Source organism: Pseudomonas fluorescens (genome assembly GCF_902497875.1).
GTDB classification, from domain to species: domain Bacteria; phylum Pseudomonadota; class Gammaproteobacteria; order Pseudomonadales; family Pseudomonadaceae; genus Aquipseudomonas; species Aquipseudomonas fluorescens_BR.
In genome coordinates this window covers 1-223,791 of record NZ_CABVHY010000008.1, presented here as the reverse complement: position 1 = coordinate 223,791, position 223,791 = coordinate 1, and the positions used below count along the sequence as shown (strand labels likewise).

Here is a 223,791-nt window from a genome sequence, read left to right as displayed (position 1 = left end):
GGGGGCAAGCCCCCTCACCACAAGCAAACCCTCACCAACGCATCCGCACACCCAGACTGCCAATCAAACCATTAAGGTCGTTGTCGTCGACATCGCTGCTGTAGTCGGCGCTGATGTACAGGCTCACGGTGGGCGAGACTTTGGCCACCAGGCCAAGGCCCAGATCGACGGTGGAGGATTTGCGACTGCTGCTGATCTTGTCGACACGGTCGAGGCTCAGCGTGTCGCCGCTATACACCGTATGCCACAAGTTGGTCCGCACATAGGGTTCGACCGGCAGCCCGCGAATTTCGTAGCTACCTTTCAAGCGGGCTCCGACCCGGCCACTCCAGGACGTCAAATCGCTGGACGAGGCGGTGCCGTTGCCGCCATTCATGGGGTCCAGGCTGATCCGTTGATTGATCAACTGCGCCTGGGGTTCAACGACCCAGTTTTCGCTGATGCCGATGGGGAAGCCACCTTCGACCGACAGCGTCACCGCACTACCTTCGGCGGCCTGCCGGGCGCCCTGTTCGCTGCGGCTGAAGCCATTGACCCGGCCGCCGCTCGCGGTCAAATCCACATGCCAGCCTTGCGGGCCGGTCAGGCTCCAGTAGGCACCCATGCTCGGGCCTTCGAGGTTCAGGCTGTCATGTCGCGGGTCGGCGACGGTGCGCGAGGTCAACATGCCATTGCTGTTGCCCTGGAACTGGCTCTGACCTGCGACCAGGCCGACACGCTGGGTGTGCCCGCTGTCATTTTTCAAGGTGTAGAGCGCCGGTCCCCTGGACAGGTGGTCGGCGTACTGCGAGGTGAGGAAGTCGCTTTCAGCCTGCCTGGAGGCCTGGCCATATACCCGCTCCCAGGCGGCAGGGGCAGCTTCATTGATGGTCAGTGGCTGAGTGTCGAGGCGCGGGTTGGAGCTGTAAGGTCCGGTGAAGGTCGAATCCGGTGTCGGCAAGGTAAACACTGGAATGTCCTGGCGATACCAGGGCGTCGACTCCTCTTCGGCATTACCTGCCTGAACCTCCATGGAGGAACAGAGCAACAACGTAGTCGAAACGGCACAAATGGTGATTTTGATCTCTTGTGGGGTGATTGAAGTTTTCATGGAGGTCTACCTTGCAATGGCATGCCTTATCCCGCTATGGCGTCTCTCCTACCCCGAATGAGGGGCGACCGAATTCAATGAGGCAAAGCCCACCCGCCCGCTTGCGCAGGAGTTTCGAGGCTTGCCCCGGATGGTATTTCCGGGGGTAGTAAAGTGAAGCTAAGAAGACCGCAGACCCCGCGTCAAGAAGTTGAATGATGGGCGGTAGCGTTATTTTAAGAGCGTCAAATATTTGATATTTAAGCTTTCTCTAAGTTCTTGTTTGCACGCGCAATCATCTTGAAAGCCCCGGTTTAGAGGCTTTCGTTAGCTGGCTACGCGATTACCAACTCCCCCGAATTCCCACGTTACCGCTGACCCCCTCCAGCGGGTTGCCATCCAGATTGGTGTTGTAGTCCGCAGCCAGGTAGACGCTGATGGCGGATGACAGCTTGGCGACAATGCCCACGCCAAGGTCTGCGGTGGACGCTGTGTGTTCACTTTTGATCCGGTCAATACCGTCATAGGTCACCGTGTCGGAACCACCAAAGGTCCGCCAGGCATTGGCTCGCAGATAGGGTTCGATGGGCATGTTCCGCACCTGGTAACGACCCTTGAGCCGGGCTCCCAGCCGACCCGTCCAGTAATCCTGGGAGTCGAACGACACATCGGAAATACCGTCGTGCTGATCGTCCAGATCAATATGCTGGTTGATCACCTGAACTTGCGGCTCGAGCACCCAGTTGGCGGAAACGGCAATCGGATATCCAGCTTCGAGCGAGAGCGTCAAGGCATGGCCTTCAGTGTCCATTTTTACGCCGCGATTCGAGCGGTTATGGCCTTCCAGGCGGGTGCCCATGGCGACCGCGTCCACGTACCAGCCGGCTCGGTCGGTCAGGGTCCAGTAGGCGCCAAAGTGGTCGCCGTCGAGCTTTACCCTGCCAGCACGTCGGTCTTGGAAGCCTTCTGCAAAACCATCGACATCACCCTGAAGTCGGCTCTGACCAACGAAGAAGCCTGCACGCTGGATTTGCCCACCGCTGGTTTGCGATGCATAGAGATCATGGCCGATCTGGAAACCCTTGAGCGAGCCGTCGAAACGCGGCGTCACTGTTCCTGACCAGCTCTTCTGGAAGTCGCTGCCATAGACCCGAGCCCAACCCGCGGGAACCGCTCCGGTTTCAGTCAGCAGGCTTTGTTCGCCCTGGCGATCATGGAAGGTGCCGAGGGCTTGTAAGGTCATCACTTGGGCGGCGGGTATCACCACTGAATACACCGGTACTTCCAAACGATACAGTGGGATCGGATCGGCACCGGCTGCCGCAGTGGGCAATGGCGGTGTCGTCATGGCCGGCACCGGCGAGGTCCGGGCAGCTACCTGCGCAGGTGCCGGGGCCGGCGGTGCAACAGGCGCCACTGCCGGGGCTGTGGGGGGCTCGACTGGCGGCTCATCCGGATCGACGGTGGGCGAAACGGGTGGTACGACTGGAGGTGCAGGTGGCACCGCAGGTGGCGGCGGAGCTACAGGCGCGATGGCCGGCGGTGTTACGGCTACGACCGATGAACGCAGGTACCAGTTGTTCTCCGAGCCGGCCGTGACGCCGCCCTTGAACAGATAATACTGGTAGGCGCCGGCGGAAACCGAGCGGTTCAATGCAAAGGCATCGCTGCTGCTGGTGGCACCATTTTGAGCCTGTATGACCTCGATGCCGTTCTGCCGGGTCAGCCCGCCCAGCCCGCCGAGGTTACTGATGCCAAGCTGTGTATGGCCGCTGATGGTGCCTTGAGACACCCGCAGTTTATCGCTGGCTGAGCTGTCTTCGCCGAGTACGGTTTGCAATAGCAATTGACCGTTACTGCCGACATAGTTGCCGTGTATGGTCAGTGAGTCTGTCGCGCTGCTGCTGCCAGTTGTCATATCGATGACACCGGCGTTGCTGAGGGTGGCCAACTGGCCGGAGGTATAGGGCCGGATGCTGCCTTGGGTCACCGCCAGGGCACTGCCGCCGTCGATGGCGAAGACACCTGTTCCGGTTGCGCTGTCGCCCAGGAAAAAATCACCCGCCAGACCCAGGCGTGAGTTGTTGGTCAGCTCGACAGACTCCCAGCCGACATAACGCGCCGCGCCAGTAGAGCTGCTGTTATCGAAGGTAAGACGGTCATTGCCCAAGCCACCATCCAGAGACGGGGTCGAGGACAGGACGCTTTCATTCAGGTTGCCGAGTCGCGCGCTATCGTCGCCATCGCCCATCAGGATGGCGGACTGGATCTGGCCGCCATCCTTCCAGGTGAAACTATCATTGCCGCCGCTGGCGCGTATTTGCCCTGCAATGACTCCGCCACTGACCGTGATGCTGTCGTCGCCACCGCTGACACTGACATTGCCGCCAATCCTGCCGCCGGAGACGATGATGGTGTCGGTGCCGAACCCGGTGACCAGATTGCCAAGTATCTCTCCCCCCGACAGGTCGAAGGTATTGTCGTCGAGTTTCATGTTAACCCGGCCGATGATACCGGCGGTCATCTTCGCGAAGTCGCCGTCCTCGAAGGCGTCGACGATGGTGCCGCCAGTCATCAGGAACGTATCCAGGCCATCGCCCTGGGCCAGGGACTGGATGCGTCCGCCGCTCATGATGAAATCATCGATGCCACTGCCCTGGCTGACCGCACCGGTGATTTGCCCGGCGCTGATCTGCAAGGTATCGCGGCCATCACCCTGGTTGAGAGCGCCAGTGATCGTGCCCGAATCCATCAGCACCCGATCGTTGCCTGCGCCGAAGTTGACAATGCCGTTGATGCTGCCCGTGCCGTTGGCGGGAAAGGTCAGGCTGTTGTTGCCCGCCAGATCGGTGAGTGGGCCGTTGCTGCCACTGTCACAGGTAAGGTTGTCATTGCCGACTCCGGGCGTGAGTGTGCACGCCGCTTGGGCCGGTGCAGAGGAGAGCATGAGCAATGAGCCGGTCACTGATAAAGCTGTCGATAGTGACTTAAAGAGTTGATTTTGGCGATTCATGATAAATCCGGATCCTTGGTTTTTTTTAGACTTCCTGGGGTGAAATCATGCCGCAGACATTCAACAAAACTCATGGCTGATTTGAAGGTTCTGCACTAATGGACTGACAAACGTCTGTTCCTTCAGGCAAGCAAAGTATTAGTCGCTTTTATTGACTGACGATCAGGCAGCTGACAAGCGGTACTGTCAGATCTGACAGTTGTGTGGGGCAGGGAATCGTGATATCGGAGGCCGGATTTCAGGCGCTCAGAGATGCACTTCCACCGTCAGGGGCAAGTGATCGGAGAGATGGGGCCAGGGCTTGTGGCTGAGGATTTTCGGCTGGTGGCTGCTGGCATTGCGCAGGTAGATGCGGTCCAGGCGCAGCAGTGGCCAACGCGCGGGATAGGTCTTGGCCGGACGCCCATGGTAGCGTTCGAACGCTTCGTGCAGGTAGTTATGCCGGGCGAGGGTGGCGTTGCCCTGCAGTTGCCAATCGTTGAAGTCGCCGGCAATGATCACCGGTGCTTCCTCGGGCAATGATTCCAACAGTTGGCCGAGCAGGGCCAGCTGCAATTGGCGGTGGCTTTCCAGCAGACTCAAATGTACACAGATCGCGTGCACTTCGGTATGCCCCGGCACCTCCAGCACACAATGCAGCAGCCCGCGACGTTCGGGGCCGGTGATCGACACGTCGAGATTGCGGTGATGGCGGATCGGGTATTTCGACAACAGCGCGTTGCCGTGGTGGCCGTTCGGATAGACCGCATTGCGGCCATAGGCGAAGTCGCTCCACATGCTGTCCGCGAGGAACTCGTACTGGGACTGTTGCGGCCAGTTGTCAAAGCGCGAGGCATGGCGGTCGTGCTCGCCTAACACCTCTTGCAAAAACACCAGGTCCGCCGAGGTGCTGCGAACGGCCTCGCGCAATTGCGGAAGGATAAAGCGCCGATTGAGGGCGGTGAAGCCCTTATGAGTATTGACTGTCAGGACTCTCAGGCGATGGATCGCCGGAGCGTTTTCCAGTGCTGCCGGGTTGACAGGAAACCTGTCTGAGTCGCTGGTCACGGTCACTCCTCTGAATCAAGGCCGGTTACCTATGCGACTGATACTTTTCCCGGCAGTTCAGAGTTTCGGACCGTTGATCAACCTCCCACGCTTACAGGAATACGATTTCGTAGGGCAGACGCAAGCGCTCCAGAACCGGCCGTGAGAGCATCGGCGCGATACCGATGGCCGGCTCGCCGTCCAGTTGGCTGGCATAGGCATGGGTCGCATGGCTTTTGCGGGCCACTGTCCAGCTGTCCAGGCGTATCTTGCGCGCCCGCTGCCAGGGAATCAGTCCTTGCTCGCGAGCCGGCCAGTGCCAGGCCCCGAGGGGGATTTCCCGAAGATGCGCGTCGACCATTGCAGCCGCTCGGGCGGTGGCCCGACCGACCGCATCATGGTCGACATGGCCGTCCTCGCGCCAGATGCTGAAAACCACATCGCCGGGGCGTAGATAACGCGCAATGAACTGGGTCAGTTGCTGCTCCTGTTCGGCCAGCGCGTTGTCGGTGAAACCGCCACGGATCCACTTCAGGCTGTGCATGGGCAATCCCAGGCGCCTCAGGGCTTCGACACTTTCCTGTGGGCGGAACACGCTCAGACGCTTGGCCGACCACAGGTTCGAGCCCGGGTGGCTGGCACTGCCATCGGTGATCGAGATCAGTTGCAGGGGATGCCCAAGGCTGGCCAATAACTGCAGCAGACCGCCGCAGGACACGACTTCGTCCCCGGGATGCGGGGCGATCACCACGACGCGAGCGCCTGGCGGGACCAGCGTGCTGGTATTGATGACCGGGATATTGTCCAGCTGCAGCGCGCTGTTCCACACCTGTGCAGGGAAGCTGCTATCGGGGAGCGAGACGGATTTCATCGATGACACATCCTTGTTTTGTGAGTGCCGTCAGACCGGATGATGGCTTGAAGTCTTCCTCTGCACGTCGATGACGACGTGCAAAGCAAGTGTGCCGGCTTTCCGTACCCTGGATTGCCGCGAGCTGAGTATTGCCCATACTTCGGGTTACGTCGCCTTTCTCTGAATAATCGGTAAAGTTTTCCTTGGAGAAAGGCCTGAGGCCGGTCGTTAATCCTCTTCCTCACGCTGCAGTTCGAACAATAGCAGCGAGCGCCCGGTCACTGAGTACTGGTCATCGAATTCGAATCGTTCCTGGCCGCGAATCGAGGGTTGGTTGGTGTCGAGCAAGCAGGTCCAGAAAATGCCTTCAGGTACTTGCGGCAGGGTGAAATTGACGACGTCGTGATGGGCGTTGACCACCAGCAGCAAGGTCGCGTCGGCGCCTTTGCGGCGGATGCCGGTTTCCTGGGCGCGGCCGTCGAGCAGCATGCCCATGCAGCGGCCATGGCCTTCCTCCCATTGTTCGATAGTCATCTCGCTGGCGTCCGGCGCCAGCCAGGTGACGTCCTTGACGCCAATATCCTCGTTGTAATTGCCCACCAGGAAACGTTGGCGGCGCAGGATCGGGTAAGCCAGGCGCAGCTTGATCAGGCGTTTGACGAACTTGAGCAAGGCCTTGCCGTCATCGCTCAGGTTCCAGTCAACCCAACCGGTGTCGCTGTCCTGGCAATAAGCGTTGTTGTTGCCGTGCTGGGTACGGGCGAATTCGTCACCGGCCACCAGCATCGGCGTGCCTTGGGCCAGCAGCAGGGTAGCGAAAAAATTGCGCATCTGGCGCAAGCGCAATTCATTGATTTGCGGGTCGTCGGTCGGCCCTTCGACGCCGTGGTTCCAGGACAGGTTGTTGTCGGTGCCGTCCTCATTGTTCTCGTCGTTGGCTTCGTTGTGCTTGTCGTTATAAGAGACCAGGTCGTTCAGGGTGAAACCGTCGTGGGCGGTGACGAAATTGACCGAGGCGTAGGGGCGGCGACCGCGCTGGTTGAACATCTCGCCAGAAGCGGTCATGCGCCCGGCAAAGTCCGCCAGCTGGCCGTCGTCACCTTTCCAGAAGGCGCGCACGGTGTCGCGAAAACGATCATTCCACTCAACCCAGCCCGGCGGGAATTTACCCACCTGGTAACCTCCGGGGCCGCAGTCCCAAGCCTCGGCGATCATCTTCACCTGGCGCAGTACCGGATCCTGGCGACAGGCGACGAGGAAGCTGTGGCGTTCGTCGAAACCGTCGTGATAGCGGCCGAGGATGGTCGCCAGATCGAAACGGAAACCATCGACGTGCATTTCCGACGCCCAGTAACGCAACGAGTCGGTGACCATTTGCAGCACGCAGGGGTGGCTCAGGTCCAGGGTGTTGCCGGTGCCGGAATCGTTGATGTAGAAGCGCTTGTCGTCGGGCATCAGCCGATAATAGGAGGCGTTGTCGATGCCGCGCATGGACAGCGTCGGGCCCTGCTCATTGCCTTCGGCGGTGTGGTTGTAGACCACGTCGAGAATCACTTCCAGATTGGCTTCGTGCAGGTGCGCGACCATCTCCTTGAACTCGGCGATCTTGCCGCTGGCCAGGTAGCGCGGGTCCGGGGCGAAGAAGGCGATGCTGTTGTAACCCCAGTAATTGGTCATGCCCTTGTGCAGCAGGTGCTGGTCATTGACGAACGCGTGGATCGGCAGCAATTCCACGGTCGACACCCCGAGCTTGCGGATGTGTTCCAGCACGTCATCGACCATCAACCCGGCGAAGGTGCCGCGCACGGCCTCGGGGACGGAGGGATGGCGCATGGTCAGGCCACGCACGTGAGTCTCATAAATGATCGTCCGGTCCCATGGCACGCTGACACGGTGATCGTGGCCCCAGGTGTGGGCCGGGTCGATCACTTTGCACTTGGGCACAAAGGGAGCGCTGTCACGTTCATCGAAACTGAGGTCGGCGTCTGGATGGCCGATGGTGTAGCCAAACAGTGCCTCGGACCATTTCAACTCGCCTACCAGTTGCTTGGCGTAGGGGTCGATCAGCAGCTTGTTGTGATTGAAGCGATGACCGTTTTCCGGGTCGTAAGGACCGTAGACCCGGTAGCCGTAAATTAGCCCGGGATGGGCGTCAGGCAGATAGCCGTGGAAGATCTCGTCGGTGTACTCAGGCAGTTCGATGCGTTCGAGTTCAACTTCACCGGCGTCATCGAACACACACAGTTCGACTTTGGTGGCGTTGGCCGAGAACAGAGCGAAGTTGACCCCCAGGCCGTCCCAGGTCGCACCCAATGGAAAGGGCAAACCTTCACGGATGCGCGAGACCTCGACCTGAGGTTCTGGCGCTGGCGCGGCTTTTTTTGGCGTGGTCATAGATGCTCCTGCAAATGAGTAACGTGTTCGTTCGGTGAATCAGCGATGCATTTTTTTCGGTGGTGAGCGAGAGTGCGATCAGGTTGCGGGCAACAATCGGATGTCGAGCGGTCACTTGTGGCGAGGGGGCTTGTCGGAACGCCGCACCGCCCCGTTCGGCTGCGAAGCAGTCGTAAAACCGGATGACGCGTTCTACCTGATAAAATACGGTTTCCGGTTTTGGGGCCGCTTCGCGACCCAACGGGGGCAAGCCCCCTCGCCACAGTAAACACTCTTGCCACAAAGGGTGTTCAGTTCACCGATTCAAGGCGTTCAGCCCGCCGTTGGCTTACGCGGTGCTCGTGGTTTTTTCGCGGCAGCGGCTTTTTTCTCACCCGGTGGCGTTACTACGGGTGCAGCCGCGGGCGCTTTGGCCTTGGCTGTGGATTTGGCCTTGGTGCTACTGGCTTTGGATTGTTTGTTAGGGACCAGGGCTTCGGCCTCGGCGAGCTTGCGCGCCATCTCCCAATGGCGGGCTTCCTGGCCTTCGGGCTTACCTTCGGATTCCCAGATTTGATAGGCAAACTCACGAATGCGTTTGTCGTCGGTACTCATCGCTATGCTCCTGAACTGAACTCAAGTTTGGATAAAGAGATTGACCGGGAAGTCCCCCAGCGCGGCGCTTATCATTAGCTCCTTGTGGTGTGTGACTGCGCAGGCTGAAAAAAGTCCCTTCAAATTTTGCCCGGAGGCGGTAAATGGTAGTTTTACCCGGGTATCGCCCCAATCCGATGCGCACACCAGCGGTTGCGCATCAAGTTTCAGCAGGCCGGACAGCAGTCGTGGAACAATCACCACGGCCCACCGACCTTCGATTTCGCGGCTGAACGCCAGCACCCGTTCAGCCTGGTTGCCGAGCACTTCCAGGGCCTCGTAGCGGCCCCGCCGAAACAGCTCCGGATGTTCGGCGCGGCGGGCCAGCGCCTTGGCAATCAGCGCTTGTTTGACACGCCCGTCACGCCAGTTCTCCAGCAACTGCGAAATCTCGACACCACTGTGCAATGCCTGTTGCCGACTGTTGAAATCCACCGGGCGACGGTTGTCCGGATCCACCAGGCTGAAGTCCCAGAATTCGTTGCCTTGATAGAGATCAGGGACACCTGGCACCGTGAGCCGCAGCAAGGTTTGAGCCAAACCGTTCAAGGCGCCGGCCGGAGCAATCAATTGCGCGGCGTTGCCAATGGCAGAGCGTAGCTCAAGCCCTTCGGGTGACAACAACACGCGCTCGAGGAAGGTCTGTGTCGCCTGTTCATAAGCATCGTTCGGCGCGCTCCAGCTGCTCTGCAGCTTGGCTTCGCGCAGGGCTTTTTGCTGCCATTGCCAGAGACGTTGAGCATAGCCCTGGAGGGCTTGAGTATCGTCACTGCGCAGTTCCAGCGGCCAACTGCCGAGCAGGGTTTGATAGAGGATCAGTTCATCGCCCGCCGACGGCGCGCCGGGATTGCTGCGCAGGGGCGCGGCCAGTGCTCGCCACTGCTCGACCTGATCGGCATACCAGGCGCTGCGTTCGCTGAGCACGGCCAGCCTGGCGCGGCTATCTTCGCCGCGCTTGTGGTCATGGGTGGCCGTGGCCAGCAGGTTATCGGCAAAGGTTGCCAGGCGGTGGCTGCAAGCCTGGTGAAAGTCCGCAACCGGAGCGCTGAACCGTTCGGTGCTGAAGCCGACATCGTTGCGCGAAAGCAGTACCGCCGAACGATAGAAGGCAGTGTCTTCCACCGCCTTGGCGGCTGCAGGCGACGTCAACTGCTGAAAGCGCACCGAGGCATGCTTGAGGATCTTGCGTTGCCTGCCCACGGGACGTTCGCGCCAGGGCTGGCCACCGAGCCAGCGTTCGAGATAGTCGAGCACCGGCCAATCGGCTTCGCCCAGGGTACTTCGGGCACCGGCCATGGCCTGTTGAAAGAACACGTTGTCTTCTGCTGCCCGTCCACGCGCACTGACGTAGGTCCGGTACACCGAGAAGTGCACGATCAACTCCTGCAGCGCCCGGCGGATTGCCCCCAGGGTCAGGTCGCGACTCATCAAGTCATCGCGGGCAATCTGCAGCAACGCCTGGGCGACGCTTTCGAAATCTCCGGCCAGAGAACCGTTGAGTATCTGCTGACGGGCCAGCAGCGCTTCCTGGAGGAATTCGGCGGGGCGTTCGCTGTGGCGGCTCCACAGCTCGGCGAGGGTTTCGGCGCCTTGCGGGTCGTGTTGCAACAGCGACACCTGGTCCATGAACTCGTAGCCGGTGGTGCCGTCCACCCGCCAGTCGGTGTGCAGGGTTTCACCCTGGCCGAGAATCTTCTCGACGTAGATCGGGAAATGCCGCGAAGGCGACAAGGCATCGACCCGTCGACGCAATTTGCGGCAATAACCCCGCGGATCGGCGAGCCCGTCGATATGGTCGATGCGCAAACCGTCCACCAGACCTTCGCTGATCAGCTGGAAAATCTTCGCGTGGGTGGCTTCGAACACCACCGGGCGCTCGACCCGCAGACCGCCGAGTTCGTTGATGTCGAAGAAGCGCCGCCAATTGATATCGTCGGCCGCGGTGCGCCAACTGGCCAGCCGATAACTTTGCCGCTCCAGCAGGTTGTGCAGGCGTTCGAGACCTTCGGATTGGCGAGAGTCGTAGCGGCTCAGGCTGTGTTCGATGGCCTGTTGGATCACGGGCTGGCGGGCCAGTTCGAGCAGGTCCCGGTGCAGCGCAGCCGCCAGGGAGTGAGCGTCGGACAGGTAGTGAAGGGCGCTGAAACGGTCAGCCAGAGACTTGAGCTGTTGCGCGGCTTCGGGATCAAGTTGATCGCCAGGGTTGAGCAATTCACCGTAGTCGGTGGGGCAGATCGGGAAGCGGTGGTCGTAGTGCTCGACATAAAAGGTCCCGCGTCCCGGATCGAAGCGCAGGGGGATAGTCCCGTCCTGTAGCGCGATGCCGTAGTCACTGCCCAGAAAGGGCAGGAGTAACTGGCCTTCAAGCAACGGGTCGGGGGAGTGCCACTGAATATCGAAGAACTCGCCGTAGGGACTGCGCCGTCCCCACTCCAGCAAGTCCAGCCACCAGGGGTTGTCGGCGCCGCCCACCGCCATGTGGTTGGAGACGACGTCGAGGATCAGGCCCATGTGCTGTTGACGCAGGGCGTCGACCAGACGCCGCAAGGCCGCTTCGCCACCGAGCTCGGGATTGACCGTGGTCGGGTCGACCACGTCGTAGCCGTGCATTGAGCCGGCGCGTGCACTGAGCAGCGGTGAGGCGTAGACATGGCTGATGCCCAGGCGAGCGAAGTACGGCAGCAACGGCACCGCATCATCCAGGGTGAACCCCCGATGAAATTGCAGGCGCACGGTTGCTCGCAGCGCAGGGACCTGGTCGCTCATCGGTCACGCTCGAAAGCTTGCTGGCGAGCGCAGGCGAGCATTTCCAGGCGCCGTGCGGCATCCGGGTCATCCAGCAATGTTTTGCTATCGCCGGCAAAGCGTCGACACCAATTGGGATGGCTGTCGGTGGTGCCGGGCAGGTTGGCCTGTTCGTCGATGCCCAGGGCATCTTCCAGTGGCAGTAACACCAGTGGCGCACGAGTGTGGCCAAGGAAGCGAGTGCTGGCGTCGAGGATCTGGTCGGTTTCGTGGGACTCTTCGCGAAAGTTCTGTGGATCCTTGCTCAAGACCCGGCGCAAACCCTCACGCTCGCGTTGTCGATGTGCTCGCCAATGGGCTTCGGCGGGGGCATCGGTGTGCCCCAGGCGTACGTGCCATTCGATATCGCGGCCGTGCCACCAGCCGTTGAGCGTTGGCAGGTCATGGGTGCTGGTGGTGGCCAGGGCGTTGTCCGGCCACTCGAGAGTCGATTTGAAGCGTACGTTGTGGTCCTGCTCAAAAAGCAGCACGCGCATGCCGAGCATAGAACGGGCGATGAGCTTTTCCTGCAGACCATCCGGCACGGTACCAAGGTCTTCGCCAAGCACGATCGCCTGATGCCGGAATGACTCCAGTGTCAGCAGGCGCAGCAGGTCGTCGACCGGGTAATACAGGTAGGCGCCGTCACGCGGTGGCGCGCCCCGGGGGATCACCCACAGACGTTGCAGGCCCATCACATGGTCGATTCGCAGCCCGCCGGCATGAGCAAAGTTGGCCCGAAGCATTTCGATGAACGCGCGAAAGCCGTTGCGCACCAGCCCTTCGGGACTGAATGCCGAAATGCCCCAGCCCTGACCGGTACGGTTGAGCGTGTCCGGGGGCGCGCCGACTGTCAGCTCCGCGAGCAGTTCGTCCTGGCGACTCCAGGCCTGGCTGCCGCCGCCATCGGCACCCACCGCCAGATCGGCGATCAGGCCGATACCCATGCCGCTGCTGCGCGCCGCGGTTTGCGCGCGCTCCAGACAACGGGCGATCAGCCATTGGCAAAAGGCAAAGAAACCGATGTCCCCGGCGTTTTGTTCGGCGAACTCGGCCAGTGCCGCACTGCGTGGGTCCCGCCACTGTTCTGGCCACTCGCGCCAGTCCAGGCTTTCGCCGCGGGCTGCGCGCTCGGCTTGCAGCGCCTCGAACCGGCAGTGGTTTTCCAGCGCTTCGCCAGCGCTGTGACGAAAGCTGCTGAAGTCTTCATGCAATGGATGCTCGCCCTGGCAGAAGCCGTCATACAGCGCCCGCAGCAGCCGTTGTTTGGCGTCGGCCGCGGTCGGCCAGTCGATCAGAGGCTGCTGCTCCAGTTGGTGCAACTCTTCGGCCAGGCCCGTGGCGTCAATCGCGGTGCGTAGCGCCCGTTCACCGAGAATCGCTCCGGGTGCGGCATACAGGCTGTTGAGAAACAGCCGGCTGGAGGGGGAGTAGGGGCTGTAACGCTGATGATCACTGCTGAACATGGCGTGCAAGGGGCTGATGGCCAAGGCATCGGCGCCGCGTTCGCCGGCGACCCGGGCAAGATTTTCCAGGGCCAGGGTGTCGCCGAAGCCGCCATCACCAGGACGTCTGAGCGAATACAACTGCACACTCAGCCCCCAGACGCGTGGCGTCGGGCTGTCGACGGCATCGCCGACGCTGTAGCAATGGCTGGGCGCCACAGCCAGGGTGAAGTGTTGCCCGGCGATGCTGACGCTTTGATAACCAACCGGAACCAGCCCTGGCAGCACGGCCTCGGTATCCAGTTTCAGGTTCAGAACGGCGCCGTCTTCCAGGTGAATTTCACAGGGTGTTTCAGGGGCAAAGTAGTGCGCCAGATCGAGGCCCTTGCCAAAGTCCGCGGTCAACAGCGGTGGCAGTCGTTTGGTCTGTTGGACTTGTTGCAGCTGAAGCAGGCTGGCATCGATTTCCTGCGACGTCGAAGCAGGATGGCCGAGCCCGATGAGGACTGCACGCAGTACGGAGGGAGAGACTTTTTGCGGTCGGCCATTGGCATCGATCCAGTCGACTGCCAGGCCCGCTTGGCTGGCGAGTATTTCCAGTTGCGTATCGCTCATGGGCGCTCTCCAGTCGGGGGCGGCGCCGTCAGAGTGACGAGCGCGCTGTACGGGGCGAGGGTGCCCTGCTGCAGTAGGCGAAATGCCTGTTGCGGGTATTCGAAAAGGACCTGTGCCAGGTCTTGTAATGAGTGGACCAGCGGTTGGGCGCTGAGGTTCACGTCGATGCGCAGCAGGCTGCCGTCGCCCAGCCGCCAGCGCGCGCTGAGCGCTCCCTCGGCCAGGACCTCGGCACCGAGTGCCTGGGCACCGGGCAGGCGTGGGATGATTTGCCGATGACGGATTTCCAGCAGTTGCCGGTACAGCGCCTGAGTCGCACGTTGCGTATCGGCAGTCGCTTGAGCGAGATCCGGACGGGAAGCGTGAAAAGTCTCGGGAGCATTCGGATCGGGGATCTGCTCGCGTTTATGTGGATCGGTGAAGGCGCTGAAGGCGGCGAATTCATTGCGCCGGCCCTGGCGAACCGCCTCGGCCAGTTCACCGTGGTGGCTGGTGAAAAACAGGAACGGCTCGCTGACCGCGTTTTCATCGCCCATGAACATCAGGGGGATCATCGGCGCCAGTAGCAACAACACGGTGGCGGCATGCAGCGCTTGCGGGGGCGCCAGGTGGTTCAGTCGTTCACCCATTGCGCGGTTGCCGATCTGGTCGTGGTTTTGCAGGAACAGCACAAAGGCGCTGGGTGGCAAGTGCCCGCTGGGTTCGCCGCGCGCGGTGCCGTGGCGGGTGGTATGGCCCTGGTAGACAAAGCCCTGGCTCAGACAGCGAGCAAGCTTCTCGGTGGGTTGCTCGGCGAAGTCGGCGTAGTAGGCGTCGGTTTCGCCGGTCAACAGCACATGTAAAGCGTTATGCCCGTCATCGTTCCATTGGGCGTCGAAGCCTTGCTCCAGCAGGCTGGCCTGATTGAACTCGTTTTCCAGAGTCAGCCAGACATGTCGCGGCGGGTCGATCTGTTGCCGCACACGCTGTGCCAGTTCCAGCAGGAAATCCGGATCATCGATGGCATGCACCGCGTCCAGGCGCAGGCCGTCGAAGCGGTATTCAAGAATCCACATCAACGCGTTGTCGATGAAAAAGTCACGCACTTCGCGGCGGCGAAAGTCTATCGCCGCTCCCCACGGGGTGTGCTTGTCCTCGCGGAAAAAGCTTTTGGCGTAGCGATGCAGGTAGTTGCCGTCCGGGCCGAAGTGGTTGTAGACCACGTCGAGAATAACTGCCAGGCCCAGGCCGTGGGCGCAGTCGATCAGCTGCTTGAGCTGTTCGGGCGTACCGTAGGAGGCTTGTGGTGCGTAGGGGAAAACCCCGTCATATCCCCAGTTGCGGTCACCGGGGAATTGCGCGAGCGGCATCAACTCGATCGCGGTGATGCCCAGCGCGGCGAGACGCGGCAAGTGTTTCTCGACCTCGCTGTAACCCCCCAGCACGCCGACATGCAGCTCATAGATCACCGCCTCATGCCACGGACGGCCTTGCCATGTGCTGTGCTGCCAGCGGTAGGCGAGAGGATCGACCACCACGCTGGGTGAATTCACGTCGCCGGCCTGAGCGCGGGTGGCCGGATCAGGCACTTGCAGTTCGCCATCGATATTGAAACGGTAACGGGTACCGGCGGGGCAACGGGTTTGTATCACGAACCAGCCGTCGGCTTGGGGTAACAGCGGCAGCGACTCGCCGCCTTCCAGTTCGACACTGACATAAAAAGCATCTGGCGCCCACAAGGCAAAGCGGGTGTGCTCTGCATCCAGCATGATTGCGCCGTGGGGCCAGGTTTCCAGAGTCCGTAACGGCATCTAGGAAGACCTCACTGTTTGCCCGCTTTACCCAGCGCTTTAGCCACCAATTGTTCGTAGAGTTCGGCGTAGGGTTCGACCGCCTTGCACCAGTTGAACGGCGCTGCCATGGCCCGGCAGCGCATGGCGTTGAGCAGTTCGGGGTAGGCGAATATCTTGAACGCGCGCTGCAGCGCCTCTTGATAGCTGGGCACCGTGGATTCGTCGAACAGAAAACCGGTCACGCCGTTTTCAATGGTGTCGGCCAGGCCGCCGGTGTTACGTGCCACCGGCAATGAACCGAAGCGCTGGGCATACATCTGGCTCAGGCCGCACGGTTCGTACCGCGAAGGCATCAGCAGGAAATCGCTGCCGGCGAACATGCGTCGGGCGTCGGTTTCGTTGAAGCCGATACGCACACCGATCTGCCCGGGAAAACGCAGGGCGAGGGCACGCATGGCTTGTTCTTCTTCCGGCTCGCCACGGCCAATGATCGCGATCTGGCCCCCCGAAGCGACGATGAACTCGGCCACGCCTTCGGTCAGGTCCAGGCCTTTCTGGTACACCAGGCGCGAGACCACGGCAAACAAGGGGCCTTCGCTGTCGTCCAGTCCGAACAGTTCGCGAACATGGGCAGCATTGACCGCCTTGCCCTCCCAGTCACCGATGCTGAACGGGCAGACCAGATGCGGATCGGTGGCCGATTCCCAGCTTTCGTCGATGCCGTTGGGGATACCGCTGAGCAGGCCTTGCTGGGTCTTGCTGGCCAGGAAGCCATCGAGACCGCAGCCGAAAGCCGGCGTGGTGATTTCCTGCGCGTAGGTCGCGCTGACGGTGGTGATGTGGCTCGAGTAGGCCATGCCGGCCTTGAGGAAAGACATTTTGCCGTAGAACTCCATGCCGTCCTGTTGCAGGGCATGGGCCGGAATGCCCAGCTCGGGGCAAGAGGCGAGGCTGACCACGCCCTGGTAGGCCAGGTTATGAATGGTAAACAGCGTCGGTGTGCGCTGACCGCGCCAGTGCATATAAGCCGGTGCCAGGCCGGCCGGCCAGTCGTGGGCATGCACCAGGTCGGGGCACCAATGAATTTGCGCCAGGTTGGCGGCGATGTCGGCGGCGGCCAGGCCCAGGCGGGCGAAGCGGATGTGGTTGTCCGGCCAGTCGCGACCGTTGTTGGCGCCGTAGGGAGTACCTTCGCGCTCGAACAGTTCAGGGCAGATCAACACATAGATGACCAGGCCGTCCGGCATGTCCATACGCCCGATCTTGCAGGGTGGCAGCGCCGCGTGACCGCCCAGCTCGCCGATGATATGGATCGGGTTTTCGCTATTGAGTACCTGCGGGTAGCCGGGAATCAGCACTCGCACATCATGCAGTTGAGCCATGGCCCTGGGCAGCGCCGCAGAGACGTCGCCCAAGCCGCCGGTTTTCACCAGGTCGGCAATTTCCGAAGTGACGAACAGCACTTTTTTTCTATTGGGATTGTGCTTGAGCGCTGGCTGCAGCGTCCTGCCACCCGTGGCGAGAACCGGAATTTGCGCCGGATCATCGACCTGCTGATGAGAAAGTTCTCCCTGGGTATCTACAGCGGCACTGATCATCTGTCTTTCCCCTTTTTTATTAAGCTGTTCCTGGCGAATCACCAGAGATAGGGTTGGCCAACTCCCGTGGCCACGCGCATAAGCGCTACGCAACCGGGCGAATGGCACCGAGTACGCTGAAGCTATAAAGAGTGGATTGGCCGTTGCAAGGATTGCACCAAGCATTACGGCCTACCTTTAACCTGACCTTTCGTCCGGGCAGAAAGTTTCGACTTTTTTTATGCAACTGGCCGATCGGTTTTCGCCCGAGAAACTGAGTCTAGGCCAGAAGTTAGAGCGGGGAAGGTCGGTTTGGCAAAATTGTCCGACAAAATGCCCAGTGAGCTGATTGGCTACCATAAAAGTTTTACAGGTGCACTGAGTAGGGACATTTTTTTTTGTTCGCTGCGCGAAAAAGGTGAGGGGATTGCCAGATGGAGGGGCGGCGAGAAAATGTGTTGCACTGTTGTGGTGCGCTGGACCTGTGGCGAGAGGGCGGTGGCGAGGGGCTTGAGTTCTTCAGGCTTAACGCATTTCTCGTAGCAGCTGCCGAAGGCTGGGGTCGAGCCCGTAGAGGTCGCGAAATGGCAAATTTTGTCCTTTCAGGAGAACCGCATATCGCTTGCTTGCGACCGCTGCGCGCTCGAACGCAGGCTTCGCCAGCTGCTACGGTTCGCGTAACGGCTGGCATCAGGGCTTGCCCCGTTGGTTCGCGAAGCGGCCCTGAAACGGTCAGTCGCGGTTATTCAGGTAGACCGCATCAGCCGGTTTTACGACGGCTGCGCCCGAGCGCGGACCGGCCGGCGGGGGCAGCCTCCTCGCCACAATTAACGGATGGTTTGGGTGTTGAGCCAGCCGAGCAGTGCCTTGTGAAATTGCGCCGGTTCTTCCATCTGCGGTGCATGGCCCAAGCCTGGGAATTCCACCAGCGTCGAGTGCGGGATGAGTTTGGCGGCTTCTTTGCCAAGCACATGATAGTTGCCAATCTTCGCCTTGACCGCTGCCGGGGCGAGGTCCTTGTTGATCGCGGTGGTGTCGTCGGTGCCGATCAGCAGCAGGGTCGGCATTTGCAGGTTCTTGAACTCGTAAAACACTGGCTGAGTGAAAATCATGTCGTAGATCAGCGCGGAGTTCCAGGCCACCTGGGTATGCCCGGGACCCTTGTTCAGACCGGCGAGCATATCGACCCAACGATCGAACTCGGGCTTCCAGCGCCCGGCGTAATAGGTGCTTCGCTCGTAGTTACGGATGTCATCGGCGTTCACCTTCAATTCCCGCGCATACCATTGATCGACGCTGCGATGGGGCACGCCGAGCGCTTTCCAGTCTTCCAGGCCGATGGGATTGACCAGCGCCAGGCGATCGACCTGTTCGGGATAGAGCAAGGCATAGCGGGTGGCGAGCATGCCACCGGTGGAGTGGCCGAGCACGCTGGTTTGCTGGATGCCGAGTTTGGCCAGAAGCGCATGGGTGTTGCTCGCCAGTTGCTGGAAGCTGTACTGGTAATTGTCCGGCTTGCTGGAGGTGCAGAAGCCGATCTGGTCCGGGGCGATGACCCGGTAGCCGGCCTCGCTCAAGGCCTTGATCGAGGTGTCCCAGGTGGCGCCACAGAAATTCTTGCCGTGCATCAGCACCACGCTGCGACCGTTGGCCTTGCCGCTGGCCGGTACGTCCATGTAGCCCATTTGCAGGGACTTGCCCTGGGACTCGAAGGCGAAGTGCTGGACCGGGTAGGGGTAGTCGAAGCCTTGAAGCTCTGGCCCGTAGGCCGGGCCCTCAGCGGCGAAGGCGGGCAGAGCGGTAGTCAGCAACAGGCCGGACAGCCAGAGGGCAGGTGAGCGGGTCATGGGCGAACTCCGTTGGGAAACCGTCGAGGCTGCAAAGGCGCGATTAAGCCGGGATTAACCACTGACAGTCCTTTGGCTCAAAATGTTCACTGCATCCAGCCCAGGGTCACCCACGCCAACACCAGATAGCGGGCGGACTTGGCCAGGGTCACGATCAACATAAAGCGCCAGAACGGCTCGCCCAGCACCCCTGCGACCAGGGTCAGAGGATCGCCGATGATCGGCACCCAGCTGAGCAGCAATGACCAGTGACCATATCGCTGATAATGCCGTTGAGCCTTTTCCAGTGATTGCGCACTGACCGGAAACCAGCGCTTGTCGCGAAATCGCTCGATGCCGCGCCCCAGCCACCAATTCACCAGTGAGCCGATTACATTGCCGGTGATGGCAATGCACAGCAGCAACCAGGCCAGGTGCTTGCCGCCGAGCAGCAGACCCACCAGCACCGCCTCGGATTGCAACGGCAGCAATGTGGCGGCGCCGAACGCCGCGAGGAACAGCCCGAGGTAACCTGCAAGCATTAATGGGCCGGGTAGTCGGCTACCACTTCGTCGGTGCCGTTTTTGCTCAAGCCGATGACCTGATACGCATCAGCCATGCCATCCATTTCCATTCCCGGCGAGCCCATGGGCATGCCTGGGGCAGCTACACCGAGCAGGTCGGAGCGTTTACTCAAGGCCAGCACTTGTTCGGCGGGTACATGCCCTTCGACGAACTTGCCATTGATCACGCCGGTATGGCACGAGGCCAGGCGCGGCGGGACGCCGAGGCGTTGCTTGACTTCACTCATGTTGGTTTCGACATGGTCGTTGACCTTGAAGCCGTTGTCTTGCAGATGAGTGATCCACTTTTTGCAGCAGCCGCAATTGGCATCACGGTGCACATCGATCGGAATCAGCTCGGCGGCCTGGGCCAGTGAGCTGATGAACAGGACGCAAAGGGCTGCCAGGCGCAGTGTGGTTTTCATCGGTAGTCTCTTGTCGATCAGTGTATTCAAGGGGCTTGGAACCTTACGTGCCTTCCAGCCGAGGGCATTCTGACCATTTTCACCGACAAAGAAGGCTGCTTGTGTTTCAAAGTTATACGGAGATGCCCGCGGGTCCGGACTCTAATCAGCTCAAGCTGTCAGCCAACTGAGGCGGGCATTACAAATCTGTCAGGTAGCGCGGCCTTCCAGCCTTTTCTTGAGGTTGCCCATGGCGGTGTCCGACAATTCGACCATCCGTTGGCGCAGGCCGCCCAGGTTCATTTGAGTCGAGTACTGCAGCGTGCGCTTGAACAGCGTGCCGCTGCCACATCGATGAAGTTGGTAGTGGAGACTGCCGTCTACCGGCGCGGAGCTGAACAGGGTCTTGAATTCGTCTGGCCGGTGGGCGATCAGCACGCGATAGTTCATCGGGATTTGCACGCCCAACAGGTCGATCACTTCGGTAAACCGGTGACCTGCCGGCAAAGAACCGCTGATGCCAGTCTCGGCGCTCAGCGAGGTGGGGTGCCACTCGTGCCAGCGATCCGGCTGGGTCACATAGCCATAGACGGTATCGATCGCCGCGTCGATATAGAGTTGGTTGCAGATCTGCTCCACTGCTATCTGATGCTGACCCATGACACACCTCCTTGTGGGTGGTGCGTCAAGCTTAGCTGCTCAGGCATGGGACGCGGGTTTCATTGCGCGGTAACATGTGACGCCGTTTGCAACCACCCGGCCCCGCACAGAAGCAGGGGCCAGGCACGTATCCGGACACACCTTTTCAGGCTCAGGAACCCGCAATGACCCAGTCGCAACGTTTGAAATACTCGATTCTGATTTCCCTGGTGGTGCTGGGGATCATGTTTGGCCTCTCTTACCTGCAGAACGTCGGGATGATCACCGAGAAAATGTTCCAGTACATCGCCATCGCGGTGGCGGTGATAGTGGTCGTAATCAATGGCGTCATGCGCCGCAAGGTCAAGCCCTGATCGAGCGCACCAGGGCTTCAGGTTTTGCGGTGAAGTAAAGCGGCAGCCTGTTGATGCAGGCTGTAGCTCTTGTCTGGATTGAGCGTGATCACGCCCTCGCTGTTCAGACGCTTGAGCACTTCGCGCACGCTGAGAAAGGACAACGGAATGTCCAGTTCCAGCAAATGACTGTGCACACCGCGCACGCCAAGCGAACGGTCGCTTTGGGCGGCTCTCAACAACGCATCGATGACCTTCAGGCGAATCAGGCTGGTGCGCAGGCCGAAGCTTTTGAGCACAAGCCGGATCCGGTCATTGGCGTGGCGCTCGAGACTTTTCTCGAAGGCGCCGGTGCCGTTGCCCAGCGAAGGGCTGTGCAGGGTCTGGTTACCATCCATTGGCAGTTGCTGGTTGTACATGCAAAAACTCCTTTTTCCGAGCCTGATCAGGAAAATGATGGGTGCTCTCAGTTAATAAGACGTATGAGCACGCCGAATAATGAAGCCTCAGATGTAGAAAATTTGTCGATTTCCCGTTGATGACCCATCAGATGCCCGGATAGACAGGGGTCAGGCGCTAAATTTTTTTCGTTTGCTTCGTCTTCAGGAGGAGACACGTTCCGGCTCAAGCCTGGACGTGCGGTCTTTTCCAGGTTGGCTGCGCTGTTTGTGCATCGCCATCACACTGCATGCCGGCCCTGGTTTTTCGTTCCTATCGATCAGGAGTCAGCGTGACTATTTCCAGGCCGTTACCCAGGTTTTGCCTTGCGGGTGTGTTGCTGGGGGTGAGTATTGCCGCCCAGGCAGGGGTTGCGACGGGTGAGGCCAGTGCCGATATTCGTCGCACCACTTTTGGCATCCCGCACATCCGCGCCCAGGACGAACGGGGGCTGGGGTATGGCATCGGCTATGCCTACGCTCAGGACAACTTGTGTCTGCTGGCCAATGAAGTGGTCACGGTCAACGGCGAGCGCTCGAAGTATTTCGGCCCTGAACAGTCCACCCTCGAAGAGCGCGAAAACCTCGCCAGCGACCTGTTTTTCAATTGGTTGAACACGCCACAGGCGGTGTCCGGTTTCTGGCAGGCGCAAACCCCAGAAGTGCGGCAGCTGATCGAAGGTTATGTCGCCGGTTACAACCGTTTACTGGCACAGCGACAAGCCCGGGGCTTGCCCGAGCAGTGCCAGGCGGCCTGGGTGCGACCTATTACCCCCTTGGACCTGGTCAAGCTGACCCGGCGCTTGCTGGTCGAAGGAGGTGTCGGTCAATTCGCCGAAGCCCTGGTCGGTGCCGAGCCGCCCAAGGCCGTCACTCGAGCCTCAGACCCGTCACCGGCGTTCCAGTTGGCCGCCACACGGGCCCGGCGCTTCGCCCTGGATCGTGGCAGCAATGCCGTTGCCGTTGGCCGTGAGCGCTCATTCAACGGACGCGGGATGCTGTTGGCCAACCCGCATTTTCCGTGGATCGGCGGCATGCGTTTTTATCAGATGCACCTGACCATTCCCGGCAAACTGGATGTGATGGGGGCTGCATTGCCGGGCTTGCCGATGATCAACATCGGTTTCAGTCAGCACTTGGCGTGGACCCACACGGTGGATACGTCCAGGCACTTCACCCTGTATCGCCTGCAACTGGATCCCAGGGATGCGACCCGTTACCTGCTCGACGGCAAGTCCTTGCCGATGACCAGGCAAACGCTGACGGTCGGTGTGAAAGCCGCGGATGGCAGCACCCGGCCGGTCTCTCGGGTGGTGTACAGCTCGGTGTTCGGCCCGGTGGTGCAATGGCCGGGCAAACTGGACTGGAACAATGAGTACGCTTATAGCCTGCGCGATGCCAACCTGGAAAACGACCGGGTGCTGCAGCAGTGGTATGCGATGAATAGTGCGGTCAGCCTCAAGGACTTGCAGGCGTCGGTGCACAAGATTCAAGGCATTCCCTGGGTCAATACCCTGGCCGTGGATGACCAGGGGCAGACGCTCTACATGAACCTGTCGGTGGTGCCGAACGTCAACGCAGCCAAGCTGGCCAAGTGCAGCGACCCTCGGGCCGGATTGCCGATGATCGTGCTCGACGGCTCCCGCAGCGGCTGTGCCTGGGACATCGACGAGAGTGCCGCACAGAAAGGTATTTACCCGGCCAGCCAGTTGCCGCAACTGCTGCGCACCGACTACGTGCAGAACTCCAATGATTCGGCCTGGATGGCCAACCCGGCCGCGCCGCTCAAGGGCTTTTCGCCGCTGATCAGTCAGGACAGCCTGCCACTCGGCCAGCGCGCCCGTTTTGCCCTGGACCGCTTGAGTACGCTGAGCAAGGCCGGGACGCTGGCCGTGGCGGACATGCAGCGGATGGTGATGGACGATCAGGTTTACCTGGCGAGCCAGGTCATGCCGGACCTGTTGCAGTTCTGCGCCGCCAGCCTGGGGCCTGACGCGGCAACCCTGACCCCGCTGTGTACCGGTCTCAAGACCTGGGACCGCAGCGCCAACCTGCAAAGCGGCCTGGGCTTTGTGCACTTTCAGAACGTCATGGAGCATTTGCAGCAAACCCCTGACTTCTGGCGTGTCGCTTTTGACCCGGCAGATCCAGTGCACACACCGCGTGGCCTCGATCTCGATCGGCCAGAGGTCGCCAGTGCATTGCGTGAGGCGATGCTGGCATCGGTCGCACGGGTGGCCGAGTCCGGGCTGACGGTGGATAGCCGCTGGGGGGATATTCAGGTGGTCAGCAGTGGTGGCCGGCAGACGCCGATCCATGGCGGTCCGGCGAGCCTGGGGGTGTATAACGCGATACAGAGCGTACCGGCTGAAGGTGGCCAGCGCGAAGTGGTCAGTGGCACCAGCTATCTGCAGGTAGTGACGTTCGACGGGCAAGGGCCGCAAGCGCAGGGCTTGCTGGCGTTTTCGCTGTCGAGCGATCCGGCCTCCAGGCATTCACGAGACCAGACCCAAGCATTCTCGAAGAAACAGTGGAGTGTGCTGCCATTCACTGAACAGCAGATCAAGGACGATCCGCAGTATCAGTTGCACGTCATCAGTGAAAAGGACACTCGATCAGGGACGGCGGCTGCGCAGTAGGTTTGAACCGGCACCCGGCCATTCAGCCTTTCGGTAACCGGCGCGGGATCGAGTTGAGCACTGGGTTGCCATTCTTGTTCTGGGTCAGGTAGACCGGCAACACTCTGGGCAGCGAGGTCACGAGGCCGTTGACCTCGCTGGTGTTGTAGATGCCGCCGATGCGAATCGCCCCGGTGGCGTTGTCCGCCAGCATGAGCGGCTTGCTCAGGTAGCGGTTGATCAGCGGCAGGGCATCGACCAGTGCCAGGTTGTCGAGAATCAGCTTGCCGCCGCGCCAGGCCAGAGCCGTATCACCGGCATCGGTCTGGCTGAGTTGCGGCGAATGATCGCCAGCCTTGTAGCGAGCCTGCATGCCCGGGTCCAGGCGCAGACCGTCACCGGGTTGAGCGGATTGACTGCTGACCAGCACTGAGCCTTTGACGAGCATCACTCGAACCTGATCTTCGTACAGCCACACATTGAACCGGGTGCCGGTGACACGAATGCGGCCATCGGCAGCCTTGACCACGAAGGGGTGTGCGCTGTCATGGCTGACATTGAAGAAGGCCTCACCTTTGTTCAGGGTGACCTGGCGCTGATCCTTGTAGTTGCTGTAGGTCAGTTCACTGCCCAGGTTCAATTCGACCTGGCTGCCATCGGCCAAGGTGATCTTCTCCACACCGTTTTTGGCCTGGAAGTGTTCGTAGGAGTTCGGCAACCAGCCCAGACTCCAGCCCGTAAACGCCGCCAATGGCAGAGCCAGCAGGCTGACCGCTGCCGCCAGGCCGTAGGTTCGCCATCGATTGAGGGGCACGGGTAGAGATGCCGTCTGCGGGGCTGCTGCACGAGGCAGATGATCCGAGACCTGCCAGATTTCGAGCATCGCCTCGTACTCGAAGGCATGTAGCGGATGAGCATCTCGCCATTGCTCGAAAGCCTGGCGTTCATCTGCCGTGCAGTCAAACGCGTGCAGCCGCATGCACCAGTGCGCAGCGGCATCGGTGACAGCGTCGTATTCGGCTTGCGAGAGGTTCTGTTCGCTCATTGACTCGTCCTGATTTTGTGCATTCTAACCTTCGCGGGCAGACGACGAGAACAACCACATGGCGAATGGATATCAAAGTGGAGCTTATTTTTTCCACTCATACCCTGAAAACAGGGCCGTCATCAGCAATATCCGTACAGGGAGTACGAAAATGATCAAGCAAACCTTAGCCGCATGCACCAGTGCGCAGGCTTGATCCCTGCGCACCTCCTTGATGATTTAAGGTATTGGCGATACCGGTCTGCTGGACGGGACAGGATCCAGCTGGCGACCCAACTGGGTGATGAGGTAGGCAACAGAGTCGGCATTGCCTAACAGGGTGTCGATTCGTTTGAGCGGGTCTGCGCGAAAAATTCTACGGGCATCGTCCAGGTCAGTGCCTCCGGTCAGGTTCAAGATATGGTTTTCGATGTGATCCGTATCAACGGTGGTCCCAGGATCCACCCAGGTATCCGTTGCGTCATCCCGGATCTGGAATAGTTCATTAACCGGAGTCAGGATAGAAAGCGTTTTGGTCCGAATGTCCTGCAGCGTTTCCTTCAGGTGCTTTCCCGTTTCGACAGCCAGTAAATCCTGGAACGGCCGTTCGGAGTCCAGATAAGCAATATCCTCGGTACCACACACAATATGAGTGAGTTCGTGAATGAGGGTTGTCGCTCTGGCGTGTGCTTCAATATCGAATGGAGTGATCAAATGTGGCTGATAAATGTGGAAGTCTGTTAAAAAAAAACTTCCTGCCAGATAAATCTTGTGTTCGACATCACTTGGAATGGTAAAGGCTACATGTGATTTCGGATTAGTGCGGGAGGTACCCGTGACAAATCGCTTGGAGTCAAGAGACGTAAGAGATGGATCCAGCAGCGCCGCGAGGACGTCGTCGATAACGGTTGTCAGCTTTTGAACATGGCTTTGCTCTATTGTGGATACCCCAAAAAACTCTTTTACGAATCGATGTATTCGCGTGACCGGTGGAGTAGCGGGTGCTAACAGGCGCAGGTTGCGCTTGCAGTTATTGGCATAAAGCAACGCAAGGTCCAGCGCTTCTACAATCATTCGTGCCTGTTCAGGGTAAAGCCGTCGAATGCTCTTCATTCCCGCAGCTTCTATATTCATTCCTTTGCGAGCGGTCGACGCAACAGCGTATTTGTCATTCAGCCTGGTTAGCGCTCCGCCGTAGCGGGGAAGGTGTTTGCGAGTGTCGAATACCCATTGCAGTGCGTCGGTTTTGCGCACAAAAGGGCCTTTCTTTAGATCACTGGTAATTCGCCAGTCATGTCCGCGTTGCTCTACGCGATAGACCTTTCCTCCCAGGGGGATATATTGATGCCTGGTCACTGTATTCTGGTAAACCCCGAGTTTCTCGCTCTTGCTCAGGTCGTTGAGTGCGACGTTCGTGACTTCATAAGGCTGTAGCCGGGTTCGCTGAGTCGCGGTCAAATCCATGTTGGCCCAGGTTGTGACAACCGGGGGCGCTTGCACTGTAGGTTCGGTCGCAACCGCTTCTTTTGCAGCAGGTGGTACCGGCGTCGAGGGGGAAAGCGGTTCCATTGCCTTCCTGAGGGTCACAAGCTGCGCCACCCCATTGATGAACGCTTTGAGCGCGGGCTCCCACTGGTGTTCCTGAAGGTCTTCAGCCGATTCCTTGAAGTACTGGTAGCTCTGCCACACGACCACCGGATAAGCCAGCTTCCCGGCGAGGAACTGAATGGCCTGTTGTATACCGCCTTTGAACAGATCCTTGACCGTCTGCCATTCGGGTTGTCGGGTGGAGTCGGACTGACTGCCGAGCAGCTTCAGCAGCAGTTGTGTATTGTCGTCAAACAGCCGCTTGAGCAGATTCCCGTTTATCGGAGTCGAGGCCAGCTTGATTTCCGGGTTTTGGTTATCGGTGGCTGTCAGCAAATTTCTGTAAGTTGCCTGTTGGTCTTCAGGGAGAAGTCCAAGCACCCAGTTTTGCAGGGCACCGGCTGCGCGGAACTCGCTTAAGAAACTGGCTTCGTCTTCGTATTCTTTTAACACATGGTGTTGATAGTACGGCGAATAGAGGACCTGCGGGCCCTGGCTACCGGGTTCAGGACCGATCAGGTACAGGCCGAGCGCTTTGACTGCCGTGGCGCCTTGAGTGGCGATCAATTCCAGCGGGCGGATGAAGGCTTTGACACCCTGGACGGTTTTACGGGCAATGGCGTCTGGCATGTCCATAATTTGCTGGGTTAACGAGAAAGCCTCGTCGGACAGTCGTTCTTGAAGTTTTAACCCATGGGCCAGTTGCAGGAGTTGCCAGGGAAGTTGTTTGACGAACCGTTGCTGGCGCTCTGCGGCGCCCGTATTGCCGGGGGTAAGCTGGGTTTCAAGGAGTGTCTGGTAATGCGTCTTGATATCCAGCTGCCGCACCAGTTGCCTCACTGAAGCTTCGTTCAGCTGCGGCGGCAGCGTTTGCGCTGTTTCGCAGGTGACTTTGAAATCTGTGCTATCCAGGCCATCGAAGTGGTTCAGTGCGAAATCGGTGAGGACCTGCTGGTGTCCAGCCAATGCGAGGCGAGGGGTGATCGTCACTTTGGATGGATCGATTGTGTGTTGCGGGTAACGAAGCCTGAGCAGTTCGGTCAGTTTTTTCTGAGCATAGTCGCGCAGTGACTGCAGGCCGTGAAGGTAGTCTTTGTCATCTTCAACATTATTTCGGTACTGTTCGAGCAGTTCGGCATGAAGTTGCTGCTCTGTTACCGATGCCATTCCCAACCAGACGGGCAATGATTGTTGTTTGACGGTCGCCTGGGCGACGTGCGTGGCGCACTGCAAATTGATCGGTGCGGGTTTTTCTTTCAGGTTGTCGAGACGACTCAGCAGCTGTCTGGCGGGTAGTTTGAGTGCGAAGGCCTGCGCCCGCTCTGCGAGGTATTGCTCGATATACGACTGTTGCTGGTCTTGCAGGACATTGCGCTCGATGAGCCTGAAGGGGCCGAGCGAGTACTTTTGATGGAATTGTCGCTCTTTGAGGTTTTCCAGAAGCACCAGGCGCAACTCGGAATTCGACAGTCGTTTCTTCAGTTCGGTTCGTACGCTGGCGACTGAACTGAATACCTCCAGGCCCAGCGCCGGTGTCCACAAGATCACTCTCCCGGAGTGCTCGGGGTCGATACCACCGCGTTCGGTCAGTAATAGACAATTGGCCAGGGGTAGTAGCGTGGGTTGCCCTTTGCATTCCAGTGTCAAGGCGTACGCATCCGGCCGGAACCCGTTCAATCCTTGTCGCGTAAGCCGGTCCGGACTGTCGGGGTTGAGCACGTTATTGATAATTGCCTGATCATCGGCGTGTAAAGTTTTGTTCAGAACCCTGAGTTCAGCTTCCCCACGTATGCCCACGGACATGACATGGGCCATTTTGGGCTTCATCTCTTCAAGGGAAACTCTTGGGATGTCGCTCAACTCATTACCCTTGAAATAGACAAGGGTGGCCTGGACGATGGCGTTGACAGTCGCAACGCTCAGATTTGCCCGCTTCGATGAATTGCCAGCCACACGCTCACCGTAGATGCCATATTCGGATGATTCGGGAATGGGCTCGGCTTGTCGGGTCAAACGATCGATGAAGTAATCGACCAGGCTGCGCGATTCGGTCGGCTGACGCGCTTCGCTTGCCCTGGCGTTGTCCGGGTAGCGATTGATGTAGACATCTGCCGCAAGAAGGTCATTGAATGCTCTGACCTTCAATTCGTTCTCAAGTGAAATCGTGGCCAGACCATGGAGGGTGGGATGGGTTTCGATTTCCTTGGCGAGAGAATCCTTGATGGTTTTGAATGTTTGCTCTTGTCTTTTTGCTTTTTCCGCCCGGACGGTAGAGGGTCGTTGTTTGTCGCTGGCAACTGGGCGGGTGCTCCAGCGACCATTCACATTCAGTGTCAGCAATCGGTTGTCGAGCATGGCGCGTATATCCAGTGCATGGTCGAGCAACGCATCGATATCAACAGTGCCTTCGCTGCGTCGATAAATCCCCAGGGCATACTCCAGGTTCTGCAGTTGCTTGACGGCGATATCTTCGATCATCTCCGGGAAAACGGCTCCCAGCAAAGGCGCGCCCGAGATTTGCGGATGATCAAAACCGATGAATCGATGGCGCTCTTCCAGTGTCAGTGAAGCGTACAGTTCATCTTCATGACCCGCTGCCTTGGCCATTTTTCGCAAGGTTTCCTGCAACTCCGAGTAATTTTCAAGTACTTGCAACCCTTCGGATTGCGTGTAGAGATAGGCGCTGGCGTTGCTGATCATCAGTGTGCTGGCCAACTCGACGTAATGGGGGTAATGCTCCCATATACGAACTTTTTCGATGTGAAGCGGGTCCTTGAGTTTTTTTCGTAGTGTGCTGTCCTGCAAGTAGATGGCTGATAATTCCTGGCTTTGCTGTGCAGTAATGATTTTTTCTTGACGTTTGAACAGCAGATCCATACGTGATTTGTCGCTCATGATTTCTGCGAAAAAGACCAGTCGTGATTGCCCGGGGCTGACTTCACTGTTCCAGAAAGTATCGAGGTGAAAGCTCAGCGACAATGTCAGGCTGCCGGCAATGTCTTTCACCGCCTTTTCCCAGCGCTGTTTGTCTTTTGCCGCGCGTTCGGGGGCTGCCGGGTCATCCGGTCTTTTCGGGTTGAAGAATTCCCGGGTTCGTCCCAAGGGCCACGCTTGTTGCTGATAAAACCTCAACAAGGCTTCGCTCAAAGGCACTGAGTCGACCCAGCAGCGTACAGGCGTGTTGTTCCCTTGCGAATCGACAGAAGCTTGCTCGATAAAACTGTCCATACGGGTTTTGCTTTGATCCAGCCCGGGAAAATGCTCGCGCAGAACATTATCGAGCGTTGCATTGAGCATCGAGGTGAGTGTCGGCAGTTTGATGAGTTGGTCCAGCATGGCCTGCACATTCTGGCGTTGATAAAGCCTGATGGTGGCTGCCTGATCTTCAAATACGTCGCCTTCGATCGGTGACGTGGTGATCGTGATTTTAGCGCCGGGCTTCAAGACCGCGCGTTGTGCGATTGAAAGGAAACGCAGCAATTCAACGCGCTCGTCCGTGCTGTCCAGCCGGTCGTTCAATTCGTCCATGAGCTCGCCGGCATTATTGAACTTCTCCAGACCACCGTACGGGGTGTAGAGAAAGACTTTTTTGTCGGGGGTCGGGCTCATCATGAAGGCGCCGGCAAGAAACGGGGCAGTGTCGATGCCTGGCGTGTTCAGGACAAAACGATCGACCTGCATGGGCGCTGATTGTTTTGCACGGTCAGCCTGGCTTGCGAAGAGCACGTGCTTGAGCCATTCAAGGTCTTTAATAGTAAAACCCCGATCGAGTTCGCCTTGGCTTAGTCGCTTTCTGCTGGCAGGCACAAAGGCTTCAGGAAAAAAATAGGGCAGGGTAGAGTCGTCGTCCATGGTTTACCTCGTTCTTTGCAGGCAGCTTCTGCATACGTCAGTGTGTTGAAGAAGCTGCCATCCTGAGGCGCGAGCGCTTCTGTAGAGCAGTAGATAGTTAATGCACTCGCACGAGTCACCGACAAAAGTTGACAGGGTGCTCTCCAGGCGTTGTTTAATCGCGGATTCGAAATCCTCATACGCTGTTGCCCCCTCCAATAATTAAACTGGAGCTTCAGATGTCTGCATCACCTTTGGTTGTCGAAACCCCTTCAGAACACCTCGCCTACGCCCAGTTGGTGGCGTTGCTCGAGCACATTTTCCTGCGCCATGGCACCTCGGCCGAAGTGGCTGCCGTGCTGGCGGATAACTGCGCCAGCGCCGAGCGCGATGGCGCCCATAGTCACGGTGTATTCCGGATCCCCGGTTACGTATCGACCCTGGCCAGCGGCTGGGTCGATGGCAAGGCGCTGCCGATCGTTGAAGATGTGGCGTCAGGGTTTGTGCGGGTCGATGCGGCCAACGGTTTTGCTCAACCGGCACTGGCGGCTGCTCGGGCGCTTCTGGTAGAAAAAGCCCGAAGCGCCGGGATCGCGGTATTGGCCATTCGCAACTCCCATCACTTCGGGGCTCTCTGGCCGGATGTCGAACCCTTCGCCTATGAAGGGCTGGTGGCGTTGAGCATGGTCAACAGCATGACCTGCGTGGTGCCCCACGGCGCCGATCGGCCGCTGTTTGGTACCAACCCGATTGCCTTTGCCGCGCCGCGGGCCGACGGTGATCCGATCGTCTTCGATCTGGCCACCAGTGCCATCGCCCACGGTGATGTGCAGATCGCCGCGCGCAAGGGCGAACGCCTGCCTGCAGGTATGGGCGTCGACAGCCTGGGCCAGCCAACCCAGGACCCGAAAGCGATTCTCGAAGGCGGTGCGCTGTTGCCGTTCGGCGGGCACAAGGGTTCGGCGCTGTCGATGATGGTCGAATTGCTGGCGGCAGCCTTGACTGGCGGAAACTTTTCCTTCGAATTCGACTGGTCCAATCACCCCGGGGCGAAAACTCCCTGGACCGGTCAGTTGATCATTGTGATCGATCCCGGCAAAGCCGCCGGGCAGAACTTCGCCGAGCGCAGCCAGGAATTGGTGCGGCAGATGCATGGGGTGGGGCTCAAGCGTTTGCCGGGGGATCGTCGTCATGCCCAACGAGCCAAGGCTCAGGAAGACGGGATTGCCATTGCGCTGGATGAGCTGGCGAATTTGCGTGTTTTGGCTGGAAGTTGAGGCCCTGGACTCACGCCAGCTCTCCCGGCCCTCTAGCCTGAAACCCGGAGGGATGGGAGAGCCATCGGTTAATGAGTCAGAGTGTTTCGAGATTCGTCGACAAAGGCGTCAAGCTCCCAGCGCTCCATGCAGAGTCCAACGCAGCCAATTCTGAAATGAGCAGGGCTACCGAGTCGGCATTGGACAGGATCAGCCGCGCACGCACTTTCGAGTCATAGAGAAAGGCCAGTCGTGCAGCATTGAGGTTCGGCGTGCCGCTTACTTTGAGAATGGTTTCCTCGGCTGTGTGGTTGAGCGGTTCCTTGAACAGGTTCTCGGCAGGCGTACTCCTGGAGAGCGCTTTTCTTCGGCTGCTGATTATCCAGTCGGGTGTCTGGAATGGCTCCAGACGGGTGGTATCGACCCGGGCTGTCGGTGGGTACTCGGACCAGGCATCGGCCAAGTCCTTGGTACCCAATACGAGGTGGCTCAGTTCATGGATCAAGGTGTTGGCACGGGCGTGAGACCCCTGATCGAAGGAACCGATAACCGGATAGTCTTCGCCACGAAGGCTCGGATCAAAAAAATGCTCAGTGAAGAAGATTCTGCGCTCGGGATCGCCGGGCACCGAGAATGCGACGACTGTGTCTGCCGTAATGGTTGTCCCGATGACATAGCGTTTCGAGTTATAGGTGTTCATGGAGCGGGCCCAGAGTTCGTCCAATAACGTGGAAGTCATTGCGTTTATCTGCTCATAGAGCGCGGGCGTTACATCGGGAACAGACAGAATATCTTTTATGATCGAGATGACTCTTGGATCTCGAGGTGTCCCGGGGACTGGCTTGCGTAAAGTAAACCTGCACCCCAGCAACTTCATAAACGCGGTTTTGTACGCATCCTGCAAGGCCCGGGCTTTTGCCGGGTAGCGTGTCCTGATTTGCGTCATGCCTTGCGCGTCGAAGTCGATTTCCAGCTTTGCTCGAGCCGTCGCGCTGGCCCCCTCGAATACGCGTGCAATTGAACGGGAGAGGGGGGTGGTGGTTATTTCCCAGACGCCGATCTGATTTCTTTTCAGGGTAGGCCCAGTCCTGTCGTCATTGACCATTCGCCATTCGCCCGCGTGTTTATCGATGCGATAAACCCGGCCTTGCACCGGGACGCATCGGCGCTGACTTATCGGGTCTCTAAAGACTCCAGGCGTCTCATCGCGTTGCAGGCTGATCAGCTCGATCCCGGGTAACTCGAATTCACGCAGTCGAGTGATTTGTTCGACGCTCATTGGATGGTCTGCCCAGGCAAGGCCGGTAGGGCGCATCATCCTGTCGATTTCCAGTGCACTGGAACCCGCGCGACCAGGCTGTAAGCGCAGGTGATGCATGGCCACCATTTGCAGCAGGCTCATGATGACTATGTCGCAAGCGTCGCCCCACCTGGAAGTCTTGATCGCCTCTGCCGCTTGCGTGACCAATTGCAGGCTGCTCCATATGACAAAGGGCAGCATGACGATGCCGGGCGCGAACATGAGTCCGGCATGGATAACGGGCGTCAGCAAGAACTTCAACCTTTCCCATCTGGCCTGTGCGGCCGTGATGCTTTGCGATTCGGCCATGCTGATCAACAAGGCTGTGTTTTCGGTAAACAAAGCGTTCAGCAGATTGCCTGCGAAGGGCTTGGACGAAAGACTGATGGGGCCAGGCGTGCGGGTCGGCAGATCGGAAAAAGGGATGTGCGGCTCGCTGAAGCCGCCATTGGCATAGATCTTTGCGGCGGCATTCGACATGCGCTCCAGGACCTGTGTTTGCAGGGGCGTGGATGTTTGCAGATCACTGATCAAGTGCGCCTCGTCCCGATACTCCTTGAACCCGAAATCCTCACTGTAGGCTGTATACAGGATCAGTGGTCCAGCGGCGGGCGGCTTTGGGCCAATCAAGTACATGCCGAGCGCGGCGTCCGCTTTCAGGTCCTTGTCCGGGATGAGCTCCAAGGGTCGAACGACAATACTCACGCCATCCAAGGGCTCTCTGGCGAGATCGTCCGGCATCGTCATGACCTGTTTGATAAACAGATACGCTGTATTGGTCAGGAGCCCCTGGAGTCTCATGGCCAACGCCTGCTCAATCAGTTGAGCCGGTAGTTGTGTGGCAAACAGGCGCTTGCGCTCATCGACCCCCGGTTTACCCTCATCGAGTTGGGCGCGGAGTGTTTTTACATACGCCTTGCCGATGTCCAGCGTGCGAAACGCCTTTTGAAGGTAGGAGGGGGTCAGCCACTCGGGAGCAGGCAGGCTACTGTTTTTGAAACCGATGAGAATTGCCGCGCCATTGACCTGCGCGTAAGTCTTCAAGGCAAATTGAGTCAGGTTTTCGGTGGTGTGCGGCGCGGTGCCCAGGGCGTTGGCGGTGTAGAAGAAGGGGGGTTCGCCAGTGGGGGCCAGGGCCGACTCATAATGGGTAATGGTGACATTGATCAGGTCTGGGTTCAGTGGGTGATCCGGGTCCTCGGCATCAAGCAGGGTCTTGAGTTTCGAGCGCGCAAAGTCGTGCAGATCTGGAATCTCATGCAGGTAGTTTTTCTCTGCCTCCATGGACCTTCGATACGCTCTGAGGGCCTCGAGGTACTCTTGCTGCTCGCTTATTGCCTTGGTCCGTAACCAGTCCGGCAGTGTGTACTGGAACAGCGCGTTTTGGGTACCGGCAATCAGTGTGTCCAGATTGATCGCAGCTCGGATATCCGGGGGCTGGTGCTGCATCAAGTCAAGGGCATGTTGCGCGCTGAGTTGTGAGCGTTGGGCAAGCTGGAACAGCTGTTCACTCGTCGCCAGTTCGGCGTCTATCTGCCATTGCTGAAGAACTTCCTGAAAGTCGCCGTCGATAACTTTCAGTTCTATCTTGCTAGCGGTGTGCTCAAGGATACTTGAACGCTGTTTCCATGAAACATTATCGAGCAGGCTGGAACGCTCGCAAACATCAAGCAGTCGTGCATTCAGTTGGCTGAGCAATATGGGTAATGCGTTAAACGGTTCCATGCCTCGTTCCGGGGTCCACAGAATGACTCGTCCACTGTCTTCGGGGGAGTATTCCGGGCCAAGACCACCGCGCTCGGCGATCACAAAGCAATTGGCAAGTTTTACCCAGTCCGGCTGCTCGCCCGCACTCAGGGCAATGCTGTAGACCTCGGGACGGAAGCCATTGAGGGTTTTACGCATGGTCCTGACGGGGCTGTCGAGCACGGTGACGAGCAGCTTGCGGGCATGCTCATCCAGGCTTTGATCCACCGATCTCAGGTTGAGTTCGTGCCATAGCGCTGCATACCTGATCTTGATCAGGGTGTCCTTGATTGAATGCCCCTGGATATCAGCAATCGAGTAGAAACGCTTCAGTTCTTCCAGGTAATGCTTGAGGAAGTCGGTCTTTGCCAGGCCGAGCATTGTCTGCAGGGCGGGCTGGCCAGGCTGGTTTTCCCCCAGCTCATGCTGTACACCATTAACCACTTTGTAGGCATGCCCCGTACCTGTGTAGCCTTTGGCTTGTGCGTAGCCGGTCAGTTGTTCGATCAAGAGGTCGGTCAGATTGCTGGAGTAACTGACCAGGGAGGGTGCGGCCGCACTGAGAGTGTTGTCCTCAGCCTCTATATGGATGTCAGCAGGTAATAGATTGCTATTGGCATAGGTCAGATAACCCTGCACCCGCGCTTGTGAAAACGAACGGATAGTCGGACGGCGTTCCCAGAGTTCGCGGGTCCAGGAATCAAGCGCCGTGAGACTTCGAAGCGCCGTTTCAGTTGGGTCGTCGGGTGAGATGGACGGAGGCTGAAAGGCCGATGGTGCTTCAATTGGATAAGGTTTGGTCGCCTCGCTGGATACCTTGAGGTGGTCCCAGCGAGGCTGCTCTTCAAGCGCCGGTAACCGGCTGTCGAACATGGCCCGGACGTCCAGCGCGTAGTCGATGGCATCATTGATAGCGACCTTTTCATGTTTCTTTTTCAGTAGTTTCAACAGATAGCGAACATTGGCCAGTTGTTTACCGATGATCGAATCCACGCGATCCGGGAAAACCGCTTTGTCCAGCTTCTGGCCCTGGAAACCAAAACCTGCGGGGGCCTGCGATACAAGATGTTCATTCAAAGAGAGGCAAGACAACAGGTTGTTGAGTGAGCCGGGACGCTCTTGTCGTGCCTCCAGTTGTGCTTTCAGGGTGTGGCGGTTTTCGAACGATTCAAGCCCTTCGTTCGGCACATAGAGGAATACCCTGGAGGACGTCGGGAGGGCGTGGCTGACCAGAAAAGCCCCGGCAAAAAAGATCTCGTTTTCTCCAGGTGCAGTATAGGAAAGATGATCGATCCGAAGCGTGTCCGCTGCGGGGGAGGAGGCGTTCGAGGGTAATTGGCAGACCTCGGAGAGCCAGGTTTTCTCGGCCGGGGAAATGTCGCCGGAATACTCGTGCAACTTCAATTCCTCGGCGAACCGTTGTGTCAGAACATCAGCGAAATAGTCGCTGCGAGTGTGCTTGCCGGCAAATGGACTTGACCAGAATTGAGCGAGTGCTTTTTCGAAAAGAGTCGGTAGTTCGGTACTGGCTTGACTGATCAGCGCTTCAAACCGGTTGGCATCGTTTATAGCAGGCAAGCCTCTACGTGCGTACTCCTCTTCAAGGCCAACCGAACTGCGGAACTCCCTGGTTTGTGTTGTAGGCCATGAACCGCTGCGGTAATACGCCAAAACAGCTTCTGTCAGCGTGGATGAGGAAATCTCGCGTTGAATGGAGTGGGTTTCTCCGTGCTCGTCTTCTTCATCCAGGGTGATGAAACTGTTGACGTAAATAGCCTCCGGATCCAGGCCTCCCTCAGGGTAGAGTTCATCCAGCTGGATTTGCAGGTAATCATTCAGCACGGAGTCGAGGGAAGGCAGGCTGAGGAACTCGTCCCCCATTCGCACCAGATCGCCTGTCGAGTTGTCCAGCAGCGCTTGGCGCAGATCAGTGAAAGCATCAACGATAACAAGATAGGGCTGGAGTTCTACCGGGAGCGTGGCGCAGATGGCATAACGCTGATCGACCGGGACGTAGCGCAGCAGTTCGCGGTTTTTAACGGGGTCCTTGAGTCGCTCGGCAAGGGATCCGAGTAAGGCGTTTTCATCCGGGTATTTTTCCAGACCACAGGCCAGGGAATAGAGAAATACCGGAGCGTCTTTCACCTTCGGGGCGATCAGTTTGAACGAGCCGAGCAGATCGGAAGGTGGCTTGCCCGGCAACACGAACTGGACCCTGTCGATGCGCATTGGCACAACCTGGGCAGCGCGGGCGTTGTCGTCCGGTAAAAGGGCGGCTTCCAGCCATTGTTTGTCTGTATCGGTAATATCGTTATCGCGTACTGCGTTTGTCAGTACCTCGTTATAGCGTGTCTTTAATTTATCGACGTCGTAGTACGGGGAAAGCGGGAGGTTGGCCATGCAGGGTGCGCTCGTCATGATCTGTCCGAATGCGGACGGATCTTCATGACGGGACGGTAGAGCGAATGCGCCAGGGTGCTGCGGTAAATAGTTAAGGGGGGCGCAAGTCCCCCCTCACGACTTAGTTGCGACGTGCCAGCAAAAGGCCGACCACCAGACCAAAGCCGGCGGAAATCGCCACGGTCTGCCATGGATGGCCACCGATATAGGTTTGTGTGGCATCGACCATGGGTTTACCGCGTAATCGTACGCTCGATACGGCGTCCGACGCCTGTTTGAGTTTCAGCGCAACTTGTTGACGCAGACCTTCAGCTTCCTCGCCCACCAGCGAAGCACTGCTTTTGAGTAACTTTTCCGACTCTTCGATCAGCGTCTGCAGCTCGCTGAAGGTTTGGTCCTTGATTTGTTCTTCGACCATTTGCGCAGCGGTTTTCCGGGCCATGGGGGGACTCCTTGCAGGTGAATGGGCAGTGAACAATGGAGTCGGCTTCAAGGGAAAAAGTTGCAGCTATTTTGAACCCGAACCCAACGCCGACTAAAAATCCAGGCTCGGAGATTTCCCCCTACAGTGTAAGATGTCGCCTATTTTATGCCGCAGGTAACTCCCATGAGCTTCAATCTGGCTAACCAGCCCCTTGCCGAGCGCGCGGCGCTCGAAGATGAAAAGTCCCGTCTGTTCGACCTTTGGCAGAGCAACCTGGGCAAGGCCAAGGGCGAGGGCGCGCGCTTGTTCGGCGAGCGCTCCAAGCGCAAGGGCAAATGGGCGGAATGGGTGCGCTCGGAGCTCGATACCCTGTCTCCACCGGAGTTCGCGAACATGGTGCGTAGCGAAGTCAATCGGTTGATGACGGCGAAATAGTTGAAGATCGTCGAAGATCAAGATCAAAAGATCGTCTGAACGCAGCCCGACCCTGCGGCAGCTCCTACACAAAGCACGCCACTATGGCTTCGCGGACTTTCAGCACTACCGGATCGAGCTGAGCGCTGGTGCGCCAGCCCAGTTCGATCGGATAGCGCGGCAGCTCCAGGGGGCAGGGCAGCAGCATCAGCCCGGTTAGCGCGGCAATGCTGCGGGCCGCATGGGCCGGGATAGTCGCCACGGCCTGGCTGCCTTTGAGCAAATAAGGCAGCGCGGCGAAGTGGGTAGTCGAGGCGCAGACCTGTCGGCTCAGTCCCAGCCCGGCCAATCCTTCGTCGGTAATCCCGATAAACCCTCCTGACGACACCAATAGGTGTTCGCGAATGACGAACTCGTCGAGGCTGATTTCATGCTGCCCGTCCGCCAGGCTGTGGGGATCCACCAGGCACAGGTAATCCCCTTCGCCCAGCACCTGGCGGCTGAGCATGCGCTCGGCAAAACCACCGGCGGTAATCGCCAGGTCGATACTGCGCTCCATCAAGGCATGGGCAACGATCTGGCTGTGGGTTTGCCGAAAGATCAGCCGCAGTTTCGGCGCGCGCCGGGCGACCTCCTCGATCAGCCTGCGACCGTAGGCAATTTCGAAGTCATCGGATAGACCGACGGCGACCGAACGGCCCTCGTAGTGACTGGCAGCCGGATCGACCATCGCCAGGCTTTGTCGACATTTATTCAGCGCTTCACTGACCACCGGTTTCAGCTGGTTGGCCCGTAGTGTCGGTGCCAGCCCGCGTCCCGTGCGTACGAAGAGTTGATCGCCATACAAGTCCCGCAACCGGCGCAATGCTGCACTCATCGCCGATTGCGTGACCCCCAGGCGTAACGCCGCGCGGCTGGCGCTGGACTCGTCATGCAGCGCCTCGAAGGCCTTGAGCAAGTTGAGGTCGACGTGGGCGATATTCATCTGGTTCATATCATTCATCAGCGAACGGGGCTTTATTCATGATCGGTCGCGGCCGGAGAATGAGCAACACCTCATTGGCTCATGGAGTTACCGCGATGCCCACGTCCATCGTTGCTGCACTGCAAATCGGTTCTCTGCCCGGCGGCAAGGGCGAGACCCTGGAACAGATCCTTTCTTATGAAAGCGCCATAGTCGAGTCTTGCGCGAGCCTGGTAGTGATGCCCGAAGCCTTGCTCGGTGGCTATCCCAAAGGCGAAGGGTTCGGGACGCAACTGGGGTATCGCTTGCCGGAAGGGCGGGAAGCCTTTGCCCGTTATTTTGCCAACGCCATCGAGGTCCCCGGCGTTGAAACCGAAGCCTTGGCGCGATTATCGGCACGAACCGGTGCCAGTCTGGTACTGGGTGTGATCGAGCGCTCCGGCAGCACGCTGTATTGCACGGTGCTGTATTTCGAACCACAGGGCGGACTGCTGGCCAAACACCGCAAGCTGATGCCCACCGGCACCGAGCGACTGATCTGGGGCAAGGGCGACGGCTCGACCTTGCCGGTGATCGATAGCCAGGTCGGACGAATCGGTGGCGCGGTGTGTTGGGAAAACATGATGCCGCTACTGCGCACCGCGATGTACGCCAAGGGCGTGGAGGTCTGGTGCGCGCCGACGGTGGATGAGCGGGAAATGTGGCAGGTCAGCATGCGCCATATCGCTCACGAAGGGCGTTGCTTCGTGGTCAGCGCCTGCCAGGTTCAGGACTCGCCGCAAACCCTGGGCCTGGACATCGCCAACTGGCCAGCCGAACGCCCGCTGATTGCCGGCGGCAGCGTGATTGTCGGGCCCATGGGCAATATTCTTGCCGGGCCGCTGGTGGGCGGTGCAGGGTTGTTGACCGCCGAGATCGATACGGATGAACTGGTCCGCGCCCGCTACGACTTCGACGTGACCGGACACTACGCGCGCCCGGATGTCTTCGAGTTGAGCGTGGATGAACGGGCCAAGCCGGGGGTGCGGTTTGTGAAGGATTGAGACCAGTGTTTGCATCGATAGAAATGCTGCGCAGACTGGATCGCCAGGATCGCAGCCTGCGGCAGCTCCTACAGGAGTTGCATACACCCGCTCATTTGCGGGTGTACAGGGTCTGTGTAGGAGCTGCCGCAGGTTCGGGCCGCGTTCGGACGATCATTTTTGGCGCCATTGCTCACGAGTAGTTTCCCAGATATCGCACGGCAAGCGCCCGCTGACAAAATCGCGTTCTTCGGTACGGATCAGGCGCATGCCGTCGCGCTCCGAAATGCGTCGCGAGGCCAGGTTCGGTGCGGCCTTGGGCACTCGCATCAGCGGCCGGCCGAGGGTTTCGAACCAATAGTCGGTCACCGCCGCACTGGCTTCACTCATCAGCCCCTGACCCTGCCATTGCGGTGCGAGCCAGAAACCGCGGTTGTTGTCTTGTTCATCCATCAGGCTGACGTTGCCGATCAGTTGTTCGGGTGCGGATTTCAAACGGATCGACCAGTGCCATTCTGCGCCCCGGGCGATGGCCGGCAGGGCCATGTCGCGCAGGTAAGTCAGCGCGCCGTCGGCCGGATACGGCCACGGCACCAAGGCATTGAGATAACGCACCACTTCCCAATGAGGGAACTGCTGCTGAATCGCCTCGGCGTCGGCCAGCTCCAGCGGGCGCAGGATCAGGCGTTCGGTGTACAGCGTGGGTGTGGATTCCATGAGTGATGTTTCCTCCTTGGGGTGTAGTAGAAATCTATAGCGAGCGATCACTTGTGGCGAGGGAGCAAGCTCCCTCGCCACAGGTTATCAAGTCCCGGTGATCGTGCCCGGCAGGCTGAGATTGCCGTGATCGACAAAACGCAGGGTACCGAACAACCCACCGGCGAGTTTACCGCGTAGCACATAGGGCAGGTTGTCGAGGCTCTGGGTTTTGCTCAGACCCAGTGTCTGGCGCACCATGGAAAACGCCGAGACGCTGACCGGCACCGTCAGGATCGTTTCGGAGAAGCGCGCGATGGTGCCGTGTTGATCGCTCACGCCAGTGGCCAGCGGCTGTCCGTTGACTTCAAGATTCAGCGCCACTCCGTTGTAGTCGATCGGCGTTTCATTGGGGTTTTGCAGGCGAATCTTCACCGCGAAGCGCACTTCCAGATCCTCGCTCTGCAGCGCTTCGATACCGACCAGGTTGATGTTCAGTGGGTCACGGTTGGGGAGCAGGGCGCAGGCACTCAAGCTGAGCAAGAGCAGGGCGAGGGATAAACCGATGAATCTGCGCATGGACATGTTCTCTGGTTGATGGGTCACTTCAGCGCGCTGGTGCAAGCCGATTCACGCAAAACGCCCTGAGCAAATCCTCCTCGAATGCCCGCTGCGCATCTCCCGGCACCTGCGCCCGATGCCGGGCCAGGTGAAAGGCCACTTCAAAGCTCAGGTCGGGTCGAGGCACTGCCCGGAGCAAGCCTTTGTCTTCCCAGGAGCGGGCGAAGTGGCTGGGCAGATAGCCGACATGTTTGCCGGAAAGGATGAAGGCGAGGGTGCCTTCGACCTGTTCCGAGCGCGCCGAGCAGAGTTTGCCCTGAAAGGGTTCGTCGCTGCGCAGAAAGCGATACGGGTGATCGACCCGGTCGGTGCTGTGCAGCGCGTCATCGTCAGGCGCGTCGTTGGTAAACAGCGGATGACCTTTTGCGCAATACAGATGCTGGGTTTCGGTGAACAGCTGGCGGTAGTCGAAGGCGCTTTGGGCCTGTGAGAAATAGCCGATCGCCAGGTCCAGCTGCTGTTGCAGCAGCAACCGTTCCATCTCGCCAGGCATGGCGCTGAGCAGTTCGATGCGCACCGATTCATCCCGTTGGCGAAAGCGCCGGATCGCTTCGGCGACCCGTTGCAGGACTGACTGATCAAGGGCTTCGGACAAGCCCAGGCGCACTTCACCGAGTAATCGACCGGCCATGCCGTTGGACTCATGGCGGAACGCTTCAATGGAGTCGAACAGCCCGCGCGTCGCACTGAGCAGCTGTTCGCCCTTGGGGGTCAGTTTGAAACCGCCTTTACCGCGACTGCACAGCCGGTATCCGAGTCGGGTTTCGAGCTTGGCCATCTGCTGGCTGATGCTCGACTGGCTCAGGCCCAGCTCGCCTTGGGCGGCGCTGAAGCCGCCGCACTCGACGACGCTGACAAACAAACGCAGCAGCTGCAGATCGAGATCGTGAAATTGACCGAGCATCAAACATTACTCGCGGATAAAGTCAGGATAATAAACTTAATATTTTTACAATGTATCACCCGGCGCATGCTGCAGGCACTCCCTCCCGGCAGGTGCTCGTCATGGGTTCTCTTCTCAAGTTTTGTTGTCCCGCATTGGTTTTTTTCCTGGCTGTTCCAGCCGTGGCCGAAGACAAAGTGCTCAATCTCTACAGTTGGGCCGATTACGTGGCGCCCGAGGCGTTGCAGCGTTTCGAACAGGAAACCGGCATCCTGGTGCGTTATGACACCTTCGACACCCCGGAAGTCCTGGAAACCAAACTGCTGACCGGTGGCAGCGGTTACGACGTGGTGGTGCCGTCGTCCAGCGTACTGGCCCGTGGCCTGGCCGCCGGTGCCCTGAAGGAAATCCCCCGCGACAGCCTCAAAGGCTACGCCAACCTCGATCCGGACCTGCTGGAAAAGCTTTCCGCGGTCGATCCCGGCAACCGTTATGGCGTGCCTTACACCTGGGGCACGCTGGGCTTGGGCATGAACGTCGAGGCGCTGCAGCAGCGGCTGCCGGGTGTATCCCTGAATAGCCTGGACTTGCTGTTCAAACCCGAATACGCCAGCAAGTTGAAAGACTGCGGAGTCGCCCTTCTCGATTCGCCCCAGGAGGTGATCGGGCTGGCGCTGCATTACCTCGGTAAAGATCCCTACAGCACCGACAAGAAGGATCTGACCGCCGCCGAAGCCCTGCTGCATCAGCTGCAGCCCTCGGTGCTGTACGTGGCCAGCGGGCGTCAGATCAGTGACCTGGCCAATGGCAGCGTGTGCCTGGCGCTGACCTACAACGGTGACGCGAGCATGGCCGCCGATCAGGCACGCAAGGCCGATAAGCCGTTTGAAGTGGCCTACCGGATTCCCCGGGAAGGCACGCTGGTCTGGCAGGACAACCTGGCGATCCCCAAGGACGCGCCACATCCGCAAGCCGCCCGGGCCTTTATCGAGTTCATGCTGCGCCCGGAATCAGTGGCAGCGCTGACCAATACCCTGTTCTTCGCCAGCGCCAACCAGGCGGCAACGCCCTTGGTGGATGCCGCTATACGCGAGGACGTCGACATCTATCCACCCACCGAGGTGCGTGAGCGCCTGTACGCCGACCGCAGCATGAGCCTCAAGGACATGCGTCAGCGCACCCGCCTGTGGACCACTTTCCGTAGCCGCCAACAATAAGGACCTCTCCATGGAAATCGCCGAACTGAACGACCAGGCCATGACCCGCGACAGCCTCTACGGGACTGCCGCCGAAAGCACCTACGCCGGCATTACCAGTTTCATGCGCCGCCGTTACAGCCGTGACCTGCGCGGAGTCGATGTGGTCGTCAGCGGCGTGCCGTTCGACACCGCTACCAGCAACCGCCCGGGCGCGCGTTTCGGGCCGCGGGGGATTCGCAGTGCCTCCAGCGGAATCGCTTGGGAGCGGCATTGGCCATGGACCTTTGACCCGTTCGACCATCTGGCGGTGATTGACTATGGCGACTGCAGTTTCGATTCCGGCACGCCGCACTCCGTACCGGACAGCATCGAGGCGCATGCCGAGAACATTCTCACGGCCGGTTGCGCGATGCTGACCTTCGGTGGCGATCACTTCATCAGCTACCCGCTGCTCAAGGCTCATGCCCGACAGCATGGCGCGTTGTCGCTGATCCATTTCGATGCTCACAGCGACACCTGGCCCGATGAAGAGGGCAAGCGCATCGACCACGGCACCATGTTCTGGCATGCAGCCAAGGAGGGGCTGGTGGACCCGTCGCGTTCGGTGCAGATCGGTCTGCGCACCACCAATGATGACCACCAGGGCTTCCAGGTGCTGGATGCGCGGCAAGTGCATCGACGTGGCTGCGAGGCGATCATCGAGTCGATCCGCGAACGGGTCGGCGATAACCCGGTGTACCTGACATTCGACATCGACTGTCTCGACCCGGCGTTCGCTCCCGGCACTGGCACGCCAGTGTGTGGTGGCCTGAGCACGGTGCAGGCGCTGGAAATTCTCGGCGGTTTGCGCGGGATCAATCTGGTGGGCATGGATGTGGTGGAAGTCGCGCCGGCCTATGACAGCGCGGACATCACCTCACTGGCGGCGGCGACCCTGGCGATGGAGATGCTGTGTTTGTATGCGGCGCGGCATAAGGTGGATCGGTAGGGTAGATTGAAGATCAAAAGATCGCAGCCTGCGGCAGCTCCTACATCGATCGGGTACACCGGCAAATGTTCAGGTGTACACACATCCTGTAGGAGCTGCCGCAGGCTGCGCTCTTTTGGGGAATCCAGGGCTTAGCTGACTCCCGGCAGAGCCTTTTAAACCACTGGAATCACCGACAGATCCAACACCTCTGTACCGCTGTAGCGCCCGATTGATCCAGCGATCGTTTCATGGGGCACTCCCATCGCCACTGCACTGCCGCCATCCAGACGAGCCAATTGTTCCGCGCTCAACTGCACCTCCAGGGCCCCCAACGTCGCATCGAGTTGCTCGCGGGTGCGTGAACCGAGAATCGGAATCAGCGCGGTGGTCGAGCGTTTGGCTTTTTCGCGCAACCAGGCAATGGCGACGTGGGTCGGGCTGGCGGCAAGCTCGGCGGCTACCGCCAGCAAGGAGTCGAGCAGGGCGGTTTCACGGGCACCTTTTTCCGCGTGAACCAGCATGCCCAGTTTGCTCGCGCGGGTGTCGTCGCTGCTGGCGCGGTATTTGCCGGTGAGGAAACCGCCAGCCAATGGCGACCACAGCGTCGCGGCCAGCCCCAGGGCTTCGGCCATTGGCAGCAATTCGCGCTCGGCGCTGCGTTCGGCCAGGCTGTACTCCACCTGGATAGCCGTAATCGGCGCAAAGCCGCGTACTTCAGCGAGCAAATCTCCTCGGGCGATGCGCCAGGCCGGGAAATTGGACAGCCCGGCGTAGTGGATCTTGCCGGCACGCACCAAATCATCGAACCCGCGAAGGATTTCTTCCATTGGCGTCACACCGTCACTGATGTGGGCCCAGAACAGATCGATGTGATCGGTCTTGAGCCGCTTCAAGCTTTCCTCGACCGAACGGATCATGTTTTTGCGGTTGTTGCCGGTGTGGGAAATGCCGGCGGCAGGCGTGGTACCCATGGTGTATTTGGTGGCGATCACCAAGCTGTCGCGTTCGGCGGCAATGAACTCGGCGAGCATGGTTTCCGATTGTCCGGCCTGATAACCATTGGCGGTGTCAATAAAGTTGCCACCGGCTTGGAGGTAACCATCGAAGATTCGTTTGGCTTCATCCCGTTCGGCGCCATGCCCCCACCCGGTGCCGAAATTGCCGGCGCCCAGGGCCAGTTCCGAAACGCGCAAGCCGGTGCGACGACCAAAGACTTTGTAATGCATGGGATAACTCCTGAAAAAGCTGGGGGAGGGGGTTTTATCGATTTAATATTATGCGCGTAATATTTGCTGTCAAGATGCTTTTCGGTTCACCGCCCAATGGTCGATCGGCGCTCGGTTCACTGCTGACAGTTTCTGACAGCAGCCTCTGCTAATCTCCCTCGACCTTTAGATCAAGAGCGTAAGCCACGTGTCGCGTACCAGCCGTTTGTTAACCTTGCTGCAAGTCCTGCGTGGCAAGAGTCGCCCAGTGACTGCCGCGGTACTGGCCCGCGAGCTGGAGGTTTCCGAGCGCACGCTGTATCGCGACATCGCCGAACTGACGGCCCTCGGAGCGCCGATCCATGGTGAGGCGGGCATTGGCTATGTCCTGCGCAGCGGTTTGTTCCTGCCACCGCTGATGCTCAATGCCGACGAGACCGAAGCCATCGTGCTGGGCTTGCGTTATGTCGATCAGCGCGGTGACGAGGTGCTGAGCAAGGCCGCCGCCGACGCCCTGGCGAAGATCGCTGCGGTGCTGGCACCGGCGGCACAGGATGCCTTGCGCAACCCGACGGTGCTGCCCGGACCACCGGGTTACGGCTACCCGCAGAACGCCGTGGAGCTGAATGTGTTTCGCCAGGCCATTCGCAGCCAGGCCAAGCTGCACATCGATTACGCCGACGTGAATAAAGTGCCCAGTCAGCGGCTGATCTGGCCGTTGGCACTGGGCTTTTTCAACGAGGCGCGGGTGATCGTCGCCTGGTGTGAACTGCGCGAGGCGTATCGAACGTTTCGCACCGATCGGATTGCTGCCGCCAGTGAGCAGGGCGAACACTATCCGGGGCGTCGCAGCGACTTGTTGCGGGCCTGGCGCAAGCTGATGCAACTGGATGAAGCGGGGCGTTTCACACCTGACAACATTGGCGTAGATGCGAATTCGGGCTGTGGTTCCACGTGACACACGTGGATCAACTGCTGCGCGGGGAAGAAACTCACGTTTGTGGCGATTCCGGTTACACCGGGGTGCAAATGCTGCCAGGGTCGGTTTGACACACGGTGTGGTAGCGGATGTGGCTGAGCAGGCTGACCAGGCCGTGCACGTCCCACACCAGACGGTGAACACGGCGGTTAGGTCGAGTAAGCGGCTATCACGTACTCAGAAAGTTGGTCAGATGAACAGCAGGGCGGGCTGCGCTTCGCTCAACTGCCAGCCGCTGAACAGGCCATACGGAAGTCGCGCGAGCTGGTTTAGGTTTTATGACTCCACATAATATTCGGTGGTGCTTAACTCTTTGATAGCCACTTTGAAAAACGATCTTCTAGTACGGTTACTATTTTTTTATAGTTGATTTCAGTATCAGTTACGTTGTCTAAATTATCATATTCATGGAAGGTTTCTCCAAAATCAGTTAGGTAATAATATGTCCAGCCGGGGCGATAGTAGTCTTGCGTAAATGCGTTGCCCTTGGGGGTGAAGTGGGCTGGCAGTAGTTGTTCTCCAAGTATTTCTCGAATGCTCTGGAGCTTCGACTCCAGTGTGTTTGTACTGGCTATGGCTTTAGCTAGTTCATCGCCTTTTAAGAGCAAGCCTCTGGTAGATGCCCATTGCAGATAAAAAATGGCAACATTCCAGTACGATCATCTGTTTCATTTGGGAGTGGGAAAAAGTCAAAGGGTTGTACTTCAAAGTCTTTTTTACCTTGGTCGAGAAACTGCTTGAGAATGTCTTCCACTGTTTTTTACCTATGCGAAATGATAAATGCTGTACCAAGGTTCATCGTTTTGTAGGTTCCAATAATTTATTTGATAGTCTAGATCTTTTTTTAGGGCTCCGGAAGGATCTGTTTTTTTTATCATTCGTACTATTTTACTAATGTGTTCATGCTTTAGTTCGAATCCTGGATAGTTTAGCAAGCATAGAGCACTATTGGGGTCTTTATGTATAAGTCGTGGAAGAATTTTAAAGTAAGAGTCGTAGTATTGTTCAAAGTCAATGCCGCTGAGAGCGCTTACGAATGTCTGCATCACGGATGAGTCGAAAGGTTTTAAAAAACTCTCCATTATGATGTCCACTATTTCGCTGTCGATATTTGGCGGTGGCTCATATACAAGCTTGCAGAATTTTTCCTCAGCTGCCCTGTTTCTAGGACCGCTTAACAGATCTTTCATTTCAGTGATCCATTGTGCTTTGTGTCTGGTTGTCATATGTGTCCCTTGCATTTAGACCATGCGAGCATTTGAGCAATTGCGGCATCCAAATATTAATGTGTGCTTTGTTTCTATCGTCAAACTTAGGTCGAGTACGCGACTATCACGTACTCAGAAAGTTGGTCAGATGAACAGCAGCGGTGAGGCGTGTGCACAGTCGCCGTCCTTGGCTAGTATATTTAGTGCTTGTGACCACTTTGAAATCGCTTGTTCGAATGCCGATTCGTCATAAAGGATATTGCCTTTCTCTGATGAGGTGGTTATGTTTTCGTAAACCCTGTCAGGGAGATTCATTTTCTTCCCTTCTTTTGTGCAAGATAAAAGTTTAGGTATTTTTTATCTTCGTCTATAAATGGTCTTTTTCCATACTTCTTAAACTGTTGGTCAAAAAATTGGTATGCAATAGAGGTTTCGCCAGCATCAAAGTGGACGGTTGCTGCAATAAATTCTACATAGTCGCTGGGTTGCGGGAGGTACAAGTCACGCATCACAGCTAACCAAACTTTAGCTTTTTCGTATTGCTTAGTCTCCTTAAAGAAAGACACGAGGCCTCTTGCGAGACTTTGAGAGTAGTCAAGTGACGATTTTGGGTGTGGGATAATCTCCCATGCTCTTAGAAAAGATGACTCAGCCTCATTGAGTTGATTTTTTTTCCAGTATTCACGCCCTTCTTTTGAAAGGTTACCGATTTTTTCAATCTGCTCTGGAGTTAATGTAGATTCCATTGTGTGCCTACTTGGTTAGAGATTTGTAAGTTTGTCCTGGTTTTGCGCCTGCAGACCTATTAATACTGACGTGGCGTACACGTACCGCACTGGCGCCTCACCGTGCCAGACAGCGAACACAGTGGCTGGCTCGAGTACGCGGCTATCACGTACTCAGAAAGTTGGTCAGATGAAGAGCTGCGGTAAGGCGTGTGCACAGTCGCCGTCCTTGGCTATTTCATGAGCTTGTCGAAGTCGACACCGGAGAAAGGCAGCGTCGGGCTGTCGAACTGCCGAAGGATGTGCAAATGCGGATCCAGTTTGAGGCGACGCAGGTTTTCCAGTGTGGGGCTGCCGCCCAATACAAGTGCGGGCTCGAAACCGTACATTTCATCGGGTGCCAGTGGGCCGTACTTCTTCACAGCACGGTCAAACAGCAGTTTGCCGTTGGTATCCGAGTAGTCAAAGTCATCAACTTCAGCGGTGCCGAACAGTGCCTGAATGGAAGTGTCCTGTTCGTGAAGAGGTTTAGGTTTCAATTGGTTCTTTAGCGCCAGTATTTCGTTGTGAAGGCAAATGATGGTAACGCTTGCCCCTGTCTTTTCGCCACATAAGTAGAGGTCGCCGAAGGCGCCGCGGGCAATTACGTGAAAGTTATCGAGAGTGGCAAGTGGTGTTTTCTCCAGCCAAGCGTCTTTGATGTCCTCGTAATCATCGGGATTGACTGTCCAAAGGCGGCCGTTTGCATATCCCGCCCAACCTTCTTCACGCCAGCAGGTCAGTAAGACGGGGGGGAGCTTGTCGGCCCATTGGGCCAGATAGGCTTCAGTAACGGGCGTGCGCTGGGTAGCTTCGCCAAAATTCTCAATGAAGTACGCGAAGTGGGGATCTCTCATTATCATTTTCCTTTCTTGCTATGTGGGCACTCGCACCAGACGGTGAGCACGGCGGTTAGGTCGAGTACGCGGCTATCACGTACTCGGAAAGTTGGTCAGATGAAGCGCAGCGGTGAGGCCTTGGCTATTTCATGAGCTTGTCGAAGTCGACGCTGGAGAAAGGCAGCGTCGGGCTGTCGAACTGGCGCAGGATGTGCAAATGCGGATCCAGTTTGAGGCGGCGCAGATTCTCCAGCTTGGCAGTGCCGCCCAACACCAGCGCGGGCTCGAAGCCGTACATTTCATCGGGTGCCAGCGGGCCGTACTTCTTCACAGCACGGTCAAACAGCAGTTTGCCGTTTATGTCCGGATAGTCGACCCTATCAACTTCGACAACGCCGAAAAGTGCCTTGATGGAAAAATCCTGGTCACTTAAGGGCTTTGGTCTCAGTTTGCTTTTCAGTGCGAGTATTTCATTGTGGTGACAGACGATGGTGACGCTTGCGCCCGTTCTTTCACCACACAAATAAAGCTTGCCGAAGGCAGTCCGGGCAATTACGTGAAATGTATCGAGGGTGGAAAGTGGCGTCTCCTCTAGCCAAGCGTCCTTGATGTCCTCGTAATCATCAGGGTTCACGGTCCACAGGCGCCCATTTGCATATCCCGCCCAGCCCTCTTCGCGCCAATAAGTCAGCAGGCTGGGGGGGAGCTTGTCGGCCCAATGAGCAAGGCTGGCCTCGGGAACGGGTGTTCGGTGGGTAGCTTCACCAAAATTCTCAATGAAAAAAGCAAAATCCGGGTCTCTCATCGTTTTCTTCCTTTCTTGCCAGGTGGGCAAATTTTCAATTCCACATTCATCATGTCCGAGCCATCACCGCGTGCGATTGCATTTTCAAGGTTCGGGGGAGGGTGCCCAGCCCTTGCACGCGGTCGGTGCGGATCACCCGATGGCCGTCGGCGGTGTTCAAAGGTGTAGAGCAGGCATTCCTCGGCCGTGAGGCTCCCGTTATCACCTCGGCCTGGACACAAGCGAACGCAAAAAATTCATCGCGTCAATTGTCGATATGCTTAAACTCTTCCCATGTTTGACCATCAAAGCGCAGCAGTTTTTCAGATGAAAGCACCCACAGAACCCCGTCTTTAGACTCGATGCTGCTTACTTCTTTTACGGCAATATTGAGCTTGCTTAAAATACTGTTGTGGAAAGTGTAAATTCCATCGCTAGCACCAATAAACATACGTCCTTGGAATTCTGTTATTGAATAAAAATCTGAGTCTAGCATTTTGCGAGTAAGTACTTTGAATCCCAGGTCTGCACTGCCATTAAGTACAGTGCCTTGCGAACCTACTATCCAGACGACGTCTGTTTGGGTAAGGTGTGCGCAATGAAGGTCGGCGGCAGTAAGTTTTGCCAGGGTGAGCCAGTTGATGCCGTTGTGGTGCGCAATAAATCCGTTGTTTCCTACGGTGTAAATGTTGTTTCTGGAGCCATTAATATCAAATAGATCCAAGGTGCTGTTGACTGAATTTCTTATTTTTTCTCTGAAGCTCAGGTCGGCATCGTCTGGAATCAATTTTTCTGTTTGGAGGATTCCGTCATCAAAGTGCTCCCAGGTCAATTTGTTTTTCTTGTAAATTTGCCCTCTGTGGCCACAAACATACAAATTGCCATCTATATGATTGATTTTATTGACGTATCCATAGAATTTACTGGAAGGCTCCAGTCCTGCATCTTTTATTTTTTCGGTGATCGTGGCTTCTCTACTAAAGCATTCAATATCCCCCTCTTCGCTCAATGCATACACCTTCCGCACTTCCCCAGTGATTGGTGGCGGGAAGCAGGTCGAAACCACGTGCCAGTTTTGCTGGTCATGATAGAACCACTTGTCCTTGTTTTTATCCTGATAGAAAAAAAGTCTAGAGTAAGGTTCGTCCAGTGAGGAGCCAGCAAATGAGCATGACATATAGTACATGTCTCTAGTAATTGCTGAGCCGGTATTCATGGTTAATTTTTTACTCTGTTTCATGGTCATCGTTGCATCTCCTTAACAATCACCCGCCGGATGTCGCGAGGCTGGGCGAAGATGTAGGCGTCCTGTTTTGCGTGGTGAGAATTTTAGTAAATAAGAATGGCAATGTGAAGTAATTATTCATAGTTGATCGTTGTCAGGGAGTTCAATAATTTTCCAGGTGCCGGTGTTTAATCGAAGAATAAATTTATTAGTGATAACCCACAATGTATTGTCGGTTGTGTCAATGGATTCAATGCTGTATTGACTAGGTAAGGTTATAGTGCCGAAGCTAGCTTTGATTAAAGTATTTTTAGTGACGCAAAATAGCCCTGATGTCGATCCTAAATACAGTGATTTGTTGAATAGTCTGACAGACCAAAAATTGATGTCGGTTTTCTCAATTGGCATTCTTCGGAAACCGTTAGTGTGATTTCCTCTAATCACTACTCCGTTATGCCCGCACATTATAATGTCATCGGGTGTGACGCAGTGGATGTCATGCAGGTGTTGCCGTGTCCCACTCTGGCTTTGCTGCCATTCATGGCCATTCCAGTGTAAAACCATACCATTTGTTCCGCATGTGTATATGTTGTTTTCGCTAGTGCCTTTGATGCATTCGAATAATGTAAGAGTTCGTGTTTTTTTTGTAAGCTCAAGGATGTTTAATTCTTTTCCTGATTTTATTTCGGTTGCAATTTCTTTTAAGATGTTCACGGCGTCATCTCTAAAGCTTACGCCTGTTTCTTCCCAGAAGTTGTTGCTACGATAAAAAATTTGATTTTCTGCGCCGCAAGCATATGTTCTATTTCCTATGTGGGTGATGCTGCTCAGTGAGCCTGCATTTTCACGCATTGGAATTGCCTCATTAAGCGTGCTATTTGAATTGTATGTTTCAACAGTTCCATCAGTGCATAAAGCGTACGCCACTCTTGGCTTTGCATCTGATGCAGGGCGTACCGCTACTGAAACTACGGTCTTGTCAATGATGTCGTGATGAAACCAAAGTCCTGGCAGTGCAAGGTTTAGAACAAACATTCGAGTGTGGTTGATTTCAGGGGCAATGGCATCAATAAAAGATGTGACATAAAGCATTTCATCATTTATTGCGGCGCCTGAGCCAAAGGTTATAGGTGTTTTTTTGGAGGTTTTCATATGACATCTCCCTATATATTCGTACTGTTAAAGTCCGTCGGCACCTTTTGGATCAGCATGAAATAAATCATCTGGGTTCAGGTCTTTGCTTGCATTATTTATTGTTCTTCGGATTACTGCAGGCTTTTCGTGGTTCAGAACATCAATGAGTTGAATTTGACATGTTTGAGAAATTATAGTGAAGTGCTCAGTTGCTCTTAAGCGTTTTAGATATTTTAACTCTGCTACTCCTGCAATTGAAAGGGCAGGGACAAATCCGTAGCACTCACCTATTTCCAAGCTGCCAAGTTTTTTCTTTGCGCGAGAGAACAGCGGTTTGTCGTTGATGTCAAAAAAGTCCAGATCCTCATGGTCAAGTGCAAAAGGTAAATCTATTGTGTTATCAAAGTTGGAGTTTGGGTCTTTGGGTGATGTGAAGTTGGTGTTGCATAAACGGCCTTCTAGCAGATCGACGTCTCCGCAGCCGAAGGAGTCTTGATAGAAGTAGATAGTTCCAAACGCAGTATAGGCGAAAGCGTGGCAATTGAATTGATTAAAATCTTCGTCGTCGCCGAGGGCGAGTGAAAGAACACCTTTGAAATCGTTTGGGTGGCATCTTTGTAGCCGACCGCCTTGCAGAATGCAACGACCGTAAGCCTGGTAGAGCTCGATCAATTGATTTGGAAGCGTGGCGGGTAAAGTGCCTAGTTCGTGCGCATTGAAAAGTTTGAACGTCGTTGGTTCGCCATTCTCATCGATGATAAATTCTATTAGTTCGTTCATTTTTTCAACCCTGGACACTTTTGAAGTTTCACGTTCATTTTATCTTTGTCCGAACCTTTTCTCTCCAACTTACCGGCTGACCAGGCCATGCACGTACCGCACCAAACAGCGAACACGGCGGTTAGGTCGAGTACGCGACTATCACGTACTCAGAAAGTTGGTCAGATGAAGAGCAGCGGTGAGGCCTTGGCTATTTCATGAGCTTGTCGACGTCGACGCTGGAGAAAGGCAGCGTCGGGCTGTCGAACTGGCGCAGGATGTGCAGGTGCGGATCCAGCTTGAGACGACGCAGGTTTTCCAACGTGGGGCTGCCGCCCAATACAAGTGCGGGCTCGAAGCCGTACATTTCATCGGGGGCCAGCGGGCCGTACTTCTTCACAGCACGGTCAAACAGCAGTTTTCCGTTGGTGTCCGGGTAGTCACATTTTTCTAATTTGGCAACACCGAATAGCGCTTGAATGGATGGATCATGATCGTGTAAGGGTCTGGGCTTGAGTTGGTTTTTCAATGCGAGTATTTCATTGTGGAGACAGACGATGGTGACGCTTGCGCCCGTTCTTTCACCGCATAAGTAGAGGTCGCCAAAGGCATCACGGGCAATTACGTGGAAGTTATCGAGGGTGGCAAGTGGCGTTTCCTCCAGCCAAGCGTCCTTTATATCTTCGTAATCATCAGGGTTCACCGTCCACAGGCGCCCATCCGCATATCCCGCCCATCCCTCTTCGCGCCAATAAGTCAGCAGGATGGGGGGGAGCTTGTCGGCCCAATAAGCAAGGCTAGCCTCGGGAACGGGTGTGCTGTGGGTGGCCTCACCAAATTTCTCTATGAAGTACTCGAAATGGGGATCTCTCATTATCATTTTCCTTTCTTGCCATGTGGGCATCCGCACCAAACGGTGAGCACGGCGGTTAGGTCGAGTACGCGACTATCACGTACTCAGAAAGTTGGTCAGATGAAGAGCAGCGGTGAGGCCTTGGCTATTTCATGAGCTTGTCGACGTCGACGCCGGAGAAAGGCAGCGTCGGGCTGTCGAACTGCCGCAGGATGTGCAAATGCGGATCCAGTTTGAGGCGGCGCAGATTCTCCAGCTTGGCAGTGCCGCCCAATACTAGCGCGGGTTCGAAGCCGTACATTTCATCGGGTGCCAGCGGGCCGTACTTCTTCACAGCACGGTCAAACAGCAATTTGCCATTAGCGTCCGGGTAGTCCAAATCATCTGGCTCACGAGAACCAAAGAAGGATTGAATTGAAAGGTCTTGCTCGTGGAGGGCGCTAGGCTTCAAATTGTTTTTCAGCGCCAGTATTTCGTTATGAAGGCAGACAATGGTGACACTTCTCCCGGTTCTTTCACCACACAGATAGAGGTCGCCGAAGGCGCCGCGGGCAATTACGTGGAAGTTATCGAGGGTGGCAAGTGGTGTTTCCTCCAGCCAAGCGTCCTTGATGTCCTCGTAGTCATCGGGATTCACTGTCCATAAGCGTCCATTTGCATATCCCGCCCACCCTTCTTCGCGCCAACAGGTCAGCAAGATAGGGGGGAGTTTGTCGATCCATTGAGCAAGGCTAGCCTCGGGAACGGGTGTTCGGTGGGTAGCCTCACCAAATTTCTCTATGAAGTACGCGAAGTGGGGATCTCTCATTATCATTTTCCTTTCTTAACAGGTGGGCACCCGCACCAGACGGTGAACACGGCGGTTAGGTCGAGTACGCGGCTATCACGTACTCAGAAAGTTGGTCGGATGAAGAGCTGCGGTGAGGCCTTGGCTATTTCATGAGCTTGTCGAAGTCGATGCCGGAAAAAGGAAGCGTCGGGCTGTCGAACTGGCGCAGGATGTGCAAATGCGGATCCAGTTTGAGGCGGCGCAGATTCTCCAGCTTGGCAGTGCCGCCCAACAACAGCGCGGGCTCGAAGCCGTACATTTCATCGGGTGCCAGCGGGCCGTACTTCTTCATAGCACGGTCAAACAGCAGTTTGCCATTAGCGTCCGGGTAGTCCAAATCTTCTGGATCACTAGAACCAAAGAAGGATTGAATTGAAAGGTCTTGCTCGTGGAGGGCGCTAGGCTTCAAATTGTTTTTCAGCGCCAGTATTTCGTTATGAAGGCAGACAATGGTGACACTTCTCCCGGTTCTTTCACCACACAGATAGAGGTCGCCAAAGGCGCTACGGGCAATTACGTGGAAGTTATCGAGGGTGGCAAGTGGTGTTTCCTCCAGCCAAGCGTCCTTGATGTCCTCGTAGTCATCGGGATTAACCGTCCACAGGCGCCCATCTGCATATCCCGCCCAGCCCTCTTCGCGCCAATAAGTCAGCAGGATGGGGGGGAGCTTGCCAACCCATTTGACAAAACTCTCCTCGGGGACATGCGTGCTGTGGGTCGCCTCGCCAAAACTCTCTATGAACAAAGCAAAATCCGGGTCTCTCATTTTTACTTTCCTTTCTTGCCATGTTGGCATCCGCACCAGACGGTGAGCACGGCGGTTAGGTCGAGTACGCGGCTATCACGTACTCAGAAAGTTGGTCAGATGAAAAGCAGCGGTGAGGCCTTGGCTATTTCATGAGCTTGTCGAAGTCGACGCTGGAGAAAGGCAGCGTCGGGCTGTCGAACTGCCGCAGGATGTGCAAATGCGGATCCAGCTTGAGGCGGCGCAGATTCTCCAGCTTGGCAGTGCCGCCCAATACCAGCGCGGGCTCGAAGCCGTACATTTCATCGGGTGCCAGCGGGCCGTACTTCTTCACAGCACGGTCAAACAGCAATTTGCCATTAGCGTCCGGGTAGTCCAAATCTTCTGGCTCACGAGAACCAAAGAAGGATTGAATTGAAAAGTCTTGCTCGTGGAGGGCCTTAGGCTTCAACTTGTTTTTCAGCGCCAGTATTTCGTTATGAAGGCAGACAATGGTGACACTTCTCCCGGTTCTTTCACCACACAGATAGAGGTCGCCGAAGGCGCCGCGGGCAATTACGTGAAAGTTATCGAGAGTGGCAAGTGGTGTTTCCTCCAGCCAAGCGTCCTTGATGTCCTCGTAGTCATCGGGATTAACCGTCCACAGGCGCCCATTTGCATATCCCGCCCAGCCCTCTTCGCGCCAATAAGTCAGCAGGATGGGGGGGAGCTTGCCAACCCATTTGACAAAGCTCTCCTCGGGGACATGCGTGCTGTGGGTCGCCTCGCCAAAACTCTCGATGAACAAAGTAAAATCCGGGTCTCTCATTATCATTTTCCTTTCTTGCCAGGTGGGCAGATTGTCAATTCCACATTCATCATGTCCGAGCCATCACCGCGTGCGACTGCGTTCTTTGCTGCATCCTCTAATAATTTTACGCGTTCTTTCTGGCTCCAGCTGCCGCCAATGGCACTGTTGACTCTTTTGTCACCCAAGGCTGAGGGTTTGGGCTCATGCCATCCACCTGCAACCATGTCAGGTTCGTGCAGAGCGGCCAACGAATCCATGATTTCCTTAGTTCGGTCTGCGGCGTTGACCCTGGCCGCCTTGGGGTCACCCTGTGGGTGCTTCCTGCGAATGCTCTCATATATGCTGTCGTTAATATCTTCAGCGCTCTTTCTCCGATAGGCTTCCTGAGCTACAGCAGCCTCAGGATTTCGACCCTGATTAGTAGGCGATTTTTGTTTGGCTTCCTTGAACTTGCTCCGGGCATTGGCAAAGTCCTTGGCCGACATAGTGTTGAGGGCGTCTTCTTGCCGCTTGAGCTGTCGGCTATATTCGCGCAAGTACTTCTTCTGCTCAGCCTCGCTCATCTTTTTGTATGTTTTGGATTTGCGTGGCTCGAAACATGCCGGTTTTTTCTTCGGCAGTTTCTTGGGCTTGATCTTCGCACCCTGATTCTGCTTGCGCGCCGCTTCGTCCTTGGCTTTCTTTGCCGCTGCCTCTTTCGCGGCCTTCTCGGCGGCTTCCTTAGCCGCTTTGCCTGAAGCTTCGGCTACTTTCGCACCGTATCTCGTGGCTTTGCCAGCGGTGCCCAGGTAGCCGACAAACGGAATCGCCGAGAGCATCGAGAGGCCGGCACCGACATAGTCGCCACGAGCAGCGCTGACCCCTGCATTGGCGATGTCGGCAACTTCCCCGAAGACGGGCACCAATCCAACGACATCCAGGCCGAGTTGAATGCCGTCCAGAATTTGCGCGCCGGTAACAGCCTCTGCTTCGGTCTCAGCTTCGACAGGCGGATTGGCCTCGCTCGCCGGTACTTCAGCCGATGCGGTTTCCCCGACCACACGTCCCAGCGTATTGCCATTAGCGTTGGTGCCGCCTTTTCTACTCAAGGTCGGGTCGGGATAGTCGCGCAGCTTTATCGCCGAGGCCTGTTCCCGAAACACCGCGTAGTCGGCGTAGCTGAGGTCGCGCTGCAGTTCGAGTTGCTGGTCTTTCCAGACCTGCACTGTGACGCCACCGCCATTCTCATAGGTCGCCCATTGCTTGCCGCCATAGTCCACAAAGGACTTGCTGATGTTGATCTTTAACGGTTCGGCCACGCCCTAGACTCCATTCATCCAGAACATGTCGCCATGGCGCACGATCAGCTTGCCTTCGGCGCGCACGCTGCTGCTCTTGTCCTTGGGGTAGCACTTGCCGCCCACGGTGTTGCTCTTGATGCCTTTGGCGACGCCGGCCTGGTCGCCGAGGGTCTTGGGCACCAGGCTCATGTCGTAGACCACCACTGGCTTGCCGTTGGCGCGCACTGATTTGGCGACGCCGGTGGCGCTTTTGAGTTCGGCGGTGACGGGGTAGGGCACCGGCGGAATCGGCGCGCCCATGGGGGTCTTGCACACGTCGGGGACGAGGCTGACCACTTTCCATTGGCCCTGTTGGCGGGCGATGACGTTGTCGGCCATGTCAGAGGCTCTCCTGTGCCGGGTCGTGTGCGGGGCGGATCAAGGGCGCGCCGGGATCGGTCTCGAAGCGGGCTTCGAGGGCGCGGATGTCGAGGCGGTTGGGCAGGCTGATGCGGTGGGTCAGTGCCAGGGTCATGGCCTCGGTGTCGAGGCGCAGGGTGTCGGTCAGCAAGGGCAGCGGCAGCATTGCGCCGTTGTTCAGGCGCAACAGCACGAACGGGCGATGGCCCGGCAGTTCCACCCGCAGTCGCCCATCCGCGGTGGTCTCGGGCGTTGTCAGGTTGAACAGTTCGATGCGCAGGTTCGGTGGCGGGAATTCGATCTGCTGATCGGCCGGCGCGCCGTTCCAGTAGGCAAAATCGAAGTCCAGCGGCAGGTAGGGCCAGCGCTCGGCTTGCCAGCTGTCGTCGTAGGTCCCGGCCAATGCCAGGCGAGGGGCCCAGGCCCGACCGACCGCGCCAAAGCCGGCGGGTTGTTGAGCGTAAGTCGCGGCCAGTTGTGCCATGCCCCGGGCATCCAGATCACCGTCGGGATGTCCGGCAATCACTGGCCGCTGCATTGGGGCGGCCAGGGTTTCGATCTGTGGCGCGGGCAGGGTGCGCAATGGCACGTCGAGTTGCAGGGCGAGTTTTTCGTGACGCTTTTCCAGCCAGCCACTGCCCAGCGGGTTGCTGTAGCAGACCTGGTTAAGCAGATGCTCGGAGGCTTGGGGATTTGTAGGGTAGTCAGGGTTGAGCACCACGCTGCTGCCACCGAAGGCGTGTTCCCAGCGCAACGGTACGCTGAGCGCGGGCAGTGCGTCCTTCAACTGCCAGCCCGTGAACAGGCCCTGCTGGAAGTGCCGGGGACCGGTAAAACGCAGGTGTTTGTCCAGCAGGTTGCGGCGGGTCGGGGCATTGGCGCGGGCGTGTGCCGCCGCCACGCGCTGGGCCTGCCAGTCCCGCAGTTGGTATTGGTTCAACGGCTCGCCGGGGCTCAGGGGCTCTGGCAATGGCACGGTGATGTTCACCGGCGGCAGCGGCAGGCTCAGGCGAATTCCGGCTTCCCACGCTATCGCCGGTATACCCTGCGGCGCATGGGCATGTCCGACGACGATCACATCGCAGCGCGGTTTGTACGGCGCAAGGTCGCTTTCTTCGTAGACGCTGCTGGTGCCTTCCTCGCCGTAATAGGTGTCGCCGGTGCACAACGGCAACGGTGCGTCGTCGATCACCGCGGCGCGGAATTCGCCCGGCTGGCCGTCCATGGGCAGCAGGCGATAGCCGACCTTCATGGCCACCACCGGGTACTCTTGATCGTCCACGCCCAGGGCGCTGAAACACAAGGCGTCGAAGGGCGTCAGATTGCGAAATTCCATGGACTGCGCCTCAGTTGATATCGACGTTTTTGCCGTTGATCTGCACCGCGCCGCTGGCGCTGAAATCAAAGGTGCAGCCATTGATCAGCACCGTGCCGTCGGACTTCATCACCAGTTGCGATTTGCCCACTTGCACCACAAATTCGTCACCGGCTTCGATGGTGAAGCGCTTGCCGACGAGCACTGACTTGTGGATGCCCACCTGTTCGCTTTGGCTGAGGCCGACGGTGGTGTTCATGGCCGCACCGACGCTGGTTTGATAGCCCCCACCAATGGTCAGGGCCTTGCCCAGTCCGATGGTTTCGGCCTTGGCCAAGGCAATGGTCTCGGCCTTGTTAGCGCCGATGGTCACGCTGCGGTTGGCGCCGATCTGGATGGTTTCGTTTTTGCCGACGTCTTCGGTGCGGTGGTCGCCGATGGAGAGGGTTTCGTTGTGCTCGACCCGCTCGCTGCGGTCATTGCCGACGAAGGTGGTCTCGTTGTTGTTCACATGGTTGTTCTGGTCTTTCTGCGCGTGGATATAGATCTCTTCCTGAGCCTTCTCGTCCTCGAAGCGCAGCTCGTTGGAGCCGTCGCCCTTGTGGGTCTGGCTTTTGATGGTCATGCGGGTTTTGTGTTTGGGCAGTTCGTAGGGCGGCAGGTTGGCTTCGCGATAGGCCCGGCCCATGACGATCGGCTGGTCGGGGTCCCCATCCAGGTGGTCGACGATGACTTCCTGACCAATCCGCGGGATGGCCATCGCGCCCCAGGTGGTGCCCGCCCAGCCTTGCGCCACGCGGATCCAGCAGGAGCTGTGTTGGTTGTTCTGGCTGGTGCGGTCCCAGGGGAAGCTGACTTTTATCCGGCCCCACTTGTCACAGAAAATCTCTTCCCCGGGTGGCCCGACCACGGTCGCGGTTTGCGGGCCGTCGAGGCGCGGTTTGGGTAACAGCGGCGCTTTCCAGTCGGCGCTGTCGGGGATCAGCGTGGCCTTGAGGTGATAGCGGGTGCCGGCCGCGCTGCCGGCGGCTTCCTCCTGCTGGCTGCTGTGTTGAGTGCCGGTGTGGACGATGCTGACGGTGCGCCAGCGCACGTTCATGTCGTCACGCGGGTGGTCGCTCAGGTCGAAGGCCAGGCCCGGTTGCAGGCGCGGGTCGTCGCCTTCGACCTCGGCGATGCGCGCATCATTTCGCAGGGCGCTGAGGCGGGTCTTGGTAAAGGGTTTGCCCACGGCGTCGCGCTTGTAGCGGCCGGGGTAGTCGTAGCGTTCGTAGCTGCGGTTTTGATGGTCCAACTGCGTGCCGTCGGCGGCGTGTTCCTGGGCGTAGCGCGGGTGGGTGAAGGTGTAGTCGCGCTGCACCTGGCGTGAGGTGCGCACGTGTTCGGTGTAGCGAAAGCGCTGCAATGCGGGCTCGGCACTGTCGCCGCCGCCCGCGGCGTGATAACGCACGGTGGTGCTGCCGGCAAGGTTCGGGGGGAGGCTGCCCAGGCCTTGCACGCGGTCGGTGTGGATCAGCCGATGGCCGTCGGCGCGGTGTTCAAAGGTGTAGAGCAGGCCTTCCTCGGCCGCGAGGCGGGCCAGAAAATCGAGGTCGGTTTCCCCGGCCTGCACGCAGTATTCGCGAGGGGCATGGTCAAAACAGATGACTTGCTCATAGTCGGTCAGGCGCTGGGCCTTGAGCACGGCGTTGAGGATCTCGGGCACGCTTTGCTGCTGAAAGATCCGCCAGTCCGAACGCAGGCGTGCGCGGGCCAGGGTCGGCTCGACCACGGCGTGGTAGCGGGTGCGGCGAAAGCCGGTGTCGCCCTGGGTGAGCCGGCTGACCAGGCCGTGCACGTAGCGCACGGGTGTCTCAGCGTGCCAGATGGTGAGCACGGCGGGCTTGTCGAGCAGCGTGCCGAAGTCCAGCGCGGGGTCGTGGCTGGCGAGTTCGAGTTCCAGCTTGAAGGGCTGGGACAGGCCTTCTTCCAGCGTGAATTCAATGACCTCAAAGGCGGCGCCGCAGGCCGGTTCAAAGGTGAAACGCAAGTCGCTTTGGCGGGGCATGGGCCCTCCTTGAGGCACGCTAGCGTCCGGCCGGTTCTGCAACAGGCCGGACGCTAGCGAACGCAGAAAACCCTGCCAGCCAGAGCGGGCAGGGGAGTAGCCGTAGGGTTAAACCGGTTTGCGCCAGTCGTCAGAACCTTCGGTGCCCGACACGCTGTGTTCCCAGACGATTTTGCGGTAGGACATGCCGACCTTGATCAGCTGCGTGTAGTCGCTGTTTGCAGGGTTCTGGGCATGCGGCAGTTGGGTATGGATATCGACGATGACGGCGTCTTCGAGCTTGGTGCAGAAGAACTTTTCCTGCTTGCCTTCGGTAGAGGTGCGATACCAGGCCACCGTGACTGACGGCAGCATTTCGCCCGTGGCCAGCGCCTGATAGAGCAAGGGCGCGGCCTTGTTCAGCGCGCAGGTGAAGGCGAATGCGCCATGCACGCGCTGGCCTGATGGCTGACCGCTTTGCGGGTCGGTGGGGGTGGAAATCAGATGGTCGATTTCCTGGACGAGAATCTCGTCTTCATGGCCTTCGACAAACACATTACCCACCGAATCGGCGGTGAAGGCGCCCTGGGTGATAAGTCCCTGAGTCTTTCCCTCGATCTTGATGTACGCGGGTGTAGGCATGACAAACTCCTTGTTGCTCTTGAATAAACGACCCGCGGGTCGCCACCGTCGAACTGACGGTGTGGTTTTTCGGCGCACGAGGCCCCGAGGGGCGCGCCGCTCAACACGGGTCGCGCCTGATTTGGGTATGGCTGGAGCTAGAGCGTGAGAATGCCCTCCAGGGAATTCAGGACCTGGAAGGTCATGCTGTTAAGGCGAACGGCATAGAGCGTGTAAGCGCCCAGCAGCAAGACGCTCGCCGCAGCCCAGGGTGTCCACCAGGGCCACTGCCGGTTGACCCGGTAATTGCGCGGGGCCACGTTGGTCAAGGGCTCGGTCAGTCGCTCCGGGGCGTCGCCGCGCAAGTCACGCAGCGCGCGATGCACTTTGACGATGATCTTTTGCCGCGCGTCGTCGCCTTGGGTCTGGATCGCGTATTTGCCCCGCAGGCCCATGCACAGGCACAGGTACATGACCTCCAGCACATGCTGGTACTTGTCGGCATCGATCAGCATGCGGGCGAGCACGGTGAAGAACTTTTCGCCGCCCCAGTTTTCCTGGTGAAAGGCACTGAGCAGGGAGCGATGGCTCCAGGTGGAATGTTTGCCCCACGCGGTGCCCATGACGATTTCGTCCATGAACAGGCACAGGCTGTAGGAGTAAGCCTGCAGGGTGGCGTTATCGTACGGGTGATGGCGCATCTCTTCGAGGACGGTGACGATCTGGTTATGCACGCCTTGATAAAGCTGCGTCAGGTCTTCGCACCGGTCCAGCCCATGCAGGCGCATGGCCAGGCCGAACAGCGGCATGGCGGCATCGGCCAGCGGGTTGTAGGTCAGGCCACGCAGCTGAAACTGAGGGTCTTCGCGGCCTGCAAACGGTGGCTTTGCGTCTGCAGCGCCAGCGCTGCTGTCAATCGCCTTGGCCAGTAGCGTTTCAAGTGCTTCTGAGCGTTCACTGGCGGCGATAGCGGGCGGGGTAACGGTCATGTCATTGACTCCTGATGGCCCAGAACTGCAATTCCAGTTCCGGGAAGTCGGCGCCGATATGGAAGCCGAAACCGGCGGCGCCCGTCAGGCTCTGCCAGGCCGGGTCCTGGCGATCCAGCTCGAAGTAGCTGAAACCGGCATGGAACGGCAGATGGCGCGGCGCGACGGGTAGCGGGATCAGGGGAATGCCCGGTAATTGCAGGCTGACCAGTTCGCTGAGTCGTTCCTGTGAACTGACCTTGGTCTGTTGCAGAAACTGTCGGCGCAGTGCCTCCAGCGGCAGACGTGCGCGCACGGCGAGGATGAACTCGGCATCGGCCAGCAGGCGGCGGTCATGCAGGGCGGCGGTCAGCACGCCGTATTGCTGATGTTCGATAGGCAGCGACACGGCCCGCGGTTGCAGCACTGTGCTCAAGGCGCGGCGCAGGGTGTCTTGCAAGGGCTTGAGCGATTCACGCAGGCGCTCATGCTGGTATGCCGGGTATTCCTGTGGCAGGCGGCCGTCATCGGTGAAGGTCACGAGTTCGCCGCAGGCCTGACTGAAGGCTATGTATAGCTGTTCCGGGTGCACGTGTTGGCGCCGTGCCAGGTGCTGGAACAGCGGGTACAGACGGTTCAGGGTTTGCAGCAGGTTGAAGTCGGTGACGTCGGCGACGCCAGACTGGCTGGTGGAACCGATCCGCTCGGCGATGTTTCGCGCGCGTTCACGCATCAGCCCGGCAGTTTCCCCGAGGTAGCGTTGCAAGGGCGGGGCGGCATGCAACGATACGCAGGTCGGGTAGAACTGTTCGTCCATTACCAGGCTGCCATCCGGGCGCTTGTCCAGAATCCGGCCCAGGGCGATGCTGGTAAACGCGCTGCGGTCGTCGCGTTCGAGCAGTAGCTGCAAGTTGGGTACCGCCAGGTCCATGAGGACATGGTCGCCGTCTTCGCTGTGGGTATCGCGGATATCACGGCGTTGAGCGAGGTAGCGGCTGTTGGCGTAGCTGTCTGGCCACTGCACTTCGAGTGCGCCGTCACAGCGCAACGGCAGGCACAGGTGAACAATCTGGTTGGCCGCTGAGCTGTCCAGGATGTCCAGCGGCGGTGGAGGCGCCTGATCATTGGGAATGTCGAACACGCTGCCGTCTGGCATAAGGCCGCGGGCGCGCACGAGGGCGATCTTGCCCAGGCTCAGGCATTCGGGGTTGATTTCCAGTTCGCTGAAACCATAGAGCGACTCGTTGAGGCATTGCAGGCGCTGTTGCAGTTGGGCGTCAGACGCCCGCGCCTGCTGTTGGAAGTGCTGAGGTTTGACGAACAAACCCTCGTACCAGATAACGGGGTTACGCGAACTCATGAATAGGCGCTCGGCAAGGGAGTGAAAGGGGCGAAGGGCTTCATGGGTGCTCGGCCTTCAGTTCGACGCGGGCTTCGTCCAGTTGCACCAGCAAGGCGTAGGTGCGACCGGTGGGTTCGAGGCGCACGCTGTGTTTCCACTGCGCGGTGTTGGCGTCGTGATAGCGGGCGATGACCGCGAGGTAGCGGGTGTCCTCGTTGATGGCCTGGTAGTTGATGAACTTGAATTGGCCGGGCGTGAGCAGGTAGTCGTCGTCCTGGATGTAGGTACTGCCCAGCGCCTGTTTAAGGTCCGCCGCCAAGGCCTGGGCCGTAGCGTTGAGCAACAGCGAATCGTCCTTGAGTTGCAGAATCTTGAAGGCAATCGGGGTGGCGAGCTGCTCCGGGCCGGGCGCCAGGGCTGAGGGCTGATTGGGCAGCGTGAGGGTGACTAACGGGTCGCTGTAGGTGCCCAGCACGGCGGGTTGGGCCGGCGACATCAACGGCGCGTCGCCAGCCTGCGCGACGTCATCAAGCAGCGGCGAGTGTGCCGGTGCGACGGTCTGCAGATGATCCAGCAGGGCATACAACTTGTCGGTCAATTCCACGGAGCTGCCGGCGCTGACCGTTGCGCCGTAGGCAGTGGGTGACGTCGTGAGCGTCGCGTCGGGCACCTGGTAAACGCCCGCCGGGTTTGGATTGACGGTGCGGGTTGCGTGCAGGCTCAGGGTGATCCGGGTCGGTTGCTCATCCGGCCCGCCGACGGGGGTCGAGGGGCTGATGATGACTTGCCCCAGCTTGCCAAGCATGGTGCAGCCGCCGAGTAGCAGGCAGGCCGTCAGCAGCATCAGTGCGCGCGCCATCATGCTGTGGCTGCCGGTGCCGGGGCGGGGTGTAACGCAGGGTGCGCTGTCATCCGGTGAGCTCCAGTGTCTCTGTTCGATAGCGGGACGCATGCCCTCTGACAAGGCGATCCGGGCCTCTGCCACGGCGGGCGCGTCCCGTTGTGGCGGATCAAACAGGTCGAGGGTCAGGGTTGTGGCCCGCGCAGGCGGTTGTGACGCCTCCAATGCAAGCAATGGATCGCAGGATGCGTGCGCGTCCGCTGGGCGGATGAGCTGCAGCAAATCCCGTGACGTCATGTCCACTGCAGGGGCCACGTCTGATGGCGGTACGAATCCGTCGAGCAGCGCATCCAGCGGCGATTCACTGTGGCGAAGCAACGCACTGACGGTTTGCTGGCGGCTGTGACTGGTGATATCGGCGTTGTGCAGATGAACGATAACGATGTAGGCGCCGATGTGCAGGCGATCGCCATCGTTGAGCCGTATGGTCGTTTGAAGTCCCAGGGCGAGGTCATGTCCGTTGAGACGGGTCTGGCCACATACGTCGATTACGCAGAAACGGCCTTCGCGCAGGCGCAGCTCGCAATGCTGCGGTTGCACGCGGTGCTGTCGGTCATTGAGCCGCCAATCACAGCCGACGCTGCCAATGCTGCCGCCGACGCGATCGAATTGCCGCACCGGGGTACAGCCGTGTAGCAGCTGTTCGGGATTGTCGATGACCAGGGTGATCTGCAACGGGTGGTGGAGGGCGGTCATGAGCGCCCCTTGATACGAACCGTCGAGGTCTGCTGTTGATGGTCGATAAAGCTGGTCCAGCCCAGATGCGTGCCAGTCTGGCGCCCGAGATTGAACGGCGGAACGTCGTCCTGGCGCAGCCCCAGTTCCAGGTCAAAGGCCATGACGTCGCGCATTAAAAAATCCATCAATTTGCGCAGCGGCTCGTAATGGATTCCGCTGGGCAAAAACTGGCGAAAGCGGGTCTGATTCAGGTCGGGGATCACCAGGGTGAATTTGCTGCTGCGGGTCTTGATCCGGGCCCCCACCGTAAAGCTCTCACCCAGCACGCCATTGTTTTGCCCAAGGGCGATGCGTTGCGTGGCCTTCACCGGCACGTAGCGCGATTCGAACTCGCGGATATGCACGTCATGCAGATCAAAGCAGTGGCCGACGATGCCCGCCACCACGGACGGCGAGCGGCTGCGGCTGGCGATTAGCCCGGCGAAGCTGAGCAGTCGACTCCAGGGCAGCGGTGTGCTGCCGCGCAGCTCGGTGTCATTCAGGCCGATCAAGGCGAAGACGTAGCGCGAAAAGCCGTCACGGGCTTCTTGTTGAAAGCGCAAGTAGTAGCGGTATTTGCGCCAGCTGTGGTGCAGCAGGGTCAGCAGGCGGTGATTGAAGAAGTCCAGAAACGCCGGTCGAATCCCGTTGCCCTGGGCATTCTCGAAGGCGACCGTATCCAGGTAGTAGCCAGGCAGGGGCGAGTCGCTCCCATGCAGCCCGAAGAAGGTGGTCTGAACCCGGTAGCGGCAGTCATCGTCGTCGTCCAGGCGTTCGGCCAGGGCCACGTCCGACGCGGGGAAGCCGAGCCCTGCGTGGCTTTGCAGGCGCAGTCGACGCGGTGGGCGACGTGGGTCGGTTTCCAGGTCGTCATCGTGCAACGCATACAACTGCTCCAGCAGACGGTAGAACGAATAGTTCCGTGCGTCGGCCAGCAGCGTGTCAGCTAGATCACGGGTTGTCTGCCGGTCAACAGGGGCCATTGGTAATGCTCGTTGTTGGTGGTATTGGTGACTTCCAACTGGTGGAAGGAGTTGATGCTGGCGTAGAGCGCAAAAAAGTGGGACAGCACCGTGGCGAACAGGTACAGCTCGCCCTCGCAGAGGAATGCGTTCTGATCAAGTTTCAGGTGCGTGGTCAGGCCACGCACCGGCAAACCTTTCATCACCAGGTCAGTCGGGGTGGTGATGGCCTCGCCGATGCCGTCCAGGCGTTTACGGGTGGCCCGGGCCTGTTGCAGGTCATGCAGCGCGGCAAAGTCATAGGCGCGCACGATGGCCTTGAGCGGCTCGGCCGACAGCAGGGACAGGTAGTTCAATGACAGGTTGGAGATCAGCGTCCAGTGCAGGCTGGCATCCAGCACGGGGGGATAAGCGCGGGTCGGCGCTGTGAGGTTGCGGTAGGTGGCAAAGGTGGGCGTGGTCTCGGTGGCGACACACAGATCCCCGACGCCCAACGCGAGCGGCAGAGCGCGGTTGCTGCAGGTCAGTTCGATGGACGCCACTTCATCGCGGCCGATATGGGCCGACTCATCCCCGCGCACAAAGGAAATGCGGTTCAGGATGCCTTCGCGGCTCAGGGAATCTTCGATGCGGGTGCGGTAGTACAGCGCCGTACGACCCTGAGCGTGTTCAATCTCGTGCTGAAATGACTCAAAGGGCGTGTACACCCGCAGGGGCTCGCCGCGTCGCAGTTCGGTGTCCCTAGGCCAGCCGGTGACCTGGTCGATGCTATATATTTCGAAGGCATCAGGGCGCTGCCCGCTCGGTTGGACGCGTTGATCCAGCGTCTGTCCGCTCAGGGTTATCGGCTCTGCATCGTGGTCGAACAAGTTGACCGCCGGCGCGCAGTACAGGCTGATGTCCGCCGTGCCCAGGCGCATTTCGGACGGCATCGGTCTGGAAAAGTGGAACTCGAAGCGCAGGTGTTCGCCCACGGTAGCCGGCCACAAGCGTGCAAGCCGGGTCAGGCTGAAGAAATGAAAGCGCTGGGAGAAGACAAAGAACTCCTGCACGATTCGATAGCCGTCGAACACATTGCGCGGGTAGGGCAGCAGTGCCTCTTGCGGGGTAAAACCGGGAAAGGCGATGTCCTTGGTCGATAGCTCGAAGGGCTTGCCGTCGATGTCCACGGTGATGGTTTTCAGGTAATGCGCGATCCATAAATACAAGGTCAGTGCATTGATGGTGTCGCCACTCAGGTGAAAGTCCAGTTGGTCGCAGCCCATGGTGTCCAACGGTTGCCGGGTCTGGACACTCAACTCAATGCGCATCACGGACTTTTCGCGGCTATGGGCTGCGGTGACTGATTCCAGCTGAAGGGGATAGAGGTGCACATCCGTGCAGGTGCGAAATTCGCAACGTATGTCGTCCACCGGTGTGGAGAACAGTCGTGTGCCTTTGGGAATCAGCTGGCCTTCGGTAATCGCCTGTTTGACTGGATCAAAGCGCACCAACGTGAAGCTGGGGATCGGGCGCAGGTAATTGGGCCAGAGCATTTGCAGCAGGGGATGGGTCAGCTCCGGCAGGTCGTCTTCAATCTTCATCCGCAGCCGGGCGGTCAGGAATGCGAACCCCTCCAGCAGGCGCTCGACATCCGGATCACCGGCCTCCTCACCGAGGAAGCGGGCCAATTGTGGATTGTCCTCGGCAAACTCGTGACCGAGGTCACGCAAGTAGTTCATTTCGTCACGAAAAAACGCGCGTAATGACATGTCGATGATTCCTTATGTCACGCGGGCGCAACGATCCTGGCCATGCATGGCCACGTGGAGTTGCACCTGTTCGTCCTTGTGGTTGAGTCGTACCTGGCAATTGAGCTGAAAGTTCAGTTCCAGCGGCAGGTCGGGGTTGGGCTCAAAGCGCACCTCCAGCACCTTGATGCGCGGCTCGAAGGCCTCCACCGAGCGCCGGATATCGGCGCTGATATGGAGCAACAAATCGGCGGTGCCCAGTGCGCCGCCGTTGAAGTCCCCCAGCCCTAGCGCAGGGCTGCTCTGCGAGCAGCCCTGCCGTGCATTGAGCAGACGCTCCAGGTGCTGTTTGATCCCTTCGATACGCTGCCGGCTGGCCTGAGGTCCGGACGGCACCCGGCGCTGGGCCGGCGCGTCAACCACCAGACGCTCGAACAAGCTGACATACCCCGCGCCCGGATGAGCCGCTGGCATCACTGAGTGTCCAGCCGGCCGACCAATGAGATTTCGAAGTTGGCCCCCATGTATTTGAAGTGCGGGCGCACCGCGAGCGACACCTGATACCAGCCTGGATTGCCTTCAACGTCCTGGACCTCGATCCGGGCGGCTCGCAACGGACGGCGGCTGCGCACATCGGAAGACGGATTTTCCTGGTCGGCGACATATTGCTTGAGCCACATGTTGAGGTCGCGCTCCAGATCCTGACGCTCTTTCCAGCTGCCTATCTGCTCGCGTTGCAGCACCTTGATGTAGTGCGCCAGACGATTGACGATGAACAGGTACGGCAATTGAGTGCCGAGCTTGTAGTTGGTCTGCGCCTCCTGGCCCTCACGGGTTTTCGGGAAGTTTTTCGGGCGTTGCACCGAGTTGGCCGAGAAGAAGGCCGCGTTGTCACTGTCCTTGCGCATCGTTAGCGGCATGAAGCCTTCTTCGGACAGTTCGAATTCCTTGCGATCGGAGATCAGGACTTCAGTCGGGATCTTGGCTTGCAGTTGGCCAAATGCGTCATACAGATGCACCGGCAAGTCATCGACGGCTCCCCCCGATTGCGGGCCGATGATGTTCGGGCACCAGCGGTAACGGGCAAAGCTGTCATTGATGCGACTGGCGATCAGGTAGGCCGTGTTGCCCCACAGGTAGTTGTCATGTTGGCCGTCGATGGCTTCTTCGTACATGAAGCTGCCAGCCGGGTTTTCCAACGGGTCGTAGGGTTGGCGCAGCAGAAACCGCGGCATGCCCAAGGCCAGATAGCGAGCGTCTTCGGACTCACGCAGACTGCGCCATTTGGTGTGGCGCGGACCTTCAAAAATGTCCTTGACCTCTTTGAGGTTGGGCAAATCCTCAAAGCCCTGCAGGTTGAAGAACTCCGGCCCGGCCGCCGCCACAAACGGAGCGTGCGCCATGGCGCCGATCGAGGCCATGTAGCTCAGCAATTTGATATCTGCAGAGGAAGGGCCGAAGGTGTAGTTGCCCACGATGGTGGCGACCGGTTCGCCCCCGAACTGTCCGTAACCGGCGGTGTAGACGTGCTTGTAAAGGCCGCTGCGGGTGATATCGCCGGCGTTGTCGAAGTCTTCCAGCAGTTCGTCTTTGGTAACGTGCAGCACCTCAAGCTTGATGTTTTCACGGAAGTCGGTGCGATCCACCAGCAGTTTCAGGCCGCGCCAGGCAGACTCAAGCTCCTGGTACGCCGGTTGGTGCAGGATCACGTCCACCTGCTTGCCGAGGGCATGGTCGATTTCAGCAATCATCTGATCGACCCGGTGCTTGTTAATGAGCTGATCATGCTCACCGCTCTGCAAAATCTCGCTGATAAACGCGGCAACGCCCTGTTTGGCAATGACGTAACCTTCCTGGCTGGGCTGCATCAGGGTCTGTGCCATGATCTGATCCAGCAGCGTCGACTCGGTGTTCACTTCCAGGGTCGTGGCAAGGGGGCTTTGCGTGTGCATGGGGCACTCTCCGTATCGGTCGATGTGGGTTAAGCGAGGCGCGATCAGCGGGTGGGTGCGTCGAGTGTCAGGTTCAGTTCGCTGACCAGGCGGGCGCGGGCGTGTTCATCGCCCAGCAGGTGCTGCAGCTGTTTGCGCAAGGCCGGGACGTTGCCCATCGGCCCTTTGAGGGCGACCAACGCTTCGCGCAGTTCCAGCAACTTATTGAGTTCTGGAACTTGCCGGGCGACCGCATCGGGTCCGAAATCATTGATGGCGGTGAAACGCAACTTGACGTTCAGATCACTGTCGCGGTCGTTGCTCAGCACCGACGGGACACTCATTTCCAAACCGATATCCGCTTTGGACAGGACCTCGTTGAAGGTGTCCTTATCAATGCGAATGGCGTGTCGTTCTTCCAGGGAAGTGGCTTCGCCATGACCTTTAAAATCCCCCATGACTAACATCTTGTGGGGCAGTTCAACTTCCGCCTGCTGATCACCTGTGGCCGGAACGTACTTGATGTTGATGCGTTCCTTAGGTGCAACAGAACCAGTTTTGTGTGACATGGAAAAGTCCTTTTAGTCAGAGTGATCGCATTAAAACAAGTTTTTAATCTGTCGTGTCGTAGGAGAATTCCTTAAATGCTGTAGGCAATATCTTTCGCCTGCTGTTTCGGGTTGGTTTGCTGCTGGGCTTTTGCTCTCGAAGTGCTTTCTGCTTGATAGTGTGGAATTGCGTGCAGGGCCCGCACAGCAAAGCGTTCAGAGTATATCTTTGGTTGTGGTTGCTTGTGTGAGTCGGTCTGTGCTGTTATTTTTTTATCTGGGTTTGTATCAGTTTGAAAATAAATCAGCGGTGTTCAATGGGAACTGTTGTTAGTATTTGCTTTCGCTGAGTAGCATGATGATTGTTAGTGGTCGCTTTCTATCGGATCTGACTGTTTCGCGACGTTTCCACCGTCAATCAACTTGAGTTGAAGATGAATATGCAGGCATGGAATCTGGAGGCATTAGTTGATAACCCGCGCTAAAGCTTGCTTGTTGGGGTGCTGTGCTGTTTGGACGGTTCAGGCGTGGGCGGTGCCCCCCGCAAAGGACTGTACGGCGATTGTTTCTGCGCTCGAACGCCTGACGTGTTTCGATCAGGCTGCGGGCACGCCGGCTCGCGTGTCCGTAGTGCCAGTCCGCGCCGTGGTCGTGCGCCCGGAGATCGTCGAGCTGGTCGAGGCCAATGAAGCTGCGCGTGAGGCAGAGAATCACCGGTTCATGGCGTTGGTGCGGCCGGAGCCCAATGGCGAGGGCCAGCAAATGGTGATTTCAGCCCCTGCACTCGGCGCTGCGGCGCCCCGACCGTTGTTGGCGATCAGTTGCCAGTCGAAGATCACGCGCCTGCAGCTAGTGGTGGCCGAGCCACTGGTGCCCAATCGGCTGCGGCTGCGTATTTTCAAGGACGACCGCCCCGTGGGAGCTCCTCGTGACTGGCGCGTACTCGATACCGGCCAGGTGATTGATGCCGGACGGGGGTTGCCGGCGATTGAGCTGTTACGCGAGCTGGGCGGGGCGCAACGGCTGCGTCTGGAGAGCGTCGACTATCCGCCCCTCGACGGATTGGTGTTCGATGCGCAAGGGCTGGATGCGCTGATCAAACAGGAGCGTGAGCTATGTCGCTGGTGATCGATGTGCCAGCAGACGTCGTGAAGACGCTGCTCAAGCCGGTTGAGCCGGAGCAGCCTGTCGGCCATTTTGATATCGAGGATGAGACCTACCAGGCCATTGACCAGGAAATGGTCAAGCTCGGAGGGCTGCATGAGGCGCGAATCGATTGGCCCTATATTGACGAAGCCGCCCGTCAGTACCTTGCCGGCCAATGTAAGCATTTTCGGATTATGGGGCACCTGCTGACCGTGTGGCTGCGCACCCGGCAATGGGTGCAATGGGTGGATGCTGTCAGTTTACTGGCCGGGATGATTGACCGGTACTGGGACAGTGCGCAGCCCAAGCCGGGACCCACGGGCTACCTGGCCAAGCGCAAGCAAGTCAAGACGCTGATGGAGCGGTTGACGGAGGCAGTTGGCGCGTTGGAGCGGCAAAGTTTCACCCCGGCCCAGCAATCCAGGGCTGAGTTGGCCTTGGTCAGCCTTCAGCGAAATGCGCTCACGGCCAAACTTGATCTTGGCGCCCTGGAGGATTTGCAGGCCGCGCTGACCCGGCACAGTGAGCGTGCGTTGCAACCAACCTCTTCTCCAGCCGGGCCGACAACCCGCTCAGTCGCTGCAGAAACACTGTCCCCAGCGTTTTTCACCAGCCAGGGCGCTGCCCCACAAGGTAATGAGCGCGAGCAACGCCGGGCCCTGTTGACCATGGCTGAGTGGGTCAATCACCAAGACCCGTATGACCCTGCCGGCTACCAGCTGCGCCGATTCGGCCTGTGGTCGCATCTGCACGCCGCACCGTTGGTGGTGCGCGAGCGGCGTACCGAGTTGATGGCGGTGCCCAATGACATCGTCGATGGCTATCAGGAAGCATTGGCTGCCAACGCCGTGGATCCTGCGCTGTTGCGGCGAATTGAAAAGAGCGTGACCGCTTCGCCGTACTGGATTCGAGGCAGTTTTCTAGCCGCGAGCATTGCCTCCCGACTGGAAATGGGCGAGGTGGCGACCGCCATCAATCAAGCGAGCCAACGGTTTGTGCGACGAATTCCAGCGCTTATGGAGCTGAGCTTCAGCGATGGAACGCCCTTTATCGATGCGCAAACAGAAGCCTGGCTGACCGGTGTCGACACGGCCGCGTCCAGCCCCGGCGCGGTGCCGGAATATGCCGGATTGCGTGAGGAACTCATCACCCAGCTCGACCAGGAAGGGGTCGAGGTGGTGCTGCTACGCCTGCAAGGGCTGCAGGCCAGCTACACCGCGCCACGTCAACGCTGCTATGCCACGATCATCGCTGCCGACCTGCTGGCTGCGCGCGGGTTGGCGTGGCTGGCGGATGACCTTTGCGCGAATGTGGCGCGGGTCATGCGCGCCACATTGGCTGAACACTGGGAACCGGAGCTGTTCCAGAAGCTGGCACCTCAGCTTATCGGCCAGGCAGGCGCCATGACTGCCGTGAAGGATTAGGACTGCCCATGCCCCGCCAAAGCGACTTGCGCTTCACCTTTGAACCGGCCTGCGGCGCCGCCTTTAAGGTCATTGAATTCACGCTGGTAGAAGGCCTGTCCCAGCCCTTCAAGCTGGAACTCACGGAATGTGTTTTACCTACCCGGATGTTAATCAAGTGAGTGAAGTCATGCCCAATTTGCCTACCCCCGACTGGCCTCGTTGGTTCAGCTGGAAGATCAGTGAAGCGAATTTCGAGCAGCGCCGTGAACGCTATGTTCTGTACAAAAACTACCCGGAGCGTTTCGATGATTTTTTAAATGGCATGCACAGGGTCACCTCGGACTTGCCCAAGTATCGCGAACGCTCCAAACCGGGTGGGTTGATGAGCTCTACCAATCAGAGGCTGTGGGACGCACTCAACTGGATAAACCTGCAATATTCCGCCGGTGCCCCGGTCGAGCAATTGGCTGAAGCCTGGCCGTACGCCCTTGAGTGGGCAGAAGAATACGGTGACTTCGATGCCTTGTTCGACCAATCGCCCGAGGCGGGCAATTACATGGCGCCGCACGCCGCTTTGCGTACCGAAGAGTACTGGATTGTCGCCCTGCGCCTGACCTGTTTCGGCCTGCTCAGCGGCTACTCGCACACCATGCCCCGAGTCATGTTGTTTCTGGATTACGCCAATGAACTGATGGGCGTACGCGACGGTTTGCTGGAGCGTTTGGTGCGGCCCTTTGTGGCAGATCGCGGTACGCCCCCGGATACCTGCACCCGGCACTTGCCGTACCGAAAATTGCTCAAGGTGTTTAGCTCCGCCGCGGCCAAACGCCCAGAGTTACTCAAAAGTTACCTGGATGAGTGGTACCACGCGAGCCGCCGCGAACCCTATGTGGATAGGCATCTTGAAGGAGGTTTCAGTCATTTTGGCTACTGGGCCTGGGAAGCGGCGGCAGTGACCTGGTTACTGGGCATTGACGACAGCAGCTACCGCGAGATGCCGTTCTACCCCAAAGACTGGGCCGATTTCGCCAAACAGTACCCGCCACCTCCTGCCGAAGCCACGCGCCGCTCGGGCGACAGCTGCCCGCAAAGCGGTTGGTGGTGGAGCGATGCCAGCCACGACTCCCTATACCGTTTTGAGTCCGGGGATATTTTCCCGGACATCGCCAGCGACACCGCACGCGGGATCACGGTGTGGCACTGGGCGCTTGATCAGCGAGCTTGATACCAATAAGGAATGGGTAGGCTTTATATGTTGAATCTATGGAGTTACTTCAAGCGCTGGGGATTGCCGCTGATGCGCCAGTTCAATAGTGCGGCCCCGGTACTTGTTGCGCTGGGCGTTCTGTTCGCGCTGGTCAGTATTTGGTGGCTGGGGCCCAATTGGGTGTGGCGCGAACATCAGCCATTGGCCGAGTTGCCGATGCGGGTGTCAGCCAGTGTGTTGGTGTTGCTGATTCCTGCACTGGTGTGGGCCTGGTGGATGCGTCGCCGTTATCGGCAGTGGCAGGCTGAGCGCCTGCATGCCGCGGCGGTCGAGGCCGACCCCTGCTTGCCGTATGTCGAAGCGCAAGAACGAGCCCTGAACCGAAGTCTGGCCAGTTTGCTCGACAATATGGAGCGCCGTCGCTCGCTATACCAATTGCCGTGGTACTTGGTGCTGGGCGAAGAGAACGCGGGAAAAACCAGCTTGATCACGCGCTCCAATCAAAGCTTTGCGCTGTCAGCCGTGACCCAGTCAGGCTCTCGTGTCTATAACGATGAGCATTTGGCCTACAAGGTGGATTGGTGGATCGGCCATGAGGCGGTGTTGATTGACCCGCCCGGTGAGTTTATTTCACAGCCAGAAGCGGGGCCAACCGAGCACCAGCAGGAGAACCGTGCTGCAATCGCACCACACTCGCAGAGCAAGGTCAGGCCCGTACTTCCCGCAGGGACTCACCCGCGACTTTGGTTGCACCTCATGGACTGGCTCGGGCGCAAGCGCAGTCGTCGCCCGCTGAACGGTGTGGTGTTGGTGGTTGATCTTTCAGTGTTGATCACTCAACGCCCAGAGCAGCGCAAGGCCTTGGCAACCCTGTTGCGTAGCCGTCTGTTTGAGCTGACCAAGGAGCTGGGCACGCGCCTGCCGCTGTATGTGGTGTTGAGTAAATTCGATCTGCTGGAAGGATTCGAAGAGTTCTTTGCGAGGTTGCCCCGCACGGCGCGGGAGGAGATGCTGGGGTTCACCTTCACGCTGGAGGCGGTCGATGACTTTGATGCCTGGCTGGCGGAGCTGACGACGCGCTTTGATCGTTTTGTCGAACGACTGAACGGTAGGGTGTTTGACAGTCTGAGTGAGTCCCGCAGTCAAGACGAACGTCACCGTCTGATGGCGCTGGTAGGGCAGGTGTCCGGTGTCCGACCGGCCCTGTTGAGTTTTTTGACCGACATGTTGGGCAGTGATCGTTTCACGACACCGGCCTTGGTGCGCGGGCTGTACTTTTCTTCGGTCTATCAGCAGGGGGCGTTGAGCAACGCCTTTGTCCGCGAAGCGGCATTGCCGCATCATCTGGCGCCCCCATCGCCTGAAGTCAAACCGGTCGGTGGCACGGTCGTCTACTTCGCTCAGCAACTGTTCCAGCGCGTGATCTACCCTGAAGCCGGATTGGCCGGCGATAACGTAAAAGTCACTCTCGGCAAGCGTCGACTGCTGCTTGCCGGTTCCGCGGTCGCGGCACTGGGCGCTGTGTTGGTCGTGGGTGGCTGGCAGCACTACTTCGATATCAATCGCGACAAAGCAGATGCCGTATTGGCCAAGAGCCGCGAGTTTAAAAGCCGCGACATTGATGCTCGGGTCGATATCACCGGGCGTAACCTGTTGGCGCCGTTGGATCAGATCCGCGAGGCGGTCTCGATCTATGGTGATTACCGTGACGCCTGGCCGGTGCTGTCGGACATGGGCTTGTACCAAGGGCGGGCAATTGGCCCCATGGTGGATGCGGCCTACTTGAATCTGTTGTCCAAACGCTTTTTACCCGCCATCGCCGGTGGTGCCATCGCGGCCATCGAGGCCGCACCGCAAGGCAGCAATGAACAATTGGCCGCGTTGCGTGTGTACCGCATGATCGAGGATCGGGAAAATCGCCGCCCAGCGCTGGTCGAGGCCTGGATGGCCAAGCAATGGCAGCGCGCTTACCCTGGGCAAGGCTCGGTGCAAGATGACCTGATGCGCCACTTGGCGTATGCCTTGAAGTACGCCGATGCGGACCTGCCCCAGTACCGTCAACAGATCGCAGACGTGCAGCAGCAGCTACGCAAGATCCCGTTGGCTCAGCGCGTGTACATGGGCATGAAGCAGGATGCACTCGAGCGTCTGCACGCCCCGCTGGATCTGCGCAACGAGATCGGTCCGGCGTTTGACCTTGTGTATCGGCCGCTGGCGCCGGCCAGCAAGGGGCCCGCTGACACGGACGACGGCTTCACGCTGGCGCCCCTGCTCACGGCAAAGGGCTTCAAAGACTACTTCGAGGCTAATGCCGGTCAGGTGACGGATTTGGCAATGATCGACCAATGGGTACTCGGCGAGCGCCAACGCATCGACTATTCCGAAGAGGACCGTAAGGCGTTGACCACACGTATTCGGGCGCTGTACAGCGCAGACTACGTGGACAGCTGGCGGCGCGCGTTGAATGGATTTGTCATCACCGATTTCCGGGATTTGAGCCACGGGGTTTTGGTGCTGGAACAAGTCACCGGGCCATCAGCGCCGTTTCGACGTTTGTTGGAAACCTTACGCGACAATACCGTGCTCTACCCGGAGGGTGGCGCCAGCGATAACCAGGCGCTGGCCGAGACTGCCAAAGAGCCAGGCGACACGCAAGCACAACGGCAGGCCGCGGGGATTCGTCGGGCATTTGTGGGCTTGTCGGACTTGCTCACGGCCAAAGGCGAACAACCCTCGTACTATGACGAGACCCTGCGGGCGGTCAGTGCCCTGTATGACTATGCCAAGGCGGTGCAAGACCAGCCCGATCGCGGCAAGGCGGCGCTCAAGGCGGTCCTCAACCGTTTCGCACTGGGGGGGCCGGACCCTATTGCAACGCTACAGCGCATCGCGACCGGTTTGCCGGAGCCGCTGAACCAACAGGTCAAGCAATTGGCCGATCAGACTTCACAAATGCTGGTGATTGAGGCGTTGCGCGAGTTGGAAACACGCTGGGATGCAGACGTCTATCGTTTCTATCAGCAGCGCTTGGCGGGTCGCTATCCGTTCAACCCGAGCAGTTCCGCCGACGCCTCTCTGGAGGACTTCGAGGCGTTTTTCGGGCCGCAGGGGCGATTGCAGCAGTTTCACGATCAGTACCTGAATGCCTTTCTCAAGGATAACCTCGACGCCTTGTACTCCAGCAGTCGGGGGGACTACCTGGTGCGCACCGATGTGCTGACCCAGTTGGAAAAAGCCCAGCGTATCCGCGATACCTTTTTCAATAACCGCGGCGCGCTCAGTGTGCAACTGACCGTCGAACCACTGGCCTTGAGCGGTAATCGCCTGAGCAGTTTGCTGAGTGTTGACGGCCAATTGATTCCTTATAGCCACGGGCCGAGCCAGAGCATCGGGTTGATCTGGCCTAACGCGTTGGGCAGCGCCAGTGGCAGCCAACTCACATTGGTCAACAGCGTCGGCAATACCTCAAGTCTGGGCTATCGTGGTCCGTGGTCACTGTTTCGACTGCTCAGTCGAGGTCACCTCAATGGCCGTACCGGCACCAGCGTGGACCTGAGTTTTGTGGCGAACGACGGGATGATGCGTTACCGGATCAGTGCTGAAAAAGCCAATAACCCCATTACCCAGCGCAGCTTCGAAGGTTTCGTCTTGCCGCGTACGTTGTTGCAAGACCGATTGAAGGCGGCCACGGTCGCGTTAAACGAGTGATGATCAACGTATGCCGCCCCAGAATATGGTACAGGTCCTCAATTACGCGGTGCATGCCCTGGGGCTCCGGAATCAATAAACAAGGAGTCGTATCAATATGTTGAATCCAGTCACTTCCAAAAGTATTGTTCCAGGGTGTGTTGAAAACACAGTTAAGGTGTATCGGGCCCACGGTTACTAATACGCTGAAAAGATCAATGCTGTGCACTATGTGCTTGTAATTTTTCGGTCACTTTATCGATTGGCAAGGCATAAAAAAGGCGTCCAAAAGGACGCCAAAGCTAATCTCTGCCAAAGGAGCGGTATTGCCAGAGTTTAATGGATTTCTGTCTGGGGTCAGGTGCTAGGCTTTTGTTCTTTTACTACCTGATAGTCATTGGCAGGTGCGGTTTTAACCGTGTCGACGGACGCCGTGTTATCGGCTTTGCCGTGGACTTGTTGTTGACTCAAATTAAAGTTGTCCCAATGTTGCCTGATTCGTTCAGCGCCCCCTTCGGCGAAGACTGCGGCAGAACTAACGGTCATCAGGCCAGCGAGGATCAGAGTTGAAAATTTCATGCTGGGCTTGCCCTCAAGCGTGTGTGGTGTCCGTTTCGGACGTGATATGAAGTTACGGGTGCAGTGTGTGGCCATTCTATTAAGTGGGCGTTAACGCCAGCGTGGCGCGAAGATTACATTCTTTACAGGTCATTGCAGGGCGGGCTGTTTGAAAAACCGACAGTGTCGTAGTACTTCTGATTGAACAGGTTGTTGATGTTCAATGATGTCGATACACGATGTAACAACTTCTGGCGGATAGTCGTATGTCGATCAGCGCGCCGACCAGGTGCTGCCCAGTCAGCAGGACGTTTCACTCCTGACAAGAATTGACACCCGGCTGATTTAGCATGGCTCCAGAATCAACCAACAAGGAGCTCTGTCAACATGTCGAATCCAGCCACTTCACTCACACCGTCCATTGCCGCTTACATTGCCGCGACCAATGCCCGTGACAGTTCGGCGGTCGCCAGTTTCTTCGCCGAGGATGCCAACGTTTTCGATGAGGGCGAACATCGGGTGGGCACCCAGGCCATCGCCCAGTGGATGGAGGACGCCGCCCGACGTTACCAGCCGCGGGTCGAAGTCCTTGATGTGCAACAACGCACTGGCAAGGTACTGGTCAAGAACCTGATTTGCGGCACCTTTCCCGGCAGCCCGCTGGAGTTGCGCTACGTGTTCCGGCTCGATGAGCAAGGCAAGATCGCCCGCCTGGATATTTCGTTGTAGTGGGACATGCCATACTGCGCAGCCTCAGCCCGGACCAGCCTGCCTGTATGACCTTCGATTCCCCCCTCAGTGCCTACCAACATGCCATCGAGCAAAAGGGCTTCGTCCAGGATGATGCGCAATGGCAAGTCGTGCAGGCGCTTGAGCAGTGCCATAAAGCCCTGCATCAGCAGCACACGAAAGTCACCGGGGTTTACCTGTGGGGCCCGGTCGGGCGTGGCAAGACCTGGTTGATGGACCAGTTCTACCACAGTTTGCGCATCCCGGCCCGCCGTCAGCACTTTCACCATTTCATGGGCTGGGTGCATCAGCGCTCATTCCAGCTGACCGGCACTGCCGACCCCTTGCAGGCGCTGGCCCGCGAGCTCAGCGGGGAGGTAAGGGTGCTGTGTTTCGATGAGCTGTTCGTCAATGACATCGGCGACGCGATCATTCTCGGGCGGCTGTTCCAGGTGATGTTCGAGGAGGGGGTGGTCATCGTGTCCACTTCCAATCAGCCGCCAGAACAGCTCTATGCCGATGGTTTCAACCGTGAACGATTTCTGCCGGCAATTGCCGCGATCAACCATCATATGCAGGTACTGGCGGTGGATGGCGCAGAGGACCATCGTCTGCACCCGGGTGTCGGGGTCCAGCGTTATTGGGTCAACACCTCGGGCCAGCCAGGCCCCACAAGCGAGGTGTTCAAGGGGCTGACTGTCGGGCAAGCGGTTTCCAGTGAAGCGGTCAGCGTCGGTTATCGCTCTGTCACGGCCATGCGGTCCAGCGTCACTGTGCTTTGGTGCCGTTATGCGGACCTGTGTGAGCAACCCTTTGCGGCCATGGACTTCATGGCCTTGTGCGACAGGTTCGGCGCTATTCTTTTAAGTGAAGTACCCAATCTCAGCGCCCAAAAACGCCCCGGGCGGATTGCCCGTGGTACGGAAGACGGGGTGGAGCGAGTCGCCGCCGGCGATCGGGAGTTGCCCGAGTTGTCGGTGCATGACGATAGCGTGCGGCGCTTCATCGCGTTGGTCGATGAGTGCTACGACCGTAAGGTGGCGCTGTACATCGAGGCCCAGGTGCCCATGGAGTCGTTGTACACCGAGGGTTACCTGGCATTTGCGTTTCGCCGCACCCTCAGTCGTTTGCGGGAAATGCAGTTGCAGCGTTTCGGCTCAGCGTATTGAAACCAAAGGAGGTCTCACCGTGGACCAACCTCTGTCCCACCATTTGCTGACTATGGCCTACCAGAATGCCTGGGCCAATCACCGCTTGGCCAAGGCCTGCGGACAGTTGAGCCAGGCTGAGTTCGTGGCGCAGCGTGTCAGCTTCTTTCCGAGCATCAAGGCCACCCTCAATCACATCCTGACCTGCGACTGGTTTTATGTGGATGCCCTGGAGCGAGAGCTGCGTGGTCAATCGCCGCACCCCGACTGCTATGTGTTTTTCACGCAAGACGAACCCTTCGATACCAGCGCCGACCTCAAGCGCGAACAAACCCTGGTGGACCGGCGTTTGATCGCCTACTGCGAGCAACTGCAGGACGCGGACCTGAGCCGTCTGGTGACCATCGCCCGCGATCATCCGCAGCACGACAGCCGGCTGCGAATGCTCTCGCATTTGTTCGAACACCAGTTGCATCACCGTGGTCAGGTCCATGCCATGCTCAGCGGCACGTCGGTCAGTGCGCCGCAACTGGACGAGTTCTTCTGCGCCGGTGAAGCGGCGTTGCGCGCCGAAGATTTTGCCGAGCTGGGCTGGACCGAAGAGCAGATCTGGGGATGTAGGACATCAACCAAGACTCTGACGGAATAACTCTAAAGACTACGGCAACTTCATACGGGTATTGTCGGAACGGGTCCGGCCGCGATAAGGTCCATTGGCCTTTTCAGCCGTCTGGAGACGTACCGGGAAAGGGAAATCACTCTGCGATCGAGGATGGAAATGGAATCCGCTGAAATTCTGGTACTACAAGCCAGCTATACCAACCCAGTGCATGCCGAGGCGATCGGTCTGCTCCTGAACCACTACGCCGAAGATCCCATGGGCGGTGGTGAATCCTTATCTGCCGACGTGTTGAACAATCTGCCCCGCGAGCTGGCCAAGCGTCCCCATGCCTTCAGTGTGCTGGCCTTCGTCGGTGGCGAGCCGGCCGGGCTGGTGAACTGTTTCGAAGGGTTCTCGACTTTCGCCTGCCGTCCGTTGGTCAATGTGCATGACGTGGCGGTGATGAAGAAGTACCGCGGCCTTGGCTTGAGTCAGAAAATGCTGCGAAAGGTCGAGGATATTGCTCGTCAACGTGGCTGCTGCAAAATCACCCTGGAAGTCCTCGAAGGCAATGAGGTGGCTCAGGGGTCCTACGCTAAATTCGGTTTTGCCCCTGGGATGTTCGACCCGGCCCACGGCCGCATGCTGTTCTGGACCAAAGCCTTGTAAGAAGACCAGGCGTGTATGAGCTGGTGGTGCTGGCGGGCGCCGCGTCCTGGTAGGAGCGCCGCCCGGCTGCTCCTACAGTTTCCAGTCCAGGCTCAAGGTCACTGTGCGTGGGTCGCCCCAGAAGACGCCGTTATAGAAGGCCACATTGTCGTAGTACTTCTCGTCGAACAGGTTGTTGACGTTCAACGAAGCCGACAGGTGCTTGTCGAACTCGTAACGGGACATCAGGCCGACCACGGTGTACGCCTCCTGACTGACCTTGGTGCGTTGGGTGATAAAGTCGCCATTGGCCTCGCGCCCGACGGGGCGGTCACCCACACCATACATATCACTCTGCCAGTTGGCTGAGCCGCCGATGCTCAGGGCGCGCCAACTGCCGGGCAGGCGATAGACCGTCGACAGGCGCAGCATGTTCAACGGATTGGTGGTGTTGGTGCGTTGTTTTTCACCATTGACCGAGTGGGTATAGGTGTACCCGGCGGTCAGATTCCAGTCAGGCATAACCTCCCCTGAAACCTCGACTTCGAACCCCTGAACCTTTTGGCCCTTGCCTCCAGACTTATAGAAGCTCTCACCCGTGGCGGGATCGGGCGGTACCGAATCATCCAGTTCGGCGACGTTGTCCTGCTTGCTCCAGAACACCGCCGTGCTCAGGTTCAGGCGCTCTTCCAGCAAGCTGCCCTTCAAACCCAGTTCATAGTTACTGCCCACCACGGGCTCAAGGTATTTCTTGCTTTTGTCACGTTCGGACTGAGGATTGAAGATGTCGGTATAGCTGGCATAGACGGTGTACTGCGGGGTGATGTCGTACAGCAGCCCGGCATAGGGTGTAAACATATCGTTGTGGCGCTGACTGCTGTGGTCGACGGAGGTCGCTTGCAGGTCGTTGTCGTAGCTGTAGTAGTTGCTGTCGACGCTCCAGCTGCCGTAACGGCTGCCGAGGACTGCATGCAGTTCATCAGTCAGGCTCAGGCGTGTCGCCAGATAACCGGCTTTTTGCCGGGTGCTGTCACGGGATCCGTCGAGGCCGGTCACGTGGTCGCGGAACTTGGGAATGCCGCCCATGTGCTTCCAGTCAGGGATGCTGGTGTAGCCGGGCGGATTGACGCCTTCCACCACATAAGGCGAAGTCTCACGACGTTCGGCCTCGCCGTAGCCGACCATCAATTCATGTTCGCGACCCAACAAACGGTAGGGGCCTGCGAGGTTGACATCGAACACCTCCATTTTCTGCTGGCCGATCATGTGACTGGTCCAGGCCTGCATGCCGCTGCGATCAGCGTTAGGAAAGCCCGCGCCGCCGTAGTAAACCTTGCCGTCAGTGTCGCTTTCACGGTGGGTATAGGCCGCCTTCAAATGCCAGTCATGGGCCAGGCCTTGGTCCAGGGTGGCGAAAGCGGTTTTGTCCTTGAGCGGCCAGGAACTCCAGTGCGCGGCCATGTTGGTCGAGCGCGGCAGGTTGGCCTTGGCGCCTGACGAGTTCCAGATCGGCACGGAGCCCCAGGACGTGCCGTCGACCTGTTTGTCCTGATAGTCATAGCCTACGGCCAGAACCGTGCTGTCGGTGAGGTCGGCTTCGAGGATCCCGTAGCCGACTTCGCGTTGCAGTTGGTAGTTGTCGCGAAACGACTTGCTGTCTCGATAAGCCAATACGCTGCGACCGCGCAACTTTCCGTCGAAGGCCAGCGGGCCGCCGACATCGAGGTAGCTGTAATAGTCGTCATAGCTGCCGCCACTGACGCCGCTTCGCGCCGCCCATTCTCGCGTTGGACGCTTGCGCACCATGTTGACGGTGGCCGAAGGATCGCCGGCGCCGGTGGTCAGACCGGTCGCCCCGCGTACCACTTCGATGCGGTCGTAGATGATGGTGTCGGCGTCAGACTTCATGCGACTGAAGGTGTTGAGCATGCCATCGATCTGGAAGTTATTGATCGAGTAGCCACGGGACGAGTAGCTCACACGGTCGGAGTCCAGATGCTTCACCACCACACCGGTGGTCTGGCCCATGACTTCGGACAAGGTGTTGAGTTTGAAGTCGTCCATCTGTTGCCGGGTAATCACCGAGACCGACTGCGGCGTTTCCTTGATCGACAGGTTCAGGCGAGTCGCGGTGCTCATGGCACCCGTGGTGTAGGACCCAGTGTTCTCTGTGGTGCTGCCCAGCGCTTGGGCGGTAATGCTGGTGGCCCCCAACTCCAGGGCTGCAGGCGCTGTATCCGGCTCGCGGGTGGCGTCGGTTTCAGCGAGCAAATCTGCACTCAGGGCGACACTGCAAAGGCTCAGGGTCAAGGTCATGGAACGGGTGGTAGGCGCGAACATCGCAGCCGTCTCCTTATCGTCATTGAAAAAATCCGTTTGCTCAAAGACGAAAAGGGGGGCGGGGATTTAGTCCAAACAGGAATAATTATTATTTCTTTTTGGTATTTCACTCAAAATAGGCTTTTTGAGCACCTGAGGCAGGCTCAAAACAGTTTTTCGTGGCGGGCATACCAGAGAAGAAGAGGGGGCTGGAATCAGCCCCCGAAAGGATTACTTGAGCACGACCGCCGCCTCTACGGGAGTTTGCGGCGTGTGCTTGGGTTTCATCAGGCTGAAGTCGATCAGGGCCTTCTGCTTACGCTCATACGGGTTGCCGATCAGCAAAGGGCGTGCTTTGAAGTCGTCGTGGACCAGGCTTTTGCTGTGGTCCAGTTCGTCAAAGCTCAAACCGGCCAGGTCGGCCCAGGTATGGATGAAGTGCGAGCTGCTGTAGGGGCGGGCCAGGTCACCGGTGAAATCCCAGTCGTGGCTTTCACGCCATTTCGGCGAGGCCCAGGCCATGAACGGGATGGTGTACATCGGAGCCGTCGGCTTGCCCTCATTGCGCCCCAATGTGCTATGGCCAGGGGAGTCGAATACATCTTCTCCGTGATCGGAGAGGTACAGCAAGAAGCCGTTCGGATCGGTCTTGGCATAATCCTTGATCAGGCTCGACACCACGAAGTCGTTGTACCGCACGGCGTTGTCATAGCTGTTGTAGGTCGGTAGCTGGTCGTCGCGCACACCGTCCGGGACACCCTTGCGGTCGGTGAACGTGTCGAAGGTCGGCGGGTAACGGTACTGGTAACTCATGTGCGTACCGAGCAGGTGCACGATGATGAGCTTGCGCGGTGCGTCGTCGGCCAATGCCTTGGAGAATGGCTCCAGCACATCGCCATCGTACTGGCGGGCGTTCTGGTTGCGGTTGTTATTAAGGTACACCTGCTCGTCGGCCTGCTCGGAGAAGGTGGTGAGCATGGTGTTGCGCTTGGTCATGGTCTGCTGGTTGGTGATCCACCAGGTCTTGTAGCCTGCCTGCTTCATCACGCTGACCAGTGACGGAGTCTTGAGGTACAAGTCCGGATTTTCTTCGTCGGCGAAGGTCAGCACCTGCTGCAAGGCTTCGATGGTGTAAGGGCGCGGGGTGATGACGTTATCGAAAACCGCCAACTGGTCCTTGAGCTTGTCCAGCTCCGGAGTGGTTTCCCGAGGGTAACCGTACAGGCTCATGCGCTGGCGGTTGGTCGACTCGCCGATCACCAACACCAGGGTCGCTGGCTGGTTGGCCATGCTGTCCTTGAGGTTATGCAATGGCGCGATCTTGCTGACGTTGTCGAGCATGCCTTGCATGTTTTCCAGTTGTTGGGTGTAGCGGCGATAGGCGACGACCATCTGCCAAGGCACTGCCGGTTCAACCCGGGTTTCGAATTTCTCGATGGCGCCGGCCAGGGTGTCGTTCTTCATGACCTGCCTGACCAGCGGGTAGCCGACCACCGCGATCAGGATCGCCATGGCCGCGCCGAAAGCCTGGCCGCGGGGTAGATATACCGGGCGCAAGCGGGTCCAGAGAAACACCGCCAGAGCGCTGTGGGCGATGAACCCGAGGACGATCCACCAGGCAAAGTATTGGGTCATGTACTCGCCAGCTTCAGAGATGTTCGATTCGAACATGATGAAGATGACGCTTTGCGAGAACTCTTGTTGATAGATGAAGAAGTAACCCAGGCTCGCCATCGAGCAGGCCCACAACACCACGCCGATCAGCGCCGCCAGCAAACGGGTGCGGGCTGGAAACAGCAGCATCGGCGCCAGCCATATGGCACTCATCAGGAAAGCCTGACGAAATCCCGAGAAACCGGAGGTGCCGGTCAGCAGGATCAGCAGTTGGGTAATACCGGAGAAATACCAGAAGAACAAAAATAGCCAGCCCAAGCCCGCCCAATCAAAACCTTTCGCAGACGTACTGCTGCGTTTAAACATCGCCATTCAGGGCTCCAGCCGATTAATTGTTTCAACCGCTGGAGATTTCTACGCGCCAGCGACAAAAAAACGCCCGAAAAATCGAGCGCCATAGTATTCAGGAGTATCGACAAATAAAGGTGAAAAATTTGTCAGCTATACCGGGTGTGACAGCCGACGGGATATTTAGTTACCGCACAACGACCAACGCAATCGCATTAAATCCTGTTGAAGCAGGCCAGGCAGGCCTGCTACTGACAACAGGATGTTGAAATGACAGCTGCTTCAGCTATACCGGAAAAAGCTCAGGACACATTGGCGCAGGCGGTCTACCAGGAGTTCAAGGACCGACCGATCGTGATAACGGCGGCTCTAAGTCAATTCAGTGAGGCGCTGAATAATCGATACCCCGAGCTGCAAATCGACGTCCTCACAACGACCCTCAACTCACCGAACTATGTCACTGAAAAACAGATCATTCTCGACGGTGGCCCTCAAGGTACGCCCATCGAAGGTGAAGTCGCGGTGATTGCCGGTTACACCACCACACCGCTGTTTGAGGTGATGATTTATAGCATTACCGCCAAAGCGCAGTTGTACTTCACTCGAGAGCATTTCCTGAGCGATGCAACAAACCAGCGTATCGAAGTAGACATGCGCGAAATCGAAGATCTTTTGCGCAGATTACCCAAGGTCATGATTGCAGCGCTGCAGCAGGCTTTGACCGATTACTGGAATGAGCCGGCTGTAGCGGGCACCAGCCGTTGGCAATGGCTCAGTGATGTGGTGAGAAGCGCGTTGCTGGTCAGTATGGGACCTTCGGGCAGTGGCTCTTCTCTTGACAAGGAACAGGCCGACACGCTTCTGCAAGTCCTTTATTGCCCCACGAAAGAATCGCGGTTGACTCATTTTGGGCAGAACTGCGCACAGGCTTTTCTCATCGATTATCAAGCCCGATTCGGTCGCACCTACAAGGCGACCCTGTCTTACAACGTACTGGTGACGCGCACTGTCGCAGGACGTGAGGTGGTGCTGTGCTTTGAACCGGGCGGCGCTATCGAGTCATACGATTCGCTGCAGGCCTTTGCAGATTCCGAGGGTAGCCTCTGGGGGCGCAGGCAGGAGCTCCACACTCTGGAGCTGCAACCTTATGAGTCACTCGGTGATGTTTTCGTGACCCAGGTCCAGGCATTGCTCAACAACCAATTGGAGGGTTTGAATTTCTTCGGGCCGTTCGAAGGGCAGGATCTGGCCGCGCTGGAGCAGCGTTATGCTCGTCTGACCGATCTGGCGCCCCACTTGCTCAAGCAGACCTCAGGCCCTTATGAGCAGATGCTCTATGCCGAAGTCGACAGCCAACTGCCTGATTGGCTACAGCGTGCCGAGCCCGCCGAGGCTCAGGCATACAGTCGGTGCATGTTTCGGTTAGCGGCCCTCCAACAGGTGACAAAAGGGCAGTCTTATAGCCACGGCATCCAGACCGCCGAGCAGTTCGCCAGGGACGCTCTGTTGGCCGGGATGTCTGCCTATGGACAAACGATCGATCCGGACGAGCTCGAGGTAATCCAGTACCGCAACGAAGATGGCCAGCTGGTCATTATCGGAACGGGAACGGGGCGGTTCACCAGTGAAACGCAGACGCTGACGCGTCGCGCGCTGAATAACCTCGGCGGATTACCCTTCCTGGCCTCTGAGTTCCGGCTCAAGGACGGCTCGCCAGCACCGGCCTGGGTAAACCTTGACACGCTGAGGGATCTGATCAGCGCCGTGGACATCGGCAAAAATTACCCTGCCGACATCAAGAAACGCCTGCTCGACGATCCGGTACAGAGAGCCGAGCGTGAAAAACTGTTTATCGATCAATTGCGAATCCAGCTGCCAATGCTCGCACTCGAGAACCGGATCAAAAAACAATCTGGCTTCACCGATATGGGGTATCGATACGTAACAGCGGCGATGGAACCTGAACTCGAAGCCAGGCGTGTCAGCGGGCAGGAGATAGTGATCAGGCCCTTGGCGTTCAACTCCGACGTGGCGAGCCAGACGCATGTCGTTGCCAACATGTTTGTGTTCGGCCCCAAGGACGTTACGGTCGGGCCGCATATTTTGTACAGACCGTTGTACGCTGAAAAACTGATCGAGTTCGCGTCGCTCAGCGCCTTGATGGAAGAGATTGTGAGCAACACCCTCCGACCAGCGCTAGTCGAGCCTTCGGATGACCAGGCAAACCCTTCGCTGCAGAAAAGCATCCTGGATTGGCTGGCACCCGACGTACGAAAAATCTATGACAATGGTGGATTTCAGGAACCACATCCCGTAGGGATAATATTTGGCGGCGATTTGCTCCCTTCGACGCCCGCCAGGTTCGACGTGCAGGTCCTGAGCGGTGATTTACTGGCCCATCTTTATGAAGCAAACGCCAAGGTCCTGGCTCAATTGGCAGACGAGCAAACGCTGTCGAATGCGGAGTACCGCTGGGCTACGCTCATAGGGCTGGGCTGGAGCGTTTTCAATGGCGTCCTGAATGCGGTATTGCCGTTCGTAAGTGGCCCTGCGGCTGCGATTGGCTGGCTGTTTGTCATGGAGACCAGTGTGCTGCAAGCGTTGCAGTCGCTGGCAGAGGGCGACAGCGAACCCACGCAAGACTTGAGCTACAACCTGTTGATCAACCTGGCGGTGGCCGTGTTGATCCATCGCCTCTCGATCGGTTCCGCAGTCCCGATCGCTTCCTACGAGCATCCTTCGATCGTTCGCAGACCCGGCGTCGCTGAAGTCAAAACGATCATGAAACCACCGATAGGGTCCGCTGTTTCGAAAGCCATAACCGACAGCGCGCTGAATTTCGCTACACCGATCTGCGCCAACTCGCGTCAATTGCTCGAGCGTTTCCTCATTCTGTTCCCGGACGGCAAGGGTCCGGTCATCACTGCACCTGCGCTTCCAAGCATCGTCGTACTCGATGGTCGCTGGTATGCAAAGGTGCGTCCCAGTGTCGCCGGCAACGGTTGGGCTCGGGTCAGTCCTGCCGAGGGCAAGAAGGTCGTGATACTTGACAATAAGGGCGACCCGATTCAATGGCTGGAACTGAAAAAAAATCTCAAAAATGACGAATGGGATGTGGCTCCCGAGTTCAAGGTGCGTGGTGGGGGACCGGGAATGAGCCGGTATCTGTCCGATGTGTTCGCCGACTCGCAACTACGGACGCGGCGCGAGACAAATGCCTCCAGGGTCAAGGTGCTCGACACGCGTGCAGCCACTGTGGAACGGGAGCTGATTCCGGCGAGAGACGCTGCAAACATGGCGCTCCAGAAGGCTCGCTCGAAAGCCGATGAAATCAATGCGCACATTGAAAACATGAAATCACTTACCGATTCTGCGCTGAGCGCAGCGGTTAACAAACTTGAAACCCTGAGAAAAGAGTTGCGCAATGCAGATCTGGAGTGCAAAAAAAAGACCCGGGTGTATCTTGATGGTCATAAGACGTGCTCCCAGTGGCTTGAGGAGGCCGTGAAGATTCTAAAAACAGATAAAGACTATAATCGTGAAGCTATTATTGATAATTTGAATAATACGGTGCTGAGTTACGGCACTCTCGAGGAAACGTTGCACGTTATGTCGGCAATCTGGCCAGAGCTTGGCTTTACGGAGAAAGACGTATTCCCCCTTCATTATCAATCCATGTCTGCTGTAACAGAAGCTCCCTACAGCGGCATTCTTGAAGCACGAGAAAGAGTGATCAAGGCTTTACCAGAACGGATCAAGGTGAGTGAAAAGCTTGAGTCAGCCATGGCCGAACTGGAAAAGCTGGATAGAAGTACGAGGAAGGGGCTGACGTGGCAGACAGGCTACTTGTCTAAACCCGTTAAACTCCTCAGAGACATTACGGATAAACGCCCAAAGACAACGGATCAGATCAGGGTGACGGAACTGGTCAGTTTGAGAGGCGCGCTTGCGGGTGATCCTGCTGTTGAACCCAGCCTTGCAGAAATCACCAGCCTGGAGGGTCTGAGCACCATGGAGCTGGGGAACAGGAGTTTAGCGTTGTTGACGCTTAACTCTACAGAGGGTTTCACCGCCACACAACGTATCGGTCTGCTGCAAGAAGCTGTCAGTACTTACAATGACGCCGAACACCTGGCGAAGATTCTTCTAAAAGGCGATGGCTCAACGACTTATGTGCCGCAAAAGTTCCTGAAAGAGTTTTTGCGTGTATTGGGAGACTTCCGCAACATTGCCGAAAAAGAGTTATCGGATTCGATCCTTGAGGATGTGCAGCAAGCGTCTGGTTCAATAGATATCGAGCAGCCCACTCAGGCAGTCCCGAAAAAACCACGCAAGCGGATCAAACGCCCCAAAGAGCGCCTGATTAACACCTCAGGTGGCTATCGGGTGGGCGATGCTCAGGAAATAACCCCGAGTGAGCCCGACGAGACAGTGGCGGTGAAGGATTCCTACACTGGGAAAGACATTATCTATTACCGGCATGAGGGTGAAGACCTTTACCGGCAGCGAATCGTTGATGAGCCAAAAGAACCTGTGGTATCAAAACCTGTTCCAGGGCTGCCCAGGCTGGTCAAAACGGGCCAGAACCTTCTCAATGGCGTAAACAAACTGATCGTTGAATATAAAAGAGATGGCTATCTGTATCGTGAGCCAGCCAGTCTGGAGGACAGGTTTTTGGCTCAGGCAACAAAAATGAGTGACATTGCGCTGGATCTCAACAGCAAGATGCAAAATGCCACAGGTGACGATCGAGCAGCGGCTATCCGGGTCTATCAAGGGTTGAAGCAGGCAAGCGGACAGTTGATAAAAGAAGGGAAAACACTGCGCATTAACGCAACCAAGCAATTACCGCCCACTGCAGGAAGCCTCCAGTATCTGCTGGAACAAGGTGAAGTTCATGTTGGAACTTCATCCTGGACAGACAAATCCACCTCGAGTGAAGCGGACTTTCTACTGGAGTACGAAATACTCGACAGCACGTCTCGAAGTGGTAAAAAAATCGTGTGGTATGCGCACTTTCATTGTGCTGCCAAAAATGTACTTGCCCTGCGCGAAGCACACTTGAAGATGAGCCGCTTAAGATTCAAAACCGTCAAGGACCAGTTGAAAGACGCTGGAGGCGATCCGGGGGCTGTGGTTTATCCGGGCACCCTGCAATCCGAGTTCGCGAAGAAGTACTTCTTCGTCCCCCATCCTCCAACGCCGTAACGCGGTCAACCTTTGCGCCTGCTGCAAAGCAGGCGCAATCCAAGTTGCACTGTCGCTATCGCATAACGCGGCCGATAGCGGTAAATGAATATCGCCGATGCGTTGTCGGGAACGGATTAAATACGACTGAAGCAGGCTGGCTGGCCTGCCACATTAAACTGTGCCGTTGTCGATAAAATGGATCAATCAACAGGACGTTGAAAATGCCTAACGATCAAACACTATTGGATAACACGCTATCCTACGATTCCCTGGCGCAAGCGGTATCCGCCAGGTTCCGCACTCGGCCGACCTTGGCATCGGTAGCACAGGACCTGTTCAGCCAGGCGCTGAAGAGTGAATACCCTGCACTGGATGTCGACTTGTCCAAAACAACCCTGAATATCCCTAACTGGGTAACCGACAAAAAAGGCCGGCGCATCGACGGCTATCTGCGTAAATCTCTGCTGGATATCGTGACCCAAAGCATGACGGGCAAGGAACGCTGGGAGGACCCGCAAGAGCACTACCTGAGCGTCGGCATCAATCACAATCTATTGGTGGATATGCAGCGGGTCGAGGCGTTTTTGCAGGTATTGCCAGAGGCAATTGTGCCTGCTCTGCAACAGGCGCTGGTGGAATACTGGAGCGAATTACCTTTGTTTGGCGACACGCGCGGGCGCTGGCTCGGCAATGCGATCAAGTTCGCCTTGCTGACCCGAGTCACAGAGCTCGCGCCCTCGACCCCACTGGACACCGAACAAACCGAGACTCTGATGCAAGTCATCAACTGCCCGGTCAAGGATGAGCGTAGCGCGATGTATGGCCAGCAGTGTGCCCAGGTTTTTCTGGTGGGCTGCACCCTCCACGCCGCCCCTGCACAGGTTGTGTCTTTGCTCGCACAGATACTGGTAACGCGCAGGGTCAATGACCGTGAAATTGTCCTGTTGTTCGGCCCCTCAGGTGCCTTCAAGGTGTTTGCGTCACTTAACGATTTTGCGGATCAGGAAGGTGCCAGACTGACTGACCGGTTGCTGATCGAGGCCGTCGATATACAGCCTTATGAAACAGCGGGAAATGTTTTTGTCACCTTGGCGCAGGCGTTACTCAATAACCAGCTCGAGAGCCTGAAATCGCTCGAACCATTGGCCGGTCAGGACCTGGCGGCGCTGGAAAAGCGTTATGAGCAGTTGACCGAGCTGGCGCCATCGATCATCGATCGAAGCCCGGGAGGGGATCAACAAACGCGGTTTCTGGAGGTGCGGGACACGCTCAGTGACTGGTTGAAGCGCGCGAGCGGTGAGGACGTGGAGCAATACAGTCGCTATGTTTGCGATCAGGCGGTGTATGAGCAGCAGAGCGCTGGCAAGCCCTACAATCATGATATCGAGTCGCTCGAACCCTTTGCCCGCCAGGCTCTGCACAAGGCCTTGGTCGCGCAGGCGGCCAGGCAGATTGCCGAACAGCGCAGGCATGAAGAACCTGAGGAAACAGGGAGCCTTGATCCGGACAGGATCATGGTCTCGCAGTACCGAAGTAACAGGTCGCCCTTCGAGGTCATCGATGGAGATATTCATACTCAGGATTACTCTATCGAAACAGTGAGCCTTACCCAGCGCTCCTTGAAACACCTCCTCGGCCTGCCGTTCATTTTGACCACGATCAACTACGAAGATGGTTCTGCAGTTCCTTCCTGGATCACGCCCGAGTACCTGAGAACGCTGATCGCTGAGGTGGACATCGGCAAAGCCTACCCGGAGAAGGTCAAGCGTCAGCTCCTCGATGACCCGTCGCAACGAACAGAACGCGAAAAACGCTATGGGCAGCAGTTGCGGGTTCAATTGCCGATGCAGGCCCTGAAGCTGAAGATCAAGGGCGAATCAGGGTTTTCGTCGCTGGGTTATCGTTATGTCGCGGCACTGATGCAGCCCACCGCTGCGGGCCGTTATGTCGATGGACGCGAAATCGTGATCGGGCCGCTTTCGTTTGAACCCTCCCTCGAACAGGCGCACTCCGATGTCGAACAGGCCTACTGGAAGCCATCGGGAGAAGTGCGCAACATGTTCTTGATCGGCCCCAGGCCGGATGTCAACTATCCGAATGATGTGATTGTGCTCTACCGGCCGTTTTATGAAGAGTCGTTGATCGAATTTCCTTCCCGCTATGCATTTATGGAGGAGGTCCGCAGTAATACACCCAGGGGCACGTCTGTCACGCACCCCGACGGCACCCGCAAACCCCAATCGCTGCGCGACAGTATTCTGGAGTGGCTCGAACCTGATGCCCGAGCGACCTATGTCAGCAATGGTTTCAAGGACCCGGACACGGGCTATTCGATCGATTTTCTGTTTTTTTTGAAGGGGACAGGCTTATGGACCCGAAAAGCCAGCCATCCGTTACTCTCAAAGACCGCGTTTGACGGGGATCCCCTCCCTCATCTGTATGAAGCCAACGCGAAAATCGTGATCCGCGGCGCGGATGAAAAAACCGTATCGGGGGACGAGTTCCGCTGGGAACGGTTCAACGCGGCACGCTGGGCGCTTGCCAATGCCGTTTTCCCGTTTGTAGAGGGGCCTTGGGCTGTGGTTGGCGCGATGGTTGCCTTGGCGCAGAACCTGAAGGAAGTCGTAGAAGCCGAAAAGCAAGACGATCATGTACCGGCTCAGACACTGTTGGTTCAGCTATTGGTCAATCTGGGGGTGGTCTTGCTGACCCATGGGCTGAACTCATTGGGATCGAGGCTGATCAGTCGGGTCGATGAACTGTCCGCGGTTCCTGCGAGTGTGCCCAGGGCTCGCCCCGGTGCCCGCGCAAGCGCTGAGCCGGGCATCCGATTCAAGGATGCAGCGGATGGCGCGCGATTCCTGGAAAAAGCCGACACGGTGGTGGATTTCTCCACCTCGATGTCCGGTGATGCACAAGCGTTACTGGAGCGCTTGATCAAAAACACCCTGCAAGGCCAGGGGCCTGTTCAGGCAGCGCCGTTGAACGGCATTCGGGTGGTCGAAGGCCGTTGGTTTGCCCGTGTTCCTGCAAGGCTTCGCGGGCAGGGCTGGGCTGAGGTTTCTCCGGCCGGGGGCGAGAACGTGTTCCTGCTGGACGGCCAGGGCAAGCCGATTTCCTGGCTGCAGCTAAGACACAATGGACGCGGTCTCTGGGAGGTGGCTCCAGAGTTTCGGGTGCGGGGTGGGGGGCTGAAAAAGGACCCGGGAGCCAAGCGGAGTCTGGCGGACATGGCGAAGAAAAAAGCAGCTGATCTCGAGGCAAGGGATAACCGATTGTTGGAATTATCAGCCAGGCTTCCAGCAGTGGAAAACCAGCTTGAACCCGCAGTCCGCCTGATCGAGAGTGCCACTCAAAACCGTAAACCGGTAGTCAAGGCCGTCGGTGAGCTGCTGGAAAAAATCAACACGGCGACGGATGAGCAGCGTCCGTCGCTGGTCAAACTCTTGCAAAAGGTGCAACAGCCCCGGTTATCCGCAGCTGACCTGGCTGTCGAGCAGGCCGTTTTGAACTATGTGCAAGTTCAGCAAGAACGACTGGTTCTCGGGCGCGAAATTCTCGATGTGTATCTGCAAGCTGCCGATTTTTACAGTAAGGAAATCGTTTATAACTTGAAGGAAGTCATCAGCGTTCAGTCACGGATCTATGACAAGTTCCGCGGCCTGCTGGTAGAGAACCCCATTTCGGGTCTTGCCGGGGAGGAATTGTTTCCTGCGCCCGATTTGGAGCCGGGGGCTAATGAGTGGTTATCTTTGGGCGTCTTCGAAAAGGAGCAACGCTGGGTGTTGAATGCTCAAGCTCGCCTCATTGAGGCGTCCGGCGCGTTGGAGTCGACAATAAATGAGCTTGAAGGATTCGCGGCCTCCAGCGCCAAGGCACTTCGTCAGGAATTGCTGGAAGGTCAAGCGGTCTCCAGACACTGGCGGCTCAGAGAGCTTGAATGCATGAAGCGCGCACTCAGCGCGCGCCCGACAGCAACCGATTCGGTCTTTCAAAGCACAGCCAGGGCCGTGCTACGGGCCACGAAGGTAACCGAAGCGGCGAACTCGCAATGGGAAATCCTGGAATATGACGGCTATACGGCATTTGAGCGAATTGAAGTGCTGGAAAGTGCGCTGCAGCAATATGACCGTGCAATATCGATGGGCAGGCTGCTTGAAAGTGCTGAAAGTCCGCCTGTTCCTCAGGATTTCCTGCAACGTTTCCTGAGTCGCCTGGGCGAGCTAAGAACCAGCGCCCAACAGGCGTTAAGTGCGCAGATCCTCGATGAGGATCTGCCCCAGGCCCAGGCATTTCCCGAAGTGCTGTCAGTGCCGCACAAGAAACCGCTCGTCAAACGGGCGAGAAAACCGACCAAAAGGGTATTCAAAAGCCGTAACCAGGAGACGCTGGTCGGCGATTTTTCTGCTCAGTCAGCAGGCGAGTCGCAGGAAATCAGCATAAGCGATCCGCTGGGCGGCAAGTCGATCAACTATTACAAACCTGAGGGGCAGGAGAACTGGCAGGAGCGGCTCGAACCTCCAGCCCCGCCGGTGAAACCCAACCCCGGGTTACTGAACAGTTTGACCGCCAAGGGAAAGCGCCAGCTCGACGACGTGGATGCCTTCATCAACTGGGTGAAAAAACCAACGAACAGTGCACCGGAGCCGGTCAGTCTGCAAGAAATGCTGGAGAACCGAGCCAGAGAGCTGGAGAAAACCGCCAGTGAGATCAGTCAAGGCTTGGCGGCACTCAGCGAGCAGGAGCGCAAACCGGCGACTGTCGAGGTGCGGACCCGGTTAGGCGAGCAAAGCGCAAGGTTGATAGAGGAGGCCAGGTTATTGCGTATCAAATCATCCAGGGACCTGCCTCCCAGTGCCGGGCGTTTTCAGTATCTGTTGGAACAGGGTGAAGTCAGCGTTGCAGCGCCGGTGTGGACAGACAAAAGCACCGCCAAGGGTGCGGATTTTCTGCTGGAATACGCGATACTCGACGAGAAAAGCATCAACGTAAAAGGGGAGAAAGAGGTGGTGTGGTATGCGCACTTTCACTGCCCGGCCAAAAATACCCGTTTAATCAACAAAGGGCATTTGAAGCTAAAGGCATTGAGGTTCAAGACCTATCAGGACCAGTTGAGCGAGGCGCGCAACGCTGCGCAGGTTCGGGCTGTCAAGTCCGCGGACATCAACCAGAAGTTCGCCGATCAGTACTTCTTCAAAACCGCCCCTTAAGGGACGGTTTTTGCGGGGCTGCCCCTGAGGGCAGCCTCCGTATTCAATCCAGCGCGCGGATCAGCGGACGCGAAAACCGCTCGTCGCAGCCCAGCGCCTGTAACTGCAGGCGCAGGTGGGCAATTTCGTTGAATAATTGCTCGCGCTCGTCTTTGAGCTGGCGCAATTCATCACGACGGACGGTGACATAAAGAGTTTGTGGCGGACGTGCGGAAAGTACAGTGCCCATTGCTCACCTCGCAAATGGTGTGTCACAACTGTGGTTCGCCGCTCGGTCTGGAGGGCTGGACCACTATCGACGCCGATTCTGATTTCTTTTTCACATAAAGGGAACTTTTTTATTTTTTATTGTCCGTGTGTCTTCGGCGTGATTTCTGACGTTATCCGGCGCATTCGGGCGGTTTGATGGGAAACTATGTCCAGATGCTCTGGACTAACCCTCATTAGCCTCCTTGAGCTATAACCATTTTCACGTATTTATTTGTAGTTAGGAGCATCAGCACATGCAACTGGGGATCATTGGACTAGGCCGCATGGGCGGCAATATTGCGCGACGCTTGATGCTCAATGGGCACACCACCGTGGTCTATGACCGCAATGCGACGTTCGTCAGCGCCTTGAGCGAAGAGGGCGCCACCGGCGTCACGGATTTGCCAGCACTGGTCGCCGGCCTGGAAAAACCTCGCGCGGTCTGGGTCATGCTACCGGCCGGCGCACCGACCGAAGAGACCATCGACACCCTGAGCCAATTGCTCGACGCCGACGATGTGATCATCGACGGCGGCAACACCTTCTATAAGGACGACATTCGTCGCGCCAGGACCTTGTCGGAAAAAGGCATTCGTTATGTCGACGTCGGCACCTCCGGCGGTGTCTGGGGCCTGGAGCGCGGTTACTGCATGATGATCGGCGGCGATAGCGAGGTGGTCAAACGCCTTGATCCACTGTTCGACAGTCTGGCGCCAGGCCTGGGCGACATACCGCGAACCCGGGACCGGGTCGCCGAGGATGATCGTGCCGAGCGCGGTTACATCCACGCCGGGCCAGCGGGTTCCGGGCACTTCGTGAAGATGATCCACAATGGCATCGAGTACGGCATGATGCAGGCCTTCGCCGAAGGTTTTGACATCCTCAAGACCAAGTCTTCGGAAAACCTTCCGGAAGATCAACGTTTCGACCTGAATGTCGCGGACATCGCCGAAGTCTGGCGTCGCGGCAGTGTGGTTTCGTCCTGGCTGCTGGACCTGACGGCTGACGCCCTGGCCAGCGACCCGAAACTCGACAGTTACTCTGGCGCCGTGGCCGACAGTGGCGAGGGCCGCTGGACCATCGAAGCCGCCATGGAGCAATCGGTGCCGGTCCCGGTACTGTCCAACTCACTGTTCGCGCGCTTTCGCTCGCGCCAGCAAAGCACCTATGGCGACAAACTGTTGTCGGCCATGCGCTTCGGCTTTGGTGGCCATGTCGAGACCCCGAAAAAATGACTGCACGGCGAAAAAAGAACAAGGCCCAACCCGCGCCGCCGACCACGCTGTTCCTGTTCGGCGCTCACGGTGACCTGGTCAAGCGCCTGTTGATGCCGGCGCTGTACAACCTCAGTCGTGACGGTTTGCTCAGCGATGGTCTGCACATTGTTGGCGTCGACCACAACGCTATCAGCGATGCGGACTTCGCCAAGAAGCTCGAAGACTTCATCCGTACCGAGGTCGCCAACAAAGTCGGCAAAGGCCAGGACACCCTGGACCCGACGTTGTGGGCCAAGCTGGCCAGGAACATCAGCTACGTGCAGGGCGACTTCCTCGACGACAGCACCTATCAAGCGCTGGCGGCGAAAATCGCCGCCAGCGGCACCGGGAATGCGGTGTTCTACCTGGCGACCGCGCCGCGCTTTTTCAGTGAAGTGGTGCGTCGCCTGGGTTCTGCCGGCCTGCTTGAAGAAACCCCGGAAGCTTTTCGCCGGGTGGTCGTCGAGAAACCCTTCGGCTCCGATCTGCAAACCGCGGAAGCACTAAATGCCTGTCTGCTCAAGGTCATGACCGAGAAGCAGATCTTCCGGATCGACCACTACCTGGGTAAGGAAACCGTCCAGAACATTCTGGTCAGCCGGTTCTCCAACAGCCTGTTCGAGGCCTTCTGGAACAACCACTACATCGACCACGTGCAGATTACCGCGGCTGAAACCGTCGGCGTCGAGACCCGCGGCAGTTTCTACGAAACCACCGGCGCGTTGCGGGACATGGTGCCCAACCACTTGTTCCAATTGCTGGCGATGGTCGCGATGGAACCGCCGGCGGCGTTTGGCGCCGACGCGGTGCGTGGGGAGAAAGCCAAAGTCATCGGCGCGATCCGCCCTTGGTCCACCGAGGAGGCGCGAGCCAATTCCGTGCGCGGCCAGTACGCGGCGGGCGAGCTTGGCGGCGAACCCGTGGCCGGTTACCGCGAAGAGCCGAAAGTGGCGCCCGACAGCAATGTTGAAACCTATGTTGCACTTAAAGTCATGATCGACAATTGGCGTTGGGTCGGGGTGCCGTTCTACCTGCGCACCGGCAAGCGCATGAGCGTGCGCGATACGGAAATCTGCATCTGCTTCAAGCCTGCGCCCTACGCGCAGTTCCGCGATACCGAAGTCGATGAGTTGCAACCGACCTACCTGAGGATTCAGATCCAGCCCAACGAAGGGATGTGGTTCGATCTGTTGGCCAAACGTCCCGGGCCGGCGCTGGAGATGGCCAATATTGAACTGGGATTCGCCTACAAGGACTTCTTCGAGATGCAGCCGTCTACTGGCTACGAGACGCTGATCTACGACTGCCTGACCGGTGACCAGACGCTGTTCCAGCGTGCCGACAACATCGAGAATGGCTGGCGCGCCGTGCAACCATTCCTCGACGCCTGGAAAGAAGATTCCAATGTTCAGGCCTACCGCGCGGGTGAAAACGGTCCGGGCTCGGCAGACGAACTGCTGACCCGTGATGGTCGCGTCTGGCATAGCCTCGGATGAGTGAGGTAAACCCACAGCCTATCCGGTTCTTGCTCAGCGATATGGACGGCACCTTGCTGCTTCCTGACCACAGCCTCAGCCAGCGTACCCTCGAAGCGGTTCGGGCGTTGCGTGTGGCCGGGGTGTTCTTCAGCCTGGCGACCGGCCGCCCGCCCAAGGCCATGCTGCAACAGATCGAAGCCTTGGGCGTCGATCTGCCAACGGCAGCGTTTAACGGCGGAACCATCGTTCACCCGGATGGCAGCTTTCTGGTTGCCCATTACTTGCCGCGTGAGGCTGCAATCACCAGCCTGGCGTTGCTTTGCAAGCAGCCGGAGGTGGAGGTCTGGGTCTTCGCCGACGGCGATTGGCTGCTACGCGAGCCGAACGGCCCAATGGTTCCCCGTGAGCAGCACAGCCTGGGTTATCCGCCCGTGACGGTCGCGAGTTTCGAACCCTATCTGGAGCGCATCGATAAAATTGTCGCCGCCAGCGCCAATGGGCCATTGTTGATTGAGCTCGAAGCTCGGCTGCAACCCGAAGTCGAGGGGCAGGCCCTGGTCTCGCGCTCGCAACCGATCTATCTGGACGTGACCGCGATGCAGGCGAGCAAGGGGCATGCATTGGCCACCCTCGCCGAATTCCTCGGCGTGACACTGGAGCAGACCGCGGCCATTGGCGATGGCGGCAACGACCCGCCGATGTTTGATCGCGCGGGGCTGTCGATTGCCATGGGGCAGGCACCAGAGGAGGTAAAGGGGCAAGCCGACGTAGTCACCGGCAGCAATATCGAGGATGGCGCGGCCGAGGCCATCGAGCGGTTTATCCTTGGGACGCGCTAGCCTGAGATACCGGGTCGCCTGAATCGCAGGCAAGCCAGCTCCCACAGGATCTGAGTCGATCACCTATGTGTGCTCGACACTAACTCTGTGGGAGCGGGCTTGCCCGCGAAGAGGCCAGTACAGTCACCTCAGAGCCAATAACTCACCGCATACCACCCCAACACCCCCATCACCACGGTATATGGCAGCGCCATCCAGACCATCCGTCCGTACGACAGGCGAACCAGCGGCGCAATCGCCGACGTCAGCAGAAACAGAAAGGCTGCTTGTCCATTCGGGGTCGCCACGCTCGGCAGGTTGGTGCCGGTGTTGATGGCGATCGCCAGGGTCTCGAAGTGTTCGCGGCTCATATGGCCGGAAAGGAACGCCTGCTTGACCTCAGTGATGTAAATCGTCGCCACGAACACGTTATCGCTGATGGCCGATAACAGGCCGTTGGCGATAAACAGCATGCCCGGCTGCTGCTCTGGCGGCAGGGCCAGCACCCACTGAATCAACGGGGTGAACAACTGTTGATCGTGGATCACCGCGACCACCGCGAAAAACACCACCAGCAACGCGGTGAACGGCATGGCATCCCTGAAGGCGTTGCCAATGCGGTGCTCCTCGGTGATGCCGGTGAACGAGGTGATCAACACGATCACCATCAAGCCGATCAGGCCGACCTCGGCGATGTGAAACGCCAGCCCGCCAATCAGAATCAAGGCCGCAAGCCCTTGGACCAGCAGTGCAGCACGTTGGCGTTGGGTGCGTTCGGCGTTGTCCTCGGCAGCATAGTTGGCCAATACCGCGCGCACGCTGTCCGGCAGCAAAGTGCCGTAACCGAACCAGCGCAGCTTCTCCAGCAGCACGCAGGTGACCAGGCCTGCCACCAGCACCGGCAACGAGACCGGTGCGATCTTCAGGAAGAACTCGGCGAAGTGCCAACCCATCTCATGACCGATCAGCAGGTTCTGCGGCTCACCCACCAGGGTGCAGACACCGCCCAGCGCGGTACCCACCGCGCCGTGCATCAACAGACTGCGCAGAAAGGCGCGAAATTGTTCCAGGTCCTGGTGATGGAGCTTCGGCAGGTGTTGGTCGTCGCTGAAGCCGCTGTCCTGACGCGGATCATTGCCCGAGGCCACGCGGTGATAGACCGAGTAAAAACCTACCGCGGCGCTGATGATCACCGCGGTTACCGTCAAGGCATCGAGAAACGCCGAGAGGAACGCCGAGAGGAAACAGAACATCAAGGCCAGCAGCGCCTTGGAGCGCACCCCCAGCAACAGGCGCGAGAACAGGAACAGCAGCAGGTCCTTCATGAAGTAGATGCCCGCCACCATGAACATCAGCAACAGGATCACCGGGAAGTTGTGCAACAGTTCGTCATACAGCGTCTGGGGCGTGGTCATGCGCAGCAGCAAGGCTTCGACCAGCAACAGCCCGCCGGGCAGCAGCGGGTAGCATTTGAGCGCCATGGCCAGGGTGAAAATGAATTCCACCACCAGCAGCCAACCGGCCGCCACCGGGCCGACGGTCCAGAGCACCAGCGGGTTGAGCATCAGGAACGTGATAATGCTCGCCTTGTACCAGCGCGGCGAATGCCCGAGAAAATTGTGCGCGAACGCCTGGGCCATTGAACCGGACATCGGCAGCTCCTTGTATTGAGAAGCGCGCAAGTTGCCGTAAGCGAAAGGGAAGATCAAGGTGCGCTATGGCTTTACGGACATGAATTGACCGTCTGCATATGCCCTCGAATAATACAGTCTCGGTTTTTTACGGTGTTGCAACTGTCATTTCTGACAGTTCCTAAAGTTCGGCTGTCCTGCTTGAATAGCCTCGGTAAGTCATGAGTTGTGATGATGGACTTATCACGCGACACAGGGCGTACCCACTAGAAGTGTTCAAAACTATAGGGACAGGTGGAAGCATCATGGAAACTCAAACAACCGACGTAAACCCGCTTGATGCAGGTCAACTCGACCCGCGCTTTAACGGTGGACAAATCAGACCCAACTATCGGAGTGGCTCGGTCAGGGCCACTGTGTTGTCAGCTGAAGGTGCCTTGACCTACGCCGCTTGGCAGGGAAAAGGTTTCACTTTATACCGTACCGATCCTGATGGTATCCCGGACCCAGGGTTTGGTGGTGGTAGTGGGAACACCGGTGAGTGGCAGTTTGTCGACGGCGAAGATGCAAGGCCGACGCGTTTGCTGGTGCAACAGGATGGTAAGGTCCTGGTGATCGGCGATAGTCGACAAGTAACCGGTCTCAGGCCGGCAGCACTGACACGCTTTAATGCCAATGGCAGTCCGGACCTGGTGTTCGGCAGGGTGGTTATTCCTGTACCACACCGTGATTACGCAGAAGTGACTTGGATCGACGGTTGTCTGCAGAGCGATGGGAAAATTCTCGTGGCGTTCGGCTATTTCGGTCCTGCCGTCGCCAGCTCGGTGCTGGTTCGCCTGCTAAGTAATGGCGAACTCGATAGCAGTTTTGCCGGTACTGGTTTTGTCGAGGTCGAAAGTGGGGAAAACCCTATCTTGCTTCGTAGCGTTGTGATTCAAAACGGGAAAATCGTTGTAGGTGGTAACACCACATCCGATCAGCTCGTTCTTGCGCGTTATGACATGGAGGGGGGGATCGATTCCACATTTGGTAACAGTGGTTTTGTTTTTTTCGCTGTGACGGACGGCTCCTCACTCAAAAATGAGCAACTCATCGTGCAGGATGATCACAAGCTGGTGTGCGCTGGCAGGAGAGTGGAAGGCGGTATCAGAGCAACGGGCATGGTGATGAGGTTCACCGCAGACGGTCGCCCCGATGAGCAGTGGAATGGCGGGCTTCCTGTATTCACCGAGGCTGGTCCTAATTTACGCTGGACTTCCTTGGCCCAGCAACCGGATGACAAGATCGTGATGGTCGGTTACACCTACAGAGCGCCAATTGATCCGATCGCTGGAGATATCATTGCTGGCAGGCTATTGCCCAATGGCGTTCATGACACCAGCTTCGGCGAGGCCGGGTGGGTTCGTGTCGGTTCCTCGGGAGGATTGTCCTGGGATGTGAAGGTTCAGAGCGCTGCTCGTATTATCGTTGGCGGTGATGCTTTAATCGACAATGGGGGGCGCGGTCCGGTGGTTTACGGGCTCCAGGCCTGAGCCCATTGCGTAGGGTCGCAAGACCCTTCGCTTCTGCCTGACGGCTGACACCTGACGCAGGAGCGGCCGATTTTTTCGGTTCTCTGCCCAATTACCGGGACAGAGCGGAAGGATCTTGCAGCCCAGAAAAGCCAATGGTGGCACCTTCCGCAAGGTAGAGACGCAAGCACCGGCTGATTGGGGATTTTTTCAGGCGGTTGGAGCACTCAGCGTAAGTGCGGTATAGGCACTATTGCAGTAAGGCTACAGTAAGGCCCCTCGGACGTACCCATTAAAAGCGATTGGCGGATCACACCAGGTGATCCGCCACTTGCACTTTATTGCGGCATTGCCCAGGACTGCAGTTCATAACCTTTCTTGTTCAATTCGGCGCGAGCTCGTTTCAGCACATTTTCCAGTTTCGCCGGATCGGTATAGGCACTGCTGGGAATCTGCTGGTGACCGAGAATGGGCGTGCAGGTCCGGTCGATGACCGTCAGGCTGAGCTCGCCGTTACCGTCTTGTGGGGCCCAGGCGACGCATTGGAAAGGCTCGAAGGCGTGGCCGGCAATCAAAAGTGCTTCGTTGAAACGGAGCGGGGCGTTCATGGTCGTTATCTCTCGAAAAGCCCAAACAAATGATATGCCGTCCGTGGGCTTGCTACCGTCCGGCTGGTTACTTGTATTGATGACACGCCGGTCACACAGGTCACATGCAATAATAGGATTTTTCAACTTTCTTTCGTTTGCTGCTCTAAAACAAGCATTTCGAAAGCTGAATGAAAGGTTTTAAGTCGTTAGGCAACTAACCAAGCCAGTTCTTATAACAAATACAGGACCATTAGGTATTAGTCCTATAATCAAACGGTACAAGGGAGTGTCAAGTTCTTGCTAGTGTTACATCCAGGTCTGCCAAATGACTGTTTCTAATAACATTTCTTAAATTTGGCGCCAAGGAACAGTCATGATCGAAGCGCCTGCCTTACGAAGACTGCTAGTGGTCGATCCCTGTGACGATTGTCACCGCTTACTGCCCGGTTTACGCACGGTCGGATGGGATGTCGACAGCTGTACCCTGGAGGCCGCCGCCGACCATCCTTGCGATGTCGGCCTGCTGCGCCTGCAGCCATTCCACCTTGAACGACCGGAGGCAGTCAAGGAGTTGATCAGCCACAGCGGCACGGAGTGGATCGCCGTGCTTAGCCAGGACGTTCTGCGATTACAGAATGTCGGCGATTTTGTCTGCGAATGGTTTTTTGATTTTCATACTTTGCCATTCGATGTATCCCGGGTCCAGGTGACCCTGGGACGGGCATTCGGCATGGCGCGGTTGCGCGGGCAAGGCACGATTCACGTCGACCAGCCGGAGCATGAGTTGCTCGGCGACAGTCGGCCGGTTCGCGAGCTGCGCAAGCTCTTGAGCAAACTGGCGCCTACCGAGTCGCCGGTGTTGATTCGTGGCGAGAGCGGCACCGGCAAGGAGTTGGTCGCAAGAACCTTGCACCGGCAATCGCAACGCCGCAGCAAGCCGTTCGTGGCGATCAACTGCGGTGCAATCCCCGAACACCTGATTCAGTCCGAACTCTTCGGCCATGAAAAGGGCGCGTTCACGGGCGCTCACCAACGCAAGATCGGTCGTATCGAAGCGGCACACGGTGGCACGCTGTTCCTCGATGAAATCGGCGACCTGCCGTTGGAATTGCAAGCCAATCTGCTGCGGTTTCTCCAGGAAAAGCACATCGAACGGGTCGGCGGCAGCCAGCTGATTCCAGTCGATGTACGGGTGTTGGCGGCGACCCACGTCGATCTTGAAGCCGCCATCGAGAAAAAGCGTTTCCGCGAAGATTTGTATTATCGGTTGAACGTTTTACAAGTCGTCACTGTGCCGCTGCGTGAGCGTCATGGTGACCTGTCGATGTTGGCCAACCACTTTTCCCATTTCTACAGCCAGGAAACCGGTCGGCGTCCGCGCAGTTTCAGTGAGGACGCGCTGGTGGCCATGGGCAAACATGATTGGCCGGGCAATGTGCGTGAACTGGCCAATCGGGTTCGCCGTGGGCTGGTACTGGCCGAAGGGCGGCAGATTGAGGCGCGGGACCTGGGGTTGCTCAGCCAGCAGGCCATTGCCGCGCCCATGGGCACGCTGGAAGACTACAAGCACCGGGCAGAGCGCCAGGCCTTGTGCGATGTACTTAACCGCCACAGCGATAATTTGAGCATCGCCGCCAAGGTGCTGGGGATATCCAGGCCTACCTTCTACCGTTTGTTGCACAAGCATCAGATACGTTAGACGCAAGATCAAAAAATCCAAAGATCAAAAGTCGCAGCCTTCGGCAGCTCCTACAGGGTGATCGTATTCCAATGTAGGAGCTGCCGAAGGCTGCGATCTTTTGATCTACAACTTTGTTGTTGTGGGTCAGAAGTAGTACGGGAACTTCAGGCTGAAGGAAAAGTCTGGCGCATCGTCGGTGATGCCGATGGCCAGGTTGGGAACGATCGTGAGGTTATCGGTTGCTGCCAGGGTCATGCCGATGTTGAAGTTGGCCGAGTTGTAATCGCTATTGGAAATCGATTGCCAATCGCCACCGTCCGGCTTGATCTTGCTCTTGCGGGCGAACTGATCGGTGAACGAAAACGACATACTCATCTTTTCGTTCAAGGCGAATGCAATGCCGGCGCCGACCTGCCAGGAATCGCCCAGTTTCACGTCCCCGGGCACCTTGGAGTTGATCTGAGGGCTGATGTCGCTGAAAGAGTCTTCCATGTTGTAGGTGTAGGCCAGGCTGCCGAACAGCACGGCCGGGTCGAAGGTCTTGACCAGCGAGATACCCGGGGTGATCGACCAGACACCATTGCCGGTAGGCAAGTCCTCGGGTACCGAGAGGTTATCGTTGCTCGGGTCATTGACCAGCTTGATGCCGTAAGGGTCATCACCGGTCGGCGCCTTGACGCGCAGAGTAAAGACCGCGTCGGGCAGGTTGGCCGACTCATCCAGAAACTTGTAAGCAACGCCAACGTTTACATCGCCAATGGTCGGGTCGCGGGTAACGGTTGCGTCCGAGGTCACCGGGCCTGCGCCACCGGCGCCACCGGAGGAATACGTTGATTCGCGATAAATCACGGGGACGTTAATGTCGAACTGCCAGCGTTGTCCCGTGTTGTAGCGGGCGGTCAGGTCCAGGGTCCAGTTATCCGACTTGATACGGTCGAGGTTGATGTTTCCGAGGAAAATCGAGTCCAGTGCCAGGAAGCCGTTGAGTACCAATGCACGGGTATCGTAGTGCGTGTAGGTCAGGCCGGTTTCGACGCTGAATTTGCCGCCACCGAAGAATCCGCTGGCTTCGTCATACAGGTTGGAAACGCTTTGCGCAGGCTCCGAATCATCCTTGAGCGATTGGCCGTATGAACTGCCGGTGGTTCCCGGCGCACCGGCGGCCACCGCCTGCCCACCCCCGGGCGTTTCGGCGGGGGATTTGGTCAGGCGTTTGGGAGCAGGTGTCGCCGGTGATTCTTCAACTTGGCGAACGCGTTGTTCGAGTACCATCAGCGCGTTCTGTTGTGCTTCGTAACGCTGTTTCAACTCCATGAGTTCTTGTTTTAGTATTTCGACCTGGGGGTCCGGTGCTGCGTATAGCAGGGGGGCCGGGGCCAGGCTACTCAAACAAACGATAGCTCTGAACGTTAACGATCGGTGCATGGGTTAGCCGTCCCTTCTGACTACATCTGACTACATCTGATGAGACTGAGCGTAGATCAGAATCCGAGAGTGCGAAGACCTTTGAGCTGGTCCAGGTTGCCGTTCAGCGACCCGGCTGTCGGCACGTTGTCACGCAGCACGACATTGAAGGACGTGAGGTTGCGGACCTGGTTGCTACTGCCGAGCAAAGTCGTGTTCTGCATCAGCCCACCCTGGCCCAGGCGTTGTACGGTACTGCCCTGGTTGTTGTTGGCCACGATGTTGAGTTGCACACCAGTACCGGTCGAGGAAACGCTGAGCGAGCCCGCGCCATTGGCGCCAACCAACGTCTCGCCTGCGGCCAATGCCTGGCCCCGTTGTTGCGTTGCTGGCGCCTGGCTAGCCTTTGTGACGTTGATATCAACGTTGTTGTAGGCAGTGTTACGGTCGCCGGCAGCACGCACGACTTGAGTGACGCCTTCGGTGCTGTTGAGGCCGCTGCCGCCAGTAACGGTACCGGTGCCTTGCGAAGGTGCTGAGCCATTACCTTTTTCGTCGATCATCGACACATAGAACTGTGGCTTGATGGTCGATTGTTGAATTTGCATCGAGGAAGTTGCCCCGATCACTTCACCGTTGGAATTTTGCCAAGCGCTGGTCATGACAATGCCGAAACTGATGATCCGTCCCGGCATGACATAGCGGCCTCGCAGGGTCGCCAATTCCTGATCCTTCAGTTCAATGGGTTTGAATGTCTGTGCCTGGGTCGGCAGGCTGGCGGCCAGGCAAACCACGGCCAGCCAGATTGGAGTCTTCATTGGATGCTCCCGGAGCGTCGTGCTCCATTGTCATTAGAAGAAGTCGCTTTGGATGAATCCGAAATCCATCAACTCTGCGTCTTGCACCGGGGCGAAGGTGTTGATGCGGTTCTTGGCGGTCAGTGGCATGGGTGGGTCGAGCAACGCATTGGTTTTGTCGTAGCCCTGGCCGATGACGGCAAAGATGATGCCGTTCCAGCCTTTGACAAAGTCGTCGACTTTGTAACGTTTATGACCGAGTACCGGATCTCCGATATATACCCAGCCCTTATGGACTCTTTGCATGACCACAAAATGTTTGTAGCCACGGATATCCAGGAGTACCACCACCGGAATCTTGATCTCGCTCAAGGTCTCTGTCGCTACCCGGTAGCCACGGGCCCGCATGCCGATACTTTCCACGTAGCGCTTCATGTCGAGCATGGAGAAGCCCTGGACGCGGACAAGATCTTGATCGGAGTGTGACAGCATGCCTTCGATAATTTGTTCTTCGTTCACGTCCAGCCAATAGGCCTGGCGCAATATGGTCGCCAGCGCAGCTGCGCCGCAACTGAAGTCGGTTTTCTGTTGGACCAGGTCGGCAAACTTGCGCTCACGCACGCTTTGGATCGGCTTGAACACCACCGCCCCGCCTGGCAAGACGGAAAGTGGTATTTGTGCAGCCTCGATCACACTGGCCACGCAAAGCAAAAATGCCAAGGCGATAATGCGCATAGTGGGACGCCTTCTGGTTGTGTTGAAAAAGGCCCCCATAAGGGGGCCTCCACAGACAGCAATTAGAACGATTGGTTGGAGATAGCCAGCGAGTTGCTTTGTTGGTTGCCCACACCAGCAGCTACGTTGACGCCCAGGTTGCCGCTGCCGCCGTTCACCGAACCGCTCAGGGTTGCAGTGTTGGTCACAGGGTTTGCCCAGCCAGTTGGAGTCAGCACTTGATAAGAGTAGGTGTTGCTCAAATCATATGAGCTGCTTTCACTGAAGCTTTTCGCTTTGTCGTACGCAGATTCGGACGACTTGCTGCCCGATTTATCGTACGAGGACGCGGTCGATTTCTCGAACGATTTATCGAACGCTTTTTCGAACGACGAATCGCGCGATTTGTCGTACGAGGATTCATGCGATTTGTCGTACGAGGAGTCACGCGAACGGTCGAACGAGGAGTCGCGTGAACGGTCGAACGAGGAGTCGCGCGAACGGTCGAACGAGGAATCGCGCGACCTGTCGTACGATCTGTCTACCGATGCGTCAAGCGTTGCGTCAATCGAAGCGGTAAGCGATGCGTCCGAAGACCTGCTGCGAGTGCGATCACCATTGCCGTTATTGAAGGTAACGGAACTGGAAGCCGCCGCAGCAGCGTCCAACGTAGCGTCCAAGGAAGCACTCAACGTAGTGTTCGAAGAACCGCTTGCAGTACTGCTGTTGGAACCGCTCGCAGCGCTGCTATTGGAACCGCTCGCAGCACTGCTGTTGGAACCGCTCGCATTGCTGCTGTTGGAACCGCTCGCAGAGCTGCTGTTGGAACCGCTCGCATTGCTGGCGGAAGAACCGCTTATATCAACGCTAAGGGAACTGCTGGCATCAGAGCTCCTGGAACCGGCCGCAGCCCAGCTAGAAGAATCGCTTTGACTGCCGCTGGCCTCGAACGACTTGTCGAAAGATTTACTACCGCTGGCGGTTTTGGTAACCGTAATCGTATCGACGCGGTAGGTCCGGTCAGCGGTGTTGTTTACTATCAGGCCAGGACCGTCTTGATTGGCGGAGGCGGTGGCTCTTGCGCTACCGAGTGGAGCATTGGTATTGGCAATTGCCATGGTGTTTTTCTGTTGGTTCAGATCGCCACCAGCAATGTTGACACCCACATTACCGCTGCTGCCGTCGGCGGATCCACTCATCACGGCAGAGTTGGTTACGCCGAAGTTGTCGACGCGGTTACGGTTGCTGGTTTGCCTGACGTCAGCGGTGGCAGTGGCAATGCCGAACACAAAGCTGTTATCGATCGCGGCGTTGTCGGAGGCTGCGTTGGCGATGGCGGCGGCGTTGTCTTGCTGGTTGCCGGAACCTGCCGCCACGTTGACGCCGACGTTGCCGCTCGCGCCTGCGGCCGAACTACTCATCTCGGCTTCGTTTTGTACCCCTTCATTCCAGATGCGGTTGTTGGTACTGCTCTGTCTGTCGTGAGCATTGGCAGTCGCGCTGATAGGGACCATTTTTGCAGGAGGGGTGTAGTTGCCGCCGTTGTTATGGTTACCACGCCGTTCGTTTTGCCCAGCTTGTACAGCAACAGCCATGACCGCAGCAATTGCGAAAACCAGAGGCTTTAGTGCCATCGAAGGTTTCATGGTGATTCTCCGTACTTATTTTAGGTTAAGTGTTGTTCCTACCTTTTTTGGGTCAATCCGTGACCCGTACGCTCAGGGTATTGGCCGTTCGGTTTCCCACCCCGGCGCTCTGATTCAACTGGATCACCCCACGGCTACCGGTGAAGGCCTGATCGCTGGTAGCGACCTGGCGATAGCCTGGTGCAGAGTCAGTTGGATCGGAGTTGTAGAGCAGCGTCACGTTCTGTTGCCTGAGGACGCTGTCGTCGATACTTTGCGGCTGTGTACTGATGCTGATCCGCAGCGCATTAGCTTGCTGGTTGCTGGCGCCCGCGCTCTGGTTGACGCCCAACACGCCATTGCCATGGCTGAAGGAGTCGCCTTGAATGCTGGAGTGGGCATCCATCCTGGGGTCGACAATGGTGCGCAACCGTTGGCGAATCTCTGTGGTCGCGCTGGCGCCATGGCCAATGGCGATGGCCCGGGCGTTCGCCTGTTGCTGCAGGTCGCCGGCCGCCTGGTTGACCCCGAGGTTGCCCTGGTACTGCGCGCCCGAATCGTCGATGTTGGCGTTATTGATGACGGGGGATTGGGCAAAGGTCGATGCACTGCAAAACATGGCGATCATCAGCAGCGTACGATTCATCTTAACGGTCTCCCGTTACGATTTTCAGAGCACCCAGGCCTTGCTGGATGTTTGAATTGACCATGTTGGCAATACCGTTGCCCGCATTTCCCGAGCGCCCGGCGGGGAGGTTGGAAAGCTGGGTCGGGTTGGAGATATTGCCGCCCAGGTTGTTGGTGTTTTGAGTCACCAGGCGGTTGATGCCTGCACCACTGGCGACGCTGGCAAAGTCGCCGTCGCTCAACTCGTTCGTTTGTCTGAGGATTTGTTTGGACGGGTTGGCATTGACGGTCGTGGGGTTTGGGTCGGGAATCAACGGTGGAATCGTTGCGTTGCGCGGTTGGACATCACGTTTGATAAGAATGATGCCGTTGTCAGCCTGCACAGGCTGGGAAACACTTGAGCCCAGTGCGCATCCGATCAGCAGGAGGCTATAGAAGATGCGTTTATCAAATTTCCCCACGGCGGCAATTCCTTCTGTAAATGGAACGCTGGCCCTTATCAGCGTTGCGAGGAAGAGAGCAGAAGGTGTGCCGGTTTTTGTTTTTCTATTAAAAACAGCTGGTTGGCTTTAATTGTCGAGGTAGTCAAAAAAATTGTGTAACGCCACTGAGACAGAGCCACGCAAAAGCGCCGTCCATGCTGGCGGCAATGCTCGCTACGGGCTCTGAAAGCAGGTTGTATCAGTGGCTTAACATTTTCTTGCTGGAGTGCGCGGGCCGCTTTAGTTCACGGGTTTGCGCAGGGATGGGTGTTTCAGGAATGGACATGTGCGGCAGGGCGGGATACCCCTGTCAGGCCTTGAGCAAGCGCGTCACAGCCTCGAATGCCGCGTCCTTGCGCTGTTCCCAATCACCTTGCAGTACCTGGCAAGGCTGGCGGTGCAGGTCAAGCCATTGGCGGCTGGCCTGGAAAAACGCCTGGCGTTCTGTCAGTTGCGGTTGGCAACGCTGCCCGTCGTCATGCCAGGCCACGGTTTCAGGGCTCAGCAGCAAATGCAGGTCATAGTGCCGTGCCAGCAATGCTTGCTCGATCCACGTCGGGCAAGCGCCAAACAACGTGCGACTCCAAAGGATATTGCTCAAGAGGTGCGTATCGAGAATCAACAGTGCCGGTTGTTTGGCGCGCGCTTCATCCTCCCAAGTCAGCTGGCCATGTGCTATGGATGTAATGTCATCGTAGCGGGTTTCGCGGGCTTCGCTTTCGATAAAATGCCGAACGTACTCATTGACCAATATGCCGCCAAAATTGGCGTGAATCTCGCTCGAAAGCCAGCTTTTACCGCTGGATTCCGGGCCGCTCAAGACCAGGACTTTCATCGTTGCAACACCGGATCGGCACGCCATTCACGCCAGCCCTGTATAGCCAGCAGGGTAAACAGGCCGTAGAGCGTGGCGGTCAGGTACATGCCTTTATAGATGAACAGCCCGACGAAAATCACATCGAGCGCAATCCACAGGGGCCAGCATTGCACGCGCTTTTGTGCCATCCACAGTTGCGCTACCAGGCTGAACCCGGTCAGTGCGGCATCCAGCCAGGGTTGTGCGGCATCCGTCCAGTGGGCCATGGCAGCTCCCAACAGCAGGCTGCCAACGGCGCCGACGGCAAGGCCGAGCAGCATCGGTTGAGTGTCCAGTTGACTGACTTGCCGCCCATGATGAGCATCGCCCGCGCGAGTCCATTGCCACCAGCCATAGAGCTGTAAAGCGGCATAGATCACTTGCAGGAGCATGTCCGAATAGAGCTTTACCTCAAAGAAGATCCAGCTGTAGAGCGATACCATGACCAGACCGATCGGCCAGCACCAGGGGTTTTGTTTGACTGTCAGCCAGACGGCGATGACGCCGAGGGTAGCGGCAAACAGTTCAAGCCCGGACATAGGGGTTCCTTGGGGGAAGTCGAAGAGGGTACGAATTGTAACCGTGTACGGCCCGTAGGAGCTGCCGCAGGCTGCGATCTTTTGATCTTGCTGGTGGCAATTTCCGAAATCGCCAAAAGATCGCAGCCTGCGGCAGCTCCTACGCCGACCGGGTACTGGCATGAAGGTACAGGCGCACCCAAAGCCGCAGGAGTGCTCCGCTTGATCCCGGCCGAACGCACATCGATTCAACCATGTGCTTCATTGCGTGCAGTGGCCGCGAGGTCTTCCAGGAATACCCGCAGAATTGGCGGCGGGGCAATGCCCCGACGAGTGATCACATCGAATGGCGACATCAGGTGCAGACTTAGCGGCGCCAACTGCTGCATGTCGCCGGTCTTGACCCATTGCGCGGCGAAATGCACCGGCAGAAATCCCAGATAGGCACCTGAGATGATCAGAATGGCCAGTGCCTCGATGTTATCCACGGTGGCCGCGGCTTTGCTGACTCCAAGATTTTCCAGGTCGTATTGCTGCATGAAACCCCGAGCGACGATGCGACTCTCGCTGATCTCCTCGAGCAGCTCCTTACCCTCGGCTTTGCAGCCAAACAGCGGATGGCGCCGACCGCAGAAAAAACCGAGGGCTTCCTGGTAGAGCGCCAGGTATTCCAGGCCGGGTACATGGCTTGGAAAGTGTCCGATAGCCAGATGCAGGCGGCCGTCGAGTACCCGTTCCTCGAGTTCCGCAGGGGTGCCGACATACACATTGAGGTGCACATCATGCCCTCGGGACACAAAGCGTTGAGTGGTTTTTGGCAGTGGCGAGTCGGGGTCGGTGATGGTCGAATCGATGATGCCCAGGTTGAGTTGACCGGTGATGTGCTGCTTGAGCACATCGGTATCCAGGCAGAAATTGTCCACGGCCGCCAACAGGCGTTGGGCCGACTCGTAAACCGCCACGCCTTGTTCGGTCAGGCGAAAGCCGCTGCGCCCACGCTGGCAGAGCTTCACGCCGAGCCGGGTTTCCAGCTGGCTCATCTGTTCGCTGATGGTCGACTGGCCGACATTCAAGGCCGCCTGGGCGGCGGAAAAGCCGCCACATTTGACGATGGCGGCAAACACCCTGAGCAACTTCAAGTCCACGTCGTGCAACTGATTCAAGCCAAACCTCCTGCCTGCCGATGCATCGCCGATGCCGATGTGAGTATCGGATAGTTAGCATTTTTTCTCTGAAATCCGGCGTTCATAGTCACTCCAACGGCGGTGACTTACCAGCTCCGCCCTCGCCGAACAACAAGAACGGAGATGCATCGACATGTCTAAGCACGGTTATGAATCCGGCCGCTTGAACCTTCCATTCGTAGGCCACTGCACCTTTGCCAAGTCACCGATCTGCACCGATTGGGAGGCACTGGATGCCGACGTGGCCATTCTTGGCGCGCCCAATGACATGGGGACTCAATGGCGTTCCGGCGCACGCTTTGGCCCGCGCGGGATTCGTGAAGCATCGACCTTGTTCTCGTTCGGCCATGCCGGCGCCTACGACCATGAAGATGATGTGCTCTACCTGACCCGCGATGACGTACGCATGGTGGATGTCGGCGATGCCGATATCGTTCATACCGACATGCAGACCAGTAACGACAACATCGAGTTTGCCGTGCGCAAGATTCTCCAGGCCGGCGCCATGCCGGTGGTGCTCGGGGGTGACCACTCGGTCCACGCTCCGGTTATCAAGGCATTCGAGGGCCAGGGGCCGATTCATATCGTGCACTTCGACGCTCACCTGGATTTCGTCGATGAACGCCATGGGGTGCGCTATGGGCATGGCAACCCGCTGCGACGCGCATCGGAAATGGACCATATCGTCGGCATGACCCAGATGGGCATCCGCAACGTCTCGTCGTCCAACCGCGATGACTATGAAGCCGCGCATGCCGCCGGTTCGAAGATTCTGTCGGTGCGTGATGTCCGTCGGCTTGGCACCGAGGGCGTACTGGAGCTGATTCCACGAGGCGTCAACTACTACATCACCATCGACATCGACGGCTTCGACCCGTCCATCGCGCCGGGCACGGGTACGCCCAGCCATGGTGGCTTCCTCTATTACGAGGTGCTGGAAATCATCCAGGCCCTGGCCAAGCGCAGTAAAGGCAACATCATCGGCATGGATCTGGTGGAGGTTGCGCCCGTCTATGACCCGGCCGGGGTCACTTCGATTCTGGCCGCGCAACTGTTGCTCAACAGCATCGGTTTCATCTATCACGAACGGGCCAAGGCGCGGGCCATGTGACTGACGGAACACCCCCGGGCTCGTGCGGCCAGGGGCCGATCATTGAACCACTTCAGTGGCCCGGCGTGAACGCAAACGCCGGCCAGAGAGAATAATAATGGACACGATCGTCAAGCAATACCTGCAGAAGTTCGGCGTATCCGAAGCCACCCAGACCTTCCTCGGCAAGGTCCAGAAGATGTTCATCGGCGGTGCCTGGGTCGCGGCCAGTGACGGCCAGACCTCGGATGTCATCGAACCGTCGACCGAAGGCGTGCTCACCCGCATTCCGATGGGCACCACCGACGATCTGGATCGCGCCGTGCAAGCCGCCCGCGCCCAGTTTGACGGCGGTGCCTGGCGCCAGGCCAAACCGCAGGAGCGCGAGCGGATGATGCAGCGGCTGGCTGACCTGATCGAAAGCCATGCCGTGGAACTGGCCGAAATCGAATCGATCGACATGGGCAAGTCCGCCGCCCAGGCGCGGGATGTGGATATCCAGGGCACGGTCGACACCCTGCGTTACTTCGCCGGCTGGGCGACCAAGCTGCACGGGCGCACCGTCGAGCCGTCCTTGCCGGGCAACTACCTGGCCTATACCCGCAAGGAACCGGTGGGGGTGGTCGGCGCCATCGTGCCGTGGAATTTCCCGCTGCAAACCATGGCCTGGAAGCTCGGTGCCGCACTGGCCACCGGTTGTACCGTAGTGGTCAAACCCGCCGAGCTGACGTCGCTGTCGGCCTTGCGTTTCGCCGAGCTGGTGCAGGAAGCGGGCATCCCGGACGGGGTGATCAATATCGTCACCGGGCGTGGCAGCGTGGTCGGCGCTGCGATGGCCACCCACAGCGGCATCGACAAGCTGACCTTCACCGGGTCGACCCCGGTCGGCCGGACTGTCGGGCGGGCGGCGGTGGATGAAATGAAGCGACTAACCCTTGAACTCGGAGGAAAATCTCCGGTAATCGTACTTGCCGATGCGGATGTGCCGGCCGCTGCCCAAGCGATCGCCAACGGGGTGTTCTTCAACTCCGGTCAGGTCTGCGACGCCGGCACCCGTGCCTATATCCATCGGAGCATTTACGACGAATTCCTGCGTGAGCTGATCGACTACACCCGGACGTTGAAGATGGCACCGGGACTGGACCCCGACTGTTTCATCAGCCCGTTGGTGTCGGCGTTGCAGAAGCAGCGGGTGACGGACTACATCGCCCTCGGCAAAAGCGAAGGTGCGGAACTGGTCTACGGCGGCCAGCCGGTCGACGGTCCCGGCTTTTTCGTCGAACCGACCATTTTCGCCCATTGCTGCAATGACATGCGGATCGTCCAGGAGGAGATTTTTGGTCCGGTATTGGTCACTGCGCCCTTCGATAATGTGGAGGAGGCCCTGGAGCTGGCCAACGACTCACCTTATGGATTGGCCGCCGCGCTGTATTCCAATGACTTGGGGCGCGTGCACAGCCTGATCCCACGGCTGCGGGCCGGCACGGTGTACGTCAATGCCCATGGCACCATCGATCCGTCGATGCCGTTCGGTGGTTATAAACAGTCCGGGTTCGGCAAGGACCTGGGGGCTGAGCAACTCGATTATTTGCTGGAGACCAAGGCGGTCTGGATAACCCTGCCCTGATCATCGGTTGACGCTGGGTCCCGCCTGACGCATGACGCGCCACTAAGGCGGGACCGGCAAGGACGCGGCTCGCTACCAAATATCGGGGCGCCGTTCACCCGAAAGATTGCAGTTATCTCGTCATGATTTTCACTAATAATGAGAGTACGTCATGCACACCCATCCTGATGCCGTCATCACCGCAACGCCTCGCGACGACAAGTTGGTCGTCGAAGGGCATTCGATAGATTTCATTCCCGAAAGCGAACGCACCGTCAAACTGTCGAGCCAGGGGCCGTTCTGGTTCCTTGGCAACTTTACCTTCTTTACCATGACCATCGGCTTCGTCGGCCCGAGTGTCGGCTTGAGCGCCATGTGGACCACCCTGGGCGGCACGCTGGGCATCATGTTCGGCACGCTGTTCATGGCGTTCCATGGCTCGCAGGGCCCACACCTGGGGCTGCCACAGATGATCCAGTCGCGGGCACAGTTCGGATATCGCGGGGTGATCCTGGTGTTGCTGGCGACGCTGTTTGTCTTCGCCGGCTTCAACATCGTCAACCTGGTGTTGATGATGCAGGGGCTACAGACGTTGTTCGGGTTCAATCCGGTGGCGGTCGCGGTGGCCGTGACGGTGCCGGCGACGGTATTGGCGATTCTCGGTCACGACTGGATGCACCGCAGCTTCAAGTGGGCGTTGTGGTTGTCGCTGCCACTCTACGGTCTGGTAACGCTGGCGGTGCTGATGCACTGGGTGCCCGATGCGCCGGTGCCGATACTCGCGGCCGGCGAGGTCGCTGCAGAGCCTTTAGGCTTCAACTGGACCGGCTTCATCGCGCAGTTTGCCGCGGCGGCAAGCTACAACATCGCCTATGCGCCCTATGTTTCCGACTATTCGCGCTACCTGCCGAAGAACACCCCGAGCGGCAGACTGATCGCGGTGGTGTTTCTCGGTGCGTCACTGTCCGGGGCCTGGATGATCTCGTTGGGCGGCTGGCTGGCCGATCACCTGAATTCGACCGACGTCCTGGTGGCGTTGGGGCAGGTGGGCAACGCCTGGTCGCCGCTGATGGGCACCGTGGTGGTGGTCGTGACCATTCTGGCGTTCCTGCCTGTCATCGCGATGAACATCTACAGCGCGAAACTCACCACGCTGACCTGCGTCGACTCGATCAGGCACATTAAACCCACGCGCAAGGCGCGGATTATCGCGATCGGTTTTGTCATCCTCCTGCAACTGGGCGTGGCGCTGAGCATCCAGGGTTCCGGCAAAGGCCTGTCAGTGCTGGGGATCTACCTGGTGATCATGCTGTATTTCCTGGTGCCCTGGACCTCGGTCAACCTCACCGACTACTTCTTCGTGCGCAAGGGGCGCTACGCCATCCCGCACTTCTTCATGCCCCACGACAACATCTACGGCAGTTGGGGCCTGCGGGGCATCGCTTCCTATGCGATCGGCTTCGTCGCGATGATCCCGTTCTTCTACATCTACGACGGGGTAGAGCAGCGCGAGGTCTACGTCGGCCCGCTCGCCAGGGCCCTGGGCAGTATCGACATTGCCTGGCTGGTCGGGCTGCTCGTCTCGGGACTGGCGTACTACTGGCTCAGCCGCTCCCTTGACCTCAAACGCGAAGAAACAGTGATCCAGGATATCGAGAAGACCTGCCCGCATTACACCACCGGCGACAAGAAAGCTTCGCGTCCGGCACCGCTGCTCAGCGAAAAGACTTTCGGGAGATGACCATGAACACCCAATCATTCGACTACATCATCATCGGCGCCGGATCCGCCGGGTGCGTGCTGGCCAATCGGCTGACGGAAGATCCCGACACCCGCGTGCTGGTCCTGGAATACGGTGGCAGCGATCGCAGCGTGGTGATCCAGATGCCCAGTGCCTTTTCGATCCCGATGAACACCAGCAAGTACAACTGGCGCTATGAGACCGAGCCGGAGCCTTACCTCAACGGCCGTCGAATCCACTGCCCGCGAGGCAAGGTGCTCGGTGGATCTTCGTCAATCAACGGGCTGGTGTACATCCGCGGGCATGCCCTGGACTTTGACGAGTGGGAGTCCCTTGGCGCGGTAGGGTGGGGCTACCGTAATTGCCTGCCGTATTTCAAACGCGCGGAAAGTTGCGAGGCCGGCGGTGACGAATACCGGGGCGGCTCCGGACCCTTGCACACGAGCAACGGCAACCACATGAAAAACCCGCTGTACGGGGCCTGGGTCGATGCCGGAGCGGAGGCCGGCTACATCAAGACTGACGACTGCAATGGCTTTATGCAGGAAGGCTTCGGTGCCATGCACATGACGGTGAAAAACGGCGTGCGCTGTTCCACCGCCAACGCCTATCTGCGTCCGGCCATGAAGCGGCCGAACCTGACCGTGGTGACCAAGGCCATGACCCGGCAGATCATCCTCGACGGCAAGCGCGCGGTGGGAATCACCTACGATTGTGAAGGCCAGACCCATACCGTCCATTGCAATAAAGAAGTCTTGATCTGCGCAGGTCCCATTGGCGCCCCGCACTTGCTGCAACGCTCGGGTATCGGGCCGTCCGAGGTGCTGAAGAAAGCCGGAGTGGAAGTCAGGCATCACCTCCCGGGTGTCGGGGAGAACCTGCAGGACCATGCAGAAATCTACATCCAGTTCGGTTGCAAGGAACCGGTGACGCTCAACAGCAAAATGGACCCGTTGAGCAAACTGCTGATCGGTCTGCGCTGGTTGCTGCGCAAGGACGGCCTCGGTGCGACCAATCACTTCGAGGCGGGTGGCTTCATTCGCTCCGAACAGGGGCTGCGCTGGCCTGACATCCAGTTTCACTTTCTGCCCGCCGCCATGCGCTACGACGGCAATAAACCGATCAAGGGGCACGGCTTCATGGTGCTGACCGGGCCGAACAAACCCAAGAGCCGGGGCCACGTGCGGATTCGCTCGGCGGATCCTTACGACCATCCGCAAATACTCTTCAACTACCTGCAACGGGAAGAGGATCGCGAGGGGTTCCGCCGTTGCGTACGCCTGACCCGGGAAATCATCGGTCAACCGGCGATGGATCGCTTCCGCGACGCAGAGATTGCGCCCGGGCCGCTGGTGAATACCGACGAAGAGATAGATGCCTTCGTGCGGGACAATCTGGAGAGCACCTACCATCCCTGTGGCTCTTGCCGCATGGGCGAGGACGACATGGCGGTGGTTGATTCGCAATTGCGCGTGCGCGGGATCGACGGCTTGCGGGTGATCGACTCCTCGGTATTTCCCAGCGAACCGAACGGCAATCTCAACGCCCCGACCATCATGCTCGCCGAGCGTGCGGCCGACCTGGTGCGCGGCCGCACGATGCTGCCGGCATCCGATGCGCTGGTCGGTCTGGCTCAGGCATGGGAAACCCGTCAGCGCACCTCGGCGCCGGTGCGCAAGGTTCGTTGCTGATGGGGAGGGTGTAGGCCAGCGCAAAAACCTGTGGGCGCGAGCTTGCTCGCGATAGACGTTAACGATAACGCGTGCTTTCTGAATCAACGCGTCGTCCTTGAATCCATCGCGAGCAATCGAGCGTCGACCGGGCTCCTACAAGGCCAGCGCAAAACCTGTGGGAGCGAGCCTGCTCGCGATGGACGTTAACGATAACGCGTGCTTTGCGGTTTACACCCGGAACTGCTTGAGCAGACCGTTCAACTGCTCACTCAGTTGTTTCAGGTGCAGGCTGGCGACGCTAGATTGCTCGGCAGCCAGCGCAGTGCTCTGGGACAGCCCCGCAGCCTGGGTCACGTTCTGGTTGATGTCCTCGACCACATGCGCCTGTTGTAGCGTCGCACTGGCGATCGAGGCATTCAGCCCGTTGAGATTGCGCAACGCCTGGCCGATGGCACTCAGACTGGCCCCCGCCAGACCGGCCTGTTCGATGGTCAGTTGCGAGGCGCGGCTGCTGTCGCTGATGACTTTGACCGCCGCCTCGGAATGGGACTGCAGGCGCTCGATCATCGACTGGATCTCGGCCGTGGATTTCTGCGTGCGCTGGGCCAGCAGACGGACTTCATCGGCGACCACCGCAAACCCGCGACCTTGTTCACCGGCGCGCGCAGCTTCAATCGCGGCGTTGAGCGCCAGCAGGTTGGTTTGCTCGGCGATCGAGCGGATCACCTCCAGCACGCCGCCGATCTGGTTGCTTTCGGTTGCCAGCGTGCGGATCACCTCGACGGCTTGGTCAATGGTGCTTGAAAGCTGATCGATCTGCTGCAGACTGCCATCGATATTCACCTGGCCTTGGCGAGCCTGGGCTTCGGCGTCGCGCATTTCGCTGGCCGCATGTTCGGCGTTTTTCGCCACATCGTGCACCCCGTAGGTCACTTCATTGATGGCCGTGGCCACCAGCTCCATTTGCAGGGATTGTTGCTGGCTGCGCTCTTGAGCCTGGGCGGCGTTGCTGCCCAGGTCGGCCGAGGACTGGCCCAGCGCACTGGCGGAGACTTGCAACTGGCAGATGACCTCGCGCAACTTGGCAGTGAAGCCGTTGAAGTGGTGGGCCAATTGGGTGACCTCGTCCTGCCCGTGGGTATCGAGACTGCGGGTCAGGTCGCTTTCACCGCTGGCGATATTGGCCATGGCCTGCACCGCTTCTTGCAGCGGCCGCACGATACTGCGGGCGATCAAGGTCACCAGCAGAGTCATGATCAGCGCAATACCCAGCCCGATGAAGGAGGCTTTCCACACCTGACCGTAGAACTGCGCCTGCATGTCATCGATGTACACGCCGGAACCGATGACCCAGCCCCAAGGCTCGAACAGTTTGACGTAAGAAGTTTTCTGCACCGGGTCCGTGGCTCCCGGTTTTGGCCAGCGATAGTCGATGGCGCCGGCGCCCTTGGACTTGGCGATGGCTACCATTTCGTTGAACAGTGCAAAACCGTCGGGATCCTTGATGGAGGAGAGTTCCTGACCTTCGAGTTTCGGGTTGGTCGGGTGCATGAGCATCACGGGCTTCAGGTCGTTGACCCAGAAGTACTCTTTCTGGTCATAACGCAGGCCGCGGACCGCGCTCAATGCTTGTTTCTGGGCGGCGTCACGGCTCAAGGTGCCAGCAGTTTCGAGGCCGTGGTAATACTCCAGCACCCCATTGGCGGTTTGCACCAGATGCTGGGTTTTCTCGGCCTTGGCGAGGTAGAGGTCATCGTGAATCTGCTTGAGCATCAACAGGCCCAAGGTCATCAGCATCAGCACAGCCACTATCAGGATGAGCCACAGCCGACGGCTGATCGACATACTGCGCAAGCTATTCATAACCCGTTACTCCAGATTCTTTTTCTTCTAATTAAATATCTGCCAGCATCGAAACACGCTTTGTGCTGTGAGCCAATCCGACCCAAGTCTACTAACGCGACAGCGTTAATCGGGGATGTCTGATAGGATTTCGGCCGCGCGCGGCAAAACCTGAGCCCGGCTTGATTTTTCACGGGATTTTTAGAGCTTTTGTTGCTCCTGAGCGCGCTGAAACTCGACTACGCTATCGCGATCAAGGCGATGGAAAATATTAACGAGGCATGCCTGGAGGCATCGCTTCATGGGGGATTGATGGATCTTTGGACCGCCGTTCAGGCATTTATTTTAGGGGTTGTAGAGGGGCTGACCGAGTTTCTGCCGATTTCCAGTACCGGACACCAGATCATTGTCGCGGATTTGCTGCATTTTGATGGTGAGCGGGCCATGGCGTTCAACATCATTATTCAGCTCGGGGCGATTCTGGCGGTGGTCTGGGAGTTTCGCCGGAAAATCTTCGATGTGGTCGTCGGCTTGCCAACACAGCCCAATGCCCGGCGCTTCACCGTCAATCTGCTGATCGCGTTCCTGCCAGCCGTGGTGTTGGGGGTGATTTTCGCCGACCTGATTCATGAGTACCTGTTCAACCCGATTACCGTCGCGACCGCGCTGGTGGTGGGTGGGATAGTCATGCTCTGGGCCGAGCGTCGCCAACACGAAGTGCATGCCCACAGCGTTGACGAAATAACCTGGAAAGATGCACTGAAAGTCGGTTTCGCCCAGTGCCTGGCAATGATTCCCGGCACTTCGCGTTCCGGTTCGACCATCATTGGCGGCTTGCTGTTTGGTCTTTCGCGTAAAACCGCCACGGAGTTTTCGTTTTTCCTGGCGATGCCGACCATGGTCGGCGCAGCAGTGTACTCCGGCTATAAATACCGCGACCTGTTCAAGCCAGAGGACTTTCCAGTCTTCGCGATTGGTTTTGTCACCGCCTTCATCTTCGCAATGCTGTCGGTCAGGGGGCTGCTGCGGTTCATCGCCAGTCACAGCTACGCGGTATTTGCCTGGTACCGGATTGCCTTCGGCCTGCTGATTCTGGCGACCTGGCAGTTCGGCTGGGTCGACTGGGCAGCGGCCAAACTGTGATCGAACCTCGGCCACGCGGCAACTCCGGGCAACAGCCCGGGGCTGCTATTCAGAATCCGCGATTCAAGGGCCTGGTGTTTCTGGCGCTGTGCGCCGTGCCGGGTTTCGGCTCGGCCATGTTGTGGCTGCGGGGAATTTCCAGTATTCCCTTGGCCGCCTACGGGATCGTCAGCCTGCTGGCGTTCTTCCTGTACTGGCATGACAAGCGCAAGGCCCGCGTCGACAGTTGGCGCACGCCGGAAAACATTCTGCATGCCGTGGAGCTGGCCGGCGGCTGGCCGGGCGCGTTGTTGGCCCAGCAACTGTTCCGGCACAAAACCCGCAAGCTCTCCTATCAACTGGTGTTCTGGGTGATCGTGCTGGTGCACCAGGTGTTCTGGATCGATCAATTGTTCCTCGGCGCCACGCTGTTGTCCTTGTTCTAGAGCAGCAACCCGACCTGCACCCGCTTGGGCAATTTGCTGACCACCAATTGGTGGGAGCGTTGCAGCAGGCCTTGTAGTTCTTCGGCGGCCAGCGGGTAGGGCGTTTCCATGATGATCCACTGGGCCCTGGCGAGATAAGGCGCCGGGTGGATGCCGGGGCGGTCGACATGGCCGAGAAACAGATCCTTGTCGACCTTGAATGCCAGCGACTCGCCGCGCAAGTTTTGCAGGGCGAACATCTTGTTTCCGGCAATCGAGAACACTCGCACACCGCCCCATTTGTAGTCTTCCCTGGCGCCAGGCAACGCCAGGCAGAAGTTCGCCACGTCTTCTTCAGTCATGGGCCTGGCTTTCATAGCAGTCGATCTCCGCAGCTTTTGAACGATTCAGCCAAATGATCAATCCAGGCGCGCACCGCCGGCAGCACCCCGCGCCGATGAGGGTAGACCGCTTGCAGCCAGCCACCCGGCAGCGACCACTGGGGCAATAGCTGGATCAGCTGGCCGTTTTCCAGCTCATCCTCGCAATACATCATCGGCAGGATAGTAAAGCCCAGACCGGCCAGGGCGCAGGCTTTGCGTACGGTGAAATCATCAATCCCCAGGCGCGCTTCAAGGCTCAGATCAGAGATTGTTCCGTGTTCATCGAGCATGCGCAAATGCACCATGCGATCAGCTTCCAGGGCCCCCAGTACCGGGACATTTTTCAAATCCTCGGGGCTGTTGATCTCGCGTTCGCGCAGGAACGCCGGGCTGGCCAGCAGCACGGTCTGGGCCTGGCGCAGGCGCCGGGTGACCAGCAACGGGTCTTCATCGCCGAGTTCGCGCACTCTCAAGGCGACGTCGACCCCTTCGGTCACCAGGTCGACGCGGCGATTGAGCAGCATCACTTCAAGCTGCACTTGTGGAAATTTCTCCAGAAAGGAGCTGATGACCGATGCCAGCAACCCGTGGGCCAGACCCACCGGGCAAGACACCCGCAATCGCCCACGGGGTTCGCTGGACATGCTGGCGACGGCTTCGTCGGCCATTTCCGCCTCCAGCAACATCGCCTGGCAGTGCCGCAGGTAACGTTCACCGACAGCGGTCAGCTTCAATTGCCGGGTGGTTCGCTGCAGCAGGCGGGCATCGAGCCGCTCCTCCAGTTCGGCGATACGTCGGGACAGACGGGACTTTGGAATGCCCAACATGCGCCCGGCGGCCGCGAAACCACCGGCTTCGACGACTTTGGCGAAATAGTAGAGATCATTAAGGTCTTGCATGGTCAACCACTCGACTGTTCTATCAGTGAGACGAACTATCGCATTTATGCCGTCTAATCATCCATTGCTTTCACCTGTAGGATTGTCCTCACTTGATCGCCCCGTGGCGATCCTCACTTGGAGATCCCACATGAAACTTCTGCATATCGATTCGAGCATCCTGGGTGATAACTCGGCTTCCCGTCAGCTCAGCCGCAGCGTCGTTCAAGCCTGGCAAGACGCAGAGCCAGCGGCCGTGGTGACCTACCGTGACCTGGCGAGCGATGCCATCAGCCATTTTTCCGCCAATACCCTGATTGCCGCCGGCACCACTGCTGAACTGCGTGATGCCGCGCAGCAGCACGAAGCCGAACTGAGCGCTTCTACCTTGGCCGAATTCCTTGCCGCGGACGCGGTGGTCATCGCCGCGCCGATGTACAACTTCACCATTCCGACTCAATTGAAAGCCTGGATCGACCGCATCGCCGTCGCTGGCCAGACCTTCCGTTACACCGAAGCCGGCCCTGAAGGCCTGTGCGGTAACAAGAAAGTCGTGGTGGTTTCGACTTCCGGCGGCCTGCATGCCGGTCAAGCCACTGGCGTCGGCCACGAAGAGTACTTGAAGGTCATGCTCGGCTTCATGGGCATCACCGATATCGAGTTCGTCCGTGCCCATGGCCTGGCCTATGGTGACGAAGTGCGCGTTAAAGCCATGAACGATGCCCAGGCGCAGATCAGCGAGCAGTTGTTCGCTGCCGCGTAAGGCTTGTGTAAAGGCGCAGTCAGCGCCGGTAACAACCACTAAACTCTGTACTCTGCTCATCGAAGGATGGTCAGGGTACGGAGTTTTTTGTTTCTGGCGCTTCGCTTCCAGTCCGGAATCTATCTAATTGTAGGAGCAGCCGGGCGGCGTTCCGTTTGCTCGCGATGACGGCGCGTTAATTCAGAAAACTCGCGTTATCGTTAACGTCCATCGCGAGCAAGCTCGCTCCCACAGGGGGCATCCGATGATGCGTCTTTGTGCCGTATTACTGATCTGCCTGCTCGGTAGCCTGAATTCAGTGCAGGCCGCGCGTGGGCTGCATCCGCATTGGAGTGTCGGCTTCCATCAGCTGCGCTTTCTCGATCCGCTGGATTTGCAGCCCATGGGCGCCATTGCCTTCTACCCCTCGACCGGCAAGGAGCATTCAAGCTTGCTGGAGGGGTACCAGGTCGACGCCAGCGAAGACGCCAAAGTCGCGATTGGCCGGTTTCCGCTGCTGATGCTGTCCCATGGCAATACCGGTACCCCACTGGCCTTGCACGACCTCGCCACCTCGCTGGCACGCAAGGGATTTGTGGTGGTCGCGGTGATTCACCCCGGCGACAACTCCAGGGATCACAGCCGCCTCGGTACCTTGAGCAACCTCTATGGCCGGCCAATTCAGATTTCCGAAGCCATTACCGCGACCTTGGGCGACCCGATGCTGTCAGCATTCGTCAATGCCGATCAGGTCGGGGTGATCGGTTATTCGGCGGGTGGCGAAACCGCGCTGATCCTGTCCGGCGCCACACCGGACCTGGATCGCCTGCGCCGCTACTGCCAGGAGCGGCCAGATGACCGCGACGCCTGTAACACCCAAGGTGAACTGATCGCTGATCGTGATGACTTGCAGCCGGTTGCCGACCCGCGGGTTCGCGCACTGTTGCTGATGGCGCCACTGAGCCTGAAGTTCGGCCGCCATACCCTGGCCGATGTGCATGTGCCGGTGCTGCTGTACAGCGGTGATGGCGACAAACTGGTGGCCTTCGACAAAAACGCCGCCGCCCTGGCGCGCAAGCTACCGACTGCTCCGGATTTCAAGTTGCTGGCCGGGGCCGGGCACTTCGTGTTCATGGCGCCCTGTACCGAGGAACAACTGGCGGCGATGCCGGCGTTATGCACCGACGCCGACGGCGTCGACCGCAAAGACATTCACCGCACCATGATCTCTGAAGCCGGGCGGTTCTTTTCTCATGCATTGGGCAAACCAGGCAGGGCAGGGATGCAGACCGCCGATCATTAACGGATTTTACACGGACCCCTTGTAGGAGCTGCCGCAGGCTGCGATCTTTTGCTCTTGCTCCTGGACGATCTCCGAGACCGCCAAAAGATCGCAGGCTGCGCCAGCTCCTACGCCGATCGGGTACACCCGAACATCTCGATCGAACGCCCCCCGTGGGGCCCGGGTACACCGAATATCTCGATCGAACGCAGATCCCCCGTAGGAGCTGCCGCAGGCTGCGATCTTTTGATCTTGCTCTTCGACGGCCTTCAAATCGCCAAAAGATCGCAGGCTGCGGCAGCTCCTACGCCGACCGGGTACACCCGAACATCTCGATCGAACGCAAACCCCCTACATAGCCCTGCGCTTCAGCAACAAGGTCAATCCCAAACCTGTCACCGACAACAATGCCGCGAAAAAGAAGATCCACGAATACCCCAGATTCAACGCTACCGCGCCCATCAATGGCCCGGCGATCGCCAATGCCAGATCGAAAAACACCGCGTAAGCACTCAGCCCCGCCCCGCGACTGGTGCTCGGTACCTGTCTGATCGCTTCGACGCCGAGGGCCGGGTAGACCAGCGACAAACCGACCCCGGTCAGCCCGGCACCGATCAAGGCAACGGCTGTCGAGGGTGCAAGCCAGAGCAACACCAGCCCGACGGTTTCGATGCACATACAGGCGATCGCCGCCATGAAGCCACCAAAGCGGTTGATGCTGGAGATAAACAGCAGGCGCGCGACGATGAAGCACACCCCAAACACCGTCAGACAGTACGCCGCACCGACCCAGCCGCGGCTGACATAGAACAGCGTAATAAAAGTGGTCAAGGTGCCGTAGCCGATCGATGCCAGGCACAGGCTGGCACCATAGGGGGCGATGCGCCCGAACACCGCCCAAAATGGCAGTCGTTCGCCGCGGATCACAGGCATCGAGGGCTTGTTGCGGATCAACACTAACGCCGCCAGCGCCAGCAGCGACAGGACAATGCCCAGGCTGGCAAAGCCCCATTCGGCGACCATCACCACTCCCAGCGGCGCGCCAATGGCGATCGCTCCATAGGAGGCGATGCCATTCCAGGAGATCGAGCGGGCGGTATGCTCCGCGCCAACCTGGCCCATGCACCAGCTGATGGTGCCGACCCCGATCAAGCCTTGGGCGATGCCCAGCAACACGCGACCGCCGATCAGAATCAGCAGACTGAGCAGCGGCAGGCTTTGCAACAGCGTTGAGATAAGCGTCAGCACCCCACTCAGGGCAATCCCCAGCAATCCGTAAACGATCGCGCGCTTGGTGCCGAGGCTGTCCGACAGGCGTCCCGCCATCGGGCGGCTGAGCAGGGTCGCCAGGTATTGCACGCCGATGGTCAACCCGGCCACCACGGCGCTGAAACCCAGTTGTTCGTGGACATAACCGGGGATCACAGCGATCGGCAGGCCGATGCAGATAAACGCGATGAAGGTATAGAACACGATGGAGACGATCTGCAGGGTGATCGCCGTGGAGCTGAGGGCAGGTGGTTGTTGCGCAGACATGAGGGCTCGTTCGCGGGCGGGCGGTTGGAGAACTGCATAATGGCGCGGGTGTGGAATAAAAGGAAGCAGGCTAACGATTTATGTCCTTGCAGACTGTGGTGCCTGCCAGGCCGCCATCGCGAGCTTGCTCCGGGCGGCGTTCCGACGATGATCCTGAGACCACCGAAGATACACGCCCCAAAAACACAAAAGCCCCGTCACAAAGGACAGGGCTTTCACTTGAAGCTTGCAGCTAAAGGCTTATAGCTGCTCTCAGATCACCACACCCTGGCTACGCAGGTAGTCGTCGTAGGTGCCGCTGAAGTCGATCACACCGCTCGGGCTCAACTCGATGATGCGGGTCGCCAGCGACGATACGAACTCACGGTCGTGGCTGACGAAGATCAGCGTGCCCGGGTAGTTTTCCAGCGCCAGGTTCAGCGCCTCGATGGATTCCATGTCCAAGTGGTTGGTCGGTTCATCCATGATCAGCACGTTCGGCTTTTGCAGGATCAGCTTGCCGAACAGCATGCGACCTTGCTCGCCACCGGAGATGACCTTGACCGACTTGAGGATCTCGTCGTTGGAGAACAGCATGCGGCCCAGGGTGCCGCGAACCACTTGTTCGCCTTCCTTGGTCCAGCGGCCCATCCAGTCGAACAGGTTGGATTCGTCTTCGAAGTCCGAGGCGTGATCCTGGGCGTAGTAGCCCAGCTCCGCGGCTTCGGTCCATTTCACAGTACCGGAATCCGGGCTCAATTCATTGACCAGGGTACGCAGCAAAGTGGTCTTGCCGATACCGTTCGGGCCAATAATCGCCACGCGCTCGCCGGCTTCAACGACGAAGCTGAAGTCCTTGAACAGCGTCTTGCCATCAAAGCCTTTGGCCATGCGCTCGACGATGACCGCCTGGCGATGGAGCTTCTTGGTCTGGTCGAAGCGGATGAACGGGCTGACCCGGCTCGATGGCTTGACTTCGGCCAACTGGATCTTGTCGATCTGCTTGGCGCGAGAAGTGGCCTGCTTGGCTTTCGAGGCGTTGGCCGAGAAGCGGCTGACGAACGATTGCAGCTCGGAGATCTGTGCCTTCTTCTTGGCGTTGTCCGAGAGCAGCTGCTCGCGGGACTGGGTGGCCACGGTCATGTATTCGTCATAGTTGCCCGGGAACAGGCGCAGTTCGCCGTAGTCGAGGTCAGCCATGTGGGTGCAGACACTGTTCAGGAAGTGTCTATCGTGGGAGATGATGATCATCAGGCTGTTGCGCTGGGTCAGAATGTTTTCCAGCCAGCGGATGGTGTTGATGTCCAGGTGGTTGGTCGGTTCGTCGAGCAACAGCACTTCAGGGTCGGAGAACAACGCCTGGGCCAGCAGCACCCGCAGTTTCCAGCCTGGCGACACTTCGCTCATCGGGCCGTTGTGCTGTTCGATGCCAATACCCAGGCCCAACAGCAGCTCACCGGCGCGGGATTCGGCGGTGTAGCCGTCCATCTCGGCGAAATCGGTTTCCAGCTCGGCGACAGCCATGCCGTCTTCTTCGGTCATTTCCGGCAGCGAGTAGATGCGGTCGCGCTCGGCCTTGACCTTCCACAGCTCTTCATGGCCCATGATCACGGTATCGATCACGGTGAATTCTTCGTAGGCGAACTGGTCCTGGCGCAGTTTACCCAGGCGCACGTTCGGCTCCAGCATGACCTGGCCACCGGAAGACTCCAGGTCGCCACCGAGGATCTTCATGAAAGTCGACTTGCCGCAACCATTGGCGCCGATCAGGCCATAACGGTTACCTGCAGCAAATTTGACCGAAACGTTCTCGAATAACGGCTTGGCGCCGAACTGCATCGTGATGTTAGCTGTGGAGATCAATTACCTTACCTATCAGTGGTTTAGAGCTGGCCGATGTCTGCTGAAACCGATATTACACCCATCTGAAGTCTTTCCAGTCCGGTTCAGTCGTCGCTTGATTTGAGCCAGCAGGCATACGTCGACAGCAAGCTCTGGACGCTGTGGCCAGGTTGCTGAGCAATAAATGCGGGGTTCATGTTGGAATTTGGGGCGTATTGTCGCATATGTGGGAGGGTAGTGGGATGGTGCTAGATTGAAAGAGGGTACAAACCTCCGGGGAGATTCAGATGATCACTGGCGCTGTGGATGCGACGAAATACGTTGATTGCTATTCGGCTATCGAAAGCCCGCAAGTCCGGGAGGCGTTTTGCATGCTGGTTGGCGCAATTTCCACGATGAGCGGGCATAACTGTGCACCCATGCCAGAGGCTGAGCTGAATAGAACCATCGGCATTTTTTCGGTAGCCGATGACAACTGCCCCTTCAGCTTCGCCTCCCATCATAATTGGCTGCTGTTTCACTTCCGGCTGCCCGCTTTCAAGGCCGGACACTGTTCGCTTAAAACGCTCTATGCGGAACTTGGTGAGGTCAATGACAAGATTGATGGCGAATGGACCATCAAGTTAAGGTCAGTTGATGATGTCCGCCGCTTGCTCCGGCTGATCAATATTTCCTAGCCACTCGTCCTCGAATCTAGCGATTGAAACGCTCGACCAACGAATACTGGGTCGTTGCCGTTCGAGTGAGTTCCTTGCTCAACTCTGCCGAATGCAGGGCTTGTTCCGAGGTCTGGTCGGCCAGGTGCGCAATGGTGGTGATATTGCGGCTGATTTCTTCTGCGACAGCGGTTTGCTCTTCGGTGGCCGCGGCGATCTGGGTCGTCATGTCGGTGATATTGGCGACTGCTTCACTGATACCGACCAACGCCTTGTCAGCCTCCAGCACCCAGGCGACACCTTCTTCGGCCTGGCGATGACCACTGGCCATGATCTGCACGGCGTTATTGGATGATTGCTGGAGTTTAGTGATCAGGCCGTGGATCTGCGTAGTGGATTCCGTCGTGCGCTGTGCCAACTGACGCACCTCGTCGGCCACCACGGCAAAGCCGCGGCCCATTTCACCTGCTCGAGCCGCTTCGATCGCGGCATTCAGTGCCAACAGGTTGGTCTGGTCGGCAATGCCTTTGATGACATCGACCACGGTGCCAATTTCATGACTGTCCTTGGCAAGCTGAGCCACCGTCAGCCCGGTTTCACCGACCACTACCGACAATCGCTGAATGGCTTCGCGGGTGTCCCTGGCAACCTCCCGTCCACGTCCAGTCAGTACGTTGGCTTCCTGGGTGGCATCGGCGGTGCGCTGCACATGGCTGGCGACTTCCTGGGTAGTCGCCGCCATCTGATTGACCGCGGCCGACACCTGTTCGGTCTCCACGCGCTGACGCTCCAACCCGTTAGAGCTGTCGGCTGCCAGCCTGTCGGACCTGCCCGCCAGCTCATTAAGCTGTTCAGCCGTGTCCTGCAACCGGGTCAGGCAGGTTTTAAGCCGGGCTTCCTGGCTGATAATCGAGGTTTCCAGCCGTGCTTGAGGGCCGCGGCCGTCGCTGTACATTTGTGCTATCAGCTGATCGGAGGTGGACTGCTCGACCATTCCCAGCAGGCGTTTCGTGCCGCTCTTTTGCCAATGCAAGCCGATCAACCCCAGTGGCACCGATATGGCCGCCGCACCAGCGAAGCCCCACCAGGAGCTTGTCGACATGAAAACCAGGCCGCTCACTTGACTGACCAGAATGAAGGGTAGCCAGTCCTGAACCACCGGCAGCCATTTATCCTGCGAAGGGATGGCCGACTGGCCCCGGTTGACGCGCTTGTACAATGCTTCGGCGCGACGAATCTGATCTACAGTGGGTTTGACCCGCACCGACTCATAGCCGACGACATGCTTGCCGTCGAAAACCGGCGTCACATAGGCATTGACCCAATAATGGTCGCCGTTTTTTGCGCGATTCTTGACGATACCCATCCATGGGCTGCCCTGCTTCAGGGCGGCCCACATATGGGCAAATACCGCTGGCGGCACATCGGGATGGCGGACAATGTTCTGCGGTGCGCCGATCAAGTCAACGCTCTCAAAACCACTGATCGCTACGAAGGCGTCATTGCAGTAAGTGATGACTCCTCGAGCATCTGTAGTGGAAATGAGCTTTTGTTGAGGATGAAGCGCAACTTCACGATTTGTGATTGGTTGATTGTTTCTCATGACCATCTGCTCCGGTGTCAGTAAAATGACATCGGCTCGCAGATACAAAAAGTGAGGGAGAAAAATGCCCGTTCATCAGATAGTTACGTGTTATTTTTCGATAAATTGGATCCAGTCAAGATAAATCTGGATATCGCCCCGCAAACGTTAGCTATCATCCGTTCGGATGGGCCCCGACGGCTGATCGCATCGATGTGACTTCATTCCGGTTGCTGTAGAGCCGGCGATACTTGATGATCAGGCAAGTACGTAGCGAAAATACTGTTCAAATGGAGAGTGCAATGGAATTGCCAGATAAAACCGTCATAGCCGGAAACAGGGATGCCTGGAATGACTCCGCCAGGCACCATAAAGACACGGAGGGATGGCACACCCTTGTGAACTCGGTTGGCCACGCTGATTTCTCCTGCCTGGATCAGACCATTACCTCGTTGCTGCTCAGCGTGGGTATCACCGGCAAGGATGTGGTGCAGTTAGGTTGCAACAATGGCCGGGAAAGTCTTTCGCTGTTCGGCCTCGGTGCCCGTAGCGTGGTGGGTATCGACCAATCCAGCGCGTTTCTCGATCAGGGCCGTGAACTGGCGTCTCACTCGCCTCATGAACCTGAATTCGTCGAGGCTGACATCCATTGTTTGCCGCCTGCACTCCATGAACGTTTCGATGTGGCGTTGATTACCATCGGCGTGTTGGGCTGGATGCCGGATATTTCGGGGTTTTTTTCCCATGTCGCCAAGACGCTCAAGACCGGCGGCACCCTGGTGATTTACGAAACCCATCCCTACCTGGAAATGTTCGATCCCGAGACGGATGATCCCTTCAAGCTCGACAGCTCCTACTTTCGTGCGGAGCCTTTCGTCCAGGAGCAGGCGATTGTCTATGCAGGCACAGTCGAGGGTAAAAGCCCGGCGTCCTACTGGTTTGTCCATACCATGAGCGACATCATCAGCGCCTTGATCAACGCGGGGCTGCAGATTGCCCACTTCAAGGAGTACCCGCACTGCAATCGCGAAGAACTCTACGAGCGTTATGAGCAGCAGCCTGCGCAGCTGCCCCTGTGCTACACGCTGACGGCGATCAAACGCCAGGCCTGAAGTGCAGCTCAACGCGCCCTCGAGGAGGGTCGTGAAGCGGTATTCCAGTCGCAGAAGATGTCAGCTGGCCAAGCCTCAGCAAGCCCTTCAATCAGGAACTGCTGTCGCGGGCCGTGATTGACGCGTTGGCCCTCTCGAACAGAGTTTCACCAAGGGTGTTAACTTTTGGCTACAGACTGTGGCTAAAATGCCATGCCAGAGCCTTGCGTGGGGTCTGGCGTCTGGCTTGTCTTTCCGATATTCAGCTTGCAGACGCTGCAAATTTCATTGGGGGCCATTCGCATGCCCTTTGAAGGCGCAGCATGTTCTCTTCTGACCTGTGACGATTGCCGTGAAGCTCATCATTGCTGTTCTCTACATTTTATCCATCTCGTACGTGCACCTGCGTGGCCGGGTCCGGCATAAAATCGGCCGCCAGTTGAGCGACCATTCGAGCTTCCTGGCGCCAGTGAACTGTTTTCTTTACGTGTTCTCCAGGCAACCCAATCGTCCTTACCTCGATCCCGCCGACTTTCCTGACCTGAGTCCGTTGCAGACTCACTGGGAGGACATCCGCCGCGAAGGCCAGGACCTGCTCAGGGCAGGGGAGATCAAGCGTTCGAATGAGTACAACGATGTGGGATTCAACTCGTTCTTCAAAACCGGCTGGAAGCGCTTCTACCTGAAGTGGTATGGCGACAGCCATCCGTCGGCGATGAAACTGTGCCCGCGCACCACCGAACTGCTGCAAGGCATCGGTTCGATCAAGGCCGCGATGTTTGCCGAGTTGCCGCCGGGCTCGAAACTGGTGCGTCACCGCGATCCATACGCCGGTTCCTATCGCTATCACCTGGGCCTGGACACGCCGAACGATCCTGGCTGCTACATCGAGGTAGACGGTGAGCGCTATCACTGGCGCAACGGTGAGGCGGTGATGTTCGACGAGACCTTCATTCACTACGCCGAGAACACCACCCAGCAGAACCGCATTATTTTGTTCTGTGATGTGGAACGTCCGATGAAGTACCGCTGGGCGGCCGCCTGCAACCGTTGGTTCAGTCGCAACGTCATGGCCGCCGCCGGTTCGCCGAACGATGCCGGCGATAAAACCGGAGGCCTGAACCGGGCGTTTGCCAAACTGTACAAAATCCGTCTGCGCGGCAAACGGTTGAAAAAAAGCAACCGTAAACGTTACTACCTCGAGAAATGGGCGGTGTTTGCCGGGTTGTTGGCGATTTTTGTGTTGGTCTGACAGATTTTCGAAATGCCGATTACGCCATCGCGAGCAAGCTCGCTCCCACAGGGGTTTTATGGACGATCACACAACTGTGGCCTGACACATAATCTGTGGGAGCGAGCCTGCTCGCGATGAAGACCGAACATTCAACAAAAAATCCCCATCCAGCCACTGTCCTCAAGGCTTGCGCGAGCAAGCTCCCACAGGGGTTTATGGCGATCACAAAACTGTGGCCTGACACATAACCTGTGGAAGCGAGCTTGCTCGCGATGAGGCCGGAACATTCAGCCAAAAGCCCTGATCCAGACACTGGCCTCAGGGTTTCCTGGCGCCCATCCGATCCCCATCTGAATGGCAGCGGCCCGCCTGGCGTTCAGCCGCGGGAGGTTTTCGTGGTTTTTTTCGCCGGGCTGGTTTTGCCGGTGGTTTTGGTAGCGGATTTACCTGGGGTTTTACCCGCCAGGCTGCGTTTGAGCAGTTCGGTCAGGTCGATAACATCGGCGGTTTTACGCTGCTCTTCAGCGGTGCCGGTTTCGACGTCCTCGATCTTGCCTTCATGGGCCTTCTTATCGACCAGTTGCATGATCTTGTCCTCGAAACTGTCACGGTATTGCTCCGGTTGCCAGTCGGCGCTCATGTCCTCCACCAGGCGCCTGGCCATGTCCAGCTCGCCCTTGGCCAGGTCGGGTTTGGTCACTTCGCTGCCCAGGGCCAGTTCGTCGAGGCTGCGCACTTCGGCCGGCCAGCGCAGCATCACCAGCACCAGGGCTGATTCGAGCGGCATCAACGCGGCCAAATGCTGGCGGGTGTGCAGCACCACTTGGGCCAGCGCGACTTTGTCGGTTTTACTCAGGGTTTCGCGCAGCAGGGCATACACCTTGCCGCCGCGTTTGTCGGGCGCCAGGTAATACGGGGTGTCGATGTTCTGCAGGGGGATCTGCTCGCTGTCGACGAAGGCAAAGATGTCGATGGTCTGGGTCGACACGGGATGCGCCGAGCGGATTTCCTCTTCGCTGAGCAGCACATAACGACCTTTTTCGTACTGGACGCCTTTGACGATGTGTTCCTTGGTCACTTCCTTGCCGGTGACCTTGTTGACCCGTTTGTAGCCCACCGGGTCCATGCTGCGTGAATCGAGCCAATCAAAATCGACCCCGTGCGAGGAGGTCGCCGAGACCAGCGCCACCGGGATATGCACCAGCCCGAAACTGATTGCGCCTTTCCAGATTGCCCGTGCCATAGCGATGTCCCCTGAAGTGACTGGTGTTCAGGTGACCTGCGGCGCGCGGCAAAAGTTTCCGCTGGTTGCAGTCCTGGGTTTTCCGATGGATCAGCGGTCCGGAGAACTCGTGTTACATGTTCCGCGGGACTATTTAGTTAACAAATCCGAACCCGGCGCGTAGCGTGTTATCGAAGGTGATGTCGGTGAAAAGAGAGAGGTTCCCATGAACAGGTTTGCGCTTGGCTTCACAGCGCTGGCATTGAGTGGCCTGCTGAGCAACCTGACTCAGGCCCGGCCTGAAGCAGTCGCGCCACAACATGCCGAATCCCGGCCTATGTTACTGGCCCAGAACCTCCCGGGTAGTAGCAACAATCCTTACAACAGTCCGATCCGCCGGGCCAATCCCAACAGCATGCAGGGCACACAACCCAGCGTCCCGGTGCCTCGCTCACCGAACACGGTGCCGGTGCCGCGTCCACCGACCCTGGATAATGGTGGCATTCGCAACGGCTATCCACGCAGCGTTCCTGTGCCGGGTTCGGACAGGCCGACCCTGGAACCCGCCAGGCCTGCCAGAGATTCGGACAACAGCAATCGTTGAAGGCTGATGGCGCTGGCCATCGGCGGAATTTTCACGACAGAAGGAATCGTGCATGTTGCGTAAAACTCTCCTGGCAACACTCTGCGCCAGTGCTCTGGTGTTGGTTGCAATACCGGTCTTTGCGGCGCAGAGCCAACAGTTCCAGAGCGAGCAGGGCACCCTCAGTGTCACCCGGATTGCCGAGGGGCTCGAACATCCCTGGGCGCTGGCATTCCTGCCGGATAAACAAGGCATGTTGGTGACCGAGCGCCCCGGCAACCTGCGCATTGTGCGCCAGGGCAAACTCTCGGCGCCGTTGAGCGGGGTACCGAAGGTCTGGGCCAAGGGCCAGGGTGGCTTGCTGGATGTGGCACTGTCGCCGGCCTTCAACGAGGACCGCATGGTCTATCTCTCCTATGCCGAAGGCGGCGGTGAGGGCGGTACCGCGGGAACAGCGGTGGGGCGTGGGCGATTGTCCGAAGACTTGAGCCGCCTGCTGGATTTCAGGGTGATCTTCCGTCAGGAGCCAAAACTCTCCACCGGCCAGCACTTTGGATCGAGGCTGGTGTTCGACCGCGACGGTTACCTGTTCATTACCCTGGGCGAGAATAACGATCGGCCGACCGCCCAGGACCTCGACAAACTGCAAGGCAAGATCGTGCGGATCTACCCGGACGGCAAGGTGCCGGACGACAACCCCTTTGTCGGCCGGCAAGGCGTGCGCCCGGAGATCTGGTCCTATGGCCATCGCAATCCTCAGGGGGCGGCGCTGAACCCCTGGACCGGCACGCTCTGGGACAACGAGCACGGCCCCAGGGGCGGTGACGAAGTCAACATCATTGAGCGCGGCAAGAACTATGGCTGGCCATTAGCGACACACGGCATCAATTACTCGGGCGCGCCGATACCGGAAGCCAGGGGTAAAACCGTCGAAGGCAGCGTGGCGCCCCATCATGTCTGGGAAAAATCCCCGGCCATCAGTGGCATGGCGTTCTACGACGGCGACCGCTTCAAGGCCTGGCAGCACAATCTGTTTATCGGCGCATTGGTATCCCAGGAACTGATCCGCCTGCAGTTCGACGGCGATAAGGTTATCCACGAGGAACGCTTACTGGGAGAGCTGAACGCGCGAATCCGCGATGTGCGGCAAGGCCCCGATGGTTATCTGTATGTGCTGACCGATGAGGAGGATGGTGCCTTATATAAAGTGGGACTCGAGTAAACGCAGAACCCCATTGTGGCGAGGGAGGCCTCGCCACAAAATGATTGCCAAGCCATGGATTTGAGTTAACTGGCGGCAATTGCCGCGCGCCCCCGAAGCCCCCGCACCACCAGGTACAACAACGGTCCTACAGAGACAAAAACTGCGGTAATCAACAAATAAGGCAGCACCGAAAGCGCCGTCTGACCGCGACTGCGGGCATCCTTGTACATCCAGACCCCCGCCAGCGTGGCCAGCAGATAAAGGTCGATCACCACCTGTGCGGTATCCGGGCGGGACATCAGGCTGATGCCGAAATCAATCAGCGACTGCTCGGCCTGCAACATCACCACCAGGGTGTAGCCGGCGAAGGCAATGAGGGCGATTAACGGGAGTGCGACAGACTTCATGTTTTCCTTCCTTGGGGAGATGAACTGTATGCGAAGCGGTTTTTTGGGGGCTTTATTCCTGGCGGGCTTTCTCGACGGTATTGGAGGCCGACCAGATTCGGTAGCGGACTTCAACCCCCTGAGGCACATACACCACGATCGGCAGTTTGCTGTTGTAACGCAGCATAAAGCCATCACCGATCACCGGAACAAAGTCTTGCCTGCTCTTGCCGTCCGGGCAAGCCATCAACGTGCTCATCGGGCCGCTGACTTTTTCCAGTCGGTAAAACGGATAACCCCAGCCTTCGAGGTTTTTTTCTTCCAGGCTCCCGCCCAGGCGCTGGCGGTTGCAGTCAACGTTCAGGGTTTTGCCGGCTAGAACCTCAACCCTGTAATTGTCTTCCTGTGGTTGCTGTGCAAGGTGGATGACCTGGCGGGTAAAACCGGTTTCGGCTTTTGGGTAGGGCGCGACGTCTTCAAGACTGGCCGCAGTGGCCAACGTGGACACACCGGACAGCAGCACGGTGGCTGCGGTGGTTATGGATGAGCGCATGGCGCGTCCTTGCTCGTTTGAGGAATGAATACCCGCAACCGAGTGCCTCCAGGCACCTACGCAGGTCGGGCATTCTTACTGTGTCATAGCGCGCAAAGCAAACCAGGATGCCGCGGCCTCGGCAAATTGCAGGGCCTGCGGCTGGGGTCCTTGCATTTTGCAAGAGCCCGATTGCCCGCATGCGAGCCAAGTAGTTGATTTTTTTTAAAGATGCGCCGGAGCTATTTTTGGGCATGGTTAATGCATTTTGGGTACTCAGGGTAAATCCCCTAAGTGCACTTATCGATAAAACCAGATTGCTAACCCTTGATGAGGATATCCAAATGAATGCAATCCGCCTGCTGGAACAGGACCATGTGCGCGTCAAGGACATTCTCGGCCAGCTCAGCGAAAGCACTGAGCGGGCTGTGAAGAAGCGCGGCGAGTTGATCGCCAAACTGGAAATGGAGATCACCATTCATACCCGACTTGAAGAGGAAATCCTCTACCCGGCTTTCAAGAAGGCCGGCGGCAAGGAGCAAGTGGTGATGTATCACGAAGCCAAGGAAGAACACCGCACCGTCGACTCTTTGGTGCTACCTGACCTCAAAGCCACGGAACCCGGCACGCCAGAGTTTTCCGGGCGAGTGAAAGTGGTCAAGGAATTGCTGGAGCATCACATCGAGGAGGAGGAAACCGACATGTTTCCTCAGGCTGAAAAACTCCTCGGCAAAACGACGCTGGAAGAGCTTGGCGTGCAAATGGAGGCCTTGAAAACACAGATGAAAAAAGAACTTACCGAGATCGGAAAAGCGGCCTAATCTAGGGAGTGGCATTGCTCTCCAGGGTCGGTTGGGCAATACAGGAGGTTTCTCTGCCCAAGGGACTTTCAAATACACAGGGTACTGATAACAACTGATTGGCAGTCGCACATAAAGGAGGGTCACATGTTTCTATCTGCCTTGGAACTGCGCAGCATCATTGAAAACAGTTTTTTGCCCAAGCGTTGCCAATGCACCTTGTCTCCGGATCTATCAATGACGGTAAAGATCTTTGGCGACCACGAAACCGACCGTGTCGAAATGGTAGTCACAGGCATAAAGGCTGAGGGCCTCAATGGATGTCGGGAAATCAACGATCTGATCACCGAGTTGCGCTACGACCTTGAGCACAAGCCGGGTTGCCAGCATCTCGAGCCCAGAGTTAAAACTCATTAAACGGTTGTTTGCGTACCTTCGATAGCCACGCGCCTGGTCTGGGTGAAACCCGGGCCAAGCGCGACTTCGACTTTTACCGCCAGCAAGATCCCGGGCCCGGCATGACCATTGAGCCATTCGCCGAGGCCTGACGCCGCGAGCATCCGAAGGGAAACTGCAGGGCGAATCCTTGCGGCAGTGAAGAATAGAGCAAAAGCATACCGCCCGACTGCTGTCAGGAATATCGCTGAAGGCTTACATTACCCTCAGTGATAACCACGAACTGTTCAGCGCAGGACAAGCCTGCGCTGCAATGGGCACTCAGCTCTGATAACTGCAGGCATCCGACAGCTTGCTGTAACTGATTGCCTGGAGTTTGCCCGCTGGATCGATGAACTCCATCTGCGCGGTGATGACTTTGCACTCCATCGTTTGCGGTTCAGTCAGGGAAACAACCTTGGCAACGTGCAACGGCATTCCGTAGTGATAAGGCACTGCCTGGACGGTGGTGTCTTGCGCCTGAACTGCACCGGTAAACCCGGAAAGGGCGAGGACTCCTGCAGCCAGCAACATACGACTGTTCATAAGAAATCTCCGATCTGCTCTGAAACGTCAACCCGGCGCTGGTAATGGCGTCGGACCTTCCGCGCAGAGCGTCAGAAAATTCCTGCGCCGACGCGGTCCTGTCCATTTTTGGACAGCGGAATTAACCGATGATTAAGCACAAACAGAACTTTTTTGGGCAGGTTTTGACAGGCGGCAACAGGTTTCCTGCAGGAGAAGCCGGGCGGCGTTCCGTTTGCTCGATGGACGTTAACGATAACGTGTATTTTCTGCATGAACGCGCCGCCCTTGAGTCCATCGCGAGCAGGCTCGCACAGGAGATAGGCGTACCCCCTGTAGGAGCGAGCTTGCTCGCGATGGAGGCAGTGCAGGCGTCACAGACCCTGGCCAGCCTCAATCCAGCTGATGCCGATAAGGCAAGTCCGGCCCGGTCTTGCCGCAGGTCAGGGCGGCGGCCCTGACGGCGAAGCTGAGCATGGCATCTATCTGTTCTCGGTTCAGGCGCTGCAAGCCCTCCACCGAATCAAGCTGTTGTTCGGTCAGCCAGGCGATCAACGCGGCCTGGAAGGTGTCGCCGGCACCTACGGTATCGGCCATCACCACGGGACAGGCCGGCACCGACCAACTGCCATGGCGGCGGCTGAACACGGTCGCGCCCTGGCCGCCACGGGTCAGGAATACCAGCTGGCAGCGCTGTTGCAGCCAGCCTTCGATCACATTCTGCGGATTGCACTGGGGGTAGAGCAGGTTCAGGTCTTCGTCGCTGACCTTGATCAAATCGGCATGCTCGACCAGCGCGCCGATGCGTTCGCGCCACAGTTCGATATTCGGTTGAGGGTTGAGTCGCACGTTCGGGTCGAGGCTGATCAAGCGTTTGCCGCTTTCCCGGCGGACCAGGGCGAGCAGGGTGTCGGCAATCGGCTGCACCACCAGCGAGAACGAGCCGATATGCAGCCCGCGCACGTCAGCGTCCAACTCAGGCAAATGCGCCGGCAGTAGCTGGCGATCGGCACAGCCTTCGCCACGGAAGCTGTACTGCGGCGAACCATCGGCCCCGACGGCGACCATTGCCAGGGTGGTCGGTGCATCGAAGTCCAGCAAGTAGTCCGGGCGCACCCCTTCCTCTTGCAGCACCTGCTGCAAACGCCGGCCCAGGTAGTCGTTGGATAACCCGGCGAACAACGCCACGTCGATGCCCAACCGTCGCAAGCCGACGGCAACATTGAACGGCGAACCGCCGGCAATCGCCTTGTAGTTCACTTTTGAAACCTGACCGCTGGCGTCGTTCTCACTGAAGAAATCGAACAGCGCTTCGCCACATACCAAATACATAATTGTTCGCTCTTTAAAGGGTCGCTACATGCTGTTGATAGCGTTCGTAGGCCTGTTGATAGGCCGCCACGCTGGCTGCGACGGGCACGGTTGCGCTGGCAGGATCGAGGCTGACGCAGCGTTCGCACAGTTGCGGCAGGGTGTGTTCTGTCCCGGTTACCGCGGATTGGCACCAGGCGGCCTGAATCGCCGCACCCAGGGCCGCGGCCTCGCTTTGTTCGGTACAGACCACCGGGGTGTTCATGATATCGGCGACCATCTGTCGCCACATCGGGCTTTTCGAGCCACCGCCAGTCAGCCGAATGCCGCGGCTCTGCAAGCCACTGTCGCGCAGTAGATCCAGACCATAACGCAAGCCGAAGGTGGTGCCTTCGACCACCGCGCGACAGAGATTGGCCTGGGTCAGGTTGCTCATGTTCAAACCCAGCAAGCTGCCGCTGGCATGGGGCAGGGCGGGGACTCGTTCGCCATTGAGGAACGGCAGCATGCACACCCCTTCGGCACCGATGGGTGCCTCCTCGACCAACTGGTTGAAGCGCTCGATGTCCAGCGCCAACAGCTCGCGAATCAGCCCCGTGGCGTTGGTCAGGTTCATGGTGCAGATCAGCGGCAGCCACCCGCCAGTGGATGAGCAGAAAGTGGCCACCGACGCGTTCGGGCTGAGCTGTGGCTGTTCGGCATAGGCATACACGGTGCCGGAGGAGCCGAGGCTCATGGTGATCGCGCCGGGCTGGATGTTGCCGGTGCCGATGGCGCCCAGCATGTTGTCGCCGCCGCCGCTGGAAACCAATGCCTGGGGGTTGAGACCCAATTGCCCGGCGATCTCTGGAAGTATCGTACCCACAGGCATATGGGATTCGATCAATTGCGGCAAGGCGGCCACCAGGCGACCGTCGGGGTCGATATGGTTGAGCAATGCCACATCCCATTCACGGCTGCGCACATTGAAATAGCCGGTGCCCGAGGCATCGCCGTATTCAGCGCAACGGCGGCCGGTCAGCCAGTAGTTAAGGTAGTCGTGGGGCAACAAGATGCTTGCGATCTGCGCAAAAACTTCAGGATGTTGCTCTTTGGTCCAGAGCAGTTTCGACACCGTGTAACCCGGCGCGATTACAATGCCGAGACGCTCCAGGGAGCCGCTTTCGCCGCCCAGGTGAGCCAGCAGCCGATCGTTTTGCGCAGTGGATTCGGTGTCGCACCAGAGCTTCGCCGGGCGCAGCACCTTGCCCTGGTGGTCCAGGAGGACCAGTCCATGTTGCTGGCCCGAGACGCCGATGCCGAGGATTTGCTGACCGCTGACTTGCGCCGCCAGCAGTGCCTGGCGAGTGGCCAGGATGAATGCTTCCAGCCACTGCACGGTGTCCTGCTCGCGACGGCCACTGGTGCCGCTGAGCAGGCTATGGGCGGCTGCGCCCTGGCCCAGGACCTTGCCGCTGACCGAGTCGAGGACAATGGCTTTGGTGCCCTGTGTGCCGCAGTCGATGCCGAGGAAAAGTGTTTGGTTTGCCATAGTCGAGCCTGTGTAATTCCCATGAACGCCAATCCTCCGCGTAGCAGCTGTCGAGCCTGCGAGGCTGCGTTCGGCTGCGCAGCAGTCGTAAAATCAGGCACCGCGGTATTCTAGACAAACCGTGGAAGCAGGTTTTACGACCGCTTCGTCCGGATGCGGCCCAGACCGAACGCGGGCTTCGCCAGCTGCTACGGATTAGCCAACAACCGTTCCAGCGTTTTCGTCACCCCAACTTCACGCAAGCTGTTGAAGCACCGCTCAAACGCCGCAACAAACGCCGCCGACTGAGGAATCGCCGTACCAAAAATCTCCTCGACCCCGAGCAACCGCTGAGTGATCAACCCATCATCCGCAACCAACGCCTGACAGAACCCGGCCCGCGGATCTGGAATGCTATAGCGATCGCCATTCTCATCGACCCCTTTCAGATACAACGCCCATGCGGCAACCACCAAGGCCGCACGCTCTGTTTCCTGACCATCGGTAATCAGCCTGGTGATGGTCGGCACGGTGAATTTGGGAAACTTGGACGATCCATCGGAGCAGACGCGTTCCAACTGATCGGCAATCGCCTGATTGGAAAAACGCTTTATCAGGGTGTCTTTGTACCGGGTCAGGTCGATCCCCGGCACCGGCGCCAGTTGCGGCGTGACATCGAGGTCCATATAGGCGCGGATGTAACGCACGAACAGCGGATCGTTCATCGTCTCGTGAACGAAGCGATAGCCCTTGAGAAACCCCAGGTAAGTCAGGGCCAGATGGCTGCCATTGAGCAGCTTGATCTTCATTTCTTCGTAAGGCGTGACGTCGTCGGTGAACTGCACGCCGACCTTCTCCCAGGCCGGACGACCGTTGACGAATTTGTCTTCCAGTACCCATTGCGCAAAGGGCTCGCAGACCACCGGCCAGGCATCGTCGATGCCGTGTTCATCGTACAGTTGCTGGAGATGGGCGGCGCTGGTCATCGGTGTGATGCGGTCAACCATGGCGTTGGGGAAGCTGACGTGGGCCCCGATCCAGTCGTGCAGGTCGGCATCGCGCAGGGCGGCAAAGGCCAGTAGCGCCTTGCGGGCCACCGCGCCGTTGTGCGGCAGGTTATCGCAGGACATCACGGTGAACGCCGGAATGCCGGCGGCACGGCGCTTCTCCAGGGCGGCGCAGAGGAAGCCGAACACGGTTTTTGGAGCGTGCGGATGAGCCAGGTCATGCTGGATCTGCGGCAGGTGCGCCATGAACTCGCCGCTGCTGTCGTCCATGCAATAGCCGCCTTCGGTGATGGTCAGCGAGACGATGCGAATCTCCGCGCTGGCCAGCTTGTCGATCAGCGCATCGGCACCGTCTTCGGCCAGCAGCATATCGTTGATGGCGCCGATCACCCGCACCTGGGCGGCGTCGCTGTCGCCCAACTCAAAGAGCGTGAACAGGTAATCCTGGCCGGCCAGGTCATCCCGTGCGCGGCGATCCTCGGGCCGCAGGCCGAAGCCGCAGATGCTCCAGTCCAGGCCAACGCCTGCATTCATCAAGGCGTCGGTGTAATACGCCTGATGGGCGCGGTGAAAACCGCCGACACCGATATGCACCATGCCTTGCCGGGTATCCGCGAGGGAGTAGGAAGGCACCGCCACTTCAGGCGGCAGACGGTTGAGGTTGTGTTTGTTCAGTTTCATCGTGAACTCTCGGAGATCAGGCGGCGGCGCGCAGTGGTCGGGTAACAGCCACACCGTCGGCATCGAATAAATGGCAGTGTTCGGCGTCCAGGTGCAGGCTCAGCTTCTCGCCGTAACGGCTGGCCAGGTCACCGCGGATGCGCATGGTCAGGGCTTCGCCGGAGGCGGTCAGGACGTGGCAGAAAGTGTCGCTGCCCAGGCGTTCGCTGACGTCCGCGGTGACCTGCAAGGTGCAGTCGCCGGCTTGCGCCAGGTTCAGGTGCTCCGGACGAATACCCAGGGTGACCGGGCTGCCGACGCTCAAGCTCGGGCCGCTGAGGGGCAGGCTGATGCGGGTGCCGGCGTCCAGTTCGACTTCACAGCCCTGTGCCTCGATGCGACTGACCTTGCCTTTGAGAAAGCCCATTTTCGGGGTGCCGAGGAAACCGGCGACAAACAGGTTGGCTGGCTGGTGGTAGAGCTCCAGCGGCGAGCCGACCTGTTCGACGCGTCCGGCATTGAGGACCACCACTTTGTCGGCCAGGGTCATGGCTTCGACCTGGTCGTGGGTCACGTAGATCATCGTCGCCTGCAGTTCCTTGTGCAGCCGCGACAGCTCCAGGCGCATCTGCACCCGCAGGGCGGCGTCGAGGTTGGACAGCGGTTCGTCGAACAGGAAGATTTTCGGGTTACGGACAATCGCCCGACCAATCGCCACGCGCTGCCGTTGGCCGCCGGACAGCTGTTTCGGTTTGCGCTCGAGCATCGGTTCCAGTTCGAGAATCCGCGCGGCGTCACCGACCTTTTTATCGACTTCGGCCTTGGCCACACCGGCGAGATCGAGAGCGAAGGACATGTTCTTGCGCACACTCATGTGTGGGTACAGGGCGTAGGTCTGGAACACCATCGCCAGGTCGCGCTTGGCCGGGCTGACTTCGGTGATGTCGCGGCCATCGAGTTCGATGGTCCCGCCACTGACTTCCTCGAGACCGGCGATCAGTCGCAGCAAGGTGGACTTGCCGCAACCGGACGGGCCGACGAAGACCACGAACTCACGGTCGTTCACTTCCAGGTCGATGCCTTTGATGATGGAAAGGCCTTCAAAACCTTTTTGCAGATTCTTGATTTTCAGGTTGGCCATGATGGGCCTCCGCTCTAAGTTGTTCAGGTTGGGTCTGGGCTGCCGCCGACGATCAAAAGATCGCAGGCTGCGCCAGCTCCTACATGGATCGTGTCCGCCGGTGTTGGGGGACACGATCATAAAAATGTGCAACCCCGCGCCCCGTAGGAGCTGCCGCAGGTTCGGGCTGCGTTCAGACGATCTTTTTGATCTATTTCACCGCCCCGAAAGACAAACCACGGACCAGCTGTTTCTGGCTGATCCAGCCGAAGATCAGGATCGGCGCGCAGGCCAGGGTGGAAACCGCCGAGAGCTTGGCCCAGAACAAACCTTCCGGACTCGAATAGGAGGCGATTAATGCGGTCAGCGGCGCGGCTTGAGAGGAGGTCAGGTTCAGTGACCAAAAGGCCTCGTTCCAGCACAGGATCAGCGACAGCAGCACGGTGGAGGCCAGACCGCCCTTGGCGATCGGCAGCAGCACCCGGATCATTTCCTGCCACAGTGTCGCGCCATCGAGGCGGGCGGCTTCGAGGATGTCCTTGGGAATGTCCTTGAAGTAGGTGTAAATCATCCAGACCACGATGGGCAGGTTGATCAGGGTGTAGATGACGATCAGCGCGATCCGCGTATCCAGCAGGCCGAAGCTCTTGGCCAGCAAGTAGATCGGCATCAGCACGCCCACCGGTGGCAGCATTTTTGTGGAGAGCATCCACAACAGAGTGCCTTTGGTGCGTTTGGTTTCATAAAAAGCCATGGAGTAGGCCGCCGGCACCGCAATCAGCAGGCACAAAGCGGTGGCGCTGAAGGAGATCAGCACCGAGTTCCAGGCGAAGCTGAAGTAACCGCTGCGGTCTTCGATGTGCAGGTAGTTTTCCAGCGTCGGCGTGAAGATGAACTGCGGCGGCGTGGCGAACGCGTCGATTTCGGTTTTGAAACTGGTCAGCACCATCCAGAAGATCGGGAAGAAAATCAGGATCGCGATGGCCCAGGCCAAAGTGCCGAGCAGCAGGCTTTGCAGGCGACGGGATTGTTGAAGGGTCATGGCGCAGGCCTCAGGGCTTGTCAGTCAGGTTTTTGCCGATCATCCGGATCAGGACAATCGCTGCGATATTGGCGATCACCACCGCAATCAAGCCGCCGGCCGATGCCATGCCGACATCGAACTGCACCAGCGCCTGGTTGTAGATCAGGTAGGCGAGGTTGGTCGAGGCGTAGCCGGGGCCGCCGTTGGTAGTGGTGAATATTTCGGCGAACACCGAGAGCAGGAAGATCGTCTCGATCATCACCACCACGGCTATCGGCCGGGCCAGATGGGGCAAGGTCAGGTGCCAGAAAATCGCAATGGGACCGGCACCGTCCAGGCGCGCGGCTTCTTTCTGTTCCTGGTCCAGGGACTGCATGGCGGTCATCAGGATCAGAATCGCGAAGGGCAGCCATTGCCAGGACACAATGATGATGATCGACAGCAGCGGGTAGTGGGCCAGCCAGTCCACCGGTTGGGCGCCGAACAGCTTCCACACCGCAGCGAGAATCCCCGAGACCGGGTGGAAGATCAGGTTCTTCCAGATCAGCGCGCCCACCGTGGGCATGATGAAAAACGGCGAGATCAGCATCACCCGGACGATACCGCGACCGAGGAATTCACTGGCCTCGAGCAGGGCGCTGATCAACACCCCAAGCACCACGCTGATCAGCAACACACTGCCCACCAGCACCAGGGTATTGGTGGCGCCGGGCAGGAAGCCCGAGTCGGTCAGGAAGTAGCTGAAGTTTTCCAGCCCGACGAACTGGTTTTCACCGGGGTAGAGCAGGTTGTAGCGGATCAGCGAGAAGTACAGGGTCATGCCCAGCGGCACGATCATCCACAGCAGCAACAGGGCCACCGAGGGGCTGACCAGAAACCAGCCGGGATTGGCCAGGCGGTTCTTGCGAACCGGCTGGGGGATATCCATATGAGCTTTGAGCGTTGAAGTATTCATGGCAATAGAACCGATTAAGAACAGACAAATGAAGATCAACGGTGGGAGCGACGGTGCGGCGATCCGACTTGCTCGCGATGACGGTCTCCCATTCAACATCGTGGGTGACTGATACACCGCTATCGCGAGCAAGCTCGCTCCCACAGGGGTTGCGGGGTTACTTGGGATAACCGGCGCGCTTCATCTCTCGTTCGGTGGTTTGCTGGGCCGCCGCCAAGGCCTGGTCGACGCTGGTCTGGCCGGTCAGTGCGGCGGAGAACAGCTTGCCGACCTGTGTCCCGATGGCCTGGAACTCGGGGATGGTCACCAACTGGATGCCGATATAAGGCACCGGCTTGAGGGTGGGTTTGGTTGGGTCAGCGACTTTCAGGGATTCCAGGGTCACCTTGGCGAACGGCGCGGCTTTCATGTAAGCCTCGCTGTAGGTCGAGGCGCGGGTGCCTGGCGGTACGTTGGCGATTCCGTCCTTCTCGGCCACCAGGGCGCCGTATTCCTTGGAAGTGGCCCAGGCGCTGAAGGTCTTGGCCGCGTCCTTGGCTTTGGAGCTGGCGGGGATCGCCAGTGACCAGGAGTACATCCAGGCGCTGCCTTTGTCGGTCACCTGATGGGGGGCGTAGGTAAAGCCGACATGCTCGCTGACCTTGCTCTGGGATTTGTCGGTGACAAAGGAGCCGGCCACGCTGGCGTCGACCCAGATCGCGCATTTGCCGCTATTGAACAGCGCCAGGTTTTCGTTGAAACCGTTGCTGGAAGCGCCGGGCGGGCCGGCTTTCTTCATGGTCTCGACGTAGAAGTTCAGCGCGTTCTTCCATTCCGGACCGGTGAACTCTGGCTGCCATTTCTCATCGAACCAGCGCGCGCCGAAACCGTTGGCCAGGGTGGTGATCACGGCCATGTTCTCGCCCCAGCCAGCCTTGCCGCGCAGGCAGATGCCGTACTGCTCCTGATCGGGCTTGGTCAGTTTGCTGGCGAACTCGCCGATCTGCTCCCAGGTCGGCCGCTCGGGCATCGTCAGCCCGGCGTCCTTGAACAGGTCGGTGCGGTAGTAAGTCATGGAGCTTTCGGCATAGAACGGCAGGGCGTAGAGACTGCCCTTGACCGACAGGCCTTCACGCACCGCAGGGAAGATATCCTCGAGGTCGTAGGCAGCGGGCAGATCCTTCATCGGCTCCAGCCAGCCCTTGGCGCCCCAGAGTGCGGCTTCGTACATGCCGATGGTCAGCACATCGAACTGGCCTCCCTGGGTGGCGATGTCGGTGGTCAGGCGCTGGCGCAGGACGTTTTCTTCCAGCACCACCCAATTGAGCTTGATTTCCGGGTGCTCGGCTTCGAAGGTCTTCGAGAGCTTTTGCATGCGGATCATGTCGCTGTTGTTGACCGTGGCAATGGTCAGGGTTTGTGCGCCAAGGCTGACGCCGCTGAGGGTCATGCAGGTGCAGGCAAGCAGAGCTTTTACCGAGGGTTTCATCGCGCACTCCTCTTCTACGCCCGGTGGGCAGCAGAAGGACAGTTATTGTTTTTATGTCTTCCGCAGACAGGGAAGAATGTGGGCTGATTACAGCCCTCAAACGACGCGATGACAAATCATCCATGACACTTGAATCGATACTTTTTTGCACTGGGGGAAAATGGCGGGGGAAAATCGGGATAAACGATTCAGCCAAACATCAAGATCAACAGATCGCAGCCTGCGGCAGCTCCTACGCCGACCTTGTCAGCACGTAGTCCCTGAATAAACGCCAATCCCCGTAGGAGCTGCCGCAGGCTGCGATCTTTTGATCTTGCGCTAACCCCGATTCTGCTCAGTCAACCGCTGCACCGCCAGGCGCCGATAATGCGAAGGCGTCATGCCTTTGAGTTGCTGGAAGCGCCGGTTGAAGTTGGAAATATTGTTGAACCCGGACTCGAAGCACACGTCGGTGACTGTTTTGTCACCGTCCGCCAACAACTCGCAGGATTTGCTGATGCGCAAGCGATTGATGAATTCGATGAAGCAGCGACCGGTGGCGTGCTTGAACACTCGGGAAAAATACGTGGGCTTCATGCCCAGGTGGTCGGCGACTTCTTCCAGCGGCAGTTCGCGAGTGTAATGAGCAAAGATGTAATCCACGGCGCGGTTGGTCCGGTCGACGTTGTGTTCATCGGCCAGTTGCGCGGTGGTCGTGCCTGAGAGCAACTGGTAATCGTCGGTCGCCGCCAGCAGTTCCAGCAGAATGAAAAAATGCCCGAGGCGGGTTACCCCTGTGGAATCGGCAATCCGCTGCATCAGGGTCATTGCCCGGCGAATCGTGTGTTTGCAGCGAAATTCGATTCCGTACTGCGCGCGCTCGAGCAACGGCGTAAGGGCCTTCAACTCGGTAAAGACCTGATACCCGCTTTCGAACAGCTCGTCGGTGAAGTTCACCAGCATGTCGCGCTTGGGCACCACTTCGTCCTCGGCAATCTGGCTGATCCAGTTGTGCGGCAGGTTGGGGCCGGTGAGGAAGAGTGTCTCGGGGTAGAAGTTGCCGATGTAGTCGCCGATGAACACCTTGCCGGAGCTGGCGACGATCAGGTGCAGCTCGTATTCCTTGTGGAAATGCCAGCGTACCAGCGGGCAGGGAAAGCCGTGCTGACGGTAGATGATGGACAAGCCGTTATGGTCGTCCATCAGTTCGTAGGACGGGTCAGTGATTCTCGCTGCTCGGGTCATGCTGGGGCCGTTTTATTGTTATCGCTGAAACGATAATGCCCCCTTGCAGCGAACCTCGCCAGCCCGGGACTTTCAACTGCGGTTTTTCGCCTCGATCCACTGCGCCATGTATTGGGTGCTTTTGTGGTGATGGTGACGCAGCATGCTGCCGGTGAAGTTGTCCCTGCGCAGCGACTGAAGATTCTCCCGGCACAGTTCAAGCTGATTGATCAATGCCGGGCCATGTACCTGTTGTTGGTAGCGGGCGGCCAACAACAGGCGGCCCTGGTCCTGGGCCGCGGACCATGCAGCCTGGTCCTGGTACAAATGGACTGCCGCCTCGGCCAGGGTCGTCGCGCTCTGGGCAATCGCGCCCGGCCAGGGCATGTCACCGTGCATGCCTTCAGCGCCAATCGGCGTGGTGACATTGGGTGTGCCGCAGAGCATGGCATCGACAATCTTGCCTTTGATCCCGGCCCCGAAACGCAGCGGAGCGAGACAGATCCGCGCGCCGGACATGACCTGCAAGGCATCCTCGGCCCAGTTCATGATGTGAAAGCCCTGGGCCGGATTGTGCAGCGCAGTGGCCTTGGGCGGGGTGTAGGCGCCATAGATAAGCAACTGCGCGCCAGGCAGTTGCTGGCGAATCAGCGGCCAGAGGGTGGTTTTCATCCAGAGCACCGCATCCCAGTTCGGCGCGTGGCGGAAGTTACCGATGCTGAGGAAATGCGCACGGTCTGCAAAGGGTGAAAATCCGGCCGGTGGGTTGTCGAGCATCAGCGGACACCAATGCAGCAATGAGCGTGGCACCTTGAACTGCTCGACCAGCAGCTCGATTTCCACCTCGGAGACCATCAGGCACAGATCGCAGCGGTAGAGTGCGGCGATCTCCCGCTGGGCCAGGTCGGTGTCGGCCATGTGCTCGAATTCCTCGCGCAGGGCCGGGGCAAACAAGCTACTGAAATCATCCTGGTCATCGCTCGCCTTCAGGCGATCCTTGAGTCGCTGGTGCCGGGCATGCCGCAGGCTTTGCAGGTCCGAGGTCTCCAATACGCGCAGGGCGTGCGGGCAGTGTTTCTCCACGCGCCAGCCGAATTGTTCTTCCATCATGAACTGATCGAACAGCACGATATCCGGTGCCAGTTCGGCAACAAAGGAATCGAAACTGCTGTTATTCAATTCGATCGGGCATTCACCGATGCCCAGCGCGAGCAGGTCAGCCTTGTGTTCACCGATGCCCGCGGGACTGCTGAAGGTGACGTCCCAGCCCTGTTGCAAAAAAGTCTCGAGAATCTGCATCACATGACCACTGGCAGCGGATGACCGTGGCTCGGGCCAGACGTAACCAATGACCAGGACTTTGGTTGCGGCGGGCTGACTCATGGGGCAATTCCTTGATGCGGGCTGGGAGGTGGAGGGTTTCGCGAGGGCGCAATTAAATCACAGGTGGACGCAGAGGCTCGCAGCGGGCAATGACCGCCCATGGCTCATGCGTCCAGTGAGGAAGGCTCGGTGGTTATCGTCAGTGGATGTTCGGCCAATGGCTAGGCCAGCATGTCGCGCACCTTGTCGCGCAGTTGATCGATAGAGAAGGGCTTGCCGATGACCGCCATATCGGCAGGGACTTCGATGCTTTCGGCATAGCCGCTGGCAAACAGTATCGGTAACGCAGGCCGCAGCTGGCGAGCGCGAGTGGCCAGCGCTTTGCCGTCCATGCCAGGCAGTCCGACGTCGGTCATCAACAGGTCGATGTGCAGTCCGCTGTCCTCGAGAAGGTTCAGGGCGGCTTCGCTGCCATCGGCTTCAAGCACCTTGAACTCCAGTTCTTCAAGCACGTCAACGATCAGCATGCGCACGATATTGTCGTCTTCGACTACAAGGATGGTGGAGGCGTTGACGGACATGAGGGAGCTCTCGAAAAATGAAATCGCGGAGGCCGGGCGGTGAAACAGCCGGCCTTTTTGTATGAGTAAGTGGCGGATCCCGACAAGTTCCCGGAACTGTACAAAAAAGCATAGCTGTACAATGGCCCGCCAGAATAACCGGTCTTTCCTGACCCTGGGCAGATACCACGTAGGAAATTGCACGCTAAGCTGTCAGAAAAATAGCTGTCGCATCCGACTTTGGGGCAAACTCCGTGGTTGTTAATCCTTTATCAAGGCCTTCAAATGACCCCTCCGTCTTCGGTTGACGAGCTGAGTTTTCGCAAGCTCCTGAGCCGCAACGTCAGTCTGCCGTTGGGTGTCGGCGTACTCAGCGCGGTTTTTTTTGTCTCGTTGATCACGTATTTGCTGTCGGTGATCCAGTGGGTCGAGCACACCGACCGGGTGATCAATAACGCCAATGAAGCGGCGAAGCTGACCGTCGATCTGGAAACCGGAATGCGCGGTTTTCTGATCACCGGCGACGAGCACTTCCTTGACCCTTATGAAGTGGCCAAGCCGCGGATCATCAGCGAACTGCGCAGCCTGCAGCAACTGGTTGCGGATAACCCACAACAGGTCGAACGGCTCCAGCGTCTGGAGGCCTTGCAGAATGAATGGAACGCCTATGCGCAGATGATGATTGACCTGCGTCGACAAAACGGAGATTTCCGCGGAATCGTGCAAGCGGGCAGGGGTAAGCGTCTGACGGACGAGACGCGCAAGGAATATGACGAGTTCGTTGCTCTGGAGCGGCAAATGCGGGTCAACCGCAATGAGGAAGTCAGCCGCACCACGGTGGTGACTATCAGCCTCTACTTGCTGTTCGTGCTCGGCCTCAGCGGGGTGCTGGCCTATATAGGTCGCAGAGACTTGGTAAATCTTTCAATTAGTTACAGAGATAACCTCGAGTCGCAACGCAAGAGTGCGGAGCGCCTCGTACAGCAAGCCTGGCTACGCAATGGTCAGACCGAACTGGCCGAACAGGTACTTGGCCAACTCACGCTGAACGTGCTCGGGCGTAATATCCTGCAGTTTTGCGCGCAATACATAGGCAGCGTTGTCGCCGCCATGTATGTCCGCGACGAACAGGGCGGTCTCAAACGCATTGCCTCCTACGGTTTCTCCCATGAACAGGAAGAGCGTGCCAGGACGATTTTCAGCGGCGAAGGCATTGTCGGCCAGGCGGTCCAGCAAAACCGCATTCTGCGCCTGGACGACGTCCCAGGCGACTACTTCAAAGTCAGCTCCGCGCTGGGTGACGGGGCGCCGCGCTGTGTGCTGGTGGTGCCGACCAATAATGATGAGCAGGTCAATGGTGTCATTGAACTGGGTTTCCTGCGCGCGTTGACCGATCGCGATATCGAATTGCTCGAGTTGATTGCCGACAATATCGGCACCTCGATCGAAGCCGCCCGCTATCGCCAGCGCCTGCAGGAAGTGCTGGCCCAGACTCAGCAACTCAATGAAGAACTGCAAGTGCAGCAGGAAGAGCTCAAGACCGCCAACGAAGAGCTTGAAGAGCAGTCGCGGATTCTCAAGGAGTCCCAGGCCCATCTGGAGACCCAACAGGTCGAGCTGGAGCAGACCAACGAACAGTTGGCCGAGCAGGCCCTGGCGCTGGCTGAACAGCGCGACGCCGTGGGTCGCAAGAATGGTGAGTTGAGTGAAGCCCAGTTACTGCTGGAGGAGCGCGCGCTGGAACTGCAACGCTCAAGCAAATACAAATCCGAATTTCTCGCCAACATGTCCCATGAGCTGCGCACGCCGCTGAACAGTTCGTTGATCCTGGCCAAGTTGCTCGCGGAAAACCCTCAGCAAAACCTCAGTGCCGAGCAGGTCAAGTTCGCCGAATCGATCTACTCGGCCGGCAACGATTTGCTCAACCTGATCAACGACATTCTCGATATCTCCAAGGTCGAAGCCGGCAAGCTGGAAGTGCGCCCGGAAAACACTAATGTGGCGCGTCTGGTGGAAGGTTTGCGGGGGATGTTCCAGCCCTTGGCCGCGGACAAGCATCTGGAGCTCGCGGTCGAATTGCAGAGCGGCGCTCCACCGATGATTTTCACCGACCGCCAACGACTGGAGCAGATCCTCAAGAACCTGCTGTCCAACGCGCTGAAATTCACCGAAAAAGGCAACATCAGCCTGACGGTCTCTCGCCAGCCGGGCGAGGGCATTGCCTTCAGCGTGCGCGACTCGGGAATCGGTATCCCCTCGGAGCAGCAACAAAGTATCTTCGAAGCCTTCCGCCAGGCCGACGGCACCATCAACCGTCGTTACGGTGGCACCGGGCTGGGCCTGTCGATTTCCCGCGATCTGGCGGCGCTGCTCGGTGGCTCAATCAGTGTCTACAGTGAGCCAGGGCAGGGCAGTATGTTTGCCCTGGTGCTGCCAGAGCAGTACCTCGAACCGGCCGAACAGCCAAGCGAGCCCCGGCAGGCCATAGCGTTCACTGCCGCTCCCGCCGCTAGCACGGCTGCCCCTTTGCCGGTGATCAGCGAAGTCCGGATTCCACGGTTTGCCGATGACCGCGACAAGGGTCCGTTTGCCACTCGCTGCATCCTGGTGGTGGAAGATGAACCGAACTTCGCCCGCATTCTGTTCGATCTGGCCCACGAGCTCGGTTATCACTGCCTGGTGGCCCACGGTGCCGACGAAGGCTACAGCCTCGCCACCCGGTTCATCCCGGACGCGATCCTGCTCGACATGCGCCTGCCGGACCACTCTGGCCTGACGGTGCTGCAACGTCTCAAGGAGCATGCCGAGACCCGGCATATCCCGGTGCATGTGATTTCTGTCGAGGACCGTGTCGAAGCCGCGATGCACATGGGGGCGATCGGTTACGCGGTCAAACCCACCACCCGCGAAGAGCTCAAGGACGTGTTCGCCCGCCTGGAGGCCAAGTTGACCCAGAAGGTCAAGCGGGTGCTGCTGGTCGAAGACGATGATGTGCAACGCGACAGCATTGCCCGGCTGATCGGCGATGACGACATCGAGATCACCGCGGTTGGCCTGGCCCAGGAAGCGCTGGACCTGCTGCGCGGCAACATCTACGACTGCATGATCATCGACCTGAAGCTACCGGACATGCTCGGCAATGACTTGCTCAAGCGCATGTCCACCGAAGACATCTGTTCGTTCCCGCCAGTGATCGTCTACACCGGGCGTAACCTGACCCGTGATGAAGAGGCCGAGCTGCGCAAGTATTCGCGCTCGATCATCATCAAAGGCGCTCGCTCGCCTGAGCGCCTGCTCGATGAAGTGACGCTGTTCCTGCACAAAGTCGAGTCCCGGTTGTCCCATGAACGGCAGACAATGCTCAGGACCGCCCGCAGCCGCGACCGGGTCTTCGAGGGGCGCAAGGTGCTGCTGGTGGACGACGATGTACGCAATATCTTTGCCCTCACCAGTGCCCTTGAGCAAAAAGGCGCAATCGTGGTGATCGGTCGTAACGGCCGCGAGGCGATCGAGAGACTCAATGAAGTCGACGACATCGACCTGGTGCTGATGGACGTGATGATGCCGGAGATGGATGGCTTCGAAGCCACCATCGAGATTCGCAAGGATCCGCGCTGGCGCAAGCTGCCGATCATCGCGGTGACGGCCAAGGCCATGAAGGACGATCAGGAGCGCTGCCTTTCGGCCGGCTCCAACGATTACCTGGCCAAGCCCATCGACCTGGATCGGTTGTTCTCGCTCATTCGAGTGTGGCTGCCAAAGATGGAACGAATCTAGTGGAGCAAAATACCGAGATCGAACTGCGGTTGCTGATCGAAGCGATCTACCTCAAGTACAGCTACGATTTTCGCGATTACTCCGGCGCTTCGATCAAGCGCCGGGTCAAGCATGCGCTGCACCAGTTCGAGTGCAAGACCATATCCGCGCTGCAGGAGCGGGTACTGCATGACCCGACGGCGTTCATGCAGTTACTGCAACTGCTGACCATCCCGGTCAGCGAGATGTTTCGCGACCCCTCGCATTTCCTGGCGATTCGTCAGGAAGTGGTGCCACTGCTCAAGACTTATCCCTCGATCAAGATCTGGATCGCCGGTTGCAGCACCGGCGAAGAGGTCTACTCCATGGCCATTCTGTTGCGCGAAGAGGGGCTGCTGGAACGGACCATCATCTATGCGACCGACATCAACCCGCACTCGCTGGAAAAGGCCAAGCAGGGCATCTTCTCGCTGGAGAATATTCGCGCCTACACCCATAACTATCAGCAAGCCGGTGGCCGCTGTTCGTTCGCCGACTACTACACAGCAGCGTATGACTATGCGATTTTCGACAAGACTTTGCGCGACAATGTGACCTTCGCCGATCACAGTCTGGCGACTGATAGCGTATTCTCAGAAACTCAATTAATTTCATGTCGTAACGTTTTGATTTACTTCAATAAAAAACTTCAGGATCGTGCCTTTGGCTTGTTTCACGAATCGCTCTGCCATCGGGGCTTCCTGGTACTGGGCAGCAAGGAAACCCTGGATTTTTCCAGCTTTGGCAAGCAGTTCGAGCCGTTGGTCAAACAAGAACGGATCTATCGCAAATTATGAACACTGGCCTCGCCAAGCAAACCGGACTGCCTCGGGTCGAGGCCATCGTTGTCGGCGCCTCGGCCGGCGGAGTCGAGGCCTTGCTGAGCATTTTCAGCGCCTTGGGCCAGGGTTTCAGCTTGCCGATCATTGTCGTTCTGCATTTGCCCGATGAGCATCGCAGCCAGTTGGCGGAAGTCTTTGCCCGGCGAGTGTCGATACCGGTCATCGAGGCCCGCGACAAGGCTGTCATCGAACCCGGAACCCTGTATTTCGCGGCACCCGGCTATCACCTGTCAGTGGAGCAGGACCGTAGCCTGTCCTTGAGCCTGGAAGACCGGGTTCATCATTCACGCCCGGCCATCGATTATCTGTTCGAGTCCGCCGCCGACGCTTATGGTCCGGGTCTGGCCGCCGTGCTGTTGACCGGCGCCAATCAGGACGGTGCACTTGGCCTGGCGCAGGTCAAGCGCCGTGGTGGCTTGACCATAGTCCAGGACCCGCACGAGGCCCATATGTCGACCATGCCCGATGCGGCCCTGGCGCTGCACCAACCGGATCACATTCTCCCTTTGCGCGGCATCAGCCGTTTGCTTGTCGAGCTGGAACGAATCGCATGCTAATTAATATCCCGGCCAAACTGCTGATCGTCGACGATTTGCCGGAGAACCTGCTGGCCCTTGAAGCGCTGATCAAGCGTGAAGACCGCATAGTGTACAAAGCCTTGTCCGCCGATGAAGCCCTGTCGTTACTGCTGCAACACGAATTCGCCCTGGCGATTCTCGACGTGCAGATGCCGGGCATGAACGGTTTCGAACTGGCCGAGTTGATGCGTGGCACCGAAAAAACCAAAAACATTCCGATTGTGTTCGTCAGCGCCGCCGGCCGGGACCTGAACTACGCGTTCAAGGGCTATGAAAGCGGGGCCGTGGACTTCTTGCACAAGCCGCTGGATATCCATGCGGTGAAAAGCAAGGTCAATGTGTTTGTCGAACTGTATCGGCAAAGCAAGGCCATGAAGCAGCAGGTCGAAGCTCTCGAGCAGAGCCGTCGCGAGCAGGAAGCCTTGCTCCAGCAATTGCAGGCCACGCAAAACGAACTCGAACAGGCGGTGCGCATGCGCGACGACTTTATGTCGATCGTCGCCCATGAAGTGCGTACGCCGCTGAACGGGCTGATTCTGGAAACCCAGTTGCGCAAAATGCACCTGGCCCGGGACAACGCTGCGGCCTTCACCCTGGACAAGATGCATGCAATGGTCGATCGCGACGAGCGCCAGATCAAAAGCCTGATCCGGCTGATCGAAGACATGCTCGATGTCTCGCGGATTCGCACCGGCAAGTTGTCGATTCGCCCCAGCCGTTTCGATCTGACGCAATTGGTGAGCAACCTGCTGCAAAACTTCGCGCCACAGGTCGATGCGGCCGAGTCCTCGGTGAGTTTCCTCGCGGAGCAACCGGTCGTTGGCAGCTGGGACGAATTTCGCATCGAACAGGTGGTGTCCAATCTGCTGACCAATGCCCTGCGCTACGGCGCCAAGGGTTGCATCGACGTACGGGTGTATACCGAAGACGGCCAGGCACGGGTCGACGTGCGTGACCATGGCATTGGTATCAGCGAAGAGAATCAGCAACGGATTTTTCAGCAGTTCGAGCGGGTGTCGGCGAAAACCGTAGTCGCCGGACTGGGCCTCGGACTGTTTATTTCCGAGCAAATTGTCGCTGCCCATGGTGGTTCCATCACTGTTGAGAGCAAGATTAACCAAGGCTCGCTATTTCGCGTTTGTCTGCCGTTGTAGAAAACCGCTGCACGGAACGCAACCTCTGCCTGACCCTATGGTCGTATCAGGCAGCTACTGACCGAACAAAGGCTTCCCATGAGTGAAGATGCACAAGACGTCGTTTTGATCGTTGAAGATGAACCGGTAATCCTGATGCTGCTTGCCGACTACCTTTCAGGCCTGGGCTATCGGGTATTGCAAGCCGAAAACGGCGAGCAGGCCTTCGAGATTCTGGCCAGCAAACCGCATCTGGACATGATGATCACCGACTACCGTCTGCCCGGTGGCATCACCGGGGTGATGATTGCCGAGCCCGCGGTCAAGCTGCGCCCGGACTTGAAAGTCATCTTCATCAGCGGTTATGCGGCGGAAATCCGCGAGTCTGGCAGCCCCATCACCCTGACGGCGCCGATTCTGGAAAAACCCTTCGACCTGAATAAGTTGCAAGAGAAAATACAGGAAATGCTGGCGTAAGGCTCGAACGGGTACTGCCTACGTTGCCGCTGCCGAAGCCTCATACGAGATAGGCGTTTCGACTCAGGTACTGATCATCTCCCGGACTTTCGCCGTCAACAGGTCTAAGGTAAAGGGTTTGGTGATCATCTGCATGCCTGGATCGAGGAAACCACCGCGCACTGCCGCGTGTTCGGCGTAGCCGGTGATAAACAGCACTTTGAGCCCCGGCCGGAACTGCCGGCCGATTTCCGCCAGTTGCCTGCCGTTCATCCCTGGTAAGCCGACATCGCTGATCAACAGGTCGATACGCTGGCCGGAGTCGAGTATCGGCATCGCGCTGCTGGCGTCACCCGCTTCGACAAAATCATACCCCAACTCGCGCAATACCTCGCTGACCAGTACCCGCACGGCCGGGTCATCCTCGACGATAAGTACTGTTTCACCCTTTCTGGCAGTGGGCGCCTGGGGTTGATCGGGCAATGGGGCTTGTTCCAGGTCGCCGCAAAAACGCGGCAGGTACAGGTTCACCGTGGTGCCCTTGCCGACCGCGCTGTGAATCGTCACATGACCGTGGGATTGTTTGCTGAAGCCATAGATCATCGACAGGCCCAGCCCGGTACCCTGGCCGATTGGCTTGGTAGTGAAAAACGGATCGAAGGCACGGTTGATGATGTGTTCCGGCATACCGCAGCCGGAATCCCTGACGCTCAACACCACATAGTCGCCCGGTTCAAGGTTGCTCTGAGCTTCTGTGAAGCTGGCGTCCAGGCGCTGGTTGAAGGTTTCCACCACCAGTTTGCCGCCGTCGGGCATCGCATCGCGGGCATTGAGCGCCAGGTTGAGCAGGGCACTTTCCAGTTGGTTGGGGTCGGCTTCGGCCACCCACAGTTGCTCACCCAATTGCATGTCCAGGTGGATGCTCTCGTTGAGACTGCGCTGCAGCAGTTCGGCCATGGCGATGACCAGCGAGTTCATCTGTACCGGCTTGGAGTCCAGCGATTGGCGACGGGAAAACGCCAGCAATCGATGGGTCAGGCCGGCGGCGCGGTTGGCCGAGGTCACGCCGAGATCGATCAGGCTGTCCAGATCCTCGGTACGACCACGGGCCAGGCGCCTGCGCAGGAGTTCCAGGCTGCCGATAATCCCGGTCAGCATGTTGTTGAAGTCGTGAGCGATGCCGCCAGTGAGTTGCCCGACCGCTTCCATCTTCTGCGACTGACGCAAGGCTTCCTCGTTGTGGCGTAACTGCGCGGTACGCTCCTCGACTTGCTGTTCGAGGGTCTCCAGGGTGTTCTGCAGGCGTTGCTCGCTATCACTGAGGTCGATCAACCGGTCCCTGGCTTCATATTGCCGACATCGACCGCGAAGGGCAGTCGTCACCAGGCTGATCAGCGTTACCGGGTGAAAAGGTCGCTCGAGAAAGGTGACGTTGCCTAATTGGGCCCCGAGGCTTGAGGATGGGTTCTGCTCCGGGCCACCATGATGAGTCAACAGCACGATAGGCAAGTCCGACCAGGCCGGCTGTTGTTCCAGGTAGTTGATCAAGGGCCCGAGATCCACGCCGAGCAGGGCTTCGGCGGCGATGATCAACAAACCGGCGCCTTGTTCCAGCTCGGCACATAAGCCACTCAAATCCCGGGCTGCGATGCCACTGAAACCGGCTTGGTCGAGCAGCGACAGCGCGAGCTGGCTGTCACGCCCCAGAGGCGCGAGAATAATTGCGCGCGCACAAGCGGGTTCGAGATCGGTCACTGACCCTCATCCTTGAGTAGTGGGTTACTCGCACCCAGGTAAGTGGGAACGCCGCGCAGGACTCCCTGGAACGCGTCCAGCGGCTCGCCGATGGTCAGGCCAAGGGCGCTGATGCGGTATTCGCGAATGGTCGACTCATGGCTGCCGGTGCGTTTCTTGATGATCGAGATCGCCCGGCGGACCTTGCCCAGCGCTTCGAAGTAGCGCAACAGAATCACCGTGTCGGCCAGGTAAGTGATATCGACTGGCGCCTTCATGTCGCCCACCAGACCATGTTGGGCGACGGTCATGAAGGTCGCGGCGCCCTGGCGATTGAGGTACAGCAACAGCTCGTGCATGTGCAGCACCAGGGCATTCTCTTCCGGCATCGCTGCCTGGTAGCCGTTGATGCTATCGATGATCACGGTCTTGATGTTGCCTTCATCGACGCAACGACGAACGCGCCAGGAGAGCTCGCCAGGCGACAATTGCGCGGCATCCACCTGTTCGATCATCAAATTGCCGCTGGCTTGCAGCGCTTGCAAATCGATACCCAGGTTTTTCATGCGTTCAACCAGCAGGCCGAGCTCTTCGTCGAAGATGAACATTGCGGCTTTCTCGCCACGAGCCACCGCCGCGGCAGCGAAAATCATGCTGATCAGCGATTTGCCGGTCCCGGCCGGGCCGAGGATCAAGGTGCTGGAACCGGTTTCGATACCGCCGCCCAGCAGCGCATCCATTTCCTCGATGCCGCTGCTGAGTTGGCGACGCACGTAGCGCCCGCGATGCTCTGCGGCCACCAGCCGTGGGAACACGTGCACGCCATCGCCCATGATGGTGAAGTCGTGGAACCCGCCGCGGTACTGTTGGCCACGATACTTCACCACCCGGACCCGCCGGCGTTCCGCACCATAGTTGGGGGTCAGCTCTTCCAGGCGGATGACCCCGTGGGCCACGCTGTGTACGGTTTTGTCGAGGGCTTCGGTGGTCAGGTCGTCCAGCAGCAGGACGGTGGCGTCGTAGCGCACGAAATAGTGCTTGATCGCCAGGATCTGTCGCCGATAACGCAATGAGCTTTGGGCCAGCAGGCGAATCTCGGACAAGCTGTCGAGCACCACGCGGGTTGGCTTTACCCGCTCGACGATGTCGAAAATCTGCCGGGTGGCTTCGCCCAGCTCAAGGTCCGAGGAGTACAGCAGGCTTTGTTGATGCTCGCCATTGAGCAGGTTTTCGGGGGGTGTCAGCTCGAAAATATGGATGTTTTCGTCCAGCTCCCAACCGTGGGACAGTGCTCCCTGACGCAGTTCGCGCTCGGTTTCCGACAGGGTGATATACAGCGAGCGTTCGCCGGCCCGGGCGCCGGCCAGCAAAAAATGCAGGCCTACGGTGGTCTTGCCAGTCCCGGGTTCGCCTTCGAGCAAAAACACATGGCCGCGTGACAGCCCGCCAGACAGGATGTCATCCAGTCCCTCGATACCGGTAGCGGCCTTGACGCTGATCAACTCGTTAGATGTAGACAAAAAATGCCCTCATGTGCCGGGGTAAGCGTGCCGCTGGCCGGGTAGCCCGAAATCGCTGCCTTCTCACTTGACCTTGGCGCACAGCGGCGGTTCAACCTTTTATTTGCCGGCTGAGAGACCCGTGGGTTACCGGGTGTACGCAAAACCCGTAGGAGCTGCCGCAGGCTGCGATCTTTTGATCTTTGCGTCCGTCTGGACACCTGATTGTCCGCTGAAGAGATCGCAGCCTGCGGCAGCTCCCGCAGGGTTTTTTGTACACCCATCACACCGCGGGATTGGGCCTACAACCCCTGCTGCAACGCTGGGTCATCCGGGTTTTGTTGCTCCAGTTGCGCCAGCAGTACTTGCACGTTCTGCAATTGCCCGGATTCTTTCCAGTAATTGATCAGCAGTACCCGCGCCTTGCGATTGGCCGGCTGGCGTTGAACGATTTCTTCGAGCTGGCGTTGTGCGGCCTCGAGTTCATCTTCGTCATGCAAGGTGGTGGCCAGGTCATAACGGTACTCGTTGTTGTCCGGCTCCAGTTCCACTGCCTTGGACAGGCCCAGCAGGGCGAACTCGGTTTGCCCGTGATGCAACAGCCAGAGGCCCAGGGCATGTTGCAGGTACGCCGACCCGGATTGGGCCTGCAGCTGTTTGGCGAGCAATTGCCGGGCCGCTTCACCCTGACCTTGCTTGTCCAGCACCTCGACCTGCAGCACCACGGCGCGAAGATTGTCCGGCTCCAGGCGCAGCACCTGTTCCAGCGCCAATTGCGCCTCCTTCAATTCGCCGTTGTGCAGGTGCAGGCGGGCCAGTTGGTACTGCGCCTCGACACTCTCGGGCCGGGTCTTGAGCACCGCCTCATACTCATCGAGCACCTGTTGCAAAGGGCCGAAATACAAGCCCAGGTCGTCTGGCGAAAGCCCCAGTAGCGCAGCGGCGGCGGCAAAGCGCACGCGCTGATCGCGGTCGTCGAGCAACGGCCCGAGCAACAGGCTTCGCGGCCCGCCGGGAACCAGCCCGACAATGCTTTGTATCGCCGCCTGACGGACTGCAACCGAGGGGCTGAGGAGGTCGGCGCCGGCCAGTTTCAAGGCTTGCGGGCTAGGGTAGTTGGGCAGTTCGGCATGCAGCGTGACTCGTCGGCTGTCCGAGAGGTCCGAACGAGCCAATTGCTGATAGAGCATCCGCGCCGCGCCCGGCTGGCCGTTACGGGCCTGCACCAGCGCTTTGTTGTAGCCATGCTTGAGCGCAGGGGAAACCTCGGGTGCAGTGCTACGCAGGGAAAACCAGGCGATACCGAAGGCAAACAGGATAAGCAGGCTGATGAGCAGGTAGCGGCGAGGCTTGGACATGCGGTAATCCGGGGCTGGCGAGCTTTTGCAAAAGCGTCAGCTTCGGTCAGCAGGGGCCGGGAGTCAAACCCGGACTAAGCTCAGCACGTAATCAAGCGGTTCCAGTGCCGCCGGCAGGTTCGTTTGCCCCAGCGCCGCCAGAACTTCGCGTTCGATGGTGCGCACCTCGCCGGGCAGGCGGTTATTGGCCAACATCAACCCCAGCCAGGTCAAACTGGCGCAACGGGTGCCGGTACGGATTCAGATCGACCCTGACTATGCCGGCAAGGGGCGGCTCAGAGCCGGTACCACGGCGACGGAGACGGTGCTGAAACCAACGCGCCCACCCCCTGATGAACGCCTCCACTCAGCCTGCCGAAGGGGCGGGTAGATCAAGATCAAAAGCCAAAGCAACGGCAAAAGCGAGGCGGCCTGACAGCCGGCCTGTTTTCTGGCGCACGCGATTTTCTGTGTAGGAGCTGCCGCAGGCTGCGATCTTTTGATCTTGCTTCGGGCACTCTCCAGAACCGCTAAAAGATCGCAGGCTACGCCGCCCGAGTACACCCGTGAACTCCTTGGTCTACGCCACCCTGCGTAGGAGCTGCCGCAGGCTGCGATCTTTTGATCTTGCCCTTGGTCTATTTGTCGCTGGGCGACAAGCCTTTGATGAAGATGGCTATGGCCTCTGAGATGTGATGCTGGCGTTCCACTTGCGAAGGAAACTCCCGTAACCCGAGCAGGCAGCGCAACTGCATATCGCCGGTCAGCGCATCGAGGAAAATCACCGCGCGGGTATGGGCATTTCCCGGCGCGACCAGTCCGGCGCCATCGGCCCAGGTGAGGTACTCGGCCAAACAGTTGTAAGCCGTTGCCGGTGCTGCCTCGAAGAACGACCGGGCGGCCTCGGGCGCGCGGGGCGCTTCGGCAACGATCAGGCGGTGCAGTGCGATGGTGCGCGGGGAGAGCACCACCTCCAGGAAGATCTGAGCGATGGTCGACAAGGCTTCGTGCAAGGGCTTGCGCTTGAGATCCATATGCATGAGCGGACTGACGTTCTCTGCGCAGAGCTGCGTAATAATTGCAGCGAACAGTCCTTCCTTGTCGCCGAAGTAGCTGTAGATCGTCCGCTTGGAACCGCCAATCTGCGCAACTATCCCGTCCACGCTGACGCCGGAGTAGCCCTGCGCGAGGAACATTTCGGTCGCGACCTTGAGCATGTGTTGACGCTTTGCGGCTTGCCGGGGGGTTTCCATGTGGCTGGGGTATTCCTGAAATGTACGGTACGGGATGGTTATAGCGTAACCGGCTCTGGATATGCCTTCCAGCGTGAAAGGGCTGCACAGTACCTCTAGACGAGACGATAAATACTTTTGAACACTCTTGACGACCTTTTGGTTTTGGTTCACATTTCGCTTAATGGTACGGTACGGTACCGTACCCTTATGAGAAATCACAAAAACAATAGAGGGACTCACCATGCGTTTCGTGCATTTTGTCGAAGGCTCCTACAAGGGGCTCGCTATCGAGCAAGCGGGTATCTTGCGCGGGCTGAACGAAAACGAAGCTGGCTACCCGGGCTCGCTTCAGTCTCTGCTGAACGCAGGTACCGACGCGCTGCACGCAGCTCATAGCCGATTGAGCGAGGCACGGCAGCTCGATCAGTCCAGGATCCAATACCTGCCGCCGCTCGAGCGCCCGGGGAAGATCGTCTGCGTAGGTTTGAACTATGCCGATCACACCAGGGAAAGCCCTTATGAGCAGCCGTCCTATCCGACCTTTTTTCCGCGTTTCGCCTCGACCCTGATTGGTCATGGTCAAGCCATCATCCGGCCTCGCGTCTCCGAGCAATTGGACTTCGAGGGTGAGCTGGCGGTGATCATCGGCACCGGTGGTCGCCACATCTCAAAAGAACGAGCCCTGGACCATGTCGCCGGTTACGCCATCTTCAATGAGGCCTCGATCCGCGATTACCAGTTCAAGTCGCCGCAGTGGACGATTGGCAAGAACTTCGACGCCACCGGGGCCTTTGGTCCGACCTTCGTCAGTGCCGATGAACTGCCTCCGGGCGCCAAAGGGCTGAACCTGGTTACTCGGCTCAACGGCACGATCGTCCAGCAGGGCAACACCGGCGACATGATCTTCAGCGTCGTCGACCTGATCAGCATTCTCAGCGAAGCGGTAACCCTGGAACCGGGCGATGTCATCGTTACCGGCACTCCCGCAGGCATTGGCTGGGCGCGCCGTCCGCCACTGTTCATGAAGCCGGGCGATCTTTGCACCGTGGAGATTGCAGGGCTCGGCACGCTGAGCAACCCGATCGCCGACGAAACTCCGCCGGCCTGAAACCGGGCACCAGTCTTTTATTGTCGAGATAGCGGGATAACCGAACCAATCGCCCTGGCGACTGGCTGCGGGCTCACCGATTTTCAGTAGTGGCCGTACCACCGAACCGATTTTCAGTTCGCGGGCTCGGCTGCCCCGAGATCGGCCAGCGCATCTCTCCATCGATTGAACGCCGTGACAGCGGAACTGCACAGGCCGGACCGAACGGTCCAGACCTTTGCTCAAGGCCCGCGCACAGAGGCACCACTCTGGGCGCGCAGGAGGAACTATCGTGCTGCAGATCAAAGACATCAACCACGTGGTCTATCGTCACCCCGATCTCGAGGTGATCGAACGCTTCCTGACCGATTTCGGTCTGGTCGTGGTCCACCGCACTCCACAACGGATTTATCTGCGTGGGGCCTGCTCGCGGCCTTACGTCTACATCGCCGAGCAGGCAGAACAGGCCAGCTTTGGCGCGATGGCCTTCGCCGTCGAGAGCTTCGAGGACCTGCAGGCAGCAACACATCTGCCCGGTGCTTCGCCTGTTCAAGTGCTGGATGCCCCTGGTGGCGGCCAGTACGTGGCGTTGCATGACCCCTCCGGGCGACGTGTCGAACTGGTGCATGGCATCGAGCCGGTCGAGCCGTTGACGCTGCGCGCCGCTTTGACCCTCAACTCGGCCGAACAGAAACAGCGCTTCGGCGATGTGCAACGGCCCGACAAAGGCGCTGCGCAGGTGCTGCGTCTCGGCCATGCGGCCATTGGCGTGCAGGACATGGCCGTACAAATAGACTGGTACCAACGGACACTCGGCATGCTGCCTTCCGATCTGGTGGTCGAGGGAAGTAACCAGGATTGCCCGACGGCAGCCTTCATGCGGCTCAATCGCGGCTGCGAGTGGACTGACCACCACACCATCGCCCTGTTCCAGGCAGAGAAGGACTTCGTCCATCACGTCTCCTTCGAGGTGCAAGACTTCGACGCGCAGTGTCTGGGCCACGCATGGATGACCAGGCAAGGCTGGTCGCCATTCTGGGGGGTCGGGCGCCATGTGCTGGGGAGCCAGATCTTCGATTACTGGAGCGACCCGTCCGGCAACCTTATCGAGCACTTCACCGACGGTGACCTGTTCAACCAGGACTCGCCATCGGGCTACACCCAGGCTTGCGACGACAGCCTCTATCAGTGGGGCCCGCCGATGTCGGTGGAGTATTTCCTCGGTGGTAAATGCGAAGCCGAACAGACTGCCCCCCGGTCTACCGTGTCCCGCCAGCGGCGCAGCTGATAAATCCCGACAGGAGATACGCCATGAACGAAGCAATGACCGAGCAGGGGCTCGACCTGCTGTTTCGCGAGGCCCGCAGCCAGAACGGCTGGCGCGACCAACCGGTGAGCGATGACACCCTCAGGAAACTATACGACCTGCTGCGCTGGGGGCCGACCAGCGCCAACAGCTGCCCGGCACGCATCGTGTTTGTGCGCAGCGCCGAGGCCAGGCAGCGGTTGCTGCCGGCATTGAGCGCTGGCAACGTGGAGAAGACGCTGAGTGCACCGGTGACCGCCATCATCGGCTACGACACAGGCTTCCACGAGCAGCTGCCCAAGCTGTTTCCACACAACCCAGGGGTGCGCGACTGGTTCGCCGGGCAGCCCGAGCTGATCGAGTCCACCGCACTGCGCAACAGTTCGATGCAGGGCGGCTACTTCATCCTCGCGGCGCGCGCCCTGGGGCTGGACTGCGGGCCGATGTCCGGGTTCAACCATGATTTGATCGACAGCGAGTTCTTCGCCACCGATGCCGGCCGAGCGGGTGCTTTTCCAGGCATGCAGATCAAGTCGAACTTCCTCTGCAACCTCGGTTATGGCGACCCCGCCAAGCTGTTCCCGCGCAGCCCGCGCCTGGGCTTCGAAGAGGTCTGCGCATTGTTGTAAATATCCACCCGGCTCTACCCGAGTAAATCCTCAGCCTGATTGATTGAGTGCAGTCACTCATTGCGCTCGATATCGGGTTGGCAAAACAACAAGAAAAAGGAGAACACTATGCGACATAAATCGATTTCCAAATGGCACGTGCTTGTCGGCGGTTTTCTGGCTTATCTGTTTGATGCCATGGAGATCATCCTGCTCACCATTGCACTACCGGTTATCCGCCAGGATCTGGGTTTGACGTTCAATGAAGCCGGCATGCTCGCCTCGGCAACATTGTTGGGCATTGGTTTCAGTAGCATTACCACCGGCTGGTATTCCGATAACTTCGGCCGACGCAAAGCCCTGCTCATATCGCTGATTGTCTTCGGGGTGCTGACCACTCTGGTTGCCACAACGCATAATTGGGCCTTGCTCCTGCTCCTTCGATTCCTCTCCGGATTGGGGCTGGGAGGTGTCTGGGGGATTGTCTCGGCTTATGTAACCGAAACCTGGCCTGCTCATCAGCGCGCACGGGCTACCGGTTTTGTGCTCAGTTCCTTTCCGGTCGGCGCCACCATCGCGGCATTGGCGGCGGCGAACTTCCTCCCCGACTGGAAGATGCTGTTTATGGTGGCTGGTATTTCCACCCTGATTCCGGTGGCTTATATCTTTTTCTTTGTTCCCGAATCCCGGGAATGGAAAGAACAAAGAGCGAAGAGCATTGCCAACCCTGAGTTACATGTGAATGTATCAGTCAGGGAGATCTTTTCTCCGGAACTTCGCCGGCTGACATTGCTGGGCACCGTGGCAGCCAGTTGCGCGGTCATCGGCTTCTGGGGCGCGAGTACCTGGTTACCGACTTACCTGGTGCAAGAGCGGGGATTGAACATCGGCATGATGGCCAACTTCATGGCGATCCTTAATATTGGCGCCTTTATCGGCATCAACGCCTTCGGCCTGATTGCGGACCACATTGGCAAAAGAAATGCGACGCTGCTCTCTCTGCTGGGCAGCGCGGTCATGCTCTCGATCTACGCGCTCACGGAGCAGAACGCCATCTTGTTCTGGCTGGGGCCGATCTATGCCTTCTTCTATGCCTTCGCCAGCCTGTTCGCCTCTTACTTCAGTGCCCTTTATCCCACCCGGGTGCGCACCATCGGCGCCGGCTTCTGTTTCAACTTCGGCCGTGGGTTGGCCGCCTTTGCCCCGTTGCTGTTGAGTGGCATCGCAACCAGCTACAGCCTGGCACTGGGGCTTCTGGTCTGCGCCGGCTTCTTTGCGCTGGCAACGTTCACCATGTTCTTTATGCCCCATGCCGAAATTCCCCGGGCAAGTATTCCGGGAAGCGTGCCGCTGGAAACCCCTCACTCATAATACGTGCCAATAACCTGGCCTGCCTGGAGATTCACTACATGTCGGATCAATTAGCAATACAACACATTCAAGCGCTGGAAGCCCGCCGTCGCCGGGCGATGATGGATCAGGATATGAAGTTCCTGGAAAGTATTTACAGCGATGATCTTTCCTACAGTCACTCGGATGGCAAGAGCGATAGCAAGAGCAGCTATCTGCAAGGAATGCGTGCCGGTATCTGGATTTACCGACACCTTGAAAGCCAGCAAGAGGTTTTTCGTATCGAAGGGGATTGCGCCGTCATCACCGGGTTGATCGACATGGATGTCATTATTCGCGATGAGCCGGTTTTATTGAACTCCCGCTATATCAGTGTCTGGAGAAAGAGTGACGCCGGATGGCAAATGATTGCCTGGCAGTCCACCCGCTATTCGACACTGTAAAAACAACGGCAATCTATCGACAGTCATAAATAAGTACAGCAAGTAAAGACAACATTGACAGCATGATTCCTGCCGTCCTGACGTGCCGGGCAAGGCGCACTCATGCCACGAACCGCCAATGGTTACAACGTTGAATAGCCTTATAAACCACCATTGAACTGCTGATTATCGGAATCGGACCTATGTACGTACAACAATTACAAAAATCGTATTGCAAGGCACTTCTGGCTGCGGGCGCTTTAAGCCTGGCTTCAACTAACGCGCACGCGACGGACTGGAGCGATACTTTCATCGGGTTTCGCTACGGTACGGACTTCACCGAGCCGAGTATTCGCGGCAAGGTTCAGAAGGAGATCTACCAGCTTGGCCATGTCAGCGGCAACACGTCTGGCTCGAACTTCTTCAATCTGGATGTCCTCAAGTCCGACGGCAACGACCCGAAGAAGGACAGCAATTCCGGCGCGACCGAGGCCTACATGGTCTATCGCCATCAGCTATTTCTGAGCAAGGTCTTCGACCGTTCACTGGCCTTCGGTCCGGTCAAGGAGGTCGCGCTAAGCAGCGGAGTCGAACTCAATTACAAGAACACCGAATTCGCCACCCGCAAACGCATGCTGGTAGTGGGCCCCACGCTCAAGTTCGACGTGCCCGGTTACCTCGATATCAGCCTGCTTTACGCCATGGAATGGAACCACTGCGGGCTGAACGCCTGCCAGACCGAGAACATCCAGTTCGATCCCTATTATGTGCTCCACATGGTCTGGGGCTTCCCGTTCCAGGTGGGCAGCGTACCGCTCAAGTTCCAGGGATTTGCCAGCTACAAGACAGAGAAGGGCAAGGATTACTTCAAGCAGGACACCGGCGAGGAAAGTCTGATTCGCGCCTCGCTGATGGTCGACGTCGGGCAAATGACCTTCGGTAGCAAGAACAAGCTGCTGATCGGGCCGGGCTACGAATACTGGAAGCACAAGTACGGTGCGATCAACAAACCCGGCGCCAACACCTATGCGCCGACTGTGCACCTGGAGTGGCACTTCTGAACTTGAAAGACATCTGCTGACCAGATTACACCCGCCACCTTGTTTCTCCTTTGGTTTGGTGGCGGTTTAGGGCGCCCTTGTGGCGCCTTTTTTTGGGCTCAAAGCAAGAGAGAGATGCACAGTACCTCGACATAAACCAGAGCAGTTCGGTGAGTGTAATATCGCCAACATCGCAGCTGCGAACTAGGGGGCCTCGCAGATCCTACGCCGCACGATTCAGCCTTGTGATAACAGGTGTGCGCAAAACTTGTAGGAGCTGCCGCAGGCTGCGATCTTTTGGGGGCATCCTCTCCCACAGGATTGAGTCTGGTTATCCGTGAACAACCAAAAAAAGCCCCGCGACCTAATGCGGTGCGGGGCAAAAAATTTGGTTGGTTGCGGCCAACCAAAGGAGCTCTTGAATCAGTGACTGCTGGCGACCGTCTCTGGCTGCCAGCCGCCGCCGAGGGCCTTGTAGATGGCGACGATGCCGCGGTACAGGTCGACTTCGGCCTGGGCCTGGGAGTCTTCGGCCGCCAGGCGTTCGCGTTGGGCGTCGAGCAGCACGAGGAAGTCCGCCGTCCCTTCGCGGTAGCGGATTTGCGCCAGGTCGGCGGCGGCGCGGCTCGATTCGCTTTGACGGATCAGCGAGATCAGGCGTTGCTGGCGTTTGCCGTAATCGCTGAAGGCGTTTTCCGACTCTTCCAGTGCCAACAGTACCTGTTGCTCATAGCTTGCCAGCGCGCCATCGGCATCGGCATCGGCAGCCCGCAAGCGAGCGCGGACGCTGCCCAGATCGAATGCCGCCCAAGTAATACTGGGCCCCAGCGCCCAGGCGTTGGCGGCCGAGGAACCGATCTGCGAACCGCGTCCGGCGGTGAAGCCGAGGAAGCCGCTCAAGCTGACCCGCGGGAACAGGTCGGCCTTGGCCACGCCGATGCGGGCAGTGGCTGCCGCCAGTTTGCGTTCGGCGCTGAGGATGTCCGGACGGCGTTGCAACAACTGGCCTGGGTCACCAATCGGCAGCGCCTTGGCAATCGCCGGCAGGGTCGCCGAGCTGAGGTCGACGGTCAGTTTGTCCGGGCGCTCGCCGAGCAGGGTGGCGATGCGGTTACGCTGGCGCACTTGCTCGGCCTGCAGTTGCGGCACGCTCGCTTCGACCGCCGCGAGGCGGGCGTCGGCGCGGACCACATCAAGCTGATCACCGACACCGGCATCGCGCAGGCTTTCAGTAATGGTGCGCGAGTCCTGTTGGTTTTTCAGGTTGGCCAGGGCGATCTTTTCCCGCAGTTGCGCGCCGCGCAGTTGCCCGTAAGCATCCACCAGTTCGGCAATCAGGGTGACTTGCAACTGATAGAGGTCGGCGGCGGCGACTTGCGTGTCGGCATCGCTGGCTTCCAGTTGGCGCTGGATGCGCCCGAACAGGTCCAACTCCCAGGCCATGTCCAGGCCCAGGTCATAACGTTCGGTGTGCACCCGTTGTTCGGTGATGCCGGGTTGCTGCGCCTTGCCCTGATCACTGCTGACGCGGCTGGTAATGGTCGGCATGGCGTCGTTGCTGACGTCATCGCGGATCGCCCGGGAGGCACGCAGACGAGCGAACGCCACGCGCAGTTCACGGTTGCCCTGCAAGGATTTGCTCACCAACTGATCGAGAGTCGGATCATCGAACTGCTGCCACCAGATGCCTTCGAAACGTGCACGGTCGAAGTTCTTCTGGCCGGCGGCGCCATCGGTGGCGGCCGTGATGTTGGCCGCCTCGGTGGCGGGAGTCTGGTAGTCCGGGCCGACGGCACAGGCACTCAAGGCCAGCACCAACAAGCTCGGCAGGAAGGCTTTCAGGCTCATTGTTGCGCCTCCAGTTTCAGGGCCTTGGCCGCTTTGCGGGCTTCGCCGCGTTCGACGAAACGACGGATCAACACATAGAACACGGGCGTCAGCAGCAGACCGAAGAAGGTCACCCCGAGCATCCCGGAGAACACCGCCACACCCATGGCATGGCGCATTTCCGCACCGGCACCGCTGGAGAAAACCAGCGGCACCACACCCATGATGAAGGCGAAGGAAGTCATCAGGATCGGCCGCAAACGCAGACGGCAGGCTTCCAGTACCGCGCTGAGCGGGTCGAGACCTTCCTCTTGCTTATCCTTGGCAAACTCGACGATCAGAATCGCGTTCTTGCAGGCAAGTCCCACCAGTACGATCAAGCCGATCTGGGTGAAAATGTTGTTGTCGCCCCCCGAGGCAATTACCCCGACGATGGCCGAGAGCAGGGTCATCGGTACGATCAGGATCACTGCCAGTGGCAGGCTCCAGCTTTCGTACTGTGCCGCCAATACCAGGAACGCCAGCAGTACGCAAAGCGGGAACACGAACAGCGCAGTGTTGCCCGACAGGATCTGCTGGTAAGTCAGGTCGGTCCATTCGTAGGTCATGCCGTTGGGCAGTTCTTCCTTGAGCAGTTTCTCGATGGCTTTCTCGGCCTGGCCGGAGCTGTAGCCGGGCGCCGCGGCACCGTTGATTTCAGCGGTGATAAAGCCGTTGTAGTGCATCACGCGATCCGGGCCCGAGGTATCGCTGACCTTGATGAAGGTCGCCAGCGGGATCATCTCGCCCTTGTTGTTGCGCACTTTCAACTGACCGATCTGGTCGGGTTCAAGGCGGAACTGTTGCTCGGCCTGAACGTTGACCTGATAGGTGCGACCAAAGCGGTTGAAGTCGTTGGCATACAGCGAACCCAGGTAGATCTGCAGGGTGTCGAAGATGTCGCTGACGGCCACGCCGTGGGTCTTGGCCTTTTCCCGGTCGATGGCGGCATCGACTTGCGGCACGTTAACCGTGTAGCTGGTGAACAACCCGGCCAGTTCCGGCACGCTGTGACTTTTGTTGATGATGTTCATGGTTTCTTTGTACAGCTCGTCGTAGCCCAGGTTGCCCCGGTCTTCGATTTGCAGGCGGAAACCACCGATGGTCCCCAGGCCCTGTACCGGCGGCGGTGGGAAGATCGCCATGTAGGCTTCCTGGATTCCGGCGAATTGGCCGTTCAACGCACCGGCAATGGCGCCCGCCGACTGGCTCGGGTCTTTGCGCTCGTCGAAAGGTTTCAGGGTGACGAATACGATCCCGGCATTGGTGCTGTTGGTGAAGCCGTTGATCGACAGGCCAGGGAAGGCCACCGCGCTTTCCACGCCAGGCTGTTTCAGTGCCAGGTCGGACATGCGTTTGATCACTTCTTCGGTACGGTCCAGGCTCGCCGCATCCGGCAGTTGAGCGAAGGCCACCAGGTATTGCTTGTCCTGGGCTGGCACGAAACCGGTCGGGGTGTTGGCAAAACCGAAGAACGTCAGGACCATCAGGCCGGCGTACACCAGAAGGGCGATGCCGCTGCTGCGGATAACCCGAGTCACTGTACCGACATAACCATGGCTGGCACGATCAAAGAAGCGGTTGAACGGACGGAACAACCAGCCACCGAAGATCTTGTCGAGAACCTTCGAGAAGCGGTCTTTCGGTGCGTCGTGGCTTTTGAGCAATACCGCAGCGAGGGCCGGCGACAGGGTCAGGGAGTTGAAGGCCGAGATCACCGTGGAAATCGCAATGGTCAGGGCGAACTGTTTGTAGAATTGACCGGTCAGGCCAGAGATAAATGCCGCCGGGATGAACACCGCACAAAGCACCAGTGCCGTGGCGACGATCGGCCCGGTCACTTCGCGCATGGCGCGCTTGGTGGCTTCGACTGGAGTCAGTCCGAGCCCGATGTTGCGCTCGACGTTCTCCACCACCACGATGGCGTCGTCCACCACAATGCCGATGGCCAGTACCAGCCCGAACAGTGACAGGGCGTTCAGCGAGAAACCAAACAGGTGCATCACGGCAAAGGTGCCGATCAGCGAAACGGGCACCGCCACTAACGGAATGATCGAGGCACGCCAGGTCTGCAGGAACAGGATCACCACCAGCACAACGAGGATCAGTGCTTCAAAGAGGGTGTGCACTACGGCTTCGATGGAGCCACGCACGAAGATCGTCGGGTCGTACACGATGCTGAAGTCCATGCCTTCAGGGAAGTTCTTCTTCAGCTCGGCCATTTTCCCCCGAACTTCGTTGGAGATCTCGATTGCGTTCGAACCCGGCCGCTGGAAGATCGGGATCGCCACCGCGGGCTGGTTGTTCAGCAATGAACGCAGCGCGTATTGACTGGAGCCCAGTTCAACTCGGGCGATATCTTTCAGACGAGTGATCTCGCCATCGTCGCCAGAGCGGATGATGATGTTCTCGAATTCTTCCTCGGAGACCAGCCGGCCCTGAGTGTTGACCGACAGCTGGAACGCCGTGGCATTCGGCGCAGGTGGAGCACCCAATGCACCGGCGGCAACCTGACGGTTCTGCTCGCGGATCGCGCTGACCACGTCGGTGGCAGTCAGGTTGCGCGAGGCGGTCTTGTTCGGATCGAGCCAGACCCGCAGCGAGTAGTCGCCCATGCCGAACAATTGCACATCACCGACACCGCCCAGGCGCGCCAGCTCATCCTTGATGTTGAGCAGGGCGTAGTTGGACAGGTAGAGCATGTCGTAGCGTTTGTCCGGCGAGGTCAAGTGCACGACCATGGTCAGGTCGGGCGAGGCCTTGTCCACCGTGATGCCGATCCGGGTCACTTCCTCGGGCAGCTTGGGCTCGGTTCGGGTCACGCGGTTCTGCACCTGGACCTGGGCGTTATCCAGATCGGTACCGAGGGCGAAGGTGATGGTCAGGGTGATCTTGCCGTCGGCGGTCGACTGCGAGGACATGTACAGCATGTTCTCGACGCCGGTGATGGCTTGCTCCAGGGGAGCGGCCACGGTTTCACCGATGACTTTAGGGTTGGCACCCGGGAAGTTGGCGCGCACCACCACGGTCGGCGGTACCACTTCCGGGTATTCGCTGATCGGCAACTGGAACAGTGAGATGGCGCCGGCGATCAGGATCAGCAGCGACAGCACCGCTGCGAAGATCGGTCGTGAAATGAAGAATTGGGAAAAATTCATCGGAGTTGTCGTCCCTTAACCGCGTGGGTTCGCAGCGCTGGCCAGTTTCACCGCGACCCCGGTTGCGCTCTTGGCGGGCGCGACTTGGGGCAGGTTGCTGGCTTCCAGTGCTTGTCGTTGTTGCGCCAGAGCGGCGAGGGTTTCTTTGCTGGCCATCGGGATCAGTTCAGGGGCGACCGGTGAACCCGGACGAACCCGCTGCAAGCCCTTGACGATAATGGTGTCGTCTTTGTTCAGGCCGCTGCGCACGATGCGCAAGCCTTCGATCTTCGGACCCAGTTCGACTGCGCGGTAGGCCGATTTGTTGTCGGCATCCATCACCAGCACGAACTTCTTGCCGAGGTCGGTACCGACCGCTTCATCGTTGATCAGCACCGCGGAGTAGGTCCCACTGCCCACCAGTTTCAGGCGGGCATACAGGCCTGGGGTGTAGCTGCCATCGCTGTTGTCGAACACAGCGCGGCCACGGATGGTGCCGGTTTTCGGGTTGACCTGGTTGTCGACGAAGTTCATCTGGCCCAGGTGCGGGTTGCCGTCTTCATTGGACAGACCCAGGTAAACCGGGGTGCTTTGACCGCGTTGGCCCTGGCGGGCGAGCTGGGTGTACTTGAGGTACACGCGCTCATCGGCATCGAAGTAGGCGTAGATTTTGTCGGTGGACACCACGCTGGTCAGCGCGGTGACGTCGGCGGTGACCAGGTTGCCGGCGGTGATTTGCGCACGGCTGACGCGACCGCTGATGGGCGAGGTCACGCGGGTGAAACTCAGGTTCAGTTTGGCCAGATCAAGCTGTGCCTGAATGGCGCCGACACCGGCTCGGGCTTCCTGGGCGGCGCTGGTGCGCGAGTCGGCCAGTTCCGCGGAAATCGCATTGCTGGTGCGCAGACGCTCACCGCGTCGGGCTTCGTTTTCGCTGCGGGTGGCATTGGCGCGGCCCTGGGCGACCAGGGCTTCGAGGCGGCGAACCTCAGCCTGGAACGGACGCGGGTCGATCTGGAACAACAGGTCGCCTTTTTTTACCAGCGCACCTTCGGTGAAAGCGACTTCATCGATCTGACCGGACACCCGTGGACGGATCTCGACGGTTTCCGGAGCTTCAAGACGCCCGGTGAATTCGTCCCACTCGTTCACCGGCTGTTCCAGCACCTTGGCTACACTGACCTTGGGTGCTGGCAGGGTGGCGGCGGCGTCTGGAGCCTTGCCGCAGGCGCTCATCACCAACAAGGCCAGCGCGGCCAAGGGGAAGCGTAAATGTTTGAATGACTGTTCCATGGATGCATCCGCCAAAATATTAAGATGGGCGGATGATGCTCGGCGGGGTTGTATCGCACGAATCGAATGAAGCGAAGGTAACTATCATTCGGAATGATATAAGCGTGAGCCGAGCCCTCTAGAATGCACCTTTTGTTAGGGGGCTATCAATTGAATTGATGACAAAATACTGTTGCAGGGGATGTTGGCCAGACAGCTGAATCGAGTGGTCCACATCGCGAGCAAGCTCGCTCCCACAAGAGATCTGATCCGCACTTGTAGACGTTGTATGGCCTGTTCATGTGATGGTCGGGCAGCACAAAAGGGCGCCTGGAGAGCGCCCTTTATTTTGTCTGTCACTTGTTACGCCCAGATGAGGTAGAACAACAGAATGAAAATCAGCCAGCCAATCTGGGTTGAGCAGCGCAGGCACAGATACCGCCAAGCACAGTCGATGTTGTGAAACGGGCGGTACGCGGCGTTAAGGAAAGGACCGAGGGTGCTGGCCGCACCGGCCGCTACCCAGAACAGCAGCCACCCGTCACGGACACCCCACGCGAAGGCCAGAGCCCCAAACAGCGCGCACTGGAAGAGGGTGATCCACATCAGCTGTCTCGGATCGCACATGGTTCCCTTTTCCGGCAGCAGCAAGTCAACGGCCTGATGGGCCGCACGCTCTGCGTCGTATTCCTTGGTGTTGCCCTCGTTGTTTTCAACTGTGCTCATGATGCTGCCCCCTGTTGAGCAACCGGACCGCTGTCGATGATCACCCAGGCGTGACGCGGGACACCCACGATGTTGTCCTGCGTCACGCCACCAAGGCAGTCTTCCCCGACCGGCCTACAGCGCGTTCGAACAATGATAGCTGCGCCCTCAAGGATGCACAGGAGAAGCTGCAGTACGCACTGAAAGACCTGAAGCAGATGGTCGACTCTGGTGAGCAACAGGCTAATATCCTCGATCCCGCGAGCGTGTGTGGCCTTTATTGGTAATTGATAGGAGTAGAAGAGCATGATCCCTCAAAACAAAGACCAACTTCTTACCGCGATAAACTCGAGTTTCGACAAGCTAGTGAAAGACCTGCGCGGTGTCCCGTTGTCGACGGTTGATGAATATTGCATTGAGGGCCACGCTCAGGGAACACAGATGAGCATTGCCAACCTCACGGCCTACTTAGTCGGATGGAATGAACTGGTGTTGAAATGGCTCGACCGGGACGTCGCCGGCGAAGCGATTGATTTTCCCGAAAAAGGCTTCAAATGGAATGAGCTAGGTCGGCTCGCGGAGAAGTTCTATCGCGACTATGAGAACGTCCCGTTCCCGCAGCTTGTTGAGCGACTGGAAGCAGCGAAGACCCGCATTGTTTCTTCGATTGAGGCCCGCAGCAGCGATGATCTCTATGGCCGTCCTTGGTATGCGAAATGGACGATGGGGCGCATGATCCAGTTCAACACATCTTCGCCCTACGCGAATGCGCGCGTCCGTCTGCGCAAATGGATAAAGGCAAAAAACTTAGTGTGAGTTTGGATGTTTTTCGAGTTTCTATCGGCACTTCCCGAGAGCAAGGCGGGATCTGAATGCCGTGTAACTCGAAGTGCAGCATGGCGAGCGAAAATTCAACGGTAGTCTATGCGCCATGCGCATTTTGACGGTCTCCTAGGACGGTGTCAGCAAACAATATACGCGCTCACAACTCGAAACGACTTACTCGAGCCTGAGGGGCCGAGCAAGGGGAAGAAGGCCTGCTGGATGCCGATGTTCACACCCAGCCGCCTTGGGTGCGAAGCCTCGGCGGTGGCGGCGATGGAGGTTGGGGTGAAGGCACCCTCGGCAACGCCCATCACCGCAGAGATGTTGCCGAGGTCCTGATAGTTGAGATCGAGGTCGCGCATCATCCATTCGGCGCGTCTTATGACAGACTGTCCGGATCCCCGAAGAACATCTGAATCCGCGAGCGCAACCAGCGCTCGCCCGGATCATTGTCCTGGGAACCGCGCCAGGCCATGTGCAACTCGAAACTGCGGGTGGGCAGCGGCGGGTCTTCGGCGCGAACGCCTCCGGCAGCGGTCAGTGCCTCGGCGGTGTAGTCCGGCACGGTAGCAACGATGTCCGTGCCCGCCAGCAGCGTGCTCAAACCGTTGAACTGTGGGACAGCGAGCACCACATGACGCTTGCGCCCGAGTTTCTCCAGTTCCTCATCGATAAACCCGCTGAGGTCGCCGGCAAACGACACCAGGGCATGGGGGCGGGCGCAGAAGTCATCCAGGCTCAGGGCCCCGGGCATGCTGTCGGCCCGCAACAGCTTCGGCAGGCTGCGGCGCAGGACCTTGCGCTTGGCATTGGCTGGCAGATCGGTGGTGTAGCTGACGCCGATCGAAATCTCGCCAGAAGCCAGCATCCCCGGCATCAATATGTAGTTGACCCTTCGCACCACCAGCACAATGCCCGGCGACTCGGCGCGCAGGCGCTTGAGCAGCATCGGCAGCAGGGCGAACTCGACGTCGTCCGACAGGCCAATCCGAAACACCGCGGTGCTGGTCGCCGGGTCGAACTCCGAGGCGCGGCTCACCGCAGTGGAGATCGAATCCAGAGCGGGCGAGAGCAGGGCGAAGATCTCCACCGCCCGGGCGGACGGTTCCATACTGCGCCCGGTGCGCACGAACAGCGGGTCGTCGAACAGCCCGCGCAGGCGTGACAAGGCCGCGCTGATGGCCGGCTGGCCGAGGAACAATTTCTCCGCAGCACGGGTCACGCTGCGTTCATGCATCAATGTTTCGAACACGATCAACAGGTTCAGGTCGACACGACGCAGGTCATTACGGTTCATCTTGTGTCCTGGCAAAATCAGCAAGGAGAGTCAGCAAGCTTGACGAGAGCGGTCATTTGATAACAATGGCCGGCATGAATCTTACGGGGAAAGACTGCTACTCTGCACCGGGTAATTCAGTTTTCCTACGATGATGGTTCGGTTTTCTACGGCATTAGACGTCGTAACAGGAGTTGCGGAATCAATGACAGGCATGTCGACTATTAATAGCCACTGATGGTCTTGGCCAGAAAGCCCGGATAGAGTTCATGGCATTAGAGGTTAATTTTTGACGAGGTTTGCGATGTCCCGCACGATCCGTTTTCACAAGTTTGGTCCAGCCGAGGTGCTCAAATGCGAAGAGCATGCGGCAGCGCTGCCTGCACCGGGCGAAGTGCAGGTGCGTGTCGAGGCGATAGGCATCAGTTGGTATGACGTGCTCTGGCGTCAGAACCTGGCATCGTCCCATGCTCGCCTGCCTTCAGGATTGGGTCATGAAATGGCCGGTGTGGTGACGGCAGTCGGCGAGGGCGTGGATGATCTGGAAGTGGGTGACAAGGTCGCCAGCTTCCCGGCCGAGAGCCCGAATGATTACCCGGTCTACGGCGAGCAGATCGTTCTGCCACGCTCGGCGCTGACCCGTTACCCCGACGTCCTCAGTCCGATCGAAGCCAGCGTGCACTACACGCCGCTGCTGATCGCCTACTTTGCCTATGCCGACCTGGCGCGGGTCAAACCGGGTCAGTTTGCCCTGGTGACCGATGCCAGCCACTGTGCCGGTCCGTCCTTTGTACAGCTGGGTAAAGCCCTGGGTGTGCGGGTGATTGCCGCCACCAAGACGGCTGATGAACGTGAATATCTGCTGTCCCTCGGTGCCGAGAAGGTGATCGTTACCGAAGAACAGGATCTGCTGATGCAGATCAACAAGTACACCGACAATCGTGGTGTCGACGTGGTATTCGACGGCTTGGGCGGACCGCAGATGTCACTGCTCGGCGATGTCCTGGCGCCACGCGGCAGTCTGGTGTTGTACGGCCTGCAAGGCGGCAACCAGACACCGTTCCCGGCTTGTGCGGCGTTCCAGAAGAACATTCAGTTCTTTGTGCATTGCATTGGCAACTTCACCGGCAAGCCGGAGTTGGGCATCATTCAGGACCAGGTGGCGTTGCAACGGGCGTTGCGCGACATCAATCAGATGACCGCAGATCGCGTGCTGCTGCCGCTCAAGACCCGGGTCTTCCCGTTCAATGAGTTTGTCGAGGCCCACCGTTACATGGACGAATGCCCATGTCGCGAGCGAGTTGCGCTGCAAGTCCAGCCTGCTTGATAACGTTAGCCAGAGTCGCTTGCAACGGACTCTGGCGTTGTTGCCGCAGCTGATGACCCTGCACCCACCGTTAAAATACCTTTAGATTATTAATCTCCCGTCTCCCAGCCCATTCCAATAAGGGCGGGTCGAATATACTTGTTCCTGGCAACCCGGCCAACTCTTTTTTGCACCGATATCCGGCAAGCGTGGCGTGCAACTTAGATGTTGTCGGGCGTTGATTGTTCAAGTCGCCCGGTAACTGAGCTGGTTTTTCGTGCGGATCTGTATCTTCCAATCATTATATAAGCCTTGATAATTGCATGATCACTTTCATCTCAAGGAATGAGTCATGGTTGAAGTTCATGGGTTGTTGGCTCTACGCATCGCAAACAGTTGCGAAGCCCTTGCTGTGCAAGGGGTTTGGCGGCTATCTCAAAAAGCAATGGGCAACGATTTAGTTGCTCTTGGAGTTGGGCGTGCGGCGCTTCTTTATTTTCTGTACTCATTGTTTGTAGGAAGTTGTAGGAAGGCTCCTAGGTACTAATCATCTGTGTCTTGACAGGATCTGGCACTTCGCCAGGTGCTAACATTTGGTAACTGATGCCTGTTTCAGCGGGCGCTATTACTTCTTTCGAAACAGCAGGCGAGGCAGCGCTGGCGAAGCCTGCTTGTTACTGACTTCTATTTCAGGTGTATGACAATGAGCGCTATTCACGATCAAGCCATGAATTACGTTTATCAGCAGGTATTGCAACGCTTACTGGGTTATTACTCCCGGGCAGAGCGCACCGCATTGCAGCTTTTTATCCAGCGGCTGATCGTCGCCGCAGGGGGGATAGAGCGCATCAGTGAATTCAAGGTGCTGGTGGCCCACCCGGGAACCAGGGACAGCAGCTATACCTTGGGATTCGTTCGCGCCGCCCAATTGAGCATCGCTGGCAGGGCTCCGGCCACCTTCAACCTGCGAGTTGCCACCTTGCGTCATGCGGGGGTGAGCCAGACAGCCCTGGCCAATATTCATCGCAGCTACGGCAGTTTGTTTGTCTATGACGACCCGCGGGTAGAGGTTCTGATGACCGACGGGCGAAATGTACTGCCGTTCAATCACCTGACCTCCCTGTGCGATGAGAATCGGGAGCTGAATCGGCGAAACCTGCTGCTCAGTTGTCACCTTGCGCCGGGGGTGAAGAGTTCAACGTTTCGCAATCACTGCTACTTATCCTTGGGCGCCTTCTATGGGCGGATCGCTCGCTGGGGCGATGGCGTCGACGTACTGGTCAGCAGTGACTCGCCTCATGAGCAAAGACGGTATCTGACGGGTTTCATAAACGCCGCACGAACCATCGGCTTATCGACCGAGGGCGTCCCGGCACTCGATTTCGAAGACTTGTTCTGCGTGCTGGAGCCGTTCGGGCAAGATTACTATCAGCAGTTGTGTGCGGGTCGGACCGAGGAAGATGGGCAGGATGACCCTGAGTTTCGGGCCCGTCGGCAGGTGTCGTACCTTGGTTTGCATGACCTCGTCGGGGGTGGCCTGGAAGATCGCTGGCCGTTGCTCAGTGAGTTTCTCGGATTCCAGTTCGATCAATTGTCCTCTCAGGTCAGCGAAACCGACTACGTCAGCCCTTTGTTGTCAGCTCACACGCAAGGTTTGCGCGCCCAGTTCGTAGACAGCCGCACCTATGAAGAGGGGATCAGCCGGTACCTGCGATCGGCAGCCTTGATGATGCGCAAAAAAAATCTCCCGGAAAAAGTGATAGAGCAGATGCTTTCAGCCTACGGCAGCGGACAGCGGATCGAGGAGCGTCGCGCTTTGGCGAGCAACTATGCCCAGCAAACCCTCGGCCTGAATGAGGCGCAGCTGGTTTGTCTGCTGTACAGCCCCTTTGTCGACCAGGGTGCTGGTCTTGAGCGTTTCCTGCGCTGTCGCCACCCGGGGATGCTGGTGGCGATGCCCGAATTGCATAAAGCTCTGCAGACACAGTCGGCACCGGAGCAGGTCTTGCAGTGGATGGTCGATGTCAGTGGCCTGTCCGTCGGTTTGCTGAGCACGCTATACAGCATGTCCCCGGTGGCCACTGCTGACGAAGCCTCGATTGATTTCAATGATCCTGGGCAACATGCGGGCCCACGCACCCTCTTCGATAGCAGTGATCTGACCAGCGAAGAGTCGACGGGAAGTTGATGGCGGACGAGTTGAGAGGTTCAAGGAAAATGTTTCCCGGCTTGCAGCTTTTCGGGCACGAGATGCACCAGCGGCTACCTAGCGGCTCCCTACAGGTTGGTCTTGACCCATGAAAGGAGGCAGACAAACCGACTTCGCTTACCAGGCCGTCTATCGTTATCTGACCAATTTGATCAGTGAGGTCGGGACCGAGGCTCGCGTCAAGTTGCCGTCGTTGCGGCATCTGGCAGAGCGGCTGAATGTCTCCATCTCGACCATTCAGTACGCCTATTCATTACTGGAGAAGGAGGGAAGGGTCTATTCGGTCGCCAAGTCTGGCTACTATGCGCTGCCGGTATCTTCCAACGGTCCTTACATCAGCGGCAATGATTTGCTGGAAACCGTCTATGTGAGTACCCGGCGCCCGGATATGTTGGTGTTGAGCGGTGACGAGCCGGCTTTGCTGCTTTCTCTGGACAGCCCTCTATTGCTATTGGAGCGTGAATTGGTGCGCCAGTATCCACGCCAGCTGCAATCGCTGTCGCAACCTTGTGGCGAGTTGGAATTGCGCACCGCCCTGGCCGCCCGTTACACCTCGTCGCCGGTGCGCTGCTGGCATGCCGATGATGTCTACATAGGCGCTGACCTGCGCGGTGTGCTGGAGATCCTGATCGCGGTGTTCGGACTCGCCGGCGCCACAGTGGTGGTGGAATCGCCCTGTGACTGGGGAATTCTGCGTTTGCTGCAGGCCGCCGGGGTGCGGGTGATCGAGTTGCCACTGCAAGACAATGGCTGCCTGGACCTTGATGCGCTCAGCCACCTGCTGGAGACCGAAGTGGTGCGTCTGGTGATGCTGTCCTCCGGCGTCAGCATGCCAATGGGAAGCCTGATGCCGGCGAGCGACAGACGTCATGTGGCGCAATTGCTGGAGTTGCAGGGTTGCTGGGTGCTGGAGAACGACATCTACGGTGAACTGGCGTTTGAGCAACCCCAATGGCGCTTTCGTGACCTGGTCGGCGCCGAACGACTGATCGTGTTTTCCACCTTCGAGAAAATAATCGGCCCGGAAGCGCCTTACGGGTATCTGCTATCGCGTCATTCGAGTGCCGAGTTGCAGCGGCATTTTCTCTTGCGCGCCTTTCGCTTGTCGCCGATCCGCCAGAAGGCCATTGCCCGGCTGTACACCAGTGGCCGGTTCGATCAACACCTGCAGGTGCTGCGGCGTATGTTGAAGGAACGCATGCAACATATGACGCAACTGCTGCACGAACGTTTTGCCGACTCATTGCAGTTCATCCTGCCTGCCGGTGGCGCCACGGTCTGGGTGCGATCCTTGCGCCCGGTGGATCTGCGCCGGGTGTTTCAGCGTCTGCTCAAGCAGCGGATTCTTGTCGCCCCAGGTGAGCTGTTCAGCATTCACGGGCTTCACTCCCAGAACCTGAGGTTGAGTCACACCGGCAGTGGCACGCAGGATCTGGATGCAGCGTTGAGCTGTCTGGCGGATGCCTTGCGTCTGGAGATGCTCGAATAGGTACAGCTGACAAATCCTGTCGCCGGGATAGATAGCGTCGCACTGTGGTCAAACTGCCAGTAAACTGCTTTCCTATTCCTGAACCATCCTTATCCAGAGGTTTCGCATGACAATCAGTCCTTTTGCGGGCAAACCGGCACCGGCAGAATTGTTGGTCGATATCCCGCGACTGGTAACGGCTTATTACACCGGCCAACCTGATGCAGCAGTCTCCACCCAGCGCGTGGCTTTTGGCACTTCGGGACACCGAGGCAGCTCCTTCGAGTCAAGCTTCAATGAGTGGCATGTCCTGGCCATCAGCCAGGCTATCTGCCTGTATCGCGAAGCTCAGGGTATTGATGGGCCCCTGTTTGTCGGGATCGACACCCACGCACTGTCGACGCCGGCCGGCGCCAGCGCGCTGGAAGTGCTCGCGGCAAACGGGGTGACGGTGATGATCGCCGAGGGCGACGAATACACCCCGACGCCGGCGATTTCCCACGCCATTCTTTGCTACAACCGTGGCCGCACTTCGGGGCTGGCCGACGGCATTGTGATCACGCCTTCGCATAACCCGCCGCAAAGCGGTGGCTACAAGTACAATCCGCCCAATGGCGGGCCGGCGGATACCCATATCACCAAGTGGATCGAAGCCAAGGCCAATGAACTGCTGGCCAACAAGCTCGCGGGCGTCAAACGCATCAGTTATGAGCAGGCACTCAAGGCCAGTACCACCCATCGTCACGACTACCTCAATACCTATGTTGCCGACCTGATCAATGTGATCGACATGGAAGTCATCCGCGGTGCCAAGCTGCGCCTGGGCGTCGATCCACTGGGCGGAGCAGGGGTGCGCTACTGGTCGGCGATTGCCGAGCATTACCGGCTGGACCTGGAAGTGGTCAACACCCAGGTTGATCCGACGTTCCGCTTCATGTCCGTGGACTGGGACGGGCAGATCCGCATGGACCCATCCTCCAGCTATGCCATGCAAGGCTTGATCGGCCTCAAGGACCGATTCGACGTCGCCTTCGGCTGTGACCCGGACCATGATCGCCACGGTATCGTTACCCCGTCCGGCGGCTTGCTGGCACCAAACAACTATCTGGCGGTGTCGATCGACTACCTGTTCCAGAATCGCCCGCACTGGCGTGCCGATGCTGCCGTGGGCAAGACCGTGGTCAGCAGCGGTTTGATCGATCGAGTCGCCAAGCGCCTGGGCCGCCGGCTGTATGAAGTGCCGGTGGGTTTCAAATGGTTTGCCGATGGCCTGTTCGACGGTTCTCTGGGCTTCGGCGGTGAAGAAAGCGCCGGTGCCTCGTTCCTGCGCAAGGACGGTAGTGTCTGGAGCACCGACAAGGATGGTCTGATTCCGGCGTTGTTGGCGGCGGAAATGACGGCTCGCACCGGCCGCGACCCCAGCCAGATTTATCGAGCCTTGACCGATGAACTGGGTGAACCGTTCGCGGTGCGCGTCGATGCCAAGGCCAGCCCCGCGCAAAAAGCCTTGCTCGGCAAGCTGTCGCCTGAGCAGGTCAAGTCGACGCAATTGGCTGGAGAGGCGATTCAAAGCATTCTCAGCCATGCCCCGGGCAACGACCAGGCCATCGGTGGCCTGAAAGTCATGACCGAAAACGGCTGGTTCGCGGCGCGGCCTTCGGGCACCGAGGACATCTACAAGATCTACGCTGAAAGCTTTATCGGTGACGAGCATCTCAAGCAGCTGGTGGCCGAGGCTCAGGTATTGGTGGATGGTGCCATTACCGAGAAGTGATTGAGGGCCCCCAAAAGATCGCAGCCTGCGGCAGCTCCTACGGGTTTTGCATACACCTGTTATTTTGAGGGTGAATCGGTTCGGCGTAGGAGCTGCCGCAGGCTGCGATCTTAGCGATCTCAAATGCGCCACAAGTTCCTGGTCGCTGACCGGATCCCGGCTCAAACGAAAAAAGGGGCGACCAAAACGGTCGCCCCTTTTTTGTCCGGCATTTACCGAATCAAGCCAAATCCACCAGCACGATTTCACTGTCCTCGATGGCCGTCACCCGCAGCACCTGCTCATGCTCCACCGCAACCCCGTCTCGAGCTTCTGCGCGCAAGCCATTGACTTCAATGACTCCGGTAGCCGGCACCAGGTACGCCCGACGACCACTGTCCAGGCGATACTCGGCACTTTCACCGGCTTTCAGGTTGGCCGCCACCAGCCGCGCATCGGCACGAATCCGCAGGCTTTGATCGTCGCCAGCCTTGCCGCTGGCCAAGGTCACGAAACCTTCGCGCTGCCCCTTGGGAAACGGCTTGGCCCCCCAGGATGGCGCCGAGCCGGCCTCGTTCGGGATGATCCAGATCTGGAAGATTCGGGTCTCGGTCGATTCCAGGTTGTACTCACTGTGCGCGATCCCGGTCCCGGCACTCATCACCTGCACGTCACCGGCTTCGGTACGACCCTTGTTGCCCAGGTTATCTTCGTGGGTGATAGCACCTTCGCGAACGTAGGTGATGATTTCCATGTCGCGATGCGGGTGTTTCGGGAAGCCGGTACCGGGAGCAATCACGTCATCGTTCCAGACCCGCAGGTTGCCCCAGTTCATGCGTTTGGGGTCATGGTACTCGGCGAACGAAAAGTGGTGATGGGCGTCCAGCCAGCCATGGTGAGCGCCGCCCAGGGATTTGAAGGGTCTGAGTTCAAGCATGATCGTCTCCTGTAAAGGTTCGTCATGGGGCTGAACGCTTGAGCCGCAGAACGATAACCGGTAGTTGATGGCGAGCATCATCCAATAAGCCAATATCGATAAAAAGCGGAAAAAATGCCTCAAACCAATCTAATTTATTGATATGTTTGGTGCCGAAAATCTACCGGTCAGCATTCAGTTCATCGCTTAAGCCAATGACAGATAAGCATTTCACTAGAAGTCATGGGCAAATGCAGCGACCATAGGCTCAACAGCCTCACACCCTGGAGTCAGCGTGCCGCAACACACCCCCGATCTTCCCCCCGAGCTGCTACCACTGGCCGAAATGCCGCTGCTCAAGCGGCTGGCCGCCCGGTTCTTCGGCCATGGCCTTACTCGCTTGCGCGCCCAACACCGCGCTTCCTGGTTGCATGGCCAAGCTGACGGCTTTCGCAGCGGACATAGCGCCGGCGTGGATTACGGCTATAAAGAGGGCAAGCTCGAAGGCATGGAGGAAGGGCGCCAGGTCCTGCTGATTCGAGACACGCGCTGCACCGAACACCGGGCGCCGGGTATTGATGACAACCTGTTCGACGACTGGCGCCTGCCGCTCAGCGCTGAACTGAAAAAACGCATCAAGGCCGATGTCGCCCGATTGCTGCCGGCACAGGCGCAGCCGAGTGCGGCCCAGTGGAAGATGATCTTCAGCGATACCCCCTCGACTTCGGTGATTGCCGGCGCGGGGGCGGGCAAGTCGACCTCGCTGGTGCTGCGCATTCTGTTGCTGACCCATTACCTGGGGTTTGAACTGGATTCGTTGACCGTGGTGACCTTCACCCGCGAGTCGCGCAAGGATTTCATCAATAAGCTGGTGGAGATGTTCGCCCTGTGGGGGCGCACGCTCAGCCTCAAGGAGGCTCGGGACGTGGTGCGCACCTTCCACTCCAGAATCCTGCCGATGGTCCGCAGCTTGTCGGGTTTTGCTCAGCTGCAAGCCTTCGAGAACCTCAGCGCCCGTTCCCCGCAGGGTGATGAAGGGGCTGACAGCAATCCGTTCGACCTGCGCATCAATGACACCCAGCGTCAGCAACTGAATGCCTGTTTTCACGCGTTGCACCGCCGCGATGAACGTTTCCGCGAACTGATCAAGCCGCTGGCTCGACACGCCTTGCAACTCAAAGAGCTGGAGCGAGATCACCCGGACGTGCAAAAGCGCATGGCGGTGACCGAGCTTGCGGCCAAGCGCGACGAAGAGCTCTGTGACACCCTCGAAGACCTGTGGTTTCGCGCCGGCGCCTGGCCAATCAAGGGTATCGAACCCAACCGCCAGACCTTCGAGATCAATGGCTCCTCGTTCCATTGCCACGGCTACATCGCCGAGCTGGATGCCTGGGTGGTATTGGGTTTCGATCCCCGCGAAAATGCGCAGATCTGCCGACCAGGAGCCAAGTTGTCGGTCCGCGCGGAGTGGGCGGTAAAGCGCACCCTGTTTCAAGCTTTCTGCCGCAAGCCATTGATTTGGCTAGATAGTTATGACTCGACGAAGCGGGTTGTAGCGTCTCTGGCGGGGGAGGCCAGCGCCGGCCCGGGCTTCGATTACAAGGTCAAGGGCGAGCTGAGTTCCGCGCCGCTGCTGGATTGTTTTGTCGGCGCCGCCAGTTTTATCGAGAACCTGGGGCTGGATGTTCCCGCGGCCGTAGGCCAGATGAGTTTTGCCAAGGACGATCCCGATCGTTACTTCTTTGAAGCCCTGAGCTTGTTCTGGCGAGCGCTGGAAGATCATCTACTCGATCAATCGCCGCCGATCATGACCTATAACCGCATGTTCGCCTTGTTTAGTGAACATTCGCCGGAAAATCTAAAATTATTGAGTGATCAGCTGCTCAGGCCGTTGTCGCACTTGATGATCGACGAGTTCCAGGACGTTTCGCCACAAATAGTCTCCTGGATTCGCGCCAGCCTGCGGGAAATCCGCAGCCGTGGCCCGGCCATGCACGTCGGCCGGGGCGCCCAGCGCTCATCGTTGCTGTGCGTCGGCGATGACTGGCAATCGATCTATGGCTGGCGCGGCAGTTCGCCGAAGTACTTTATGGAATTCAACAAGGAGTTCCCGTCTCCCAATACCACCCGGGTCATGCTCAGCGACAACTATCGCAGCCATCAGCACATCATCGATGCGGCAGAGCACATCGTTCGCGCGGCGCCGGCGATCGCCGGGAAGAAGGCCAGGGCCAGCGGCGAACCCAAAGCGTTGCTGCCGGTGAATGTGATGGACCGGGACGACCAAGGGTTGGCCAAGTGCTTGATCGAGCACTACAAAAACGGTGATTCAATCTTGATGTTGTTTCGAAAAAGTAGTGATAAGTTATTGATAGAAGAACATATTCAATCTGTAGTTAATGTTGATTCTAGATTACCGATCGAAGAGCGACGGCTGAAACAGCTGACCTACCACAGTTCCAAAGGCTTGCAGGCGGATGCGGTATTCCTGTTGGGCGACTGCCAGCATCTGACCAGTTCACCCTACAAAAATCAGGTCTATCGAATGGCCGGGCTGGCCAAGGATGGCGATGCAGAACCGTATGATAGCGCCCAGAAAGATGAAATCCTGCGCCTGGCGTACGTTGGCATCACCCGCGCGGTCAAACATTGCTACTGGTATGTCGATGGTCAGGACACCCAGGTGGCCAATGTTCCAAAGGCCTCCGACCGGATTGCCAAAGACAAGGCATTCTTCGCCGATCAGCGGGGGATGAAGGTTCAGGCTTGAAGGCGGCCAGGCAGCCGGCCGGCCTGGGTGTATGCGTCTCTCAAGCTGGGCAGGCTGCGATCTTGGTATGCGTTTTTTTTGGACACAGCAAAAAGCCCACAAAATGTGGGCTTTTTGTCAGAATTTCAGTGGTTAACCGTAACTTCTTAAACCCATGGGCGGGATAAAGGATTCAAGTTCGTCTTCCACCGCTTCGATTATTCGTTCGACATCGGCGGCGTTCATTACCGTGGCGCAAGGGATACCGGCAATGGCAATCATGGTTTCGCCGCTGGCGCGATCGAACAACCGGGCGATCATGCTGCCGGGTGCATCCATGCTGGCCTCGAAGCCCATTGGATGAAAATGCCAACGCATGAGCTGGCAGGCATTGGGAAAGGTGACCTTGGAAAAGACTTTATTCATGTGTTGCCCACCTTGTTCATTGAGCACTTCCATAAGCTCGCGGTAGGAACGGAAGGACCTTCACTGGTCCAATCCTGTAGAGCTTTTAAAAATAGCATCACTGGTAATAGGCGGGAGTTTTTTTTCAGGCCGTTTGGCGATTGCTTTGGAAAACTATGACGCAGGTCATGTTTCAGCAAGCAATAGGCCAAATGTCATTATTCACGGGCCGTGAGTTGGCCATTGAAGCCCGGCCGGAAGTTCGGCAAGCTCTGTTTTTCTGTCATCGAGTGTTTTATGCCTGCCAATGATGATGGCCCGCTGCAGACCCAGGCCACCGGCGAAACCGTCCTGCGCTATCACCTGTGCTGGAAACACCGTGACCTGGATGGGGTCATGGCGCTGTACCACCCGCAGATCCAGTACCACGACTTCTTTCAGAACCGCGTTCTGGGCCTGGATGAACTGCGTGAGTATGTGCGCAGCAGCATGCCGCGTGATCCGGATGAAGCGCTTGAGCACTCCGATCGTATCCGTCTGGATGGCGATACCGCATTCATTCAGTACCGCGTGACCTTGCGTGGCGGCCAGGGGCTGGTGTCGTTTCGCGCCAGCGAGGCGATCACGGTGCGCGACGGATTGATCTGGCGCGTCAACGAATACGCCTCGCTGGTGCATGAACAGCCATCCGGCAAGGCCACTGGCAGTCTGCGCCCTGCGGTCAGCCGGCTGGGGCTTTCGCCGCGCCAGCTGAGTTTCATGGCACAGGATCTACAACAGTATTTCCAGCACCAGCAACCCTACCTGGACCCGGACCTTGATCTGCAGCGGGTGGCGAAGGAGTGCGGGTACAGTCGCAATCAGATCTCCTACTTGCTCAACCAGGTGCTAGGGCAAAGCTTCTATCGCTACGTCAATCATGCCCGGCTGCAACATTTGCTGGTAGCACTGGACAAGGCCACGCCACCGCTGCGAATCGACGAGTTGGCGTTCGCCGCCGGGTTCAATTCACTGTCGGCGTTCTACAGTTGTTTCCGTCAGCAGACCGGCATGTCCCCCAAAGCCTACATTAGGGTGCGCTTTCAATAACTGACGGTCGCGCCGTCGCCCTCGTGATAGCCAGGCGACACCTCCAATATGGGGATCGGGCCAGGCCCTTCGGGTTGAAACTGTGATCGCGCCAGGCTGCGTTGCGGGACTTGAAGGGGCGAAAAGCATCTTCTGCGTCCCGCGCCTTGCCTGACACGACCACAGATCCAACGCGATCCGTCATTTATCGAAAGCGCACCCTATACAAATTTCTTTGCGTGCACGCGCGCAAGACAGCCACTGAGTCCAGGCACTAGGATCGCAACTCTCTAGTTTTGGGTGGCGGAGTCTTGCATGCCGGCGTGGCGCACTATCAGTTTGTGGATGGACCAGCTCGACGAGCCCTTGGTTGCACGGCCGTCATTGGAGCAGGACCTGGATGTCGACGTGGCGATCATCGGCGCCGGCTACACTGGGCTCTGGACCGCCTATTACCTCAAGCGTCTGGCGCCGGAGTTGAACATCGCCATCGTTGAAGCACAGATCGCTGGGTTCGGCGCGTCCGGGCGTAATGGCGGCTGGCTGATGGGCAATCTGTTGGGCGAGGACCGCTTACTCGCCGGTCTGCCTGCCGAGCAGCGTCGCGCCTCTTTCGATCTGCTGCACGGCATCCCTGATGAAGTGGGGATTGTCCTCGAGCGTGAAGGCATCGACTGCGATTATCGCAAGGGCGGGGTGTTGTATTGCGCGGCGCGTTATCCCGAGCAGGAAACCAGCCTGCGCCGCTACCTGGACAAACTCTACAGCCAGGGCCTCAACGAAGCGGACTACCGCTGGCTGAGCCCCGAGCAACTGGCGCAGCAGATCCGCATCGCCAAGCCTTATGGCGGTATCTATGCACCGCACTGCGCAACCATCCAGCCGGCCAGGCTGGTCCGGGGCCTGGCCCGGACTGTCGAGCGCATGGGAGTGAAGATCTTCGAGAACAGCCCGGTCGAGCATTGGCAGGCCGGCAGCCTGCGCACCGCCAAGGCACAGGTTCGCAGCCACTGGATAGTGCCGGCAGTGGAGGGTTATGCCGTGACGCTGGCGCCCTTGGGGCGCTATCAAATGCCAGTGCAGAGTCTACTGGTGGCGACCGAACCATTATCCGCCGCAATCTGGGACGAGATTGGCTTGAGTCGGGGCCAGGCCTTCAGTGAAAACAGCCGGCAAGTCACCTACGGCCAACGCAGTGCCGACAACCGTCTGGTGTTCGGCGCCCGCGGGGGCTATCAGTTCGGCGGGAAACTGCGCCACGACTTCGACCTGACCCGCGACGAAGTCGAACTGCGACGCTACCTGTTCGGTGAACTCTTCCCGCAGCTCAAGAACGTCAGGATCACCCACGCCTGGGGCGGCAACCTGGGCATGTCTCGACGCTTCAAGCCGCACATGCTCTGTGATCGCAGCAGCGGCATCGCCTTGTCCGGCGGTTACGGCGGCGAGGGCGTGGGCGCGAGCAATCTTGGCGGGCGGACCCTCGCCAACCTGATCCTTGAACGCGACTCCGAGCTGCTGCGCCAACCCTGGGTGATCCAGCAGGGTGGCCTCGACGCGCTGAGGGCCTGGGAACCGGAACCCTGCCGCTGGCTCGGTTACAGCGCGATCATCCGCAGCTTCGTCCATGAAGACCGGACTCTGGCCAATCCCAGGACTGCGCCGTGGCGGCGCAAGCTTGCCAGCCGGGTCGCCGGGTTCATGGAAAGCTTCATGCAATAACCGCTGGCCAATCATCCACCTGTAGGGATCACCATGAGCATCACGCAATTCAAGAACACCCTGAACGTCACGCTGCAGGAGTCAGCCCCGGTGGCCGTGCCGTTGGGTACGCCAATCGCTGTCACTTCGACCACCAGTGTCGAACGCAATGACGGCGTCGAAACCGGCATCTGGGAGTGCACACCCGGTCGCTGGCGGCGACAGATCGTCGCCCAGGAATTCTGCCACTTCATCCAGGGCCGCTGCACATTCACCCCCGACAACGGCGAAACCCTGCACATAGAAGCCGGCGACGCCCTGATGTTGCCAGCCAACAGCACCGGGATCTGGGATATCCAGGAAACCGTGCGCAAGACCTACATGTTGATTTTTTGATCCGCTGATCACCCGAAAACCTGCCCAACAAAAATAGCCCCAGATAATCAGGAATCGAATCATGATCCGCATGAGCACCGCATCGCTGCTACTTGTCGCGTCACTCAGTCAGGCGGCCGAGACCGTCAAAATCTACAACTGGTCGGACTACATCGCGCCGGACACGATGAAAAATTTCCAGAAAGAAACCGGCATCGCATTCAGTTATGACGTCTACGACAGCAACGAAACCCTGGACGGCAAGTTGATGACCGGCAAATCAGGTTATGACGTGGTGTTCCCCTCCAACCATTTCATGGCCCGGCAGATCCAGGGCGGGGCACTGAAAAAACTCGACAAGAGTCAGTTGCCGAACTGGAAAAACCTCAATCCGGTACTGCTCAAGGCCCTGCAAACCAACGATCCGGGTAACGAGCATGGCTTCCCGTACCTGTGGGGCAGCACCGGGATCGGCTACAACATCGCCAAGGTCAAAGCGGTGCTGGGCGACAACGCCCCGGTCGACTCCTGGGATTTGATCTTCAAGCCCGAGTACATGGAAAAGCTCCAGAAGTGCGGCGTGGCGATTCTCGATAACGGTCCGGAACTGCTCCCGGCGGCGCTGAATTACCTTGGTTTGCCACACCACAGCAAGAACCCGGCGGACTACAAGAAAGCTGAAGAACTGCTGCTGAAAGTCCGGCCCTACGTCAGCTATTTCCACTCATCCAAATACACCAGCGACCTGGCCAATGGCGATATCTGCGTAGCAGTCGGCTTCTCCGGCGACATCCTGCAAGCCGAAAGCCGTGCCAGAGAAGCTAATAACGGGGTCGAAATCGGTTATTCGATTCCCCGGGAAGGCGCGGCGATCTGGTTCGACATGGTCGCCATGCCCGCCGACGCCCCGGACGAAAAGGCCGCCTACAGCTTTATGAACTACCTGCTGCGTCCGGACGCCATGGCCGGTATCAGCAACCATGTGCGCTACGCCAATGGCAATGAACAGGCCGACAGCCTGATCGACCCGGCGATCAAGAACGACACCAAGGTCTACCCAAGCCCTCAGATGATGGACAAGCTGTTCGCCCTTGAGGCCATGCCGCTGAACATCGACCGGATTCGCACGCGGTTGTGGAACAAGATTCGGACGGGGAGTTGATAAGCAATATTTCCTAAAGTGTTCGGTCCCTGAAGAAGTCGTCTGTGGTGTAGTTTCTTGGTCTCCTGACTGGATGTGCAGAGGTATCTACACCACATTGAAATACGGCGTAGGGCTGAGTGCTAGAACAAAAAAATGTGTAGATACCTATGCAGTATGTGAGGAGGCAAAGGAATGCCTGTTTCGACAAATGCTGACCGTCTGCGGACAGGGCGAGTTTCAGAAGTTGGGGGAATTTATCTGGTGACCGTTGTTGTTCATCAACGCCAGCCGGTTTTTACCGACTGGCGTCTGGGGCGGCGGGTTGTCGAGCAGTTTCGCTTGGCGCAGGAGGACGACTGGGCAAACTCTTTGGCTTGGGTGGTGATGCCTGATCATTTTCATTGGCTGCTCCAGCTTCGGGAGAGAACGCTGGCCGAGTTGATGTGTCGAGTAAAGTCGCGCAGCAGTTTGACGGTTAAACAAACAATGGGGCGGCGAGGGCGATTATGGCAAAAGGGTTATCACGACCGTGCCGCGCGCCAGGATGAGGATGTAAAAAACCTTGCCCGTTACGTTGTCTGCAACCCCCTGCGAGCAGGCCTGGTCAAGCCTGTTCACGATTATCCACTTTGGGATGCCTGCTGGCTCTGATACCGGAGGTGGCTGGTTTTACGACCGCTGCGCCCGAGCGCGGACCGGGCCGGACGCAGGCTTCGCCAGCGGCTACGGAGGAATGTGTGGAGCCAGGCTTCAGTCTTCCTCGCGGACAGTGGCGACATCATCCGCCTTGATCTTGATCTTCTTGCCCGAAATGTCTTCGAACTCGTAGAAGCCGTCCTTGGTCTTGGTTTTCGGTGCGTCCTTGGTCAAGTACTGAGTGCCATCCTGCAACGTCACTACCGTCGGCGACGCGCAACCGCCCAATGCCAGAAGCGCCGCTACCGCGAGGGGAAAACCAAGTATTTTGATGTTCATGGAAAAAACTCTCGTTCAAGGATCAGTCGACCACTTCGGTTGAAGGAAGTCATAAATCAAAGGCTAGTGGCCTTTTGTGTAGTTAACCGAGCAAAAAGTTCTCTCCCCGGAAGAAAAAAGCCGCTGACTCAGCCGCTTATCAAATATCGTTTGCAAGCCCGGGGCTTGAGCTGCTATCTGTACGCATAACCAGTATCCAGCTACCGTGGCGCGCTAGATCCGTGACTTCCAACCCGCTCGACAATCCGTTCTATTACCTGAACAACTTCGTGCAAGTGCTTGATTGGCTTGAGCAACGCTGTGCCGATATGTTGAGTTCGCAAGAGCAGCAGTTCATGCTCGACTTCAGGCATCTACCCCAAGCCTCCCAGGCAGTGCTGGTCCGAATGGTGATGCGCAAGGGGCTGCGGTTTCGCGCCGGCAAACTGCGCTACCAGGAAATCGGCGAGGTCGGGACGGCGGTCGAACCCTTGCTGCAGCTGGGCTGGATCGATGAGCAGGCGTTGCTGAGCGTCGAAGAGCTGTGCGATGTGCTGTTGAAACCGGAAATACTCCAGTGCTTCAACTCCGCGATCGATCAGCCCAAGGCAAAAAAAGCCGAATGGCTTGCCTGCCTGAGCGGGCAGTTCAGCGAAACCAAAACCTTCAAGCAATGGTGTCCGACGCTGGACGACCGGCTGTTTACCCTGACCATCATGGACCTGTGCGATCGGCTGCGGCTGATGTTCTTTGGCAACCTCTACCAGGACTGGTCGGAGTTCGTGCTGGCGGACCTGGGCATCTTTACCTACGAAAAAGTCGAGTTTTGCGCCGAATCCCGTGGATTGCGCTGCCGCGACGACGTGGATGGTTTTCTGTACCTGCAGCAGTGTCAGGAACGCTTCGAGGCCGGCGAGGCATTGAGCCAGGTGCTTGAGCAGATCCATGCGCTGCAGACCGACAACCCCTGGCTTGAGCGGCGTCGCGCCAGGCTGTTGTTTCAGATCGGTCAGCACTGCGAGCGAGTCGACGACTTGCCGGCAGCGCTGGCCATCTACCGCACCTGTGCCTATCCCGGCGCCAGGTTGCGTTTGATCCGCGTGCTTGAGCGCAGCAGCGAGTATCCGCTGGCCATGGAACTGGCCAGCCATGCCGAACAGTTCCCCGAAAGCGCCGCCGAGCAACAGCAACTGCTGCGTGTTCTGCCAAGGTTGCGGCGCAAGCTCGGTGGCCCGGTCATGCCGAGAACGGTGGTGCGGGATATGTTGCGCCTGGATCTCAACCTGCCAAGAACCGATCCGGCGTTATCGGTCGAGTTGCATGTCCAGGCCCATCTCGATGACGTCCAGGCTCCAGTGCACTATGTCGAGAACAGCCTGATCAACTCGCTGTTCGGGCTGCTCTGCTGGCCGGCGATCTTTGCGCCGTTGCCCGGGGCGTTTTTTCACCCGTTTCAGCGCGGACCGGTCGACTTGCTCAACGAGGACTTTCATTCGCGGCGCGCCGAGCTGTTCCAGGCCTGCCTGGCAGAACTGGACGACGGGCGCTACATCGAGACCATCCGCCAGCGTTACGCGGCCAAGTGGGGCGTGCAGTCGCCTTTCGTATTCTGGGGCGCCTTGACCGATGATTTGCTCGAACAGGCCCTCGACTGCCTGCCGGCCGAACACCTCAGGCACTGGTTCAATCGCTTGCTGCTGGATATCAGGGCCAACCGCTCCGGCATGCCGGACCTGATCCAGTTCTGGCCGCAGCAGAAAACCTACCGCATGATCGAAGTCAAAGGTCCGGGGGATCGCCTGCAGGACAACCAGCTGCGCTGGCTGGAGTTTTGTCAGCAGCACCAGATGCCGGTGGCCGTCTGTTATGTGCAGTGGGCGGAGCAGGGCGCGTGAGCTACAGCATCGCGGTACGTGCCTTGTGCGAGTTCACCGCCAAGGTCGGCGATCTCGACCTGCGCTTCACCCCGTCGCCCACGGCGCTGGAAGGCATCGTCGGCCACCGCACCGTTGCCTCGCGGCGCAACCCGGGTTATCAAACCGAAGTCGCGCTCGAGGGCCAGTACCTGCAGTTGCGGGTCAGGGGCAGGGCGGACGGCTATGACCCCGGCCAGAACCAGCTCGATGAAGTGAAAACCTATCGCGGCGACCTGAACGCCATGCCGGCCAACCATCGTCAGCTGCACTGGGCTCAGGCGAAAATTTATGGCTGGTTGATGTGCCAGCAATTGCAACTGCCCGGGATCAGCCTGGCGCTGGTGTACTTCGATATCGTCAGCGAAAAGGAAACCCGGTTCGTGGAGGCCTGGAGCGCCGTTGAGCTGGAGCTGTTCTTCAATCGCCACTGCAGCTTGTTTTTACAGTGGGCCGAGCAGGAAATGGCTCATCGCGAGGCGCGTAATCAGGCGGCGCAGCTATTGCGTTTTCCCCACGCCGACTTTCGCCCGGGCCAGCGCCATCTGGCGGAATCGGTGTTCAAGGCGGTGAGTACCGGCCGCTGCCTGATGGCCCAGGCGCCAACCGGCATTGGCAAGACCGTGGGTACGCTGTTTCCGATGCTCAAGGCATTGGCTGCGCAGCAATTGGACAAGGTGTTTTTCCTCACCGCCAAGACCCCGGGCCGGCAACTCGCGCTCGATGCCGCCCGGGTAATCCACCATAGCGCGCCGCAGCTGCCATTGCGGGTGCTCGAGCTGGTGGCGCGGGACAAGGCCTGCGAATACCCGGACAAAGCCTGTCACGGCGAATCCTGCCCCTTGGCCAAGGGCTTTTATGATCGTCTGCCAGCGGCCCGGCAGGAGGCCACGCAGGCAAAGGTCTGGGATCAGGGCACGTTGCGTCAGATCGCGCTCAAGCATGAGGTCTGCCCCTACTACCTGAGCCAGGAAATGGCCCGCTGGGCTGACGTGGTGGTTGCCGACTACAACTACTATTTCGACTTCAGCGCCTTGCTGTTCGGGCTTGCGCAGCTCAACCAGTGGCGGGTCGCGGTGCTGGTCGACGAGGCTCACAACCTGGTCGAACGCGGTCGGCAGATGTACAGCGCAAGCCTTGATCAATCAACCTTGAACGGCGTGCGCCACAGTGCTCCAGACCCGTTGAAAAAATCCTTGCAGCGCTTGAACCGTGAATGGAATGCTTTGCACAAAGAGCAAATCCGCCCGTACCAGGCCTACGCCCGGACGCCGGAAAAACTGCTGCAAGCGCTGTCGCTGTGCATCGCCGCCTTCGGTGACTACCTCAACGACCATCCCCAGGGGCTGGACAGTGCGCTGCAGGGTTTCTATTTCGAGGCGCTGCAGTTTTCCCGGGTCGCCGAGCTGTTTGATGAGCAGTTCCTGTTCGATGTCAGCAAGCGCGAGTTCAGTGCCAGGCGCAGTGTGTCGCAGCTGTGCCTGCGCAACGTGGTGCCCGCCGGTTTCATCCGCCCCAGGCTGGCGGCGGCTCGCAGTAGCGTGCTGTTTTCCGCGACCCTGAGCCCCCGGCACTACTATGGGGACTTGCTGGGGCTGCCGACTGACACCGTCTGGGTGGATGTCGAGTCACCGTTCACTGCTGACCAGCTGGATGTGCACATCGTCAGCCAGATCTCCACCCGTTTTGTCCATCGACAAGCCTCGCTGGCGCCCATCGTCGAATTGATCGCCAGGCAGTTTGAACAGCGTCCGGGCAACTACCTGGCGTTCTTCAGCAGCTTCGATTATTTGCAGCAGGTGGCGCAGTTGCTGGCCGAGAAATACCCGCATATCAACCTGTGGTCGCAGTCGCGCGGCATGGATGAAGGGCAGCGTCAGGCCTTTCTCGAGCAATTCACCACCAGCAGCCAGGGCGTCGGCTTTGCGGTGCTCGGCGGGGCGTTTGGCGAAGGCATCGACTTGCCGGGCGCACGCTTGATCGGCGCCTTTATCGCCACCCTGGGGCTGGCCCAATTGAACCCGGTTAACGAGCAGCTGAAACAGCGCATGGCCGCGATCTTCGGTGCCGGTTATGACTACACCTACTTGTTTCCCGGCGTGCAGAAGGTAGTGCAGGCCGCCGGCAGGGTGATCCGCACCCAGCAAGACCGGGGTGTGGTAATGCTGATCGATGATCGTTTCGCCGAAGCCAAGGTTCAGCAACTGCTGCCGCGCTGGTGGTCAGTCAGTACGCCGAACACATAACCTGTGGCGAGGGAGCTTGCTCCCGCTCGGCTGCGCAGCAGTCGTAGAACCTGCGCATGCGGTGTGCCTGGCAGAACCGGTTTGCAGGTTTCAGGGCCGCTGCGCGCCCCAGCGGGAGCAAGCTCCCTCGCCACAGGGTGCGATGCTCGCCTCAAAATCCTTGACTGACTGGTATTTGGCCCCGCCCTCATTGCGCCGGATAAACCGCATCTCGAATGTCTCGCGTAAACGCCCCGGACATCCCTTCGAAGGCGGTATTGGTCAGGGCTACCACGGTCAGCTTTGCCTGCGGATCGACAAACCAGCTGTGACCATAGGCGCCGCCCCACTGAATCGTGCCTTTGGCCTGTGGGGTTTTGGTCAGCGCCGGATCGTCCAGCACCGCCCAGCCGTAACCGAAGCCCCAACCCGGGCCTTGGGTCTGCGCCTGGGGTCCGACCTGATCGGTCATCATCAACTGTACGCTGCGAGTCGAAAGAATCGGCTTGCCGCCCCGGCGCAGGATTTCCAGAAAGCGGCTGAAATCGCCGGCGGTCCCCGCCATGCCAGCACCGCCTGACGGGTAGGCCTGCGGGTCTAGAATCCGTTTCAAGGAGAACAGCGTGCTGCTTTCGCCGGATTTGATCACAGCCTCATCAGGCATTCGTAGCGGCCCCGGGTGGCCGTCGCTGTACACCGCCGAGAGGCGCTGGATATCGCGCACCGAGAACGCTGTATCGCTCATGCGGGCCGGGCCGGTGACCAACTCTTCGACCAGCACCGGCAGGCTTTGCCCTGTGACGTTCTGCAACACTGCGCCCAGCACATCGGTGGCCATGGAGTAACGCCACTGGGTGCCCGGCGGATAACTCAGTGGCACGCTGGCAATGCGCTTGAGGTTTTCCTCAAGGCTGGTGCCCGGTTCAGCCAGGCCATCCGAGACGCCCGCGCTGCGGTAAGGCCCATGCTCGGGCTCCAGCAAACCATAACTGAGGCCTGCGGTATGGTTGAGCAATTGGCCGATGCTGATGTCCGGTTCGCTGCCGTCGGCCAGTCTGGGTCGAAACTCTGGCAGCCAGCGACTGACTCGATCATCCAGAGACAGCCGTCCTTGCTCGACCAGGCGCATGGTTGCGGCCGAGATTATCGGCTTGGTCACGGAGGCGAGGCGGAAAATCGTGTCCTGGGTCATCGGCCTGGCCGCCTCGCGATCGGCGAAACCGGCGGCCCGCTGGTAAACCACCTGACCGTCGCTCACGACGATCACCACCGTGCCGACAATTCGCTGTTCGGCGACGGCGCGTTCGATTACCCCGTCGAGACGCCCCGTCAGATCGGGCTGACGGGCTTCGCCAGTGGCCAGCGAAGCGCAGAGGGAGACCGCCAGGACGGCCAGGCATTGGGCTGGAAGATTCATGTCATCGCCACCCATTCAGCGGCAAAGCGGTGACAGTCACCCGGCCAACGCGCGGTCAACAGATTGCCATCGCGGACCACGAAGCCGCGTTGCGGGTTGGCGGCCGAGTCGCGTAAAGGCAGAAGCGGCCCCGACAAAAAGTCGCCCGGGCGGGCCAGGGTGGCTCGAACTTCCTCCTCGACCGTCCGCGGGTAGGTGCGGTAGTAGCGACCGAGCAGGGGTGCGGTCAGTGTCCAGGCCAGCAGCTCCATGCTTGCCAGCAGCGCCGTGACCTTGCGCCCGTGCAATACCGAGCGCCCGGTATCAGAGTCCAGGGTGCGGGCAAGCAGTAGCACCCCGTGACAGACCGCGGCGACCGGTTTCTGCGTCTGGAAAAAGTGCAGGGCGATCCGCTGCGCCTGTTCCGACTCCAGCAAGCTGCGCATGCCGATGGCATGGCCACCGGGAATCAGCAGGCCCTCGAATTGAGCGGGGTCGACATCGACGTAGGCCATGGGCTGACGGAATGCCGGGTCCTCGATCATGCTTTGGTAGTGCTCAAGATCGGTGCCACGGGTCATCAGCAACGGGTTCAAGGGTCCAAAGCCAATAGAGACCAGCCGTGGATCCGCATACGCGGGCAAACCGTGGGGAGTGGCGAAGCGCACATCGATGCCGGCCTGGCGCAATGCCTGCCAGGGCACGCTGCTCTCGGTGGGGTCATAGTCGGACTGGGGCAACAGCATGAGGATCATTCAGGACTGCCCGCGTTGATGCAGAGCAGGTACGTGGAGGCGATCACATCGGAGTCCCTTTAATAATGGAGGGCGACAGCTCGGAGAGTATTTCCACGCCGGCGACAAAAAGTCGAGCACAGCAGGCCGAAACGCTGTCGGACCCGCGCTCGGGCGCAACAGTCCTGAAACAGGTCGCTGAGTTCTTTCTGAAAGACCGCAGTAACCTTATTGGGGCCGTTGTGCGCCACAGCGGGGGCAAGCCCCAATGCCAGTCAGTTAACAGAAATCTATGGTCGGACGATCACCTGTGGCGAGGGAGCAAGCTCCCTCGCCACAGTATTTGGCAGCCCCTAAAAGATGTGTAGATACCTATGCCCTCTGGGGTGAGGGGTGGTTTTCGGATCAAACCACAACCCGGATTTAGCTGTTCCCTGACCGACTGGCGTTAAGGCCGACCCGCACTAGACTCCAAAGAGTAAATCGCCCCTCGAATCAGACAATAGTATCCAGTCCCGAGAAACGGATCTTCCCTATGACTCAATCGAGCCTATGACCTCTTTTCCAGCCTGGATCATCTGCGAGCACTGCGACTCGGTGTACAAGGCTATCCCTCTGGCCAAGGGCCAGACGGCTCGTTGCATTCGTTGCGCGGCCATTCTGGATCGCGGGGAGTCGTTCAGCGTTCAACAACTGCTGGCACTGTCCATCAGCGCCGCGCTGTTGTTTGTGTTCGCCAACGCGTTCCCGATCATGACCATCAGTCTCCAAGGCCTCAGTAATGAGGCGACACTGTGGCAGTCGGTGCAAGCCCTGGCGCAAGGAGAGATCAGCGTGATAGCGGCAGTGACGGGGCTGGCGATCATCCTTGCGCCATTCCTGCAAATCTGCCTCTCGTGCTGGGTGCTCAGCTTTGCCCTGGCCGGGCGCGCGGCTCCCGGCTTCAAGAACTGCATGCGTACCCTGGAGCACTTGCGGCCCTGGAGCATGCTCGAAGTGTGTTTGCTGGGTATTCTGGTGGCCATCATCAAACTCGCGGGCATGCTCGATGTGCATCCGGGAGTGGGATTGTGGGCGCTGGCCATGCTTACCGTACTGATCATCCTGATTTCCGGTAAAGGCATCCGCAGGCTGTGGAAAGACCTGGAGGGCGTCATTTGATGAACATGCCGCCCTATGCCAGCCAGTTGAATCTGACCTTGTGCCATACCTGCGGCCAGGCCTGCCCGGCAGCGGACCCGAACTGCGCTCGTTGCGAATCGCCCCTGCATCGACGCAAACCCAATAGCCTTTCGCGGACCTGGGCATTCTTGCTGGCCAGCCTGGTCTTCTACATCCCGGCCAACGTGCTGCCGGTGATGTATACCGACATCTTTGGCAGCGGCAGCGAAAACACCATCTTCAGCGGGATCGTCGAGTTCTGGATCGCAGGGGAGTGGGACCTGGCACTGGTTATTTTCATTGCCAGCGTGGCAGTGCCCTGCATGAAATTCCTGGTGCTCGGCACCCTGCTGATCACCTGCCAGCGTCGCAGTCGCTGGGCCATGCGCGAGCGGGCGAAACTCTATCGGCTGATCGAAGTGATCGGTTACTGGTCGATGCTCGACGTGTTGGTGGTGGCGGTGATCGCCGCCCTGGTGCAATTCAAGTCGCTCAGTACCATCGATCCGCGGATCGGTATTCTATTTTTCGGTCTGGTGGTGGTGATGACGATGTTCGCTGCCATGAGTTTTGATCCCCGGCTCATCTGGGACGCAGAGGTTGAAAATGCCTGATCATCCAAGTTCCACCGCCGCGCCGGCTCCGGGTACTCCCGAGGTCAAGCGTCGACGTTTCAACGTGTCCCTGGTGTGGCTGGTGCCGATTGTCGCGGCCCTGGTCGGCTTGTCCATGGTGATCCATAACGCAAGAACGGCGGGACCCCAGATTACCGTGAGTTTCCTGACGGCCGAAGGGCTGGTGGCGAACAAGACCCAGGTCAAATACAAGAACGTGGTCATCGGCAAGGTGGCCTCGATTACCTTGCGTGAGGACCAGAGCCATGTCGATGTGACCATCGACCTCGAAGGTTTCGCCAAATCCTTTGCAACTGAAGATACGCGCTTCTGGGTCGTGCGGCCGCGCATCGGCGCCCAAGGCGTCTCGGGGATCGATACGTTATTGTCCGGGTCCTTTATCGGTGCCGATGCCAGCGAGTCGAACAAACCCAAAAAAAAGTTTGTCGGCCTGGAAACTCCGCCTTCGATTATCTACGGTGAGCAAGGCACCCGTTACAATCTGAGAACCGACGACCTTGGCTCGCTGGATATCGGATCGAGCGTCTACTATCGGCGTATTCCAGTCGGTGAAGTGGTGTCCTATAAGCTCGCCGATGATGGCAAAAGCGTCGAAGTGCAGATCTTCATCCATGCCCCGAACGACCGGTTCGTGACCCGCGATAGCCGATTCTGGAACGCCAGCGGGGTGGATGTCAGCCTGGCCGCCGACGGCCTGAAAGTGAACACCGAGTCGCTGGCCTCGATTCTGGCCGGCGGGATCGCGTTCGTTGAGCCCAAGTACAGCCCCAATCCCGTGATTGCAGAAGAAAACACCCGATTCACCCTGTTCAACGACCAGCAAACCGCCATGGCTCCGGCCGATGGCGAGGCACGCTACATCCGCATGCGCTTCGAACAGCCCTTGCGGGGCCTGGTGATCAATGCGCCGGTGGAATTTCACGGGGTGAACCTGGGCCGGGTGGTCTCGGTTGACCTGGACTATGACGAGGTCAAGAAAAGCTTCCCGACCATCATTGGCGCCGTGATTTATCCCAACAGGCTGGGTAAGGCCCATGAAAAAATGTTGAAGAACCGGGACGCCAACGATGAAGCCCTGGCTGTACAAGTCATGGAGCAGTTCGTCGCGCGGGGCCTCAGAGCCCAGGCCAGGACCGGCAACCTGATCACCGGCCAACTCTACATCGCCCTGGACTTTGTCCCGAACGCCACACCGGTGAACTTCGACGTGGCGGCACGACCCGTGGAGATTCCAACGATACCGGGCAGCCTGGATAAACTTCAGGAGCAATTGCAAGCCGTGGTCGACAAGATCAGCAAGCTGCCGATCGACCAGATTGCCGCCAACCTCAATGGCGCCCTTGGCGACCTGCAGAAGACCTTCAAACAGGTCAATGGCGAAGTGCTGCCGCAGATGCGCGATACCCTGGTGCAGGCCAAGAAAACCGTGGCCTCGGCCAATGACAGCTTTTCCGAGGATTCACCGCAGCGCCAGCAATTTGGTCAGGCCATGGATGAGGTCCAGCGGACCGCGCGTTCGGTGCGGGTGCTGACCGACTTCCTGGGCCGGCATCCCGAGGCGTTGATCCGCGGACGGATCAAAGACAACAAGCCCGATGGATATAACTCATCGTCTTCATCCTCTCGAGACATTGACCAGGAATGAACCCCATGACTATTCGCTCCCTGGCCATTTTCGCCACCCTGGGCCTGAGCGCCTGCACGTCGGCGCCAACCTATTACTACACCCTGGTACCGACCGCGACGGACTCCGCGCGCACCAATGTAGCGGTGCCAGCCTTCCAGTTCGAGATGCTACCGGTGCGCATCCCGGTCCAGGTCGACCAGCCGCAGGTGGTGGTCCGCCAGGGCAGTGGAGCGTTGGCGATCCTCGAGACCGAACGCTGGAGCGCGCCGCTGGCCGACGAATTCCACGATGCCCTGGCCAGCCAGATGGAGCTCAAGCTGGGTACTCGCGATCTGGCGGGCTTACCCAAAATTCCCGGCCGCGAAGTACTCTCGCTGCAAACCGACATCCGGCGCTTCGATTCACTGCCGGGTCAATATGCCTTGATCGATGTGGTCTGGAGCATCGGCCTGCGCGGCAATGGCGAAAAAAGCCGCAGCCTGACATGCAGCAGCGTCATCCGCCAACCCGCCGGCCCCGGCGTGCAGGATGTGGTGCTGGCCCACCAGCAGGCCATCGGGCAACTGGCGGGCATCATTGCCGGTACTGCGCGTAACTGGTCAGCCCAGCGGGGGACAGGCTGTCCTTAAGTTAATGCCAGTCAGTTAGCGTAAATCTTATGTCTAGCGAGCACTTGTGGCGAGGGGGCTTGTCGGAACGCCGCACCGCCCCGCTGGGGCGCGCAGCGGCCCTAAAAACTGCAAAGGGGTTGTTTCAGGCACACCGCATTCACCGATTTTACGACTGCTGCGCCCGAGCGCGGACCGGCCGGCGGGGGCAAGCCCCCTCGCCACAGGTGATCGTCCGACCATAGATTTCTGTTAACTGACTGGTATTGAGGTTGCCCCTAGCCCTTGATGCCCTGTCCGCCGCCAACTCCTAAAACTTCGCATAACTCAACGCATCGACGATGGCCGAACCGCCTATGCCGGTCAGCGCCAGCAGCAGCGCCCGCACCAGCGGCTCTTCCGAGTAGCGTGAGAAGGCGCCGGTATTGAGCGCCGCGATGCGCTCGCGGATCATCCGGAACTTGTCGTAGCCCGGGGTGCTGACGGGTGTTTCCAACAGATAGCTATCAACCCGCTGCAACGCCGCGGCTCGTGCCTTTTCCGCGGCACGGCGCAGCGACAGCGCGCTGATCAGCAGCACCAGTGCGGTCAGCACGAATGAAATGACCACGCTGGGCGGTGTTGGCCAGTTGTCGAACACACTGCTGCGAGACGCCATCAGGATCAACAGGACTACCGTCGGTGCATAGATCAGACGGTTGACCGCCGCGCTGCGCCTGGCGATCAACATCATGTCCACCCAATCGTCGATACAGGCATGGTCGCGGATACCAAAGATTTTCTCGTGCTGATCCTGCAATTTTTTTGGCCAGATCGCGTGATAGCTGCTCAGTTGCCGGATGAATCGCGCCAGCAGGCGATTGGCATCTACCACCCAGAACACCAGCAGTTGGAACACCAGGGTTGGAACCATCCAACTCAACCTCCAGACCGGCGATTCTCCGCGCACCGGAACCCCTTCCATGGGCCACAGCACAAAGAGCACGCTGGTGATCACCACAAAAATCCAGGTGGCGAGGACGGCGCGCAGCATGCGCGCACCGAAGGTACCGCTCACGCAGTGCTCCCTCCAGAAGCGCAGGAAGGAGATGATCGTGCGCTGGTCTGCGTCACCGGATCGGGGAAGAGCAGCCCAGGCCTTGGGTTGTGTTCTGGCAATGCTGGTGGATGAGAGCGGGAAAAGCACCAGGAACAGGCAATGCCCCAGTGCTTCGAACCATTGATGCCATGTCCGTCTTTTTCCGCCTTGGACGAAGCGCGGAAATTGCCGCCACAGACTCGCTCGATGGCTGCGCAGGTAGGGGCGCAAGTGATAGGAGTTCTCGATCTCGATCCGGCTGACGCGCAGGCTGCGCCAGCCCCAGGCCAGCGCCGAGATCGAAATCAGTACGGCAAGCAGGCGCAGCGCCACCGTTGGCCAGGCGCTGATGCCCTCGAACAGGAACATCGGCTCGCCCAGTCCGCCGCCCGTCAAGGTGTGGCGGATCTGGAACGCCCACAGCAGCGCGAGGATGAATGCCACGATCGGCACCGCGATGTACCACGCCGACGAGTCGAACAACCCTTTGGCCACGGCGGGGGCGGGTGGGCCTTCGCAAGGAGCCGGCTGGCGCCGGGAGCGGCGGATAAGCCCTGAGCAAATGATCCCCAGCAGGATCAACACGAAGGTGATCCACATGAACTCCACGCGCCAGTACTGCGTGGCGACCCAAGCGGACAGCCCGGCCCCCACATAAAGTGCCAGCGGCACCCCCCGTACCCAGGGTGGCAGACTGTTGTCAGGTGATTGCTCATTGGTCCACCACCAGCCGAGGAAGATCGCCAGGACCAGCAGGATGAGCGACAGCGGCCCGGCCCAAAAGTACGACTGTCGCTCTTCGAACTTGTTGCGCACCGATTGGGACAGTACGGGATAAGGCGGCGGCGACGGATCTTGCAGGCAGCGCAGCGCCATGATGTCCTGCGGGCGGATGTTGCTGACCCGGCCTGAGCGCGCAGGGATCGGGGCTGCGCAATCCTCGGTGCGCGATGCGGTCAACCGGCTCGCCAGCGGGATGAAGCCACTGATGCCCACCTCATAGATGCCGGGCGAGAGCAGCTCCGACTTGGAGTAGTCGAACTTCGCCCGCTTGGCGTCGAAACTCTGCGGCGCCTGGGCGGCCAGAACGGCGATGAACACCGCGCTCTGCAAGCTGTCGCGAAACGGTGGCACGTCCTGCTGCAGGGCGCGGGTCAGCGTCAGTCCATAGGGCGCGGCCAGCACCAGATTGCGGGTGGTTTGCGCCTGACCGCGTTGCAACATGCGCGCGTCAAGATCGGTGGAGAAAAACACCTTGTTCGGCATCCGGCTCTTGAGGGCCTGCAAGACCAGCAACTTGTCGTAGGTGTCGACGCCCAGCACGCCACTGGCGCCGATACCACTTTCACCCTTTCGGCGATAAGCCTCGTCCTCGAGCACGATGTGGTCGGCGAGGCGGCGTAGGTAATCGAGCTGGGAATTGCCATCGGACTTCTCGAGCGGGCTGAGATCCAGTTGGTTACTGTCTTTGCTGGCGTCCTTGGCGGTGGTCTTGTCGCCGCTCGGGGCTTCCTCCGGAAGGCGTCCGTCCAGGCCACGCAGATAGCTGAAGCGCAGGACCCACTCATCGACCAATGCCCCGTCTTCGTGGCTGACACCGGCATTCTCGGCAACCTGCGACTTGAAGCTCTCGATCAGTGCGCGGCTGTAGAAGCTGTCCCACTCGGAGATCAGCGCAATGCGATTGGCGCGCCTGCCCTCGGGACCGCAAGGCATTCCGACCCGCAGGGTCGCCCCTTTGACGCATTGCACGGAGGCAGCCGGATCTACTCGACGCAGCTTCAGTTCTTCCAATAGCAGGCGGGTCATGGTGCGGTCGTCGCTGACGGTGCGCAGCAGGTTCAAGGACTCCTTGTACCGGGTTGCCTGCGCCGGTATTTGCTCGGGGGAACCGGCCTTGGTGAAGCCACGCATCAACATTTTTTTGTCGGCCGTGGCCAGTGGCGAGTAAATCTCGATATGGGGCACTAGCGTGCCCTCGGCCTCCTGCCAGTACATATCACGCAGCATGGTCGAGTTGGAGGGGCCGAGTACCTTGAGCAGCGTAGTGTCGGGCTGCGCGTCGCACGCTTGCGCAGCGCCATACGCCTGGCCGACTTTACAGGCCAGGGTGTGGCGCAAGACGTCGAGCTTTTGCAACGGGTTCGATCCGAGATACTCCTGCTTCACCCAGAACAACATGGTCCGGTCAGCCGGATGCTGTATGTCGTCAACATCCGTAGGTGGATCGAACGGGTCGGCGACGAAAGTTTCATAGGGGAGTTCGACGCGTTGCGAATCGGTGCTTTGCGGATCGCCCGCCAGATCGCTTGCAAGGGCCAGGCAACGGATGTGCTGCTCGTCTTCCGGGACCATTCGCGAATTCTTGAACCCGGCCAGGGTGGCGTAGCGAATGCGTCGGCGCAGTTCGACCTCATCGGCGTACGGACCACCCTCGACCAGCGCCACCATGATGTCCGGAGGTGCTTGCTGCGCGGGTGAGGTACCAGGTACCGCTGACTTGCCGGAAAGCGTGGTACTGCACTCAGAGCCTGCGGCCTTGCCGTCCTTGAGTTTTTTACGATAGCGCTCGAGTGCATCGAAGGGGTCCTGCCACAGGCGAGCTTCTATGGGCAGTTGCGCCTGGAATTGCCCGCCGATGGGGCGCGACTCGAGGAAAGGCTCACGGTACAGAGCGAAGGTCGATACCACCAGGCTGAGGATGACTGCGCTGCCTGGCAGCCAGAAGCCCAGGTTGCTTCCTGAATCCTTGTTGTTGTCCATGGCCTATCCCTCAGGTGTCGGGGCGACCGCTACTCCTAAGGTATAGACCCAACCAGGGCACCCGCTCAACTCGAGGGGGCACGCCATGGCCAGTAACAACGCTGTGTGTGCCTGTTTTTATAGGCGAATGGGTGAGCTGCCCGGCCAGAAGCTATTGCCCTCTGGCCGTACACCGGGTTCAGGCTGGTTCGGCGCACCAGTTGTAGGCCATGGTCTTCTCCTGAGACCGGACACGTTCAGCCCCCGTATTGGAACCTGAACAGGGTGCACGGATATCCATCGACCGTCAGCGGATGACGAGTGAACTCACCCTCGGTGAGGTCGGGGATGACCCTGGCCCAGAATGCGCGCGCCGGCTGATTGGCGTCGATGTGAAAAATCTGCCATTGGCCGGGAAATTTTTTCAGCAATGCCGATACCACAAACCTGCCGATGCCACGACCACGATAGCGGCGGCCGACAAAAAGGTAGCCGAGATTGTACTGCGCGCCTTGCGAGCGAACCTCGTCGTCAATCGTCACGAAACCCGCCAACTCCCCGTCAACCTTGATCAGGAACGGGCGGGTTGCCGGTTTTCGCCAGTAGTCGAGTGTTGGCTGGATACTGAAAAAACCATGCTCGCCGAACTCCAGCGCCAGCCACTCGCTGAAGTCGTACATATAGAATTGCATCAGGTTCTCGATGCATTCGAGTTCGTCGCGCTGGGCGCTGTGCAGTTCTATCGAGAGCATTGCGGCTAACTCCTGCTTGCAGTCTGCGGGGTCATGGAGACTCTCGCTGACCAGGCGCTGAATGTCCACGATCGTGGCCAGCCCTGATGCCAGTCAGTTAAGCATTGGCTGTTCCCAAAAGATCGCAGCCTGCGGCAGCTCCTACGCCGACCGTGGCTGGCAAAAAAACCCGCCAGATACACACACCCCCTGTAGGAGCTGCCGAAGGCTGCGATCTTTTCCGCGGATGACGCATTTGCCGGGCAGGCTCCAAGATCAAAAGATCGCAGCCTGCGGCAGCTCCTACGCCGACCGTGGCTGGCAAAATAACCCGCCAGATACACACACCCTGTAGGAGCTGCCGAAGGCTGCGATCTTTTCTGCGGATGACGCGTTTGCCGGGCAGGCGCCAAGATCAAAAGATCGCAGCCTGCGGCAGCTCCTACGCCGACCGTGGCTGGCAAAAAAACCGCCAGATACACACACCCTGTAGGAGCTGCCGAAGGCTGCGATCTTTTTTGCGGATGACGCGTTTGCCGGGCAGGCGCCAAGATCAAAAGATCGCAGCCTGCGGCAGCGCCTACAGGGCTTACCAAAGCGCCAGGGTATAGCTGAGGATCAAGCGATTCTCATCCAGATCGTTGCCGAAGTTCGAACGCACCGACGCGTTGCGCCATTTGAAGCCCACGCCTTTCAACGCACCGTCCTGCACCACATAAGTGATGTCGGTGTTGCGCTCCCACTCCTTGCCTTCGCCCGGAGCATTGCGTTGCACGTTGTCACCCGAGATGTAGCGGGTCATGAAACTCAATCCCGGCATTCCCAGTGAGGCAAAGTTGTAGTCATAGCGCGTTTGCCAGGAGTGCTCGTCGACGTTGGCGAAATCGCCGATCTGCACGAAGTTGACCAGGTAGGGATCGCTGCGGCCGATATAGGGGAACGGATCGTCGCCGCTCATGCGCTGGTAGCCAAAACCCAGGGCATGGCCGCGCAGGCTGTAGGTAAACAGTGCACCGAAGGCCTGGTTGTCGAGGGCGCGGAAATTGCCGTCCTCGATGCTGCGCGCATAGCGCAAGTCACTCTTGAGCGACTGGCCCGAGCCCAGGTCCAGCAGGTGCACCAGCCCGAGGTAGTTCTGCTGGTAGATATCTTCCAGCTTGCCGTAGCGGTACTGCGCCGTCAGGTTCGGCAGCAACTGATAGTCACCTCCGGCGAACTGGAACTTGTCGCTGCGTCCGCCGATGCGGTTGGCGGTCATGTCCTGATAGTCGGTGGAGTCGACGAAATTGATCTGCGTGAGCTGTCCTGCCAGGAGCTTCAAACGCTCAATTTCCTGCACATTCACCAGGCCGCCTTTGAAGGTTCCGGGCAACAGCCGAGTGTCATTGGAGATGACCACGGGGTCTTTGATCTGCAAGGTTCCAAGCTTGAGAGTGCTGTCGGACCAGCGCACCTTGGCGGTCAGCCCCAATTCACTGTAGTTATCCTGAGAGCCACCGGACAAATCCGGCGGCAACAGATTGGTGCCCGCCGTACCACCGCCCGAGTCCAGCTTGAAGCCGGCCATGCCCAAGGCATCCAGGCCAAAACCGAGGGTGCTGGCGGTGTAGCCGGACTCCATCCGTAACAGAAAACCTTGCGCCCATTCCTCAGCCTTGTCCCGCGAAGCGTCCTGGCGAAAATCGCGGTTGAAGTAGAAGTTGCGCGCTTCCAGGCTGCCCTTACTGTCCGCTATAAAATCCGCCTGGGCTGCCGGTGCGCAGAGCAGACTCAAGCCAAACAAAGTGCCGACCTGGGCGTAGCCGATCTTGCAGTTCCAGTAGGTGTGTTTTTCGTTTTTTGACAGGGAGACGTACCCAGTCAGCGGGCCGGTGCGGCCCGTACCTGAAGACACTCGATCAGTCATGATCTTTTCCATGGGAATTCCTGCGCCAGCAAGCGATGGTGACGGACGCGCCTCTTTATTTTTTTGTGAAGGCGTTGTCGTGGGGGGCGGACACAGTCGCCTGCGTCGTGGAGCGGATTCTTCGCGCCAAGGCGAAGCGGTGTCAAACGGAAAAAAATCGGTGTTATGCATAAGTAAATTTGATACCCACAGCGGCGGACTCTGGAGTAACAATTGCAACGCGACCAACACGGTTCTCTGTGGGAGAACCGTGATCGCCCCCCGATTATCAGCAAAACCACAAGAGCCGCGAGAGCCGCCATGAACCTCAAATTCCTCGAAACCTTCGTCTGGGTCGCCCGCCTGCAAAGCTTCAGCCTGACCGCGGAGAAAATGTTCAGCACCCAGGCCGCGATCTCCAGCCGGATCGCCTCGCTGGAAGACGAGCTGGGCCTGCGCCTGTTCGTGCGTGATTCACGCGGCGTCTCGCTGACGCCCGAAGGTCTCAAGGTGCTCGACTATGCCGAGCAGATGCTGGAAGTACAGCGAGCGTTGAAACACTCCCTGGGCAACACCAGCCCGCAGCAGGGGCTGGTGCGCATCGGCGTGATGGATACGGTGATCCACACCTGGCTCAGCCCGTTGATGTCGACCCTGATGCAGACCTTTCCCGCGGTGGAAATCGAGATCACCGCCGACGCCGCGCGCAATCTCTGCGACCAGCTGCAGAAGGGCTACCTGGACATCGTGTTCCAGACCGACCTGATCCGCCACGAAAGCGTGCGCAACCTCGAACTGGCCCATTACCCCATGCACTGGATCGCCGCCAGCCACTCAATCTATGCCCGGCCCTATGCCTCGCTGGCCGAGATGGCCGGTGAGCGCATCATCACCTTCGTCAAACACTCGCGCCCGCATCAGGATGTACTCAACCTGCTGCATGCCCATGGCATCACTGCACCGCGGGTCAGTTGCGTCAATTCGGTGTCGGCCATGACCCGGCTGATTCGCGACGGCTTCGGTATCGGCGCCTTGCCGGCGGCGCTGGTGGCCAAGCCCCTGGCCAGCGGCGAGCTGATTCAGCTGGAGCCGGGCAGCCGCCTGCCGCAACTGGATGTCGTCGCCTCGTGGCGCGCCGGAGTCGGCCTGGAACTGGTGGAGAGCATTGTCAGAATGAGCCGCCAGGTGGTCAATCAATACGCCGCGGATGTCGGTCCGCAACGCATGGTTTCGGTAGCGGATCTCCCGCCGGCTGCCCCTTGAATAACTTTTAGTTATCCGGGGGTAACAACATTCCTAGTTGGACGGCATCGCCATGGTTTTTTACAAAGAGTCACCGAACCCATGGAAATCTCGTGATGAACCAGCCCATCCTGTCCTTCGAGCAATTGCAGCACAACGCCCCGTTAGCCCTGCGCCAAAGCATCGCCGCCGGGCAGTATCAGGGCCACACCAGCGGTCTGGGCCAGGGCCGGGTGCAAGCCAATATCGTGATACTGCCCCGTGACTGGGCCGACGAGTTCCTCAGGTATTGCGCGCTCAATCGCCAAGCCTGCCCGTTGCTTGACGTCACCGAGCCGGGTGATCCGTATTTTCGCAATCTCGGGGTAGCCATCGATATCCGCCATGATGTGCCCCGATACCGGGTCTATCGCCATGGCGAACTGAATGAAGAGCCGCTGGATATCGAACACCTGTGGCAGGACGACCTGGTGGCATTCGCCATCGGCTGCTCGTTCTCCTTCGAACAACCCTTGCTGGATGCCGGAATTTCCCTTAGGCACATCGATCTGGGGCGCAATGTCGCCATGTACCAGACCAATATCGACACCCGGCCCACCGCGCGCCTGGGCGGCAAGCTTGTGGTGAGCATGCGGCCGATGAAGGCCGCGGCGGCGATCCAGGCGATCCAGATCACCGCACGCATGCCCAACGTTCACGGCGCGCCAGTCCACATCGGTGACCCGTCGCTGATCGGCATCCATTCGCTGAGCACGCCGGACTATGGCGATGCGGTACCGATCGAAGCCGATGAAATCCCGGTGTTCTGGGCCTGCGGCGTGACCCCGCAGTCGGTGGTGCAGGCTTCACGTCCGCCGCTGTGCATCACCCATGCCCCGGGGTGCATGCTGGTAACAGATTTGTGGAACAATGCTTTGTAATCCATTGATACAACGGACAATCAATGAAAACGCCTCAGCTATCGATTCAACACTACATAAACGCCAAGGACGGTAACCGTCCGCATCTGTTGCGGCAGGCCTTTACCCCCGTGGCAATCCTGGACATGGTGGTGCGCACGGGTTCCATCTCGTTCCCGGCCCACGTTGAAGGCCTTGGGCCCATCGGCGAAGTCCTGGTCAGTCGGTTTGGCCAGACGTTCGAAAACGTTTACACCTTTTGCCTGGGAGGCCCCCCTGAAGCGGATAACCCAAGGTTCAGCTGTAAATGGATGGTCGCCATGTCCGACAAGAACTCCCGCGAGGTCCGAGCAGGGTGCGGACTGTATGAATGGCAGTTCAGTCCCGGGTCGGGGTTGGTCGAGAAGCTCACCATCACCATCGAGCACATGAAGACACTGCCGCCGACTGAGCTGCTGCCGATTATGGATTGGGTTTCAAACCTGGACTATCCGTGGTGCGGCCCGGAAGAGGCCGTTCGCAACGCTCCAGACATAGACACGCTTTACGATGTGATTCAGTACATCACAGTAGGCTCTCTTGCCTAGGGGTGAGTGAAAATCTCCAGCAGATGACCGTCCGGATCGTCGAAATACACCCGGCGACCGCCGTCCAACCGGTTGATTTCATTTGGCCGCTGCTTGCCGGGATCGGCCCAGTAGGGCAGCCCGCGGGCCTGGATCCGGGCGAAGATCGGCTCGAAGTCATCCTCGCCAATCAGGAAGGCATAGTGCTGGGACGCGATCTCGCCATCCTCATCGTAATAGTCGAGCGAGACGCCGTTATCCAACTGGACGATCAGCATCGGACCGAACGGGGCAGGGCGGGGCAGCCCCAGCAGATCCACCAGAAATGACGAAGACTGGTGCTTGTCACGGCACCAGACGATGGTGTGGTTCAGCTGTACGCTCACACTGGAATCCTCCTGCCACGATCACCTTCAGCTTAGGCAACATTCGATTTTCCACTAGCGCTGGTCGACTGACTGCGCCGCCATGCCGCGGGCGGGGCGCCGAACTCGCGGCGAAAGGCCCGGCTGAAGGCGGTATCGGTCTGATAACCCACTTGCTCTGCGATGTGCGCCAACGAGGCGTTGCTGCGGCGCAGGAGATTGGCCGCCAGTTGCATGCGCCATTGCGTCAGGTACAGCATGGGCGGGCTTCCTACCAATTGCTGGAAGCGTTGCGCAAGCACCGACCTTGAAGTGCCTGCGGCACGCGCCAGCTCATCCAGCGTCCAGGCATGGGCAGGGCTTTTGTGCAGCGAGTTCAAGGCGGCACCGACGATCCGGTCCCTGACTCCGGCCAGCCAGCCGGTACGACCCTCGCTTTGTTCATTCATGTACAGGCGCAATACCTCGATGAACAGCACCTCGGCCAATTTCGCCAGCACCCCGGCACCACCGGGGCGGGGGGAGCGGGCCTCGGCCAGGGCGTAACGCACCGAGGATTCCAGCCAGATACCGGCACATGAACCGCGCACATTGACCCTGACCAGCGGCGGCAATCCCGCCAGCAGCATCCCCGCCAGGCGGGTATCGCACGCCAGGTAGCCACACACCAGCCGGGTTGCCGGACCGCCACCGCCGTAGTTCAGTTGACGTGGACGACGCGACAGCACCGCAGCCAGACGTCCACCTTTGGCGGGCGCAAGTCCGGGTTGCGAGCTCATGCGATGGGCATCACCCTGGGGAAAAATCACCACGTCACCGGCGGTCAAAAGCAGCGGCGGCTGGTTGTCGAGTTCGACATAACACTGGCCTTCGGTGATCAGGTGAAAGATCACCACCCGCTCGGCGTCAGGCTCCAGCAGCGGCGCCACCGAGTGGGCACTGGGTGACTGATAGCACCAGGGCGCGGTGAACCTGGCATTGATAAAGATCGCGCCCACCAGGTGAACCACGCCCAGGGTCTGCGACAGGGCATCCATCAGCCGTTGCTCCGCTGCACCACAGGTAGCGAGGTTTCGACAATGAACTGTGCTGCCATGGCTGATCTCCCCATTGGCTGGGCTTTTCCGATTGTGAGCGCGTGGCGGCGGGACAGGCAATGTCCGGACGATCGGGCAGACCTTGCCGACGATCGGGCAGGACGCCACGGTGTCCGGGCGCGATAGTGGTCCCACGGGGTAACTGCCTGCCCCGGCGATCCAACAAGTGGAGGTTGCCATGCCGAAGTTTGTTATTGAACGGGATATTCCGGGAGCCGGAAACCTTACGGAGCGAGACCTGAAAGCCCTTTCGCAAAAGTCCTGCAAGGTCATTAGCGAGTTGGGAGCAGAAGTGCAGTGGCTGCAAAGCTACGTCACCGGCGACAAATTTTACTGCGTGTACATCGCACCGAACGAGGAGCTGGTCAGGGAGCACGCCAGGCAAGGCAGTTTCCCCATCAACCGGGTTTCCCAGGTCACCTCGATCATTGATCCCACAACGGCGGAGTAGCGGCGTTCAATCAGGTTTTGCACAGGCCGCGGCTGATCGACAGCCCTGCCTTTATAAGAAATCGACGTCCTACCACTCGGAGCCAGAACTCATGAGTACACCGATTGATTTAAACGCCCTGAAAAACCGTCAAATGGTTTCCTGGGCCAGTGGCGACTATGCCGTGATCGGCACCACCTTGCAGATAGTCGGCGAACAGCTGGCCGAAGCCTGCGACCTGCGTTGCGATGAGCAGGTGCTCGACGTCGCGGCCGGCAACGGCAACGCGACGCTGGCCGCGGCGCGTCGAGGCTGCAAGGTGACCTCGACCGATTACGTGCCCGCGCTGCTCGAGCGCGGCGAGGACCGGGCGAGGGCCGAGCGCCTGGAAGTGATCTTTCAGGTGGCCGACGCCGAAGCACTGCCCTTCGAGGATGCGAGCTTCGACGTGGTGCTGTCGACCTTTGGCGTGATGTTTACGCCTGATCAAGCGAAAGCGGCCGCCGAGCTGGCGCGGGTGTGTCGGCCTGGGGGCAGGATCGGCCTTGCCAATTGGACCCCGGAAGGGTTTGTCGGGCAGATATTCAAGACCCTCGGGCGCCATCTTCCGCCACCGGCCGGCGCGCAACCCCCTTCGCTGTGGGGCACCGAGGCCCATCTGCAGACACTGTTCGCTGACAGCGCAGCCAATATCGCGGTGACACGGCGGCTGTTCAATTTCAGGTACCGCTCCGCCGCGCATTTCATCGAGGTGTTTCGCACCTGGTACGGACCGGTTCACAAAGCCTTCGCGGCGCTTGAGGCCGACGCTGCCCTGGCCCTGGAACACGACCTGACCGAACTGTTGAACAGCCTGAACCGGGCGGGCCCGGATTCGCTGGTAGTGCCTAGTGAATACCTTGAGGTGGTGATCACCCGGCGTTGAAGCGCATCCGACAGATCCTTTGCCAACCAAGGTTTCGCGGATGTATGTGGTCGGCGTAGGAGCTGCCGCCGGCTGCGATCTTTTGATCTTCGCGCCTGTCCGGCAAACGCGTCTTCCGCGGAAAAGATCGCAGCCTTCGGCAGCTCCTACAGGGGGTGTATGTATCTGGCGCGTTTTTTTGCCAGCCACAGTCGGCGTAGGAGTTGCCGCAGGCTGCGATCTTTTTCTCTCAAGCCACCGCCGCCTGAAGGCAGGCCACCCTTGGCGGGCAGGGCGCAAGCAGGCGTTCTATCGCACCAGTCACCAGGGTTTCCAGCAGGTCGTCGCGCTGCTGGTCATCGAGGCTGTGCTGGGCCAGCCAGGACGGCGCGCTATTGAGCAAGGAGGCAATCGCGTGTCCGGCGGCCAGCAGGCTTTGTTCGGTCAGTGCTGTCCGATGCCCGAGAATCGCCAGCAACCGGCATTGGTATTGCTCGCGCAATTCCTTGACCCGCTGCTGTTGCTCTTCGTTAAGGCAGCAACTGTCGCGCTCCACCAGGCGATAGTGCTCGGGCATCTCCCGATGCAATTTCAGGTGCGCGCGGATGACCACCTGGATGTTGTGAGCGCGGCGCGGGCCTTTGTCGATTCGCTGCAGGGTGGCCAGCAGCTCTTCGTAGAATTCTTCGATCAGATCAAGCAGCAAATGCTGCTTGCTCGGATAGTGGTGATACAGCGAGCCAGGCGTGAGCCCCAGGTAGGTCGCCAGCTCACGCATGCCGACCTGGCCAAAGCCCTTCCTGGCGAACAGCTCGAGCGCCTTGTCGCGATGCTGCGCCAGGCGTGAGCAGCGTTCAGGCATAGGCATGGAAGCCGCGCCCGCTTTTGCGCCCCAGGTAACCGGCGGCGACCATTTCTTTAAGCAACGGCGCCGGACGGTACTTGCTGTCATTGAAGCCGTCGTAGAAGGCCTCGAGAATCGCCAGCAGGGTATCGAGGCCGATCAGGTCGGCGAGGGCCAGGGGGCCGATCGGTTGATTGCAGCCAAGGCGCATCCCGGCGTCGATGTCATCGGCGCTGGCCAGCCCTTCCTGGAACACCAGAATCGCTTCGTTGATCATTGGCACCAGAATCCTGTTGACCACAAAACCCGGGCGATTGCCGGCGGTGATCGCGGTTTTGCCCAGCCGTTGCGCCAGTTCCAGCGCCAGGGCATGGGTCGAATCACTGGTCTGCAGGCCGCGAATGACTTCGATCAAGCCCATCATCGGCACCGGATTGAAGAAATGCAGGCCGATGAAGCGCTCCGGCTGACTGACGCTGGCCGCCAGCTGGGTGATCGACAACGAAGACGTATTCGAAGCGATCACACAGTCGGTACTGACCTGAGCAGCGATTTGCTGCAGAACCCGCAGTTTCAGATCGAGGTTTTCGGTGGCGGCTTCGATCACCAGTTGCGCGCTTTCCAGCGTTGCATAGTCAGTGCTGGTCTGAATCCGCTGCAGCGCCGCGAGTTTTTGATCCTCCGAGAGCAGCTGTTTGGCGATTTGCCGATCCAGATTCTTGCTCACCGTCGCCAGGGCTTTTTCCAGCGCGGCCTCGGAGATATCCAGCAAGGTCACATTGATCCCGGCCAGGGCGCAGATTTGCGCAATGCCGTTGCCCATGGTGCCAGCGCCGATCACGCCGATGTTCTGCAGATTCATCTCAGGTCAATTCCTTGATTAAACGCGTTCGAACAGCACGGCAATGCCTTGGCCGCCGCCAATGCACATGGTCGCCAGGGCATAACGGCCCTGACAGCGGTGCAGTTCGTAAATGGCCTTGGTCGCAATAATTGCGCCGGTGGCGCCCACCGGGTGACCGAGGGAGATACCCGAACCGTTCGGGTTGACCTTCTGCGGATCGAAACCCAGTTCTTGAGCCACGGCACAGGCTTGTGCGGCGAAGGCTTCGTTCGATTCGATGACATCCAGGTCGGCCACGGTCAGGCCGGCGCGCTTGAGCACCAGGCGAGTCGCGGGAATCGGTCCCAGGCCCATCAGCGATGGTTCGAGCCCGGCGTGGGCATAACCCACCAGACGGGCCATGGGCTTGAGGCCTTGCTCCCGGACAACCTGGGCGGTGGCCATGATCAATGCCCCGGCACCGTCATTGAGTCCGGAGGCGTTGCCGGCAGTCACGCTGCCATCTTTCTTGAAGGCCGGTTTCATGTTGCTCAGCTGCTCGGCGCTGACATCCCCTCGCACGTGCTCGTCCGTGGCGAACGACAGCGTGCCTTTGCGGGTAGGCACTTGAATCGGCACGATCTGCTCGACAAAGCGGCCTTCGGCGATCGCCCGGGCAGCCCGTTGCTGGCTGAGCAAGGCCAGGTCATCCTGCATCTGGCGAGTGATGCCGTACTGCTCGGCGATGTTTTCCGCAGTGATGCCCATATGGAAGCCGGCAAACGGGTCGTGCAGAACCCCCAGCATGTAGTCGATGCCCTGGAGGTCGCCCATGCGTGCACCCCAGCGCGCCTGGGGCAGCAAGTAGGCGCCGCGGCTCATGGACTCGACGCCACCGGCCAGTACGGCCCCCGCATCGCCCAGCAGCAGACTTTGCGCGGCGCTGACGATCGCTTGCAAGCCGGAACCGCAGAGTCGGTTGACGTTGAACGCCGGGGTTTCTTTCGGTAGCCCGGCATTCATTGCCACGGCCCTGGAAATGTAAGCGTCACGGGCTTCGGTAGGGATTACATGGCCCATCACCGCATGGCCGATATGCTCAGGGGCGAGGCCCGAACGTTCAATGGCGGCGCGGCAAACGTCGGTGGCCAACTGGATAGGCGAGACGTCTTTAAGCGACCCGCCAAAGCTGCCGATGGCGGAACGTGCTGCGCTGACGACGAAAATATCGGAATTGTTCATGTCGACTCTCTGAATCAGTGTGGATTCTTGTTAGCTGAAATAGTCGGTGCTTCAGCGACTGGCGTACTATGGGCGCCGTCCGGCATGGGCCGATGGCCACGGCGGCTCGCTGAAACGCCTTTCCTGGCAACGAGTCTAGAGCCGGCGGCGGCGCTGGCCTATGCCATAACTGTTCAGCAGAACTGATGTTTTTTGCCATTTCAGGCGATGAGGAGAGCAGCATTCAAATGCGCGAAAAGGACTCGGTTGCCGTCTATTTTGTGCAGGCCATGGTCCATGCGCTGCGAAACGATCCATTGCGTCTGCGGGCGGTCCTGGAGCAGGCGGGCATCGACCCGGCGTTGATGGACCAGCCCCAGGCGCGAGTTCCGGCCAGTGCGTTCGCCGCGTTATGGCTGATCCAGATTCGCGAAATGGACGACGAATTTTTCCAGCTCGACTCCCACGGCATGCCGCTCGGCAGTTTCGCTTTGATCTGCCGGGCCTTGATCCAGGAGCCGAACCTGGAAAAAGCCATGCGCCAGTGCCTGGCCAACTTTGCACTGTTCCTCCGCGATTTTCGCGGCAGCCTCAGTGTGCGCGGCAAACGGGCGGTCATCAGCCTGCAGACTCGCTGCGAAGACCAGCAGGCCAGTGTTTTCGGTGAAGAGACCTTCCTGGTGTTGATGTTCAGTATGCTGTGCTGGCTCGGAGGGCGGCGAATCCCCATCGATCGCGTGGATTTTCGTCATGTGCGCGAGCCACTCACGGATGATCCGTTGCTCTGGGGCGCCAATCTGACCTTTGGCGCCGAGCGCACCGAAATCGAGTTTGCCAGTCGCTACCTGCGGCTGCCGGTGGTCCAGGACCTGGCCTCGCTGAAAGTGTTCCTGCGCAGTGCGCCGCAATGGCTGGTGATTCGTTTCCGCAACCAGCACGGCCTTGCGGCACAGGTCCATCAGCGCTTGCGCAGCAGCCACTACAGTGAATGGCCAACCTTGCAAGCCTTTGCCCAGGAACAACGGATGAGCCCCAGCACTTTTCGACGCAAGCTGGAGCGCGAAGGCTGTTCATTTCAGGAAATCAAGGACGAAGTGCGCCGCGGGATGGCCTTTGAACAGCTGCGCCAGACCAAGGTGAGCATTACCGAGATTGCCGAGCAGACTGGCTTCCAGGAACCCAGCGCGTTCCACCGGGCGTTCAAGAAATGGACGGGGGAGAGTCCGGGGCGGTACAGGGCGAGGTTTCAGGATAAGGCGTGAGGTCTTGTGACAAACGCCAAGCCCTGTGGGAGCGGCGGGGCGGCGATCCGACTTGCTCGCGAAGCGAATACCGCGATTATTCAGGTCTCCTGTGGCGAGGGGGCTTGCCCCCGTTGGACTGCGAAGCAGTCCCAATCCGGGTGATCGAGTTCTAACTGAAGGATCCCGTTGCCTGATTTCAGGACCGCTTCGCGCTCCAGCGGGGGCAAGCCCCATAGGCGCTAACCAAATCTCTCGCTCCATAGCTCATCTTGCTGGTATCCCCGCTTTTTTCGCGGGGATTCGCGCAGTGCACGACTGAAGTAATCCCATTTCTCAAGACACGTAAACAACGACAAGCGGGGACTGATCACGCTACAAAGCAACCAATGGATAAAGGCCATTTCACGCCAGCGACAACGCCTCTGAGCCACGTTTTCTTGAATGCCCCTCGCTCTCGACAGGGGAAAAATGCTCGCCTGTGGCGATCAACCGCTCAATAAGGCAAGCCACTAATAATTTCCCTTGCAGCCAGGCTTTCGCGCCTTCCGGGTTTTTCTTTCTCAAGCGCGATAACCCTAGCAATGACTTCATCCGCTTGAACGCCAACTCCACCTGCCAGCGGTGCCGATAAAGGGCCAAGACCTCTTGCGCACTCAGGCAGTCCAAGGTCGTGACCACCACAACGTAGCCTGCTGCCTCCACTGTCTGTGATTGAAGCTGCTTCTGTTTTTGCTTTTTTTGTGCAGTTCTCTGTAACTTGCGCTCGCTTTCCATCCTTTGTTCATCCGTCTTGCGGTATGCACACACGCGTACCGCAATATCCCCTTTCGAACCTTGCATCACCGCTGGCCATTCACCCGTTTGCCCTGCCTGCAAGGTGCGTAACTGCGGCAG

The 223,791-nt window shown here is 58.7% G+C and carries 180 protein-coding genes and 5 pseudogenes; 76 read left to right on the top strand and 109 right to left on the bottom strand.

The genetic code is table 11. From position 1 onward, the window contains the following. Positions 1–31: 31 nt before the first annotated feature. The 14 genes from F8N85_RS10430 to F8N85_RS10360 form a co-directional block, all read right to left on the bottom strand. Complete coding sequence (locus tag F8N85_RS10430) at positions 32–1,090, bottom strand: autotransporter outer membrane beta-barrel domain-containing protein (RefSeq protein ID WP_150803540.1); 1,059 nt, start codon at positions 1,088–1,090, stop codon at positions 32–34. A 322-nt stretch (positions 1,091–1,412) separates the two neighbouring features. Then, a complete protein-coding gene (locus tag F8N85_RS10425) occupies positions 1,413–4,016 on the bottom strand; it encodes an autotransporter outer membrane beta-barrel domain-containing protein (protein WP_412072485.1) in 2,604 nt (867 codons plus the stop codon). Positions 4,017–4,328: 312 nt separating this feature from the next. Next, the gene (locus F8N85_RS10420) at positions 4,329–5,129 is read right to left on the bottom strand and encodes an endonuclease/exonuclease/phosphatase family protein (RefSeq protein WP_150803538.1); all 801 of its coding nucleotides are present in this window, start codon (positions 5,127–5,129) and stop codon (positions 4,329–4,331) included. A gap of 91 nt (positions 5,130–5,220) precedes the next feature. Then, a complete protein-coding gene (locus F8N85_RS10415; protein ID WP_150803537.1) occupies positions 5,221–5,979 on the bottom strand; it encodes a PIG-L deacetylase family protein in 759 nt (252 codons plus the stop codon). 210 nt (positions 5,980–6,189) lie between these two features. Continuing rightward, positions 6,190–8,355, bottom strand: coding sequence for a glycogen debranching protein GlgX (glgX, locus tag F8N85_RS10410; protein WP_150803536.1), 2,166 nt, complete (start codon positions 8,353–8,355; stop codon positions 6,190–6,192). A 312-nt stretch (positions 8,356–8,667) separates the two neighbouring features. Then, positions 8,668–8,949, bottom strand: coding sequence for a DUF2934 domain-containing protein (locus F8N85_RS10400; protein ID WP_150803534.1), 282 nt, complete (start codon positions 8,947–8,949; stop codon positions 8,668–8,670). Between the two features lie 21 nt (positions 8,950–8,970). Further along, a complete protein-coding gene (locus tag F8N85_RS10395) occupies positions 8,971–11,754 on the bottom strand; it encodes a malto-oligosyltrehalose synthase (RefSeq protein WP_150803533.1) in 2,784 nt (927 codons plus the stop codon). Beyond that, positions 11,751–13,832: a 4-alpha-glucanotransferase gene (gene malQ, locus F8N85_RS10390; RefSeq protein WP_150803532.1), complete on the bottom strand. Its 2,082-nt coding sequence runs from the start codon at positions 13,830–13,832 to the stop codon at positions 11,751–11,753. Before malQ ends, F8N85_RS10395 begins: the two co-directional genes overlap by 4 nt. Beyond that, entirely contained in the window at positions 13,829–15,622 is a 1,794-nt protein-coding gene (treZ, locus tag F8N85_RS10385; RefSeq protein ID WP_150803531.1) for a malto-oligosyltrehalose trehalohydrolase, read from the bottom strand. Before treZ ends, malQ begins: the two co-directional genes overlap by 4 nt. Positions 15,623–15,633: 11 nt before the next feature. Then, positions 15,634–17,202: a glycogen synthase GlgA gene (gene glgA, locus F8N85_RS10380; RefSeq protein ID WP_150803530.1), complete on the bottom strand. Its 1,569-nt coding sequence runs from the start codon at positions 17,200–17,202 to the stop codon at positions 15,634–15,636. Between the two features lie 806 nt (positions 17,203–18,008). Next, positions 18,009–19,028: an alpha/beta fold hydrolase gene (locus tag F8N85_RS10375; protein ID WP_150803529.1), complete on the bottom strand. Its 1,020-nt coding sequence runs from the start codon at positions 19,026–19,028 to the stop codon at positions 18,009–18,011. Positions 19,029–19,114: 86 nt separating this feature from the next. Then, positions 19,115–19,549 carry a YqaA family protein gene (locus F8N85_RS10370; protein WP_150803528.1) on the bottom strand — a complete coding sequence of 145 codons (435 nt, stop codon included), beginning with the start codon at positions 19,547–19,549 and terminating at the stop codon, positions 19,115–19,117. After that, entirely contained in the window at positions 19,549–19,995 is a 447-nt protein-coding gene (locus F8N85_RS10365) for a DUF411 domain-containing protein (protein ID WP_150803527.1), read from the bottom strand. Before F8N85_RS10365 ends, F8N85_RS10370 begins: the two co-directional genes overlap by 1 nt. Positions 19,996–20,184: 189 nt before the next feature. Then, positions 20,185–20,634 (bottom strand): SRPBCC family protein, encoded by a 450-nt coding sequence (locus F8N85_RS10360; RefSeq protein WP_150803526.1) that lies wholly within the window; start codon positions 20,632–20,634, stop codon positions 20,185–20,187. 164 nt (positions 20,635–20,798) lie between these two features. On the opposite strand from F8N85_RS10360, the gene F8N85_RS10355 reads away from it, so the two are divergent. After that, positions 20,799–20,987: a hypothetical protein gene (locus tag F8N85_RS10355; protein WP_150803525.1), complete on the top strand. Its 189-nt coding sequence runs from the start codon at positions 20,799–20,801 to the stop codon at positions 20,985–20,987. Positions 20,988–21,004: 17 nt separating this feature from the next. On the opposite strand, the gene F8N85_RS10350 is transcribed toward F8N85_RS10355, so the two are convergent. Further along, positions 21,005–21,385, bottom strand: a complete 381-nt coding sequence (locus tag F8N85_RS10350; protein WP_150803524.1) for a fe2+ zn2+ uptake regulation protein — start codon at positions 21,383–21,385, stop codon at positions 21,005–21,007. 311 nt (positions 21,386–21,696) lie between these two features. On the opposite strand from F8N85_RS10350, the gene F8N85_RS10345 reads away from it, so the two are divergent. Next, positions 21,697–24,042 (top strand): acylase, encoded by a 2,346-nt coding sequence (locus tag F8N85_RS10345; RefSeq protein WP_150803523.1) that lies wholly within the window; start codon positions 21,697–21,699, stop codon positions 24,040–24,042. Between the two features lie 22 nt (positions 24,043–24,064). Here the strand turns inward: F8N85_RS10345 and F8N85_RS10340 are convergent, their stop codons facing one another. Then, positions 24,065–25,066 carry a FecR family protein gene (locus F8N85_RS10340; protein WP_150803522.1) on the bottom strand — a complete coding sequence of 334 codons (1,002 nt, stop codon included), beginning with the start codon at positions 25,064–25,066 and terminating at the stop codon, positions 24,065–24,067. A gap of 219 nt (positions 25,067–25,285) precedes the next feature. After that, on the bottom strand, positions 25,286–30,484 hold the full coding sequence (locus tag F8N85_RS10335) for a dermonecrotic toxin domain-containing protein (protein WP_150803521.1): 5,199 nt from the start codon (positions 30,482–30,484) through the stop codon (positions 25,286–25,288). Between the two features lie 218 nt (positions 30,485–30,702). Here F8N85_RS10335 and F8N85_RS10330 point away from each other — a divergent pair, with 218 nt between their 5' ends. After that, a complete protein-coding gene (locus F8N85_RS10330) occupies positions 30,703–31,740 on the top strand; it encodes an Ldh family oxidoreductase (protein ID WP_150803520.1) in 1,038 nt (345 codons plus the stop codon). Between the two features lie 76 nt (positions 31,741–31,816). On the opposite strand, the gene F8N85_RS10325 is transcribed toward F8N85_RS10330, so the two are convergent. Next, positions 31,817–37,165: a dermonecrotic toxin domain-containing protein gene (locus tag F8N85_RS10325; RefSeq protein ID WP_150803519.1), complete on the bottom strand. Its 5,349-nt coding sequence runs from the start codon at positions 37,163–37,165 to the stop codon at positions 31,817–31,819. Between the two features lie 121 nt (positions 37,166–37,286). Continuing rightward, positions 37,287–37,607 (bottom strand): DUF883 family protein, encoded by a 321-nt coding sequence (locus F8N85_RS10320; RefSeq protein ID WP_150803518.1) that lies wholly within the window; start codon positions 37,605–37,607, stop codon positions 37,287–37,289. Positions 37,608–37,772: 165 nt separating this feature from the next. On the opposite strand from F8N85_RS10320, the gene F8N85_RS10315 reads away from it, so the two are divergent. Beyond that, positions 37,773–38,024 (top strand): hypothetical protein, encoded by a 252-nt coding sequence (locus tag F8N85_RS10315; protein WP_150803517.1) that lies wholly within the window; start codon positions 37,773–37,775, stop codon positions 38,022–38,024. Between the two features lie 64 nt (positions 38,025–38,088). On the opposite strand, the gene F8N85_RS10310 is transcribed toward F8N85_RS10315, so the two are convergent. Beyond that, positions 38,089–38,997, bottom strand: coding sequence for a LysR family transcriptional regulator (locus F8N85_RS10310; RefSeq protein WP_150803545.1), 909 nt, complete (start codon positions 38,995–38,997; stop codon positions 38,089–38,091). A gap of 86 nt (positions 38,998–39,083) precedes the next feature. Here F8N85_RS10310 and F8N85_RS10305 point away from each other — a divergent pair, with 86 nt between their 5' ends. Continuing rightward, complete coding sequence (locus tag F8N85_RS10305) at positions 39,084–40,010, top strand: carbon-nitrogen hydrolase family protein (RefSeq protein WP_150803516.1); 927 nt, start codon at positions 39,084–39,086, stop codon at positions 40,008–40,010. 153 nt (positions 40,011–40,163) lie between these two features. Here the strand turns inward: F8N85_RS10305 and F8N85_RS10300 are convergent, their stop codons facing one another. From F8N85_RS10300 to F8N85_RS10290, 3 genes are all read right to left on the bottom strand, one after another. Next, positions 40,164–40,706, bottom strand: a complete 543-nt coding sequence (locus F8N85_RS10300; protein WP_150803515.1) for a GNAT family N-acetyltransferase — start codon at positions 40,704–40,706, stop codon at positions 40,164–40,166. Between the two features lie 87 nt (positions 40,707–40,793). Then, entirely contained in the window at positions 40,794–41,264 is a 471-nt protein-coding gene (locus tag F8N85_RS10295; RefSeq protein WP_150803514.1) for an LEA type 2 family protein, read from the bottom strand. 28 nt (positions 41,265–41,292) lie between these two features. Next, positions 41,293–42,210, bottom strand: a complete 918-nt coding sequence (locus F8N85_RS10290) for a LysR family transcriptional regulator (protein WP_150803513.1) — start codon at positions 42,208–42,210, stop codon at positions 41,293–41,295. Positions 42,211–42,311: 101 nt separating this feature from the next. Between F8N85_RS10290 and F8N85_RS10285 the strand changes: the two genes are divergently transcribed. Continuing rightward, on the top strand, positions 42,312–43,406 hold the full coding sequence (locus tag F8N85_RS10285; protein WP_150803512.1) for a polyamine ABC transporter substrate-binding protein: 1,095 nt from the start codon (positions 42,312–42,314) through the stop codon (positions 43,404–43,406). Positions 43,407–43,416: 10 nt separating this feature from the next. Continuing rightward, positions 43,417–44,376 carry an agmatinase gene (gene speB / locus F8N85_RS10280; protein ID WP_150803511.1) on the top strand — a complete coding sequence of 320 codons (960 nt, stop codon included), beginning with the start codon at positions 43,417–43,419 and terminating at the stop codon, positions 44,374–44,376. 155 nt (positions 44,377–44,531) lie between these two features. Here the strand turns inward: speB (F8N85_RS10280) and F8N85_RS10275 are convergent, their stop codons facing one another. Continuing rightward, complete coding sequence (locus tag F8N85_RS10275; RefSeq protein ID WP_150803510.1) at positions 44,532–45,584, bottom strand: aldo/keto reductase; 1,053 nt, start codon at positions 45,582–45,584, stop codon at positions 44,532–44,534. Positions 45,585–45,771: 187 nt separating this feature from the next. Between F8N85_RS10275 and F8N85_RS10270 the strand changes: the two genes are divergently transcribed. Beyond that, positions 45,772–46,521 carry a helix-turn-helix transcriptional regulator gene (locus F8N85_RS10270; RefSeq protein WP_150803509.1) on the top strand — a complete coding sequence of 250 codons (750 nt, stop codon included), beginning with the start codon at positions 45,772–45,774 and terminating at the stop codon, positions 46,519–46,521. A gap of 785 nt (positions 46,522–47,306) precedes the next feature. On the opposite strand, the gene F8N85_RS10265 is transcribed toward F8N85_RS10270, so the two are convergent. From F8N85_RS10265 to tssB, 24 genes are all read right to left on the bottom strand, one after another. Then, entirely contained in the window at positions 47,307–47,732 is a 426-nt protein-coding gene (locus F8N85_RS10265; protein ID WP_150803508.1) for a hypothetical protein, read from the bottom strand. Positions 47,733–48,061: 329 nt separating this feature from the next. Continuing rightward, positions 48,062–48,496 carry a hypothetical protein gene (locus tag F8N85_RS10260; RefSeq protein WP_150803507.1) on the bottom strand — a complete coding sequence of 145 codons (435 nt, stop codon included), beginning with the start codon at positions 48,494–48,496 and terminating at the stop codon, positions 48,062–48,064. 212 nt (positions 48,497–48,708) lie between these two features. After that, a complete protein-coding gene (locus F8N85_RS10255; RefSeq protein ID WP_150803506.1) occupies positions 48,709–49,371 on the bottom strand; it encodes a GAD-like domain-containing protein in 663 nt (220 codons plus the stop codon). Between the two features lie 124 nt (positions 49,372–49,495). Beyond that, complete coding sequence (locus F8N85_RS10250; RefSeq protein WP_150803505.1) at positions 49,496–50,158, bottom strand: GAD-like domain-containing protein; 663 nt, start codon at positions 50,156–50,158, stop codon at positions 49,496–49,498. Positions 50,159–50,402: 244 nt separating this feature from the next. After that, on the bottom strand, positions 50,403–51,383 hold the full coding sequence (locus tag F8N85_RS10245) for a hypothetical protein (RefSeq protein WP_150803504.1): 981 nt from the start codon (positions 51,381–51,383) through the stop codon (positions 50,403–50,405). Between the two features lie 117 nt (positions 51,384–51,500). After that, positions 51,501–52,514, bottom strand: a complete 1,014-nt coding sequence (locus F8N85_RS10240; RefSeq protein WP_150803503.1) for a hypothetical protein — start codon at positions 52,512–52,514, stop codon at positions 51,501–51,503. 27 nt (positions 52,515–52,541) lie between these two features. Next, positions 52,542–53,276: a GAD-like domain-containing protein gene (locus tag F8N85_RS10235; RefSeq protein ID WP_150803502.1), complete on the bottom strand. Its 735-nt coding sequence runs from the start codon at positions 53,274–53,276 to the stop codon at positions 52,542–52,544. 190 nt (positions 53,277–53,466) lie between these two features. Beyond that, positions 53,467–54,129, bottom strand: a complete 663-nt coding sequence (locus F8N85_RS10230) for a GAD-like domain-containing protein (protein WP_150803501.1) — start codon at positions 54,127–54,129, stop codon at positions 53,467–53,469. 124 nt (positions 54,130–54,253) lie between these two features. After that, positions 54,254–54,916 carry a GAD-like domain-containing protein gene (locus F8N85_RS10225; protein ID WP_150803500.1) on the bottom strand — a complete coding sequence of 221 codons (663 nt, stop codon included), beginning with the start codon at positions 54,914–54,916 and terminating at the stop codon, positions 54,254–54,256. 124 nt (positions 54,917–55,040) lie between these two features. Next, complete coding sequence (locus F8N85_RS10220; protein WP_150803499.1) at positions 55,041–55,703, bottom strand: GAD-like domain-containing protein; 663 nt, start codon at positions 55,701–55,703, stop codon at positions 55,041–55,043. A gap of 124 nt (positions 55,704–55,827) precedes the next feature. Then, positions 55,828–56,490: a GAD-like domain-containing protein gene (locus F8N85_RS10215; RefSeq protein ID WP_150803498.1), complete on the bottom strand. Its 663-nt coding sequence runs from the start codon at positions 56,488–56,490 to the stop codon at positions 55,828–55,830. 2 nt (positions 56,491–56,492) lie between these two features. Beyond that, a complete protein-coding gene (locus F8N85_RS10210; RefSeq protein WP_150803497.1) occupies positions 56,493–57,770 on the bottom strand; it encodes a polymorphic toxin type 15 domain-containing protein in 1,278 nt (425 codons plus the stop codon). 3 nt (positions 57,771–57,773) lie between these two features. Beyond that, complete coding sequence (locus F8N85_RS10205) at positions 57,774–58,130, bottom strand: DUF4150 domain-containing protein (protein WP_150803496.1); 357 nt, start codon at positions 58,128–58,130, stop codon at positions 57,774–57,776. Position 58,131: 1 nt separating this feature from the next. Continuing rightward, positions 58,132–59,487, bottom strand: coding sequence for a DUF2169 domain-containing protein (locus F8N85_RS10200; RefSeq protein ID WP_150803495.1), 1,356 nt, complete (start codon positions 59,485–59,487; stop codon positions 58,132–58,134). Positions 59,488–59,497: 10 nt separating this feature from the next. Next, positions 59,498–61,513, bottom strand: a complete 2,016-nt coding sequence (locus F8N85_RS10195) for a type VI secretion system Vgr family protein (protein WP_150803494.1) — start codon at positions 61,511–61,513, stop codon at positions 59,498–59,500. Positions 61,514–61,621: 108 nt separating this feature from the next. Beyond that, entirely contained in the window at positions 61,622–62,134 is a 513-nt protein-coding gene (locus F8N85_RS10190; protein ID WP_150803493.1) for an Hcp family type VI secretion system effector, read from the bottom strand. Between the two features lie 137 nt (positions 62,135–62,271). Next, positions 62,272–63,102: a type IVB secretion system protein IcmH/DotU gene (gene icmH / locus F8N85_RS10185; RefSeq protein WP_191636153.1), complete on the bottom strand. Its 831-nt coding sequence runs from the start codon at positions 63,100–63,102 to the stop codon at positions 62,272–62,274. A gap of 1 nt (position 63,103) precedes the next feature. Then, positions 63,104–64,441, bottom strand: a complete 1,338-nt coding sequence (gene tssK, locus F8N85_RS10180) for a type VI secretion system baseplate subunit TssK (RefSeq protein ID WP_150803492.1) — start codon at positions 64,439–64,441, stop codon at positions 63,104–63,106. Positions 64,442–64,481: 40 nt separating this feature from the next. Continuing rightward, a complete protein-coding gene (gene tssJ / locus F8N85_RS10175) occupies positions 64,482–66,020 on the bottom strand; it encodes a type VI secretion system lipoprotein TssJ (RefSeq protein WP_150803491.1) in 1,539 nt (512 codons plus the stop codon). Beyond that, entirely contained in the window at positions 66,017–67,024 is a 1,008-nt protein-coding gene (tssG, locus tag F8N85_RS10170; protein WP_150803490.1) for a type VI secretion system baseplate subunit TssG, read from the bottom strand. The genes tssJ and tssG overlap by 4 nt, the downstream gene beginning before the upstream one ends. Further along, a complete protein-coding gene (tssF, locus tag F8N85_RS10165; protein WP_150803489.1) occupies positions 66,988–68,754 on the bottom strand; it encodes a type VI secretion system baseplate subunit TssF in 1,767 nt (588 codons plus the stop codon). Before tssF ends, tssG begins: the two co-directional genes overlap by 37 nt. Before the next feature lie 12 nt (positions 68,755–68,766). Then, positions 68,767–69,207 carry a type VI secretion system baseplate subunit TssE gene (gene tssE, locus F8N85_RS10160; RefSeq protein WP_150803488.1) on the bottom strand — a complete coding sequence of 147 codons (441 nt, stop codon included), beginning with the start codon at positions 69,205–69,207 and terminating at the stop codon, positions 68,767–68,769. Then, the gene (gene tssC / locus F8N85_RS10155; RefSeq protein ID WP_150803487.1) at positions 69,207–70,685 is read right to left on the bottom strand and encodes a type VI secretion system contractile sheath large subunit; all 1,479 of its coding nucleotides are present in this window, start codon (positions 70,683–70,685) and stop codon (positions 69,207–69,209) included. Before tssC ends, tssE begins: the two co-directional genes overlap by 1 nt. A 44-nt stretch (positions 70,686–70,729) precedes the next feature. Then, positions 70,730–71,233: a type VI secretion system contractile sheath small subunit gene (gene tssB, locus F8N85_RS10150; RefSeq protein WP_150803486.1), complete on the bottom strand. Its 504-nt coding sequence runs from the start codon at positions 71,231–71,233 to the stop codon at positions 70,730–70,732. A 513-nt stretch (positions 71,234–71,746) separates the two neighbouring features. Here tssB and vasI point away from each other — a divergent pair. From vasI to tssM, 5 genes are read left to right on the top strand one after another with little or no spacing between them, the layout of a single operon-like run. Beyond that, the gene (gene vasI, locus F8N85_RS10145; protein WP_191636152.1) at positions 71,747–72,340 is read left to right on the top strand and encodes a type VI secretion system-associated protein VasI; all 594 of its coding nucleotides are present in this window, start codon (positions 71,747–71,749) and stop codon (positions 72,338–72,340) included. Continuing rightward, the gene (gene tssA, locus F8N85_RS10140; protein ID WP_150803485.1) at positions 72,328–73,782 is read left to right on the top strand and encodes a type VI secretion system protein TssA; all 1,455 of its coding nucleotides are present in this window, start codon (positions 72,328–72,330) and stop codon (positions 73,780–73,782) included. Before vasI ends, tssA begins: the two co-directional genes overlap by 13 nt. A gap of 8 nt (positions 73,783–73,790) precedes the next feature. Then, positions 73,791–73,943, top strand: coding sequence for a hypothetical protein (locus tag F8N85_RS34525; protein WP_191636151.1), 153 nt, complete (start codon positions 73,791–73,793; stop codon positions 73,941–73,943). Positions 73,944–73,951: 8 nt separating this feature from the next. Then, positions 73,952–74,989, top strand: coding sequence for a PoNe immunity protein domain-containing protein (locus F8N85_RS10135; protein WP_150803484.1), 1,038 nt, complete (start codon positions 73,952–73,954; stop codon positions 74,987–74,989). Positions 74,990–75,016: 27 nt separating this feature from the next. Next, positions 75,017–78,679: a type VI secretion system membrane subunit TssM gene (gene tssM, locus F8N85_RS10130; protein ID WP_150803483.1), complete on the top strand. Its 3,663-nt coding sequence runs from the start codon at positions 75,017–75,019 to the stop codon at positions 78,677–78,679. A gap of 336 nt (positions 78,680–79,015) precedes the next feature. Here tssM and F8N85_RS10125 read toward each other — a convergent pair whose 3' ends face one another. Next, complete coding sequence (locus F8N85_RS10125) at positions 79,016–79,237, bottom strand: hypothetical protein (protein WP_150803482.1); 222 nt, start codon at positions 79,235–79,237, stop codon at positions 79,016–79,018. Positions 79,238–79,603: 366 nt separating this feature from the next. Here F8N85_RS10125 and F8N85_RS10120 point away from each other — a divergent pair, with 366 nt between their 5' ends. The 4 genes from F8N85_RS10120 to F8N85_RS10105 all read left to right on the top strand — a co-directional run bounded on the left by F8N85_RS10120 (position 79,604) and on the right by F8N85_RS10105 (position 82,363). Continuing rightward, positions 79,604–79,945 carry a nuclear transport factor 2 family protein gene (locus F8N85_RS10120; RefSeq protein ID WP_150803481.1) on the top strand — a complete coding sequence of 114 codons (342 nt, stop codon included), beginning with the start codon at positions 79,604–79,606 and terminating at the stop codon, positions 79,943–79,945. Positions 79,946–79,992: 47 nt separating this feature from the next. Then, entirely contained in the window at positions 79,993–81,114 is a 1,122-nt protein-coding gene (zapE, locus tag F8N85_RS10115) for a cell division protein ZapE (protein ID WP_150803480.1), read from the top strand. A 19-nt stretch (positions 81,115–81,133) separates the two neighbouring features. Continuing rightward, positions 81,134–81,742 carry a DinB family protein gene (locus F8N85_RS10110; RefSeq protein ID WP_150803479.1) on the top strand — a complete coding sequence of 203 codons (609 nt, stop codon included), beginning with the start codon at positions 81,134–81,136 and terminating at the stop codon, positions 81,740–81,742. A gap of 129 nt (positions 81,743–81,871) precedes the next feature. Continuing rightward, positions 81,872–82,363: a GNAT family N-acetyltransferase gene (locus F8N85_RS10105; RefSeq protein ID WP_150803478.1), complete on the top strand. Its 492-nt coding sequence runs from the start codon at positions 81,872–81,874 to the stop codon at positions 82,361–82,363. A gap of 72 nt (positions 82,364–82,435) precedes the next feature. On the opposite strand, the gene F8N85_RS10100 is transcribed toward F8N85_RS10105, so the two are convergent. Further along, positions 82,436–84,682 (bottom strand): TonB-dependent siderophore receptor, encoded by a 2,247-nt coding sequence (locus F8N85_RS10100; RefSeq protein ID WP_150803477.1) that lies wholly within the window; start codon positions 84,680–84,682, stop codon positions 82,436–82,438. 210 nt (positions 84,683–84,892) lie between these two features. Then, positions 84,893–86,647: a phosphoethanolamine transferase CptA gene (locus F8N85_RS10095; protein WP_150803476.1), complete on the bottom strand. Its 1,755-nt coding sequence runs from the start codon at positions 86,645–86,647 to the stop codon at positions 84,893–84,895. A gap of 246 nt (positions 86,648–86,893) precedes the next feature. Between F8N85_RS10095 and F8N85_RS10090 the strand changes: the two genes are divergently transcribed. Together F8N85_RS10090 and F8N85_RS10085 are read left to right on the top strand one after the other, a co-directional pair. After that, on the top strand, positions 86,894–91,831 hold the full coding sequence (locus F8N85_RS10090; protein WP_150803475.1) for a dermonecrotic toxin domain-containing protein: 4,938 nt from the start codon (positions 86,894–86,896) through the stop codon (positions 91,829–91,831). 203 nt (positions 91,832–92,034) lie between these two features. Continuing rightward, positions 92,035–97,023, top strand: coding sequence for a dermonecrotic toxin domain-containing protein (locus F8N85_RS10085; RefSeq protein WP_150803474.1), 4,989 nt, complete (start codon positions 92,035–92,037; stop codon positions 97,021–97,023). 43 nt (positions 97,024–97,066) lie between these two features. On the opposite strand, the gene F8N85_RS10080 is transcribed toward F8N85_RS10085, so the two are convergent. Further along, positions 97,067–97,252, bottom strand: a complete 186-nt coding sequence (locus tag F8N85_RS10080; RefSeq protein ID WP_150803473.1) for a DUF6026 family protein — start codon at positions 97,250–97,252, stop codon at positions 97,067–97,069. 274 nt (positions 97,253–97,526) lie between these two features. Here F8N85_RS10080 and gnd point away from each other — a divergent pair, with 274 nt between their 5' ends. From gnd to F8N85_RS10065, 3 genes are read left to right on the top strand one after another with little or no spacing between them, the layout of a single operon-like run. Further along, positions 97,527–98,507: a phosphogluconate dehydrogenase (NAD(+)-dependent, decarboxylating) gene (gene gnd / locus F8N85_RS10075; RefSeq protein ID WP_150803472.1), complete on the top strand. Its 981-nt coding sequence runs from the start codon at positions 97,527–97,529 to the stop codon at positions 98,505–98,507. Further along, the gene (zwf, locus tag F8N85_RS10070) at positions 98,504–100,024 is read left to right on the top strand and encodes a glucose-6-phosphate dehydrogenase (protein ID WP_150803471.1); all 1,521 of its coding nucleotides are present in this window, start codon (positions 98,504–98,506) and stop codon (positions 100,022–100,024) included. Before gnd ends, zwf begins: the two co-directional genes overlap by 4 nt. After that, positions 100,021–100,845 (top strand): HAD family hydrolase, encoded by an 825-nt coding sequence (locus F8N85_RS10065; RefSeq protein ID WP_150803470.1) that lies wholly within the window; start codon positions 100,021–100,023, stop codon positions 100,843–100,845. The genes zwf and F8N85_RS10065 overlap by 4 nt, the downstream gene beginning before the upstream one ends. Positions 100,846–100,973: 128 nt before the next feature. On the opposite strand, the gene nhaB is transcribed toward F8N85_RS10065, so the two are convergent. Next, positions 100,974–102,476, bottom strand: a complete 1,503-nt coding sequence (gene nhaB, locus F8N85_RS10060) for a sodium/proton antiporter NhaB (RefSeq protein ID WP_150803469.1) — start codon at positions 102,474–102,476, stop codon at positions 100,974–100,976. Between the two features lie 284 nt (positions 102,477–102,760). On the opposite strand from nhaB, the gene F8N85_RS10055 reads away from it, so the two are divergent. Beyond that, positions 102,761–103,987 carry a hypothetical protein gene (locus tag F8N85_RS10055; protein ID WP_150803468.1) on the top strand — a complete coding sequence of 409 codons (1,227 nt, stop codon included), beginning with the start codon at positions 102,761–102,763 and terminating at the stop codon, positions 103,985–103,987. 317 nt (positions 103,988–104,304) lie between these two features. Here the strand turns inward: F8N85_RS10055 and F8N85_RS10050 are convergent, their stop codons facing one another. Continuing rightward, positions 104,305–104,574 (bottom strand): hypothetical protein, encoded by a 270-nt coding sequence (locus F8N85_RS10050; RefSeq protein WP_150803467.1) that lies wholly within the window; start codon positions 104,572–104,574, stop codon positions 104,305–104,307. A 355-nt stretch (positions 104,575–104,929) separates the two neighbouring features. Between F8N85_RS10050 and F8N85_RS10045 the strand changes: the two genes are divergently transcribed. Continuing rightward, positions 104,930–106,255, top strand: a complete 1,326-nt coding sequence (locus F8N85_RS10045) for a sigma-54 dependent transcriptional regulator (protein WP_150803466.1) — start codon at positions 104,930–104,932, stop codon at positions 106,253–106,255. A 126-nt stretch (positions 106,256–106,381) separates the two neighbouring features. Here the strand turns inward: F8N85_RS10045 and F8N85_RS10040 are convergent, their stop codons facing one another. From F8N85_RS10040 to F8N85_RS10000, 9 genes are all read right to left on the bottom strand, one after another. Beyond that, positions 106,382–107,662: a transporter gene (locus tag F8N85_RS10040; RefSeq protein ID WP_150803465.1), complete on the bottom strand. Its 1,281-nt coding sequence runs from the start codon at positions 107,660–107,662 to the stop codon at positions 106,382–106,384. Between the two features lie 56 nt (positions 107,663–107,718). Then, positions 107,719–108,459 (bottom strand): hypothetical protein, encoded by a 741-nt coding sequence (locus F8N85_RS10035; protein ID WP_150803464.1) that lies wholly within the window; start codon positions 108,457–108,459, stop codon positions 107,719–107,721. Between the two features lie 33 nt (positions 108,460–108,492). Further along, complete coding sequence (locus F8N85_RS10030) at positions 108,493–109,173, bottom strand: C39 family peptidase (protein ID WP_150803463.1); 681 nt, start codon at positions 109,171–109,173, stop codon at positions 108,493–108,495. 62 nt (positions 109,174–109,235) lie between these two features. Next, the gene (locus F8N85_RS10025; protein ID WP_150803462.1) at positions 109,236–110,798 is read right to left on the bottom strand and encodes a heme utilization protein; all 1,563 of its coding nucleotides are present in this window, start codon (positions 110,796–110,798) and stop codon (positions 109,236–109,238) included. A gap of 52 nt (positions 110,799–110,850) precedes the next feature. Further along, positions 110,851–111,423, bottom strand: coding sequence for an adhesin (locus F8N85_RS10020; RefSeq protein WP_150803461.1), 573 nt, complete (start codon positions 111,421–111,423; stop codon positions 110,851–110,853). A gap of 1 nt (position 111,424) precedes the next feature. Next, complete coding sequence (locus tag F8N85_RS10015) at positions 111,425–111,865, bottom strand: hypothetical protein (RefSeq protein WP_150803460.1); 441 nt, start codon at positions 111,863–111,865, stop codon at positions 111,425–111,427. Between the two features lie 331 nt (positions 111,866–112,196). Continuing rightward, a complete protein-coding gene (locus F8N85_RS10010; RefSeq protein ID WP_150803459.1) occupies positions 112,197–112,721 on the bottom strand; it encodes an AAA family ATPase in 525 nt (174 codons plus the stop codon). Then, a complete protein-coding gene (gene pnuC / locus F8N85_RS10005) occupies positions 112,718–113,281 on the bottom strand; it encodes a nicotinamide riboside transporter PnuC (protein ID WP_150803458.1) in 564 nt (187 codons plus the stop codon). The genes F8N85_RS10010 and pnuC overlap by 4 nt, the downstream gene beginning before the upstream one ends. A gap of 227 nt (positions 113,282–113,508) precedes the next feature. Then, the gene (locus F8N85_RS10000) at positions 113,509–114,423 is read right to left on the bottom strand and encodes a LysR family transcriptional regulator (RefSeq protein ID WP_150803457.1); all 915 of its coding nucleotides are present in this window, start codon (positions 114,421–114,423) and stop codon (positions 113,509–113,511) included. A 154-nt stretch (positions 114,424–114,577) separates the two neighbouring features. On the opposite strand from F8N85_RS10000, the gene speB (F8N85_RS09995) reads away from it, so the two are divergent. The 4 genes from speB (F8N85_RS09995) to betA all read left to right on the top strand — a co-directional run bounded on the left by speB (F8N85_RS09995) (position 114,578) and on the right by betA (position 120,572). Beyond that, complete coding sequence (speB, locus tag F8N85_RS09995) at positions 114,578–115,555, top strand: agmatinase (protein ID WP_150803456.1); 978 nt, start codon at positions 114,578–114,580, stop codon at positions 115,553–115,555. Positions 115,556–115,652: 97 nt separating this feature from the next. After that, the gene (locus F8N85_RS09990) at positions 115,653–117,161 is read left to right on the top strand and encodes an aldehyde dehydrogenase family protein (RefSeq protein WP_150803455.1); all 1,509 of its coding nucleotides are present in this window, start codon (positions 115,653–115,655) and stop codon (positions 117,159–117,161) included. A gap of 151 nt (positions 117,162–117,312) precedes the next feature. Further along, entirely contained in the window at positions 117,313–118,881 is a 1,569-nt protein-coding gene (locus tag F8N85_RS09985; protein ID WP_150803454.1) for a purine-cytosine permease family protein, read from the top strand. 2 nt (positions 118,882–118,883) lie between these two features. Then, complete coding sequence (gene betA / locus F8N85_RS09980) at positions 118,884–120,572, top strand: choline dehydrogenase (protein ID WP_150803453.1); 1,689 nt, start codon at positions 118,884–118,886, stop codon at positions 120,570–120,572. Between the two features lie 210 nt (positions 120,573–120,782). On the opposite strand, the pseudogene F8N85_RS35730 reads toward betA, so the two are convergent. Beyond that, positions 120,783–121,367 (bottom strand): annotated as a pseudogene (locus F8N85_RS35730) (methyl-accepting chemotaxis protein); the annotation flags it as partial. Between the two features lie 318 nt (positions 121,368–121,685). Further along, positions 121,686–122,327, bottom strand: a pseudogene (locus F8N85_RS35725) (cache domain-containing protein); the annotation flags it as partial. Positions 122,328–122,708: 381 nt separating this feature from the next. Between F8N85_RS35725 and F8N85_RS09970 the strand changes: the two are divergent. Both F8N85_RS09970 and F8N85_RS09965 read left to right on the top strand, forming a co-directional pair. After that, a complete protein-coding gene (locus F8N85_RS09970) occupies positions 122,709–123,539 on the top strand; it encodes an undecaprenyl-diphosphate phosphatase (RefSeq protein ID WP_150803451.1) in 831 nt (276 codons plus the stop codon). Beyond that, positions 123,536–123,964 (top strand): DUF1294 domain-containing protein, encoded by a 429-nt coding sequence (locus tag F8N85_RS09965; protein WP_224795668.1) that lies wholly within the window; start codon positions 123,536–123,538, stop codon positions 123,962–123,964. The genes F8N85_RS09970 and F8N85_RS09965 overlap by 4 nt, the downstream gene beginning before the upstream one ends. On the opposite strand, the gene F8N85_RS09960 is transcribed toward F8N85_RS09965, so the two are convergent. Beyond that, entirely contained in the window at positions 123,961–124,320 is a 360-nt protein-coding gene (locus tag F8N85_RS09960) for an MmcQ/YjbR family DNA-binding protein (protein ID WP_150641776.1), read from the bottom strand. The genes F8N85_RS09965 and F8N85_RS09960 overlap by 4 nt on opposite strands. After that, positions 124,317–125,225 carry a LysR substrate-binding domain-containing protein gene (locus tag F8N85_RS09955; RefSeq protein ID WP_150803449.1) on the bottom strand — a complete coding sequence of 303 codons (909 nt, stop codon included), beginning with the start codon at positions 125,223–125,225 and terminating at the stop codon, positions 124,317–124,319. The genes F8N85_RS09960 and F8N85_RS09955 overlap by 4 nt, the downstream gene beginning before the upstream one ends. Before the next feature lie 130 nt (positions 125,226–125,355). Here F8N85_RS09955 and F8N85_RS09950 point away from each other — a divergent pair, with 130 nt between their 5' ends. Then, positions 125,356–125,967, top strand: coding sequence for an FMN-dependent NADH-azoreductase (locus tag F8N85_RS09950; protein ID WP_150803448.1), 612 nt, complete (start codon positions 125,356–125,358; stop codon positions 125,965–125,967). 244 nt (positions 125,968–126,211) lie between these two features. Further along, positions 126,212–127,249, top strand: coding sequence for an alpha/beta hydrolase family protein (locus F8N85_RS09945; protein ID WP_150803447.1), 1,038 nt, complete (start codon positions 126,212–126,214; stop codon positions 127,247–127,249). 330 nt (positions 127,250–127,579) lie between these two features. On the opposite strand, the gene F8N85_RS09940 is transcribed toward F8N85_RS09945, so the two are convergent. Then, positions 127,580–128,764 carry an MFS transporter gene (locus F8N85_RS09940; protein ID WP_150803446.1) on the bottom strand — a complete coding sequence of 395 codons (1,185 nt, stop codon included), beginning with the start codon at positions 128,762–128,764 and terminating at the stop codon, positions 127,580–127,582. Between the two features lie 252 nt (positions 128,765–129,016). Further along, a complete protein-coding gene (locus F8N85_RS09935) occupies positions 129,017–130,606 on the bottom strand; it encodes an ABC-F family ATPase (RefSeq protein WP_150803445.1) in 1,590 nt (529 codons plus the stop codon). A 266-nt stretch (positions 130,607–130,872) separates the two neighbouring features. Here F8N85_RS09935 and F8N85_RS09925 point away from each other — a divergent pair, with 266 nt between their 5' ends. After that, positions 130,873–131,262, top strand: coding sequence for a hypothetical protein (locus F8N85_RS09925; RefSeq protein WP_150803444.1), 390 nt, complete (start codon positions 130,873–130,875; stop codon positions 131,260–131,262). A gap of 16 nt (positions 131,263–131,278) precedes the next feature. Here F8N85_RS09925 and F8N85_RS09920 read toward each other — a convergent pair whose 3' ends face one another. Beyond that, positions 131,279–132,844 (bottom strand): methyl-accepting chemotaxis protein, encoded by a 1,566-nt coding sequence (locus F8N85_RS09920; protein WP_150803443.1) that lies wholly within the window; start codon positions 132,842–132,844, stop codon positions 131,279–131,281. Between the two features lie 281 nt (positions 132,845–133,125). Here F8N85_RS09920 and F8N85_RS09915 point away from each other — a divergent pair, with 281 nt between their 5' ends. Both F8N85_RS09915 and lpxO read left to right on the top strand, forming a co-directional pair. Then, a complete protein-coding gene (locus F8N85_RS09915; protein WP_150803442.1) occupies positions 133,126–133,935 on the top strand; it encodes a class I SAM-dependent methyltransferase in 810 nt (269 codons plus the stop codon). Positions 133,936–134,266: 331 nt separating this feature from the next. After that, entirely contained in the window at positions 134,267–135,166 is a 900-nt protein-coding gene (lpxO, locus tag F8N85_RS09910) for a lipid A hydroxylase LpxO (RefSeq protein WP_150803441.1), read from the top strand. 358 nt (positions 135,167–135,524) lie between these two features. On the opposite strand, the gene F8N85_RS09905 is transcribed toward lpxO, so the two are convergent. After that, on the bottom strand, positions 135,525–136,391 hold the full coding sequence (locus tag F8N85_RS09905) for a Ku protein (RefSeq protein WP_150803440.1): 867 nt from the start codon (positions 136,389–136,391) through the stop codon (positions 135,525–135,527). A 205-nt stretch (positions 136,392–136,596) separates the two neighbouring features. Between F8N85_RS09905 and F8N85_RS09900 the strand changes: the two genes are divergently transcribed. Further along, positions 136,597–136,974 carry a hypothetical protein gene (locus tag F8N85_RS09900; protein ID WP_150803439.1) on the top strand — a complete coding sequence of 126 codons (378 nt, stop codon included), beginning with the start codon at positions 136,597–136,599 and terminating at the stop codon, positions 136,972–136,974. Between the two features lie 52 nt (positions 136,975–137,026). Continuing rightward, on the top strand, positions 137,027–138,175 hold the full coding sequence (locus F8N85_RS09895; protein WP_150803438.1) for a PQQ-dependent sugar dehydrogenase: 1,149 nt from the start codon (positions 137,027–137,029) through the stop codon (positions 138,173–138,175). A gap of 65 nt (positions 138,176–138,240) precedes the next feature. Here F8N85_RS09895 and F8N85_RS09890 read toward each other — a convergent pair whose 3' ends face one another. Further along, positions 138,241–138,564 carry a DUF2834 domain-containing protein gene (locus F8N85_RS09890; RefSeq protein WP_150803437.1) on the bottom strand — a complete coding sequence of 108 codons (324 nt, stop codon included), beginning with the start codon at positions 138,562–138,564 and terminating at the stop codon, positions 138,241–138,243. A 52-nt stretch (positions 138,565–138,616) separates the two neighbouring features. Continuing rightward, positions 138,617–139,096, bottom strand: a complete 480-nt coding sequence (gene eco / locus F8N85_RS09885; RefSeq protein ID WP_150803436.1) for a serine protease inhibitor ecotin — start codon at positions 139,094–139,096, stop codon at positions 138,617–138,619. A 323-nt stretch (positions 139,097–139,419) separates the two neighbouring features. Between eco and F8N85_RS09880 the strand changes: the two genes are divergently transcribed. The 3 genes from F8N85_RS09880 (at position 139,420) to F8N85_RS35430 (ending at position 140,423) form a co-directional block, all read left to right on the top strand. Next, positions 139,420–139,896: a hemerythrin domain-containing protein gene (locus tag F8N85_RS09880; protein WP_150803542.1), complete on the top strand. Its 477-nt coding sequence runs from the start codon at positions 139,420–139,422 to the stop codon at positions 139,894–139,896. A 126-nt stretch (positions 139,897–140,022) separates the two neighbouring features. Further along, complete coding sequence (locus F8N85_RS09875) at positions 140,023–140,292, top strand: DUF1652 domain-containing protein (protein ID WP_150803435.1); 270 nt, start codon at positions 140,023–140,025, stop codon at positions 140,290–140,292. Positions 140,293–140,300: 8 nt separating this feature from the next. Further along, positions 140,301–140,423 (top strand): hypothetical protein, encoded by a 123-nt coding sequence (locus F8N85_RS35430; protein ID WP_263596373.1) that lies wholly within the window; start codon positions 140,301–140,303, stop codon positions 140,421–140,423. A 169-nt stretch (positions 140,424–140,592) separates the two neighbouring features. Here the strand turns inward: F8N85_RS35430 and F8N85_RS09870 are convergent, their stop codons facing one another. From F8N85_RS09870 to F8N85_RS09815, 11 genes are all read right to left on the bottom strand, one after another. After that, positions 140,593–140,856 carry a DUF2790 domain-containing protein gene (locus tag F8N85_RS09870; protein ID WP_150803434.1) on the bottom strand — a complete coding sequence of 88 codons (264 nt, stop codon included), beginning with the start codon at positions 140,854–140,856 and terminating at the stop codon, positions 140,593–140,595. 372 nt (positions 140,857–141,228) lie between these two features. Further along, a complete protein-coding gene (locus F8N85_RS09860) occupies positions 141,229–142,167 on the bottom strand; it encodes a carbohydrate kinase family protein (RefSeq protein WP_150803432.1) in 939 nt (312 codons plus the stop codon). 13 nt (positions 142,168–142,180) lie between these two features. Next, entirely contained in the window at positions 142,181–143,677 is a 1,497-nt protein-coding gene (xylB, locus tag F8N85_RS09855; RefSeq protein WP_150803431.1) for a xylulokinase, read from the bottom strand. Positions 143,678–143,865: 188 nt separating this feature from the next. Next, positions 143,866–145,344 carry a mannitol dehydrogenase family protein gene (locus F8N85_RS09850; protein ID WP_150803430.1) on the bottom strand — a complete coding sequence of 493 codons (1,479 nt, stop codon included), beginning with the start codon at positions 145,342–145,344 and terminating at the stop codon, positions 143,866–143,868. Between the two features lie 16 nt (positions 145,345–145,360). After that, positions 145,361–146,464: an ABC transporter ATP-binding protein gene (locus F8N85_RS09845; RefSeq protein ID WP_150803429.1), complete on the bottom strand. Its 1,104-nt coding sequence runs from the start codon at positions 146,462–146,464 to the stop codon at positions 145,361–145,363. Between the two features lie 190 nt (positions 146,465–146,654). Beyond that, on the bottom strand, positions 146,655–147,485 hold the full coding sequence (locus tag F8N85_RS09840) for a carbohydrate ABC transporter permease (protein ID WP_150803428.1): 831 nt from the start codon (positions 147,483–147,485) through the stop codon (positions 146,655–146,657). A gap of 10 nt (positions 147,486–147,495) precedes the next feature. After that, a complete protein-coding gene (locus F8N85_RS09835; RefSeq protein ID WP_150803427.1) occupies positions 147,496–148,422 on the bottom strand; it encodes a carbohydrate ABC transporter permease in 927 nt (308 codons plus the stop codon). 157 nt (positions 148,423–148,579) lie between these two features. Further along, positions 148,580–149,890: an ABC transporter substrate-binding protein gene (locus F8N85_RS09830; RefSeq protein ID WP_150803426.1), complete on the bottom strand. Its 1,311-nt coding sequence runs from the start codon at positions 149,888–149,890 to the stop codon at positions 148,580–148,582. Positions 149,891–150,208: 318 nt separating this feature from the next. Beyond that, positions 150,209–151,114 (bottom strand): AraC family transcriptional regulator, encoded by a 906-nt coding sequence (locus tag F8N85_RS09825; protein WP_150803425.1) that lies wholly within the window; start codon positions 151,112–151,114, stop codon positions 150,209–150,211. Positions 151,115–151,186: 72 nt separating this feature from the next. Then, positions 151,187–152,476 carry a glycosyltransferase gene (locus tag F8N85_RS09820; protein ID WP_150803424.1) on the bottom strand — a complete coding sequence of 430 codons (1,290 nt, stop codon included), beginning with the start codon at positions 152,474–152,476 and terminating at the stop codon, positions 151,187–151,189. A gap of 161 nt (positions 152,477–152,637) precedes the next feature. Next, positions 152,638–152,997: a response regulator gene (locus tag F8N85_RS09815; RefSeq protein ID WP_150803423.1), complete on the bottom strand. Its 360-nt coding sequence runs from the start codon at positions 152,995–152,997 to the stop codon at positions 152,638–152,640. 264 nt (positions 152,998–153,261) lie between these two features. On the opposite strand from F8N85_RS09815, the gene F8N85_RS09810 reads away from it, so the two are divergent. The 5 genes from F8N85_RS09810 (at position 153,262) to F8N85_RS09790 (ending at position 159,801) form a co-directional block, all read left to right on the top strand. Then, positions 153,262–156,753: a response regulator gene (locus tag F8N85_RS09810; RefSeq protein WP_150803422.1), complete on the top strand. Its 3,492-nt coding sequence runs from the start codon at positions 153,262–153,264 to the stop codon at positions 156,751–156,753. Further along, complete coding sequence (locus F8N85_RS09805) at positions 156,753–157,568, top strand: CheR family methyltransferase (protein WP_150803421.1); 816 nt, start codon at positions 156,753–156,755, stop codon at positions 157,566–157,568. The genes F8N85_RS09810 and F8N85_RS09805 overlap by 1 nt, the downstream gene beginning before the upstream one ends. Further along, positions 157,565–158,170, top strand: coding sequence for a chemotaxis protein CheB (locus F8N85_RS09800; protein ID WP_150803420.1), 606 nt, complete (start codon positions 157,565–157,567; stop codon positions 158,168–158,170). The genes F8N85_RS09805 and F8N85_RS09800 overlap by 4 nt, the downstream gene beginning before the upstream one ends. Beyond that, complete coding sequence (locus F8N85_RS09795) at positions 158,164–159,345, top strand: hybrid sensor histidine kinase/response regulator (RefSeq protein WP_150803419.1); 1,182 nt, start codon at positions 158,164–158,166, stop codon at positions 159,343–159,345. Before F8N85_RS09800 ends, F8N85_RS09795 begins: the two co-directional genes overlap by 7 nt. Before the next feature lie 78 nt (positions 159,346–159,423). Continuing rightward, positions 159,424–159,801 (top strand): response regulator, encoded by a 378-nt coding sequence (locus tag F8N85_RS09790; protein ID WP_150803418.1) that lies wholly within the window; start codon positions 159,424–159,426, stop codon positions 159,799–159,801. Between the two features lie 63 nt (positions 159,802–159,864). Here the strand turns inward: F8N85_RS09790 and F8N85_RS09785 are convergent, their stop codons facing one another. The 4 genes from F8N85_RS09785 to F8N85_RS35425 form a co-directional block, all read right to left on the bottom strand. Then, the gene (locus F8N85_RS09785) at positions 159,865–161,535 is read right to left on the bottom strand and encodes a response regulator (RefSeq protein WP_150803417.1); all 1,671 of its coding nucleotides are present in this window, start codon (positions 161,533–161,535) and stop codon (positions 159,865–159,867) included. After that, on the bottom strand, positions 161,532–163,034 hold the full coding sequence (locus F8N85_RS09780; protein ID WP_150803416.1) for an ATPase domain-containing protein: 1,503 nt from the start codon (positions 163,032–163,034) through the stop codon (positions 161,532–161,534). Before F8N85_RS09780 ends, F8N85_RS09785 begins: the two co-directional genes overlap by 4 nt. A gap of 281 nt (positions 163,035–163,315) precedes the next feature. Further along, on the bottom strand, positions 163,316–164,371 hold the full coding sequence (locus F8N85_RS09775) for a tetratricopeptide repeat protein (protein ID WP_150803415.1): 1,056 nt from the start codon (positions 164,369–164,371) through the stop codon (positions 163,316–163,318). Between the two features lie 63 nt (positions 164,372–164,434). Continuing rightward, the gene (locus F8N85_RS35425) at positions 164,435–164,566 is read right to left on the bottom strand and encodes a hypothetical protein (protein WP_263596372.1); all 132 of its coding nucleotides are present in this window, start codon (positions 164,564–164,566) and stop codon (positions 164,435–164,437) included. Here F8N85_RS35425 and F8N85_RS34910 point away from each other — a divergent pair. Then, positions 164,538–164,741 (top strand): annotated as a pseudogene (locus F8N85_RS34910) (hypothetical protein); the annotation flags it as partial. The gene F8N85_RS35425 and the pseudogene F8N85_RS34910 overlap by 29 nt on opposite strands. A gap of 247 nt (positions 164,742–164,988) precedes the next feature. On the opposite strand, the gene F8N85_RS09765 reads toward F8N85_RS34910, so the two are convergent. Then, entirely contained in the window at positions 164,989–165,567 is a 579-nt protein-coding gene (locus tag F8N85_RS09765; RefSeq protein ID WP_224795667.1) for a TetR/AcrR family transcriptional regulator, read from the bottom strand. 259 nt (positions 165,568–165,826) lie between these two features. Between F8N85_RS09765 and F8N85_RS09760 the strand changes: the two genes are divergently transcribed. From F8N85_RS09760 to F8N85_RS09735, 6 genes are all read left to right on the top strand, one after another. After that, a complete protein-coding gene (locus F8N85_RS09760; RefSeq protein ID WP_150803413.1) occupies positions 165,827–166,693 on the top strand; it encodes a fumarylacetoacetate hydrolase family protein in 867 nt (288 codons plus the stop codon). Between the two features lie 271 nt (positions 166,694–166,964). After that, on the top strand, positions 166,965–167,960 hold the full coding sequence (locus F8N85_RS09755) for a 2,4,5-trihydroxytoluene oxygenase (RefSeq protein ID WP_150803412.1): 996 nt from the start codon (positions 166,965–166,967) through the stop codon (positions 167,958–167,960). A gap of 23 nt (positions 167,961–167,983) precedes the next feature. Continuing rightward, the gene (locus tag F8N85_RS09750; protein ID WP_150803411.1) at positions 167,984–168,607 is read left to right on the top strand and encodes a malonic semialdehyde reductase; all 624 of its coding nucleotides are present in this window, start codon (positions 167,984–167,986) and stop codon (positions 168,605–168,607) included. 108 nt (positions 168,608–168,715) lie between these two features. Further along, positions 168,716–169,957 carry an MFS transporter gene (locus F8N85_RS09745; protein ID WP_150803410.1) on the top strand — a complete coding sequence of 414 codons (1,242 nt, stop codon included), beginning with the start codon at positions 168,716–168,718 and terminating at the stop codon, positions 169,955–169,957. A gap of 38 nt (positions 169,958–169,995) precedes the next feature. Further along, on the top strand, positions 169,996–170,379 hold the full coding sequence (locus F8N85_RS09740) for a nuclear transport factor 2 family protein (protein ID WP_150803409.1): 384 nt from the start codon (positions 169,996–169,998) through the stop codon (positions 170,377–170,379). Between the two features lie 182 nt (positions 170,380–170,561). Beyond that, entirely contained in the window at positions 170,562–171,419 is an 858-nt protein-coding gene (locus tag F8N85_RS09735) for a hypothetical protein (protein WP_150803408.1), read from the top strand. 402 nt (positions 171,420–171,821) lie between these two features. On the opposite strand, the gene F8N85_RS09730 is transcribed toward F8N85_RS09735, so the two are convergent. From F8N85_RS09730 to F8N85_RS09715, 4 genes are all read right to left on the bottom strand, one after another. Then, positions 171,822–173,246 (bottom strand): efflux transporter outer membrane subunit, encoded by a 1,425-nt coding sequence (locus tag F8N85_RS09730; RefSeq protein ID WP_150803407.1) that lies wholly within the window; start codon positions 173,244–173,246, stop codon positions 171,822–171,824. Continuing rightward, positions 173,243–176,422, bottom strand: a complete 3,180-nt coding sequence (locus F8N85_RS09725; protein ID WP_150803406.1) for an efflux RND transporter permease subunit — start codon at positions 176,420–176,422, stop codon at positions 173,243–173,245. Before F8N85_RS09725 ends, F8N85_RS09730 begins: the two co-directional genes overlap by 4 nt. A 15-nt stretch (positions 176,423–176,437) precedes the next feature. Then, positions 176,438–177,694, bottom strand: a complete 1,257-nt coding sequence (gene mexE / locus F8N85_RS09720; RefSeq protein ID WP_150803405.1) for a multidrug efflux RND transporter periplasmic adaptor subunit MexE — start codon at positions 177,692–177,694, stop codon at positions 176,438–176,440. Between the two features lie 342 nt (positions 177,695–178,036). Beyond that, positions 178,037–178,399, bottom strand: coding sequence for a hypothetical protein (locus F8N85_RS09715; RefSeq protein ID WP_150803404.1), 363 nt, complete (start codon positions 178,397–178,399; stop codon positions 178,037–178,039). Positions 178,400–178,533: 134 nt separating this feature from the next. Between F8N85_RS09715 and F8N85_RS09710 the strand changes: the two are divergent. Continuing rightward, a pseudogene (locus F8N85_RS09710) lies at positions 178,534–178,638 on the top strand (chemotaxis protein); the annotation flags it as partial. A 46-nt stretch (positions 178,639–178,684) separates the two neighbouring features. Next, complete coding sequence (locus F8N85_RS09705) at positions 178,685–179,194, top strand: ClbS/DfsB family four-helix bundle protein (protein WP_150803403.1); 510 nt, start codon at positions 178,685–178,687, stop codon at positions 179,192–179,194. Positions 179,195–179,394: 200 nt separating this feature from the next. On the opposite strand, the pseudogene F8N85_RS34905 reads toward F8N85_RS09705, so the two are convergent. Then, positions 179,395–179,526 (bottom strand): annotated as a pseudogene (locus F8N85_RS34905) (MFS transporter); the annotation flags it as partial. A gap of 56 nt (positions 179,527–179,582) precedes the next feature. Continuing rightward, on the bottom strand, positions 179,583–180,500 hold the full coding sequence (locus tag F8N85_RS09695) for a LysR family transcriptional regulator (RefSeq protein WP_150803401.1): 918 nt from the start codon (positions 180,498–180,500) through the stop codon (positions 179,583–179,585). 283 nt (positions 180,501–180,783) lie between these two features. Here F8N85_RS09695 and F8N85_RS09690 point away from each other — a divergent pair, with 283 nt between their 5' ends. The 4 genes from F8N85_RS09690 to pgm all read left to right on the top strand — a co-directional run bounded on the left by F8N85_RS09690 (position 180,784) and on the right by pgm (position 187,236). After that, a complete protein-coding gene (locus F8N85_RS09690; RefSeq protein WP_150803400.1) occupies positions 180,784–181,806 on the top strand; it encodes a zinc-dependent alcohol dehydrogenase family protein in 1,023 nt (340 codons plus the stop codon). 682 nt (positions 181,807–182,488) lie between these two features. Next, positions 182,489–183,973, top strand: coding sequence for a hypothetical protein (locus tag F8N85_RS09685; RefSeq protein ID WP_150803399.1), 1,485 nt, complete (start codon positions 182,489–182,491; stop codon positions 183,971–183,973). Positions 183,974–184,082: 109 nt separating this feature from the next. Beyond that, entirely contained in the window at positions 184,083–185,483 is a 1,401-nt protein-coding gene (locus F8N85_RS09680) for a PLP-dependent aminotransferase family protein (RefSeq protein ID WP_150803398.1), read from the top strand. Positions 185,484–185,589: 106 nt separating this feature from the next. Beyond that, positions 185,590–187,236: a phosphoglucomutase (alpha-D-glucose-1,6-bisphosphate-dependent) gene (gene pgm, locus F8N85_RS09675; protein ID WP_150803397.1), complete on the top strand. Its 1,647-nt coding sequence runs from the start codon at positions 185,590–185,592 to the stop codon at positions 187,234–187,236. 220 nt (positions 187,237–187,456) lie between these two features. On the opposite strand, the gene F8N85_RS09670 is transcribed toward pgm, so the two are convergent. Further along, entirely contained in the window at positions 187,457–188,152 is a 696-nt protein-coding gene (locus F8N85_RS09670) for a pirin family protein (RefSeq protein ID WP_150803396.1), read from the bottom strand. Between the two features lie 274 nt (positions 188,153–188,426). Here F8N85_RS09670 and F8N85_RS09665 point away from each other — a divergent pair, with 274 nt between their 5' ends. Continuing rightward, positions 188,427–190,901, top strand: coding sequence for a UvrD-helicase domain-containing protein (locus tag F8N85_RS09665; RefSeq protein WP_150803395.1), 2,475 nt, complete (start codon positions 188,427–188,429; stop codon positions 190,899–190,901). 132 nt (positions 190,902–191,033) lie between these two features. On the opposite strand, the gene F8N85_RS09660 is transcribed toward F8N85_RS09665, so the two are convergent. Beyond that, a complete protein-coding gene (locus tag F8N85_RS09660; protein WP_150803394.1) occupies positions 191,034–191,306 on the bottom strand; it encodes a DUF1652 domain-containing protein in 273 nt (90 codons plus the stop codon). A gap of 276 nt (positions 191,307–191,582) precedes the next feature. On the opposite strand from F8N85_RS09660, the gene F8N85_RS09655 reads away from it, so the two are divergent. The 5 genes from F8N85_RS09655 (at position 191,583) to F8N85_RS09635 (ending at position 196,224) form a co-directional block, all read left to right on the top strand. Then, a complete protein-coding gene (locus tag F8N85_RS09655; RefSeq protein WP_150803393.1) occupies positions 191,583–192,374 on the top strand; it encodes a helix-turn-helix transcriptional regulator in 792 nt (263 codons plus the stop codon). 294 nt (positions 192,375–192,668) lie between these two features. Continuing rightward, positions 192,669–194,075 (top strand): NAD(P)/FAD-dependent oxidoreductase, encoded by a 1,407-nt coding sequence (locus F8N85_RS09650; RefSeq protein ID WP_150803392.1) that lies wholly within the window; start codon positions 192,669–192,671, stop codon positions 194,073–194,075. A 33-nt stretch (positions 194,076–194,108) separates the two neighbouring features. After that, complete coding sequence (locus F8N85_RS09645) at positions 194,109–194,450, top strand: cupin domain-containing protein (protein WP_150803391.1); 342 nt, start codon at positions 194,109–194,111, stop codon at positions 194,448–194,450. Positions 194,451–194,511: 61 nt separating this feature from the next. After that, positions 194,512–195,591 (top strand): polyamine ABC transporter substrate-binding protein, encoded by a 1,080-nt coding sequence (locus F8N85_RS09640; RefSeq protein ID WP_150803390.1) that lies wholly within the window; start codon positions 194,512–194,514, stop codon positions 195,589–195,591. Between the two features lie 174 nt (positions 195,592–195,765). Then, entirely contained in the window at positions 195,766–196,224 is a 459-nt protein-coding gene (locus F8N85_RS09635; RefSeq protein ID WP_150803389.1) for an REP-associated tyrosine transposase, read from the top strand. A gap of 99 nt (positions 196,225–196,323) precedes the next feature. Here the strand turns inward: F8N85_RS09635 and F8N85_RS09630 are convergent, their stop codons facing one another. Further along, positions 196,324–196,548 (bottom strand): YgdI/YgdR family lipoprotein, encoded by a 225-nt coding sequence (locus tag F8N85_RS09630; protein WP_150803388.1) that lies wholly within the window; start codon positions 196,546–196,548, stop codon positions 196,324–196,326. 221 nt (positions 196,549–196,769) lie between these two features. Between F8N85_RS09630 and F8N85_RS09625 the strand changes: the two genes are divergently transcribed. Beyond that, positions 196,770–198,422, top strand: coding sequence for a VRR-NUC domain-containing protein (locus F8N85_RS09625; RefSeq protein WP_150803387.1), 1,653 nt, complete (start codon positions 196,770–196,772; stop codon positions 198,420–198,422). Beyond that, entirely contained in the window at positions 198,419–200,686 is a 2,268-nt protein-coding gene (locus F8N85_RS09620; RefSeq protein WP_150803386.1) for a helicase C-terminal domain-containing protein, read from the top strand. The genes F8N85_RS09625 and F8N85_RS09620 overlap by 4 nt, the downstream gene beginning before the upstream one ends. A gap of 187 nt (positions 200,687–200,873) precedes the next feature. Here the strand turns inward: F8N85_RS09620 and F8N85_RS09615 are convergent, their stop codons facing one another. Together F8N85_RS09615 and F8N85_RS09610 are read right to left on the bottom strand one after the other, a co-directional pair. After that, entirely contained in the window at positions 200,874–202,082 is a 1,209-nt protein-coding gene (locus tag F8N85_RS09615) for a serine hydrolase domain-containing protein (protein WP_150803385.1), read from the bottom strand. Then, positions 202,079–202,816 (bottom strand): DJ-1/PfpI family protein, encoded by a 738-nt coding sequence (locus F8N85_RS09610; protein WP_150803384.1) that lies wholly within the window; start codon positions 202,814–202,816, stop codon positions 202,079–202,081. Before F8N85_RS09610 ends, F8N85_RS09615 begins: the two co-directional genes overlap by 4 nt. Before the next feature lie 531 nt (positions 202,817–203,347). On the opposite strand from F8N85_RS09610, the gene F8N85_RS09605 reads away from it, so the two are divergent. Genes F8N85_RS09605 through F8N85_RS09590 form a run of 4 tightly spaced genes read left to right on the top strand, consistent with a single transcriptional unit; the run spans position 203,348 to position 206,847 of the window. Continuing rightward, on the top strand, positions 203,348–203,956 hold the full coding sequence (locus F8N85_RS09605; RefSeq protein WP_150803383.1) for a paraquat-inducible protein A: 609 nt from the start codon (positions 203,348–203,350) through the stop codon (positions 203,954–203,956). Beyond that, on the top strand, positions 203,956–204,570 hold the full coding sequence (locus F8N85_RS09600; RefSeq protein ID WP_150803382.1) for a paraquat-inducible protein A: 615 nt from the start codon (positions 203,956–203,958) through the stop codon (positions 204,568–204,570). Before F8N85_RS09605 ends, F8N85_RS09600 begins: the two co-directional genes overlap by 1 nt. Then, the gene (locus F8N85_RS09595) at positions 204,563–206,236 is read left to right on the top strand and encodes an intermembrane transport protein PqiB (protein WP_150803381.1); all 1,674 of its coding nucleotides are present in this window, start codon (positions 204,563–204,565) and stop codon (positions 206,234–206,236) included. Before F8N85_RS09600 ends, F8N85_RS09595 begins: the two co-directional genes overlap by 8 nt. Positions 206,237–206,241: 5 nt before the next feature. Further along, positions 206,242–206,847 (top strand): membrane integrity-associated transporter subunit PqiC, encoded by a 606-nt coding sequence (locus tag F8N85_RS09590; RefSeq protein ID WP_150803380.1) that lies wholly within the window; start codon positions 206,242–206,244, stop codon positions 206,845–206,847. A gap of 289 nt (positions 206,848–207,136) precedes the next feature. Here the strand turns inward: F8N85_RS09590 and F8N85_RS09585 are convergent, their stop codons facing one another. The 3 genes from F8N85_RS09585 to F8N85_RS09575 all read right to left on the bottom strand — a co-directional run bounded on the left by F8N85_RS09585 (position 207,137) and on the right by F8N85_RS09575 (position 213,295). After that, a complete protein-coding gene (locus tag F8N85_RS09585) occupies positions 207,137–210,667 on the bottom strand; it encodes a hypothetical protein (protein ID WP_150803379.1) in 3,531 nt (1,176 codons plus the stop codon). A 236-nt stretch (positions 210,668–210,903) separates the two neighbouring features. After that, positions 210,904–211,398, bottom strand: coding sequence for a GNAT family N-acetyltransferase (locus F8N85_RS09580; RefSeq protein ID WP_150803378.1), 495 nt, complete (start codon positions 211,396–211,398; stop codon positions 210,904–210,906). A gap of 568 nt (positions 211,399–211,966) precedes the next feature. Further along, a complete protein-coding gene (locus F8N85_RS09575) occupies positions 211,967–213,295 on the bottom strand; it encodes an OprD family porin (RefSeq protein ID WP_224795666.1) in 1,329 nt (442 codons plus the stop codon). 288 nt (positions 213,296–213,583) lie between these two features. Between F8N85_RS09575 and F8N85_RS09570 the strand changes: the two genes are divergently transcribed. The 3 genes from F8N85_RS09570 to F8N85_RS09560 all read left to right on the top strand — a co-directional run bounded on the left by F8N85_RS09570 (position 213,584) and on the right by F8N85_RS09560 (position 215,990). Next, positions 213,584–214,525, top strand: a complete 942-nt coding sequence (locus F8N85_RS09570; RefSeq protein WP_150803377.1) for a LysR family transcriptional regulator — start codon at positions 213,584–213,586, stop codon at positions 214,523–214,525. A gap of 95 nt (positions 214,526–214,620) precedes the next feature. Then, positions 214,621–215,424, top strand: coding sequence for a putative hydro-lyase (locus tag F8N85_RS09565; RefSeq protein WP_150803376.1), 804 nt, complete (start codon positions 214,621–214,623; stop codon positions 215,422–215,424). Positions 215,425–215,447: 23 nt separating this feature from the next. Then, positions 215,448–215,990: a hypothetical protein gene (locus F8N85_RS09560; protein ID WP_150803375.1), complete on the top strand. Its 543-nt coding sequence runs from the start codon at positions 215,448–215,450 to the stop codon at positions 215,988–215,990. On the opposite strand, the gene F8N85_RS09555 is transcribed toward F8N85_RS09560, so the two are convergent. Together F8N85_RS09555 and F8N85_RS09550 are read right to left on the bottom strand one after the other, a co-directional pair. Further along, positions 215,987–216,355 (bottom strand): VOC family protein, encoded by a 369-nt coding sequence (locus F8N85_RS09555; RefSeq protein WP_150803374.1) that lies wholly within the window; start codon positions 216,353–216,355, stop codon positions 215,987–215,989. The genes F8N85_RS09560 and F8N85_RS09555 overlap by 4 nt on opposite strands. Before the next feature lie 32 nt (positions 216,356–216,387). After that, the gene (locus F8N85_RS09550; RefSeq protein ID WP_150803373.1) at positions 216,388–217,371 is read right to left on the bottom strand and encodes an AraC family transcriptional regulator; all 984 of its coding nucleotides are present in this window, start codon (positions 217,369–217,371) and stop codon (positions 216,388–216,390) included. A 238-nt stretch (positions 217,372–217,609) separates the two neighbouring features. Here F8N85_RS09550 and F8N85_RS09545 point away from each other — a divergent pair, with 238 nt between their 5' ends. Then, positions 217,610–217,882: a DUF4242 domain-containing protein gene (locus F8N85_RS09545; RefSeq protein WP_150803372.1), complete on the top strand. Its 273-nt coding sequence runs from the start codon at positions 217,610–217,612 to the stop codon at positions 217,880–217,882. A 91-nt stretch (positions 217,883–217,973) separates the two neighbouring features. Next, positions 217,974–218,786, top strand: a complete 813-nt coding sequence (locus tag F8N85_RS09540) for a class I SAM-dependent methyltransferase (protein ID WP_150803371.1) — start codon at positions 217,974–217,976, stop codon at positions 218,784–218,786. 229 nt (positions 218,787–219,015) lie between these two features. On the opposite strand, the gene F8N85_RS09535 is transcribed toward F8N85_RS09540, so the two are convergent. Genes F8N85_RS09535 through F8N85_RS09525 form a run of 3 tightly spaced genes read right to left on the bottom strand, consistent with a single transcriptional unit; the run spans position 219,016 to position 221,674 of the window. Next, on the bottom strand, positions 219,016–219,633 hold the full coding sequence (locus F8N85_RS09535) for a TetR/AcrR family transcriptional regulator (protein WP_150803370.1): 618 nt from the start codon (positions 219,631–219,633) through the stop codon (positions 219,016–219,018). Further along, positions 219,620–220,471: a 3-hydroxybutyryl-CoA dehydrogenase gene (locus tag F8N85_RS09530; protein WP_150803369.1), complete on the bottom strand. Its 852-nt coding sequence runs from the start codon at positions 220,469–220,471 to the stop codon at positions 219,620–219,622. Before F8N85_RS09530 ends, F8N85_RS09535 begins: the two co-directional genes overlap by 14 nt. An 18-nt stretch (positions 220,472–220,489) precedes the next feature. Further along, the gene (locus F8N85_RS09525) at positions 220,490–221,674 is read right to left on the bottom strand and encodes an acetyl-CoA C-acyltransferase family protein (protein ID WP_150803368.1); all 1,185 of its coding nucleotides are present in this window, start codon (positions 221,672–221,674) and stop codon (positions 220,490–220,492) included. Positions 221,675–221,901: 227 nt separating this feature from the next. Between F8N85_RS09525 and F8N85_RS09520 the strand changes: the two genes are divergently transcribed. Next, positions 221,902–222,915: an AraC family transcriptional regulator gene (locus F8N85_RS09520; protein ID WP_150803367.1), complete on the top strand. Its 1,014-nt coding sequence runs from the start codon at positions 221,902–221,904 to the stop codon at positions 222,913–222,915. A 384-nt stretch (positions 222,916–223,299) separates the two neighbouring features. Here the strand turns inward: F8N85_RS09520 and F8N85_RS09515 are convergent. Further along, a partial coding sequence (locus F8N85_RS09515; RefSeq protein ID WP_150803366.1) for a transposase occupies positions 223,300–223,791 on the bottom strand: 492 nt, incomplete at its 5' end.

What these genes read in the sequence shown, in the direction of transcription:
- F8N85_RS10430 (WP_150803540.1), bottom strand. Translation starts at nt 1,090, where the DNA reads ATGAAAACTTCAATCACCCCACAAGAGATCAAAATCACCATTTGTGCC.
- F8N85_RS10425 (WP_412072485.1), bottom strand. Translation starts at nt 4,016, where the DNA reads ATGCTCTCCTCTGCACCGGCCCAAGCGGCGTGCACACTCACGCCCGGA.
- F8N85_RS10415 (WP_150803537.1), bottom strand. Translation starts at nt 5,979, where the DNA reads ATGAAATCCGTCTCGCTCCCCGATAGCAGCTTCCCTGCACAGGTGTGG.
- glgX (WP_150803536.1), bottom strand. Translation starts at nt 8,355, where the DNA reads ATGACCACGCCAAAAAAAGCCGCGCCAGCGCCAGAACCTCAGGTCGAG.
- F8N85_RS10400 (WP_150803534.1), bottom strand. Translation starts at nt 8,949, where the DNA reads ATGAGTACCGACGACAAACGCATTCGTGAGTTTGCCTATCAAATCTGG.
- F8N85_RS10395 (WP_150803533.1), bottom strand. Translation starts at nt 11,754, where the DNA reads ATGAGCGACCAGGTCCCTGCGCTGCGAGCAACCGTGCGCCTGCAATTT.
- malQ (WP_150803532.1), bottom strand. Translation starts at nt 13,832, where the DNA reads ATGAGCGATACGCAACTGGAAATACTCGCCAGCCAAGCGGGCCTGGCA.
- treZ (WP_150803531.1), bottom strand. Translation starts at nt 15,622, where the DNA reads ATGCCGTTACGGACTCTGGAAACCTGGCCCCACGGCGCAATCATGCTG.
- glgA (WP_150803530.1), bottom strand. Translation starts at nt 17,202, where the DNA reads ATGATCAGTGCCGCTGTAGATACCCAGGGAGAACTTTCTCATCAGCAG.
- F8N85_RS10375 (WP_150803529.1), bottom strand. Translation starts at nt 19,028, where the DNA reads ATGACCCGCTCACCTGCCCTCTGGCTGTCCGGCCTGTTGCTGACTACC.
- F8N85_RS10370 (WP_150803528.1), bottom strand. Translation starts at nt 19,549, where the DNA reads ATGCTTGCAGGTTACCTCGGGCTGTTCCTCGCGGCGTTCGGCGCCGCC.
- F8N85_RS10365 (WP_150803527.1), bottom strand. Translation starts at nt 19,995, where the DNA reads ATGAAAACCACACTGCGCCTGGCAGCCCTTTGCGTCCTGTTCATCAGC.
- F8N85_RS10360 (WP_150803526.1), bottom strand. Translation starts at nt 20,634, where the DNA reads ATGGGTCAGCATCAGATAGCAGTGGAGCAGATCTGCAACCAACTCTAT.
- F8N85_RS10355 (WP_150803525.1), top strand. Translation starts at nt 20,799, where the DNA reads ATGACCCAGTCGCAACGTTTGAAATACTCGATTCTGATTTCCCTGGTG.
- F8N85_RS10350 (WP_150803524.1), bottom strand. Translation starts at nt 21,385, where the DNA reads ATGTACAACCAGCAACTGCCAATGGATGGTAACCAGACCCTGCACAGC.
- F8N85_RS10340 (WP_150803522.1), bottom strand. Translation starts at nt 25,066, where the DNA reads ATGAGCGAACAGAACCTCTCGCAAGCCGAATACGACGCTGTCACCGAT.
- F8N85_RS10335 (WP_150803521.1), bottom strand. Translation starts at nt 30,484, where the DNA reads ATGGACGACGACTCTACCCTGCCCTATTTTTTTCCTGAAGCCTTTGTG.
- F8N85_RS10330 (WP_150803520.1), top strand. Translation starts at nt 30,703, where the DNA reads ATGTCTGCATCACCTTTGGTTGTCGAAACCCCTTCAGAACACCTCGCC.
- F8N85_RS10325 (WP_150803519.1), bottom strand. Translation starts at nt 37,165, where the DNA reads ATGGCCAACCTCCCGCTTTCCCCGTACTACGACGTCGATAAATTAAAG.
- F8N85_RS10320 (WP_150803518.1), bottom strand. Translation starts at nt 37,607, where the DNA reads ATGGCCCGGAAAACCGCTGCGCAAATGGTCGAAGAACAAATCAAGGAC.
- F8N85_RS10315 (WP_150803517.1), top strand. Translation starts at nt 37,773, where the DNA reads ATGAGCTTCAATCTGGCTAACCAGCCCCTTGCCGAGCGCGCGGCGCTC.
- F8N85_RS10310 (WP_150803545.1), bottom strand. Translation starts at nt 38,997, where the DNA reads ATGAACCAGATGAATATCGCCCACGTCGACCTCAACTTGCTCAAGGCC.
- F8N85_RS10305 (WP_150803516.1), top strand. Translation starts at nt 39,084, where the DNA reads ATGCCCACGTCCATCGTTGCTGCACTGCAAATCGGTTCTCTGCCCGGC.
- F8N85_RS10300 (WP_150803515.1), bottom strand. Translation starts at nt 40,706, where the DNA reads ATGGAATCCACACCCACGCTGTACACCGAACGCCTGATCCTGCGCCCG.
- F8N85_RS10295 (WP_150803514.1), bottom strand. Translation starts at nt 41,264, where the DNA reads ATGCGCAGATTCATCGGTTTATCCCTCGCCCTGCTCTTGCTCAGCTTG.
- F8N85_RS10290 (WP_150803513.1), bottom strand. Translation starts at nt 42,210, where the DNA reads ATGCTCGGTCAATTTCACGATCTCGATCTGCAGCTGCTGCGTTTGTTT.
- F8N85_RS10285 (WP_150803512.1), top strand. Translation starts at nt 42,312, where the DNA reads ATGGGTTCTCTTCTCAAGTTTTGTTGTCCCGCATTGGTTTTTTTCCTG.
- speB (WP_150803511.1), top strand. Translation starts at nt 43,417, where the DNA reads ATGGAAATCGCCGAACTGAACGACCAGGCCATGACCCGCGACAGCCTC.
- F8N85_RS10275 (WP_150803510.1), bottom strand. Translation starts at nt 45,584, where the DNA reads ATGCATTACAAAGTCTTTGGTCGTCGCACCGGCTTGCGCGTTTCGGAA.
- F8N85_RS10265 (WP_150803508.1), bottom strand. Translation starts at nt 47,732, where the DNA reads ATGAAAGATCTGTTAAGCGGTCCTAGAAACAGGGCAGCTGAGGAAAAA.
- F8N85_RS10260 (WP_150803507.1), bottom strand. Translation starts at nt 48,496, where the DNA reads ATGGAATCTACATTAACTCCAGAGCAGATTGAAAAAATCGGTAACCTT.
- F8N85_RS10255 (WP_150803506.1), bottom strand. Translation starts at nt 49,371, where the DNA reads ATGAGAGATCCCCACTTCGCGTACTTCATTGAGAATTTTGGCGAAGCT.
- F8N85_RS10250 (WP_150803505.1), bottom strand. Translation starts at nt 50,158, where the DNA reads ATGAGAGACCCGGATTTTGCTTTTTTCATTGAGAATTTTGGTGAAGCT.
- F8N85_RS10245 (WP_150803504.1), bottom strand. Translation starts at nt 51,383, where the DNA reads ATGACCATGAAACAGAGTAAAAAATTAACCATGAATACCGGCTCAGCA.
- F8N85_RS10240 (WP_150803503.1), bottom strand. Translation starts at nt 52,514, where the DNA reads ATGAAAACCTCCAAAAAAACACCTATAACCTTTGGCTCAGGCGCCGCA.
- F8N85_RS10235 (WP_150803502.1), bottom strand. Translation starts at nt 53,276, where the DNA reads ATGAACGAACTAATAGAATTTATCATCGATGAGAATGGCGAACCAACG.
- F8N85_RS10230 (WP_150803501.1), bottom strand. Translation starts at nt 54,129, where the DNA reads ATGAGAGATCCCCATTTCGAGTACTTCATAGAGAAATTTGGTGAGGCC.
- F8N85_RS10225 (WP_150803500.1), bottom strand. Translation starts at nt 54,916, where the DNA reads ATGAGAGATCCCCACTTCGCGTACTTCATAGAGAAATTTGGTGAGGCT.
- F8N85_RS10220 (WP_150803499.1), bottom strand. Translation starts at nt 55,703, where the DNA reads ATGAGAGACCCGGATTTTGCTTTGTTCATAGAGAGTTTTGGCGAGGCG.
- F8N85_RS10215 (WP_150803498.1), bottom strand. Translation starts at nt 56,490, where the DNA reads ATGAGAGACCCGGATTTTACTTTGTTCATCGAGAGTTTTGGCGAGGCG.
- F8N85_RS10205 (WP_150803496.1), bottom strand. Translation starts at nt 58,130, where the DNA reads ATGGCCGACAACGTCATCGCCCGCCAACAGGGCCAATGGAAAGTGGTC.
- F8N85_RS10200 (WP_150803495.1), bottom strand. Translation starts at nt 59,487, where the DNA reads ATGGAATTTCGCAATCTGACGCCCTTCGACGCCTTGTGTTTCAGCGCC.
- F8N85_RS10195 (WP_150803494.1), bottom strand. Translation starts at nt 61,513, where the DNA reads ATGCCCCGCCAAAGCGACTTGCGTTTCACCTTTGAACCGGCCTGCGGC.
- F8N85_RS10190 (WP_150803493.1), bottom strand. Translation starts at nt 62,134, where the DNA reads ATGCCTACACCCGCGTACATCAAGATCGAGGGAAAGACTCAGGGACTT.
- icmH (WP_191636153.1), bottom strand. Translation starts at nt 63,102, where the DNA reads ATGACCGTTACCCCGCCCGCTATCGCCGCCAGTGAACGCTCAGAAGCA.
- tssK (WP_150803492.1), bottom strand. Translation starts at nt 64,441, where the DNA reads ATGAGTTCGCGTAACCCCGTTATCTGGTACGAGGGTTTGTTCGTCAAA.
- tssJ (WP_150803491.1), bottom strand. Translation starts at nt 66,020, where the DNA reads ATGACCGCCCTCCACCACCCGTTGCAGATCACCCTGGTCATCGACAAT.
- tssG (WP_150803490.1), bottom strand. Translation starts at nt 67,024, where the DNA reads ATGGCCCCTGTTGACCGGCAGACAACCCGTGATCTAGCTGACACGCTG.
- tssF (WP_150803489.1), bottom strand. Translation starts at nt 68,754, where the DNA reads ATGTCATTACGCGCGTTTTTTCGTGACGAAATGAACTACTTGCGTGAC.
- tssE (WP_150803488.1), bottom strand. Translation starts at nt 69,207, where the DNA reads ATGCCAGCGGCTCATCCGGGCGCGGGGTATGTCAGCTTGTTCGAGCGT.
- tssC (WP_150803487.1), bottom strand. Translation starts at nt 70,685, where the DNA reads ATGCACACGCAAAGCCCCCTTGCCACGACCCTGGAAGTGAACACCGAG.
- tssB (WP_150803486.1), bottom strand. Translation starts at nt 71,233, where the DNA reads ATGTCACACAAAACTGGTTCTGTTGCACCTAAGGAACGCATCAACATC.
- tssA (WP_150803485.1), top strand. Translation starts at nt 72,328, where the DNA reads ATGTCGCTGGTGATCGATGTGCCAGCAGACGTCGTGAAGACGCTGCTC.
- F8N85_RS34525 (WP_191636151.1), top strand. Translation starts at nt 73,791, where the DNA reads ATGCCCCGCCAAAGCGACTTGCGCTTCACCTTTGAACCGGCCTGCGGC.
- F8N85_RS10135 (WP_150803484.1), top strand. Translation starts at nt 73,952, where the DNA reads ATGCCCAATTTGCCTACCCCCGACTGGCCTCGTTGGTTCAGCTGGAAG.
- tssM (WP_150803483.1), top strand. Translation starts at nt 75,017, where the DNA reads ATGTTGAATCTATGGAGTTACTTCAAGCGCTGGGGATTGCCGCTGATG.
- F8N85_RS10125 (WP_150803482.1), bottom strand. Translation starts at nt 79,237, where the DNA reads ATGAAATTTTCAACTCTGATCCTCGCTGGCCTGATGACCGTTAGTTCT.
- F8N85_RS10120 (WP_150803481.1), top strand. Translation starts at nt 79,604, where the DNA reads ATGTCGAATCCAGCCACTTCACTCACACCGTCCATTGCCGCTTACATT.
- zapE (WP_150803480.1), top strand. Translation starts at nt 79,993, where the DNA reads ATGACCTTCGATTCCCCCCTCAGTGCCTACCAACATGCCATCGAGCAA.
- F8N85_RS10105 (WP_150803478.1), top strand. Translation starts at nt 81,872, where the DNA reads ATGGAATCCGCTGAAATTCTGGTACTACAAGCCAGCTATACCAACCCA.
- F8N85_RS10100 (WP_150803477.1), bottom strand. Translation starts at nt 84,682, where the DNA reads ATGTTCGCGCCTACCACCCGTTCCATGACCTTGACCCTGAGCCTTTGC.
- F8N85_RS10095 (WP_150803476.1), bottom strand. Translation starts at nt 86,647, where the DNA reads ATGGCGATGTTTAAACGCAGCAGTACGTCTGCGAAAGGTTTTGATTGG.
- F8N85_RS10090 (WP_150803475.1), top strand. Translation starts at nt 86,894, where the DNA reads ATGACAGCTGCTTCAGCTATACCGGAAAAAGCTCAGGACACATTGGCG.
- F8N85_RS10085 (WP_150803474.1), top strand. Translation starts at nt 92,035, where the DNA reads ATGCCTAACGATCAAACACTATTGGATAACACGCTATCCTACGATTCC.
- F8N85_RS10080 (WP_150803473.1), bottom strand. Translation starts at nt 97,252, where the DNA reads ATGGGCACTGTACTTTCCGCACGTCCGCCACAAACTCTTTATGTCACC.
- gnd (WP_150803472.1), top strand. Translation starts at nt 97,527, where the DNA reads ATGCAACTGGGGATCATTGGACTAGGCCGCATGGGCGGCAATATTGCG.
- zwf (WP_150803471.1), top strand. Translation starts at nt 98,504, where the DNA reads ATGACTGCACGGCGAAAAAAGAACAAGGCCCAACCCGCGCCGCCGACC.
- F8N85_RS10065 (WP_150803470.1), top strand. Translation starts at nt 100,021, where the DNA reads ATGAGTGAGGTAAACCCACAGCCTATCCGGTTCTTGCTCAGCGATATG.
- nhaB (WP_150803469.1), bottom strand. Translation starts at nt 102,476, where the DNA reads ATGTCCGGTTCAATGGCCCAGGCGTTCGCGCACAATTTTCTCGGGCAT.
- F8N85_RS10055 (WP_150803468.1), top strand. Translation starts at nt 102,761, where the DNA reads ATGGAAACTCAAACAACCGACGTAAACCCGCTTGATGCAGGTCAACTC.
- F8N85_RS10050 (WP_150803467.1), bottom strand. Translation starts at nt 104,574, where the DNA reads ATGAACGCCCCGCTCCGTTTCAACGAAGCACTTTTGATTGCCGGCCAC.
- F8N85_RS10045 (WP_150803466.1), top strand. Translation starts at nt 104,930, where the DNA reads ATGATCGAAGCGCCTGCCTTACGAAGACTGCTAGTGGTCGATCCCTGT.
- F8N85_RS10040 (WP_150803465.1), bottom strand. Translation starts at nt 107,662, where the DNA reads ATGCACCGATCGTTAACGTTCAGAGCTATCGTTTGTTTGAGTAGCCTG.
- F8N85_RS10035 (WP_150803464.1), bottom strand. Translation starts at nt 108,459, where the DNA reads ATGAAGACTCCAATCTGGCTGGCCGTGGTTTGCCTGGCCGCCAGCCTG.
- F8N85_RS10030 (WP_150803463.1), bottom strand. Translation starts at nt 109,173, where the DNA reads ATGCGCATTATCGCCTTGGCATTTTTGCTTTGCGTGGCCAGTGTGATC.
- F8N85_RS10025 (WP_150803462.1), bottom strand. Translation starts at nt 110,798, where the DNA reads ATGAAACCTTCGATGGCACTAAAGCCTCTGGTTTTCGCAATTGCTGCG.
- F8N85_RS10020 (WP_150803461.1), bottom strand. Translation starts at nt 111,423, where the DNA reads ATGAATCGTACGCTGCTGATGATCGCCATGTTTTGCAGTGCATCGACC.
- F8N85_RS10010 (WP_150803459.1), bottom strand. Translation starts at nt 112,721, where the DNA reads ATGAAAGTCCTGGTCTTGAGCGGCCCGGAATCCAGCGGTAAAAGCTGG.
- pnuC (WP_150803458.1), bottom strand. Translation starts at nt 113,281, where the DNA reads ATGTCCGGGCTTGAACTGTTTGCCGCTACCCTCGGCGTCATCGCCGTC.
- speB (WP_150803456.1), top strand. Translation starts at nt 114,578, where the DNA reads ATGTCTAAGCACGGTTATGAATCCGGCCGCTTGAACCTTCCATTCGTA.
- F8N85_RS09990 (WP_150803455.1), top strand. Translation starts at nt 115,653, where the DNA reads ATGGACACGATCGTCAAGCAATACCTGCAGAAGTTCGGCGTATCCGAA.
- F8N85_RS09985 (WP_150803454.1), top strand. Translation starts at nt 117,313, where the DNA reads ATGCACACCCATCCTGATGCCGTCATCACCGCAACGCCTCGCGACGAC.
- betA (WP_150803453.1), top strand. Translation starts at nt 118,884, where the DNA reads ATGAACACCCAATCATTCGACTACATCATCATCGGCGCCGGATCCGCC.
- F8N85_RS09970 (WP_150803451.1), top strand. Translation starts at nt 122,709, where the DNA reads ATGGATCTTTGGACCGCCGTTCAGGCATTTATTTTAGGGGTTGTAGAG.
- F8N85_RS09960 (WP_150641776.1), bottom strand. Translation starts at nt 124,320, where the DNA reads ATGAAAGCCAGGCCCATGACTGAAGAAGACGTGGCGAACTTCTGCCTG.
- F8N85_RS09955 (WP_150803449.1), bottom strand. Translation starts at nt 125,225, where the DNA reads ATGCAAGACCTTAATGATCTCTACTATTTCGCCAAAGTCGTCGAAGCC.
- F8N85_RS09950 (WP_150803448.1), top strand. Translation starts at nt 125,356, where the DNA reads ATGAAACTTCTGCATATCGATTCGAGCATCCTGGGTGATAACTCGGCT.
- F8N85_RS09945 (WP_150803447.1), top strand. Translation starts at nt 126,212, where the DNA reads ATGATGCGTCTTTGTGCCGTATTACTGATCTGCCTGCTCGGTAGCCTG.
- F8N85_RS09940 (WP_150803446.1), bottom strand. Translation starts at nt 128,764, where the DNA reads ATGTCTGCGCAACAACCACCTGCCCTCAGCTCCACGGCGATCACCCTG.
- F8N85_RS09925 (WP_150803444.1), top strand. Translation starts at nt 130,873, where the DNA reads ATGATCACTGGCGCTGTGGATGCGACGAAATACGTTGATTGCTATTCG.
- F8N85_RS09920 (WP_150803443.1), bottom strand. Translation starts at nt 132,844, where the DNA reads ATGAGAAACAATCAACCAATCACAAATCGTGAAGTTGCGCTTCATCCT.
- F8N85_RS09915 (WP_150803442.1), top strand. Translation starts at nt 133,126, where the DNA reads ATGGAATTGCCAGATAAAACCGTCATAGCCGGAAACAGGGATGCCTGG.
- F8N85_RS09905 (WP_150803440.1), bottom strand. Translation starts at nt 136,391, where the DNA reads ATGGCACGGGCAATCTGGAAAGGCGCAATCAGTTTCGGGCTGGTGCAT.
- F8N85_RS09900 (WP_150803439.1), top strand. Translation starts at nt 136,597, where the DNA reads ATGAACAGGTTTGCGCTTGGCTTCACAGCGCTGGCATTGAGTGGCCTG.
- F8N85_RS09895 (WP_150803438.1), top strand. Translation starts at nt 137,027, where the DNA reads ATGTTGCGTAAAACTCTCCTGGCAACACTCTGCGCCAGTGCTCTGGTG.
- F8N85_RS09890 (WP_150803437.1), bottom strand. Translation starts at nt 138,564, where the DNA reads ATGAAGTCTGTCGCACTCCCGTTAATCGCCCTCATTGCCTTCGCCGGC.
- eco (WP_150803436.1), bottom strand. Translation starts at nt 139,096, where the DNA reads ATGCGCTCATCCATAACCACCGCAGCCACCGTGCTGCTGTCCGGTGTG.
- F8N85_RS09880 (WP_150803542.1), top strand. Translation starts at nt 139,420, where the DNA reads ATGAATGCAATCCGCCTGCTGGAACAGGACCATGTGCGCGTCAAGGAC.
- F8N85_RS09875 (WP_150803435.1), top strand. Translation starts at nt 140,023, where the DNA reads ATGTTTCTATCTGCCTTGGAACTGCGCAGCATCATTGAAAACAGTTTT.
- F8N85_RS09870 (WP_150803434.1), bottom strand. Translation starts at nt 140,856, where the DNA reads ATGAACAGTCGTATGTTGCTGGCTGCAGGAGTCCTCGCCCTTTCCGGG.
- F8N85_RS09860 (WP_150803432.1), bottom strand. Translation starts at nt 142,167, where the DNA reads ATGTATTTGGTATGTGGCGAAGCGCTGTTCGATTTCTTCAGTGAGAAC.
- xylB (WP_150803431.1), bottom strand. Translation starts at nt 143,677, where the DNA reads ATGGCAAACCAAACACTTTTCCTCGGCATCGACTGCGGCACACAGGGC.
- F8N85_RS09850 (WP_150803430.1), bottom strand. Translation starts at nt 145,344, where the DNA reads ATGAAACTGAACAAACACAACCTCAACCGTCTGCCGCCTGAAGTGGCG.
- F8N85_RS09845 (WP_150803429.1), bottom strand. Translation starts at nt 146,464, where the DNA reads ATGGCCAACCTGAAAATCAAGAATCTGCAAAAAGGTTTTGAAGGCCTT.
- F8N85_RS09840 (WP_150803428.1), bottom strand. Translation starts at nt 147,485, where the DNA reads ATGACCCTTCAACAATCCCGTCGCCTGCAAAGCCTGCTGCTCGGCACT.
- F8N85_RS09835 (WP_150803427.1), bottom strand. Translation starts at nt 148,422, where the DNA reads ATGAATACTTCAACGCTCAAAGCTCATATGGATATCCCCCAGCCGGTT.
- F8N85_RS09830 (WP_150803426.1), bottom strand. Translation starts at nt 149,890, where the DNA reads ATGAAACCCTCGGTAAAAGCTCTGCTTGCCTGCACCTGCATGACCCTC.
- F8N85_RS09825 (WP_150803425.1), bottom strand. Translation starts at nt 151,114, where the DNA reads ATGACCCGAGCAGCGAGAATCACTGACCCGTCCTACGAACTGATGGAC.
- F8N85_RS09820 (WP_150803424.1), bottom strand. Translation starts at nt 152,476, where the DNA reads ATGAGTCAGCCCGCCGCAACCAAAGTCCTGGTCATTGGTTACGTCTGG.
- F8N85_RS09815 (WP_150803423.1), bottom strand. Translation starts at nt 152,997, where the DNA reads ATGTCCGTCAACGCCTCCACCATCCTTGTAGTCGAAGACGACAATATC.
- F8N85_RS09810 (WP_150803422.1), top strand. Translation starts at nt 153,262, where the DNA reads ATGACCCCTCCGTCTTCGGTTGACGAGCTGAGTTTTCGCAAGCTCCTG.
- F8N85_RS09800 (WP_150803420.1), top strand. Translation starts at nt 157,565, where the DNA reads ATGAACACTGGCCTCGCCAAGCAAACCGGACTGCCTCGGGTCGAGGCC.
- F8N85_RS09795 (WP_150803419.1), top strand. Translation starts at nt 158,164, where the DNA reads ATGCTAATTAATATCCCGGCCAAACTGCTGATCGTCGACGATTTGCCG.
- F8N85_RS09790 (WP_150803418.1), top strand. Translation starts at nt 159,424, where the DNA reads ATGAGTGAAGATGCACAAGACGTCGTTTTGATCGTTGAAGATGAACCG.
- F8N85_RS09775 (WP_150803415.1), bottom strand. Translation starts at nt 164,371, where the DNA reads ATGTCCAAGCCTCGCCGCTACCTGCTCATCAGCCTGCTTATCCTGTTT.
- F8N85_RS35425 (WP_263596372.1), bottom strand. Translation starts at nt 164,566, where the DNA reads ATGTTGGCCAATAACCGCCTGCCCGGCGAGGTGCGCACCATCGAACGC.
- F8N85_RS09765 (WP_224795667.1), bottom strand. Translation starts at nt 165,567, where the DNA reads ATGCTCAAGGTCGCGACCGAAATGTTCCTCGCGCAGGGCTACTCCGGC.
- F8N85_RS09760 (WP_150803413.1), top strand. Translation starts at nt 165,827, where the DNA reads ATGCGTTTCGTGCATTTTGTCGAAGGCTCCTACAAGGGGCTCGCTATC.
- F8N85_RS09750 (WP_150803411.1), top strand. Translation starts at nt 167,984, where the DNA reads ATGAACGAAGCAATGACCGAGCAGGGGCTCGACCTGCTGTTTCGCGAG.
- F8N85_RS09745 (WP_150803410.1), top strand. Translation starts at nt 168,716, where the DNA reads ATGCGACATAAATCGATTTCCAAATGGCACGTGCTTGTCGGCGGTTTT.
- F8N85_RS09740 (WP_150803409.1), top strand. Translation starts at nt 169,996, where the DNA reads ATGTCGGATCAATTAGCAATACAACACATTCAAGCGCTGGAAGCCCGC.
- F8N85_RS09735 (WP_150803408.1), top strand. Translation starts at nt 170,562, where the DNA reads ATGTACGTACAACAATTACAAAAATCGTATTGCAAGGCACTTCTGGCT.
- F8N85_RS09730 (WP_150803407.1), bottom strand. Translation starts at nt 173,246, where the DNA reads ATGAGCCTGAAAGCCTTCCTGCCGAGCTTGTTGGTGCTGGCCTTGAGT.
- F8N85_RS09725 (WP_150803406.1), bottom strand. Translation starts at nt 176,422, where the DNA reads ATGAATTTTTCCCAATTCTTCATTTCACGACCGATCTTCGCAGCGGTG.
- mexE (WP_150803405.1), bottom strand. Translation starts at nt 177,694, where the DNA reads ATGGAACAGTCATTCAAACATTTACGCTTCCCCTTGGCCGCGCTGGCC.
- F8N85_RS09715 (WP_150803404.1), bottom strand. Translation starts at nt 178,399, where the DNA reads ATGAGCACAGTTGAAAACAACGAGGGCAACACCAAGGAATACGACGCA.
- F8N85_RS09705 (WP_150803403.1), top strand. Translation starts at nt 178,685, where the DNA reads ATGATCCCTCAAAACAAAGACCAACTTCTTACCGCGATAAACTCGAGT.
- F8N85_RS09695 (WP_150803401.1), bottom strand. Translation starts at nt 180,500, where the DNA reads ATGAACCGTAATGACCTGCGTCGTGTCGACCTGAACCTGTTGATCGTG.
- F8N85_RS09690 (WP_150803400.1), top strand. Translation starts at nt 180,784, where the DNA reads ATGTCCCGCACGATCCGTTTTCACAAGTTTGGTCCAGCCGAGGTGCTC.
- F8N85_RS09685 (WP_150803399.1), top strand. Translation starts at nt 182,489, where the DNA reads ATGAGCGCTATTCACGATCAAGCCATGAATTACGTTTATCAGCAGGTA.
- F8N85_RS09680 (WP_150803398.1), top strand. Translation starts at nt 184,083, where the DNA reads ATGAAAGGAGGCAGACAAACCGACTTCGCTTACCAGGCCGTCTATCGT.
- pgm (WP_150803397.1), top strand. Translation starts at nt 185,590, where the DNA reads ATGACAATCAGTCCTTTTGCGGGCAAACCGGCACCGGCAGAATTGTTG.
- F8N85_RS09670 (WP_150803396.1), bottom strand. Translation starts at nt 188,152, where the DNA reads ATGCTTGAACTCAGACCCTTCAAATCCCTGGGCGGCGCTCACCATGGC.
- F8N85_RS09660 (WP_150803394.1), bottom strand. Translation starts at nt 191,306, where the DNA reads ATGAATAAAGTCTTTTCCAAGGTCACCTTTCCCAATGCCTGCCAGCTC.
- F8N85_RS09655 (WP_150803393.1), top strand. Translation starts at nt 191,583, where the DNA reads ATGCCTGCCAATGATGATGGCCCGCTGCAGACCCAGGCCACCGGCGAA.
- F8N85_RS09650 (WP_150803392.1), top strand. Translation starts at nt 192,669, where the DNA reads ATGCCGGCGTGGCGCACTATCAGTTTGTGGATGGACCAGCTCGACGAG.
- F8N85_RS09645 (WP_150803391.1), top strand. Translation starts at nt 194,109, where the DNA reads ATGAGCATCACGCAATTCAAGAACACCCTGAACGTCACGCTGCAGGAG.
- F8N85_RS09640 (WP_150803390.1), top strand. Translation starts at nt 194,512, where the DNA reads ATGATCCGCATGAGCACCGCATCGCTGCTACTTGTCGCGTCACTCAGT.
- F8N85_RS09635 (WP_150803389.1), top strand. Translation starts at nt 195,766, where the DNA reads ATGCCTGTTTCGACAAATGCTGACCGTCTGCGGACAGGGCGAGTTTCA.
- F8N85_RS09630 (WP_150803388.1), bottom strand. Translation starts at nt 196,548, where the DNA reads ATGAACATCAAAATACTTGGTTTTCCCCTCGCGGTAGCGGCGCTTCTG.
- F8N85_RS09615 (WP_150803385.1), bottom strand. Translation starts at nt 202,082, where the DNA reads ATGAATCTTCCAGCCCAATGCCTGGCCGTCCTGGCGGTCTCCCTCTGC.
- F8N85_RS09610 (WP_150803384.1), bottom strand. Translation starts at nt 202,816, where the DNA reads ATGATCCTCATGCTGTTGCCCCAGTCCGACTATGACCCCACCGAGAGC.
- F8N85_RS09605 (WP_150803383.1), top strand. Translation starts at nt 203,348, where the DNA reads ATGACCTCTTTTCCAGCCTGGATCATCTGCGAGCACTGCGACTCGGTG.
- F8N85_RS09600 (WP_150803382.1), top strand. Translation starts at nt 203,956, where the DNA reads ATGAACATGCCGCCCTATGCCAGCCAGTTGAATCTGACCTTGTGCCAT.
- F8N85_RS09595 (WP_150803381.1), top strand. Translation starts at nt 204,563, where the DNA reads ATGCCTGATCATCCAAGTTCCACCGCCGCGCCGGCTCCGGGTACTCCC.
- F8N85_RS09590 (WP_150803380.1), top strand. Translation starts at nt 206,242, where the DNA reads ATGACTATTCGCTCCCTGGCCATTTTCGCCACCCTGGGCCTGAGCGCC.
- F8N85_RS09585 (WP_150803379.1), bottom strand. Translation starts at nt 210,667, where the DNA reads ATGGACAACAACAAGGATTCAGGAAGCAACCTGGGCTTCTGGCTGCCA.
- F8N85_RS09580 (WP_150803378.1), bottom strand. Translation starts at nt 211,398, where the DNA reads ATGCTCTCGATAGAACTGCACAGCGCCCAGCGCGACGAACTCGAATGC.
- F8N85_RS09575 (WP_224795666.1), bottom strand. Translation starts at nt 213,295, where the DNA reads ATGGAAAAGATCATGACTGATCGAGTGTCTTCAGGTACGGGCCGCACC.
- F8N85_RS09570 (WP_150803377.1), top strand. Translation starts at nt 213,584, where the DNA reads ATGAACCTCAAATTCCTCGAAACCTTCGTCTGGGTCGCCCGCCTGCAA.
- F8N85_RS09565 (WP_150803376.1), top strand. Translation starts at nt 214,621, where the DNA reads ATGAACCAGCCCATCCTGTCCTTCGAGCAATTGCAGCACAACGCCCCG.
- F8N85_RS09560 (WP_150803375.1), top strand. Translation starts at nt 215,448, where the DNA reads ATGAAAACGCCTCAGCTATCGATTCAACACTACATAAACGCCAAGGAC.
- F8N85_RS09550 (WP_150803373.1), bottom strand. Translation starts at nt 217,371, where the DNA reads ATGGATGCCCTGTCGCAGACCCTGGGCGTGGTTCACCTGGTGGGCGCG.
- F8N85_RS09545 (WP_150803372.1), top strand. Translation starts at nt 217,610, where the DNA reads ATGCCGAAGTTTGTTATTGAACGGGATATTCCGGGAGCCGGAAACCTT.
- F8N85_RS09540 (WP_150803371.1), top strand. Translation starts at nt 217,974, where the DNA reads ATGAGTACACCGATTGATTTAAACGCCCTGAAAAACCGTCAAATGGTT.
- F8N85_RS09535 (WP_150803370.1), bottom strand. Translation starts at nt 219,633, where the DNA reads ATGCCTATGCCTGAACGCTGCTCACGCCTGGCGCAGCATCGCGACAAG.
- F8N85_RS09530 (WP_150803369.1), bottom strand. Translation starts at nt 220,471, where the DNA reads ATGAATCTGCAGAACATCGGCGTGATCGGCGCTGGCACCATGGGCAAC.
- F8N85_RS09525 (WP_150803368.1), bottom strand. Translation starts at nt 221,674, where the DNA reads ATGAACAATTCCGATATTTTCGTCGTCAGCGCAGCACGTTCCGCCATC.
- F8N85_RS09520 (WP_150803367.1), top strand. Translation starts at nt 221,902, where the DNA reads ATGCGCGAAAAGGACTCGGTTGCCGTCTATTTTGTGCAGGCCATGGTC.